Source organism: Paenibacillus sp. NPDC058177 (assembly GCF_042883835.1).
Classification (GTDB): Bacteria; Bacillota; Bacilli; order Paenibacillales; family Paenibacillaceae; genus Paenibacillus_AQ; species Paenibacillus_AQ agri.
In genome coordinates this window covers 692,058-922,743 of sequence record NZ_JBHVVB010000002.1, presented here as the reverse complement: position 1 = coordinate 922,743, position 230,686 = coordinate 692,058, and the positions used below count along the sequence as shown (strand labels likewise).

The following is a 230,686-nucleotide window of genomic DNA, read 5'->3' as shown; positions in this document are numbered from 1 at the left end:
AGCTCTGGGGCAGCATTCGCGATTGCACTTTGCCTGGCCTTTCTGCCAGGTTATTCGTATGGGCAGATGATGCTATTTGCTTGTCTGGGAGCAGCGCTTGCGACCGGAATGACCTACTTTATCGCTTCACTCGGCAAGCGCGGGATGACGCCTCAACGGCTGGTACTGGCAGGACTGTCCATCTCCATGCTGTTTGGCGCACTCAGTCAGTATTTGGCGATCAATTACAACCTGGGTCAAGCATTGGCATTCTGGACGGCAGGCAGTACAGCGGGGGCCAAGTGGGGGGAATTGCTGATTATCTCACCGCTATTTGCCGGTGGTGTACTGCTGGCGCTCGCGCTATCTCCTTCTGTTACACTGCTCAGTTTGGGGGATGATGTGGCAAGCGGACTTGGTATTCGCAGCGGACTGGTTAAGGGTTTATCGACGATTGTCGTGCTCGTGCTGACTGGCCTTTCTGTTGTCGTGGTTGGCCCGGTTGGTTTTGTTGGTCTGATTACCCCGCATATTGTGCGAAACATGGTCGGTGTTGACTATCGGTACATTATTCCGGCGGCTGCGCTATATGGTGCGTTGCTGACCGTATCGGGCGATCTGGTTGGCCGCTTGATCAATAAGCCGTTCGAAACACCGATCGGCATTATATTTTCTATCATTGGTGTGCCGTACTTTCTCTTCCTGGCTCGCAGGCAAAGGAGGGAATTTGAATGATTAAGCAGCGTTATTCGGTGCAGCGGGGCATCATCGTCAATGTAGTGCTTGTGGTGCTCATCCTTATGTTTGCTGTCCTTAGCGTGAATTCTGGCAAAATGAATCTTTCACCGCTAGAAGTGCTGAACGTTCTTCTGGGAACGGGTACTGACAAGCAAAATCTGATCGTGTTCGATTTTCGCCTGCCACGAATTGTACTGTCGATCTTGGTAGGTATGGGAATGGGGGCGGCTGGGGTCGTGATGCAGAGTTTGCTGCGCAATGACATGGCAAGTCCGGGGACACTAGGTATCAGTTCGGGATCGGGTTTGTTTGTCCTGTTCTTCGTTGTATTCATTGCATCGACAGGAAAGAGTTCCTTTATTGCCCTGCCATTGCTGGCCTTTGTTGGCGGACTGTTAGCGGCGGGATTGATCTTCTTATTATCGTATCACCGTGGGCGAGACATCTCGCCAATCGGTTTGATCTTAACCGGAGTCGCACTCGGAAGCGGATATGGGGCGCTGACCACCTTCCTGACACTCAAGCTGGATAATTCGCAGATGGACTTCATGCTGCAATGGCTGGCGGGGAGCTTGTGGGGTGCTAATTGGCGCTACATTTCCATACTGGCACCATGGGTCTTGATTTTACTGGGCTATATTTTCTATAAGGCTCGCATATTGAACACCCTCCATCTGGGTAATCAGACTGCACAAGGGCTGGGCCTTGCCGTGAAGCGGCAGTTTTTGGGATTGTCGATCGTTGCTGTTGCTTTATCCTCTGGTAGTGTGGCCGTGGGCGGAAGCTTCTTCTTCGTTGGCTTGATTGCTCCGCATATGGCAAGAAAACTGGTTGGTCCCGATCACAAATTACTCGTTCCGGCTGCCAGCCTGGCCGGGGGATTAGTCGTGGTGCTGGCTGACACGATTACGCGCACGGTTAGTCTGGGGGGAGATGTGCCGACGGGAATCGTCATTACGGTCATCAGTGTTCCTTACTTTCTTTATTTACTAGCGAAGGCTAATTAGGAGGACGCCATGGAAAGTATTACAGCGCAACAAATCGATATTGCTTATAATGATACGCTTATCGTAAAAGAACTGGATTTGCAGATTCCGCGTGGACAGATTACCTCGATTATTGGTCCCAACGGATGCGGCAAATCAACCGTACTAAAGGCAATAGGTCGGCTACTTAAGACCAAGAATGGCACGGTCTATCTGAATGGTGCTGATATCTGCACATTGTCTACCAAGGAAGTGGCCAAGCAGATGGCGATCCTGCCGCAGACACCGACCGCACCAAGCGGTTTGACGGTGGGTCAATTAGTCGCTTATGGGCGTTTTCCTCATCAAAGGGGCTTCGGCAAGCTCTCTAAAGAGGACAAGCAAGTAGTCGCCTGGGCCCTATCGGTTACACAGCTTACAGTGCTTGAGCATCGTGAGGTCGATACGCTCTCTGGCGGTCAGCGTCAGCACGTATGGATTGCGATGGCGCTCGCCCAGCAGACCGATCTGATCCTGCTGGATGAACCCACCACCTATCTGGACCTGGCACATCAGCTCGAAGTGCTGGAGCTGCTCTATGAACTGAACCGCAGTCAGCAGGTGACGATTGTGATGGTGCTGCATGACCTCAATCTGGCAGCGCGCTTCTCCGACTATATGGTGGCGATTCGTGGGGGCCAGGTGATGGAGCATGGCTCTCCAGAGCGGGTAATGACGGTACGGACGCTGCGTGAGGTGTTTGCCATTGATGCCGAGATTATGCTGGAACCACGAACGGGGCGACCGGTGTATGTGACGTACGAGCTAATGCGTGATAAGCGTAGAGAACAAGGGGCGGATCAAGGATTTCTAAAAGCTAAGGAACAGAAGGAGGCGGTTGCCACATGAAAACCGCATGGCGTGTCCTGCTGGGCGCACGGAAATACTGGTTGCAGTTAGGCATTGGATTAACTGGTGCCGTGTTGGCCACGATTGCCGGGTTTTATTTGCCCTGGGCGCTCCGCTCGTTGACACAATTGGCGACCGAAGGCAGCAGTCAGTTTGCTTCAGAAGCGCTGAAGATTGGTTTGTTGCTGCTTGGAGCTACCTGTCTGCAAGCCATCGGAACATCACTCGCAGGTTATATGAACCATTATGCCGCACTTCATTATGTGGCCGATTTAAGAACAAGATTATATAGCAAATATCAGCAGATGAGCTTACGTTATTTCCATCGAAGCCGGACGGGTGACTTGACCGGGCGCGTTGTGAATGATGCGATGGAAGCGGAAATTTTCATTGCTCATGCCATTCCTGACTTTATCATCAACGGACTGACCTTCATTGGAGTAGGCATCCTGCTCTTGACGATCAATGTGAAGCTGGCACTGATCAGTCTGATCACGATTCCGTTGCTGCTTGCAATCACGGTATGGCAAAGTAAGCGGTTGTCACCGCTGTGGGGAGAGAGTTCCAAGGCGCGTGGAGAAATCGCTGGCAAAGTGCAGGAAAACTTGTCGGGCATGAAGGAAATCCAAATTTTCAATCGGCAGGAGGAGGAGCGGGGCAACGTTTCTCGTCTGGCTATGAAAAATACGAAGACCTATTTACGCGCCAGTCTGTTCTATGAAACTTCTTTGCCGTTGTTGGCATTCGTGACCACGCTGGGGACCGTGCTTGTCGTGATACTAGGTGGCAGACTGATGTCATCAGGCGAGGTAAGCATTGCCGATATTATCGGATTCATCGCCTACCTGGGTCTTTTTTATCAACCGGTAAAGTCCTTTTCCGGCTTGGTGGAAATGGCCGGGCGAGCCTCCGCTGGCCTTAAACGGGTATATGATGTGCTGGAAGAAGAGGAAGACATACAGGAGAAGGGAGACGCAGTCATTTTGCCGCGTGTACGAGGACAGATCTCCTTTCAAAATGCCACATTCGCTTATCAAGATGGTGCGCCTGTACTAGAAAGGTTGAACCTGAACATTGATCCAGGAAAAACGGTGGCACTTGTAGGCACAACCGGTGTAGGAAAGTCGACATTGGCCAGTCTCGTTAACCGATTCTACGACCCGCAGGCTGGTTCGATTGAAGTGGATGGCATCGATATTCGTGATGTGACGCTCTCAAGCCTGCGTGACAATATCTCGATGGTGCTGCAGGATACCTTCCTGTTTGATGGTTCGGTATATGACAATATCGCTTATGGATGGAAGGACGCGACCCGGAAAGATGTGATTGCCGCAGCGAAAGCGGCTAAAGCGCATGATTTTATAGCACAGATGGAGCAAGGCTACGATACGGTGATTGGTGAACGCGGTGTGCGTCTGTCCGGAGGGCAGAAACAGCGGCTCTCGATAGCACGGGCGATTCTGCGCAATGCACCGATCCTCATTCTGGATGAAGCGACCTCGGCGCTTGATACCACGACCGAGCAAGAGATCCAGCAGGCGCTGGACGAAATATCCAAGAATCGCACAACACTGGTGATTGCCCATCGGCTATCGACGATCCGTCATGCCGACCAGATCGTCGTGCTGGAGGGCACAGAGATTGCCGAGATGGGTACGCATGAGGAACTGCTGCGTAGCGGCGGCATTTATGCACGATTGTATGCGGCGCAAGCCTCTTGAACGTAATTAATACAAATAAGACTAAATAGGAGTAGGCCAGGCCCCTGATTGATATGATCTAACATTGGGGCAAAAGATAGTTCGATGTTACTTGGAATGAGATCAATATTGCCATACGTATAGATGAATTCTTCAGAAGCAGAAAGTGATCCGTCAGTTATGATCGCGTTCAGCGACAGCAAGACCACTTAAGGCCTTCTTCTCAATCCATTTAGCCACGACTGTTTTAGCGGCTTTCAGTGGGTCAGGCAACGGTTTTAAATTGTAAGGTGGATGTTTCATCTTAGATGGAGAACTCCGGCTCCCGGTCCCGGTAGTAATTAGCCAGAAGTTGCTTCGTTCGTTCCAATTTCGGATTTGAAAATACTTCTTCTTGCGTTCCGTCTTCCACAATAGCGCCTTGATCGAGTACCAGTACTCTCGTGGCTACTCTACGAACAAAATTCATTTCATGAGAAACCAGCAGCATTGTGTTTCCTTCTTCAGCCGTCTTTTTAATTGTATCCAGCACTTCTCCGGCCAATTCGGGATCGAGTGCAGAGGTAGGTTCGTCGAGCAACAGAATTTTCGGCTGCATGGCCAAAGCACGGGCGATCGCTACACGCTGCTGCTGCCCTCCGGATAACTGTTTTGGATAGTGATGGATTCTATTAGATAAGCCGACCTTATCAAGCTGAACCATGGCAATTTTTTGCGCATCTTCCTTCGGGATTTTTTTGACGACAATTAATCCTTCCATTACATTTTCGAGGGCTGTTTTCTGGCGAAACAGATTAAACTGCTGAAATACCATGGCTGTACTTTTACGAAGCTCCAGCGTTTCCGATTTGGTTCGCTGAACGATATCAACTTCAAGGTCGTCAATCTTGATGATTCCTTCATCCGGAACTTCCAGAAGATTGATGGATCTCAGTAGCGTAGATTTTCCTGCTCCTGAAGAGCCGATTACGGCAACGACTTCACCTTTTTGGATCGTTAAGTCAATATGATTCAGCACGGTATGTTGATGAAAAGACTTCGTTAAGCCCCGAATTTCAATCAAGAATGACATCTCCTTTTCTTTTCCTCAGGCTCCTGAAGTCAATATCAAGCCGTTTTTCCAGAAAAGCAATTGCTCGTTCGATCACTATCGTTAATGCCCAGTAGATTAAGGCCAACGCACAATAGGACTCAAAGAAACGGAGATTATTCCCTGCCAAGATCCTTGATTGTGCCGTGATTTCGACGACTGAACAGACAAAGGCAAGCGAGGTTCCCTTCATTAATCCAATCAGTGCATTACCCAGTGTAGGAAGAGCAACGATGAAGGCTTCCGGAAGGACGATTCGCCGTAGAACCTGTCCATACGTCATACCTAGCGATTGAGCGGCTTCGGTTTGACCTTTGTCAACAGATAACAAGGCAGCCCGAATGACTTCAGAGTTATATGCAGCCTCATTTAGCGATAAAGCAAGTAACACATAAAAGATGGCTGGAATGGAATTAACATTGTAACTTGTTTCATGATAATAATTGTAGTATTTCAAGATCAGCGGAATACCGGCATAGGACAAATAGAGCTGAACCAGAATGGGAGTTCCTCTGATAAATGAAATAAATACAACACTGATTTGATACAAGACGGGAATTTTCTTCATTTTGATAATAGCAAGCAGGAGCCCCAGCAGGAGCCCAGCGATCATGGAAATTACGGTAAGTTCAAGCGTTACCGGTAAGTATTTTAGCAGCTTCGGAATCAAAGTGAAGACAAGCTCAATGTCAAAAATATTAGGCATCATAAGATTTCCTTTATTGGGTTTTAGGTGCGAAGTCGCCACTCAGATATTGTTCGCTAATTCTGGAAACCGTACCGTCCTCGATTAATTCCTTCAGCCTTTGGTTGACATCGTTCACTAGCTGTTCACTATTTTTGCCCTTGCTTAGAATAAGATAGCTATACGGGACGCCAATCCGGTCAGAATCCTCCTGCGATAATGGTATGGAGGTCAGTTTCAAATCGAACTCTTTGATATAAAGATTAAGCATGGCCGCATCCAATAGGATAAAATCTGCTACTCCGCTTTCCACATGCTGCAATGTGGACGCCAGCTCATCTTCCGTATATTTCAACACAACGGGTTGTTTAGCAATGTTTGTATTATAGTTCTCCAAAGCAACCGTATAGTTTCTGCCTGGGCTGACTTCAGTTGTTTTACCTTCCAGATCCGCAAATGAGTGGATATCATCCCGTCCTGCCTTTACGGCAATGACAAACTGATTTTTCAAAATCGGATCAGAATAAATATATTTCTCTCTTCTTTCCTTGTTGCTGGCGAAATTGTTGGCACCGATCTGATAACGATCACTATCCAATCCGGCAAAGATGGAAGAAAACTCCGTTTTTTCGATATTGGTTTTGTATTGCGGCAATCCTTCAAAAATAGCTTTCAGAATTTGAATATCGTATCCATCGATTTCATTACTGTCATTTACAAAAGAAAAAGGCTTGGGTGCTCCGCCTGTAGCGATATTTACAGTTGTTTGCTCATCACTTTTCAAATTTCCTGCGGTTTCTTTACCTGAATTATTTCCGCAGGCTGTGACGATAATCAGAAGCAATACGGACATCAGAACAAGCGAAAGTTTACTCATTTTTCTCATAGTCTATAATCCCCCTATTTGTTCGGTGAAAATTTATTATCCGGATCAGTGCTTTTAGTTTGTCTGTCATGTGGGGTTGACCAAAGGCCATCATAATCAACCTGCTCCCAAAACCGGGAGTTAAAATCAATGAAAGTGCCTGATTTATTCTTCCCGTGTGATTTGGCCATGTCCTGCAGATAAGTATTGTTCTTAAACGCCGGAATCTCATACAAATCACGCGCATAACCCCAGATGTTCTTGAAATCGACGATACGGTTGCGAAGCGGTCCTAAATATTTGAAATAGTAGGTGTCAAAACGGGCCAGCGTAACAAACAAACGAACGTCGGAGTCAGTAACATAATCACCGAAGAGAAAGCGATTATGATCCAATCGGTCTTCAATGGAATCAAGCGCCGAGTATAGATGGTTATAAGCGTCATTGTAAGCTTCTATTGACTGAGCGAACATCGCCTTGTATACACCATTGTTGACGTTGTCATACAAGAAATCGTTGTACTTGTTGATCTCTTCCCTTAATTGAAGGGGGTACAAATCCGGTGCCCCAGACTTGTGAAAAGGAGCGAACTCGTTCTCAAGATAATTGGTTAACCATACGTAATCGTTATTGACGACCTTTCCTGTCGTAATGTCCACCAGGGCCGGCACTGTTGCTCTTCCAGCATAATTTGAATCTGCATTTGCATATAACTCACTCAGAAACTGCACAACAAGCACGGAATCCGTTCCGTTCTCATCGTAGACAAATTCCCAGCCCAAATGCTGTTCATGCTTGCCATGACCTACAAGATTAATACTGATCGCTTCTTCCAGCCCCAGTAATTCGCGCACGATCGAGGCCCGGTTAGACCAATTGCAGCCTTTGGCCCAGATCAACCGGTAACGTCCTGCTTCAACCGGAAGCTTGTTATCTCCAGCACCGAATGGAGTAGTGAAAAAATTCTTTTGACGAATAAAGGTTCCTTTTGCGTTGACCTCATGCTCAACTTCATTGGATTTTACACGAACGTTAGATTGCAAATTCTCTGTCGTCATCGTTTTATCTCCCTTGGTTATTTATGCAAGTGAGGCTATTCAATAAACCCCATTTCCTCAACCTTGTCTACGTTCCGATAAATAGCCATCCCTGTTTTCATTCGGCGAAACCCCAGACGTTTATAGAAATCGACCGTGTCAGGATGCGTATATAAGACGACATTGCAATGTTTGACGAACTTCAGCAGGTCCTGAATAATCAGCCGCCCGATCCCTTGATTATGATAATTTGGATCTACAGCGATATTATATATAGCTGCTTGGGACACACCGTCAGAGATAGCGCGCCCGAATCCGATCAGTACCTCGTCGTCATAAATGAAAGTTACGGCATAGCTATTCTCGAATGCTTGCTGATGAGTTTTGCTTGGGGCGTCGGACAAATCGAAGTAGTTCATAAGGTGGGCTACACGATCCCAATCCCGGTTTAAACAGTCATTATAAATATTTAGTTTCATAGCGTACCCTTTCTTCTAAAATTCACGTGTCCATTCGCACTTCTTAACTATTATTCTCAGTAAACTCATTCGGTTTAACAGATTATAAGGCGGTCTTGATAGAGAAATATAGTAAAAAACGGAACTATAAAAGATATTGACAACATTACTAGAAAGTAAATAAAATAATATATTAACATTTGCCCATAGGAGTTCTTGGTATTTTTGTTGGCAGTATTATGTTTTTAAAGGAGGTCTTTCATGAGGCCAATTAATCGGAGAAAATATCCGTACCACCCGCACCAGCCCATTTTTGAAAATGTTCTGGACACCTATGCTGAATACCGTACGGATGCCTCGCCTCTCTTTCAAGGCGGAGTAATATTCTATGGATTCTATATGAATGATTTCAATTTTAACCGCATATTCGTAGTTCCGGACGGATGTCTGCATCTCGTAGTTTGCTGTCATAAGGAGCATCCCTCGGCCAATATTTGCGGAAGTATCTTCAAAGGGAGACAAGGGGTATTTGTCCGCTCGGATTGCGAATATTTCGTCATATGCTTCATGCCTGGATATGCGGAATTTTTCTTGAAATATCCGATCGGCGAGTTCAGTGAGATGGAAATTCCGATTCAGGAAGTATTCCCTCACGCTGCCGAGCTGTTAGAGCGAGTCGCCGAGCAGACCAGCTTCGCGGGGAGAATCCGCGCATTTGAAGCCTTTTATCTGAATCATTTTCGCGATGGGTTAGAAGTCCCGCTTCTGGTCAAGTATCTGACGGAAAAGATCATTACACTCCGTGGAGCCTTGAACGTAAAGGAGCTAGCTCAGGATACCGGATATTCGAGCCGTTATATGTTGAAGACCTTTGAAAAATTTGTAGGCGTGTCGCCCAAGCTTCTCGGCCGCATCGTCCGGTTCCAGAATGTTATTTATTCGCTCGAACATAAGCATTGCGACGAGACGCTTGACCGTATTTTCGAAATGGGTTATTTTGACCAGAATCATTTTATAAAAGAATTCAAAGAGTTCAGCTTCGTTACGCCAAAGAAGTATATCCAGCAGATTGATTCGGCTCATATGTTGATGAACGGAAATGGTACACCGATAGTACGGTAACCGTAACGGCGTAGTGATATTAATTAATTCGATAGTTTTAGAAGTGAGGAAATGATAGTTTAGAAAAAAAACCGCGAAAGACCCTTGATTTTACAAGGATTTTCGCGGGTTTTAGATTCCTCTTTCTGGACTTATTTCATCCCAGCACTTTTTCCGCCTTGGGCAGAATGCCCAGTGCTGCAACCGCTCCAAACAGGGAGAGAACGAGGGCGATCCACCATCCATGACGGAAAGTCCCAAGGGCGGGTGCTGATGAGGTACTCAGGGCGATGACCAGCAGCGTCGTTCCGAGAACAGAACCAATCTGACGGGACATGTTCACCACTGCACTGCCGGTCGATGCCTGCTCCCGGGGCAGGTCAGAGGTAGCTGAAGAGATCATAATAGGCAAAGCGAATCCATAGCCAATACCGATTACCAGCCACCCCGGCAAAATTTGTAGCCAGTAGTTCGGTGTGGCCTGCGCGGACAAGATAAACAACAGCGGTCCTGCACCGATCAACAGGTTGCCGATTGCTGCGATTTTATTGATCTGAATATGTCTCGCAAGACGTTGAGCAAGTGTGGCAGAAGGCCATACTAAACAAGGCCCGAGGGTAAGAGCAAGACCAGTAGCCAGTGTGGACCAGTTCCACACATTTTGCAGGTACATAATGACAGATAACAACTCAAGTGCAAAAGCCGCATTAATAAGAGCGACACCTATGCTGGACCTGGTGAAAGGTCTGCTGCGAAATAAGGAAAACTCAATAATCGGAAAGGGATGCCGACGAGATTGTAGGATGAACCACAGTAAAGCCAGAGCAAATACGATAAAGCTACCCCAGGTGTAGACATTGCCCCAGCCCCAATCAGGCCCTTTGTCGAATCCGAGTGAAAGTGAGCCGATAGCAATGATTAGCAGAAGACCTCCCCAAAGATCCGGAAGCCGCGAAGCCTGATTCGGCTTATCCTTTGGAATATAACGGAGCGCAGCCAGGAAAGCCAGAATACCAATAGGGATGTTGACCACAAAAATCCACTCCCAAGAGAGCTCCAGTAGAAAGCCTCCAACCGCCGGACCCGCTGCAGCTGCGAGTGAGCCACTGCTGGCCCAAATCCGGACAGCACGTTTTTTGTGTTCTTCGGGAATGTTTGTTAGTAGCAGACCCAGTCCGCTCGGCGTCAGCATTGCACCCCCGGCGGCCTGGAGGCACCGGAACATGACGAGGAGCCACAGATTGCCGCTTAGTGCTGCGCCCAGACTGGAAGCTGTAAATAGTGCTATCCCCCAGACGAACCCGCGCTTTTGTCCGTATCGATCGGCTAATTTCCCGGCAGGAACCAGCAATGCAGCATAGAAAATGGCATAACCGTTAAGCACCCAGCTCAGATTGGACAGCGAGACCTGGCCGATGGATTGACCGATATTGTTCAAGGCTACATTGACTATAAAAACATCCAGACTAGCCATGAACACCGTGATACAAGTGATGAACAGTATGATTTTATGTGAACGATTGTACATTGTGCCTAACATCCTTTTCTATAAAATAAGAAAGATTACGTCTTACGATTAATTATGGAATGCGTGGTCAATAAATCAGGATAAAAAAACCTCTACTGGAGAGGTGAATTAAATTAAAAGCATTTCAATTGCCGTATCCAATTGGCTTTGCATTTGTTCATGGGTAGCACCTGAACGCACCATAACTCTTATCCCGATGATGGTGTTTACCAGATGGGTAGAGATTTGTTCGCTGGAAAGCTTCAGAATAACGGACCCTTCTTGCTGGCCTTTTGAGATAACGACCTCAAGCATTTCTTTCATCCGCTGGAACATATGGTCAAACTCTATTTTGACACTACTGGATTCGGAGTTCTGCAACTCAAGCGTTGAATTTACAATCATACAGCCGTAATTGTGTTCGTAATGGGGGCGAAGAAAATGCAGCTGCCAATAGCGCAGTGTCTCCAGTGCGGTCGTACCATGACTCAGTAATTCCTCAAACCGTTCCAGAAACTCAGTGTTGTACAATGACATCGACTTGCTGAACAAAGCTTTTTTATCGCCAAACGCGCCATAGAGGCTCTGTTTGTTTAGTTTGGTTCCTTTCGTTAGGATGTCATACGATGAAGCGTTATAGCCATGTTCCCTAAAAATGTCTATGGCGGCGTGCAACACGGTATCATAATCAAATTCTCTTGGTCTACTCATGGTTACATCATAATCATTATGGAATGCGTAGTCAATAACTTAGACAGTATAAATCTAAAAAACGCGAGCAAGGGGTGAAATGACCCTGTTACTCGCGCTTTTTTCAGTTATAGTGATACAGGTGCTGTCTCATACATAATCTCATGAATGCTCAGGAAGAAACAATGCCTCAAACTTTGCTTTTCCTTGCTTTTCCACCCAGGTATTAAAATCCGTAAGTTCCGGGTATGTCTTGCGTACAGCAGAAATATCGACCTCGTGGCCTTCTTCGTTTAACCATTGGAACACGCCGGCCAAGATTTCATTATGCTGGCGCAACGTGTCCAGCGGAATTTGAACGTAAGGAATGGTACGGTTAGTTATACGGCCTATAGCATCGGCAATCTGCAAGGGTGTTAAATTGTCGCCGGCAATTTCAACAGTTTTGCCCAAATAGTCGTCTGGAGATCTAAGTGCTAACACAACGAAAGCGCCGATGTCGTCCACAGCTACGAGTGGGATCACTCCATCTGGCTTGAAGGGTTGTGCGATCGTTCCGTTCTGCACGCCGGCGGACATCGGGTCTGCGAAGTTTTCCATGAAGGTGGCGGGACGTAATATGGTAGCCGGCAAATCGAGTGAAAGAATGTACTGCTCGATATCCCATTTCTGCATGTCACGATATCGGGATTGCGCATCTGCACCGCCAACAGATGTATAAACGAAGTGCTGGATCTTCGCCTTTAGGGCAGCGTCCGCTACAGCCTTCCCAATACGTCTTTCATCATCGTTGGATTCGAGAGTAGGGGTCCAGCCCGACGCCTGAACGCTGAATACGCCATAAATCCCCTGCATAGCGGCATCGAGCGAAGCAAGATCGTTCATGTCACCGAGAAAAAGATCGGCTCCCCATTGGGACAGTCGCAGGGCCTTCTCACTTGATAAATCGCGGACAAATGCACGAACCTTCCAGCCATCGGCGAGTAAATGCCTAACAGCCGCACCTCCTTGTTGTCCGGTTGCTCCCAAAACCAATATCTTTTTATCACTCATATCCTAATGCTCCTCTCTAAGCTATATAAGACTATCTCTGCTTAAACTAGACCATAGCAGTTAAATAAGCCCTGTTGTTATCTTAGATTATTAACTATATAATTTAAAGTAGACACATTATTGATATATAACTTCAAAAATTAGACTACCTATATTTTAGTTAGGAGTGATTTCTGTGGATGTACGTAAAGGGGACGAGCTATGCCTCATCTCTATTCGTGAAGCTTTGGAGGTTGTTCGCGGAAAATGGTCTTTTTTGGTGCTTTCCTTACTTAGTCTGGGGCCGCAACGATTTAATCAAATGCGAAGAAATTTAGATAACATCAGCATCAAATCTTTAACGGATGTCCTGCGTCATTTGGAGCAGTATAAGGTCATCAATCGCGAAGTGTTTCCTACTGTACCTGTAACCGTTGAATACTCACTAACAGATAAAGGGCGGGAGTATATCCCCGTGCTTGGGCAAATGCGTAAATGGGGTGAAAACTGGGGCGAACATCCGCAGCTCGTTGATGGTCGCCAGTATCGTTGTTGCACAAATAGGTGAGACCCGTGAAATGGTAAGCTTGTCTTTCATAAAGTAGGCAGTATACAATGGGAGCGAATAAAGGAGGGATGAACATGTCGATCCAATCCAGCTTCCGAAGGGCCAATGCTATATGTAACCGACATGCTACAAAAATTCAAGGAACCGGCTTGTCCATAACTATTTTATATTGGGGATTCATGCCGGCTCATTTCGATAATTCCCTCCACCGCCATTCTTTTTTTGAAGCTTGTTATGTGATGGATGGAGAGGGGAGCTATTATGAACACGACCGGGAGTATGATCTAGTAAAAGGAACGGCGTTTCTATCGAAGCCTGGCGTATGGCACCAGATTCGAAGCACTTCCGGATTGACACTATGCTATGTCGCATTTGAAATAGATGAATCGCTAACAGAGCCGTTGTATCTCGAAGCGTATCGACAGCTAGCTGACAGAGGAAATAGCGTTGTTAGCGGGGCCGACTTCTCTTCTACAGGATATTTGTGGCAGGCGTTAATAGCGTTGTGTGCAAGTTCAGTCTCAACAATCCCGCTATCCCTGGAAAAGGTCGCGCATTCTCTGCTGTTGTCCTTCCCGGATTTGCATGGCCTGACACTTACCGCGGGTGAAAGTGTTCAACAGCCGATTTCTCCAGGGCATGCTTTATTTAGCCAAGCCAAGCGTTTCATCGACGATAACTTAAGCAATGAGCTTACGCTTGCAACCGTCGCGAGTCATCTGCATATCTCTTCCCGGCATTTGACCCGATTATTTCAGGAGCATCTCAGTCAGTCCTTCGTACATTATATTCAGGAGCGCCGGATGCAGCATGCAGCGCAGCTTCTGCTGAATGATTACATACCCATTAAGGACATTGCGTTACAATGCGGCTTTCAGTCCGTGCATTACTTTACCCGTGTTTTTACCCGTGCGCTTGGCGTATCCCCTGCCAAATTTCGCCGTTCGCAATTCTCCGAAGGTCGCTCCGGCAAAAATCATTACCCTCCGAACATGTCCTGATTGTACAAAAATAGTGCCCTTTCCTTTAAAGACGCTGTCCCCAACAATTTATACAATGTGAACATGCATTGATTACGAGTTGGGAGGCAGCAGCAATGGAAGTAAGTAAAGTTCGACCCTTTAATTCGGTTCCGGTTAATCCTGTAAGGCTGCAAAGTCATGAGGAAGTGCAGTCCGATATCGGGACGGGCTATGAGGCATGGCTTCGGCTAATAGAGGACCATTTTAACCAACACAATTCCAAAACATATCATTTAGCCGTTGACGGTACCCATGGCGCGGCATTTACGACGATCCTTGAGCAACTGCAAACGTTATGTAGCCAAGAGAACATTGCATATATTGAACTGGATAGTACGCGGTATATGAAAAGCAGCGCAGAGCTATTATCGGCGTTTGACCGTTATTTGACCGATAACCGCGCTTTTGGATTTATTGCTTCAGATATCGATTATAAAGATTACTTCAGAGCGCAGGCGCAAGCTGATTGGCAGAATGACGTCGCCGAAAAGCTTCATCCATCCTTGGAATCCTTAGAGGGGACTGGTTCACGTACGATGATTATTACGTATGGACCAGGCGCAGGCTACCTCTCTTCGGATGCCTCACTATCTATATTTTGTGACATTTCACGAGAGAACCAACAGCGCCTTCACCGGCAAGGAATGGGTTCGCTGCAACTCGGGGAATGTGTAGATTCAGTAGAGACGTATAAACAAGCATTGTTCCTGGAATGGCCGGTATGGGAGCAATACCGTAAGCGCTATCTGAATGATTTTGACTATTACATGGATATGAATGATCCTGATCAGCCGACGTTTCTTACGCTTCCGCTGCTGCGTGCTCTCATGCAAGCCGCCGCACAGCAGCCGATTCGTGTGAAACCTTTCTTTGCTCCGGGCATTTGGGGCGGGCAGTATTTGAAGAAGCTTTGTCAATTGCCAGAGGAGTGGGATAACTGCGCCTGGAGCTTTGAGCCGATCGCACCGGAAAATACGCTGCTGATTGAAGCCTACGGTCATACGCTGGAGCTACCGTTCCCGCTGCTGTTGTCTGCTCATCCAGAGCAAATTATGGGGGAGCGGAATGTTCAGCTATTCGGAGATTATTTCCCGATCCGCTTTGATTATCTGGATACGATTGGGGGCGACAATCTATCTCTACAGGTTCATCCCCGCCAATCCTATATTGAGGAAACCTTCAATGAAAGGATGACCCAGCAGGAGTCCTATTACATCATGGAGCAAGAGGAAGGAACAACTCCCTTTGTAGCCCTTGGCTTTACCGAAGGAACAACCGGAGAACAGTTGCTGGAAGCAGTGGATAACGCTCATGCCTCGCGAGAGCCGCTAGAAGTAGGGCGGTATGTCAACGTGCTGGATGCTCAAAAAGGCGATTTGTTCCTTATTCCACCTGGAGCCGTTCATTACGCGGGCAGAGGCAACCTCGTGCTGGAAATCTCATCTACCACCTGGTGGTTTACCTTCAAGATTTACGACCACTTGCGTCTGGACAAAGACGGCTTGCCGCGGCCTATTAACCGAGACCATGCAAGCCGCAATATGAATGACAGCTTCAGTACGCCTTATGTTCATAAGCATTTGGTGCCATCTCCTGTCATTACTCGCGTACAGGGCAGTAGTAGCGAAGAATTGCTGGGAGAGCGTGAAGACTTGCTGTTCCAGGTCAACAGATTAAAGCTGAATGGCGAATGGCATGGCGATACGAACGGTCAATTTCTCATGTTCAATCTGGTCGAAGGCAATCGTGTTCGTCTTACGCCGCTGAATAATGAAGAAACCGCTGTGGAATGGGGATATGCGGAGTCCTACATTGTTCCCGCCGCAGTGGGGGAATTCCGGATTGAATCCATAGGTGACACAACATGCAGCTTAATCGTTGCTCAGGTCTCTCCAGATTGGCATACTCCGCTGCTGCCTCATCATTGGCAGGGTGGTGAAGTGTAATGGAGCCTGGGGTCTTACTGCAGACCGGCTTAATGACGACCATTGCAATCGATGCTGGAGGAACGTATTTGAAGGCGGGTGTCCTTAAGAACGGCATTCTTCTGCCTGAGCTTTCTTTCATTCGGCCATCATATTCAAATGGAACCCCGGAACAGATCGTAGGCGGTCTGGCAGATCTTATTCTGGAACTGTCAACCGCCTATAGAGCGCAGCAAGGTATCGAAGAACATCCGGCCGGATTTGTAATCGGACTTGCCTTTCCGGGACCTTTCGAATATGAGTCAGGCATTTCACGTATTCGTGGGCTCAATAAATATGAATCCATTTACGGCCTTAATTTGCAAGCACTGCTGCGGGATGAATTAACCCGGCGTGCGGAGCTTAATTCATCAATGCCATGGTTGTCCGAGCTGGCTATGGCCCCTATCCGACTGGGCAATGATGCCGTGCTGTTCTCCCTTGGCGTCAGCAGATTGTTCCCGGAGGACAAAATGCTATGTCTGACGCTGGGAACGGGGCTTGGATCTACCTTTATTGAGAAGCGGAAAGTGGTCACCGGCAGATCAGGCGTACCGGCCACGGGCATGCTGTATGAAGAGAAATTTGACGGAGAACGAATCGATGATGTATTCGGCAGCAGAGGGATTTTGTCGCTGGGTGATAGCCTCCAGGTTCGTTCAAGCGATGATAGTGTACAGAATCTGGCTGTTGCTGCCCAATCAGGTGATCCCTCCGCCATTCAGGTATGGAAAATATACGGCCAGCGGCTTGGTCACATGCTTCGTCCTTATGTAGCTGCCTTTCAGCCCGACAAGCTTGTTCTTGGCGGACAAATTGCCAAAAGCCGAGACTTATTTGCAGACAGCTTGCTGAGCGCACTGAAGCCGGAGCAGGCAGAGCTTTATTATGAGAACGATGTGCTGGGGCAAGTGTTCTATGGCATTCATCAACTGTTTGACACTATTCATAACATAAAGGAGTTCTCAGAATGAACCTTCAACAACAATTAGAGCAGAGCTCTATTCCGCTGCCTGCACGCAAGTGGACAATTTACGCGATTCACCATTCTCACACAGATCTGGGCTACACTGAGCGGCAGGAGAAAATTGAACAATACCATGTCGATTTCATTCGCCAGGCTCTGCGTATTGTCCAGGATGCTCATAGCGGGGCTAACCCCGATTGGCAAGGATTCCGCTGGACGTGTGAGACCTTCTGGGCTGTGGAGCAGTTTTTGCAGCAGGCCAGTACTGCTGAGCAGCGGGATTTTGCCGAGGCCGTTCTGCGGGGCGACATTGAATTATCCGGAACATACCTCAATATGACCGAGCTGCCGGATTACGGTCTGCTAAGCAAAATTCATAGCAAAGCGCAAGCATACGCCCGTTCGATCGGACATCAGGTGGATAGTGCGATGACGGCAGATATTAACGGTTATAGCTGGGGATATGCCGATAGTCTGCTGCAAAATGGTATCCAGCATTTATTCAGCTGCATTCATACTCATCACGGCATGTACCCGCTTGGGCGCAAGCAGCTTCCGTTCTGGTGGGAGTCTCCCAGCGGCGAGCGGCTCTTGGTATGGAACGGCGAGCACTACATGTTTGGCAACGAGCTTGGGCTATGCCCGGGAGCGCTTGGCAAATATATGATCCGCGACGAGTTCAATCATAAGCTCGTTGAGCCGGAGGAGATTCATGATCAGATTGCTAATATCCGTATTCATCGCTATCTCACCCAATTGGAGACGGAACAGTATCCGTATCCGTTCGTGCCTGTCATGCTATCTGGACTGCCAACGGACAATGGAGCGCCGAACAGTGCAATCATTGAATGGATTGGACAATGGAATCGTCAGCACGGTGAGCAGATTTCCATTGAAATGGTCAGCTTGAGTCAATTTTTCGAGCGATTGAAGCAGGAAGGACTAGATGAGCTGCCAGTTCATGCAGGAGATTGGCCGGATTGGTGGACAGATGGCGTCAGCTCCACACCGATGCATACCCAGATTTACCGTGACGCGCAGCGCACGCTCCGCAAGGTAGAAAAGCTCGATCCGCAGCGGAAGCATGTCAGTGAACAAGAACTGGAGTCGGTCGAGCAGGCACTGGTTCTGTATGCAGAGCATACCTGGGGCTATCATTCCTCCATTTATGAACCCTGGCATAAAAATGTACAAATGCTGGAGGTGCGCAAGCAGGCACATGCCGCAGAAGCAAGCCGTTTAGCTTATCGTGCACTGGATGCTGTGCTGCTGGCTGAGAATGGAGCGACATTATATCCTGGCCGTCCATATCGCTTCCGTATAACGAATACGTCGGAGCTTGAAATCACGGAGCTGGTGCAGCTGAGGCTGGAGGGATGGGAGCCGGATGAGCTTCGCAGTGGCGTGGAGGTCATCCGTGAAGATACTGGAGAAGTATTGCCTATGCAATCATCCCAACCGCAGATCATCATCACAGAGCTGACGCTGAAAGGACTGCAGACCTGCATGCTAACCTTGCGTCCGCTGCCGTCTAAGTCTGCAAGCACAGGGATAACGGTATCCAATACGAAGCTGGTCGGCAGTGACCGGGTATACGATATGGTCGACATTTATCCTCTTATGCCAGCTGGGGCAACTGCATCACCAATCACCTTGTCTCAGCATGGGCTGGAGTCTCCGTTCCTCTCTCTGAAATGGTCGGAAACAGGCGGCATTACCTCATGGTACGATAAAGAGGCAGGAAAAGAATTGCTGCGGCCGGATGCACAATATGGTGCTTTTACACCGGTTTATGAGGTTACTGTTCCTGCTGCGGAATCAGAGGCCTCCGAGGTCTGGGGTATTCGGTCACGCATGGGACGTAACCGTAAAGGCCTGGGTGTGCAGCGGTCGATCGGCCGGCTTGCCTCTGTCAAAGAGCTGGATAACGGTCCGCTATATGCTACGCTGGAGCTTCGCTACCAATTGCAGGGGATCTCCTATTTCTCCTTGTTCCTTAAGGTATACGCCAAGACCAGCCGTGTAGATATCTCCGTCCGCTTCCATAAGGACAGTGTCTGGAATCCGGAAAATGTGTATCTTGCGCTGCCGTTTACCGCTGGGGACAGTAAGCAAGAGACTTTATATGCGGATAAGCCCGGCGGTCTCGTACGACCTTGGAGAGACCAAATTCCGGGAAGCTGTCTGGACTACTCCGCCGTACAAGCAGGAATCGCGTGGCAGGATGAAGAGCGTTCCCTGATGCTGGCGACTCCAGATACACCGCTTATCCAGTTGGGATCGCTAGATTATGGCACGAGACAGGTTCATACCCAGCAGCAGCCTGACACTAGTCCGGAAACCTATGCCTGGCTTATGACGAACTACTGGGAGACGAATTTCAAAGCAACCTTGGGCGGATTTTATGAGTTCCAATATTACGTTACTATAGGTGATAAAATGCCTCCGGCTAGCATTGCCTCGTCCCTGCAGGGTCTTATTGAGCCATTCGTTGTAACCCGGTCCCGCGACTGAGGTAACAAGTTTACCTTGCACATAACACACGAAGAAACAGCGCTTTCTCCTGTTCATTCTGGAGGAGCGCTGTTTCTTCGTGTTGACTTGAATTTCATTTACAATCAGCATTTCTGTTCACTCCCTCAGTTCATGCTCGGGTAACAATGCTTTAATCCGGAACGCCAGCCGCAAGCGAAGTGTTTCCTCTGGGTCCTTTAGGCTGCGCCCTAGCAGCTCTTCACATTTTTCCAATCGATATATCACTGTATTGCGGTGAATATAGAGGCGCTTTGCAGTTTCGGCGAGCTGGCAGTGGGTCTCCAGATAGACAGAGAGTGTCTGAAGCAGCAAGCGATGGTCCTTAATCGTCTCGTCGATGAATGCTTGAAACGTCTCCAGGTAGAACTTCTTAAGATGAGCATAGGGGATCAGGCGTAAAATTTCCGGTACCTCTTTTGGTTGATACAACTCGACAAAGCGGCAGCGACCCGCCATTCCACCGAAGTAGAGTGCTTCGCTGGCTTCCTTGTACGAGACCGGGATATGGATAAGTTGCTGGGCGTAACTACTTACGCCAAAGGACAGCGAAGCTTCATTATGCGTCTGAAGCCGGTCTTGTAGTCTCGACAGTCCTTGCAAGAAGGACGTTTCCACCTCTCGCCATTCGTCTGTCAGCAGCATCAGTAAGACGTAGTGCTTGTCGAGCAGGAATAGGCGAACGGTGTGGGGGAAGGTTCGGAGTTCGGACACTATATGATCGGCAATCCGATCTTGGTCTGATTTGTACTGTATAAAACTGAGAGACTTGTCTCCTCCATCAAGTTGTCCAACTGCGCAAATATAGCGTTGACTCTCCGGCAGCCCCAGCTCCCGCGCACGGCTGATAATCTCGTCTGCACTGGAAAAAGAGCCGTTGATGAATTTGCCAAAGAACTCATTCTGGATACGACGGCGGTTCTGATTGAGCGCTTGTTCTTTCATCAGATCGAAGGCGATAACGTTGGCAGCCTGTTCAATGGTCAGAATCGTCGAGCGATCTTTGGAGGACAGTTCAGCCTCTACACCAAGATAGTGGAGCTGCTGATAGGTATAGACAGGGAATAGAGTCAGAACACTTCGTTTTTCCTTTAGAAATGAAAAGCTGGAGAATGTTGAAGGAGGCGATAATACCAAACATCGTTCGGACATCAGTTGGTCTAGTTCTGCGGTCAAGGTCTGCCGCTGTGGCTTCCCTGCAAGAAGACGAAGGTGAGGATCAAGCAGAAAGACAGGAGTTTTAAGCAAGTTTGACAGGTCCAGCAGCACTTTAACCGTACCCTCGCCCTTCATTATATCATGGGTGAATTGGCGGTGGGCTTGCATTGCATTGTGCAGCTCATGTGTACGTACATCGAGAATATGGCTAAGTGACTTGTTCACAATGTCACCGAGCGAAGGTTCGACTGGAAGTTCCAGCAAGGGGACAGCCAGTTCGTTTGCGCGTTCGATCAGCACAGAAGGCAGAGTGCCAAGGAAGCGTTTTGTCTTGATTCCTAATCCCGAGCAGTTCTGACGCCCCATTTCCTCGATCAATAGCAGTAATGAAGGCAAGTCATCCTTGAAATGAAAGGCTGTCGTAATCAGCAGTTCATTGGGCTTGAGAAAGGTAATGATATCGGGGGCATCCATCATGTTGACCGTCAGTACTTCGCGTTCCAGCCCCGCGTTCCCTGCGACGATCTGCGTTCCGTTAAAAACAGGGATGTGTAACAATTCCTCTAGTTTCATGACAATGCCTCCTGACAATTCTCTGTATTAGTTATTGTGTACAATTATTACACCGGTTCTTCTACACCTACGTGCATGTTTTTTAGGTTGATTTATTTTACAATGAAGACAATGAATTTGCCAAGTCAACATTTTGTTATAAAATCTGACATGGATACAGAGTGGGATGTGAAGGTACAGACACAGGCAGACGGGCATGTAGTGAAAAATGGGGGAATGCGAAATGAGGATCGAACAACAACCGTTGGTGGTCCCGCCACCTACTGATCTGCATCAGCAGGTGAGTGAGATGATCGACTGGCTCGCAACTTATGGTGGTCAAGGGGAGCATGGGGATCACGGTGTGACCCGAACACTCTATTCTCCCGCATGGCAAGCGGCTCAGTCGGCCTTGGAGCATTGCATGCGAGAGGGCGGATTAATACCGCGCTATGATGATGTTGGAAATCTGTTCGGAAGACTTTCCGGCACGGAACAGGACGGTCGGGTGATTCTTACTGGTTCACATCTGGATACGGTTGTCGATGGTGGTAAATATGATGGAGCTTACGGGATTATTGCCAGTTTTATCGCTGTCCGTTATCTAAAAGAGCACTACGGGACACCGCGCAGGAGCATTGAGGTTGTGTCGCTTTGCGAGGAGGAGGGTAGTCGCTTTCCAATGACTTATTGGGGTTCTGGCAGTATGACTGGGATTCGTGACATGCAGCAGGTCGAAGGGATCGCAGATGCCGAGGGAATCTCATTCCGTGAAGCGATGGGGCAAGCAGGATTCGGAATGGGGATTCATCCTTCACCGCGTCGCGATGATCTGGAGTGCTTTATCGAACTGCATGTTGAGCAGGGCGAGGTGCTGGAGCGAGAAGGCCAATCCATCGGGATTGTCAGCCACATCGTTGGACAACGTCGTTATGAAGTTACGGTAAGCGGGGAAAGCAATCATGCGGGTACAACGCCAATGGAGTGGCGACGTGATGCGCTCCTGACTGCTGCTGAAATGATTCGGCTAGTGGGTGAGTGGGCGAAGCGACAGGGGGACGGATTAGTTGCTACCGTCGGACGGATGGAGATTCATCCGAATGTGGGCAATGTTATTGCGCGTGAAGTGACGTTTAGTCTTGATGTGCGGCACCCTGCTGCTGAAGTGATCCGTCAGTTCTGTGAGGCCTTGTTTATCGAGTGGGAAAAGGTCGCGGCGGCGCAAGGCACAACGCTTACGTATCACAAATGGATGGATGAAGACCCTGTAGCGATGTCAGAGCCACTGGCTTCCAAAGCGCAGATGATTCTGGCGCGTCAGGGAATCTCCCATCGCAGGATGACGAGTGGTGCGGGGCATGATTCACAAGTGTTCGGCACCTATTGCCCAACTTCGCTGTTATTTGTACCCAGTCATTTAGGGATTAGTCATTCCCCACGTGAGTTTACTGGAACAGATGAGCTGGTCTGCGGGGTTCGCTTGTTAATTGAACTGCTGTATGAGTTGGCGTATTAACGTATATCATGATATGGATTTGAGGAGGCAGACCAAATGACGAACTATCGGGAAATTCAAGCACCCTTACGGACAATTATGACACCTGGGCCTGTGGAGGTAGATCCTCGTGTGCTGCGTGCGATGAGTACGCCGATATTGGGGCAGTTCGACCCGGCGTTTACCGCGATGATGAACGAGACGATGGACATGCTCCGGCAAGTGTTTCAAACGAACAATAAGTGGGCATTCCCAATCGATGGTACATCGCGATCTGGTCTGGAGGCGGTGCTATGCAGCGTGATCGAGCCAGGCGATAGGGTGCTAGTGCCGATCTTTGGCCGTTTCGGGCATCTGCTTACGGAGATCGCCGAGCGCTGCGGGGCGGTTGTGCATCTGATGGAGTGTCCTTGGGGGCAGGTATTCGACCAGCAGGCGGTGATTGAAGAAGTGCGTCGTATTCAGCCCAAGGTGTTGGCTATCGTGCATGGCGAGACTTCGACGGGTTGTATGCAGCCGCTTGATCAGATTGGTCCTGCGTGCCGGGAACTTGGGGTATTGACGGTTGTTGATGCGGTAGCGACGCTGGGTGGAACGCCGGTCAAGGTGGATGAGTGGCAGCTTGATGCTGTGATCGGCGGTACGCAAAAATGTCTGTCCGTCCCGTCCGGAATGGCACCGATTACGTATAACGAAGGGATTGAGAAGCTGCTGTTGACGCGTAAAAAGGTTGAGCGCGGTGTCGCGCAGGAGCAGGATCGCCTTGAGGTGCGCGTGCCGATTCGAAGTAATTATTTTGACCTCAGTCAGCTTCAGGATTACTGGGGACCGCGTAGATTGAATCACCATACGGAAGCGACCTCGATGCTGTATGCGCTTCGTGAAGGTGTACGGATCGTGCTGGAGGAGGGGCTGGAAGCGAGATTCGAGCGGCATCGTCTGCATGAACGGGCGTTGATGGCGGGAATTCGTGGCATGGGCCTGGAGCTGTTCAATGATGTACCGTGGAAAGCGCCAATGGTGACTTGTGTAAAAATTCCGGCGGCCATCAATGGAGAATCGGTGCGGCAGATGCTGCTGGAACAGTTCGGAATTGAGATCGCTAGTTCGTTTGGTCCGCTGCATGGTCAAATCTGGCGGATCGGCACGATGGGCTACAGCTGTCGTAAGGAAAATGTATTGTTTGTGCTGTCTGCACTGGAAGCTGTATTGATTAGACATCAGGCGAAGATTGAGGTCGGACGTGGAATGCAGGCGGCGCTTGATGCGTACGGAGTGGAGCGGGCTGCAAACTGATGTAAGAGTGTCATGTGTTTTTCGGAGCACAGGGTTCGAATAGACTGAGGTCTTTGGGTTTAGAGGGAGGTCAGTCGGTGAGTGGGAAGCGTAGCAATGTCGAGAATAAACAGTGGCTTGGGGCTTTGCGTTGGGTTGCTGGTTTGCAGTGGTTTTTCTTTTTATTTACGAATACAGTGGTGATCCCGATTACGGTCGGAGCAGCATTTCGATTAGGGCATACCCAGGTAGAGATGCTGGTTCAAATCTCGTTTGTACTGACAGGCATTGCTAGTGTAATGCAGGCGGCAATCGGACATCGCAGGGCGATAATGGAAGGTCAGTCGGGGTTGTGGTGGGGAGTGATTCTCGGACTGTGCGCGGCTGCACCTTCCATCGGACGAAGTCTGCAGGAGGTTGGAGCGAGTCTGGCAGTGGGTGTAGTGCTGTCGGGAGTCGTGACGATTTTGCTTGGTGTTACAGGCTGGGGAGCCTGGCTGGCTCGGCTGTTCACGGCTCGGGTGATGGCGGTATTTATGTTTCTGCTCGGTTGTCGTCTGAACTTGATCTTCCTCGAAGGAATGATGGGCATATCTCCAGGCATGTCCGAGGCGCAGCGGGTGCTTCATCCAGCAGTATTCGGTTTAGCATCGGCGGTAGCCTTATTGACAATCTGGATTGTCATCAAGGGCGGACGCAGAGTGGCTCCTTATGCGCTGCTGATCGGAATCGTGGCGGGCTGGGCAGTGTATGCCGTGTTATTTGGAGCGGATCATGAGTTGACTGGGGTCACACAATCGGTACCAGCAAGCGTGACAAGTGAAGGGGGAGGTATAGGGCACTGGTTGTTTCCGGTAGGTGTGCCACAGAGCTGGGGCGGGCTAGATATTGGTGTGATACTGATCGCGGTAATTGCAGGACTGGTGAATACGTCCAATACGTTCGGGGCGATCAAGGGAACTGATGACATCTATGAACAGGAAGCAGACGACAAAACGTATCGGCGCTCGTTTACAATTAGCGGTGTACTTACAGTGTTGTCCGGTGTACTGGGGACGGTCCCTTATGCACCTTATGTGTCATCCATCGGCTTTCTTCAACAGACACGCATTAGGGAGCGGTTGCCGTTTGTACTGGGGGCGCTGTTCTTTATGATCGTCGGATTGATTCCGGTGGTGAGTGACTGGATGACATTGTTACCGCTGAGTATAGGAAGCGCAGTGTTGCTGGTGACGTATGTGCGACTGTTATTTTCATCGCTTAATTATTTCCGGCAAGTCAGAATGGAGGATCCGGTCAATCTGTACGCGGCGGGTATACCGCTTTTCGTAGGAGTGATCCTGATGGGGTTGCCTGCGACGACCTTTGTCTCACTCCCTGCATTACTGCGACCGTTACTCGGTAATGGCCTGCTTGTCGGAATTCTGCTGGCGCTGCTGATGGAGCTGATTCCGCATCGTCCGGAACGACTAGCATCAGAAGCTGATGTGAAAGCAGTGAAAGACGATTTTAACCAAGGAGGTGCGCCGGATGAGCTCTGATCAACATCATCGTGCTAACCAGACAAGCAGTAAGTCAGAACGGCAAGCTTATCAAGCCTATATTGCGCCGAATGTTATTGTGCCACCGACTGGCGAGGGTAGATTAAATGGTGCACGCTTCGCGCTCAAGGATGTCGTCGCGGTTGCGGGGCATACGAATGCAGCGGGCAATCCGGACTGGCTGCGCACCCATGAAGCGGCGCCCCGCCATGCGGAGGTTGTTCGGCGATTGCTGGCGGCGGGTGCTGCACTTGATGGCATGACACATACCGACGAACTGATGTACAGCTTGAACGGAGAAAATGCCCACTACGGCACGCCGATCAACCCGGCGGATTCAATGAGAATCCCTGGCGGCTCCTCCAGTGGTTCAGCAGTTGCGGCGGCAGCTGATGATATTGAATTTGCAATCGGCACTGACACAGGTGGATCGGTGCGGATTCCCTCATCCTATTGCGGGGTGTACGGTTTCCGTCCAACACATGGTGTGGTATCGCTGGATGGGGTGATTCCGCTGGCGCACAGTTTTGATACTGTGGGCTGGATGAGTCGGGAATTGCAGTGGATCGTTGAGGTTGGTGAAGTATTGTTGGCTGACGAGAGTGACCCAGCTGTCACTTCATTTCATAAGATCTATTTGGATGAAGAGACATGGGCCGTGCCGGAGGCGGCAGATCGGGACAAATTGCTGGCACATGTGGGCAAGTTTCAGGGGGATTATCTCTTGCCTTTGGGGTCTGTTCATCTGACTGACCAAGTGTGGAAGGGGTGGATGGAGCAATCTCTTTACTCAGTACCTGAGGAGTATGCATTGCTTGGTCAGGGGCTGACTTTGTGGTCGCAAGCTTTTCGTCTGCTGCAAGGAATGGAGATATGGCGGGAGCATGGGACATGGGTAACACAGCATCAGCCTGTCTTCGGATCGGGAATTGCAGAGCGGCTGAAGTGGACAAGTACGCTGAGGGAAGCGGATATCACTTGGGCGCAGGAACTGCGAACGGTGTTGCGTGCAGAACTGTCGAGTCTGCTAGGTGTCGATGGGCTGTTGGTACTGCCGACTGCGCCGGGTGTCGCTCCGCTGTGTGGGCTCCAAGGGGAGGAAGCTGAGGCATATCGTGCAAAAGTCATGCAACTATCGTGCATAGCGGGTCTGGCAGGGCTGCCGCAATTAACAGTTCCAGTATGGCGTGAGGACGGTCTGCCAATCGGGGTGTCATTCGTTGCCGCGCCGGGCCGGGATCGGGCGCTGCTGCATTGGGTGGCGGCAAGGTATGGTGATACAAGAGTGTCCACTGCTGAATAGATGAGGGTATTAATATCTTCATATCTTTTGAACTAAGTAACTGCCGAGTGTATGCCGGCAGTTTTTTTGTGCAGTTGAAGCTTGGTTTCCAACATGTCTATAACCGCTATTGTTATAAATGTAACATGACATGTGATTTTATTTTGTGCATATTCACCAATAGATTGAAAGATAATCTACGATTTTGCTGATGATTTATAAAAAATAGATGATAAAATGAAGAATATAAAGATTGAGTAAGGAAATATAACATAATTAAGTTATGTTATATAACCTATTAGATGGCGAACCAGAAAAAAGGGAGTGAGTGGAGATGTCTATGGATTTGGCGGGTCACATTCAGGAGCAGTCGCAATTGAAAGAAGAGATGTATGTTGACGAGTCCCTTCGACCGAAGCAAGAAAAGGATCGGAAAGTAGGGGTTATCTCTTACATGTTTATGTGGATCGGTGATGGTGTCAATCTAGGGAATATGACACTTGGTGCGAGCCTTATCGCTGCCGGCGTTGCTAACTTGAATCTCGTGCAGACTTTTGTAGCTGCGATCATCGCCATCGGGCTCATCTCAGTCATCTTCGCACTCAATGATCGCTTCGGCTATCGTACAGGCGTCCCGTATGTCGTACAGCTTCGGATGTCGTTTGGCACCAAGGGAGCGATCATCTCCTCCTTCCTTCGGGGCATACCGGCGATTATCTGGTACGGTTTCCAGAGCTGGGTTGGCGCAACGGCGCTCAATGAGATTGTCAAGGTCGTCACAGGCGGCAGCTTTGACAGTATTCCAGTTTGTTTTATTGCTTTGCAGCTTGTCCAGATCGGCCTTTCGCTATATGGGTTTCACGCGATTAAGTGGGTGGAGACGCTCGCATCAATCGTAATCGTACTCGCGCTAATCTATGTATTCGGACTGTTGGTGAATTCACACAGTGATGCTATCATGCATAACTGGGTCCATGCGAAGGGAACATGGGGCCTGCCGTTCTTCTCCTTTATCATGGTTTTTCTGGGTAACTACGCTGCAATATTCCTGAGTGCAGCAGACTACTCCCGCGAACTGAAGCCAGGGATCAGTGATGGGAAACGAAGCTTCCTGTACTTCAGCCCGATTACGGTCGCCTACGGCTTCGTACTGACAATCGGTGCGATGATGGCAGCGGCAACAGGGATCTCCAACCCGGTCAAGGCGTTCGCTATTGTTGTCAACAATTCGTATATCACCGTTGGTGTATCCGCGTTTATCGTGATCGGTGTTATTGCAGTTAACATGGTGGCGAATATTGTTCCTCCCGCATACGTTATCTCTTTTGTTACGAAACTAAAGTACAAACCTGCAGTAGCGATCACGGGTCTGCTGGCGCTTTGCTCCTTCCCGTGGGTGCTGGTAAAGGACTCTTCAGCGCATGGTCTGAACATGTTCGTCTTGATCTACTCGGCATTCCTAGGGCCAATCGTTGCGATTCTGCTGGTTGAATTCTATATCCTGCGTCGTCAGAAGGTGGATGTCGCTGAGTTGTACCGGGAGAACGGCAACTTTGCTGGTTACAATCCAAGCGCAATCCTCGCCATGACGCTTGGTGCTGCTGCGGCATTCATAGAAGTAGACCTCGGCTGGATCGTCGGCTTTATCGTGGCAGGGCTCTCATACTTTTTGCTGACGAAATATGCATTCAAAGGCTCGTCCTTCAAGCGCGGCACGATTTTCGAATAGATGGAACAAGGACAATACAAAGGAGCGAATCACGATGGAACAGATGGATCTAATCGTCCGTAATGGAGTAGTTGTACTCCCGACAGGTGTAGAGCAGGTTGACATCGGCATCAAGGATGGCAAGATCAAAGTAATTACATCGGGGCTGACTGCCTCAGCCCGTCAGGATTGGAATGCAGCGGGTCAGGTCGTTATGCCAGGGATGATTGATGTTCATGTTCATTTCAGTGAGCCGGGGCGTGAGCATTGGGAGGGGTTCTCTACTGGATCATCGATGATGGCGGCAGGAGGATGTACAACCTTCTTCGATATGCCACTGAACGGAATTCCTTCGACGGTTAACTGTGAAGCGCTGCTGGATAAAGCAAGGCTTGGCAATGAGAAGTCAGTCGTGGACTTCGGTTTGTGGGGCGGACTTGTGCCAGGGAATGAAGACGATCTTACGCCGCTTGCGAAGTCTGGTGTTATCGGATTTAAGGCATTTCTGTCTACGACAGGTAACAAAGAGTTCGAAGCCGTAGATGAGATGACGCTGCTCAGTGGAATGAAGCAGATCGCCAAGCTGGGCAAAGTGCTGGCGTTGCATGCGGAGAGTGCGGCGATCACGAATTGGCTCAAGGCGGAGAAGGAACAGGCAGGCTGTGTAAGTGCCGATGATTATCTGGCGACACGACCGATCCTTGCTGAAGTCGAAGCGGTTGAGCGGGCGCTGTATTATGCAGAGATCACCGGTTGTGCACTGCACTTCGTGCATATCAGTTCTGAGGCAGCGGTGGGCAAGATAGAGGATGCGAAAAGCCGCGGAATGAATGTAACTGTAGAGACGTGTGCGCACTATCTGCTATTTAATCATGACGCTCTTCGCGAACGGGGCAGCATTGCCAAATGTGCGCCCCCACTGCGTGAAGCCTCTGAGCAGAAGAAGCTGATTGAACTGGTCGCTGCAGGCAAGTTCGACATGCTGACCTCGGACCACTCGCCATGTCCATATGACATGAAAGACCCTAAGGATTTCAATTTGTTTCAGGCGTGGGGCGGCATTAGCGGCGGGCAGTTTACGCTGCTGGCTGCACTGGAATTGTCTCAGACGAACCATATTCCGCTGGAACAGATCGCCCGTATGACCGCTTCCGCTCCTGCCGAGCGCTTTGACCTTGCAGATCGCAAAGGCAAGATTGCCGTAGGCATGGACGCCGATCTGGCGATTATCGACCTGGATACACCATTTACCGTAACTGAAGACAATTACTACGCCAAACATAAGCAAAGTCTGTACATGGGGCATACTTTCCCAAGTAGCATTGTCGGAACGATCGTGCGTGGTAAGGTTGTTGTACAAGATGGGCGTGTGCTGGAGAACGAGGGCATAGGTAAGGACGGTCAATGGCAGAAACCGGAGGGAACGCAATTAGTAGATATAATGGGTTGATCGCATTGACATACAGAGCGTCATATTCATCGCCTTCTTATCCATCCACAACTTCAGACGAGGTTGTGGATTTTGTTTTCTTGTATCAAGAAACTTGACACAGATTGGGGCGAAGGGTACAGTGAATGATAAGATTACATGAGGAGAATGAAGCTGTGGCTAAGTACTCGGTTATCAAAGAGGATATTAAGCAAAGGCTGATAAGCGGAGAGTGGACTGAGGGCTACAGGCTGCCATCCAGCCGCGAGTTCGCCCAATATTATGAGTCTAGTGTGAATACGATTGAAAAGGCAATCAAGGAGCTCACGGAGGAAGGGTGGCTTATCCGGGATAGCCGCAGAGGAACCTTCATGAATAAAGAGAAGGAGATTTTGCAAGGTGGTACGCGTCTGGTGGCTGCTTTTGTGTTCGGCATCGATAATCCGATCTGGGCGACTGCACTGCGGGGAGTGGAAGATGCCTTGTTTCTACGAGGCTACCAGCTGCTAAGTTCAAGTGATGACCGGAATCTTGAAAAGCTGGAATCCCTCGTACGAGGGGCAGTCGAAAGAAAGGTAGAAGGGGTGATCCTAAGTCCCTTTATGAGTGAAGGGCATGAAGAGATTAATAATCGGATCTTCTCCTTACTTCAGGATCACGGGATCAAATACATAAGCTTGGATCGGGTGGTCTACAACACAAGCATTCCGTATGTAACCAGCGATAATATTGCAGGCGCTTACAACCTGACCAAGCTGCTCATCGAACAAGGACATAGGCAAATGCTATTTATTAAAAATAGTAATATAAGCACGATCAATGAACGGCTTATGGGCTTCAAGCAGGCAATTGTTGACTCGGGACTGCCGTATTCGCATGAATTCGAAGTGTTTATTCCCACCAAGTATGAGGATTTCTCTGATGAATTTGACCATTATTGTGAAGTTCTAGAGAGAAAAATGAAAGAAATGTCGTTCACGGCTGTATTTACTGCAAATGATCAAATTGCCGAGGCAGCTCTCCGCTCGTTACAAAGTCTGAATGTTCGCGTACCTGAGGATGTATCGCTCGTCACCTATGATGCAGAAAATTTAAACCGCCGAATCAAATTAAATGTAACCGGGATCACACAGCCTTTTTATGAAATGGGACAATGTGCTGCCGGGTTATTGCTGAACATGATTGATGGCAACGAAGATCAGTTGTTTTACGGACAAGTATGCAAATCCAACATTTATATCGGGGAGACTGTTCGCTCGATAGGCACCTGAATATTTTTATAATCTTGAAAGGTCAGCTTGTATCCAAATGAACATTTGGCACAAATTTGATAGCGGCTTTGTTGAAATTCCGTTGCGGACTTTCAATGAGGTCGCTTTTTTTCGTTTCTTAATTGGATAGTAATCAGTGGAATTAGAGTTTTGATATAGCATCTGTATCATTTATTGTATCATTTATATTCTAATTATAAATCATATATTGACACAGATATTCAATGGTTGTATTCTTTGTTGTAAGCGGTAACATTGCTTTTTCTAGAGAAGCTTTAAGTGCCAAGTTTTTGAAGGGGGAAAGCAGAGATGGTAACTTCACACAAGTTTTTCAAACGATTTTGGAAGCAACGTTACTTATTTTTAATGGTATTGCCTGGATTTTTGGTTGTACTGGTGTTTAGTTACTTTCCAATGTACGGGATACAGATCGCCTTCAAAAAGTATAGTGCGGTTCGAGGGATGTGGGGCAGTGAATGGGTAGGATTTAAGTACTTCATTTTATTCTTTCAAGATCCTATGGCAATGAGGGTACTTAAGAACACCATATTGTTAGGTATCTACTCCTTGTTATGGGGATTTCCCGCCCCGATCATTCTGGCCTTGCTATTCAACGAATTAAGGTTTCCTAAATTCAAAAAAGCGGTACAGACCATATCCTACTTGCCGCACTTTATTTCCACGGTCATTATTGTGGGTATTCTTCGGACCTTTACCGAGAGAGAAGGGTTGTTTAACAAAATTGCAGGTTGGTTCGGCGTCGATCCGATTGTGTTTCTGTCAGAGCCTGAATGGTTCAGGACCATATTTATCAGTTCAAACATATGGCAGGGGATCGGTTTTGGTACAATTTTGTACCTGGCGGCATTAAGCAGTGTTGATCCTACGTTATATGATGTTGCGAGTATTGACGGTGCAAACCGCTGGCAGAAGGTGCGAAATATTAACTGGCCGCATATCAAACCAACGACGATTATTTTGCTTATTTTGTCCCTTAGCGGGATTTTGGGTACGGATTTTCAGAAAATCCTTATGCTGTATAACCCGGACACCTATGAGGTTGCGGATGTTATTGGGACCTATCTTTACCGTGAAGGGATTATGGGGTCAAGATTTGAATATACGACCGCCATTGGGCTCTTCCAGTCCTTGGTTGCATTTATTTTGCTCATAGGAGCAAACATGTTAAGCCGTAAAGTATCAGACACAAGTATTTGGTAGGGGGCGACCGGACATGGTAGGTAAAGAAAGTATTGGTTCAAAAATATTTGACGTGTTCAATATTTTGTTGATGCTGCTGCTATGTGTGGTCATGCTATATCCATTCTTGCACGTCATTGCAGTTTCTTTAAGCAGTTCTGAACCTATTCTTAGAGGCGATATTACGATTTTTCCGAAGGGCTTTAATGTAGGCGGTTACAAATATATTTTCCAGGACCCATTTCTGTATTCAGGCTACGCGCATTCCATTATATATGCACTGGGTTCCACCTTGTTCATGCTGACTTTTACCTCATTAATGGCGTATCCGCTGACGCTCCCGGACTTCATGGCCAAAAAATTTCTTTCGATCTTTCTGGTCATTACGATGTTCTTTAGTGGCGGCTTGATTCCTTCTTATTTGCTCGCACGGAGTCTTCATTTGCTTGATACCTATTGGATCATGATTATCCCCGGCTGTGTATCTGCGTTTAATGTATTTTTGTTCAGGTCCTTTTATCAATCCATACCAGCCGATTTGCGCGAATCCGCTGTTATTGATGGGGCTAACGATATTCAAATCTTAACCAAAATTTATTTGCCGCTCTCCAAGCCGCTTCTGGCGACATTTGCTCTATTCGGCATTGTTGGCAGCTGGAATGGATGGTTTGAAGCACTGGTGTATCTTCAGGACGAGAATAAGTATCCATTACAGCTGATCTTAAGAAAATATTTATTCTCCCTTTCCTTCGATTCAGGAACCGGAACAGAAGTCATGCAAGCGATGCTGGCACAAATGAATGTGAATGCGAAGAATATTCAAATGGCGATTGTTGTTATTGCGATGTTCCCCATCATGGTGATCTATCCGTTCCTCCAAAAATACTTTGTGAAAGGCGTCATGATTGGTGCTGTTAAAGGTTAATTTTCCGAGGCAGCTGAGAGGAGTGGTGGTTATTAGAAAAGAGACCTGAGCATAGCGGCATAGCACGTACCCTGTAATTGTTAATGAAAGACAAAAAGATGAGTATGTTTTCAGGAGGGGTAATGATGAGACAACGCTTCAAATTATCTTCTTTATTGCTTGCAGGTGTATTAAGCATAGGAACCATCTTGGCAGGATGCAGCTCTAACGCTACTTCCACAAATTCGGGAAACAGTGACACTGCGGAGCAAGCTGGAACGCTAAGCTTTTCTGTAACCTTGCCTTCCTTTGGCGCCAAAATAGAAGATTCTATGGTGCACAAGGAATGGATTAAACAGATGGAAGCGCTAACGGGTAAGAAATTGGACATTAAATATAATTACATCCCGATTGGCGAATACGAGGAGAAATCCAAGCTGCTGCTGGCGAGCGGTGATACGACAGATTTGTTCATGGTCATGAGCAAAGACCTCTTTAAGCAATATGAAACAGAGGGCACGTTCCTGGAGCTGAGCGAGTATAAAGACCTTCTGCCTAACTATATGAGCTTAATCGACCAAGCGACCGATGGGAAAATCAAGGCGATCCGCTCAGATGGACAGTTCTATGGATTATGGAATATTGACCTTCCAAGGCAAGCAAAAGATAAAGGCATGGGCGTATACTCGCCGGTAACCTATCGATATGATATTTTTCAAAAGGAAGGTATCAATATTCCAAGCACGATAGATGAGCTGTATGCAGCCGCAAAAACGTTAAAAGAGAAATATCCGAACTCCTATCCGGTGAATACGCAAAGCGGTTCCTTCGATCCACTCTTTTATGCTAACCACAATGGAGGCACGTCCATCTATTGGAACGGAAAAAATTATGTTTACGGACCGTTCGAAGAATCGTATAAGGAAGCGCTGCAGTTTGCCAATAAGCTGTATGCGGATAAGCTGCTAGATCCTGAGGTGTTCTCGGATAAAACCGATGCTATTAAGAAAAAAGCAATGAGCGGCACGAACTTCATTTTGCTGTCCAACTGGTTTACCTTCCCGGGTGACTGGAATCGCGCATCAACGGGAGGGGAGAAGTTCGTCATTTCGCTATTCCCCGATAATCCGAAATACGGGAAAGCATGGCAAAGTGTGAACGACTTCAGCTCCGTCGGAGTTAGCTCGGGTGCGGTGATGGTGGTCAGTCCGAAGGCTAAGAATGTGAAGGATTTAGTGAAGCTGTTGGATTTGCAATATAAACCGGAAATTATAAACCTGATTACTTGGGGGATTGAAGGTACGAGCTACACCAAAGATGCCAGCGGCAAACCAACCTTTGTGGATTCGATTAAACATGCGGAGAACCCATGGATTGAAGGCGATAAATACGGAACGAGATCAAGCAGCTCCTACCGGCCTGGTCTGCAAATGGCCATTGATACGAGAGCATTCGTTGATTTTGCGCCTAAGGACTCAGGTATTGTAGATGGCAAACTGGTTGAAGAACCATGGGAAACTGCGTTCCAAAATATGCCGTTCCCTAATGATTACGTACCTCCAATGATTTTCGAGCCTAGCCTTGAATTTACAGATGATGAACGCGAGCAGATCACCTCAGTCATGTCGCCGGTAAATACGTATGTAGCAGAGATGCAGAACAAATTCGTGAATGGCAAAGAAAGCTTTGATAAATGGGCTGATTTCCAGGCTAAGATTAAGAAAACAGGCGATCTCGATAAAGTTCTTAAGATCTATGACGATGCGTTGAAGAGATATGAGGAAAGACGTGCAGCGAATAAATAATTAGCGATCATGCCCGCTATGTTCCTTCTAGGGGGGCGGGCATGATTTTGAACATTAAAAACTGGTGGTGGAACCTTACATGGAAGCTGTGGAATGGAAACAAAGAGTGGAGAAGTATAAGGGAATCTTTACGGAGCCTCCGAAAATTGTCCCTACAGACAAGGTCGTCGATAGCCCGGTCATTGGCAATGGCGATCTCGGTGTCACTATTAGCGGAAAGCCTGAACAGCAGCGCATATGGATCTCGAAAAATGATTTCTGGAAAGCGCAGCTGATGTATTCGAATGGTAGCCCGTGCTTGCTCGGCGGGATTGATGTTCATATACCCGATCTGGCCAATGCTTCGTATTATAGCGAGCAGCGACTGGATGAAGCAACTATTGTATCGACATTTCATGGAGCGGCAGCGTCGGTCAAGATGACCTCCTGGATTTCATCCCTGGAAAATGTGTTAATCGTGGAGCTGAGCAGTGAAAAGCAAGCCGTTTCCGTTACGCTGGATCTGTGGGTGCAGACCGGAAATGGCTCGGAAACGGAGCAGGGACAGGATGGCGATACTGCGTGGGCGGTACGTAAATTTACCGGTGAAGGCATCGAATGGCCAACGGAAGGCGCTATTGCTATGTGCAGCTCGTCAGGAAGTCATTCCTTTGAACTACAGCCTGGAACCAAACAATATATCGTTGCCTCCGTGGCGACGAACCATGATGAGGACAACTACTTACAGGAGTCGATTAGCAGAGCGGGGCTTATCGACGAGAAGCGGATTGCTTCGCTGCGTTCAGAGCACACCGACTGGTGGAGCGGGTTCTGGGCAAAGTCTGCCATTGAAATCGGGGATGAACTGCTAGAGAAGTTCTGGTACGGCTCCCATTATATTATGGCTTGCTGCAGCCGCAACAAGAAGTTCGCGCCAGGATTATTCGGCAATTGGATCACGACAGATAACCCGGAATGGGCGGGAGACTATCATTTGAATTACAATTACCAGGCTCCTTGGTGGGGCGTGTATTCGTCCAACCACATTGAGCTGAGTGAACCGTATGATACACCGCTGCTGGAGTATATGGTGAACGGTCGCCGGTATGCAGAGGAGTATTTGGGATGTAGAGGGATCTATTACGATGTTGGTATTGGCCCGAAAGGGTTACCTACAGCACTATGTAATACGCCTTATGAGAACGGACACATGTTTTTGGGACAGAAGAGTAATTCGGCGCTAAGTACAGTCAACATGCTGATGCGGTTTTACTATACGTATGACTTGGAATATGCCCGTTATGTGTACCCGTTCCTGATTGAGGTGGCGAATTTCTGGGAGGATTATCTGACCTTCGAGGATGGCCGTTACGTGATTTACCGTGATGCTATTCATGAAGTCGGAACCTATACAGAGTCCCACGACAATGAGGATTGGGACCGCGGCCTGGAGGATATGAATCCTATTCTTTCATTAGCACTTATACGGATGTTATTTAAAGGGCTGCTCGATATTTCAGGGCAATTGCAGCTTGATGGGGATCGTCATGAGAAGTGGACTCATATCTTGGAGCATATCAGCGATTATCCGACGTTTGAGCGCGAAGGGAAAACGATATTCCGCTTAACGGAGCAAGGACACGAATGGTGGGGAGACAATACGCTCGCCATCCAGCATATCTGGCCTGCTGGCGGGATTGGTCTAGATTCAGATCCACAGCTTCTGCAGATTGCCAAGGATACGATTACGGTGTTGAACCGCTGGACGGATTATAACGGCTTTCCAACCATATTCACCGCCGCCGCGCGTGTCGGTTATGATCCTGAGACTATTCTTCGTGAGCTCCGCCGCCAATGCTCGGAGCATAGCTTCCCGAATCTGTTTATTTTCTTCGGCGGAGGGGGCATTGAATGCTGTAGTGGCGTACCTTCTGCTATCAACGAAATGCTGCTGCAAAGCCATGAGCAGGTGATCAAGCTGTTCCCGGTTTGGCCGCAGGAGAAGGCTGCCCGTTTCCATAACCTGAGAGCCGTTGGAGCATTTCTTGTATCTAGCGAGCTGTCGGAAGGAAAGGTGACGCATATTGACCTTACTAGTGAGAAGGGCAGGATCTGCAGCATCTTGAATCCATGGTCAAACGGCGAGTTCTCTATTATAGAAATAGATGGCGCTGGTGATCAGCAAAGGGACGTTGAGTGGCAGTTGTCTGGAAACATCATCTCTTTTAATACAGAAGCCGCCAAGTCTTATAGGCTGCTGGGACATTAGATATAAAACTACTATACAAGATGAACAAAAGATAGTAACGAAAGCGATGAGGAACGAAGGGGGAAGTTTGGAACTGTAGGAGCGAAAGTGATCGTCTGAAAGCTTTCCACCGGAAAGCTCGCATCGGAAGCATACGTTGTCTCCAGATTTCAACCGCTAGAAGCGGTATATTCCCCTTCACTAGTCGCCATACAGTGAAAAAAGAGGGCCATCTCCTCAACTAAAGGCATTTTTGTACCTTATTTTTCTTTAATATAGGTAAATAAGGGTAATAAGGGCGTTTTTGTATCTTATTTTGGAAAAAACACGCTCGATGGGCTATTATGGAAGATTTAAGGTACAATATTGCACTTAATCTCCACTAACCCCTAACTGCAGAGGATTTAAGGTACGAAAATGCCGTTAATTACACTTTGATCCTTCTTATATAAGCTCTCTTTTTCTTGGCTATGTTTGTTTTGTGAATTCGCAAATAGCGAGAAGGAATGGAGGGGGAAGTTTGGAACTGTAGGAGCGAAAGCGATCGCCTGAAAGCTTTCCACAGGAAAGCCCGCACCGGAAGCATACGCTGTCTCCAGATTTCAACCGCTAGAAGCGGTCTAATCAAAGAAATCTGGGGACAACAGCGGCCGAAAGTCCAAACGTTTTCCGCAATGATGATCAAACCCCGTGTAAGAATTCTAAGTTCAATCTATATAGTTACGCAGTAACGAGAGCAAATCTAGCATGTCAGGAGGAAAGTCTGTGTCAAAAATTAAAGAAATACTTGTGCTTCACCACAGCCATTTGGATATCGGCTATACTCATGCGCAGCCTATTCTACTAGAGCTGCAAAAGAAATATATCGATCAGGCCCTGCAATTATGCGAAGCGACCGAGAATTGGGCGGAGGAGAATAAATTCCGCTGGACCTGTGAATCCGGTTACCCTGTGCTGAGGTGGCTGGAAGATGCAACCGAAAAACAGGTTGAGCAGTTCCGCCGTTATCTGCACAATGGGCAAATGAGCATCTCCGCTTCGTTCCTGCATACAACACCTCTTGTGAGTGCGGAGCAAACGGCTCATATGCTGCAGCCCATCAAGGAGCTGCGCAGCCGATTTGGGATCGATATCACCACGGCTATTCACCATGATGTCAATGGTCAGCCGTGGCCTTACAGCCAATTGCTGCTTGATGCCGGTGTAGAGTTCTTCATCATGGGAATCAACATCCATATGGGTACCGTTCCCTTCAAAAGGCCGAACGCTTTCCACTGGGAGACGCCTGATCATAGAAAGCTGCTGACGTTCAACGGTGAGCATTATTCTCTGTTCAGCCAAATTTGTAATGTAAACGATAAAAACACGGAGCTTATGGCGGAAGGTCTTGCCCAATATTTAAAGAAGATCGAGGATAATCCAGACTATCCATTCGATTTCGTCTATTTAACCGCAACCAATCTGCCGCTATACGATAACAACCCGCCGGATCAGGATTTAGCAGACCTCATCAAACAATGGAATAGCGAGTCGCGCGAACAGCGAATTTCATTCGTGACGCCGGAGCAGCTGTACGCAAGAGTACGCAAGCATACGGAGGAGCTTCCTACATATGCCGGGGATTGGACAGACTATTGGAACTTTGGTTCCGGCAGTGCAGCCAAGGAAACGAAGCTGAATCGCCGCACGAAGCAAGGGATGAAGGCAGTCGAGCTGCTGGAAGCCTTCCAAGGGGAGGCCGATGGAAGATATCCGGCGATCAAACGGCAAGCTTGGGAGCAAATCCATTTATACGACGAACACACCTGGGGGGCATTTAACGCCATCGCCGATCCCGATCATTTGAATGTTGATATTCAATGGGCACACAAAGCGCACTACGCGTACCAAGGCAATAGTCTAACTGGCTACTTGCTTGGAAGCCAACTGGAGCAGCTCACCGCAAATCCGATTCAGGGGGATGACCCCGAGGGGATTATGCTTGTGAACTATTCATCGGCTCCAATCAAGCATGACCTGCGGGTTCCTTCAAGCTTTCGAGCGCCTGGACGGCATCTGAGCGCCGACAGAATGAGGCAAGTGCTTATGAACAACGATCGTCTAACTGGCGGAGAGAGCTATGGCGTGATTGAACTGCCGCCGTTCAGCTGGCGTAAAATTCCGTTCGATAAGCTGCAGAAGGCGGAGCAGGCTGCAAATCTTGAAGCTTTTCCCGGCTCCAAGGAGCAATGGAACGATCCGTTTAGTGCGATGAATCGGGGATTTGAAATCAAAGTACTAGACGGTCATATTGAGTCTCCGTATCACCGGCTACAATTCGATCCCGTTCGGGGAAGAATTCTGAGCTTGTATGACAAGCAAAACGGCTGGGAAACGCTTGATTTGTCCAGTCCGTGGACGTTGTTCCAATATGTTCAGGAGACGATTGACACGACCGCTGCTGAAAATAGCAGACAAACTATTTTTTCGCGGGATGTTGAGAAAGGCAATAATAGCATCAGCTGCTGGAATAACGACTGGCCTGCCGCAAGGCAGACGTATTCCCGCTTGCTCGACTGTTTCGTTGAGCAGGGGGCAAATGATGCAACACTGGTGCTACAGTGGGATGCGCCTGGAGTAGATAATCTGGAGCAGCGCTTCACGCTATTCAGCTACCGTCCGGAGATTGAGATCAAAGTTTCTTATATGAAGCAAGACATCACCACTCCGGAAGGAACGTATTTCGCGATTCCGCTCAATTTGCGAGACTGGCGATGCTTCTACGATACTGCCGGACAGCTTGTGGAGCTGGATGAGCAGCAGCTGCCGGGTGTATGCAGAGATTTTGTGACCGTGGACAAAAGCGTTTCCCTATTCGCCGGCGACCATGGTGTAACACTGGTTTGCCCCGATGCACCTTTGGTGCAAGTAGGGGATTTCAATTTCGGCAGAGAGCACAAGCAAATTGACAAGTCGGGCAATCCCTTACTGTTGGCTTGGCCTATGAATAACTACTGGGAAACGAACTTTAGAGCGCGCCAGCCTGGTTTTAATTCTTTTACTTATGTGCTGTCGACTTATCGTGCGTTCGAACCATCAGCCATTACTGAAGCTTCCACTCAAGGTGTATCACAAATCTATGCCACCCCTGTTCTGGATTGCAAGCAGGAGGAAGAAGGACAATTCATCACCTTTGAGGGTGAACATGTGCACATTTTCGATGTGAAACCGGCGGAGACAAGTAAGGGCATCATTGTGCGGGTAAGGAATGTGAAGGAGGACAATGCAGAGGCTCGCTTGAGCTTTCCAGGCAGAGTGATTGCGGAAGCGTACGAGTCCAATGTTCTGGAGGAGCAGCTGAATCCATTGGCTACCCAGGATGTAGGCACGTTACACATCAACCTTGGTGCCAAGCAAGTGCGGCATTTGCTGGTTATATTAGAAGCATAGGGTTAAGAAAGACGAAAAACGAATTTTCACCGGAGTAGCCTATTGTCTGGAGAATCGGTAAATGTAAAAAAACCTTCAAGCGGATGCCTTGTGATTGCAGCATGGCATTACCGCTTGAAGGTTTTTTTTCTATGAGAAGCAACTTTAAAATTATACTGATATAAACTTTTATGAAATTGTATTATTGTTTACATAGTCCCATTTCTAATGGACCGGGATACATGTCAAAACATATGAAACAATACAGGATAGAGCCATTGGAGGTGCTATTGTACTTATGACATTCCAATCCGAACATACATTGGCTATACCTGCGAACGGTAGCATCAAGGAATCGCTTGCTGTAGAGACGCTTCGCTTGGCCAAGTTGATTAGTGACCATACTCCGTATGATGGGACCTTTAGACAACGTATTCCTGCTTTGTCTGTGGGCCGTTATTCTGCAGCAAGTAAGGACGAGGTCAAATCTTTCGACTTGCCCTCCATGTTAATTGTTGCACAAGGGGCTAAGACAGTGACAGTGGGGCAAGAGGTCTATCAATTCGCTCAATCGCAAATCCTTATGCTCCCTGTTGCGCTGCCGATTGCTTTGAAGGTTACTCACGCTAGCCGCTCGGAGCCTTATTTAAGTGTGAAGCTGGTACTTGACCCGCAAAAAATTGCTGAATTAGCGCTCAGAGTATATCCAAATGGAGTGCCTGCCGTAACGAAATGGAGTGCCGGTTATGTTCTTAATGCCGATGCAGGAATGATTAACGCTACCTCAAGGCTTGTAGAATGTCTAACCAATACCAGTGATGCCGAATTGCTCGGCCCCCTTGTAATGGATGAAATTTTGCTACGTGTTCTGCGCAGTCCTATTGGAGCTCGGATCGCTGAACTTGGTTTTGCAGGTTCGGAAGTCAATCTGGTTACAAAGGCGGTCGCTTGGCTCCGTAATCATTATTCCCATCCCATGAAAGTTGCGGAATTGGCGGAAATGGCACATATGAGTGAGTCTACTTTTCGTGTGCACTTTAAGTCCATTACTTCAATGAGTCCCCTACAATATCAAAAAGCACTTCGTCTGCATGAAGCGAGACGGTTAATGGTATCTGAAGCAATGGACGCGACAACAGCCTGCAATCTAGTAGGCTATGCTAGTCCCTCGCAATTTAATCGGGATTACAGCCGCTTTTTTGGAAATCCGCCCAAAAGAGACATTGCAGGATTACGTCAACAACTTCCGTTGAAATAGGCAACAAGTGAACCAGAACAGGCAATTCTTAGGTCAGTATATCTTCTAAAATTAAATTATCCTTGAAACCACGAATTCCGATTACGTCATCATCTTTTCGTCGATTCAAGTAGATTTAATATTTAGAGGAGGATCTCTTAATGCGTATTTTTGTAACTGGAGCGACTGGTTTCATCGGCTCTGCCGTTGTAAATGAATTGTTAACAGCAGGGCATGAAGTCATTGGTTTGGCTCGCTCGGAAGAAGCGGCTAGTGCTCTTCTTAAAGCCGGGGTAACTGTACACCGTGGTTCTTTGGATAATCCTGAAAGTCTTAGAAGCGGTGCAGAAGCAGCGGATGGTGTCATTCATACGGCCTTCAACCACGACTTTTCTAACATGACAGGTGCTGGAGTCACAGACCTGCGTGCAGTTCAGACTTTCGGTGAAGTGCTTGCCGGTTCTGGCCGCCCTTTGGTTGTTACTTCCGTAATTGGCCATCTTGCACCAAGTAGAATTAACACTGAGGAAGATGCTCCTGATGCCAGCACTGCGGGTAAGCACCGTATTGCTTCTGAAGAAGAGGCTCTATCCTTGGCTTCTAAGAACGTACGTGTATCCGTATTGAGACTACCACCTTCAGTACACGGCGCTGGTGACCGCGGCGGTTTTGTTCCGGCATTGATTAATGTCGCTCGTCGTACAGGTGCCTCAGCTTATGTGGGCGAAGGTGCAAACCGTTGGGCTGCTGTACACCGTCTGGATGCAGCGCGACTTTACCGACTGGCAGTTGAAGCTGCACCTGCAGGCTCCAAGCTGCATGCAATCGCCGAGGAAGGTGTGTCCATTCGTGAGATTGCTGAAGTCATTGGTCGCCACCTCGATTTGCCTGTGATCAGCAAGTCAGTTGAAGATGCTCCTGGTCACTTTGGTTGGCTGACGCATTTCGCTTCGCAAAACATCCAGGCTTCGAGTAAGTTGACCCAAGAACTGCTCGGATGGAAGCCTGAGCATGCGAATCTCCTGCGTGACCTGGAAGGAAATTATTTCAAAAATTGATCTAGAACGACAAGTTTTGTAGGATCGCCTTACGGCATAAACTTGAACTGGCCCCTTCCGCTAATCCAGCGAAGGGGGCTCTTGATGTGAGCTCCGCAGGGGCGTCATCTTTTAAAAAAGAGGTGTTCTTATGAACCAAGCCATATCAGCTAATCATCCCTCCAGAAATTATACCGCCATGACCATGATTCTGTGCTGGGCAGGCATGGTTATCATGTCTAGCCTGTACGTTACCCTTCCGCTCATTCCCTTGTTCTCGGATGTCTTTGGAGTATCTTCCACGCAGGCTGCAACTGCAGGCAGTATCTTCTCGTTGGGATTTGCGATAGGTTGTCTTATCTATGGTCCATTATCTGAAAAATATGGCCGCAAGAGTGTTATATTTATCGGATTAATTACGTTAATCTGCATATCTTTGCTTATTGGCCTGGTCCGCGATTTTTCCTGGATCATTGTATTACGTGGATTTCAGGGGGCGGCTGCGGCAACGTTCTCTCCTGTTGCACTTGCCTATGCTGTTGAAATGTTCCCTGCGCAAAAACGGGTCACGGCGATCGGGTTCATTACAACCGGATTTATGGTAGCCGGAATCGTTGGACAAGTGATGAGTGGAATTGTTAGCCAATATTATGGATGGAACGCCATTTTTTATTTTTTGGCAGTGGTTTATTCCATTACTGCTATCCTGGTCTTGAAATTCCTGCCTAAAGCGGATTTTCAGAATCCAAATTCCAGTATCCTGGATCCGATTCGAAACATAGGGAAATTATTTGCCCGTAAGAACCTCATACTTGCTTATTTAGTGGCGTTGGTACTTTTGATGTCGTTCGTAAGTATGTCGACGGTGCTCGGCACATATTTGAGCGGCTCGACATTTGGGCTAAGCAAACAGGAGAGTTTATACGTTCGTTCCGCTGGTGTGTTAGGGATGTTGCTTTCACCCTTTGCAGGACTGCTTGCTGAGCGTTTCGGCACAATGAAGATATTGCGTGGAGGATTATTATTAGCTGTACTCGGGCTTGCCTCTTTAGGTCTAATCTCAAACTTAACGTTGCTTGTGATTATGAGCGTCATCTTTATTGCGGGCATCGCTCTTGTAGGTCCAGCCCTCATATCTCTTGTGGGTCAGTTTGGTGGGCAATCGCGTGGCATCGCGGTATCTGTTTATACGTTTATCCTGTTTGCGGGAACGAGTTTAGGGCCAATTATTGCGATTCAGTGCATGAGAACGGACAACTTCTCGCTCACCTTTATTTTGTTGGCACTTGTGCTGGGGATCGGATTCTTGGCTTCTTGCCTGATTCGTAACGATGCTGCCAAAGAGGTCGGAAGCTGATGGAAAGAGTCGTTTTTACGCTAACGGGCAGTTAGCCTGTGATCTGCTAGGGTCATGAATGTTTAATTATAATTGTTTTTGATCAGTAAAAATCAGTAGCATTTTGCTATTATCAGGTGAGAACCTCAGGTGAAATCTGCAATGATCATGCATGGAGAAGCGAGGAATGAACCTTATGACTCAAGAAGAAGTGTTGAGTGGCGGAAATGTAAACCATATAGTTCGTATAGGAGACACTGTTCGTCGCCCTATAGGATATTGGAGTTCAAGTGTTCATGAACTGCTCAAACATTTAGAAAGACAAGGCTTTGAGGGAGCACCAAGATTTCTCGGAATCGATGACTCCGGCCGTGAGATATTGACATTTGTTAGTGGAGATATTAATCAGCCGGAGCTTGAAACATACACATGGTGGACGGACGAAACGCTTGTGGGCTTGGCGCAACTTTTACGTCAGTTCCATGATGGGACGGGGTCCTTTACACCCAGTAGTGAGGCCAAATGGCAGCTTATATATGCTAATGATGCCGAGCACGAAGTGATCTGCCATAATGATGCAGCGTTTTATAACCTTGTCTTTAGGAATGGTCAGCCGGCGGCGCTGATTGATTTTGATATGGCAGGCCCAGGTCCGCGCCTGTTGGACATTGCATATACCCTGTACACATCGATACCGCTTGGCGATTTCATGCCTTACTTTTCTTCAGGGAAAATGGAAATAGTACCCTATCAGCATGAAAAACATGCTGCAGAGCGCCGTCGGCGAATTCATTTGTTTTTTGAATCTTATGGTATACCCGTTCCTACTAATCTGCGGGAATGGATTATTGAACGATTGATTGTTCTATGTGATACGATAAAAAATTTTGCTGCTAACGGAAACCAGGCTTTTCAAAAGATGATTGATGAGGGACAGTTGGCTCACTATGAGAATGAGATTGCATTTGTAGACGATCATTTCGATGATTGGATATAGAAACCGAATATTGAGCTAACGAGAACCGCATCATAAGTAACTGAGAAAATAAACCCCTCAATCTCACAATTTTTATATACTCATATTTTGTTAATAAAAAAAGTATTGTAAATAATTTCAAATGATGCTATCATCCTTTTCATATCATTCCAATAAGAATAATACACATTCAACCGGACAGCCGGAGATGTCGCACGCTTGCGATTTTCTCTGGCTGTTTTTATTTTCCCTGCCATTTATCTTTCCGCTATTGATCGTAACGGCGTTTATAAAGGGAGGTCCTATAATTTGGTCATTAGAAGGCATGGACAAGAGGAGGGAAACCAGTTTCCCAGTAAAACCTACGTGGAAGCCGTGCTGGAACCCGCCTACAATCATGCGAAGCAAGAGCTGCTCTTACCGATGATTGCAGTACATAAAGCACATCTCGTTATGCTATTTGAGCAAAGTTTATTATCCAAAAAGGATGCCACAAACATAGCAAAGGCTTTACTCAGCATTGATTTGGAGCAATTTAGACAAGGGAATTACACTGGACAGTTTGAGGATTTATTCTTTGAAGTTGAGGATAAGCTTCTGAAATTATCGGATGACTCTTCAAGTAATCTGCATCTTGCACGCAGTCGCAACGATATGGGGATTGCCATTTACCGAATTACATTACGGCAAAAGCTGCTTCGAACACTTCACTCTGCGCTTGAACTACATGCTAGCCTGCTTGATTTTGCCGGGAAGCATACGGAGACGATCTTTATCGCCCATACTCATACTCAGCAAGCACAGCCTACTACAATCGCCCATTATATCGCCGCGGTAAGTGATTCACTGGCCCGGGATATTCGCAGGCTTCAGGCTGCTTATGCCAACTGTAATTTAAGTAGCCTGGGAGCAGCTGCTCTAACTACGTCAGGCTATGACATCAATCGAGAACGTGTGGCAGAACTGCTTGCGTTTGATGGACTCGTCGAGAACTCTTATGACGCGGTAAGTGGAGCAGATTATGTTGCTGAGATTGCTTCTGGTACGCAGCTGGCAGCGATTAATCTCGGGCGTTTCGTTCAAGAGCTATTGCTGTGGTGTACTCAGGAATTTGCGGTTATAAAGGTTGCTGCCCCTTATGTACAAATCAGTTCGATTATGCCGCAAAAAAGAAACCCCGTGTCGATCGAGCACATTCGCTCGTTATTATCCAGCATTGTTGGAGCTTCTCAAACTGTGCTCACGATGATTCATAACACCCCTTTTGGCGATATCGTCGACACGGAGGATGATCTGCAGCCCTTTGCTTGGAAAAGCCTTGATACGCTTGAGGTTGTCTACAGACTGCTGTCAAAGGTAATTGACTCCTTGGAAATCAATAAAGATGTACTTAACAAGCGTGCAGCAGCGAGCTTTGCAACCGTAACAGAGCTTGCAGACACGTTGGTAAGGGAAGAAGGAATTCCATTCCGCAATGCTCACAAAATTGTAAGTAGGCTTGTGTCACAGGCAGTTGAACAAGGGATAGGCGTTGGGGAATTAGACCTGCAATCCCTGAATGAGATCGCTATTCATACCATCGGCGGTCCTCTTAGGCTCAGCAGGGAGAAATTTAAGCTAGCTCTAGACCCTGAGCATTTTGTCAACATCCGCAAGCTTAGAGGAGGACCGAGTCCGAGTGAAATCAAACGGGCATTGGAAGCTCAACACGGCAGGCTGCACAGCTTGGAAGAGTGGCTTAGTGAACGAGAAACACATTTAGCGACCGCCTCAGCACAGCTCGATGATAGTTTAACCAATTATATAAGATGAACAAAAGAAAGTGACGACCGAGCCCTACGTTTGATCATAATTTCGTCTTATATAGAACCAGTCAAAAGAAATGGAGTGATCGGATGTTTCGCAAATCGTTCAAAGTGTTTGATATTCACGGACATCTACCCTACCAGCTTCAATTAGGCAGCAAAAATAGTCATGCACTTATTTCAAGCTACGGCGCCGAGCGCAGCGAACGAATGCGTCTGACCTGGGACTTTCCCGAACCGGCACCTGTACATGACGAGAGTGATACTACCCCACTGATTGATCGATGGGTTCAGGAGCTTGATAAATACGGAATCGGTGGGCTGAACTTTCTAACAGCCTTAAATAATGACAATATGGCAGACCAAATTTCCAGACATCCAGACCGCTTTACGGGCTTTGCTTATCATTCGATTGAGGAAGAAGGTGCGGAGGCTGAGCTGCGCAGAGCGGTCAATGAGCTTGGCTTGAAGGGCTACAAACTGTTTGGACCGTTAATCTCACGCCCCTTTGATGATCCTTCTTTCACACCGATTTGGAACTTCTTATCTGAAAAGAGATTACCTGTACTTATCCACTTTGGCTTGCTAGGTCATGCGGGAGGGATCGCTCATCATCCCAATATTAGTCCGCTTGCTATTTTTAATACGGCTCGTGATTATCCGGACATTCCATTCATTATTCCGCACTTCGGAGCTGGATATTTTCAGGAATTGTTGCACTTATGCTGGAGCTGCCCGAACGTGTATGTAGATACGTCAGGCTCTAACCAGTGGATGCGTTGGATGCCCTACGAGCTAACCTTGGAGTCTGTACTTCGCAAAACCTATGAGCTAATCGGACCAGACCGGATCATTTTCGGTACAGATGCTAGCGGTTTTCCAAGAGGCTTCCCTTATCGCTACTTACAGGATCAAGTTCGTGCAACGCGTGATCTTCGCATACCAGAAGACGACATTGAAAAAATATTCGGCAATAATGCGCGTCGCCTATTGAACCTTGAACAGCTACGGCATGATGAAGTTACCTCGAATACAACCTTTTCCAAGCAAGGTTAGTATAGACATTTTATAAAAATAGGAGTGGATATCATGCAAAATCAAAAAGGGATAAAATCAATCACAACCTTGCTCGCCATCATCTTGGTGCTTGCTGGATGCAGCAGTAACAGTAGCGGCAGTAGTAATGATAAAAAAGAAAGCGCAAAGCCGTCCAATGCGGCGACCGAACCTACAGCTTCGGAAAAGAGTGAACCGGAAAAAGAAGTATCGATTGAATATTGGCAATATGAATTTCCAGCTAAAGTCGAGCTGATTGATGAACTCATTACAGAATTCCAAACCCTTCATCCAAACATTAAGGTCAAGCAAACCAACTTCCCCTATGACCAATATAATCAAAAGGTAGCCACGCTCGTACCGGCAGGAAAAGGCCCGGATATTATTAATCTCTATTATGGCTGGTTACCGAAATATGTTGCCGCAGGCTACTTGCAGCCACTGCCTCAAGACAGCTTCCCTACTGCGGAAATTGAAAAAGACTACTACCCGCTCGTTGAAGCCGCCAAAATCGACGGCTCCTACTACGCCATTCCTACCGCAGTGCGCACACTCGCTTTATTTTATAACAAAGACCTGCTAGACAAGGCACAAATCAAGGAGCTTCCAACGACTTGGGAGCAGCTTGTCGAAGATTCTATAAAACTAACCGAAAAGGATGCTAAAGGTCAGTTTGTTGTAGAAGGCTTGGCATGGGAGCCTGGGGCACAGCTGCATCACTGGTATCGTGATGGTCTTTTGCCTCAAGCGGGCGGCCAGGATTTAAGCGAAGATCGCCGCAAAATTTTATGGGGGGATACGCCAGCTGGCTTGGAAGCTTTCCAATACTTGCTCGATTTCGCCATCAAGCATAAGGTCGGTATTAATGGTTTCTATGAAAATGATAGCAATGCTTTTATGAATGGTTACGCAGCACTCAATATTGACGGTTCGTTCCGTCTAGGCTCCATTAAGAAGGATTTTGCGAACTTGAATTTCGGAGTTGCACCACTTCCATCTTATAAAGCCCAGTCAACACCGTCCTCGTTCTGGGCGAATGCAATCCCGAAAAACGTAGAAGGGGATAAGCTAAAAGCCGCTACGGAGTTTCTGAAATTTTTAACAAGCAAAGAAGTTCAAGAGAAATGGGTGGACCGGATCGGGGAACTGCCTGCACAGAAAGCAGTAGCAAGCCAGGATAAATATGTGAAGGATGAGAAGCTCGGACCTTTCATCACTCAGCTTGATCATAGCCGTGCGCATTTCTTCATCGATGAGACGCAAGAAAAAACGCTGTTTGTCGATGCGACCAATGAAGTATTGGTAAACCATGTTTCTGTAGAGAAGGCCTTTGGCGATCTTGTGGCAAAAGTGCAAAAGCTCTACGATGACTACTGGGCTGAGGTCGACAAGAAAAAATAATAGCAGGATCAGCGGCGCTTAGCTCATTGCTAGCGCCCTATCCTTCTTTAAAGGGAGGAAATATCAGAGATGCTCACACATGTCATCAGACTTACTGCCCGAAAAAGCAGGGAGCTGTTCCGTGTAAGGCTGTCCTATCAGACGCAGCGATACCTGTTTATTTATATCGTGCTGGGTATACCGTTATTGTATTTCCTCAGCACACGCATGATCCCCATCTTCTATGCCTTTAATGTAAGCGTAAGGGAATGGAATTTGTTGTCCTCAGAGAAGCCCTTCGTCGGTTTTGAAAATTTCAGCACTATATTCAGCGATGAAATTTTTAGTAAATCCATCTTAAATACATTCAAATTCGTTCTTATAGGCGTCCCAGGCCAGCTCATTGCTGGTCTAGCTGTTGCTTTGCTTCTGCAAAGCATTTATCGTTTTCGTGGCTTTTTCCGAACCATCTATTTTATCCCTTACGTAACAAGCATTGTCGCCGTTAGCTGGGTATTCCGTTGGATTCTCATGCGTAATGGCTGGTTGAATGAAGTGTTACTACAGTTAGGGATAGAGCCGCAATTATTTTTACAATCTCCACGCCAAGCGCTAATTCTTGTGACATTAACGATGATCTGGCAAAGCATCGGCTTCCAAATGCTGGTGTTCATGACTGGGCTAGAGGCGATACCTCGAATGTATTATGAAGCTGCGTCTATTGACGGAGCAAGCGGATGGCGGAAATTTGTTCATATTACGCTGCCTTTACTGAATCCTGTGATCGTATTTTCAGCAGTGATTGGTGTCATCTCTTATCTGCAATCCTTTGGGCAAGTGCTAAGCATGACTAACGGGGGACCTCTAAACAGTACAACAACGATGGTACTCTACATTTACAATTTAGCGTTCCAGCAGTTCAAGATGGGCAGAGCAGCGGCTGCCACGGTAGTGCTATTTGCGATTATTTTAGTACTCACTCTACTGCAATTAAAAGTTTTGAATAAAAAAGTAGAATATTAATAGGAGGACGCTCCAATGAGCTCAGCAAGGAAAGTCCAAAGTAGCAAGAGATTACCCGTTAAGAAGCTTCATACGGCACTCATTTACTTATTGCTCATTATCGGTGTCGGGATTATGCTGTTTCCTTTTTTATGGATGGTTGCCACTTCTTTTAAAATTCCGCAGGATGTATATAACTTGAGCTTGATCCCAGAGACCATAACATTCGATAACTATGCTACGATTTTTAAAAAGGCTCCGTTTGGCGACTGGATCAAAAATACACTTATTATTTCTTTAATTGGAACTGCCACGGTTGTTATTTTTGATACGGCGGCAGGCTACGTACTCGCCAAATTTTCTTTTATCGGCAAGCAGGTTATTTTTCTTATCATCATTAGCACGATCATGGTGCCAACGGAAATGCTTATTATTCCATGGTATTTGATTGCCAACGAATTTGGCTGGTCAGATACCAACTGGGGTGTGTTGTTCCCTAGCATTATTACAGCCTTTGGGATCTTTCTTATGAGGCAATTTATGGACTCTATCCCCTCTGAACTACTTGATGCCGCCCGCATCGACGGTCTAAATGAGTGGCGTATTCTGCTTAATATAGCGATTCCACTCGTAAAGCCTGCTATCGTTACCCTAATCATTCTCACGTTTATTGGAAACTGGAACCAGTTCATTTGGCCGCTGATCGTGCTACAAACGGAAGAGAAATTCACATTGCCTGTCGGGATTGTTTATTTCTCCAGTGAGCTCAAGGATACAAGTAACTGGATTCTGATCATGGCCGGAACAACAATTTCAATAGCGCCACTGATCTTGTTATTCCTTATTTTCCAAAAGCAAATTATACGTGGCATCGCACTAAGCGGTATGAAATAAGAAGAGTAAAGGTGATAACGATGAGCGAACAAAGTCGTAGAATGATATTAAACCTGGCTCTCCAAAATTCTGGTTCCCACAAAGGCGCATGGCGCCATGAGAGCACACAGTTAAAAGATATTCACGACATCAAGCAGTATCTTCGAATTGCTCAAAAAGCTGAAGCGGCTCGTATCGACTCGCTTTTTATTGCAGATGGTCTATCCATTGAAGCTACAGCGGTGCAATATAGTCCGATTTTTGGGTTCGAGCCTCTAACCTTACTTGCGTCAATCGCAACTGTAACGGAACGGATTGGTTTAATCGCTACTGTATCCACTACGTTCAACGAGCCCTATAATTTAGCTAGATTGTTGTCTTCGCTGGACCATATTAGCGGGGGGCGAGCGGGCTGGAACATTGTAACGACGGGGGTTGAGCGAACAGCGTTTAATTTTGGACTATCGGAATTACCCCCTCATGCGGAACGCTATGAGCGTGCCCGTGAATTTACAGAGGTGGCCTTAAAGCTATGGAATAGTTGGGAATCTGACGCGCTTGTGCAGGATAAAGAATCAGGGGTGTATGCGCTGGTCGATAAGGTACACGAGATCCACCATGAGGGGAAGTTCTATTCCGTACGTGGAGCATTAAATCTTATGCGCTCACCTCAAGGCAGACCTCTTCTGATCCAAGCTGGCGCCTCTGAGGACGGTAGAAATCTTGCTGCTGGGTTTGCAGAATTACTGTTCACGATTCAGCAGTCCATTGAGGATGCACGTATCTTTTACAAAGACATTAAAGATAGAGCCATAGCAGCTGGACGATCTCCCGAGCAGATTAAGATCCTGCCAGCCCTTCATGTTATCGTCTCTGAAAATGAAGAAGATGCGCTTAAAATCGCTACGGAGCTTCAGCAGCTGGCACCTATTAAAAGAGCGGTTATGTCATTATCCAACCTGCTTGGCATTGATTTCTCAGGCTATCCACTGGATGAGCCATTCCCCGAGCTACCGGATAGAAGTGGAGGCAATGCATATCAGTCCTTTTATCAAATGGTGCAAAAAGTAGTGAATAATCAGACGGTAACCCTGCGGGAACTCCTCGAGAAGCATTGGGTTGGGCATGGTCAGTTAAACATTGCAGGGACGCCAAAGCAAATAGCTGATACTATGGAAGAATGGTTTATAAGTGGTGCAGCCGATGGTTTTACGGTTATGCCTGAGCTAGCTAGCGGAGGAGCAGAAGCATTCCTTGATCTGGTTGTTCCGGAATTACAACGCCGTGGCTTGTTTCCAACAAGCTATACAGGGCACACGCTAAGGGAGAATTTAGGCTTCGAGCCACTTTAATTGTAGAGGGGAGTTTGTTATTTTGACGGATCAACACTCATCATATCCTAACGGTCATCTGCTTGTAGATAGCGAATGGCTGGAAGAGCATAGAGGCGGGCAGGATTTGATTCTGCTTGACGCTAGAGCCAATAACTACGAAATCTCGCATATTCCGGGTGCTTACTGGTTGAATGTCAAAGCATTTAAAGAGCCTGTTCAAAAATCGATTGTTCCTAAAGAGCAGATACAACAATTGTTAGAGGACTTCGGGGTCACCAAGGAGTCAACGATTGTAATTTATGACGAAGGTAATAATGTGCTTGCCACACGTGCCTTTTATGTTCTTGAGTATTACGGGCTGCGAGATCAATTGAAGCTCCTTAATGGCGGCTTTGCGGCATGGACGGCAGAAGGTTATGAGGTCTCTAGCGATCAGCCGTCACCTCGCAGCGAGGGTTCAATAAGTCTAACTGCTAACCCGCTACTCATTACTTCCAAAGAGGAACTTCAGGCAGGACTACAAAATGTTATTCTGCTAGATACACGCAGCATTTTAGAGTATAACGGTGAGGATCAGCGTAACAATAGAAGAGGGGGACGTATTCCCGGTGCGATTCATAAAGAATGGCGTGACGCACTCCAGGAAGCAGACGAGAAGGGGGTTACCCGTTTTAAGGATCATTCTGTCCTGGAAAAGGAGTATACCGAAGCTGGTCTTGAGCGGCCCCAGACGATTATTCCTTATTGCCAAACCAACCAACGCGGGGCACATACCTATTTTGTGTTACGTTTACTTGGATACCCGGATATCCGTCCGTATGAGGGATCTTGGGAGGAATGGGGAAATGATGAGTTTACGGAGATTGAGTTAGCTAGTAAAAGCTAAAAATGAACTCTCGTATATCCTCAATATTGATAATTTTCTGTAATATAACCCACTAAAGTTCGCTTCTCAGATCGTCAGAAATTTAGAAAACTTCGATATTCCCAACAACTATACTCTTATTCCCTTATTGTTTTACTGGGGAATATAGAGTATTTTTTATTAGAGCATTGTTTCCGGGGTTCGATAGAAGTGGTTAGACGGTGCAAGGGGAGAATTCGGAATGAAAATAAGAATCAGACATAAGCTGGTACTGTTTGTCTTGATCGGTGTTCTATTGACGAGCGGCATTAGCCTTTTGTACGTACAAAATATGCATAAATTATATGAACAGCTTGTCTATGAACAAACAAGTGAAAAGCTATATTTGTATTCAGAGCGAATTGAGGACAAGCTAGCCGCCATTGATCGAATGACACAATCGATTGCAAGTGACGCTGACATTCAGCAAGGGCTGGAGAAGATCAAGCAGAGCAAGAATAGTCGCGAAACCTATTATGCGATTCATGCGATGGAAGAGAAGCTGTTGTCGTACCGTTTCTTTAATTATCCGATTCGCTCTGTAGCGATTATTGATTATTGGGGCAAGGGTTACTGGCTGGGCACAACCAAGGATGAGACTGCACCAGCTTATAGTAAGCAATTTATTGCAATGGCCGCTCAGAAGGAAGGGGGCAGTCTGTGGAAGGGTGGGGAAAGAGATTCCAAGATTTTTACTTCCTTAAGGGAAATAAGGGGAGTGAAGAGCATGGATTTTCCATCGTTAGGGACGTTAATTGTTCGAGTGAATGCGGATGATTTAATTGAATCCATGGGCTCCAATCCATCATCTTCCAATAATAAGTTACTCATCTATGAAGATCATACCCCAATCTATTGGAATGATGAGCAGTGGAAAGATAAGCCTATGCCAAGCTCTTTAATACAGAATGAACGATCAGGTGAGCGCTATGAGATGGTCACGTTAAATCATCATAAATATTTAAGTACCTTATCTACAATGAGCTTTACAGGTTGGACATTGGTGAATCTGGTCCCTTATGAATCGTTATTTCAGAAAGCCATTCTGATGAAGAAAATACTACTGCTGTTATATACGCTCATTCTTGTTTCGCTTGTGTGGATAGGCTTAATTTTTGCAAGAAGCATTACACGTCCTTTGGAGACGCTGGCTGTTCGGATGAGCAAGGTAGAGCAAGGTGATTTTGCGACTTATCGAGAAGAGCCTGTGAGGAATAGGGATGAAATCGGATGGTTAACGAATAGCTTTGACAAAATGACAGCCTCATTAGACCGCTTAATTAAGGATAATTACATCAAACAAATCCATCTCAAGGAGTCTCAGTATGAAGCGTTGAAGGCGAAGCTGAATCCTCATTTTCTCTACAATACGTTAGATTCTATTAACTGGCTGGCACGCAGACAGGGACAAGAGCGCATCTCCAGTATGGTTAAAGCTTTGGGTGATATGTTGCGAAGCACAACAAGTCGAAAGGAAATGGTCATGTTACAGGAAGAAATTCAGCATGTACATAACTATTTACTCATTCAGAAATATCGTTTTGAAGAACGACTGCAATGTGAAATCAATATTCCTGATGAATTAAACCAATGTTATATTCCTGCAATCATCCTCCAGCCTATCGTTGAAAATGCTATTAAGTACGGTATTGATGAATTAACAGGAGAGTGTCACATTACGATTAGCGGGGAACGTTTTGGCGAGCAATTAGAGATTTGGATTGCGGATCAAGGTCCAGGGATGGACACGCATTATTTAGAGCAAGACTCGGGAGAGGGCATTGGATTAAGAAGCATTCATGAACGTTTGCGATTACTGTACGGAGAGCCCTATGGTATTGGGATTTTGGAAGGCATGGATCAAGGAACCATTATTCGAATTACAATTCCTGTTTTATTGAAGGAGGGAGATAGTCATGTCTAGCTATCGGGTCTTAATCGTCGATGATGAACGAATGGCAAGGGAAGGAATTGCAGAAGCCATAGACTGGATTACCCTTGGTATGGAGTTGGTAGGGACAGCTATCAATGGACAGCAGGCATTAGAGAAGATTCAAGCGCTCCAGCCGGATGTAGTCATTACGGATATTAAAATGCCTATTATTGACGGACTTCAATTAATTGAGCAGGGCTCAAAGATTTCTTCCCAGATTGTCTTTATTGTATTGTCAGGATTCGGAGAGTTTGAACTGGCTACTCAGGCGATGCGTTTTGGGGTGCGACGGTATTTACTAAAGCCAAGTGATGAGCATGAGATTACTGAGGCTTTGCAGTGGTCTAAGGGCGAGGTAGATGTTATTCGTAGTAATGCTGCGGGCAACATTGCTTCAAGCATGCCCCAAAATCAAGGAATCCTTTCTTCCTCTATCCCTAGTGATTTGCTCCAGGCGATTGTTGATGGTGATGAAGCCCAATTAATGAAGATATCGAGAGCATGGATCGAGCAATTATTAAGTGAGGGGTTATCATTGCATACCATTCAAGACAACAATAATCATGTCCTGTCCTATATCCGCACCCAGTTGAAATCTGAATATGGCATTAGTACAGTACACACAAATGTAGAAAGTCAAGATATACAAGCGTTCCAGAAGGAGTTAGGCAAGCTGTATACAAGCTATCATTACCGGAAAATTGATAAGAAGGCGATGCTGGTTATAAAAATAAAGCAATTAACGATCCAGCATATTCAGAATAGACAGCTTTCTTTGCAATGGCTGGCGCAGCATTATTTATTTCTTAACTCGGAGTATTTGGGTAAGCTGTTTCGACAAGATACAGGAGAGAAATACACTCAGTTCTTGACCTCTGTTCGCATGAAGAAGGCGAAGGAGCTATTGCTTTTACATCCTACATTGAAAATATATGAAGTAGCTGAACAATGTGGATTTGAGCAAGATCCGCAGTATTTTTCTAATGTATTCAAGAAGTTTTATGGGTTTACACCTAATGAATATCGTAAACAGCATTTGGCGGATGACTAGTACGGCTTTTTACAATGAAAAACTCGGATTTTTTATATTCAATTTTTAAGGAAATAACATTACTATTAAACGAAGTAAACCACTATGGATTATGAGAAAGGCAGTTGTTAATGATGACATACTCTGATTCTTCAGATCGTTTTATACGAAATGAGCGGGAAGCAAAAATTGCAGCAAGAGCAGATCAGCTGGCAGGGATTTTTGCAGAGCGAGCTCCTAAGCATGATCTTGAAGGAACATTTCCCTTTGAGAATTTTAATGAGTTAAGAGATAGCGGATACCTTGCTTTTACCGTACCAAAGCAATATGGAGGAGAGGAAGCATCGATTTACGAACTGGTTCTTTCTCAAGAGCGACTGGCAAGAGGAGACGGCTCCACTGCACTGGCAATCGGGTGGCATATTGGTTTATTGAAGCAGCTTCATCTATCAGGTGCAATTCCAGAAGAGCTTTTTAGTGAGCTATGTCTTGAGGTTGTAAATGATGGGCTTGTATTGAATGAATTGGTAAGTGAGCAAGCAATGGGCAGTCCGACCCGTGGTGGTAAGCCTGAGACGACAGCCGTTAAAGTTGAGGGTGGCTGGCGGATAACCGGTCAGAAATCGTACTGTACGTTAAGTCCGATTCTTAACAAGTTTATTATTGCAGCTACGATGTCAGATACCGATACTGTAGGATCATTTCTCGTAGAAGCAGGCGATGGCGCCACAGTGCTGGAGACATGGAATACGATAGGCATGCGTTCCACAGGCAGTCATGATATTGCATTGAAAGAGGTATTTGTTCCGGACCGATATCTCATTCGTGGAAAAGCAAAAGATCAGCTGCGCAAGCCTGTTCCAACAGACGGTAACATGCTGCATATTCCAGCTTGTTATCTCGGAATTGCACATGGCGCCAGGGATTTCGCCCTTTCATTTGCAGCGAACCACCAGCCTAATTCATTACAAGTTCCAATCGCTGAGCTACCTAATATTAAGCGTCTAATTGGAGGAATTGAGCTTGATTTAATTACAGCAAGAACCTTCCTTTATGATACTGCAGATCGTTGGGATAAGGAAATCAACAATCGTGAAAATTTGAAGATTGAGCTAGGTGTTGCTAAACATCTTGCTACCAATGCGGCACTCCGTGTAGTTGATCACGCAATGAGAATTGTAGGCGGCTTGAGTCTTTCTAAGAGTTTCCCGCTGGAGCGTATGTATCGCGATGTTCGTGCAGGACTTCATAATCCGCCAATGGACGATGTTGTCATTACGAATCTAGCGAATCGTGCATTAGGGAAGTAAGTACCCCGGGGACAACATCGACCAGAAGTCCAAATATTCACCGTAGTGACGGCCAAGCCTTAAGTGAGAATCTTAAATTCGTCTTATATAGATAGGGGAGAAAGAGATGAAAAGAAGTGCAAAGCTGTCTGTTACAGCTATGTTATTAATGTCCATAATTCTGACGGCATGCGGGAAGGAAAACGTAGCAGAGAATGGAAATGCAAGCGAGAGCGATGTTGTTAAAATCGAGTTTTTCCAGCAGCAGGGTGAGGAAGCTATTCAAAATGCCTATCACGAAATTATTGCTGATTTTACAAAGGAAAATCCGAATATCGTAATTAATATGAATACCGTACCTGACCCGGTTAAAGTATTAACCTCTCGTTTTGCAACAAATGATATCCCACCCCTATTCACTGATTTTCCTACACAGCTTCAATTTAAGGAAAAAGTGAAAAATGGCTATATCGAAAACTTAAGCGATCAACCTTTTATCAAAGATGTTAACGAAAAATATTTGGATATGACTGCAGCAGATGACGGTGGATACTACTCTTTGCCGTATGCTCGAAATTATATGGCAGTGTACTATAATATCGATCTATTTGAACAAAATCATGTGAAAATCCCAACCACCTATGCTGAATTTATCGAAGCCTGCAAACTATTCCAAAGCAAAGGCATTACACCGCTCTATCTTCCATTGAAGGATGTAGGTCATATCTTCCAAGCAACGAACATTGCTTTTGCACCTGGTGGTGTTGAAGAAATGGTTAAAGTGGCTAAGGGCGAAGGTCAAGTGGAAGGCAATCCGGTATTCTTGGAATTTGCTAAGAAGCTCAAAGAACTAACGCAGTATGCTAATAAGGATGCTTTTGGTGTGAGCGCTCAAATGATGCAAGAAGCCTTTGCTAATGGTCAAGCCGCTATGATTATTTCTGGCTCATATGGACGTGGGAATATTAAGCTTGCTAACCCTAATTTGAAATTCGGTGCGTTCCCACTTCCCAACGATACTGTAGATACAACGACAGCTTTATCAGGTGTCAATGCTTCCCTATCTATCTCGGCAAAAGCAAAGCCTGAGGAAAAAGAAGCTGCGCTTACCTTCTTAAAGTATATTGCCCGACCAGAGGTTGCTCAGAAATGGTCTGATCTATCTGGCGAACCTTCCATTATTAAGGGTACAACCTATGGCGATCAATATTTACAGCCTATCCTTGATTTTATCGACAATGGCAGAGTTCATGACTGGATGTCATCAACGCTCCAAAGTGCGATCGTAACGGAGCTTTATAGTACAACTCAAGGTTATCTCATTAATAACGATACGCCTGAACAATACCTCAAGAACATTGATGAGACGATCAAGCTTAACGCTGTTAAGTAAATCAATAGCTTTGAACGGAGCGACAATTTGAGCATTCAAATTGTCGTTCCCTATTTACAAGCTTCACGTAACAATGAGATGAGGAAGGTGCAGCATGATAGGCAAATTTCTAGAACGCTCAACTTATTTCTTATTCACGGTTCCGGCTATCATTCTGTATACACTATTTTTTGCTTATGCAGTTATTGTAGGTATTCAATATAGCTTTACAGATTGGAATGGGATTAGTTCTAGCTACAATTATGTAGGGTTTAGTAACTATGTGGAGCTATGGAATAACCCGAATTTTAGGAACTCATTATTAGTTACTGGAAAATATGCAGTGATGCTTGTAGCAGGAGTAATGAGTTTGTCATTAATTTTAGCTTTAAGCTTAAATTCTCTTAAGAAGCTGCAAACCTTTACCAAGTCGATATATTTCGTGCCGGCCATCATTAGTGCTGTAACCATTTCTTTAATTTGGGACCAGATATTTGTGCGAGTCATTCCTCCGATTGGTCAGGCCTTAAACATTATGGAATTATTCCAAAGTCCTTTAGCCCATCCCAAGTATGCTTTGTTTGCTGTTGTGATTGTTAACATTTGGCAGGCCGTGGCCTTGCCGACCCTTATCTTTATTGCAGGCTTGCAATCGGTTCCCTCCGAGCTGTATGAAGCGGGGAGAATTGATGGGGCCAGTACCTTTAACCGTTTTCGTTATATTACATTTCCATTTCTAATTCCGACGATTACCGTAAATATGGTGCTTGCGATTAAATCAGGTATCACTTCCTTTGACTATGCCTATACCCTGACAGGTGGCGGTCCAATAAAATCCACTAATGTTATTGGGATTATGATATATAATGATGCATTTCAGAACTTAAAGTTTGCGATGGCTAATGCAGAATCAGTTATATTGTTTATCGTTATTGCGGTGTTATCTTTTATCCAAATTAAATTAACACGTAAAGGTGGTGTCCATTAAGTATGAATGTATCGATACGAAAAGAAGGGCTTGGCTGGCGTATTCTCCGAAATATCATTTTACTTATTGGAATCATCATTATATTGGGGCCGATGTATCTTGTTATCATTAATTCCTTTAAGACATTAGAAGAAGCTGGTAAAGGTTTTTTCAGTTTTCCCAAAGCATTGAATTTTTCGAATTACGCAGAGTTGCTGTCTAAGGGAAATTACTGGAGAGTGGTATGGAATACGGCCTTGATTACAGTCGGATCTGTATTCATCGTTCTTGTGATTAATCCTACCGTTTCTTATGCTATTGCCCGTAATCGTCATAAAAAATATTATAAATTTCTATATCTCTATATTCTGTTAGGATTGTTTGTGCCCTTTCAAGTAATTATGCTTCCTTTAACTAAAATCATGACCAATATGGATCTATTAAATCCGTTTGGACTTATTTTATTATATGGAGCGCTTAGCTTAACAAGAGGGGTATTTCTGCTCGTCAATTATATTGAAGGAATGCCTACCGAAATTGAAGAGGCGGCACGAATTGATGGCTGCAGCACCTTTCAAATCTATTATCTGGTTACATTACGTTTAATTATGCCGATGCTAGTGACGCTTATCATTATGGATTCATTATGGTTCTGGAATGATTTTATGCTTCCATTACTAATTTTGAATAAAGCGAAGGAGTTCTGGACACTACCCCTATTTCAATATAACTTTAAGACCGAATATTCCTTCAATTACACCATGGCCTTCACTTCGTATTTAATGGCGATGTTGCCTATTATCGTGATCTATGCAGCCGGTCAGAAGTACATTATCGCGGGACTAACAGAAGGTGCAATTAAAGGATAATGAACAAGACACTCCAAGATCGGGGGGAAGTTAATGAGAGGTTTAGTTATTGAAGAGCAGATTGAACAATGGATTGAAAAGCATAAGACAGAGCTATTAGAAGACATTGCCGGATTAGTAAGTATTCCAAGTGTAGCCAGCTATGATCCATCCTCTCCTTATCCGTTCGGGGAAAAGTGTGCGGAGGCTATTCAGTACATATTGAATTTAGGTCAACGCTATGGCTTGCAAACGTTTAACCGGGAGTATTATTGCGCAGTCATTAGCATGGGCGATGAGACAAAGCGATCTGTAGGCATTTGGGGACATGTCGATGTTGTTCCTGCAGGAGAGGGGTGGAGCTACCCGCCCTTTTTTTGTACACAAAAGAACAGTTTTCTCATCGGCAGAGGTGTACAAGATAATAAAGGTGCTGTCATTGCCGTTCTTTATGCACTCAGATTTATTCAGGAGCTGGGTATCCCGTTAAACTATCAGCTGCAGCATATTATGGGAAGTGGCGAGGAAATAGGTATGCTTGATGTTGCGTATTATCGTGAGCATTATCATGCCCCTGACTTTAATATTGTGGCGGATAGCGGATTTCCGGTCTGTTATGGAGAAAAGGGAATGCTCTCTGTTACCTTAAGCTGTAATATTGCTGATTCGTCTATCCTTCGTATACAGGGGGGAGTGGCTTCTAATAGTGTGCCTGGTTATGCTGAGCTTATTGTGCGGCGTGATGAAGCAGCGGTTGCCAAGCTAAACCACCTGCCATCTCATATTCAGTATAGTCAGACGGAAGAAGAGATTACATTATTCGCAGTCGGCAAGTCCGGGCATGCCGCATTTCCTGAAGGGACAAGTAATGCGATAGCAGTCCTTCTTGAGCCATTGCTCCAGTGTGCCTGGTTTGAGAATTCTACTCATAAGCAGCTTGAGAACATTTATGATATTTGCAGTCATTATGATGGAAAGGCATTAGGCATACATTGTGAGGATAAGCTTTCTGGAGCTTTAACCTGTGTCGGAACGTTATTACAAGGGCGGGATGGACGGCTGGCGTTGGAGTTAAATATTCGCTACCCTATTCATCAGTCATCCGAGGTGCTGCTGCAGCAGTTACAGGAAAGTGGCTTTACCCTGACTAATATTCATGATAGTGAGCCGAGTTATTATGACCCCGATACGCCAGAGGTAAAACGTCTCATGGAAGTTTATCAAGCCGTAACAGGAGAGCAAGGTGAGCCTTTTGTAATGGGTGGAGGTACTTATGCCAGAAAGCTGCCTCACGCGGTAGGTTTTGGCCCTGGTTTGCCGACTGATTTCTCATCGCTTAATCTGCCTCCTGGTCATGGTCAAATTCACGGCCCGGATGAGGTGCAGTCCATTCCTAATCTGATCACTGCGTTAAAGATTTATATTGTAGCTCTATTAGAGCTAAATGAGTTGTATGAAGTGGGGTAACAATACGCCAGAGTAATTCGTAATTTAAAAAGGAAGGGTCATCGGTACCTCCGAAAGGGTAAGCGACAGCCATACCATAAGGAGAGAACACCGATGACCTATTTTGTCCGAAAGAAAGTTCGGGATCTATTACTTGGCGATTTTTGCGAAATATTCTAATGTTCTAACCAGTTGAGCGGTGTAGGACATTTCATTATCGTACCAGGCTACGGTTTTCACCAGTTGTTGGTCGCCTACAGTTAGAACTTTTGTTTGCGTGGCATCAAAAAGGGAGCCGAATGTCATTCCCTTCACATCAGAAGAGACGATTTGGTCTTCCGTATATCCGTACGTATCTGGATCAGATGCTTCTTTCATAGCGGCATTCACTTCATCCACTGTTACGGTGGTGTTCAATACGGCTACGAGTTCCGTTACGGAGCCTGTTGCCACAGGCACACGTTGAGATGCACCATCAAGCTTGCCCTTCAGTTCGGGAAGAACAAGGCCAATGGCTTTTGCCGCACCGGTGGAGTAAGGAACAATGTTCTCTGCAGCTGCCCGTGCTGCGCGGAAGTCACCTTTTGCATCCGGCGCGTCAAGGGTGTTCTGGTTGCCTGTATAGGCGTGAACGGTTGTCATCAACCCGGATTGAATGCCAAACTTATTGTTCAGAGCATTAGCCATGGGAGCCAGACAGTTTGTTGTACAGGAAGCGCCGGAAATGACGGTTTCCGTTCCGTCCAGCGTTTCATGGTTTACGTTATACACGATGGTCTTCATGTCGCCTGTTGCCGGAGCGGAGATAACGACTTTCTTTGCTCCGCCCTTCAGGTGAAGCTCAGCCTTTTCTTTAGTGGTGAAGAAACCTGTACATTCAAGCACGATGTCTACGCCAAGCTCGCCCCAAGGGATTTCTTCAGGGTTACGGTTAGCCAGCACTTTAATTTCTTGACCGTTAACAGTAAAAGCTCCATCATGAACTTCGATATCACCATGGAAAGTGCCTTGTGTAGTATCATATTTGAGCAGATGGGCCAGCATTTTTGCGTCAGTCAGGTCGTTTATGGCCACAACCTCGATATTTTCCACCTCTTGAATTCGACGAAAAGCGAGTCTTCCGATCCGCCCAAAACCGTTAATGCCTACTTTTACACTCATTGCATAAACCTCCTGTTTTCGTTCGAAATCCATTCCACATTATTTTGTCCAATAGAACTTAAAGGTAAGCACTGAACCGAAGCCAAACAAGCTTGCCTTTGGAATGGGTTTGTTTTAAGATAAAAGATACCGATCGGTATCTTTATTATATCAGGATTTTAGACATTGGCAAGGCTTCGGTCGTAAAATTTGATATAATGTTACATTAGAATAAGGTCATTCGGAGGAACCCATGAAAAAAGGAGATCGAACAAGAGAGCACATTATTATGAAATCGGCAGCAATCTTTAATCAGAGAGGATATGCCGGTACATCGTTAAACGATATTATTGCTGACACCGGAATTAAGAAGGGGGGCATCTATCGGCATTTTACAAGTAAAGATGAGATTGCGCTTGAAGCCTACAATTACGCTGCCAGTTTGGTTAGCGGGAAATTTGCCGAGGCGGTCGACCGAGAGCAGTCTGCGTCAGGGCGGTTACTTGCATTTTTTCGTGTGTATGAGGATGTTGTTGATAATCCACCATTTGTTGGCGGATGCCCGATGCAGAATACAGCAGTAGAAAGTGACGATACGCATACGGAGCTTCGTGATCGGGCAAGGCAAGGGCTGCATACCTATTTGGATATGATGAAGAGCATCATTCTTGACGGGATGAATAGTGGGGAGTTCAAGGAAGACCTTGATGCGGAGGCCCTTGCTTCATTTGCCTTTTCTTTGCTCGAAGGAGGCATTTTGCTCAGCAAGCTGGATGGGGATAACAAGCATATGCAAATCAATACAGCATGTTTTGCGTCCTATTTGCAGAATTGTTGTTTAAAGACTAGTACTGATCAGAATGTAACGAGGTTATGACCGAGAACGTTAAAACTTCTCTGAATAGCGACATAAAATCAGCGTTTGATGAAAGTACATTAGATAGTATATCTAATGTACTTTTTTTATTTAGATATTAATGTAACAGACCTAAAATGAAGAGTACATTTCCGTAATCATATTCATAGCTTCTTTCGTAATTATTAATTTCTCATAATTCAAAATGGTATATACATTAAGGGAATCAGCTACGGCAGTTTCTACACCAGGTATATTATTGGCGCTTTTAAATACAATAGGGTCCATCTCTGGTTTAACGATCAGGGATTTTTTATTTGCTCCAAGGGCATTAAGCATAGCGACAATAGATTTTGTTCTGTAATTCTCTAATTTGATCTCATCAACAACAATAAGTTCCTGGCTCTGTACTTTACTAGATAGCGCAGATTTAATAGCAAGTCGCTTAACCTTTTTATTAAGTTTGTAGCTGTAGTCGCGAGGTTTGGGAGCGAATACAACGCCTCCGCCACGCCAATGTGGCATACGAATTGAACCTGCTCTAGATCTATCAATTTTATTCTGCTTATACGGTTTTCGGCCACCTCCTCGAACTTCACCGCGTGTTAATGCGGATTGTGTTCCTCTGCGTTGATTTGCCAGATAGTTAACAACTGCTTCATGCATAACAGACTCATTGGGAATAATCCCGAATATGGATTCTTCAAGTTCCATTTCATCAACAATATTACCCTCCATATCAAAAACATTGACCTTCAACATTGTTCTTTCCTCCAGACCGTAAACAGTCACGATATGATTAAAATATCAGTGACTTTATTCGAATTAATAACGATATTTGTAAGGTTAACAGATAAAAATTACATAAACTATACACAAAATGGCTCTGTATTATTTGGTATAACAACGAGGATTAGCTGTAATAAAAAAGCCACCGCAGCCCTAAAGCTAGGGCATGGCGATGGCGAAATTGATTATGCATTTAGTCTGATTTGCTATAAATTATCTTTCTTATAGCATAAACAGAAAGACAGTAAACTTCGGCAAGATCTTGAATCGAAGCACCGGAAGTATAGGTCTCTATGATTTCACGATTCCGTCTATCAATCTCTTCTCGCGAACCGGATCGTTCTCCCCAATGTTTATGCTGATCTTCTATTGCGGGAATGTAGATGTACTCACCATGAACAAAATTTTGCAATTTTAAAATTAATTCTTTTGGGAGAATTTTATTGGCGTTGATATATTTCATGTAAGTTCACCCCTTCCGTAGAGCTGTCTGCATGCTGCATCAATGTCCGTTCCGAATTGCGTCCGCACAGTGACTTTAATTCCTTTTGATTTCAGGATGCTGACAAAGCTTTGTACCCGCTCCTTGTCTGATTGATGAAAGCTCTCAGGCGTTACGTCGGTTGCATTGTAGGGGATCAAATTCACATGATATAAATGTTCCCACGGCCCTCTGTTCTTTAACAAAGCTGCAATAGATTCTGCATGCTCATTTGAGTCGTTCTCTCCGCGAAGCAAAATATAGGCAATATATACTTTTCTGCCTGTAGCGCAAATGTGCTGATCCAGTTTGTTCAACACATCATGAAGAGGAAATCGATTGTTAATAGGCATAAGCTTACTGCGCTGCTCGTCGATTGGAGAATGCAGAGAGAAGGTAAGGTTAACCTGCGGGAATTCCATAGTCAGACGATCGATACCCGGCAGAATTCCGATGGTAGACACAGTAATTCTTCGATGACCTAAGGCGAAAATCCGTGGATCCGTTAGCATCTTAAGTGTGTCGAAGATGTTGGGATTGGCTAACGCCTCGCCCATGCCCATAAATGAAACACTATCCAACGCGTGACCACTTAGATGAAAATATAACAATTGATCGGTTATTTCATCAGCTGTTAGATTTCGCTTCAATCCAATTGTCCCCGTAGCACAGAAGCTACAGCCATACCCGCATCCGCACTGACTGGAAATACAATAGGATTTCCAACCGCGCTCATAGCATAATTGAACGGCTTCGATATGTTCACCGCCTTGAATAGCAAAAAGCACCTTGTTCACTTGTGCAGATGTTTTTTGAATGACTGGGGTTAAGCCCAAAACCTGTTCACCAAGATGTTTAATTAATTCCTTTCTTATCGCTTTGGGTAGTATAGTCATTCGATCATACTCGCCGATTCTTTGCTTAAAAATTGCGTCCGCAATTTGTTGAAAACGATATGCGGGCTGTTTTAAGTCAGTCAGTATTTGCTGTATCATTTCGTATTTCGAAGTTGATTTCATGTGCTTTTCTCCTTTTGAGCCGGAGAAAATGTCCTATATCGAACATGAACATTGACCAACTATATAGATTGAACTGGAAAATCAAAAAAGGAGAAAGGATTGAAGGGAAAGTTTGGAACTGTAGGAGCGGTACAAATAAAAGAAATCTGGAGACAACAGCGGCCGAAAGTCCAAACATTTCCCGTAATGACGTTCTTGCTCCGTATAAAGATCTTAGGTTCAATTTATACAGTTATAATCCACGAAGCTTGTAGCTAAGTTGCTATGTGCATCTATCAATAGATGGAAAATGCTCCGGCATCCGTTTATTGTGATCGTGAACCGTGCCAACGGATAATGAACAGTTCACTTTTACATGTACAACCTCAAACATTTTGAAAGCCTCCTTAAGATAAAAGTCTATTGCTGTATTACAGACTCACAATTTCAGTGGTGACATCTGGCAAAACAAAATGGGCTACAAGAAAGTTTCCCTTCTTGTAGCCCAAATAAATACACTATTCCTTAAAAGCGTGACTGGATTAGTAATGTATAACTTTGAGTGAAGAGAATAAGTAACTTCCTTGCCTAAAAAGAATAAAACAAATGATGTTTTATCTTCTCTAACTAAGCAAGAAATTTTACATTACTCTCCTCAACCCCTGTCAACAAAGTTGCTGATAGTTTAGCACAGCAACCTTTTTTTTTCAATCTATATAAGACGAATGAAAGAAATTAACAGAGGGCGGGGAGGAACGAAGGGGAGGTTTGGAACTGTAGGAGCGTAGCGCTCGTCTGAAAGCTTTCTGCAGGAAAGCTCGCATCGGAAGCACAGGCTGTCTCCGGATTTTATCCGCGAATAGCGGTATAATCAGAAAAATCTGGAGACAACAACGGCCGGAAGTCCAAACATTCCACCGTAGTGACGACCAAGCCTTGAGTGAGAATCTAAAATTCGTCTTATATAGGAACCCTGAAGAATTTTTGTTATAGAAGACTTAATACTTAATTAAGAAAGTTGTAATGGGCGTTTAATTACAATTGCAAAAGGCTTGTTCTACAATTCAACTGTAAGCAAAATACAGAATCATAAAACTACTGAGGAGATGACGAAAAATGAAATTATTAGCGACAACAACAGCAATAGTGGCCTTATCCATAGCTTTGGCGGGTTGCGGAGCAGCTAACACAGCATCTAACAAAGCAACTAACACATCCACTACTGGGAATGCGGCCGTAACAGCGACGGCAACCGCCATGCCGGGCTCTGATTCACCTGATAAAGCAGCTTCTAATACCAATGTAGGGAACAGTCAGGAAACTACTGCAATGATGGTGAAGTATGGCATGCTGAGCGGCAGTAACAAGCAAATATCTGAAGGTAATGTGGAAATCAAAGATGGCAAGATCATGCTGACGAATTTCAAAACATCCAAAGGTCCAGACCTCCACATCTACCTGACGAAGGGCAAAGACGTGCAGACGGGTAAGAGCTTGGGCAAGATTGACCTGGAAAAGAGCGAGCAGACCTTCGATCTGGCGGGAGCCAATCTGAACGATTATGATTCCGTTATTATCTACTGCGATAAAGCACATGTTACATTCGGGGCAGCAGATTTGACAGATACACCAATGGATAAACCAGCGACATCTTCGGCAATGGTCACGAAGACGGGCATGCTGAGCGGCAGCAACAAGCAAATATCTGAAGGTAATGTAGAAATCAAGGATGGCAAGGTCATGCTGACGAACTTCAAAACGTCTAAAGGTCCAGACCTCCATATCTACCTGACGAAGGGCAAAGATGTGCAGATGGGTAAGAGCTTGGGCAAAATTGACCTGGAAAAGAGTGAGCAGACCTTCGACTTGGCGGGAGCCAATCTGAATGATTATGATTCCATTGTGATCTACTGCGATAAAGCCCACGTGGTATTTGGCACAGCAGATCTCAGCTAAAATAAATAGGATGGGTACCATACTTATTTTGAGGATGGTACCTTTTTTAAAAGGAGATTATAGTAATGGTAAAGGGCGCTCAAAAAATAGCCGGCTGGATATTAAGTGTAATTCGTGTTCTGTTCGGCTGGATGTGGCTTAGATCCGGTTATGACAAGCTTTCAGGCGGTTTTGGCGTTGAAAGCTTAATCCCGGTCATTGCAGCAAATCATGATTCCCCTGAATGGTACAAAGCATTTTTCAGTCACGTCGTTAGTCCCTTTTCAGGGGTCTTCGATGTTGTAATCCCATGGGGTGAAATCCTTATCGGGATTGGGCTTATAGCGGGTTTATTTATTGTACCTGCGCTAATCATGTCGGTGTTCGTGAATGCTAATTATATATTGGCTGATATGATATTCACCTATCCGACGGATATACTTATGGCAACCATACTTCTTACGGGAAAGAGGCTTACCTCTTACGTGAGTGTGGAACGCTGGCTTTATGCGAAATGGCGGAAAGACTGGAATGGTGCAGAAAAAAGGATGTGATCATCGTTGTTATCTATATTGATTGTTGATGACGAACAACCCATAGTAGATGTTTGTAAGTTATATTTACAGAATGATGGCTATAGGGTATATACGGCGAGCAATGGAGAAGAAGCTATGCATGTTGTTCATAACCATGCTATCGATTTTATAATCATTGATGTGATGATGCCTAAAATGAATGGCTATGAATTCATAGAGTCGCTCCAAAATCAAGGTTTAGATATTCCATTTTTATTTTTGACTGCTCTAAATCAGGAGAAAGATACGTTATACGGGCTGACTTTAGGGGCAGATGATTATATGACCAAGCCATTCAGCCCACGAGAGCTTGTTTTCCGCATAAAAAATATTATCAAGCGATCCCAAAAGTCGAAGCCTCGAGTAGCCAGCCTTAATGAAGGGGAATTGTATCTGAACCGGGAAGAGCGGGTGGCAAAACTTTATGGAGAGACGCTTGATCTCACCAATAAAGAATTTGATCTGTTGTGGTTCCTTGCTCAGGAGAAGCATCGCGTTATTCCAAAGTCGGAATTATTGAAAGAAGTGTGGGGTTATGAATACTATGAGGACGCCAATACCGTCAATGTTCATATCCATCATTTGCGAGAGAAGATCGCTTCAAAAGCCGGTCAGGAGCCGATATTCATTAAAACCGTGTGGGGTCTGGGATATCAGTTCAAAAGAGAAGGAGAGTAGTGTCATGAAATTGCGGACATTGATTTTTTTATCGTATCTGATTAGTTTAATCATCGTGACACTGCTGCTATTTGTTGCGTATAAACAGATGTTCCTGGACTATGACAGGCTCAGGATGGCAATGATGATTACGGTTTCGTCCAGCGTACTGTCATTGTTGATTAATTCACTGTTTATCTTCCCTATGACACGGCATATTGCCCAGCTGAACCGGCAGAGTCAGGGGATCTCCAAAGGGCACTATGATCAACATTTAAATAAGAGCCGGGTAGTGGAGTTAAGAGAGCTTGCTGAATCTATGAACGATATGGGACTTGAAATTAAAGCGAAAATCAAAGCCCTTCAGGACGAAGAGCGCCGCCGGAATGAACTGATTGCTAATCTATCCCATGATATTAAAACCCCAATTGCCTCTATCCGGTCTTACTCGGAGGCTCTGGTCGATGAAGTGGTCACTGATCCCACCGAGGTTCGGAACTATTTGCTTGGAATTGGGAAGCAAACGGAGCGGGTGGTTTCATTTGCCAATGAGCTATTGGCTATCGCGGCCATAGACGATAAGGAAATTGCTTATAAGCCGGAAGTTGTATGGATTGATCAGCTGATCCTGGATACCTTGCAAGCATTTGAAGCCCAAATCTCGCGAGAGAACCGGCTAATTGATGTACAAATTAACGAGGACTGTGTATCTGTTGTAACAGACAAGGTGTGTATTCAACGGATTCTATATAATTTAGTAGGAAATGCTATCAAATTCTCCAAACCAGGAACCAGTATTAAGCTTCATATCTATTGTGATAATACGTTCACGTATATGGAAGTTAAAGACGAAGGAATTGGAATTCCTGAAGATGAACTGGAAAGAATTTTCGAACGATTTTATCGTGTTGAAAAATCCCGAAATCAGCAGTACGGTGGCTCTGGATTAGGACTTGCGATTGCCAAGGAGCTGACCGAATTCATCCATGGCAAACTGACAGTGTCTTCGGGCCAAGGGATAGGAAGTATTTTTATTGTTCAGATTCCGAATCAACGGGTGTAAGCCGCGGCAGCCTAGATCTATTCTTCTTGGCAGCCGCGGTTTCCTGTGTTCGTGCAACAAGATAAAGTTATAACAAATCGGCAATCGTTCTGATCCCCTCCGCAATTTGTGACTCCGTTACATTACCGAACCCCATAATCAGACTCTCTTCGTATTTTCCTTTGGCGATGGTATATCTCTCTGCAGGATAAATTTTAATATTACGTTCTTCAAGCTGCGCAGCAGTTAGTGAATCAAACTGGCAGCCGGGCAATTTGGCAACTAGATGCAAGCCTGCAGCATCACCTGAAATATTCACTTTGTGGCCAAATGCTTCCGTCAGAGCGGAGATGAGTCGCTTCCGTCTTTTACCGTAAATACGCTTCATACGGGTGATGTGACGTTCCAGATGGCGGTCGGCGATAAACCGCGCTAGTGTGATTTGGGACAAGGTCGGACATTGCATGTCCGTCATTCGCTTTAGCCGAAGCAGAGGGTCGATTAATTCCTGGGGAACTACCATATAACCTAAGCGTAGTGATGGATATAAATTTTTGCTGAAAGTCCCAACATAGACTACTCGCTGTGAGTCGAGCTCTCTGAGGGCATGAACCGGCATTCCGGCATAACGGAATTCACTGTCGTAATCGTCTTCGATAATATAGCTTCCGGTTTGCCGGGCGTAGTCGAGTAGTTGAATACGTCTGCTGATGGACAGGATGCTACCGAATGGGAACTGGTGCGAAGGTGTAACGAAGATGCACTTAGGTTGTACATGAGTTGGCAAGCCTTCGACACACAAGCCGTGATCATCGACGGGAACGGGGATAATATCGGCACCTGTTGCTGCAAAAATACTATGGATGAAGCTGGCGGTAGGATCTTCTATTGCTACTGCGTCTTCCGGATTTAATAAAAGTTTGCATAGTAAGGAGATGGCCTGGGTAGCTCCGGCTGTCACGATCACCTGCGAAGGTGAACATTGTATTCCTTTGGCATCCAGTAGATACCGGCAAATATTTGCCCGAAGCAGCCTATTACCTGCCGGATCTTCATCATAACCAAAATTAGAAGCGTAGGCCTGATCATAGACGCTCAGCGTAACTTCTTTCCACTTTTTATGCGGGATATGTTCAAGTGAAGGAAAGCTCGGACGAAAATCAATGCCGTTGAAAGAAGGTGCGAGTTCTGGAGAAGTCATTTCATTTGAAGACTCTGGATCTATGGACTGCGCCTGAACCGGCCTGCTTGCTCCTAAATCCAAGACATAGGTACCGGATCCTTGGCGACCTTCCAAATAACCTTCGGCGATGAGCTGTTCATACACTTCGACGATAAGAGCCCGCGACACCCCTAATTCACTTGCCAGATCTCGCGTTGACGGGAGGCTGCTTCCCGCTGCATATCTGCCTGAAAAAATACGTTCCCGGAGCAGCGTATAGATTTGTTTTGTTTTTGTATCGGCTATAAAAGTCCCCAAGGAATCGGTCATACATAGCGCTCCTTCCTATATTGAAATTGGTATGCCAATATTGGTGTAAGAGTGGTACTTATTCATACCAATTTAACATGCTAACATGAATCTTGTCAGCACGAAATCATTACGGAAGGAAGAGATCAGCCGATGAGTGAACGACAAAATAATCCCCGGGCACCTTCGAGGCAAGATCATGCCGATGCAGTAAACGAACGGATGGTGAGCAAGGATAGCAAGGATAGCAAGGTAGCTACTTGGTTGGCGGTCGCAGCCCTCTTTATGGCATCACTTAATTTGCGTCCGGCGGTTACTTCCATCGCTCCTGTGCTGGAAAGTATTCGAAACGATCTCGGCATAAGCGGAGTAGCTGCCAGCTTGCTCGTCTCGATCCCTGTTCTATGTATGGGGCTTCTCTCGCCATTGTCTGTTCGTTTTGGACAGCGGCTGGGAAATGAACGGGTGATTGCCTGGTCGCTAGTTCTGATTGGCGGAAGTACCCTGTTACGTATCGTCGTTCATACCGAAGCCTTGTTATTTTTAACGACCTTATTAGCGGGTATTGGTATTGCAACCATGGGACCTTTGCTGTCGGGTTTTATTAAAAAGCATTTGGCAGGTAGGATGCCGCTTATGATTGCACTCTATTCCATGGCCTTATCGCTTGGTGCGGCGCTGGGCTCCACTTTCTCTGCCCCTTTTCAAAGCAAATTTCATTCGTGGCAAACGGCACTTTCGTTCTGGGCCATACTGGCCATTGCGGCTGTACCGTTTTGGTTGGGAATTCTGCGGCGTAGCAATGTTCGTACTGAGGTGGCGGCTGTACCTGGGACATCGAAATTACCGTGGAAAAATAAGAAGGCGTGGCTGCTTTCCATCCATTTTGGACTCTTGGCTATGGTTTTTTACTCCATCATGGGTTGGTTGCCGCTGATCCTGATTAACGCAGGGGATTCACATTTGCATGCAGGGATGATGCTGACGGTGTTTGCTGTGGTTCAAATTCCGAGCGGGCTTATGCTACAGATGCTGCTACGCCGCTTCCCGTCCCGGAGGACATGGCTGTTGGTCTCGACTTCCATGCAGGGGATCGGTCTTGCCTTTCTTTTCAGTTCCATGCTGTATTGGCCAGCGGTTCTCCTCTGCGGATTTGGCTCGGGGATGTTATTTGCTCTAGGTAATTTGCTTCCAATTGAAGCAGCGTCAAGTCCTGAAGAAGCGGCCTCTTGGGCAGCGATGACTCAATCGGTGGGGTATTTAATAGGCGCGGCAGGCCCGATCCTGATTGGCTTTGTTTTCGACAGTATGGGGCAGTTCAGCCTGGGGATACTAGGCATGATCTTGGTTTCACTCCTTATGCTAATGCTTCAAATATTCATAGTTCCGCGAAATGAAAAAGAGAAAGCGAGGTTCTGAGCTTCTCCGTAATTGGTGAACATCGCGCTTAATCATATATAAATTTGGAGGTTTTTCGATTATGAAAATTTTTGTAGCTGGTTCTACCGGAGTTATTGGACGTATTCTGCTTCCAAAGTTAGTGAAAGCTGGTCACGAAGTGATCGGAATGACGCATAACCCGGAGCAACAGAAGACGATTGAAACATTGGGCGCAAAGTCTATCATTGTAGATGCCTTTGACCGGGAGGGAATGATTAAAGCTCTTGGAGAGATCCAGCCGGAAGTGGTCATTCATCAGCTTACCTCACTCAGTAATTGGAGCTCTGCGGATAATGCGCGGATTAGAATCGAAGGGACCCGGAATCTAGTGGATGCTGCTAAGCAGGCGGGCGTTAAAAAAATCATCGCTCAGAGCATCTCTTGGGCTTACGAACCGGGCGATTCCCCTGCTACGGAAGAAGTCTCCTTGGATATCCAAGCACCTTCGCCACGGAAAACAACAATTGATGGCATTATCGCGCTGGAAGGGGCGGTTGCAGAGATTCCAGATCACGTGATTCTCCGTTACGGTACACTTTATGGACCAGATACCTGGTATGACATTAGGGGTGTGATGGCAGAAAAAGCGCGGAACAGCGAGCTGCCCGCAACAGACGGAGAGTCCTCTTTCGTACATGTCGAAGATGCGGCGGAAGCGGCCTTCTTGGCCTTGAATTGGCAGGCAGGAACTTTGAATATTGTAGATGATGAGCCTGCCCCAGGTACAGAATGGGTACCAGTCTATGCTAAAGCTTTACATGCGCCTGCACCTGAAGTTCAAGCGGGCGGTGCCGGCTGGGAACGCGGGGCTTCGAATGTCAAAGCACGGAATGAGTACGGCTGGAAGCCGAAATATCCGACATGGAGAACGGGATTTGTACAAGTGTTGAGCTAAAAAGCTGATTCGAGCCCTTAAGATTCCTTACAGGGAGATTCGCTGAATTTAAGCACAGCTAAGTCAGGGTAACTGTTAATTTCTAATTGGTGGCCATCAGGGTCATACATAATAAAATCTTGGTATGGCCCATTTTTTCCGTCACCGTATTTAGTTATTTCGCCTACAGCAATATTTTTATTTTTTAAATCTTCATGTAGAGCTTCCAAATTGGATGTTTTAAAACTTAACACAGCGCAATTTTCGTTATTGATAGAGAACCTTATGGGTTGGTTCGCAGAAGTTTTCTTTAAGAATAATAACGGGCCTGCAAATAGTCTTAGATTGGCTGCCTCCGGTTCCTCCCAAATGACCTGGTAACCTAATGTATTTACGTACCAATCAACAGACCTTCGAATATCAGTAACAGGTAAATAAATCTGAACTATTTGGTTGTGAATATTTGGATTCATAGTTTACAGCTCCTTAAGATATTGGATTTCATTTGTTACCTCATCTGATTCTAGAATAACATATTTTTACATGTGCTTGAACTTTATTGGATCAATAACTAATAATCTTAACAAGATCTCGCATTGACATATCGGTAATTATCGATATAATAGCTGATATGGACACTATCGAGATTTTAAAAGCATTGTCTAACGAGTCCCGTCTCCAAATTTTGCAATGGTTGAAGGAACCTGAAAAGCATTTTAACCCCCATGAAGGGATTGATATGAGAACAATCGGGGTATGCGTCGGTCAGGTGACTGATAAATTGAACATGACACAATCCACCACTTCCCAATACTTGACGACTCTGCAACGAGCAGGGCTCATCACCAGTGAGCGCATAGGCAAGTATACGTATTACAAAAGGGATGAGGGGAAAATTAGCGAAGCATTGGCTTTGTTGAAAGGCGAGCTTGAATAAAGCACAAACGGCGGAATTCGGTGAAGTGATCTTCACCGCTTTTCCGCTTAAAGCCTGCCAAAACGCATCGACAATTTTAAATATATCAATTTGTTAAAGGGGAAAACATCAATGAAAGGCACATGGAAAGTATACTTATTGGCGCTTGTCAGTTTTTTGGTGGGGACATCCGAATATGTGATTTCGGGTATTTTAGATAAGATTTCGTTATCTTTAGATATATCGATTACTTCGGCGGGGCAATTGGTAACGATTTTCTCATTCATTTATGCTATTTGTACGCCAGTGGTTATGGCTTTGACCGCGAAGATTGAACGACAGAAGTTACTGGTTGCCGCACTGGGCGTTTTTGTGATAGCTAATGTGCTGGCGTTTGTGCTGCCGGGATTTGAACTTTTTATTGTCGCAAGGGCATTGATGGCTTTAGGTGCGGGGACCGTCGTTGTATCAGCACTGGCTATCGCCGCCAAAATTGCACCCGAGGGTAAACAGGCCAGTTCGATTGCCAATGTCACCATGGGGTTCACCCTGTCATTAATTATTGGTGTCCCGCTCGGGCGAATGATTGCTGCTGAATTTGGATGGAGATCGGTATTTGGCCTTCTATCTTTGGCGGGGCTGTTGGTCATGATCGTTTTATACTTCAGTCTTCCTCGTGTGAAAGGTGATGCCCCTGTACCCCTTTCCAAGCAGCTGGGCTTCCTTAAAAATAGCAGGGTTGCGCTCGGACTTGCGATCACCTTCTTTTGGCTGGGCGGTTACTCGATCGCTTATACGTACATTTCATCTTATCTTCTTACGGTTGTGGGTTTAAATGAAAATATACTGAGCAGCGTTTTATTGGCTTTTGGTATCGCCAGCTTGATCGGTTCCAAATTCGGTGGTTATAGCGCCGATAAATGGGGCGTTGCCCGTACCTTGGGTGGGGGAATGACACTGCATGTATTGGCCTTAATTTTACTAACGGTTAGTGTTATGTTTACAAATTCGTGGATACCGATTGTTGTTATCCTGATGCTGTGGTCGTTCGCGGCTTGGTCTTCAGGTCCTACTCAGCAGTATAACATGGTGCGAATTGAACCGAATTATTCAGGCGTGATGCTGAGCCTCAATCAATCCACGATGCAATTATCAATGGCTGCAGGGGCTGGGATTGGCGGGATCGTTGTCAATCAAAGTTCCTTATCGCATATCACATGGGTTGGCGCGATCAGTGTATTCATTGCCATTCTGGCCTCGTTCTTCTTGAATGCAAAAATGAAACAAAAGGCACTCACATCTCGCAATTAATAGCTAGCACGCAAGAGGTTCCTGATCTGCTTTTTTCAAGCGGAGCAGGAACCTTTTCAATATCCTCTAAGTGGAATTAGCAATAGTCCTTAGCTGGTACCATCAATGGAAATCCCCTTTAACAGCAGCTTGATCGCATTGACATGCAGGGCGGCATATTCGTCCCCGCTTAATTTTTCTGGCTTCGCCAGGCAGAGGTGTGTTGCCCCAGTCAAGGTGGAAATCACACTAAAACTCAACGATTCGAAATCCTCATTAATGAAAACACCCTGCTGTACCCCTTGTTGCAGCACTTCTCGAATAGCACGATAGACTACTTCTACAATCTCTCTCAATGTAACCAATGCTTCGGAATCGCTGGAAAGTGTTCTTCCGTACTCTTCAAGAGCTTGGATTAAGGGGTTTTCACATTCTCTTCCGAATGAATCCGCCATTTCAAGCAACTGTTCGCTAGGGGATGTGGATCTTTCGGCCAAACTAAGCCACTTTTGTGAGGATTCTTCGGAATACTGAGACAGCAACTGGAGAAAGAGGACCTCTTTATTTTTAAAATGATGATATAAATTGCCTTTACTCATCTGTGTCTGTGTACATAAGTCGTCCATTGTAGCCCGATCATAACCTTTTTCAATAAATAACAGCTTGGCATGGTTTAAAATAATTGCTTTTGCTTCTTCTGCCGGCAATCGTCTTCTGGTCATAAGTCCCTCCTGGGAACCTTACGAACGGTTCCTTCTATGCTTGAAAAGCTGAAAAACGCTATATGAGATAACGATAGCAAAAATCCCGCAGAATGCAAACGGCATATCCAGCGTGTGGCGGTAAACGATACTTTGCAGCCCCATATGATCCGCCGTCGATGTACCATATCCCCAAATCGTGAAATTAAAAATGTTCGTGGCAAAATGGATGCCTGTCGTAGCAGCCAGACCATTGGTGCGATAAGCAACGATTCCGAGAAAGAATGCCCCCATCAAGTAATATAACGGTCCCCAAATGCCGTTGCTGAGCATCTCAGGATTCAAACCATGGACCAGGGCGAAGGTGAGGGAGGAGATAAAGATCGACCAGAATGCGCCGCCTTTTAATGATCTGAACATCCGGTACATGTAGCCTCTGAACAGTATCTCTTCTGAAGCACTTTGAACAAAAATCAAAGGGATGACAACAATGAATACGCCTAACCAGCGAAGCGGATCAAAATGAAGCGTAAAAGCTTGCGGATGTACGCCGATATCGACAAGTAAATACAGGATCAGTGCTGCGAAATACCATGAAAAATAAGTCGCGAATTTTCGGAAATCGGGCCGTTTCTTTTCAAACAAAAATGTTCGAAAAGGAATCTTGAAGAAATACCTGGTGATAAGGAAGACTCCAAGAATCAGGAACCAAAAGGTTAAAAAAAGCGCGATAAAACTAGGTAAGCCTGAGCGTGTAGCAGGAATCAAGGAGTTCACTAAATTTAACCATAAAAATGAACCTCCTTGCCAAATGACAAAAATGAGGATGAATCCCGCTAAGGATTTGAGGCCGAAAGGGATCTTCGGCTGAAGACCATAATTTTTTTCCATAACATGCACCCGTTTCTTGTTATTATACCGACTATAGAGTCGGTAGTTACAATATAGAGGCATCATCTCATTCTGTCAACTGGGTACAAGAGCTTGAAGTTGCTATCGCGTGCTGAAGATTTGACAATCATGTTTACAACAATCAGAATGCAAGACGACTTCTATGAAGCTGTAGATGCAAAATGGCGGAGTCCACACAGTTGGCGGCAGATAAGCATTTATTGGTGAATTCATGGATAATTATGGGGATTTATGGATATATTCACTCTGTTGTCGAAGGATATGGCACAAAGGGGAGTTGAAGAAGGTGAGCAAACAAGGGGATGAAGCCATTAAGGGTGATATTGCAAAAATTAAATCGATAAACAGTCTGTTATAGAAAGCATTAACAAAACAAACATAGCTAAGAAAAAAGAGAGCGCAAACAAGAAGGATAATTAACGGCATTTTTGTACCTTAAATTCTCTGCAGCGAGGGGTTAGTGGAGATTAAGTGCAATATTGTACCTTAAATCTTCCAGAATAGCCCAATCAGCGTGATTTTTAGAAAAATAGGATACAAAAATGCCCTTATTTTACTCATATGTCTATATTTGAGGAAAATAAGGCACAAAAATGCCGTTAGTTGAAGAAATCACTCCTCTTTTTCACTGTTAAGACGACTGGTGCCTCTACAACTGATCTATTCGTTCCTGATGACTGGTAGACCGCCTCTTGCGCATAGCGATGTCGCCATTTCACTAAGGTGGTAACACTGATGTTATGTTTTTTGCTACTATCACACGGCTGCTTTGGCCTGCTCTTAACTCATGTATGATGGCTAGTTTCTCAATCGACTCCCCGTCAAGTAGCGGTTTATTTGTTAAACCTGTCTACTTGACGGGGAGCATATCAAAATCGGTAGCCTGTTCCTTAATTACAATAGTGGGGTTCCGAACTTCATCTCCGGAAAGCGGCTATCCGGTCCTTTCATTAAGGTTCCGCCTTGATTTTTCAGATACATATCGAAGAAATCCAGCATATAGGCATTGATAACGGAGTTCGCTCTTTCGGGCGCAATCTTTCCTGTAATGCCCAGCATTTTGAAAATCGGAGAAATGTATTGTACGTCGGTAAAGTTCAAATGCTCCGAATTTTCGATATAGAGGAATTGTCCCCCTGAGTCGGCCGATTCGCGCATCCGTTCAAGCTCTAGCTTTTTGTCTTCCGTTACTTGATCCATCCACTCTTTTGTGTTGCCCATCCGTTTAAGCTCTGCCTCCGTGTAGGCATGGTTATCCAGTACCTTCTTTAATCTTTCGAATTCGCTTTGCGAGTTCATGAACAAGAACGGCTTTCTTAGACCCTCTCTGTCACGGAGCCGATAAAGCGCGCCATCCAAGTCTATTCCAACCGCGATTCGCGGATCGTAAGCAGCGTCATAGGCCGTCGCTCCGCCGATGGAATGACCGAACACCCCGACATGACCGAGGTCAATCTTCCCTTTTAAATGACTTGGAATCTGCCCCGATTGAATGAGCTCGAATTGGTCCAATGTAAACGTCACATCGTCGGTTAACACCTTTCCGAGCTTGTCGCGGTTTCCGCTTTCCGTCCGGTAATCATGGTCGGGCGAGAATAAGCCGTTGGTTGAGCTAGTTGTGATTCGACCGTCCGGAAACTCGGTTGCAAATGTATTGTAGGTGTGGTCGATCACGGCCACGATATATCCGTGACTCGCGAGATTTTCGGCTTGCGAAGTGTGGAGGAACCTGGAAGAGCCGAAGCCGGGATTTGCAAGGATCAGCGGGTATGAAGTCTGTGCCGAAGAGACTTCGGCCTCCGAATAAGCATGACTGGATACGTACTTCAGGTGTTGCAAAGTAAACCCGGGAAGGCCATAGTTTGCAGCCATATAACTTAAAATCTGGGTATCGGGAATCAAGGGAGCGTACTTGCCGGTGCCAGCTTGAGCGGGATACCATACCTGAACCATCAATTCTCTCTTACTACCTCTGGCGTCTCCGAAAATCTCTTCCCTATTGGGATCCACGAAATGAAAAGCTTGTGTTCCCACCTTAAATTCGCCTGCTGGTTCAGGCAGTTTAAATACAGGAAAAGCATACATGAGACCCGCAGTTACGACCAGCATTGTCGCTATAGCGGTATAAGCTAAACCTAGCAAGACTCGCGGGATCTTTTTGGGTCCGGTTTTTTTAAAATAGCTATAACCTGAAATGGCTAAGAAAATGATCGTTATGCAATATGGGAAAAATAGCTGAACTCTGTATCCTTCTACCGTCAAATGAATGACCATTAAAAGTGTGGCGATCCCGCTTGCAACGAATACTGGAATTCTACGCTGTCCTTTTTTTAATAGGACTGTTAATGCAAACAAGCCGATGTTTGACACAAAAAGCAACAGTTCAAACAGCCTCATCTCGATTCTCCTTTTAAAAAAATTCTATTTTTATTTGTTCCAATCTTATCCTGCAAGACTGGCCTGAACTATCGATTTGCCTTACATCTACCTTACAGCTACCTTAAAGTTAACTTACAATTTTGTAATTCGATCTTGTGGTCCGGGAATGCGATTCCAACACAATATACGGAATATGTACGTGATGCAGCTCATGGCAATGTAACAACAATTCGTGTTCCTGTGCAGGGTTTGACGCTTACGAATAAAAAAGAAAGCTGCAGGTTTATTAACCCTGCAGCTTTCTTTGCGGTAGTAAATTTAATGCTCCTGATGCTGTACTCCCCACTCACATAACCCTTCCAACACAGGCAATAAGGTTTCGGCTTTTTCTGTAAGACTATATTCGACCTTTGGGGGAACTTGAGGGTATTCTACCCGTTTTACCATGCCATCTGCTTCCAACTCTTTAAGCTGTGAACTGAGCATTTTATATGTGATCGCTCCAACCTGTCTCTTCAGATCATTAAAGCGAACCGGCTGGTTTTCGGCGAGGAGATAAATGAGAACCATTTTCCATTTTCCTCCGATAATCGATAATGTATAACCAAAAGGCGTATCTTGAATATGTTTAACTTTACCTTTATATTCAGCCATACTCATGTTTACACTATCCTTTCTGATAGTACCTATCAATATTGTGCGTACTATTTTTTTGTATGCTCACATTCTATACTAGCCTTACTTTAAATAAAAGGAGAGAAAAAAATGACTAAGCAAACCATACGCTTGCTGATGCCGCAATGGCAAGGGGGAAATAATCCTAACTATTCTTTTGGAGCTGAACTGCTTGCTTGGCTCGCTCCTGATAATGATCAGCCCCTTATTCAAGTTCCTGTTCAGGCTTATGACGGAACTCCGATTGAGAACGAGAACGGTATCTATGGAAGAAAACAGCTGCTTGCACAATTAGAGGCGGCTCATCATATCATTGATGCGCATAAGCCAGATCGTATCGTTATGTTTGGTGGTGACTGTTTAGTTGAACAAGCCCCATTTGCCTATTTGAACGAACGATACAACGGGGAATTAGGTTTGATCTGGATCGATGCTCACACTGATTTAGGGAGAATTGTAGGATATGATTATGGACACACCTTACCTCTTGGCAACTTGTTGGGAGAAGGCGATGAAGAATTCGTCAAACATGTGAAGATGCCGCTAAAGACTGAAAATGTGTTTATTGCAGGTATAAATGAACAAACGGATTTTGATGCAGAAATCATTCAACGACTAGGGATTAGAACCGCTGGAACCGAGGAGCTAACAAACAGCACTGAATCTATAAAAGAATGGATTAAACAGAATAACATTAAGCATCTGGCCATTCATATTGATCTGGATGTGCTTGACCCTAAGGCATTTCGATCTTTGATCTTTGCTAACCCTGAAGCACATTATGATTTTTCAGCTGCTGGAACTATGCAAATGCCGGGACTCCTTAAGCTGCTTAAAGAGCTATCTGAAGAAACAGATGTAGTTGGATTAGGTATTACAGAGCATATGCCGTGGGATGCTATGAACTTGAAGGAACTGCTTAGCGAAATACCAATTTTAAATAATAAGTTATTAGCGATAAAATAATCGTTCTTGTCTAATAAATACAGCAAAGATCCGCGACACACGCGGGTCTTTTTAGTTTAATGTTTGTTCTCTGGATAACATATAAAAGAATGCTTGCGCCTGACGTTACGTCAGGTGCTACACTGACGTTAGAAAGGAGCTGAGAAAAATAAGTAAGACGTATTATACGATTGGTTCATTCGCCAAACTGACCTCGACAACGGTACGTACGCTGCACTTCTATGATCAAAAGGGGCTGCTCAAGCCAAGCGGCTACAATGAGCAGGGCCACCGGACCTATACGGATGACGATTTGTTCCGACTCCATCAGATATTGACCTTAAAATATTTAGATTATTCCTTGGACGAAATTGGAAAGTATTTGGAGCAGGACAGCAAGAATTTTAAGACTTCTCTGGAGAGGCAATACGAGCTGTTAATGGAGAAGCAGCAGCATATCCAGCGCGTTGTGGCTTCGGTTGAACGGGTAAAAGCGATTGTTAAGGATAACGACACGATGGATCCCGCACTCATTATGCTGCTGATTCATTCCATTCAGCACGAGGAAGCGCAGAAGCAGTGGTTCTCCGATCGTGTGCCGGATGAGGTCGTACAATCGGTGTTTATGAGTGAATCAAGTGTAGAAGAACGGATCCGGGTAGAACGTGAGTTTACGTTAGAGATAAACGATCTGATGGTGATGTACAAGCAAGGACTGCCGCCGGAGCATCCCCTTGTACAGGAGCATGCCTTTACGCTGTTTATGATGATCGAACGGATGCTCGGACAAGAGCTGTGGAATAGCGAGACCGGAAAAGTGCTGGAAGAGATGGACCCGCAGCTCTTTCCGAACCTGGAACAAGACTTTAAGAACTACTTGATTGAAGCGTTTGGTCATATGTTGATTCGGCAATGGGGAGAAATAGAAAAAGAAAAAGAAAAAGAGTAGGTCACTTCGACAGAAGGAGCTGTATATCAATGAAAAAACTTAGCGCTACCATACTAACCCTGGGCCTGCTTACCTCTGGACTTTCTTCCGCTCATGCAGCTGAGAAGGCCTCGTCCGTATGGCTAAACGGTGAGCAGATCCAGTTCAGCAATTCCGCACCAATTGTAGAAAAAGGGGTGACCCTTGTCCCACTCCGTCCTCTTCTGGAGAAGCTGGGCGTCAATGTGAAATGGGATCAAGCGACGCATACCGTCAGCGGCTCCAAAGGAAGCCTTTCCTTGTCCCTGAAGATTGGCAGCACAAACGCCACTGCAAACGGCAAAGCCGTCAAGCTGGATGCAGCGCCAAAGCAAATCCGGAATGTAACCTATGTGCCGCTACGCTTTGTCGCTGAAACTACAGGTTATCAAGTGGCCTGGAATCAATCACTGCGCAAGGTTACTCTTACATCGAAGCAGCATTCCGAAGGCCGCGGCTTTCTGTGGAAGGTGGAGAATAAAGGTAACACGGTGTATGTGATGGGTTCAATCCATCATGTACCCGAAGGAATGTATCCGCTGCGTCCGGAGATTGAGAATGCGTTAAAAGCTGCCAACTACTTAGGGGGAGAGGTCGATATGTCGACAGTCACTTCCGAAGATTTACAAAAACAGGTATTGGAATTGGGTGTTTATAAAGACGGAACCACACTGAAGGATCATATCTCTGCAGACACGTATAAAAAAGTTACCTCATTCCTGAAAGCCAATGGAATGCCCGAAAATAGCTTCGATATTTTCAAGTCATGGTTCGTCACACAACAGATCATGAACATTCAAGTTGCAAAGGATGGCTTTACGCCAGAAAAAGGGATTGATAATTATCTGATTGAAAAGGCTAATGAAGCAAAAAAACCGATAGTCTCACTAGAAACTATGGAGTCCCAGATGAAAATGAACAACAATTTCTCAGACGCCTTGCAGGAAAGGCTGCTGCTGCAGAACCTGGACCCTAAATCTGTGACGCCTCCTTCTCCGGATGTATCGATAGATTATCTGAACAAAATATGGCTTCAGGGCGATGAAAAAGCTTTGAATGAGTTCACCACTACTGGCTGGGATGCTGAATACTTCCAAGGTCTAATCAATGACCGCAACGAAGAAATGACCAAGAAGATTAAAGGCTATCTGAATGGTGATAAAAAAGAGACTTACCTGGTTGTCGTTGGAATGCTGCATTTGCTGGGTAATGAAGGAATCGTTCCATCGCTGGAAAAGGAAGGCTTCAAAGTAACAAAACAATAGCACTCATTCTTGTTTATTACACGGTAGAGCTAGCCATTAGGTTGGCTCTGTTATTTTCTCCAGGAGTTTAGCTCCAATCCATTTGTTTGTTAGGAGGGAAACACTTGATTATTACAACAACCGCAGTCGTTGAAGGTTCCCCAGTCAGAGAATATGTCGGTGTGGCAACCGGTGAAGTCATTATGGGAGCTAATGTCGGGAGGGATATTCTTGCCTCATTTAGAGATTTGGTAGGCGGGCGTTCGAAAGCCTATGAAACCAAGCTAAGGGAGGCAAGAGACGCGGCCTTCAAAGAAATGACCCAGCACGCTTCGACGATGGGGGCCAACGCTGTAATCGGCGTGGGGATCAATTACGCAGTTGTCCGCCAGGACATGATGATGGTCGCTGTTAGTGGAACAGCAGTTGTTATCTAAGTAGTCGTTCATAATACTGCAGGGCTAACCATTAGGTTAGCCCTATTTTTATTTAGTTTTTTATTATTCAGGCAGCTCCATTTGATATAGGGAGTTTGACTAGGGAGCTCTTTTTTTGACTATATAAGATAAACAAAAGAAAGTAACAAAAAGCGAGAAGGAGTGAAGGGGGAAGTTTGGAACTGTAGGAGCGAAGCGCTCGTCTGAAAGCTTTCCGCAGGAAAGCTCGCATCGGAAGCACAGGCAGTCTCCGGATTTTATCCGCTAATAGCGGTATAATCCAAAAATCTGGAGACAATAACGACCGGAAGTCCAAACATTCCACCGTAGTGACGACCGAGCCCTATGTTAGGATTTTAAGTTCATCTTAAATAGAATAAAAAAAATGCTTGAGTGTAACGTAACGTTACACCTTATACTGATGCTAGAAAGGGGCTGAGAAAGATGAATAAGAGACATTATACCGCTGGTGCATTCGCTAAACTGACCTCAACGACGAAACGGATGCTGCATTTTTATGATAGCAAGGGATTGCTTAAGCCAAGCAGCTACAGCGAAAAGGGATACCGTGCTTATTCCGACGAGGATTTGTTCCGGCTCCATCAAATATTAACCTTAAAATATTTAGACTACTCGTTGGATGAAATCCACGAATATTTGGAGCAGGATGGCAAGGATTTTAATGCTTCTCTGGAGCTGCAATATGAGCTGTTGTTGCAGAAGCAGCAACATATCCAGCGCGTTGTCGATACGGTTGAGCAGGCAAGAGCGATTGTTAAGGACAACCATACGATTGATCCAGAGCTTATTATGCAGATGATTCGTTCCATTCAGCATGAGGAGGAGCAAAAGCAGTGGCTCTCCGAGCGTGTACCGGATTCACTCGTACAATCTATATTTAGTGTTGAAGTAAACCTGCAAACTGAGCTGATGATAGTGTTTAATGATCTACTCGTTATGTCCAAGCAGGGGCTGCCGCCGGATGATCCACTTGTACAGGAGCGCACACTTGCTCTAAAGCTGTTTTTTGAGCAGATACTTGGACACCCGCTAGAGGAACTAGGGACGAACGAGACGGGAAGAGTGCTGAAGGAGGTGGATCCGCAGCTCTTCCCGAACTTTGAGCCTAGCTTTGCGAAATACTTGTCTGAGGCGTTCGTTCATTTGTTCCGTCGTATGTGGGAGGAGAAGATGAAGGAAGAGCAATAGGTTACATCCCCAAACGAAGTTGTCCGTCGACGCATATTGAAGGTTGCTTATAGAGATAGAGATAGAGATAGAGATAGAGATAGAGATAGAGATAAAGACAGATATAGAAATCGGATATAAAAAGGTTGCTTAAGAACTCAAACGATTAAAACTGCGTTTTATTATTCCAACTAGAAGGAGTTATATACCAATGAAAAAAATTAGCGCTGTATTACTTTCCCTGATCTTGCTTACTTCTGCATATTCTTCCGTTCAAGCAGCGGAAAAATCCTTATCCGTAAAGTTAAACGGCGAGCAAATCCAGTTCAGCAACTCCGCACCGATCATTGAAAAAGGAGTGACACTCGTCCCATTGCGTCCGCTCCTGGAAAAGCTGGGTGTCCAAGTGAAATGGGATCAAGCGACTCGTACCGTCAGCGGTTCGAAAGAAGGTCTCTCCTTCTCCCTGAAGATTGGCAGCACGAATGCCACGGTAAACGGGAAAACGGTTAAGCTGGATGCAGCACCAAAGCAAATCAAGAATGTAACGTATGTACCGCTCCGCTTTGCTGCTGAAACTACAGGCTATCAAGTGGCTTGGAATCAATCGCTGCGCCAGGTTAGCCTTACCTCTGGAAAACAATCCGAAAGCAGCAAAGGCTTTTTGTGGAAGGTAGAGAATAAAGGCAACACCGTGTATATGCTTGGTACAATCCACACCGTCGACAAGACTATATACCCGTTGCGTCCGGAGATTGAGAATGCGTTCAATGCTGCTGACTACTTGGGCGTAGAGGTCGACTTTACAAAGGTCGTCCCCGACGAATTAACTAAACTGATAACTGATGTGAGTGAATATAAAGACGGAACCACACTGAAGGATCATATCTCTGCAGCAACCTATAACAAAGTTACCGTATTCCTGAAAGAAAACGGACTACCGGAAAATAGCTTCGATAACATCAAGGCGTGGTACGCTCAGCAACAGATGGGGACCATTCTGGGGGCAAAACAATATTTAGACGAAGGTATGGGTATTGACATGTATTTCATGGGCAAAGCCATCAATACGAAAAAGCCAATTATTGGGCTAGAGACTTTTGAGTCCCAGTACCAGGTCTTCAACAACTTCTCCGACTCTCTACAGGAAAAGCTGCTCCTTCAATTTTTGGATCCAAATTCTTTGCCTTCTTCTGCTACTGAAATGTCGATGGATGATATTCTGAAAGTATGGAAAACTGGCGATGAAAAAAACTTGGTTAAATTTGTCGATGCGCTTCGCTGGGATGATGACTATTTCAAAGGTATGCAGACTGACCGCAATTTAGCAATGGCTGAGAAGATTAAAGGTTATCTGAACAGTGATAAAAAAGAAACGTATATGATTGCCCTTGGCGCTTCACATTTTGCGGGCGACTCTGGTCTGGTTACTATGTTGGAGAAGGCGGGATACAAGGTGGTAAAACAGTAGAATTTAAGTAGCTTTGGGCTGCTATAATTTCCGCATCAGCATGCAGAAATAATACCTCTAACAACGGAGGAACTAATTTTAAAAAGACGATGCAATATATGTTTCTCCAGAAGACAGAGTTAGTAGTACCCGTAGACTAGGAACTGAAAGAAAATATTAATTTATAGTGGGAGTGTTTATGATGTCAATTAATAGGGACAGGCTACAGGAATCTTTGGATCCCGGCCTTCGAGTTCGTCCCCGCGTAAGGTGGGGTGTTCTTGCATATTTCCTCTATAGCGCAGTCTTCTACGCAATCTTCGTGCTTAACGGCGTCGACTACCCGCGAGTGGGCGAGAGTGAGCAGTCCCTTCTTCTCTGGTACGTATTACCGCTGTCCGGCGGTGCCGTGCTGACCATCACAATGGTCACGCTCTACGGATGGTGGCGCCCCAGCCTGGTGGAAAAGCGGCGTCTTTCCGGGTGGACGATGACTCTCCCGATCATCATGATGGTCATCGCGATCGTGAACATGCTGATCGGCGATTTCACCCGTATCACGCCTCTCATGTGGCTGTATCTCATCGTCGGTAGCATCCTGGTCGGCTTCAATGAGGACATGATCAACCGAGGTCAGTTGATAGTCGCTCTGCGCAGCCGATTCGGCGAAACCGGGGTTTGGCTGCTCGCAACAGCGATGTTCGCAGTCTTCCACCTGCCGAACATCTTTCTGGGCATCGGGTTGGTTGCCCTGTACCAGGTAATGATCGCTTTCGGCCTCGGTTCGATCTTCTACCTTGCCCGGCGGTCTACCGGCTCGCTCGTGTTCGCCATGCTCCTGCACGGACTCTGGGACTTCAGCAACTTCGCTACGAATGGCTCGTCGTCGTATCCCATCGCTGGTGCACTAGCTCCGTTGTTGGCGATCGTTGCAGTGATCACGGTTCCGATCATCCTCCGCCGTGAAAGAGGGCGCGATCGCGCCCAAAGTGTGTCACAACCAGCCGGCTGAGTCATACCATCCCTCTCCATTGAATGCTGTTCAGGCAACATCATTCAATTGGAGAGTTTTGGCTATGACTCTTTTTTTGTTGATATGATCAAAGAAATAATGCTTGAGCTTGACGTTACGTCAGGCGTTATACTGACACTAAAAAGGAGATGAGAAAGATAAGTAAGACTTACCATACCATTGGTTCATTCGCTAAATTAACCTCGACGACGGGACGTACGCTGCGCTTTTATGATCGCAAGGGGTTGCTCAAGCCAAGCGGCTATAATGAACAGGGACATCGGATGTATACCGATGAGGATTTGTTTCGACTCCATCAAATATTAACCTTAAAATATTTAGATTACTCCTTGGATGACATCAGCAACTATTTAGAGCAGGACGGTAAGGATTTTAACGCTTCTCTGGAGATGCAATATAATATGCTGCTGCAGAAACAGCAGCATATCCAGCGTGTTGTGGCTACGATAGAACGGGTAAGAGCGCTTGTTAAGGACAATCATACGATCGATGCCGGGCTTATTATGCTAATGATTCATTCCATTCAGCACGAGGAGGAGCAGAAGCAGTGGCTGTCCGATCGTCTGCCGGATGCACTCGTACAATCGATGTTTATGAGTGGTTCAAGCTTGGAGGAACAGCTTGAGTTAGAACGTGAGCTGATGATGACGCTTAATGATCTGCTTGTCATGTTCAAGCAAGGGCTGCCGCCGGATCATCCGCTTGTACAAGAGCATGCGCTTCCTCTGAAGCCGATATACGAGCAGGCGTTTGGACAACCGTTGCAGGAGCTGTGGAAGAACGAAGCGGTAGGAGTTCTGGAGGAGATGGATCCGCAATTGATCTCAGGTCACTTCGATCCGGAATTTAAGAACTATTTGAGTGAGGTGTTTTTTTCATATGATGGTTTCGCTGATTGAAGGAGAGGGCGAATGATTAGGTCCATATAAGTGATAGCTATTCTATATGTTTCGGATTGAATTTTAATTTGATAGAGTCATGCCTAAATTTATTCATCGAATGTTGTCTAAACTACTCCATTCGATAGGGGAATTTCGGTTATGGCTCTTTTTTGTGCTGATATGCCCAAAAGAATGCTTGCGCTTGACGTAACGTCAAGCGATAAGATGATGCTAGAAAGCCACTTTTTATTATTCTAACTAGAAGGAGCTACACACCAATGAAAAAACTTAGTGTTGCATTAATTTCTCTATCCTTGCTTACCTCTGCATTTTCTTCTGTTCAAGCAGCAGAGAAAGCTCTATCTGTAGGACTCAACGGAGAGCAGATCCGGTTCAGCAAATCTGCACCGATCATCGAAAAAGGGGTGACACTCGTTCCCATGCGTACCCTTCTGGAGAAGCTGGGCATTCAAGTGAAATGGGATCAAGCGACCCGTACCGTCAGCGGTTCGAAAGAAGGTCTCTCCTTCTCCCTGAAGATTGGCAGCACTAATGCTACTGCAAACGGCAAAGCAGTCAAGCTCGATGTAGCACCAAAGCAAATCGGGAATGAAACGTATGTGCCGCTCCGCTTTGCCGCTGAAACTGCAGGCTATCAGGTGGCCTGGAATCCGTCACTGCACCAGGTGATGCTGACCTCTGGGAAACAGTCAGAAGGAAGCCATGGATTTATGTGGAAGGTAGAGAACAAAGGCAACACCGTTTATCTGTTAGGTACAGTTCACGTAGCCGACGATAGCATGTACCCGCTGCGTCCAGAGATTGAGCGTGCGCTCAATGATGCTGATGATTTGAGCGTAGAGGTTGACATGTCAAAGATTGATCCCAAAGAAGTACAACAACAGTTAATGGAACTGGGCTTTTATAAAGACGGGGATACGTTGAGTAATCATGTCTCCGCAGAAACGTATGCAAAACTTAAATCATTCTTGAACGCCCGTGAAATGCCGGAAAATAGCTTTGATAACTTAAAGCCGTGGGTGATCCAGGGACAGATTAGTTACTCTAATATTGCAGATGACGGCTTAGAAACGGGAATGGGTATTGACCTGTACCTTATTAATAAGGCCAACAAAGCGAAAAAGCCTGTTATTTCGCTGGAAACTACGGAAGGTAATTACCGGCTTAATAATAGCTACTCCGACGCTCTACAAGAAAGAATTCTACTCCTAAGTCTGGATCCCAAATCTGTGGTTCCCCCTGCTCCGGATGTTCCTGCGGATTTCTTCCCGAAAATATGGAAAGCAGGCGATTATAACGCCTTGGCTGAAGCAAGCAAATCAACTGGCTGGGATCCTGAATATTACAAAGGCATAATGTCCGATCGCAATGTAGCAATGTTCGAGAAGATTAAAGACTATCTGAACAGTGATAAAAAACAAACTCATTTGGTTGCAGTGGGGTCTGGGCACATGCTGGGCGACAAGGGGATTGTTCCATTGCTGGAGCAGGCAGGCTTTAAGGTGAAAAAACATTAGCATGTAGATGATCATCGTTCAAAATACTAAAGGGCTAACCGTGAGGTTAGCCCTTTTTAAAGTTCAAAGAAGTGCTTGCTCCTGACGTAACTTCAGGTGCTATACTGGCGCTAGAAAGGGGGTGGGCACGATAAGTAAGACGTATTATACGATTGGTTCATTTGCAAAACTGACCTCGACCACGGAAGGAACGCTGCGCTGGGTTACTCAAGCCGAGCGGCTACAATGAAAAGGGACATCGTATCTATTCCGATGACGAATTGTTCCGGCTCCATCAAATATTAAACTTAAAATATTTTGATTACTCTTTAGATGAAATCAGCAAGTATTTGGAGCAGGACAGCAAGGATTTTCATGGTTCTCTGGAGATGCAACATGAGTTGTTGCTACAGAAGCAGCAGCATATCCAGCGCGTTGTGGCTACGATTGAAAGAGTTAGAGAGATCGTTAAGGATAACGATACGATTGATCCTGGGCTCCTCATGCTGATGATTCGTTCTGTTCAGCATGAGGAGGAGCAGAGACAGTGGCTCTCCGGTCGTTTGCCGGATACGCTTGTACAATCGATATTTATGAGCGAAGCAAGCCCGGAAGAACGGAACCAGGTAGAACGTGAGATCACAATAGGTCTTAATGATCTGCTCATCCTGTCCAAGCAAGGGCTACAGCCGGAACATCACCTTGTGCAGGAGCGTGCGCTTGCTCTAATGCAAATCATCGAGGAGTGGTTTGGAGAATCACTACAAGGGCTGGGGACCAGCGAAATTGGGAGCGCATTGGAGGAGACGAATTGGCAGCTCTACCCGGGCAGCTTCCCGCCTGATTTTAAGAACTACCTATATGAAGTATTTACCAATCTTAATGGACGAAGTGGAGAGTGAGACATGGAAGCATCTATTCAAACGGATGTAACAAAACAAGTAAAAGCAGCACCCATTCTTATTTCTTTATTATTAGGCGCCTTCATTGGCATGTTTAGCGAAACAGCCCTAAATATTGCACTTCCAGAGCTTATGAAGCAGTTACAAGTCGGCCCGACTACTATCCAGTGGCTGACTACAGGTTATATGTTAGTACTAGGTATTTTAGGTCCAGTGTCTGGTCTGCTGCTTCAATGGTTTACAACGAGACAACTATTTATTGCTGCGCTCTCTTTTTCAACACTAGGCTCAATCATTGCTGGATTAGCGCCTAATTTTGAAGTGCTTCTGGTGGCACGTTTTTTCCAGGCCGCTGGTCTGGCCTTACTTTTACCCCTTATGATGAATGCCATACTGATTCTTTTCCCGGCGGAGAAGCGCGGTGCAGCTATGGGATTGATGGGACTTGTATTGACGCTTGCGCCTGCTTCTGGTCCAACCGTTGCCGGTTTAATTATTGAAAAGCTGTCTTGGCATTGGATTTTCTGGATTTCCGGCACAGTTCTTTTTATCTCACTAATCTTCGGCATAATCTTCTTGAAAAATATATCCGTGATTACACGTCCGAAAATTGATATCCTTTCGCTACTGCTTTCGACAATCGGCTTTGGCAGTCTATTATTCGGCTTCAGCAAAGCCGGCGAGAGTGGCTGGAGTAGTATGTTGGTTATATCTTTTATAATTGTCGGCGTAGCAGCACTTATTCTCTTCACTTGGCGTCAATTGAGTATAGAATCACCGATCATGAATCTCCGTACGTTCCGTTTTCCAATGTTTAGTTTGTCGGTGGTGCTATTCATTGTAGTGATGATGCTGCTTTTGTCATCTATGCTGTTGCTGCCGATGCTTTTACAGAACGGTCTTGGAAAAAACACCTTACAGGCCGGACTGCTCTTGCTACCTGGTACGCTCATTAGTGGTATAATGGGTCCTCTTATGGGTAAAATGTTTGATAAGTATGGACCAAGAAGGCTAATTATACCTGGTCTGATTTTAATTGGTGCCGTTATGTTTCTCTTCTCAACGATTACGGTGAATACCCCAACCGTGTTTATTGTTGCCTTGCACTGTACATTATTGTTAGCTTTGTCGATGGTCATGATGCCAGCACAAACCAATGGGATGAACCAGTTGCCGGCTGAATTTTATCCACACGGTACAGCAATAATGAGTACGCTGCAGCAAGTGGCTGGAGCGATTGGCAGTGCGCTGGCGATGACGATGCTAGCGACAGGTCAAGTAAACTATTTGCGTGATCAAGGATTTGATATGAGTAATGGGCTTAATCTTGCTCAACTAGATTCTGCGATGTTAGCTCATTTGCCTTCTTCCTTTGTTTTTGGCATCAAAGGCGCCTTTATTTTTGCTGGTGTCATGTCGATTATCGCCCTGTTCATCTCGTTATTTATGAAGCGTGTCAAACCAAACGAACAAGAGGCAGGATTAAATCAACCTGAAAGTGGTACTGTTCTCCATTAGTAAGACAGGCTTCACAGGCACCTTGCCAGTTTAATCAGTCAGTCGCCGGAAATCCAACGGTGGCTGGCTATTTTGTTTACCCAGAAAATCCTACTCGTTATGGGGAGTTTGAACTAATATGGAGATCTTTTTTAATTAGAGTCCAAAAAAAGGACTTGAGGTTAAAGTAACTTTAAGCTTTATACTGAAACTAGAAAGGGGCTGAGTAAGATGAGTAAGAAGCATTATACCGTTGGTTCATTCTCGAAATTGACCTCAACGTCGACACCTACTTTGCGATATTATGACCGCAAGGGGCTGCTCAAGCCAAGCGGATACACCGAGGGTGGATACCGTACTTATTCTGATGAGGATTTGTTCCGACTCCATCAAATATTGGCTTTAAAATATTTAGATTACTCCTTGGAAGATATCAGCGAGTATTTGGAGCAGGACGGCAAGGATTTTAATGCTTCTCTGAAGCTGCAATATGGGCTGCTGCTGAAGAAGCAGCAGCATATTCAGCGCATTGTGGATACGGTTGAACGGGCAATAGCAATCGTTGATGATAACGACACGATTGATCCAGGACTTATTCTGATGATGGTTCGTTCCATTCAGCATGAGGAGGAGCAGAAGCAATGGCTCTCCGAACGTCTGCCGGATACATTCGTACAATCGGTGTTACTAAGTGGATTGAGCCCGGAAGAACGAGATCAGGTAGAACGTAAGATCATGATAACGGTGAACGATCTGCTCGTGATGTCCAAGCAAGGGCTACCACCGGAACATCACCTTGTGCAGGAGCGTGCGCTTACTATAAAGCTGATAATCGAGCAGATGTTGGGCGAATCGCTACAGGAACTGGAGACGATCGAAACGCTAATAGCGCTAGGGGAGTGGGATCTGCAGCTTTTTCCGAAATTCGAACCGGAACTTATGAACTACTTGGTTGAAGCGTTAGTTCATCTACTCAGTCAGAGCACGCCACCCGACATTACGTGAAAGCAGTGAGGTTATAAAAATAATAATTTATAGTGGGAGTGTTTATGATGTCAAATAATAGGGACATGCTGCAAGAATCTTCGGATCCCGCCCTTCGAGTTCGTCCCCGTGTACGATGGGGTGTTCTCACCTATTTCCTCTACAGCGCAGTCTTCTACGCGATCTTTGTGCTCAATGGTGTCGACTACCCGCGAATAGGCGAGAGTGCGCAGACCCTTCTTCTCTGGTACGTAATACCACTGTCCGGCGGTGCCGTGCTGACCATCACAATGGTCACGATCTACGGATGGTGGCGCCCCAGTCTGCTGGAAAGGCAGCGTCTTTCACGATGGACGATGACTCTTCCGATCATCATGATGGTCATCGCGATCGTGAACATGCTGATCGGTGACTTCAGCCGTTTCACGCCCCTCATGTGGCTGTATCTCATTGTGGGTAGTATCTTGGTCGGCTTCAATGAGGACATGATCAACCGGGGTCAGTTGATAGTCGCTCTGCGCAGCCGCTTCGGTGAAACCGGGGTCTGGTTGCTTGCAACCGCGATGTTCGCAGTCTTCCACCTGCCGAACATCTTCCTGGGCATCGGGGCGGGTGCCTTGTTCCAGGTATTGATCGCTTTCGGCCTCGGTTCGATCTTCTATCTTGCCCGGAGGTCTACCGGATCGCTCGTGTTCGCCATGCTCCTGCACGGACTTTGGGACTTTAGCATTTTTTCTACGAATGGCTCGTCGTCGTTTCCTCTCGCTGGTGCATTAGCTCCGGTGTTGGCGATCGCTGCAGCGATTACGGTTCCGATTATCCTCCGCCGCGAAAGAGGGCGCGATAGCGCCCAAAGCGTGTCAAGACCCGTCGCCTGATTCATCTGTGAAAGAAGACGATAAAATGCACATTGCCCCATAGAACAGAATTACTCTCTGCTAAAATAGAATATGCTTAAAAAGGAAAGCTGCGGGTTATTAACCTAGCAGCTTTTTTGCAACACAAACGCTTTTATTTTTGCTGATCTAATGACGATGATTGCCCTCTCACTAGGATGGAAAGGAGTCAGGCCTTGCCGGTTTTCACTTAGCAGGGCAACCAAATCTCAATTTTCGTACCTTGCCATACTTTGGATTGAACAAGGATTTCGCCGCCATGCGCTTCCACGATTGTTTTGGCGATGCTCATCCCGAGCCCGGTGCCTTCCGTCTTCTCTTCAGTATTCGTTCCCCGGTAATAGCGTTTGAACAAATGATGGAGCGTCTCCTCGTCCATCCCTTTGCCATTATCGATTACCCGTATGCATGCCTTGTTGTCCACCTTACGGATAGAGACGGTAACGACCACGCCTGGCGGGTTATGCTTCACGGCGTTGGACAGCAGGTTATCCATCAGCCGCTGTAGCCAAATCTCATCTGCCTTTACCAGTAGGGGAAGCTCATCCCCAACGTAGTGAAACTGATATTCCGACATGGTGGCGTCGTTAACGTACTTCAGTACAGAGCAGCGTATCAACTCATCCAGATCCATTTCGCGAAGCTCCATGATCGAATCTCCTTGTTTGAGCTGATGAATCATAGAAAAGTCGGAGATCAGCTCAAGCATATACTCTCCCTTTTCCCGAATCGTCGTGCCCATAGTCCGCATATCCTCGTTACTCCATTCAGGCAAACTCTCCAGCATATAACCATAACCTTGAATCGTAGCCAGGGGCGTACGCAGATCATGCGAGATCCCTGACATCCACTCCGATTGCGTCTTCTCCAGCCGTTCTCGTTCCTTCTCAGTTTGAGCCAATTGATCGGCCATTCGATAGAAGGATTCTATCACTTCTTTATAGAGTCTGTAACGAATTCGTATCGTGCCGTTGCGGCGAAATATTTTGCGCTTATCCTTGGCGGTCAGCACCTCGTTGTATTGTCCTCGTCCCATCCGTTCGAACCAGCCTGCGAACAAAATCAGCGGCTGACCGTAGCGATTACCATGCCAGATGGAGATGGTCACCGCCAAGAGCAGGACAAGACCTGCAAACCAGGTGAGGTTATGCGTTGCCGAATCATACACAGGGTGCTTCAATGGTTTTCCTGCTGTATTGGTTGTATAGAGAATCCATTTCATGCCACTCCGCTCGTCTCGATGAGTGACAATATTCGTGTCATAGTAGCTCGGTGATTGCTGGATCGTCAGAATATCTAGCGGACGATAAGCTTTCTGTTCGTAAGCTTTATCGCCGATGCCTTGTACAATATGGCTCTCAAGGTCGATTACCTGCAGGTAGGAGCCAGTCTCGCGCAGCTGCTGCTCCAGGAGAGAAACCGCGTCGCTTCGCACCTTTCCCTGTTGCCCATAGGCATTGAACCAGGACATGAGCTGATCAAGTTCAGAACTATGGTAGCCCAGTATGTACAGCAGCGGCCCGTTAGAAGCAAAATTTAACTGAGTGTGTACGGCATACGTCCCAATCGTGCGTGTTTCTTGGATATCCAGCAGTCCGGCGGTGGAGTAAGAGACCGGTAGTGATGGATGCGAAACGCTATTGACGTTGTAGATTACTTCTCCTTCAGCATTGACAACCTGCAGCCACATTCCTTTCTCCGTGATGAGCTTGTCCCACTCGGGGGAGAGCTGAATCGCACCGTTCTTAGAAGTTGCTTCTTGGGCAATAAGCTGCAAAGCGCCATCCGGAAAGTTTCGTCGTAAATCATTATTCGTTATGTTCTGGTAGAACAGGACGCTGGCAGCCAAAGAGAGGGCGAGAATTACCAGGGCATAAAAGATCAGTTGGTATGTGAAGTGAAAAGCCATACGTTGTTGGATCTTCATCGCTCCTGCGATTCCTTTACCAGTTTGTAGCCGAGCCCACGTACGGTAAGCAAAAGCTTCGGATTGCCGGGATCAATCTCAATCCGCTCCCGGATGCGCCGGATATGCACCATCACGGTGGAATCGTCGCCCTGTCCGTTGATTCCCCAAACCTTGTCGTAGAGCTGTGTTTTGGAGAATACCACCCCGGGAAACTTACAGAAGTGCAGCAACAGCTGGAAGACCTGTGCGGGACAAGGAACGGGTTGTCCCTCCACGATCAGCTCGCCTTCTGCCTCGTTGACGGTGAAGCGGCCGAACCGGTAAACCCCTGAATCGGGTCGCTTCACTGGATTTGCTATGGGAGCTTCCTGCTCCAAACGGCGTATGCGTGCCTGAATTCTCGCGGTCACTTCGAGGGGATTGAATGGTTTCGTAATATAATCGTCCCCGCCCATGGCAAAGCCGCGCAGAACATCGAGATCGGAAGCCTTGGCAGTCAAAAACAAAATATGCGGATTCCCGTATTCGCGGAGCTTGGAGCAGAGATCCAGTCCGCTGCCGTCGGGGAGCATAATGTCGAGTAGAACGATGTCAGGGGCTATACGCTCCGCTAAGTCGAGTGCTTCTGCACAGGTGGAAGCTGCGTACAGTTGATGGAATCCTTCCCTGCGAAGCACCATTTGCAGCATCGTGACAATCGAAGGTTCGTCGTCGACGATTGCGATTTTAATATCAGATAGATTTCTCATCATTTTCACCCCTTACCATAGTAGCCTACTCACATTAACAGAACCTAAACTGAGGCAGCAAACTTAAGCTAATGTTTATCTATTCGTTTAGGCTCTGTTTCACTGGGGCTGGTAGGATAGCATTAATAAAGAAATAGGTTCAGAGCAACGGACAACACTCTAGTTGTTCTTAGGAGGTAGTCACTTGATTATTACAACCACCGCAATCGTGACTGGTTCCCCAGTAAGGGAGTATATCGGCGTGGGCACCAATTACGCAGTTGTCCGCCAGGACATGATGATGGTCGCTGTCAGTGGAAGGGCAGTTATTATCTAATTTCCCTGAAACATCTTTCTACTATATAAACTCATAAAAAGGAGCTTACAGCAGATGAAAAAACTTAGCGCTACAATACTATCCTTAAGCTTACTTACCTCTGGACTCTCATCCGTTCATGCAGCAGAAAAGGCTTTATCCGTATCACTGAATGGTCAGCAAATCCAGTTCAGTAAGTCTGCACCGATCGTTGAAAAAGGAGTGACACTTGTCCCGGTACAGCCACTACTGGAGAAGCTGGGTGTTCAAGTGAAATGGGATGCCAAGACCCGTACCTTAAGCGGTACCAAGGTTGGACTCACGTTATCCCTTAAAGTAGGTAGCACGAGTGCAACTGTCAACGGAAAAGCAATCAAGCTGGATGCAGCGCCAAAGCAAATCCAGAATGTAACGTATGTGCCGCTCCGGTTTATCGCTGAAACAGCAGGCTACAAAGTTGCCTGGAATCAGTCGCTGCGCCAGGTCAGCCTTACCTCGAAGCAGCAGCCTTCCAATGGAGTTGCAGCAACTAGACTACAAGACGACTTCTATGAAGCAGTAAATGCGAAATGGAAGGCATCGACCGTAATACCGGCAGGTAAAGTAATCATAGGCGGATTAAGTGACCTTGATGCTGTAGTAAGAAAACAGCTGTTGAAGGATATAACAAAGATGTCAGCTGAAGGACGCGACAAAACAGATGACGAGCTCGGCAACATGATTAAGTACTATAAACTTGCCGCTGATCGGGGAACCCTGAACAAACAGGGATATGAAGCCATTAAAGGTGACATTGCAAAAATTAAATCGATAAACAGTTTGGCGGATTTTTCAAAAAATCAAAAAGATCTCTATGTTCGAGGTCTCTCCTTACCCTTTACTTTGGATATCTTGTCCGATATGAAGGATGCAACGAGAACGATCCTGTACATCAATTCCCCTAAACCGAAATTTGAAAAGAGTATGTATACACCTGACAATCCTCAGGGTCAAGCAATGGTAGGGCTATACAAGAACATGCTGGCAGATCTATTGGTAAGTGTTGGGGAAACCAAAGAAGCAGCAGAACGAATTGCCGGTGAAGCGGTAGCATTCGAAGCAGAATTTGCCCAATATACAATGACGGCAGAAGATCAGAGTAACGTTGAATCCTTTTATACTCCAAAAACATTGAAAGAGCTAAAGGCATATAGTAAAAATATTGATCTCGAACAATTTATCGTCGATGTAACGGGTAAAACACCAGAGAAGGTCTCATTGATGAAAATGGATTATTTCAACAATCTGGATAAGTTTATTAATGAGAAAAATTGGGAGAAAATCAAAAGCTGGACCTACGCCACTTTTGTATTAAACTCTGCGACTCTACTATCCGATGAAATGATAGCAAAATCTACGCAATTGAGCAGAGGGGCCGCCGGCCAGGAACAAACGGCAGTAACGGATGACACGATCTACGATATTGTCAACGCTAATTTCAAAGAGGTTGCTGGACAATACTATGGCAAGACTTATCTTGGAGAACAAGCAAAGCAGGATATTTCCAAGATGGCAGACAATATGATTGGCGTTTACAAAAATAAGTTCCTGAAAAATGACTGGATGTCTGAGCAGACGAAAAAAGAAGCGATTAAAAAACTGGATCATTTGAAAGTGCACATTGGTTATCCGGACAAACTGGATGAAATGTATGATTCGCTTAAGGTCGATGCGGGCAAGACATTGTATGAGAACAACCAGGCGATCCAAGCAGTCTTTACGAAAAGCAAATTTGCAAAAATTGATCAGCTCATTGACCGGAACGAGTGGAGAATAGCAGCAAACACAGCGAATATGATCTCCGAACCGCTGACTAACACCATTACATTCCCAGCTGCGGCTCTTCAGGCGCCATTCTATGATAAAAATCAAAGTGCAAGCCAGAATTACGGCGCTATAGGTGCGGTTATCGGGCATGAAATCTCTCACACCTTTGATTCCAATGGCTCTAAATTTGATGGGATTGGAAATCGGACCAACTGGTGGACAGCCGAAGACTTTAAGAAATTCGAAGCCAAAACTAAGGCTGTTGTTGACCAATATAACAAATTAGAGTATCTGGGCCAAAAAATCAACGGACAACGGACACTTCCAGAAAATATTGCCGACATTGCCGGACTGCAGGTTGCGCTTGAAGCCGCTAAACAATTGCCTGATGCAAATCTGGAAGAGTTCTATAAATCATGGGCAACTGTGTGGAGACAGAAGGTTGTTCCTGAAATTGAACCATTGCTGCTAGCCATCGATCCTAATCCGCCTGTAAAATTCAGGGTAAATGTCGTGGTTGGTAACACTGATGATTTCTACTCTACGTTTGGCGTGAAAAAAGGTGATGCAATGTATATTGCTCCAGAAGATAGAATTACTCTTTGGTAAAATAGGGTCTGAATAAAAATGAAAGCTGCGGGGGTATTAGCCTCGCAGCTTTTTTTGCGCCTAAGACGCTTTTATTGTTGCTGGTCTAATGATGTTGTTGCTTATGGCCCTCTTTTGTTGAGGCAAAGAATGCTTGCGCAAGTATCTGGGGCAGGGAGGGTAAGGATTATCAAAGTGTAATTAACGGCATTTTTGTACCTTAAATCCTCTACATCTGAGGGTTAGTGGAGATTAAGTGCAATATTGTACCTTAAATTTTCCAGAATACCCTGTCCAGTGTACTTTTTCGGAAAATAAGATACAATAATGCCCTTATTTACCTCATTTGTCTATTTTAAAGTAAAATAAGGTGCAAAAATGCCGTTAGTTGAGGATGTAGCCTCCTTTTCATTGTTCAAACGGTTAGTTAAGGAGGTGGCCCTCTTTGTCACTATTAAGACGACTGGTGAAGGAGGAATTGAGATTGGCAAAAAAAGAATCGTTTCATGACACGACAGGCTAACCGTTAAGTTGGCTCTTTCTTTTATGGTGTTACAGTAGATGTGGGGCAAATGTTACTATTGGTACTGTTGATTTTAAATTATAGGAATAAACAAGAAAAATAAATGATTTTAAAATAAAAACGACAGATATTCAGTTACTTATACATGTAAAACAAGGAATTAATCCTATAAACTATAAATCGTTAGAATTTATAGATTAGAGGTGTTATTCATATGAACCGAAATACGGCCTCGGCCTCACAGCCTGGCACGGGTAATAGTTCGTCTGACCGGTTTCCATTGGGGGGATTACTGGCTTTGGCGATGACGGGTTTTATCTGTATTTTAACCGAAACGCTTCCAGCAGGTTTATTGCCCCAGATCAGCGATGGACTGGGAATTTCAGAAGCACTCGCCGGCCAACTCATCACCTTATATGCCCTAGGTTCTACCTTGGCGGCAATACCGCTAATTACTGCTACGCGCGGGTGGCGAAGACGGTCGTTGCTGCTGGTGTGTATCGTTGTTTTTCTTGTGTTCAACACGATTACAAGTCTATCCTCCAACTATATATTGACACTCACTGCCCGTTTCTTCGCGGGGGTGTCCTGAGGTGTGGTATGGGGAATAACAGCAGGCTATGCACGCCGTATGGTTCACGAATCTCTGAGGGGGCGGGCGCTCGCAGTGGCGATGATCGGTTCTCCACTTGGGCTTCTGCTTGGTGTTCCCATTGGAACATTTGCCGGGGGCTTTATAGGGTGGAGACTTGTCTTTGGGATTACATCTCTGCTATCGCTGCTGCTTATTGTTTGGGTAATCAAGGGGGTACCGGATTTTCCAGGGCAAGTTGGTCAGCAGCGGCTTCCCCTTCGTGAAGTGTTCTTCATACCTGGGGTGCGCTCCATTCTCTTTGTTGTGTTGTTCTGGGTACTTGCGCATAACGTCCTCTACACCTATATTGCACCGTTTCTTGCACTGGCAGGACTCTCTGGGCGAGTAGACCTGATCCTTCTTTTATTTGGTATTGCTTCTGTTGTTGGCATTTGGATAACAGGCACGATGATCGACCGTTGGCTGCGAATGCTTATCTTATTCAGCCTGGCTGGTTTCTCCGTAGCATCTGTTTTGCTGGGAATTGGCAGTGGTCAACCTGTGATCATTTATTTCAGTATTGCATTGTGGGGGCTGACGTTTGGGGGAGCAGCGACATTACTTCAAACAGCGGTCGCAGAAACGGCTGGCGAAAATGCCGATGTAGCTCAGTCCATGCTGGTAACAAGTTGGAACATAGCCATCGGGGGTGGCGGTATGATTGGCGGCATCCTGCTTGGAACCCTTGGTATCCATAATTTCCCTTGGGTAGTGCTCATCCTGCTCTTGCTAGCTCTATTTGTAACAGTGCGTGCCAGAGAGCATGGATTTCGAAGTATGAAACATTGAAGGCCGAATTCTATGAAAATAACTAGCCGTAGTGTTATTGTCATGAATAGCAAAAAAAGAAATCCGGTTTGAATGCCGGATTTCTTTTTTTTATAATTTCTAGTTCTTGTCGACAAGGATGTTTGTCTCTTCAGAGATGAAGAATTTATGGTCAATAGGGGATGACATGATAATTAGAATGGTATAAGTTCCGTATTTATCGCACTTATCTCCGAATTTCTCCAGTGACTGTATGGAATCAGTAACGACTTTCAACATGTAATTGTATTCTCCGCTTATCCGATGACATTCAATGACTTCAGGAGCGGAGCGGCAAAATTCAATAAAGCCGTCACAGTCTCTTGTATGAAGCAGCATGTAAGCTGCGGCCTGTCGCCCGACCTTTGCGGGTGAAACAATCGTACGATACTGTTCGATGACGCCCTTTTCCTCCAAACGCTTCACTCTTTCCGTTACAGCCGGTTGTGACAGGCCGACGGATTTGCCGAGCTCTGTCATAGGAATTCGCGCTTGATGTTGAAGGTGGTACAGGATATTCAAGTCAATCTGATCCATGGTTAGACCCTCCTTTTAAAATTAAGGTGTTATTGGTAAATGAATTGATTTTCATTTGAGAGATAGTCCCTTTTCAGGAGAAACTCATGCTATTACTGGAATACTCATTATGATTATAAACCGTCTAAATAAGAGGAATCAATCATATAAGCAGGTTCAAAGATAAGGAACTGTTGACTATGACGATCGTCATAATATATGATTATGATGGTCGTCATAATCGTGCTAAAAAAAAGGAGAGTTACACTATGCCAATGATCGATGTGTACACACCAGAGAATCTTTTCCCAGCAGGTGCAGAAAATGAATTAGGAACAGCGTTGGCCCATGCAATTCTTAGAGCCGAAGGTGTTGCTTCACCTAGCCTATTTCATTTGGACAATACAGCGGTTTTTATACATCGCCTTAAAGCCACAGATATTCATACCGGAAATACAAACTCAGCGAATAATGTGCGAGTCCAAATTATTACACCACCAGGTGTACTTAATCGTGAGGGGCAGAAGCAGATTACGAAGGAAGCGACAGAAATTGTAGCGCGGATTGCTGGTGATGATACGCTGCTCAAGCGTACCTGGGTGATACTTACAGAAGCTTCCGAAGGTGGGTGGGGGATGCAGGGAACTGCTTTTGGTGTTGAAGAATTTACTGCATTGGCAGCTCGCGCAGCTGCTCCTAAAGCGGCTCAGGAAGCCAAGGAGGATTAAAAATTCATAAAAAGATTTTTGGCCTGTAAAACTGCATGTTCCAATTCGGAATGGCAGATTACAGGCCAAGTTTTTTTAGGTAGGAGAATCTTGCTTAAAAGCAGATATTACTCCGTTTCCGGTTGTGGGTTAGACGCAGTCTTTACCATAATAAGCAGTTGCTCTGCTACTGTATCGAAGGTGTCGAATGATTTTTGCGCTTTACTAATGGCTACAGCCCCTTCGCAGGAAGCGATGAGGACGTTCGCTAGCCCTTTTGCTTTTTCAGGGGCCAAACCACCAGCAGACAGCATTGCTGTTAAGTGGTCACCCCATTGCTTAAACACCGTCGCGGCTTCATCCAACAAGTCTGATGAGTCCGATCCTACAGTGACCGCGAGCACAGAACAACCCATTTCAAAGTTAGAGTGACTTAACAACATTCTCCACAGTGAAATGAACTTCTCGGCTACGATTTCAGCGGGTTGTCTTTCAAAGGTACTTAGATAGCTTATAGCGCGTTTTCCAGCCAGATCTATAGCTTCCTTGACCAGTTGATCTTTACCTTCAGGGAAATGATGGTAAATTGAGCCTCTTGGCGCTCCGGTGGCTTTCATAATTTCAGAAAATGAGGTGGCATGCACGCCTCGTTGTCCTAGGAGCTGTATGGCACCTTCAATCATTAGTTCTCGAGTGTTTAGAGTCATATTTAACACCTTTCTTTTGCCTATGCTCATCCAAGCTCATTAGCTTCTATAGTAACGATTGTACATTTCAAATATGCAAACGTACAGAGTAGAGACATCAAGAAACATGAAGGCCTTCCAAATAATTATGTAGGAATTGTACTATAGAATGTCGATTTTGTTAGCTGTAACAGAGGATGGAATTCTATAGAGTGGTAGATATTATACGATTTTTTACAAATCATAATTGGGAGGTAATCTTCATGAGTAATCAAGGATTAGTTCAGCAACAACAATGGTTCGTCAATCAAAGATTTGGTATGTTCATTCATTTTAATAGTGCTACATTTCAGTTTGCAGATACAGAAGTGGAAGATTGGGAATATGGCCACGAAAATAACGATGAACCCCGCAGATTTATTTTCGATCCTAAGGATTGGAATCCGACTCAGTTGAACTGTGCTCAATGGGCCAAAGCTGCCAAATCTGCAGGGATGAAGTTTGCTGCGATGACAGCAAAGCATCATGAAGGGTTCAGCCTGTGGCCGACAAAATATACCGAACATTCTGTGGGAAATGCGACGCTAAAATCCGACGTAGTTAAGGAATATCTTGATGCATTCAGGCAAGAAGGGATTGAAGCAGGTCTTTATTTCTCCGCACTCGATCTGCACCACCAAATCGGCCGGAAGAAATGTACGCCTGAAGACAAGCAGTTTATTAAAAATCAAATTGAGGAACTGTTGACCGGTTACGGGGAAATCCCGTTTCTGATCATCGATGGGTGGAATGCGCCTTGGGGCGGCCCAAGCTACGAAGATCTTCCTTTTGAGGAAATTGACGCTTTGGTCAAAGGACTTCAACCACAGTGCTTGTTGATGAATATTGGCTGCGAGTCTGGCGTAGAGCAAACGGACATTGCCTTTTTTGAGAATGCTGCAGGGCAAGAGGTGGATAACTCTTTTAACGGTCCCGGAGCGAGCTGCAACATTTTAACGAAGACTTGGTTCTGGAGAACATCAGATACCACTATGGAGCTTAGAACCGCTGACTGGGCATTGGAGAAAATCGTTGAATGTAACAAACACAATGTATCATTCTTACTTAATGGTGCGCCGAACCAGCAAGGTGTTCTGGACGATAACATTCTGCAGCGCTTTAAAGAAATCGGCGAACGATATCATCACCCGGCTAATCTCACTACGATTCCGGACAACTGGTCTTATAGAAAATAAGCTTTCACATTTACTAAGGAACTGAAAACAAAATAGATGTTAAAAAATCGCTGCTTGGTTCATTCATTGAACCGGCAGCGATTTTCTATTTTCGAACCCTCTTATTCCACGATAGGCTAGTTCTACAACCCCTCTTAGTATGATCAAGGCCCCTGATTCGCTAGTCAGATTCAATATTTTGGATAATCTAATTGAACAAATCTATTGGACAGTGGAGATTCAATAATGGTAAATTTAGCTACAATTCATATTAAACAAATTGGAATAATCAAAATTGGGGGGTAAAAATTATGAATCGTCATTATCGTCGAACCATGCTCTTTATCGTTCTTGCACTTGTGCTCGTGTTATCTGCGTGTGGTTCCTCAACGAATACAACATCTTCTTCAGCAACGCAGGCACTAGCTACTGACAAGCCTAAAGAAGCTGAACCTTCTCCAAATAAGGAAGAGAAAGAGAAAGTTGTATATATAGGCATTGTGAACGTACCCGTCACGCTGAATCAAATTAATGATCAGGGCGATTCTGCTGCTGACAATGCTATTGCACTAATTAATGACTCTCTTCTTGATCTTAATGAGAAATTCGAATTTCTGCCAAAGATCGCTGATTCCGTGGAGACAACGGATAATCAAACCTTTGTCGTCAAGCTGAATCCTGCGGCTAAATGGAATGATGGGCAGCCGTTCACCACAGCTGATGTTGCCTTTACATTAAAAACAGCCCTTAACCCGAAGGTAGAAACCAACTTTAAGCTGAACTTTATCGAAGGCTTGAACGATGCCGGTAAGTTGGAAGAAGGAACGACTGAGATCAGTGGCTTGAAAATTGTAGATGACAAGACATTCGAGGTCAGAACTAAGACGCCAATCGATCCACTTATTTTCAAGGAACGTTTCGGTACCAAGGTGTTCTTCCTACCCGAGCATATTCTGAAGGATGTAGCACCTGAGCAGCTCTCCACGAACCCATACTTCCAGAAGCCGGAAGTTACGATAGGTGCTTTCAAGATCGCTAACTTTGCCCAAGGACAGTATGTTGAGGTGGTCAAAAATACCGACTATTACCGCGATGTCGCCAAGCTGGATAAAATTTTTATCAAAGTGCTGCCAGCCACCAACCTTGTCGCGCAGCTGCAAACTGGGGAAATTCAGATGAACTCTGTACCTGTAGGTCTCATCCCTATTACAGATTATGAGAAGGTCAAAGGATTCGAGAATGTCGACCTGGCCTCAGGAAACCCTTCTGTACCCCCTGAAATCTTTTTTAACAGTAACAAAATTGCAGATCCAAAGGTACGCCAAGCCATTGCTTATGCGCTCAACCGCACCTTGATTGTAGACCAGCTGCTTAAAGGTCAAGGAGAGGTCATTGACGGAGGTATTCCGAGCTACCACCCTTACTTTAATAAGGATATTGAGAACTATAGCTATGACCCGGAGAAAGCAAAGCAGCTGTTAGAAGAGGCCAATTGGGATAAGAAACAGCCGATTGAATTCCTCGTTCCGGTAGGCAACAAAATCCGCGAGCAGGCTGCTGATATTCTTGTGCAAAACCTGACGGCCGTTGGCCTCAACATTCAAGTGCAAAAGTTTGATTTCCCTACACTAATCCAAAAGGTGCAAAAGGGTGATTACGACATTACCATCTTCACCCGTGACTTTTATATTGAGCCGAGCTCCTACTTCACTCTGTTCAAGAGTACCAATCCGGGCAACTTCTTGAATTATAAAAACCCGCTGGTTGATGAGCTGATCACTAAGGGCGAAACGGAAGCCGACCCGGCTAAACGCCAAGAAATTTATAACAAGCTCCAGGAGACCCTGCATGAAGATGTACCATCCCTGGCTGTTTATTCGGAAAAAAGATTACTAGCAGTGTCTAAGGACGTACTTGTCGGCAAGCCGCTCGATATTGGGATGTTCAACAACATTAATGAATGGGATCTAAAATAGCAGGAGGAGAGCATGAGTAAAAAACAACTGGTTAACTGGCTTGAAACCAATAGAACTACTTATGAGGAGCTTGCGCTGCGCATCTGGAATCGCCCTGAGGTAGCTTATACGGAAGCTTTCGCCTCAAAGCTGCAGTCAGAAACGCTGGAGGCAGCCGGTTTCCGAATTACTTCTGGCATAGGTGGTGTACCAACAGCTTTTGTGGCTGAGTATGGCTCGGGTGGACCAGTACTCGGTATCCTTGGGGAATATGATGCGCTTCCGGGGCTTTCGCAGAAGGTGAGTGCGGTTCGTGAGCCCATCACTCCTGGCGGACCTGGCCACGGATGTGGCCATAACCTGCTGGGGACGGCAGGCGTGGAAGCTGTGACCGCATTAAAGCAAAGTCTGGATGAGGAAGGATTGTCAGGTACGATTCGTTATTATGGTTGCCCAGCGGAAGAGGTTTTGTCCGGCAAAACATTTATGGCGAGAGCCGGTGCTTTTGATGATCTGGATGCTGCGCTCACATGGCATCCCGGGAACTCGAATGCCGCTTGGAGCATTCGAACATCGGCACTTACTTCTGTTGAATTTTTCTTCAAAGGCCGTGCTGCCCATGCAGGCGTAGTTCCGCACTTGGGACGCAGCGCTCTGGATGCAGTCGAGTTGACCAATGTTGGGGCTAATTACTTGCGTGAGCATGTGCCAGACGGATCGCGTATTCATTATACGATTACAAATGGGGGAGAAGCACCGAATATTGTACCCGATGAGGCAAGCGTCTGGTACTACCTCCGGGGCGTCAACCGCAAGCATGTGGACGAACTGCTGGAGCGCCTAATCAAGATCGCCCAGGGAGGTGCGCTGATGACAGAGACGTCGGTCACTTGGGAGATTAAAGCGGGTGCTTATGATTTGAATATAAACGAGTCGCTAAATCAATTGCTTGTGAAGCAACAGGACGACGCAGGTGAGCTGAGCTTCTCAGCTGAGGATCAAGAGCTGGCGACAGCTCTTGCAACCACCCTCGATCCGGATTTGTTGCAAGCCGCTAAGAAACGTCATCAGGAGTGGGGGAAGACAGACGAGCTTCTGCCAACGGGTTTCTACGAAAACCGCTCTACTTCACAGACAACGGGTGGCGGTTCTAGCGATGTGGGTGATGTGTCTTGGATTACGCCAGTGGGTCAGATTACTACAACCTGTGCACCACTTGGTGTACAGGTACATACCTGGCAAGCGACGGCTGCTTTTGGTTCGCCAATTGGTCTTAAAGGTATGCACCATGCCGCCAAGCTGCTGGCCCTTGCAGCTTACGAGCTGCTAACAGACGGCGGAGAGGCATTGAATAAGGCCAGAACAGAATTTTTAAACTCGACACAGGGCAAGCCCTATATTCCGGCTATCCCGCAAGATGTGCACGCACCCGTTCTTATTTGAGAAGTTGAACGCGGACGGCTTCATTTTGTCAGAAGGGCGGTGAATCATATCACTAATCTATTGGAAATCGATCGGCTGCAAACTGTATTTTGGAATGGGAAAGAAGACGTAGTTGCTGTTCAGGATATTAGCTTCAATCTGAAAGCAGGGGAGACGATAGGCATTGTTGGTGAATCTGGTTGCGGAAAGAGTGTGACCTCACTTTCAATTATGAGACTGCTCGGCAATAATGGCCGGATTAAGCAAGGGGAAATTCGCTTTAATGGCCAGAATATAGCTGCGAATTCCGAGAAGGAGCTCCGTACCCTAAGGGGGAAGGAGATATCTATGATCTTCCAAGAGCCGATGAGCTCGCTGAATCCCGTTCTGACGATCGGACATCAGCTTGTGGAGATGATTCAGTGTCATACGAGCCTTACCCGCAGGGAGGCCAAGGCTTATGCTATTGAAATGCTGCATAAAGTCGGATTACCTCATGGTAAGAATCTAATGAATACCTATCCGCATACGCTTTCTGGCGGGATGCGCCAGCGAATTATGATTGCTATGGCGTTGTCTTGTAAGCCTAAGCTACTGATTGCCGATGAACCGACGACAGCACTTGATGTCACGATCCAAGCGCAAATTTTGGAGCTGATGAAGGTGCTTCAGCAAGAGAGCAAAGCAGCGATTATGCTGATCACTCATGATCTGGGTGTCGTAGCGGAGATGGCGGATCGTGTAGTCGTTATGTATGCGGGCCAAATTGTAGAATCGGCTGATGTATTCACGCTCTTCCGTGAACCGAAGCATCCCTACACGCAAGGATTGATGGCATCCATCCCGAGTATTCATGGAGAGAATGAACGGCTACAGGCTATTCCCGGCACGGTGCCCTCGATCACAAAAATGCCTGAGGGCTGCCGTTTCCATACCCGTTGTGCCTTAGCGACCAACCGTTGCCGGCAGGAACAGCCGGAGCTTAAAAGTGTGGCGGGTGAGCATCAAGTACGATGCTGGGTCGTCGAGGAGCAGACGATACCTTTATCAGACCTTGTAAATTCCCGGCAACAGGAGGCTAGCGTATTATGATCGCAGATTCTCCGCTGCTTCAAGTAGAACAGCTGAAGACGTATTATCCGATTAAAAAAGGTGTATTCTCACGTACTGTCGGTCATGTAAAGGCGGTAGACGATATTAGCCTGAGCATCCATAAAGGCGAAACACTCGGACTAGTTGGTGAATCCGGCTGTGGCAAATCGTCTTTCGGTCGTTCGATTGTACGACTTGAGAATCCTTTTGAAGGTCGGATATTGTTTGAAAATGAGGATATTACTTACCGGAAGCAAAAGGAACTCAGGGAGGTTCGTACGCGGCTTCAAATCATTTTCCAAGATCCTTATGCATCACTTAACCCACGCCAACGAGTGGCTGACATTTTGGCAGAGCCGTATATTGCGCATAATTTAGCAACCGGCAGTCAGGTACAGGCGCGTGTGAACCGACTGCTTGATATGGTCGGACTGCCACAAGCTTATAAGAATAGGTACCCGCACGAGTTCTCCGGTGGCCAGCGTCAGCGGATCGGGATCGCTCGGGCAATTTCATTTGAGCCTAAGCTGATCGTCTGCGACGAGCCGGTATCTGCGCTGGATGTATCGATTCAAGCACAAATACTGAATCTCTTGTCCGATCTGCAACGAGAATTGAATCTGACCTATCTATTTATTGCTCACGGAATCGGTGCGGTGAAATATATTAGCACTCGAGTGGCTGTGATGTATTTGGGGAAAATCGTCGAGATTGGTGATAAGGATGAACTATTCCGCAGTCCGAGGCATCCTTACACGCAAATCTTACTTCAAGCCTATCCGAAGCCAGATCCGACCCTGCGTGCAGACAAACGTATCGTCATCCAGGGCGATGTGCCGTCTCCGGCCAATCCTCCCAGTGGCTGCCGATTCCATACACGCTGTCCGTATGCACAGGAGCTATGCCGCGTGGAAGAACCGGTATTAGACGAGAAGCCGCATGCGGTTGCTTGTCATTTTCCTCTTGCCCAATAGAGTTATGAAAGAGAAGGGAGGAGTCGGCCATTTTTCAATACATTATACGCCGAATCCTGATTGCGATCCCCGTCCTATTGGGGATTACAGTGCTTAATTATTTCATTATCAAGCTTGCGCCTGGCAATCCAGTTGATATGTTCATCGATCCGAATACCCCAAAGGAAGTCCTTGAGCTCAGGAAAGAGATTCTGGGTCTGAATGATCCTGTGATTCTGCAATATTTTAAGTGGCTGCTGAATCTGCTGCAGGGTCAGTTAGGTTACTCTTTCAGCTCGTATGCACCCGTTACCAAGATTATCGGCGAAAGAATCGGTCCAACTTTACTGCTGGCCTCTGCTGCGCTTATCTTCGGTATGCTTATTGCCATTCCTGTTGGTATTCTTAGTGCTGTTAAGCAAAATACGAAGTTCGATTATATCATGACAGGCCTTTCTTTTATCGGTACGTCTGTTCCGCAGTTTTTTCTCGGTTTGGGCCTGATTTATGTATTTGCTGTTCAATTGAAATGGTTCCCCACGGGCGGGATGGTTACACTCGGCGGCGCAGGGGGGTTCTGGGATCGTTTTACCCATATGATTCTGCCTGTGTTTGTGCTAGGTATTGTTATTGCAGGGAAAAAAGTGCGATATGTACGGGCAAGTATGCTGGATGTAATGAATATGGACTACCTGCGTACAGCAAATTCCAAAGGCCTGCATCCGTTTATTGTCACGAATAAGCACGCGTTGCGTAATGCGCTTATCCCGATCATTACAGTAGTTGGCATGGAGATTCCGCTGTTGTTAGGCGGCAGCATTCTTATTGAGCAAATATTCCAATGGCCAGGTATCGGCCAGTTGACGATTCAATCCATATTGTCCCGTGATTATCCAATACTGATGGGATTGAACCTGGTAGCGGCACTGATTGTACTTACGACCAACTTGCTTACCGATCTACTGTATGCAGCAGCTGATCCGCGTATTAAATACACTTAGAGAGGGGTGATCGACTTGGCATTATCTCCGTATGAGCTTGATGAGGGCTCCATGTCTGCAGTGATCCCTGCTGAGAGCGTTAAACCGGAGACGGAGGATGCTTTTTTAAAGCAGTTATTCACTCGCTTCATTCGGCACAAGCTGGCCGTTGCCGGGCTTGTAATAACTGTGTTGCTTATCCTTGTGGCATTGCTGGCACCGTGGATTGCTCCGAACGACCCTAAAGAAGTAACGGGAGTTTTCTCAGCTCCCCCTTCGGCAGAGCATTGGCTTGGGACGGATCAGGTTGGACGCGACGTTCTGAGTCGTCTCATCTATGCGACGCAAATTTCACTTATCGTCGGGTTCGTGACAGTAGCTCTATATGTGACCGTTGGAACACTAATCGGAATCGTGTCCGCTTATTTTGGCGGCTGGCTGGATATGGTGATCATGCGGATAACAGATATGTTCATGGCGTTCCCCTTTTTGATGGTTATTCTTGTAGTCATTAGTATTCTAGGCTCGAACATGACAACGATTATTCTCGTCCTGGCCTTGTTCTCCTGGCCGGGCGTCGCACGGCTTGTTAGAGGTAGCGTACTGTCTATTAAGCAGCTTGACTACATTAATGCAGGCGTCGCTCTAGGGCTGAGCACGCCGAGGATATTGTTCCGGCATATTTTCCCCAATGCTGTTGGACCTATCATTGTGAACGCAACCTTTGGCATTGCTTCTGCCATTATGAGTGAAGCGGGCCTTAGCTTTCTCGGTATGGGGGTGCAGCCCCCGACAGCTAGCTGGGGTAATATGCTTACGGACGCACAATCATTGACGGTATTAACTGATCAGCCATGGCTGTGGGTACCTCCGGGGGCAATGATCCTGCTCACTGTGCTTGCTATAAATTTCGTAGGTGATGGTCTGCGCGATGCGCTAGATACCCGCCAGTAGTCTGGCGTTCCTTGCACACAAGGCCCATACCATGAGCGTAAAAGGAGTTTATCATGAAACCTGTTATCGGCATTACAAGCACATTAGCCAGATTGAACGCTTATAGTGAAGGAGTATACGTTCATCAGGATTATCACATTGCGGTAGAAGCGGCGGGTGGTCTCCCCATCGTTCTGCCGCTTGCTTCAATAGAAACAGTTAAACAATTGATCGACCTTTGTGACGGACTGATTTTTACGGGAGGTGAGGATATCGATCCTTCCAGATACGGCGAAGAGGCCATACCTGAGCTTGGACAGACACTGGCAATTCGTGACGTGATTGAGCTGGAAGCGATTCGCTATGTTCTAGATACTGATAAACCACTACTGGCCATCTGCCGCGGAGTGCAAGTTCTAAATGTTGCCCTCGGCGGTACGCTCTATCAGGATTTGCCGAGCCAGTATGAGGGAGCTCTAGAACATGTGCAGCGCGACGTTCCTCGAAGCAGAGATACCCATGATATTTTGCTTGCACCTGAAAGTCGATTGGCTAGCATTTTTGGGAGCAGTCAAGTAAGGGTCAACAGTCTTCATCATCAGGCACTTCGGGAGCTCGGAGTAGGATTGCAAGTGACGGCAACGTCACCTGATGGTGTAATTGAAGGGGTTGAGCATACGGGGAGAAGTTTTACAATCGGGGTACAGTGGCATCCTGAAAATATGGCAGCGGCTAACGAGCGTCAAATGACGAAGCTATTTGCAGCTTTTGTGGAGCAGGGCCGTACGTGGAGGGATCGGAGTAAACAAAACAACGGTGAATAAGACTGCGGTAAATGAGATCGGGCGACTCTGCTGTTAATTATAAAAGTAAATACACAATACGAAAAAAAAGGATTCGATGCATGGGTGATCCAGGCAGGTCGCTTTGCGAGAGTGGCTGCCCATAACGCCGATGCCGAATCCTTCTAATCGCGTGTTGTACGCTTGAGACGTATATTGGAAGCCTTGATCCGAATGGAGCACGGCATCCGAGGTACGTCTATTTTGCTTTCCCACTGCTTGACCGTATCCAGTGCGAGCTGCGCATCATTTCGGTCTGGACAGGTATTTCAGAAGCCGCCAACCTTCTCGTTTCTGTATGCCGCTTAATTATCGAGGTTTACGTTTTCCTCACCTGGAACAATTTCTATATTGGAAATCAGGTTATTTGCGACAGTAAAGAAATAATAAAATAGTTGGGGACTTCCCGGGAAATTGCCGCTGGTTAGGGAAGTTACAATGACTATTCCGTGTTTGTCTTCCACGTTTATAACCTCGGATCTCAGCTTAAATTCGTCATTGGAGTCTCCGCGCCACTTCTTGATGGCCTCAAGTCCATTAAAATGTTTGTCTTCACCGATATCGTGAACATGAGCGTCGTTTGCCATGCAACCGTCAATGACAGTATTGTCATTGGTATTTAGGGAATCCATGTAGATTGCAATTGGTGTGGGTAGTTGAAAAGACATGATTACTCCTCCTTTGTAATTCAACTGTATCATTCATAACTAGACTACAGTATGTCATGTTATGAATGATCTTATGATTCCGACCTGCAAGACAAATTCCGACTAAACTTATAAGTTAAGTATTGACACGGAAACATCTATCTCTTACACTTAACTAAAATTAACCAAATAAAGAAACATCTGTTTCTATTATAGAAACAGATGCAGGATGCGGGGGAATGTTTATGAGCGAAGTAATACTAGATGGAGAGAACATAAAAATTGAAGATATTGTTAATATCTCCAGACATCATGTTCAGGTTCGAATTGCTGAATCTAGTAGAAGAGAAATTATTAAAGTCAGAGAATACATAGAGAAGAATTGGATCAGAAGTGACGCCCCCCCAATCTATGGTTTTAATACTGGCGTAGGTAAATTGAAAGATTTCAATATTTCGGTTGAAGATAATGATTTGTTTCAAAGAAATATTATTTTGTCACATTGTGGGGGCGTTGGCGACCCTGCATCAGAAGAAGTCGTTAGAGCGACCATGGCGGTAAGATTAAATGCTTTTTGTCAGGGTGTATCCGGGCTGAGGATTGAAGTGGTGGACAGGCTGGTCGAAATGCTGAATAAAGGTGTCCATCCTGTAATTCCCGTGCAAGGCTCAGTTGGAGCATGCGGCGATCTGGCGCCTTTGGCTCATATGGCCTCTGTTCTCATCGGGTATGATGCTGCTGAAGCCTACTATGAAGGTGAGATTTTACCTGCTCCGGAAGCTTTAAAAAGAGCGGGTATCTATCCGATCAAATTCGAGCTGAAAGCAAAGGATGCACTCGCGCTCATTAATGGAACGACAATGTTTGCAGGGATGGCTGTACTTAATTATTTCGATGCTGCAAAGCTAGTAAAAGAAGCAGAAGCTTCTGCCTCGTTAAGTATTGAGGCTATGCGTGGAGAATTGGCGGCATTTGATGAGCGAATCCATCTTGTCAGACGGCAAAAAGGGCAAGTAGATAGCGCCAGCAATATTAGAAGACTTGTCAGAGATAGTGAGCGCACGACTGAAGATGCAAGGAAGGTTCATCTTAAGCATGATGTCCTGCATCCAGAGTATCAGCCGCGCGTTCAAGATTTATATTCCATCCGCTGTCTGCCGCAAGTACATGGTTCTTGTAGGGATAACCTGAACTATGTCAGAGAAATTCTGGAGCGGGAAATCAATGCAGCTACAGACAATCCACTTGTGTTTTGGAATGAACAAGGGGAGCTTGATTTCTTAAGCGGAGGGAATTTTCATGGTGAACCGATTGCCTTTGCCATGGATATTCTAGCTATGAGTCTAGCGGAAATCGGGAATATTTCGGAACGACGAATTTTCGCACTATGTGATTCAACGCTTAACTATGGCTTGCCGCCAATGCTTGCCGGAGAACCTGCGGGTCTGAATTGTGGTTATCCTGTTATATCATGTGCAGCTGCAGCGATCGCCTCCGAGAATAAAACATTATGTTTTCCTGCCAGTGTAGATACCCTGTCTACTAAAAGTAATCAAGAAGATCATGTAAGTATGGCCCCTTGGGCATGCAGGAAGACAAAGCAAATCATCGATAATCTTCCTAAAATTATTGGGATCGAATATTTGCTCGCCTCAAGAGCCATCTATATTACAAGAGATGTACTGGGTGATTTTAAACTAGGGGCAGGCACGCAAATCGCATATGACGTGTTACTAGATGCCATTCCGTTCACAGATAATGATACATACATGCCTTCGCTTTCTAAGGGAGCTATAAAACTAGCTGAATCTGGTGAGATTGTGAAAAAAATCGAAGCCGCAATTGGAGATTTAATTTAGTAGATTCATGTTTCAAAAACATACAATTAATAAGGGAGTGGATTTTTATGAAAAAGAAAGTTTTCAAACAATGGATGCTTATTAGCTTAGTAGGGGCGTTAGTGTTGGTATTATCGGCTTGCGGAGATAAAAATGACGACACTCAGGATGCGCTGGCGGCTATAAAGGCAAAAGGTAAGATCGTGGTTGGTAATAATGCTGTATTCGCTCCATTTGGATTCCATGCCATCGTTGACGGTGCAGATCAGAGAGTCGGCTTTGATATTGACTTAGCTAAAGAAATTGCCAAGGATATCGGAGTGGAAGTGGAGTTCAAACAACTAGATCTGGATGCATTAATTCCAGCCCTCAAAGCTGGCCAGACTGACATCTTGATTTCAGCTTTATCGGCAACAGAAGAAAGAAAGCAGCAGGTTGATTTCTCGGATATTTATTATCTGTCCCAAGATATTGCGTTGATTCAAGCTTCGGACAAGGACAAATATAAAAGCCTGGACGATCTAAAAGGAAAGAGAATCGGCGTGCAGCTGAATTCTACGGAGCAAACGCTAATGCAAGCTCAATTCCCGAATGAGAATCTTGTTCTGATGGACAACATGAATACGCTAAACCTTGCTCTAAAAGCTAAGCAGGTTGATGTTGTTATTAGTGAAGGTCTTGTTGCAAAAGTTGCTGTAGCTGCAAATCCCGAGCTTGCGATTGCTGATGGAATCGTTATCGATGATTCTGCTTTAAACAGCGCTGGAGTTGGAGTTGTCGTCAAAAAGAATGAAGATGCTTTGCGTGAATCTATCAACAAAACCATTAAACGACTTCAGGATTCTGGAGATCTTGATAAATATATTCAAGCCGCTTCCGAATTGGCCGCAAAAAATCAGAAAAATGAATAGAGAGTCCGAATTAAATATGCCTGGATAAGGTTTACGTGCATAAAGAGGAGGCATATCATTGCTTGATTTTAGTTCTCTAGACCGCTATATTCCTAAATTTCTTGAAGGTTTGAAAGTCACCATAGGCTTATCAATAGCAACCGTTATTTTAGCCACGGTTTTAGGCTTTATCATCTATTTTATGAAAGCTTCCAAATCCGGCATCGGGAAATTTAGACCTATAAGCGCGTTTGCTGTGGTTTTTATTGAGCTGATGAGAGGAACTCCACTGCTATTACAGATATTGCTTGTTTTTTCGGGTGGTAAAATGCTGCTGGGTATCGATATCTCAGCATTTCAGTCGGCTGTTATTGCGATTACCTTAAATGCCAGCGCATTTATAGCTGAGATTGTAAGAGCAGGTATCGAGGCTGTTGATAAAGGGCAAATGGAAGCGGCAAGAAGCTTGGGCATGTCTCGTAGCTTGGCTATGAGACTTGTCATTATGCCACAGGCAATCAAAAACATTTTACCAGCTATAGGGAATGAGTTTGTGAATATCATAAAGGCTTCTTCAATGGCCTCTGTAATTGGCGTTGGAGAATTGACATTAGCAGCCAAGATTGTGCAAGGCGCCACCTATCTTGCTCTTGAACCGTTAATCATTTCGGCCGTGTTTTATCTTATCCTAACGTTCTCGTTGGGTAGGTTGATGAGCTGGATCGAAAGGAGGTTTAAGAGCAGTGATACACGTTAAAGACCTGTATAAAAACTTTGGCAAGACCCCAGTATTATCGGGCATCAATCAACATTTTAAAAAAGGGGAAGTAACGGTTATTATTGGTCCCTCCGGTTCGGGTAAATCAACTTTGCTGAGATGCTTGAATCTGCTGGAAGCCCCCACCTCTGGATCGATTATTTTCGATGGTCAGGATATTACGGATAAAAAGGCAGATATCAATAAGATCAGGCAGAGAATGGGCATGGTATTCCAGCAGTTTAACCTCTTCCCCCACAATAACGTCATCAATAATATTATGCTTGCACCTATTCATGTTAAGCGGATGTCTCAACAGGATATTTATAAACGCGGATTAGAGCTGTTAAGCCGGGTGGGTTTGTCCAGTAAGGAAAAGGATTACCCGGCTTCTCTCTCAGGGGGGCAAAAGCAGCGGATCGCTATAGCCAGAGCCTTGGCAATGGAGCCGGAAGTCCTGCTATTTGATGAACCTACATCTGCGCTAGATCCTGAAATGGTGGGGGAAGTGCTCGATGTCATTAAAAATTTGATTAAAGAAGGGATGACAATGGTGATTGTCACCCATGAGATGGGCTTTGCCCGAGAAGTTGGCGACCGGATTCTATTTATGGATAAAGGGACCATTTTAGAAGAAGGTACGCCAGAGGAAGTATTTTCTAATCCTAAACATCAAAGAACAATAGAATTCCTATCGAAAGTTTTGTAATGATAAGGAGAATTTTATGTCAGGAAATGATACAGACCAACTGCAAACACTGGATAAGGGATTAGAAGTTCTTATGAGACTGGTTGAACGGGATGGAGGATGGGGAGTTGCTGAACTCGCAACTGCCTCCGGCTTCAATAAATCAACCACCTTCCGTATTCTTCGTACACTGCAACGGCGGGGATTCGTTTCCCAGTTGCCTGATGGAAAGTATGAAGTGCGTGTGGAAATATTTCAATTCATCATGGACCGTCTGTCCGGGAGATTGAACTTCCAGCGGATTGCACGTAGTGAATTAGAACGTCTGGCTCATGAAGTGAGAGAAACGGTTACCTTATCCATTATTTCTAATCGTCAGGTGAAGTGTCTGGACAAAGTGGATAGTCCTGCAGCTGTCCATGTCACGCATTTGATCGGACGTTTGAGTCCGATTAATAAGGGATCATCGGGGAAGGCGATTCTTGCTTTTCTTGACCAAGAAGAGCTGGAAAGATATATGGATTCATCTGCGTCGAAGCCATCTTCTGAACATGAAACTGCGAATCGCCAGAAGTTATTAAATGACCTTGTGATCACCCGTCGCATGGGATATTCGGAATCACACCAAGAACTGGACCAAGGTGTCAGTGCGGTAGCAGCTCCCATATTCGATCGCTTTGGAAGGGTGATAGGGAGCCTTACCGTTCTAGGTTTTACGCAAGATTTCACACCTGATTTTTGCATACAATATGGGTCAGCCGTTAGAAAAGCAGCTGCTACAATTTCAGCGTCCCTCGGTCATTCCTTGACACCAAAACCAATTTGACAGAAGATTGATATTCAAATATTTAAGTTGGCATGGAGGTTAAAGGGTATGAAATTTGATGTAATCATCATTGGTGCAGGTTCAATGGGAATGGCCGCAGGTTATTTTTTAGCCAAGAGTGGCAAGAAAACCTTATTACTAGACTCCTTTAACCCACCACATAACAAAGGTAGCCATCACGGGGAAACTAGAATTATCAGGCATGCTTATGCCGAGGGTGAGGAATATGTTCCATTTGTTCTTAGAGCACAAGAATTATGGACTGATCTAGAACAGGCTACTGGAAAGCAATTGTTTCTTCAAACAGGGGTCCTCAATGTAGGTGAGGAAGGATCCGATTTTACGCGAAATATTATCTCTAGTGCTGAAAAATATTCGTTGCCACTCGATATTATGGATTCTAACGAAGTTCATCAGCGTTGGCCTGGGATCACTTTACCTGACGATTATATTGGGTGTTTTGAACCTGCGTCGGGAATACTGAAAAGTGAGGAATGTATCCAAGCTTATAAAGAGCTTGCCGAATCCCACGGTGCTACAATCCTCACTAATAGTAGAGTACAAGATATTTCCGTTCTAGATGACAGAGTAATTATTAAAACGGACGAAGAGACCTTTTACTCCGATGCGTTGGTTGTCTCCGCAGGTTCATGGTCAGGGGAGCTACTCTCGACGATGCTCGATTTGGATCTTCCTCTTACAGCCGTAAGAAAGACTTTTGCTTGGTTTGATGCTGATGAAAATAGTTATAATCATGAGCAGTTTCCAGCCTTTAACTTTGAGACTCCAGAAGGTATCTATTACGGTTTTCCAAGTACGGATGGCTGCGGCTTAAAGGTAGGACGACATGATGGCGGAGATGAAATAAATCCGGATGAATCGATGCAAGAGTTTGGTGAAGTAGCAGGCGATAAGGAAGATTTGAGGCAATTTTTGAATGGATATCTTCCTGAAATTCAGCAACTGAAGTATGGGAAAATTTGCATGTATCCGATGATTCCTGATGAAAAATTTATTATCGATTTACATCCAAAGTATCCTAACATTGCGATTGCAGCAGGGTTTTCAGGACATGGATTCAAATTTAGCAGTGCAGTTGGACAAGCCTTGAGCAACCTGATTATTTCAGGGAAGAATGACGTAGATCTCTCTCATTTTTCACTCAAGCGATTTTAAAAGTTTCGTGTAGGCTAACATCATCAATATAATGCTGAATATCACTAGAGCAAGTAGTGAAAAGGTGACTTCTGAATGAATCAGAAGTCACCTTTTTTTGTTCTTGTGCTACAAATTCCGCTAAGGAGTGATTTCCAAATTTTTAAAAAGCGGCTTGACGAACAAAAAAGTTCAAGATATTATTGAGCAGTAAATTAGTAATTTAGTAAATTAGTAAATGAGAAGAGGGAGCAAGATGAAAATTCCTACAACGTTAAAGCATAAACCTGTAGTTGTAGTGGAGAATTATGAGAAGGTTGACGGCCGATTGGCCAGAAACACAGACGCGCAGGGCCTTTCCCTGGGATTGGCGCAGTGGAACGATCGGGGAAAGGTCGATATTTCGGCTAAAGTATGGAGATACACGGGAGAAAAGTGGTCAAGACAATCGGAAGAACTGCCTCTCCATCGTGTTCTGGATTTGTCCATTTTGATCTGCCGGACCTTGGCCCATTTTCAAGAAGCTTATCGCTATGAGCATTTATATGATCCGAAGCAGCCGGTTCTCGATCGTATTGCCCTGCAAGGTGATGCTATGACCGTGGCGGTCGATGGGGCCAATGAAAAGATTAATAAAGATATTCAGCTGTTCAGTCAGGCACTGAGTGATGATGATGAAATGATCAGCGAGCGTCTGAGTGCGCTATCGAAAATTTTAGAAGATATGGGGTATTAAAAATGTTTGCGAATCGCTATGTTCGAACAATTATCCTCTCCCGGGTGCTGCTGCAGCTGGGGATATGGATCCGTAATTATGCCGTCCTGCTGTATGTTTCCGAACTGACGCATAATAATCCGGTGGATATATCATTGATTTCGGTTGCAGAATTTGCACCGATCTTTATATTTGGCCTGATTGGCGGAACCTTTGCCGACAGGTGGCGGCCGAAGAGAACGATGGTCTGGAGTGACTTGTTGTCTGGTTTGTCCGTTGGGGCTGTGCTGCTTGCGGTCATAAACGGCGGATGGGTTGCCCTTCTGATCGGGTCTTTTGTTTCTGCCAGCTTGTCGCAATTTTCTCAGCCTTCGGCGATGAAACTATACAAGCGACATGTGCCTGCTGAACAACTGCAGGGCGTGATGGCAATGTCTCAAACGTTGGTCGCTGTCTTTACGGTGCTGGGACCAGTCATCGGTACATTTATTTTTATTAAGTTTGGGATTAACGTGTCTCTGATTTTGACGGCAGTGATGTTCCTGGGCTCTTCCTTCATATTATCGACCCTTCCGCGTGATGAGGCGGAACCGAAGTCAGAGAATAACGGTGGCTTCATCAAGGAGTTAACGGCTGGACTGCGCTATATCAGGGACAATAAATCTTTAAGAACACTGAGTATGACGTTCTCGGCAGTCGGTTTGGCTTCCGGATTGACTCAGCCCCTGCAAATCTTCCTGGTCATCGAGAATTTGGGACGGGATAGACAATTTCTGCAATGGCTCGTGATGGCCAATGGGGCAGCGATGCTGGTAGGCGGAGCCGCTATTATTGCGATAGCCAAGAAGTTTAAGCCACAGACATTGCTTTTAGTCGGCCTGCTTGTCAATGCCGTCTGTACGGTGGGAATGGGTGCGTCCAAGCAAATTTGGCTGACCATTGTTCTGCTCGTAATCAGCGGTCTGTTCTACCCTTGTATCCAAGGCGGAATTCAGACGCTTCTTGTGCGGAACACAGAGGGAGCATTCATTGGCCGGGTATCCGGAACGATTATGCCGATTTTTATGGGGATGATGGTCGTTGGAATGTTCATCTCTGGTTATCTCAAGGATGCATTTTCCTTAATAGGAGTATTTGCGGTGAGTGGTATGTTTGCGATGCTTGGTGCGCTGTTGCTGCTCCCTATTGTTGTTAAGAAGAGCAGTAAAGCCGAAGCAGGCCCGACAGCATGACGGGCAAGAAGGAGAGATAAACAATGCAAGAACATGAGGAATATTATTTGTCACCTGAGAGATCATTGACGGATGCGGAAAAAAAGCTGGTGTGGCAAAAGCCCATGTCTCATAAGCCCGGCGAAGAGGAACAGCGTATCAGTAACGAAGTGAAACGGAACTGGAATCGCGGTGAAATGAAAATCGCCAATATTCTATTAGAAGGTGATGCCGGCTCTGGCAAAACCCAATTAGCCAAAGCGTTATCCGCTAATTTTGGGCTACCCTATACAAAGGTGACCTGTTTTGCGGACATGGATAAATCGGATATCATTGGCGCGATATTACCGGTGATTTCTTCTGAACAATTAGAGAAACTGGAGCCTGTAGAGCAAACTGTTCTGAAAGCTCTGTATGAAAGCGACGGGTTTCAAAGTGCCACTGAAATTTTGATGAATGCATTGGAGATTACCCAGGAGCAAGCAGGCTTAAAGATGAAGCAATTGCTGAAGATAGCTGCGGAACACAGTGAAGGGGAAACTGTTGAGTACCGTTTTTACCCTTCAGAGATCGTTAGGGCTTATCAGCAAGGCTATCTTCTAGAAATACAGGAACCAAACGTCATTCGTGATGCAGCCGTACTCATGGCGCTCAACTCTGCTTTAGAACTGGACGGAAGTATTAATCTTCCCACTGAAATCATTCACAGACATCCAGACTTTATCGCGGTCATTACCACCAATCGTAGTTATGCTGGGGCGAGACCGCTCAATGAAGCGCTGCGGGACAGAGTCCAGCACTCGGAGAAAATGAATCTGCCAACGAAAGAAGTCATGGTGGAACGGGCAAAAGTCAAAACTGGTTATCAAGATGACCGGGTACTCAGCGTATTAGCAGATACGATTATCATTTTGGATACTACTGCCCGGACCAATGCCATCAAAGGTGTAGCTGGAATGCGTTCCTTCTTTTACTGGGCAGATGCGGTTGCAGAAGGCGCCTCGGCCAAAGAATCGCTATATCATAAGGTTATCTACAAAATAACTACCGATGCAGAGGAAATAAAGATTTTGGAAGAAGCGCTCGAAAAACATGGTCTACTCACAGGCTTAGACACCGTTACGACGGGTGAGGTAAAAAAAAACGAAAATCTAGCGATGACGCAGCAATAGAGATTAAGTTATGGGGAGATATAGGGGCCACTGAGGTTAACAATGACAACGGGGCAGACGAAGAGGGAATTGCACTCAAGAAATCTGCGGATAGTGAAGAGAACTCCTCCCGTGTATCCGATGACTCTACCGATATGAAAAGTACGGATACCGGAGAAAACGGCTCTCCGCAATATCATCAGGCCAACCCCGAACCGATGTCTGAAGAGGAGAAACAAAAAGAGCGCAAATTCCGTAAAAAACTCAATCAGACCGCAAGAGCGATGGTGTCAGATTCCATTCATGAGCGGGTTAAGCTTATTGTTCACCGTCCTGATTACGATCAGGAACACCAAAAGGAATATGTCAGTCTAAGCCAGGAATTGATGCCGATTGTCCAGGAAATTGCCCGCAAGACGCTTCCGCTTCTGGAACATGAGACATCTTCCGAATTCGAGCGTAACCGTTACTATGGCAGCAAGTTTCAAGCAGATAGCGTGGCGTATAAGGATTACAGGTATTTTGCCAAAAAAAGACCGCCAACGGAATCCCCTTCCCTTGTAGTTGGTCTAAGAGTGGACGAATCTGCTTCGATGGCAGCGTTCGGAAGACTCGAAGCAGCCAAGCGAGCAGTTATCGCGGTCTATGAATTTTGCCAAATATGCAATATACCTGTCTTAATCTATGGCGATACTGCGGATGTTTCAAGGCTAGAGCAAATGTCGATCTTTGCTTATGCTGACTTTGATAAACCAGATAGTAATGATCGATACAGGCTGATGCGGATTCAGGCTCGAAGCAATAATCGTGACGGAATGGCCCTTCGAATTATGGGGGAACGGTTAGCCGTTTCGCCAGAGCAGACCAAGCTGTTAATTAGTATCAGTGATGGGCAGCCCAAAGCAATGGACAATTATACTGGAAGATATGCCATTACAGACATGCAGCAGACGATAGAGGAATATGAACGGAAAGGTATTACCTTCCTTGCAGCCGCTATTGGTCAAGACAAGGATGTCATTAGTGAGATTTATGGCAATGAAAGATTTTTGGATATTACGAATTTACGCGAGTTTCCTGCGAAGCTGGTGCGGATTATCGCCCGGTATTTGTAAGTTCGTTTTATATAATTACGATAAGGAGAGAAAGATATGGATATGAAAAAGCGCAAGGAGCTGCTTGAGGAATACAAGCAAATTAAGATTTATATGGGTGTCGCCCAAATCAAAAACAACATCAACGGCAAAATCTTCATCGATAGCTATCCTAACTTGAAAAATAAATGGTTTACTTTGCAGATGCAACTGGATCAAGGGCGATTCGCAAATGCCCAATTGCAAAAGGATTGGAAGGAGTTCGGAGCGGATGCGTTTACCTATGAGGTGCTGCAGCAGAAGGAAACCGATAAGATCACGGATATACGCTGGGAACAGAAACAAATCTTGAAGCCGTGGCTAGAGAAGCTACAGCCATATGGAGACAAAGGATACAATAAGCCTCCAAAAGAATAAATGATCTCATAGATATATTGAGGTTAGAAGCCCGTCAATGGAACAATTGGCGGGTTTTGTAATTCCATTGAAACCTGTCTAAAGACCGATTTGACTAACAGTGAAATTAAAGATAAGATGAAACCGTCGTTTACTAAATTAGTAAATAGGTAAATGGAATGAGGGAATTATAATGAAAATACCTACAACGTTAAAACATAAACCTGTTGTCGTATCGGAGAATTATGAGAAGGTTGACGGCCGGATGGCGGGTAACACGGATGCGAAAGGTCTTTCCCTGGGACTAGCCCAGTGGAACGATCGAGGAAAGGTCGATATTTCGGCTAAAGTATGGAGATATACGGGCGAAAAATGGTCAAGACAATCAGAAGAACTACCGCTTCACCGCGTTCTTGATTTATCCATTCTGATCTGCCGGTCGTTGGAGCATTTCCGCGAAGCCTATCGATATGAGAATTTGTATGACCCAGAGCAGCCCGTGATCGACCGGGTTGGCCTGCAAGGGGATGCCATGACGGTATCGGTATGTACGGACAATGAACGAATTAATGAAGATATTAAGCTGTTCAGTCAAGCGCTAAGTGATGACGATGAGATGATCGGCGAGCGTCTGAGTACGTTATCCAAAATATTAAAGGATATGGGATATTAAAATATTCCCTGCCCACCGTATATCGGAAATCATGGAGTCCTGACTCCATGAGGTATAGAAGACCCGAAGAGTAATCTTCGGGTCTTCATCATTTTCATCGATTAGAGGAGAGCTAGTTTGCTGTTCTGAACGGTAGATAACCATTGCTCGGCAATGATCTGCTGACCGGCACTGGTTGGATGGACGCCATCCCAAATCCAATAAGCAGCTTCAGCACGCCGGCAAGCTTCATTAAATGCAGCTTGCAGAGGCACAAATATTGCACCGAACTCTGCTGCTAATTCCTTTGTTATCTTTTGATACAGCTGGATTCGTTCTTGCCATTGATCCCAACGATCTTCTGTTGCACCTGTTTTTAATATAAATGGTTCTAGCAAAATTATTTTGGTGTCCGGGAGTACTTCTCTGGTTTCTTCAAGAAGGATCTTGTAAGCGCGACCAAAACGGTCCGTGACTCCACTAGGTTCACCATCCATCGATCTCCAAGCGTCATTGGCCCCAATTAAAATGCTAATCACATCAGGCTTCAGTGCGATGGCATCCTCATTCCAGCGAGCATATAAATCCGAAACACGGTTGCCGCTGATTCCACGATTGATAATTAAAGGCTGTTTCTCAGCCAGATCGTGACCAAGCTTGGAACCAATCAGATACACATAGCTGTGTCCCAAAATATGATTGGGATCATCACTGCGGCCTCTTGATCCATCTGTAATGGAATCGCCTTGGAACAGTATCGTTGTCATCATCCATTCCTCCAAAAATAATAGGTATTCGCATCCTAATCTGTAGTATATAACGATAACCTGCTTTGAACCAATATGGTCAGATATTAGATTCTAAAATTGCTGCGCAATCTATTTTAAGTCGCTAATGTCGACGTCATAATGATGAACAAACAGCCCGTTAGAGGAAGTTATCTAACGGGCTTAGTAAATTAAAATTGTTGGCCAATACGATAAGCTTCATTTAAGATAGCGTCGTAATGTCTTTTCTCTTTTTCGGGATCGTCAGGGAATTTCTCAATGGTCTCATACAAGTAGTGAACAGATGCTTCTTTAACTCCAACGTAATCCACCAAGTAGGTCAATTCTCTATTTATTGCAACATCATGACCGTGTTTCTCGAAATGCGGCTGTGTTCCTCCAACTAAAGACACCCAACTTATTTTTTCTACTGGCAAACGGTATCTTTCGTTGGTTACACTATCTTGTCCGTAGGCAAATCCATTATTCCATACCCGGTCGATATAGCCCTTCAGCATGGCAGGTACGCCAAACCACCACAATGGGAAGACGAATAGAATGGCATCATTGTTTCGGATGCGCTTCATTTCCCGCAGCACTTCTTCCGAATATATTTTATTCGGATTGTCCCAGTCTGGCTCATCAGCTGGATGTAGGAGAGGATCAAAGCCTTCTGCATACAAATCCGCAATTTCGTATTCATGCCCAGCTTCCATTAATCCTTTTGCCAATTCTTTCGTGACACTTCCCGTTAATGAATCTTGTCTGGGGTGAGTTACTACCACTAGTACTTTCATTATATAATTCCTCCATTTTGTAAGTTAGTTGAGATTAAAGGCTTCGGCTAGTAACCGGTAACCTTCGATTTTTTGTTCGTAATCAGGCGTCAAAGATACAAGCATAAATTCGTCTACGGAATAGGTGGCTTGCAGTTCTTCCAATTGCACTTTTACCGTTGCTGGAGAACCTACCAGAATTCGATTTCTATTCTCCCGGATTCGCTCCAGAAGACCAGGCTCCTTGGGCAATTGACTCGCGGTGGCTAAGCTTGGAATACCTTGTAGTGCCACACCCGATTCGATCAGGATCACCGCCCAATCTGTACTTTGGGCAATCTCCTCTGCCTGTTCATCGGTCGCTGCTGTCACGGCTTGTATGCTTACGACGACTTTCGGTTTTTGGTAATAAAGAGAGGGCCTAAAATGATCCATATAGTATTTGACCGCAGCTCTTCCGTCATAAGCGTTAATAAAATGTGCGAAGGAGAAGGGGAGGCCTTTTTCAGCGGCAAGCTTGGCAGTATAGCTACTTGAGCCTAGCATCCAAATGTGCGGATGGCTTGTTAATCTCGGCGTGGCATGTAATCCCTGGAATCGATGCCCTTCCGGCAGCTCTCCATGCGTATAAGCCAGTAATTCGTCCACTTGCACGGGGAACCGGCTGTTATTTCGAGCTTGGCCGTCTTGCAATGCGAGCGTAGATAGTGGTGCCCCTCCAGGTGCTCTGCCAATACCCATATCAATTCTTCCTGGAGCAAGTGCTTCCAGTACATTGAAATTTTCTGCCACTTTATAAGCGCTATAGTGAGGCAGCATAATTCCGCCGGAGCCGATTCTAATCCGCTCTGTTTTGGCTGCCAGGTGGGAAACGAGAACTTCAGGAGAAGAGCCGGTCAGGCTGGGTGTATTATGATGCTCAGATACCCAGAATCGGGTATAGCCAAGCTTGTCAGCTTCTTGGGCAAGCTTGATTGTATTTTGCAAGGCCTCTGCTTGTGTTTGTTGTTCAGCAACGGGCGATTGATCAAGAATACTTAATTGAATCAAGTTGTGCCCTCCTTTCTATTTGTTAATCCTTGTCTGAATGCTATTATGTAGTATGGATGTTAAAATAGGAAGTAGGCACTATATTGTTCTATAGGAACATAAAAGGTATCTATAGGCTTTTTTGAACCTTTAATTATTATTTATTTTTGATGCAAATTAGGAGGATTTAGTCATGAATAAGCAAAAGAAATATATGATTGGCGTGGAGGTTACTCTGGAAGTAATTGGGGGAAAGTGGAAGGGGGTTATCCTGTATCATTTAACCAATGGGAAGAAACGGACGAATGAATTACGGAGTTTAATGCCTGAAATCACGCAAAGAATGCTAACCAAACAGCTGCGGGAATTGGAACGGGACAAAGTGATTAATCGTCATATGTACAACGAAATTCCGCTTCGGGTAGAATACGAGCTTACTGAATACGGCTTGAGTTTGAAGACGATCTTGGATCACTTCTGTTTGTGGGGTGAGAATCATTTAGAACATATCCATGGAAATAAAGATTTGCTTGAGCAATGGGAATATTGAATCGTAGATTATAATTTAAATATTTCAGATTGACCCCAATGGAACGCTCGATTCAAACGAAAAGGTATGCTTCAGCATGAGTTTCCTCACTCGGTAAAAGCTATGAAAGCCAGCACTTCTGAGGTTGTTAATGTGCACGGTCTCAGTTCGTACGCCTGTTCGCCAGCATACAGGTGGTTTCGCTGCCAGTTACGATCTTCTATTGATCCAAGCATTGACGGATAGGTAGCTTAGCTCTATTAACTGACAACAGTAGCCCCATAATGGCAGCGGCGTCTGGAATATTGGATTTTATGTTCCAAACGCCGCTGTATTTTTTAAGAGATTTCAAACCACTTATAATTAAAGCTAAAACACCCTACAATAGAGTAATTCCAACACAATATTATATAAAGTACCACTTTGAAACAAGATAACGATTATTATTAGGTTGTCTGCATAAAATATATTACAACTAAAAGTATTAGACTCGGAGAATAAAGTTATAGATTGGCTGTGCAGCGCACTAGCTTACAGCGAACTGTACGCCTGCCGACGGCAAATTTTCAGGAAGATCATCAAATCTTTAATGGGAATGATACGAAAAATTTTCATCTTCAAGCCAAAAATAATGAAATTGAGTTCTGAAAAATCTGACGGCTCAACATGTTCAACCTCAAGAAAATATTAGATCTGTAGAATTTTCAAAATACGAATCATGTAACCACAATAAAAAAACAATTAATTTGACCATCCGTTCCAGTGAGTTCATAGGTGGCATGGGTTACTGGCGCTCTAGATTTATAGAGCATGAACTACTGGTATAGATTGAGGTTGGGGAGCAGAATCATCCAAAACATCAATAGTTGAGATAATCTCAGTGAGTAGAAAATAATTATTGGACCTTTTTAAGACTAAACTTTCTAGAATGATCTTATAAATATAAACGTAAATGGTTAAACCTAAGGAGATTATCATAAAAATCATTAAGTACATTGTCATTCCGTTGAGCGAATCTTCGTGTCCTATTACTGCACTAATGTAGCCTGTCCAAACTGCAAACTGCATAATACCCAGGAGTGTTATAATATACCAATTATTATTTTTAAGCTGTTCCCCCTCCTTAAGATATACATTAATTAATATTTTCCTTTGTGCTGTCGTAAGACTCGAAATTGTAGACCGTAGTTTTGTAAACACATATGCTTTTCGCATAGGCGCCAAATTAGTTGGAAATAAAATCTCCGATAATATTTTTTTGGTCTCTAATAAGTCTTTAAATTGATTGAAATTTTTACGGGCATAATGAACCCTACTGAAAGAAGATAACCGTAAAAAGAGAAAGAACAGGAAAAATAAACTTAATACTAGATATGTAACCCACCACTCATCCTTCGGTGAAAAGTAAGCCATTAAAGAAATAATGCTACAAATTAACACAAATGATAATGACAGGAATAAGTAAGAATAGATATTTTTGGTTGAATCATCAAATTTTTTCAACGTAGCATTAAAATTTTTAAATATCTCATTTTCCTGTTTAAGAGAATTTAAAATTTCTTCGTCTGTCAACTCCATAAAAACCACACCCTTCAAATAAATAAGATATTAATGCTAATACGAGGAAGAAAATAAACAGTTCCAAGTCCTGCATAATAGACATAAAGAAATCGAACTGTGGGTAACTTGTACTCCAAGTTGCAGAATTACAACGATATCTGTGCCAGCGTCAAACTGTAAGGAGCTTCAGCTGCTACTAGTTGTTCTTCCAATGTCCACGTCAAACAGCGATTAGTATGTCCGTTAGCTTAATCTGTAGAGAAATGCTTTAATGTATAATGCTTCTTATTGTTCTTTTGACAGTGTATTCAGAAAAGATGTCAATACTTCTAGCACGATAGATTTCTACAAGCTCCCCTTATAAATGCCAAAACTTTTATTTAGGTTCGATTAAAAATAGATAGAATAATCTATAAAGGAATATAGCGGATAGAGAAATATTTGATGATAACCACTATAGTTCACGTTGGTCTTATTTAAAGTTGTAGATTCTCGCCTCGAGGCGAGCGTTGGCTGGTGCTTCAATCATTGATTGATAAGGTCGACTTCACGGAAATTATATTAAATTTCATATAATGGATTTATGTAGTGTGAGAGAGAGTATGTCTTCAGTGCGGAGGCGGCCAAACGATAAAGATAATTATATTTTGATTTAGAAATATATATTTTATTACCATGGATGCGGAGGTGTTCTGATGCTAAAACGCTATTCATATTCTTTTTTCTGGACTGTAGGGTTTCTTCTTCTGCTCTATTTAGCGAATAGATCTTTCCTTTACTTTGATATTAAATATAAACACACATTTAATCTGTCCTACAATTTGTTGCCTTGGGGAACAATTCCGATTTTAATTGGCATTTATTTTGCTTTGTATAAGGGTTTCCCTAAATCGGTTACAGTGAATTCATCTATTTAATTACAATGGGTATTCTCTCATTCCATTTTTATTTGGTTTTTCTATTGTGAAGACTTTTTTTAAATGAAAAATTTATTATCTCTTTTTTATTTTATATTCTCCGAAGGTAACAGTGAGCGTCTTTCCACGTCAAGTTTGCGCTTGATTTTATCTAAGAGATGTTTATAATATGTTTATGTAATTAAACGGATAAACGAAAGGGAGGGAGCGGTATGTGCCAGGAGACTGAGCATATTGTGGAACAGTTTAAAGAATGTATTCCTTTGCTGGATGTGCTGACAGATGAGAAGCGTCAGGCAATCATTTTACTGCTTGCACAGCATAAAATGGGGCTTAATGTTAACACAATCGCAGAGCAAATAAATTTGTCCAGACCTGCCGTTTCCCATCATTTGAAGGTGTTGAAGCAGTCTGGTTATGTTAGCTACGAGAAAAAAAGTGTCGAAAATCACTATATCCTGACTGTCCGCAAACCATTAGAGCAACTCAAATCATTAATTGAGGCCATTGAAACCCAGTGCGCACACCTTAATAATTAGTAATTGATTTAAGTGTGTTTTTCTTGCATAATAGGTCCATATGTTTAAACTAATGATCATAAACTGATGACATAACGGAAAGTCATGATCATTTTTATATAAAAAGCAGCAGTAGACCGTTAGTTAGGGGGGAGCGTATATAGCATACAGCAAAACGCCGTTGCCAAAACAATATTTGATGCACTATCCGTTCGTTTGTTTAAACTAATGATCCTAATGGGAGTGATTGAAATGAAAGCTATGTTGATTGAGAAATACGGTAAAGATGTACCTTTGTTGATGAAAGACAGACCTATGCCTGAGATTGGAGAAGATGATGTACTGGTTGAAATTCACGCAGCCAGCCTGAATCCTATCGACTTTAAAGTAAAAGAGGGAAAAGCAAAATTCCTGCTCAAGTATGACATGCCTTTAATTTTGGGAAATGATTTTGCAGGTGTGATCACTAAAGTTGGCAGCCGAGTGAAAGACTATAAACCCGGAGATGAGGTGTACGGGAGACCGCGCAAAGGCAGAATTGGGACATTAGCTGAATATATTGCGGTTCACCAAGACGATATTTCACCAAAGCCGCGGAACCTGAATTTTGTAGAAGCAGCCTCTATACCACTGGTCGGACTTACGACGTATCAAGCTTTTCATGATGTTTTGAAGCTGCAAAAAGGGCAGAAAATCTTGATCCATGCTGGAGCAGGCGGTGTAGGTACCTTTGCCATCCAACTAGCTAAATTAATGGGTGCTTTTGTCGCCACCACAGCCAGTGATAAGGGATATGAATTGGTTAAATTGATGGGTGCCGATCAGATTATCAATTATAAGAAAGAGAATTTTGAAGAACTGCTCACAGGATACGATGCTGTGTATGACACCTTGGGCGGCGAAGCCTTGGAGAAATCATTCCAGATTCTGAAGCCACATGGGAAAATAGTTTCCGTCTCCGGTCTGCCTAACGCAAGATTTGGAAAAGAAGCGCAGCTAGGCTGGATGAAGACGACCCTTTTATCCATCGCCAGTCATAAGCTTACCGCGCTCGAGAAGAAAACGCAGAGTAGTTATCATTTTCTTTTTATGAAGCCAAGCGGTGCGCAATTAAAGATCATTAAGAAATTTATTGAAGAAGGCCACATTAAGCCGGTGATTGATAAGGTGTTTGATTTTAAAAATGCCGCGCAAGCCTTGAAATATCTGGAGGGTGGAAGTGCCAAAGGAAAAGTTGTCGTCAAAATAAAGTGATCACAAAGGGAGACTTTAAATGAAACTGATATTGAAATGGAAATGGCCCATTGTGGCGATTTGGATTGTCGCTGCAGCCTTGTTAATTCATTTTATGCCGGATATGGAGCAGCTTGTTCGTGAAAAAGGTCAGGCCGGTGTTCCAGAGAGATACTCTTCGAGGCGAGCGGATCGGTTGATTCACGAGTTGAGTGGAAAAGCAGAGAATGCGAATGAAATGTCGGTCGTCGCAGTTTTTCATAGTAAGGATAAGCTGAATACAAAGCAGATGGATCAGATTGGGTCAGGAATTCAAACGCTGGAGCAGCAGAAAGCGGACTTAGGCATTCGTTCCATTTTGTCCCCAGACAATGAGGATATGAAAGAGCAGCTTCGCTCTAAAGACGGAACTACGGCTCTTGCTGTGGTTACAGTAGATATAGGCGACCGCTCTAAAGAAGAGATCAGAAATCTTCTCATGGACAAATTGGAACAAGTAGAGGTGGAACATTATCTAACCGGATCTGATCTGATTATGGAGGATTTCGTCAAGACGACACAAGCTGGTGTCAAGAAAACAGAAGGTGTTGCCGTCGTCTTCATTATCGTTGTCTTGATCTTAATCTTCCGCTCACCGGTGACCCCGATCATATCGCTTGTTACCGTGGGAATAACATTTCTAATCTCGTTAGGTATCGTAACTCAGTTAGTCGACAAGCTCAATTTTCCATTCTCCGGATTTACACAAATTTTCTTGATCCTGGTCCTTTTCGGGATTGGCACAGATTATATCATTTTGCTATTTATGCGGTTCAAAGAAGAGTTGTCCCGGCAGGAATCCACACTGGAAGCGATTATTCATACCTACAAAACCGCTGGGCGGACCGTATTATATAGCGGAGTGGCGGTGCTGATCGGTTTTAGCAGCTTGGGACTGGCTGAATTCCAATTGTTCAAATCCGCGTCAGCAGTCGGCATCGGAGTGGGGATCTTGCTCTTGGCCTTGTTCACGATTGTACCGATCCTTATGGGACTTCTCGGTCGTCTAAGCTTCTGGCCTTCCAAAGCGGCCGGTGAACATAACGGAAACAAGCTGATCTCTGGTATCACAGGCTTTGCTGTAAAACGCCCCATTTGGGGGATTCTCATTACGATCGTGATTGCGGTGCCCATCTCTCTTTTCTACTCCGGGCATTTGAGCTACAACTCGCTGGACGAGATCCAGGATTCATACCCGTCCGTCAAAGGCATTAATATAGTTTATGATCATTTTCCGGCGGGACAAGCATCCCCTACAACGGTGGTCATGAAGGCAAGAGAGAGCCTCGATTCTTCAGACAATTTGGTCTTTATCGACAGGGTTACCGAGCAATTAACTTCTATTGATGGTGTAGATAAGGTATTTAGCGCGACCCGGCCTCATGGCGAAAAAATCAAAGAACTATACACCACTGACCAATCCGCCTCGCTAAGTGAAGGTATTGGAAAAGCGAATGACGGAATTGGCACGATTAAGGATGGATTATCAGGAGCAGTGGATAAGCTGGCAACTGTTCCGCTGGATCAATTTAGTAAAGTAAATGATTTGGTTACTGGGACCAAGAAGGTACAAGCGGGAATTAATCAATCTATTACAGCACTGAACAAGATTTCTGCCGGGCTGGACAAAGGGACGGTTGGCGCAGGGGAATTGAAACAGGGCTTACACAGTCTGAATGGAAATTTGGCGAAACTGAATGAGTCAACAGCCACGATAAGCTCAGGTCTCCCCAAAATTACAGAGGGATATAATACACTCTACACACAGTATGACAATATCAAGAAGTCACTGGATAGCATCATAGCAGTCTCCAAAGGTATGAACGATACGATAGGACGCTTGGAAGCGTCCAATAGTGAATTAAAGAACAGCTCTGACTTTGTAGTATTGAAAAGTACGTCGGCAGCCCTTAGTGAACAATTGGCTAAGTTAATCCAAGGGATGAAGCAGTTAAACCAACAGTTCAATGCCGTGAACGGTCAATTGGCTACTGTTCAGCAGGGCATGCAGCAAATTCAGCTTGGGCAGGATAAGATCAGACAAGGCTCTATACAGTTGGAGGCTGGTGCTGCCAAACTGCAGGATGGACTTGCTCAAGGTAGTGCGGGTCAGAAACAGGTTACAACGAAGATGCCAGCTCTAGCAGAAGGAATGAGCAGCATCGTACAGGGACAAGTGGAGTTAAATAAAGGACTGAGCAATTTAGCAAGCAATCTTCCTCAGCTGAAAAATGGGCTAGGGGATAGTGTAAACGGATTGCAGAAGATCTCTGATGGATTGACGAGCACAACCAATTACTTGAACGAAGTTGTACGAACAGGCGCCTCCGAAACCTTCTTTATTCCAGAAGAAGTGCGCACGGGAGCAGCATTCACCAAGTCGTTGGATACGTATATGTCTTCAGACAGACATGAAGCCCAGTGGACTATTCTTTTGAAGGACGATCCTTATTCCTCGCATGCGATGGAGACTGTAAAGCAAATTCAGGACAGATTTGACCAATTGCTTCAGCAGTCCAAATTTGCCAAGGCTGAATACGGGATTGGGGGAATATCCTCGCAGAACCAGGATCTTAATACGATGTCCACGGGAGATTTTACAAAGACAGCAGTGATTATGCTCATTGGGATATTCATCTTCTTGGTGATTATTACACGGTCCTTTTGGATTCCACTTGGGGGGATCATTTCGTTGGTACTGGCGTATCTTACGGCATTGGCAGCAACAGAATGGATCTTCGGTACTTTCACAAGTCATAAGGATCTGACATGGACGATTCCGTTCTTCTCGTTCATTATGATCATCGCTTTGGGAGTAGATTATAGTATCTTCCTGATCATGCGATATCTGGAGTACAAGGATCGAAATCCGCGTCAAGCGATCTATGAAGCCATGAAGCACACAGGTGGGGTAATCCTCTCGGCGGTTCTTATTCTTTCAGGCACGTTTGCCGCTATGATTCCATCAGGCGTATTAACCTTGGTGCAGTTGGCTACAGCAGTCATTATTGCTTTGGCTTTGCTGGCCGTGTTGCTTCTGCCTCTGTTCTTACCAGCGTTTATTAGTCTTTCTACAGCGTCATTCTTTAAGAAAAAGACTGATCAATAAAAAGACTGATCAATAATAACTGGCTGAACCAATAAAGCTAGCTAAATCAATAAAACTAGCTAAATTTACTCTAACCGCCATATGCGGAACCGTATGTACAGTGGTGTGTGGACGGGGGCTCGCTGCTCCCTCCTACTTCATTAGGACGGTACAATGTCTGTGGTTGAATTTTATGAGTATGACGAAAAAAGTTGGTTGGGGCGCATTTTTGCTTAGTCGCGGAGAAATAACCGTAAGTGTTTCTACATGTATCTTTAGTGATCTGCCGATCATTCTTGACTGTATTCAGACTGTATTTAGTTTAACCCGCATAAACCTTGATGTTGCAAGGTGTATTGCGGGTTTTTGCTTACTCTTCTTGGACTAGATTTAATTTATTCTTATTGAATTTAATATTCGCTTTCTTGGATTCAATGTTCCCTTATTGAGTTTCATTTCGGTTAGCTACTGGCACTTCGCTGTGCTTTGAACGTTAGGGGATTATTTTTTTGAAAAAGTACGATAGAATCTCCAAGATGTAAATTACTAAAACGTAAATCTCCAAAATGTAAATTTCCAAGATATTAATGGCAAGATGCATATCTCCAATATGCGTATCTCCAAGATGCATATCCACAACATATGAATCTCCAAAACGTAAATAAAGGCATTTTTGTACCTTAATTTGGACGAAATAGAGGTTTGGATTAGATTAAGGTCATTTTTGTACCTTAATTCTTCAGGTTCGCGCCATATAGCTTATTTTTCGGAAAATAAGGTACAATAATGCTCTTATTTTCCTTATTATCCTCAAAAAGAGAAATATAAGGTGCAAAAATGCTCTTAATTGCGAATAGAGTGCCATTTATCGTCTTTAAAAAGACTAGAGCAACAGCGAAAGAAGGCTTCATCGTCACTCAGGGGTTTGCCCCCGTAGGTGCCGTAGGGTCTTATATTTAAATCTTAAGTTCACATAATATGAGTAAAAATATTTAAAGTTAATCCCCGATTATCTACATCAGGATCATCTTTCAAGTCCTCAATATAGCAAATGTCCTTTGTGGGGACTAGTTATAAGAACCTAAGTCTAAATAGTCTATGTAGTATTTATACTTTTTATATATTATAATATATAAAAAGTATCATTAATATCGTAAAAGAAAGAGGAGAACAACTTGTTAAACGATAAAACGGAACTATCAGAAGCCGCAGAGGCCTCAGAAATCGCAGAAATCTCAGAAGCCGTAGAAGCCGCAGAGGCCTCAGAAATCGCAGAAATCTCAGAAGCCGTAGAAGCCGCAGAGGCCTCAGAAATCGCAGAAATCTCAGAAGCCGCACAAGCCGCACAAGCCGCAGAAGCAGAAGCCAAAACAACCACAGACAACGATCATTGGCGGAGGGCCGGCAGGGATGTTTGCAGCTTTTTATGCAGGGATGCGTCAAGCTAGTGTGAAAATCATTGATAGCATGCCTCAATTGGGGGGCCAGCCGATCGCACTTTATCCAGAGAAATTTATATATGATATTGCTGGTTTTCCTAAAACTACGGCAGCGCAGCTCACACAAAACTTAGAGGAACAGATGAGTATGTTCCCTGTAGAGATCTGTCTGGAAGAGAAGGTGCAGCAAGTTATCAAGAGGGATGAACGCCATTTTGAGATTATTACGGATAAATCCACTCACTATAGTAAGTCTGTTATTGTGACTGCAGGCGTTGGAGCGTTCGAGCCGCGTCGTTTGGATTTGTTGAATGCTGAGCGGTATGAAGGCAAGAACCTGTATTATTTTGTAAAGGATCTCAAGCAATTTGCTAATCAGCACGTCATTATCAATGGAGGCGGAGATTCGGCAGTGGATTGGGCGCTGATGCTTGAGCCGATTGCCCAAGAGGTCACTCTTATACATAGACGAGACAAGTTTCGGGCGCATGAACATAGCGTAACGAAGCTGATGGCCTCCAAGGTTAATGTTATCACCTCAGCAGATATCACCGAATTGCATGGGGATGAGCGAATTGAGGAGATTGCAGTTCACTTGAGCAAAACAGGGGAAACGCTGTCGATTTCATGCGATGCCCTTATCGTTAACTTTGGCTTCGTGTCCTCCATTGGACCGATTGCCGAGTGGGGGCTGGATGTACAGAAGGGCTCCATTGTTGTCGACACCCGTATGGAAACAAGCATACCGGGGATTTTCGCTGCAGGAGATATTACCACCTATCCAGGAAAAGTGAAGCTGATTGCTGTGGGCTTTGGTGAAGCACCTACCGCTGTCAATAATGCCAAAGTATACATTGATCCAACCGCGAAATTATCGCCGGGCCATAGCAGTAATTTAAAATTATAGGGGAGTGATCAAGATGATCGAAGTTAGTGAAGAAGCGCAATCGGCTATTCAACAGATGATCCGGGAGAATGAAGGCTCCAATCTTTTTCTCCGAGTAGGTATTGAGGATGGCGGGTGCAGCGGATTGTCTTACAGTCTGAAGCTGGACGATGAATTGAGTGATGAAGATGAAGTACTGCAATACGAGAGCTTTAACGTCGCATGGGATAAACGGAGCATCGAATTTTTGGAAGGCATAAAGATTGATTATACGAATCAAGGTATGGTTGGCGGCTTTATCATTGATAATCCTAATGCCAGAACGACATGCGGCTGTGGCGCAAGTTTTAGAACAGCGACTTATAGAGGCAAAAGTCAGAAGTGTGATTAACGATGGCATCCAGTGAGTGAAGCCCGAGATATTTATATAAAAATAAGTCCCCTTAAGCTAAAAAGACTGCTAAGGGGACTTATTAATTTCCACTCTTTATTTTCAAGTATCCGATAGAAATAGCTGCTTATGCTTCCCAGAAAGCCTTTATCTCTTCAGCAATAGCTTCCTTAGCTAGTTCAAGGCACTGATCTTGTGTCTTCGCGTACACTCTTTTATTGCCGACCATCACATAGGGGACAGCCCGGCACATATTGCACATCGTCAAACAATCGGTTCTCATAACTGCAACTTCAGGAAATTCTTCCTCCAAATCCTCTAAGGGAAGCGCAGCGATGGAATTACGGGTGCATACTTCAACTACAACAAGTCCTAATGACATTATATTCACCTACTGTAAGCTTTGCTTTTTAATAGAATACGTGCAACGTTGACCGCCATCTCCCAAGCATTCCAATCTTTTAATTTCGGCATCGCCGAGCAAAGACTGGAACATTTTTAATTCACAATGGCAGACGTTTTTGAATTTGGCAGCAACATGTTCGATCGGGCAATTATGTTCCGTCAACAAGAACTCATCCTCGCTAACCTTCTCCAGCTCAACCATATAGCCATTTTCATTTTGAATATGGGCTAGTGCCTCTACGCGTTCAGCGATATCTTTTTCCTTCATGGTCTCGCCATATTTATCAATCAATTTATTCTTGCGGCTGTCAAAAAGCTTCTCAACGGCCTCTGATCCAAAGTGCTCTTCCAGTTCAGTCAGCAGCTCCACAGTCAGTGTGTGATAGTTCTTGGGAAAGAACCCACCTGCTTGTTCGGTTAAATGGTACACAGTGGTTGGCCTGCCTAATGTTTGCCGGAGCATTCTTGAAGATATAAGATTATCACGCTCAAGTGATTGTATATGCCTGCGAACCGCCATAATGGTTATTCCGAGCTCATCGGTGAGATCCTTGGTACTCATGTCTCCTTTGGTTTTAAGAAGATGGAGTATGATTTCCCTAGTCGGAAGCTGTTGTATCACATCTGGGGTAGTCATCTATGATCACCTTCCGTAACGTAGTGTGTACTTGTAAATACTATATCCAAAATATTATATGCTAATTTGTTTAGTATGTCTAATTAAGCATGATTGGGGTAGAGAAGGACTAATAGTACATGTTAAACTTATTATACATATATATTGAAAAAGTATTCAAAGGGGAGTATATTCTTAATGTAGCATTACATAAAAAAAGCAGGGAGGAGCGAGCTAGATGCCATTTGTAATAACAGAAGCGTGTATTAATGAAAAGGTGGCAGATTGTGTGAATGTGTGTCCTGTCGATTGTATCGTAGAAGGAGATGACCAATTCTTCATTAATCCTGATGTATGTATTGACTGCGGCGCGTGCGAAGTGGAGTGTCCGGTGAGTGCTGTTTTCTATGAGGAAGATTTACCAGAGCACTATTTAAAATATATCGATAAGACAGCGGAGTTTTTCAGAACCAAGTAAACGGTTAGTCGTTATACTAGAAAAGGCCGGAGCATGATGCCCCGGCCTTTTTTTATCGCTGTTCCTATTCAGTTTCGGATAAACGTAATTTCATCATTAATGCTATCAATGGCCAGTTCCTTCCCGTCCAAATACCAAGTATCATTGTCAACCATAAAAAAGGTAATTCCACCCGATTCATAGCTGATACTCATATCTTGAGGGTCTGCCTTCATAATTCCAAAAGCAAAGGCATCTTCTCCTCCCCCGCTATACCGTACGAAGATCCGCACAAAATCGCCCTGTTTGAAATCCCACTCTGTGGTAAAGCAATGCACTGCCGCATCTGTAATTGTAAGCTTCATGTAATGGCCCCTCCTTGTGTATTAGTTCTCTCATGTATTTTTAAATATATTAAACATATATGTATATAAATTATGATGAAAAGGTACCGTTTTGTCAATGTGTGAAAAGGGGAAGGAGAGCCTTATGGGAGGTGATAGCTCATCGATCCTCCCTTTTGTGTTTCTCTAGTTCAGCATGTAATCTCGCATTCTCTCTCAATAATTCTGCCTTCTCGTCCAATAGTCTCTGTACATCCGAGATGGCTGCACCCGATACCCAGCCAGGCAAATTGTCTCTTCCTGCATATTCTGGAAGCTTGTCCTGAATCACCATATGAATGTGCTGCCCGACTTCAACATGAAAGATGGGGATTTGCGCCATGACGGATTCCTTGAACGCTTGGAATTTCGGATAGTTCTCCATCATGACAAAATCGTATGGCTTCTGTCTTAAGGCATCATCCGTAAGGACAAAAGCAAATCTAGGTTTACCGAGTTCTCCGGCATACTCATATTCCCAGTGGGAAAGTAGATGAAATGAAGACTTGCAGTTTTTTGGTCATAGGCCACCTGTATTACATAAAATTTAGTATAAATCGTAGCATTGGATGCCTTTATCCGTCAATGGAATGGCTTATTGAAGCGACAGTTATCTATCTTGAATCTTCTAAGTGAGCAGTTGTAGTTATGGGCAATGTCTTTCTAGCTTCATTTACATTACAAATATCATATGTTACTATTAACATAAGGTAATGATAACAACATAGGATTATAAAATCAATCGGCTTGTTCTCTACCTGTACTAACGCTAATCGAGGTGGAAATATCATGGATCAACAGTCTCTATACAAGACGGAAGCAGGGAAAGCTGCTGTTTTGGAAATCTATCATCAATTGCTGAATAAGATCACTGTTCCTTATGAGGGATTATTTTTGAATACACGTTATGGAAAAACTTATGTCATCGCAAGTGGATCGATAACGTCGCCGCCACTGATCCTGTTGCATGGGTCAGGTTCCAATGCCACCATGTGGGTGGGGGATATATCACACTATTCCAAAAGTTATAGAGTCTACGCTGTAGACATCCCAGGTGATCCCGGGAAGAGCGAGGATATACGTCATCCGCTGAAGAGCGATGCATATGCCGAGTGGATGAATGATGTGCTTCGCGCATTACATCTTGAACAAGCAACACTGATCGGGATTTCTCTAGGGGCTTGGATGGCAGTGAATTATGCCGTGAAGCATCCGGAGAAGGTGGATAAGCTGGTGCTGATGTCGCCTTCAGGCATTGGCCCTCAGCGGGCGTCGTTCCTGTTCAAGGCCATGCCATTCTTACTCATGGGTGAGAAGGGGAGGGACAAAGTCTCTCGTCTCGTAAATGGTATTGTGGAGCTTCCGGAACAGTCCATGCAAAATACGAAGATTATCGCCCGCCATTTTCGCTTTCGCTCAGAGACAGTGCCGATTTTTACAGATCAGGAGCTTGGACGCTTGATAATGCCGGTTCTTTTAATTGCCGGTGAGAGGGACGTTATGCTTCATTCGCAAAAGACCGCAGAACGGCTTTCCAGCCTGCTGCCTCATGCTAACATTCAGCTGCTTCCAGAATACGGTCATGTTCTGATCCGGCAGACACCCCGGATATTGCCGTTCTTGTCAGGTAACTCGAAGTAAGATATAAGCGAAGCAAATAAACTAAAAAAAGAGCAGAGGCTCCTATCGGTGAAAGCGATAGAAGCCTCTGCTCTTTTTAGCAAACGATTATGCTTTTTTACAATTCTCAATCAATCCACATGAAAGGTAGAAGTGTTCTCTTTCAGGATGACATCATGCGCTCCGCCTTCTACGAGACTCGTTGCAGATACGAGGGTAATGCGTGCTTTCTCTTGCAGATCGTGGACAGATAAGGCGCCGCAATTACAGAAGGTCGATTTGATGATTCCCAGTGATTTGTCCAAGTTTTCGCGTAGGGTACCTGCATAAGGAACATAAGAATCTACACCTTCTTCGAATAATAGTGTAGTTTTGCCACCGGTATCGTATCTTTCCCAGTTACGTGCCCGATTCGATCCTTCTCCCCAGTACTCTTTAACGAAGTTGCCGCCAATCTTCACTTTCTTCGTAGGGCTTTCATCAAAGCGGGCAAAGTATCTGCCCAGCATCACAAAGTCTGCACCCATGGCAAGGGCAAGTGTAATATGGTAATCATGCACAATCCCGCCGTCTGAGCAGATCGGAACATAAATACCAGTTTCCGCGTAATATTCGTCTCTGGCTTGGGCAACTTCCTGTACAGCAGAGGCTTGTCCCCGTCCAATACCTTTCTGCTCGCGCGTAATGCAGATGGAGCCGCCGCCAATACCTACCTTGATGAAATCAGCACCGGCTCCAACCAGGTAACGGAATCCTTCGCGATCCACCACGTTGCCGGCACCGATGACGACATCAAAGTTCTCTTTTACATATTGAACGGTCTCTGCCTGCCACTCTGTATAGCCGTCTGAAGAATCTATAACAAGCGCATCTACGCCAGCTTCAACCAAAGCGGGAACCCGTTCTTTATAGTCGCGGGAGTTAATGCCTGCGCCGACAATATAGCTTTTTTCGCTGTCCAGCAGCTCGTTCGGAAACTCCTTGTTTCTGTCATAGTCCTTGCGGAAGACCAGGTAGACCAGATTCTGATTGTCATCGATGAGCGGTAATGAATTGAGCTTGTGTTCCCAGATCAGGTCATTGGCTTCTTTCAAGGACATACCGACTTTGCCACAGATCAATGCTTCAAATGGTGTCATGAATTCACTTACTGGCTTGTCGAGCGGATCACGCGAAATCCGGTAATCTCTTGCTGTAACGATTCCTAGTAATTTACCGGTTGCCGATCCATCTTCCGTTACAGCAATGGTGGAGTGACCATGCAGCTCCTTAAGCTCGAGTACATCTTTAAGCGTGTGCTGAGGCTTGAGGTTAGAGCGGCTGATGACGAAGCCTGCTTTGAATGCCTTCACTTTCTTCACCATTTCCGCTTGGCTACTGATAGACTGGGAACCGAACAAGAAGGAGATCCCGCCATTTTGGGCCAGCGCAACCGCTAGCCGGTCATCGGACACTGCTTGCATAACAGCAGAAGAGAAAGGAATCTTAATCTCCAGAGGCGACTTCTCTCCACGCTTGAACTTGGCGATTGGCGTAGTTAGATCCACTTTGTCAGGTGTACAGTCTTTTGTAGTCAAGTTCGGGACAAGCAAATACTCACTGAATGTACGCGATGGTTCTGAATAATAATAGGCCACTTGTTAAATCCCCTCTCCGGTTTTAAAAGTCAATTCAATTCATTATCATGGCTTTGGCCTGCTGTCTGCCGGCCTCAAGAACTTTGTCACTCTCGCTAAGATTAACAACCGAGCGGGCCAGCATAAGAGTGCCGACCATTGTACTAAGAAGCGCACTGCTTGCTGATGTATTTTTCCCAGACACATTAGCAATAAAGTCAATAAAGCGGTTCAGCTCACGGTTATAGATCAAGCGAATCTCTTGCGAAGACCTCGTTATTTCACTGGTGAGAATGGGGAAGAGGCAGCCTGTCTTCGCATCATCCCGGTGAAATGTACTTAAATAATAGTCGATAACCGCATCGATTTTGTATCCGTGAGTTTCCTTGTCGGCAATCTGTCCCAGAAGCTCCAGCGTTTCACTTACAACATAATGGCAAGCTTCTGAGAGCAGCTGCTCTTTGCTGCTGAAATGCGCGTAGAATCCGCCATGTGTCAGACCCGCCCCTTTCATAATAATAGGAAGGCTGGTAGCCTGTATTCCGTTTACACGAAAGGCAATCCCTGCGCTTTCTATAATCTCTTTGCGAACCCTTTCTTTATGTCCTTCAGGGTAAGGCATGGCGGTCAGTCCTTCGTTGAAATTTTAAAGAATTATACTGATCATAATAAAAGATGTCAAATGAAATTTGAGATCAGGATATTCTCAGATATAGGGATTGACAAATATGATGGGTAAAATATATTATGATCACAATATTTAAAAGGAGGGATAATACATCAATTGTATGGATTCAGAATAACAGGCAATGATTAAAAATAAATAAATGCTAAAGGAGCAAGCTACAATGAATATCTCACAACAAGTCGCACTGATCAGTGGTGCTAACCGGGGACTCGGCAAGAAGCTGGCCTTGGAACTGCTGGACAGAGGAGCCAAGGTATATGCAGGTGCCCGTAATCCGGAAACAATTGATTACCCTGGGGTTATCCCGGTTCAGCTTGATATTACCAATCCGGAGTCGGTGGCTGCTGCAGCAAAGGCGGCAGGAGATGTGACACTGCTGATCAATAACGCAGGAATTTCCACTAAGACAGATCTGCTGACAGGGTCACTCGAAGATATTAATCTGGAATTTAATACGCATTTCTTCGGCAATCTCTCCATGATTCGCGCCTTTGCACCAGTTATTGAAGGGAACGGCGGCGGTACGATTCTGAATATTCTATCGGTATTATCCTGGTTTAGCATTGGAGCTGATGGTGCGTATTCTTCGGCGAAATCAGCCGAGTGGGGAATGACTAATGCGCTTCGTCTGAGCTTGGCGGACAAGAACATTAGAGTAGCTGGCCTGCATGTCGGCTTTATGGATACAGATATGACTGCTGGCATTAATGCACCCAAGGCCGATCCGAAAGATATTGCGAAGATTGCTATTGACGGGGTTGAAGCGGGACTCTATGAGATCGTTGCTGACGATATCAGCAAACAGGTGAAAGCCGGACTCTCTGGTGAACTCTCGGGGCTGTATCCGCAATTTAAATAAGGATTATTTCCATAAAGACGACTCAGGGCTGTTTTCACGCTGTGATTCCGTAACAACCTGCGCCCTTTTCTAGAACGATAAGTCCCAAATTGTCAGTTTCGTTTCAGTAGTAATAATCTTAAGCTGCGCCCTAAGTTAGAGTGAATAACTAGCTTTAAGGCGCAGTTTTTTATGTGCAGACGGTTATTTGACCTGTTTGATGAATTTGCTGGCTGCATGGGTTAACGGCATGTTACGCATGGTCATGATTCCGACATGAGTTGGCGGGAGCGTAATATCCAATTGGATTTCGAACAGAGAGCCTTCCTCCAGTTCCTTCGCTACAAATTCTCTGGTCACATAGGAAATGCCAAGTCCCCTGCGTGCAAACTCAATGAGCAGATCCACACTTCCGACCTCAATCTCGGGCTTTAGCGTATAGCCGTAGCTCTGGAATAACTCCGTAATTGCCATTCGTGCCCGGCTATTACGTGAGAAGAGAATCACCGGATATTGCAGCAGTACTTCTACGGACAGAACGGTATCCTTTAAAATGGCATATTGTGCTCCGGCGACAAAGCAATCTTGCAGTTGGATGGTCTCCCTGGCTTCAAGCTGGGAATCAACAATAGGGAGGCGGACGACGCCAAGGTCGATCGTGCCGTCTTTTAAAAGTGTCATAACCTCCGGCGTTGTTCCATGGTTCAGGTGCAGCTTGATCCCCGGATAGTTCTTATGGAAGTCTTCCAGATAAGGGAGCAAATAATGCTTGAATAAGGAATCGCTTCCGCCGATTCGCAGTTCGCCATTATCCAGATTTTTCAGCGCAGCCATCTTTTCTTCGGCCATGGTGATCAGCACCTGGGACTGCTCAATATAGGAATACAGAATCGTGCCTTCCTGAGTTAGAGCGACACCCTTGGAGTTACGGTAAAAAAGGGTAATCCCGAAATTCTGCTCCAGCTGCTTAATCGCATGACTGACGCTGGGTTGGGTAAGATATAATGCTTTGGCTGCTTGTGTCAAACTTCCCGTCTTTGCGGCCCAATAAAAAACTTTATATAACTCATAATTATTAGTCATAGATGCCATTTATAGCTCCTGTGAAATTTATTGATTACATGTATAGCTCCTAAAAGTATTATAGTGGAACTATAGAAGAGAAACCACTGCTTAAAAGTTGTCAGAATGATTCAAAGTGCAGTTGCGGTTCCACTGACATATCCCAGATATGCAGTGGCGCTATTGGAAGGAGAGATGACATGGATTCACATACCCTTGTTTTATTTGGAGCAACAGGCGATTTAGCCAAGAGAAAAATATACCCGGCCCTTTTTAATTTATTTATCGATCGAAAGCTGGCGTTACCATTGTCGGTGATTGGTCTGGGAAGAAGAGAGTGGTCGGATGAGACCTTTAAGAAGAATGTAGAGCAGTCGCTCAGGGATTTTTCTAGAAGAGCCCCTCAAGATGAGGAAGCCTTGCAAGCTTTTCTGGAAGCCTTCCGTTACTGCACACTGGATATCGGTAAAAAAGAAGACTATCAGAAGCTGCTGAAGTTAATCGAGTATCGTGAAGCGGAACTTGGACTTGAGCCGAATCGTCTCTTTTATCTGTCGGTCGGACCTGAATATTTCGAAACCATTGCTGCTCAAATTCAGGACAACGGGCTTGGCTCGGATGAGGGTTGGAAGCGTCTCGTGATTGAGAAGCCTTTTGGTCACGATTTGAAGTCCGCTAGAGTATTGAATGAGAAATTAAGTGTTGCTTTTGCTGAATCTGAAATTTTCAGAATCGATCATTATCTGGGCAAGCCGGTCGTGCAGAAGTTAGAAGCGCTACATCAAGCAATCCCCGAGATTAAGGCGCTATGGAGCAATCGGAAAGTGGCCAATGTACAGATTACGGCAAGCGAGACGGTAGGCGTTGAAGAGAGAGCGGGTTATTACGATCATGTCGGCGCGGTCAGAGATATGTTCCAGAACCACATGCTCCAGCTGCTCATGATGGTTGCCATCCATCTTCCGGATAAGGTGAGCGCCGATGAGGTAAATGAGGTACATCTTCATAAGAAACGGGTAATGAAATCCCTGGAGCCGCTGCACAAGCACAGTGCTGCTGCTGGTATCATCCGGGGGCAATATAAGGAAGGCAGCATTCAAGGCAAGCCGGTTGCCGGTTACACGTCAGAGCCAGGCATTTCGCCGGAGTCTATGAATGATACGTTCATCGCTGCGAGATTGCAGATAAATGATAGCGACTGGGAGGGTGTACCTTTCTATATCCGCACCGGTAAACGAATGATGGACAAATCTACGAGAATCGTAGTGGAGTTCAAAGAGGAAGCTACGCAATTGGCTGCAACGGCTGAGAAGAGCAAAGCTCCAAACCTGCTGGTGCTTGAGATGAGTCCTGGTGAAGGGATTACTCTGCAATTTAAAGGGCCAACTTTTGAACCTGCAGGGGAGTTTAGCCCAATTCAAGTAGAATTGCCGGAAGGCCGCGGTGACGGCCGCGAAGCCTATGAGAATCTGATTCACGATGCCTTGCAGGGAGATCCTACATTTTTCGCCCATTGGGATGAAGTTGAATTGTCCTGGGAGTGGGTACAGCCGATTCTTGATGCCTACGAAGAGAACATGGTTCCTCTTCAACTGTATGCCGCAGGAAGCTGTGGTCCGGCTGAATCGGATGCCTTATTGGCTAAGGATGGATTCCATTGGTGGTTCGATGATAGCGCGAAGCAAGAGAGTACGACATTGAAAGAGAAGACACTGGTATAAAGGTGCATTCGATTTAACACACTACAACCCAAAAACGGAGGTTATTCAAATGAAATTTTTTATCGATACAGCAAATGTGGAAGATATTAAAAAGGCCTACAAAATCGGTGTTCTTTCTGGCGTAACGACTAACCCCTCTTTGGTTGCCAAAGAAGGCGTAAAATTCGAAGATCGTATCGCAGAGATCCTGCGTACTGTGCCTGAGGTCGAATCAGTATCCGCAGAAGTTACCCCTGATGCGGTCACTGCTGAAGAGATGATTGCGCAAGCGAATGAACTGATCAAGATCAACAACAATGATAAGAACATTACCATTAAGCTGCCAATGACCCTTGAAGGACTGGAAGCCTGCCGCTACCTCACCAAAAAAGGTGTAAAAACCAACGTTACGCTGATCTTCACCGTGAACCAAGCGCTGCTCGCTGCTCGTGCTGGTGCGACGTATGTATCGCCGTTCCTGGGCCGCTTGGACGATATTTCTGAAGATGGTGTGCAATTGATTGTGAAGATTGCCGAATTGTTCCGCATTCATCAGTTGGATGCTCAAATTATTGCAGCTTCTGTTCGTCACCCTGACCACGTTACACGTGTAGCGATGGCCGGCGCACATATTGCGACGATTCCATTTGCAGTTATTGAACAGCTTTCCAAACACCCGTTGACCGATCAAGGGCTGGAGAAGTTTGCTGCAGACTGGAAGAAATCTGTTCAATAAGAAGGAGTGAGTCACAAAATGAGTATTAAATTTGATTATTCTAACGCACTATCTTTTATGAACCAGCATGAAGTCGATTACTTTAGTGAGTTCGTCGGCACGGCTCACCGGATGTTGCATGAGAAGAAGGGGCCGGGTTCAGATTTCTTGGGCTGGGTGAACCTGCCTTTGGAATATGACACAGCAGAATTTGCCCGCATCAAAGAAGCAGCTAAGCGTATTCGCAGCCATTCTGATGCGCTGATTGTAATTGGAATCGGCGGCTCCTACCTTGGAGCCAGATCCGCGATTGAATCGCTGTCGCATACGTTCCACAATCAGATGAGCGGGACTACACAGGTCTATTTTGCCGGACAAAATATCAGCTCCACGTATCTGTCGCATCTGCTTGAGCTGATCAAGGACAAAGATATCTCTCTGAATGTGATTTCGAAATCAGGTACAACTACAGAGCCTGCCATCGCTTTCCGTATCCTGCGGGATTATATGGAGAAGAAATACGGTAAAGAGGAAGCTAGACAACGTATCTTTGCAACGACTGACGCCTCGAAGGGTGCGCTCAAGACTTTGGCGGATGAAGAGGGTTATGAAACGTTTGTCATTCCGGATGACGTTGGCGGACGGTACTCTGTGCTTACGGCTGTAGGGCTGTTGCCAATTGCTGCAGCAGGACTGGATATTGATCAGATGATGGCGGGCGCAGCAGCAGCCGCTCAGAAATATAACAATCCTGATCTGGCAACCAATGAGAGCTATCAATATGCGGCTGTTCGCAATGCACTCTATCGCAAAGGAAAAACCATTGAGCTGCTAGTGAACTTTGAGCCTTCCCTGCATTATGTGTCTGAATGGTGGAAGCAACTCTTTGGGGAGAGTGAAGGGAAAGACCAGAAGGGATTGTATCCGGCTTCCGTTGATTTTACGACGGATCTGCACTCTATGGGTCAATATGTGCAAGAAGGACGCCGTGATCTCATTGAGACTGTTGTAACGGTGAACAAGGCACGGATCGAGCTGGCGATTCCGGAGGATGCCGATAATTTGGACGGCTTGAACTTCCTGTCTGGAATGACCATGGATGACGTGAACAAAAAAGCAGCAGTAGGCACACGCCTTGCACATGTCGACGGCGGCGTACCGAATCTTATCGTCGAGCTGGATGAGTTGAATGAGTACACTTACGGAGAAATGGTGTATTTCTTCGAAAAGGCCTGTGGCATCAGCGGTCTGCTGCTTGGCGTGAACCCGTTCGATCAGCCAGGTGTGGAGGCGTACAAAGTAAATATGTTTGCCCTGCTTGGCAAACCGGGGTTTGAAGAACAAAAAGAGGCGCTGAACAAACGATTATCAGCAGGTTCTGCATCAGAGCAGAAGTAACATAAGGGGAGAAGTGAACATGAAAAAACAACAGATTGGTGTAATCGGTTTGGCAGTAATGGGGAAAAACTTGGCACTGAATATTGAAAGCAAAGGATTCTCTGTAGCCTTGTTCAACCGCTCGGCAGATAAAACAAAAGAGCTGCTTGCAGAAGCGCCAGGCAAAGATTTTGTCGGTACGTATAGTGTTGAAGAGTTCGTACAGGCTCTGGAGACACCTCGCAAAATTCTGATCATGGTCAAAGCAGGCGAAGCTACAGACAGCACAATTAATCAACTGCTCCCTTACCTGGATCAAGGGGATATTCTGATCGACGGCGGGAATGCTTATTTCCCTGACACTCAGAGAAGAAATAAAGAGCTGCAAGCCCAAGGCTTCCGCTTCATCGGCGCTGGCGTATCCGGCGGGGAAGAAGGCGCGTTGAAAGGTCCTGCGATTATGCCAGGCGGACAAAAGAGTGCGTATGAATTGGTGGAGCCGATTCTGACCGCAATCTCTGCTAAAGTAAACGGTGATCCGTGTTCCACTTACATTGGCGAAGATGGTGCAGGCCACTATGTGAAGATGGTACACAACGGAATCGAATACGGCGATATGCAGCTTATTGGCGAAGCGTATCATTTGTTGAAAGATGTGCTGAACTTGAGTGCGGAAGAACTGCACACCATTTTCTCAGAATGGAATAAAGGCGAGCTGGACAGCTATCTCATCGAGATTACGGCAGATATTTTCGCTAAGAAGGACCCTGAGACCGGCAAACCGATGGTGGATGTCATTCTGGACTCCGCAGGTCAAAAAGGTACTGGCAAATGGACCAGCCAAAGCTCCTTGGATCTTGGCGTACCCTTGTCCATCATTACGGAATCCGTATTTGCACGCTTTATCTCTGCCATGAAGGAAGAGCGCGTCGCAGCAAGCCAGAAGCTAAGCGGCCCTTCGGCAGCAGGCTTCACTGGTGATAAAGATCAATTCATTGAAGCTGTTCGTAAGGCATTGTATGCCAGCAAAATCGCCTCGTATGCGCAAGGCTTTGCCCAAATGCGTGCCGCTTCCGAGGAATACAACTGGAACCTCAACTATGGCAGCATTGCGATGATTTTCCGCGGGGGCTGTATCATCCGCGCAAGATTCCTGCAAAATATCAAGGATGCGTATGATCGTGATCCTGCACTCAAAAACCTGCTGCTCGACGAATACTTCGCTGAGATCGTGCAAAACTATCAACAGGCTTGGAGAGAGGTTATCAGTGTTGCTGTTACCCGCGGAATTCCGGTTCCAGCCTTTACTTCAGCGTTGGCATACTATGATAGCTACCGTACGGAAAGACTTCCGGCGAACCTGCTGCAGGCGCAACGTGATTACTTCGGTGCCCATACCTTTGAACGTGTAGATAAAGAAGGAAGCTTCCACTTCCAATGGATGGACAACAACGAATAAGATATAGTTGACGGTTGTAAATAGTAAAATCCCCTCAGGGTGACAGTGAAGAACGAGCACACGGTAAGTTGTGCTAACCACTGTCGCCAGAGGGGATTTTTCATGGATAAGTTTCCTGTGGGACCCTGACAAAATCAATAGTGATAAAAATAACCCACAAGAAGAATGATCTTAATAGATCATCTTCTTGTGGGTTTATGTTTAGGCGGAGATTTCCGTAATCTTGACCATCTTACTGGACATATCGCCCCACAGGTCCAGATCAAGCCCGCGGTTCATCAGCGCGCTGCCGCTTAGAGGCTGTTCAAAGCCGTCAACCTGATATAGCGCCTCACTCTTCAGACCGCGCAGATAAATGCGAGGGGAGTGATTTTGGAATTTTTGCGGATGCATCAGTGCGAAGAGCACAGATTCACGCTGGTCCGTTGTTACATACTGCACAGCAGTCGTGCTACCTTCTCTTGGCGAAAGCAGACGATACTGGTCACCCTTTTGCACGATGTGTCGAATATCTTTATATACATCAACCCATTTGCGGGACTCTTCCAGCTCTTCTTCAGACCAGTTCAGCAGGTTGCCGCCAATGCCAAGCGATCCCATCATCGAGGAATGGAAACGGTATGCGACGGAAGCGGGACGGTTCTTCATCCATTTTCCGGCGTCGGCTACCCAGCACATCATGGACTGCGCGTTGTAAGCAAGGGAGTAACCTTCTTGGATGAAGAGACGCTCATAAGGATCGGTGTTGTCGCTGGTCCAGACCTCATCGGTCAACTGCATAATGCCCAGATCGATCCGTGCACCACCGCCGGAGCAAGCTTCGAAGGCAACAGCCCGATGCTTGGCGCGCAGACGAGCAAAAATGTCATATAGCCCTTGTACGTGGCGCACCCATACTTCCTTGTGCTGCTCTTGCGGCGCGTCGAGCCAGCCGACTTCGCTGAGTGAACGGTTCATATCCCATTTTACAAAGGCAATATTGTTCTCGCTCAGCAAATTGTCCATCATCTCGAAAATAAAGGACTGTACTTCTGGGTTCGCTACATTGAGTACCAGCTGATTTCTGCTCTCGGTACGTGGACGATTAGGGAAATGATACACCCAATCCGGATGAGTTCTGTACAGGTTGCTGTCCGGATTGACCATCTCTGGCTCAACCCAGATGCCGAATTTCATCCCCAGTGCCTCGACCTTATCGATAAGCGGCTTCAGGCCGTTCGGAAATTTCTCCGGGTTGACTGTCCAGTCGCCAAGTCCTGCACGGTCATGATTGCGCTCGCCGAACCAGCCATCGTCAATAACGAACAGCTCCACGCCCATCGCAGCCGCTTTTTCCGCCAGCTTCGTTTGTCCTTCTTCGTTAACATCGAAGTAAGTCGCTTCCCATGAATTGTACAGTACAGGACGCAATCCTTCTGAAATTGGCTTAGGCAGTACATGTTCGCGCTGGTAACGGTGGAAGTTGCGGCTTGCTTGGCCGAAGCCCTCACGCGTATAACCGCCGACAAAAGCAGGGGTCTGGAACTTCGTGCCACCAGCCAGATGCCAGGAGAAATCGAAGTCATGAACGCCGCCGCTCACTTGCAGTAGCTTGAACGGGCTGTATTCCACAGTAATCTTCCAGTTGCCGCTCCATGCGAGCGCGCCGAACCATACTTCGCCATGGTCTTCTGTTGCCGTTCCACGGTCAATGGCAAACCACGGATTCGCCTGACAGCTTGTATTTCCGCGTCTGCTCTCCAGCGTTTTCTTGCCAGGAGTGATCTCGTCCTGATAGATTTGGGTCTCTTCGATCCATTTGCCAGCCAGATGGGTCAGACGATAACGGTCGCCTCTTGGCGCATGCCATGTAGCGGAGAGAGATTGGTCCAGTGTAATGGCTTCTTCACCGGTATTTTCAATTACAGCATAACGCTCGAGAATATCATGCTTTGGATAGAGACGGTAGTGAAGATGCACAAGCAGCGGATAGACGGTATCTTTCAGTACGATGATTAGTTCTTCGTGTTCATCGCCAAGGATAATCTCATGATCTTTGTAGACCAGCTTAGTGTCCCGTACCTGATCCGGGAAAGTCGCTTTCAAACAAGGCTCATAATAGTACATCCCGCCCCAAGCCGGGAATTCCTGCTGAAGAATCCCTTCGGATGGCTCGAAGGAAGAATGGCGAACGATTGATTTATCAGAAGCCGGGAGGTCGGAAAGGTAAGGCAGCTTAGGGCCATAGTAAAGATGCTGCAAAGTGCCGTTCTCATGAACGCCCAGACCGTACGATAAGTTGGTTCCTTGAAGGAGCCAACGTGATGTTTCTTTGTCAAATAACAATGCCAATATAATCGCCTCTTCTCTTCAGTGAATATTTACTTAATAAATATATAATAATTAACTAAAAAAAGAAAATGATTTTTATCATCTTGGATATCATTAATGAATATTTATATAGAAAGCGCTTTTAAGTATATAAATGTAAATAGTTATTGCTAAGAGGAAAGTGATCTGTTATTATTTAATCACTGAATAATTAATTTAATTCACTAAATAAACAATCTCCTCACCCTAATCTTTTTCACTGTCGCAGCTAAATGAAACATGGTGTTGTTGTTTTCACTATGGTGGAAATAAATTGTTAACTTCCATGAAATCATTTAGAATAAAGTATTAATCTACATATGGACAGGGTGAAATCATGGCAACCATTCGTGATATTGCAAAACTGGCAGGTGTGTCGAGTGTGACCGTCTCCAGAGTACTTAACAAAGATAATACATTATCGGTTTCTGAAGAAACGAGACAACGTATTCTTGCCATTGCTGAGGAAATGAACTATCAGACGCCGCGTAGCCGCAGGGCAGCGAGCAGCAAGGAAACTCCAGAAGTCTCCGAGTATTCGAACATCAAAATTGGCACGGTGATGTTTTTGACCGAAAACCAGGAGGAAGATGACCATTACTTTCATGCGATCCGACAGGGAGTCGAGAAAGAGTGTGTAGCCTCCGGCATTAGAACGGCTGATATCTTCAGAATGGAACTGTTTGAGAGTCCGAAGATGGATTTTGGTGATGTCGACGGTGTGATTTTCATCGACAGGTCCTACGATTTCAATATTCAGAATGTAAGAACATTAAAGCATGTGGTCTTTGTCGATTCCGCTCCCGATGTGGAGAGCTTTGATTCCGTGGTGATTGATTTCGAGCGAGTGGCAAAGCTTGCACTTGACCATCTGTTTGATCTTGGACATACAAAGATCGGTTATATCGGAGGTAATCGTACTTACGGTAAGGATCAGCGGCAGTTCTACTTTGAGCGTTATATGAAAGAGAAGGAACTGCTTAATCCAGAGCATGTTTATATGGGTGGTTGGTGGATTCCGGAAGGTAATCGATTAATGAAAGAGGCCATTTCGAAAGGTGATTTGCCGACAGCTTTTTTTGTTGCTAATGATGCACTGGCAATCGGAGCAATTCATGCGGTCAAGGAAGCAGGACTGCGTGTACCTGAAGATGTGGCTATCGTCGGATTTAACGATATTGATATGGCAGAGTACACGAGTCCTCCTCTTACAACAATCCGAAGCCAACCGGAACTGATGGGAAGAATGGCAGTGAAACTGCTGATCGATCAGATTAAGGGTAGAGAAGCCCCGGTACAAGTGGTTGTGCCTGCCAAACTAATTGTGCGTAACAGCTGCGGGTCTTAGGCCCGCAAGCTTATTAAAGGAGGTGAGTACGATGTAAGGCTGCTGCTTGGTGGAGATGGGATACCTGCATACGAGACGGAGCAGTTGCGCTTGAGGTTAATGTTCTTTTTGTTTAATTTAATAATTATTGTTCAAGTGTGGTCAGATCATGGAAAATTGACGAGGGGTGTTTAACAAATGCATAAATTGAAACCGCTTTCATTACTTTCTTTGGTTTTTGTTTTGCTTTTCTCGTTGACTGCTTGTAGCGGCGGTAGTCAAAATTCGCCTTCTGCTTCCCAGAATGCAGGTAATACAGCTAAAGCGGATGCTACTAATGAACCGGTAAAAGAAGAAGATACACAACAAGAGGAAGCCAAGCCGGAAGAGACTTACGACCTTGGCGGAAGAGAAATTAAAATTGGCGCCTGGTGGGATGGAACGCCAAAAGCTGACACGCCCGAAGGTGAGAAAGCTATTCAGAAGCAAGCAGAGGTTGAGAAGAAGTACAACGTCAAGATCAAATATGTTGCTGTAGACTACTTCGAGCTTGCTGAGAAATTCACTTCCACCGTTATGGCTGGCGATCCTTTCGCTGACATTATGCTGGCACCTGCCGCTTATATACGGAGCTTTGTGAAGGGTGGATATTTGACAGCGCTTGATGACGTGATGAATGTCAAAGAAGAAACGAAGCTTTCGGACAACATCATTAAAGCGGGTAGTTACGGAACAGGCAAAACCTATGGTTTTGTAACAGGTCCACCACTCTTCGATAACACTGGAGTTCTGTACAACAAGCGCCTCTTCGAAGAAGCGGGTGTACCTACACCTGAAGAGTACATCGAAAAAGGGGAATGGACCTGGGATACCTTTGTAGATGTTGCCAAGAAATTAACGAAGAGCAAAGGCGGTAGTGGAAAAATCGATCAGTGGGGCCTCACAGGATCCCCGTTCTCTCTTTCTACAGCTTCAATCTATTCTAACGGTGGCGTAATTTTTGATGAAGATACACAAAAGGTCGCAGTAGATTCTCCTGAATCGATCGAGGGCCTTGAGTTCGCGAATAAACTCTACAACGAATACAAAGTAGTTAAAAAAGATGAAGGTAACGATTGGGAAGATCCAGCGAGATACTTCAGAGAAGGGCAAGTTGCAATGTATCCAGTGCAATTGTTCGAAGTAGAGCCGCGTTTCCAAAACCAGATGGAAGACCCGTATGTTTTCGTACCTTTCCCAAGTGGACCTAAATCTGGCGGCCAGTTCATTATGGGTATGCCGCAATTGCACGTGAATGTCATTCCACGCGGGGTAAAAGATGCGAATGTTGTCTACAAGATTTGGGAAGATCTGCAAAGCTTCGATACCATTGATGAAGATAACCAAACCATTGCCGAGTCCTGGTTTGATGATGAAATTTCTGTTAACAACGCAATGAACACATTTAAGATTATGAAATTCGCGCGTTATGCAGGCCTTGGTGTCGAAGATAACCTGAGCCAGTTGTATCGTGATATCATAGCTGGAAAAACAACGCCGTCAGCAGGGGTAGCAAAATTGTTACCGGCTCTGCAATCAGCTGCAGATAAAGTTCTAAAAGGCGAATAGTCTATTGGAGAGCGGGGAGTAGACAACCGGGTGAACTCTGCCTTTGGGGGCTGCTCCCTGAATTGCACAAATGAGGACCATAAATTATCAGGCAGGGCAGGGGATTGCGTTGAATATGCCTAAGATGTTGCGCGTCGCTGTTGCATTTACCATCCTGTGTACGGCTGTCATTCCCATGAAGGGAGGGACAGATCACGGACAACAGATTCATGCGGCAGAGAAAAGCAAGACAGGACAATCGGAAGTTGTGGAAGCGTTTCAAATGGATAGTTATGACAGCTACTTACAGGAGCATAAGAATGTCAGCAGACCGGTACAAGATATCGTAATTCATGGTGGGGATTACGTGAAGTTCGATGGCTCAGAACCGAAGAAGGTTAGTTCGGCCGGAGATGAGGAAGGGTCGTTCGCAGAGAGTTATGATACGGGTTCGATTTCATGGGAGGTCAATGTTCCTGAAGATGGACTGTATAATATGACTCTTCGTTACTACACGCTCGAAGGCAGATCGTCCTCTATCGAGAGAGAACTTCTGATTGACGGGAAGCTTCCGTTCGCTGGTGCAAGAAGCTTTATTTTCCCAAGGCTGTGGATGAACGAGAAGCCGCAGATCGAGCAGGATAATCAAGGGAATGATATCCGCCCTCGTCAAATTGAGGCTAATGGATGGCAGGAGATTCCTTTCCGGGATGCAGAGGGCTTTTATGAGAAGCCGTATGCTTTTTATCTGTCGGCTGGTAAACATACAATTACGCTTAACTCTATCAAAGAGCCGATGGTGATCGGCGAGATCAAGATCGGTCAGTTCGATACGCTGCCTAATTATGAAGAGATGAAGGAGCGTTATCAGAAGCTGGGACTGCAAGAAGTGAAGGGTCAACAAGTGAAGGTACAGGGTGAGGATGCGATTCTCAAATCTGCACCAACATTGTATCCGATCACAGATCGATCCAGTCCAAGTACGGAACCAAAGTCCATTTCAAAGATTCGCATGAATACAATAGGCGGCAATAACTGGCGTATGCCGGGTGATTCCATTACTTGGCGGATTGAAGTGCCGGAGGATGGACTTTACAAACTTGGCATCAAGAGCAGACAGGAGTTTTTGCGCGGGGTGTACTCTACTAGAACCCTGTATATTGACGGTGAAATTCCTTTTGATGAAGTGCGGGAGATTCCTTTCAATTACTCAAGTGACTGGAAGATGACTACGCTCGGCAACGAGCAGGAGCCGTATCAGTTCTATTTAACTAAAGGAAGTCATGAGTTGAAGCTCGCGGTCAGCCTTGGTTCAGTTGCACCACTGATCCGTCAGGTACAGAGTAGTATTCTAGAGCTTAATTCCATTTATCGCAAAATCTTGATGATTACGGGTAGTGTGCCGGATCCGTTCCGGGATTACAATCTGGAGCAGAAAATTCCAGAGATGATTGCTGTCTTTGAGAAACACAGTGAAATTCTAACAAGTGTATCTCATCAATTGAACGAAATCACGGGTGAGAAAAGCGATCAGGTGGCAATTTTGACGAAAATGGCCTATCAGCTTGAGGACTTGGCTAAGCATCCAGAGACACTGCAGAATCGTCTGGAATCTTTCAAAATCAATGTTGGTGGTCTTGGAACCTGGGTTCTGCAGGTTAGAGAGCAACCACTCGAAATTGACTATATCGTTCTCGCTTCCCCTGAGCAGAAGATGCCTAAGGCGGCTGCATCCTTTGCTAGCAAAGCCAAGCATGAGGTAACGAACTTATTTAGCTCGTTCTTTACGGACTATAACAGCATGGGAAATACGAGTGAGAATGAACGGGCAGTAACGGTTTGGGTAGGAACCGGACGTGACCAGGCGCAGGTAATTAAAGCGATGACTGATGATACATTTACAGAGCAAACAGGAATTAGCGTGAATTTGCGACTAGTCAATCCTTCTGTCCTTATGCCTGCTACCCTATCAGGACAAGGACCTGATGTAGCGATGCAGATTTCTAATGATATCCCAGTCAACTATGGGATGCGGAATGCCATTGTGGATCTGACTCAGTTCAACGATTACGAAGAGGTTGCCAAGCGATTCCGGGAGAGTGCGATTACCCCGTACAAATTCCATGATGCTGTATTCGGTTTGCCAGAGCAGCAGGTTTTCCCGATGCTGTTCTATCGCAAGGATATTCTGAGTGAGCTTAACTTGAAAGCTCCACAGACGTGGGAAGATATGTATGAGATCATTCCAGTGCTCAAGAAGCACCATATGGATTTGGCGTTGCCGCTTGCTCAGACTGTTGGGGTATCCACACTTGAACCGAGCAAAGCCTTTGCGATGCTGTTGTATCAGCAAGGCGGCGAGTTCTATAACAACGATGGCACTAGAAGTGCCCTGGATTCTGAACCGTCTATGCAGGCTTTCCGGCAGTGGACTGACTTCTTCGTGAACTATAAGTTCCCGCTTCAGTTCGATCTAACGACTCGTTTCCGGACAGGTGAGATTCCAGTCGCGATTTCGGACTACACATTCTACAACACGCTGGCGGTATCCGCTCCAGAGATTAGAGGACTGTGGGACTTTACGGTTGTTCCTGGACTTGAACAGAAAGACGGCAGCATTAAGCGGGATGTATCGAGCGGTGGCTCGGCTGTCATTATGATGGAGCAAACGAAGGACAAAGAAGCAGCCTGGGAATTCATAAAATGGTGGACCGGTAAGGAAACACAGGTACGCTTTGGCCGGGAGATGGAAGGGCTCATGGGTGCAGCAGCCCGTTATCCGACCGCGAACGTGGAAGCTATGGAAGAATTGCCATGGCCAAGTAAGGATCTCCAGAACCTGAAAGAGCAGTGGGATTGGGTGAAGGGTGTTCCTGAGGTACCTGGTGGATACTACACGGGTCGTAACCTTGATAATGCTTTTAGAGAAGTCATTAACAATAAGACGAACACGAGAGATGCTCTCTATGATTACGTGGAAGAGATCAATCGTGAGATCGAGTTTAAGCAAACAGAAATCAATCTGAAGTAGAGACCGAGGTGATCTAAGTTGCAGCAAACGAATACTTTACCGGCATCCGCGGGTGAGCCTTCGCCTCAGAAAGGCGTGAGCACCAAGCATAGTAAACTCCGGTTTAATTTGAAGCGAATGAAAAATGACAAGCATCTATACGTGTTGATTGCTCCATATATGCTGCTGTTCTTCATTTTCACTGTGCTTCCGGTTGTCATGTCCATGCTGATCAGCCTTACGTACTTCAATATGCTGGAGTTTCCACGCTGGGCAGGCTGGAGCAATTATACAAGGTTGCTACTAGACGATGATATTTTTCTGATCGCTCTAAAAAATACGTTGATCTTCGCAGTGATTACGGGTCCGATCAGTTATATTGCCTGTTTCGTATTTGCCTGGTTAATCAATGAGCTCAGGCCGAAGGTACGGGCCTTTATGACGCTTGTTTTCTATGCGCCTTCGATTTCCGGAAATATCTATTTCGTGTGGCAGATTATGTTCTCTGGAGATTCGTACGGTATTGTAAACGGTTTCCTGATGAGGACCGGTTTTATTAATGAACCGATCCTATGGTTCCAGAATCCGAAGTATACGCTGATGATCATTATTATTGTGCAGCTATGGTTAAGTCTTGGAACGAGCTTTCTGGCGTTCATTGCCGGTCTGCAGACGGTTGATAAGACTTTGTTCGAGGCGGGAGCGATGGACGGTATTCGCAACCGGTGGCAGGAGCTATGGTATATCACGCTGCCTTCTATGCGGCCACAGCTTATGTTCGGGGCAGTTATTCAGATCACGGCATCCTTTGCGGTGGCAGACGTAGCGATGAACTTGGCGGGATTCCCAAGTGTGCAGTATTCTGCCCATACCATTGTTACCCACTTGATTGACTACGGAACGATTCGTTTTGAGATGGGGTACGCCTCAGCGATTGCCACAGTGTTGTTTGGTATTATGCTGTGCTCCAACCTAGTGATTCAGAAGATGCTTAGAAGGGTGGGTGAATAGGCCGGTGAGACTAGCACTTAAATTCAGATTGAGCGGGGAGAAGAGAATTAACCGCTCGTGGCAGGTGGACCTTTTCTTATTCCTTCTTCTAGGCCTGTTCGGTGCCTTTATGGCCATTCCACTGATTTATGCGATCAATAATGCGTTCAAGCCGCTCGATGAGCTGTTTCTGTTTCCGCCTAAGATTTTTGTGCGGAACCCTACCTTTAATAACTTTCCTGATTTGTTCCATCTGATGGCCAAATCGTGGGTTCCTTTTTCACGCTACATTTTCAATACGGTGTTCATCACCCTGGTTGGTACAGTGGGGCACGTTATCCTTGCTTCAGCAGCGGCCTACCCGCTGGCAAAGTATAATTTTGTCGGCTCCAAGACATTGTTCTCTATCGTTGTTCTATCGCTCATGTTCTCCTCGCAGGTGACGGCGATCCCGAACTATATGACGATGTCCTGGCTGGGATGGATAGACACGTACTGGGCGATCATTGTGCCGGCATTTGCCTTCCCGCTCGGACTCTATCTGATGAAGCAGTTCATTGAGCAGATTCCGATGGCCTTGATTGAATCCGCCAAAATTGACGGTGCGAGCGAGTACCGCGTGTTCTGGACGATTGTTATGCCGCTGGTTAAGCCAGCATGGTTCACGCTCATTATTTTGTTGTTCCAGATGCTATGGGCCACCGACGGCGGCAGCTTTATCTATAGCGAAGAACTTAAGACGATGCACTATGCGATGGGACAAATTATTCAAGGTGGTATTGCCCGGGCAGGTATAGCAGCAGCGGTAGCTCTGCTATTGATGAGCGTTCCGATGGCGTTGTTCGTCATCACTCAGAGCCAGATCATTCAGACGATGGCATCTTCCGGAATGAAGGAATAGCACGGGAGGAACGAAAATGAAGCTTATTAAGTCAATTAGCAAAGTAGTGCTTGTCTTAACAACAGTAAGCTTATTGGCATCACCGCTTCAAGCGGGAGCTGCTCCCTATGAGGGGTACAGCTACTCTTACTGGGGAGATAGTGTGAGTACCCCTAATGCTTACACTCCGGCAGGCACGATTGATGGCACCGGGCAAGGCATTGGCAAGCTTTTAGAACCGAGCGATATGTATGTTGCTGAGGACGGCTTGCTTTATGTACTGGATGCAGGGAACGGACGAATTGTCGTCTTTGATAAAGATTGGCGGGTTGTTCGGGAGATTCGCGGCTTTGTGCGGGATGGGAAGAATGAGAAGTTCAATAGTCCGCAAGGAATCTATGTTACGAAGCACAATCATATCTATATTGCCGACACTGAAAACCGCAGAGTGGTGGAACTGACAGGAGAAGGAGATTTTGTACGCGACATTGGAGCTCCGAAGTCTGATGTCATCCGCTCTGGCTTCGAATATTACCCGATCAAGGTTTCTGTAGATCATGCGGGCCGGATCTATGTTGTCGGCAGAGGGGTCTTCGATGGAATTATCGAGCTTGATGCAGAAGGAAACTTCACTGGTTTTATGGGGACGAATCGAGTGAAGTTTGATCCATGGGACTACTTCTGGAAGAAAATGTCGACCAAAGAGCAACGCAGTAAGCTGGAACAATTTGTTCCGCTAGAGTTCAATAATGTGGATCTGGACAGCGAAGGCTTTTTGTATACGACGACGTCTGAGCTGACCTCTACCGATCCGATTAAGCGGCTGAACCCGGTTGGAGAAGATGTCTTGCGGCGTCAAGGCTATTGGTTCCCAAGAGGAGACATCTATTCCATGGGCTCTAGTGAAAGTTCACTCTTGATCGATGTCAAAGTCGGTGAGAATGGGGTATATAGTGCGCTTGATTCCCGAAAGGGACGTGTATTTACCTATGACCAGGACGGAAATCTATTGTACATTTTCGGTCGTATGGGCGAGCAGGAAGGCACGTTTCGTACCCCTGTTGCTTTAGAGCGTAGGGGGGATGATTTCCTGGTGCTGGATAAGGCGATGAATCGAATCAGCGTATTCAAGCCGACCCGTTATGGTGCATTAATTAATGAAGCGAATCATCTGCTGTTCTCCGGCAAGTACGATGAGGCGGAACAGAAGTGGAAGGATCTGCTTAAGCTAGACTCCAATAATGAGATCGCTTATGTCGGTATTGGTAAGGTGATGCTTCGCCAAGGAGAGAACAAGCAGGCACTGGAATATTTGAAACTTGGTTATGACAGGGAGTACTACTCTAAGGCATTCGGTAAATATCGCAAAGAGATAGTACGTGAATACTTTGGGACAGGGATGACCATCGTGATCGTCCTGGGTGTAGCCCTGGTGGGCTTCAGCTTCTTAAGAAGAAGGGCGAGAGGGAAGGTGAATGCGGATGTTACGTGAGATGACCAAAACCCCGTTTTATGTACTGCTTCATCCTTTTCAAGGGTTCTGGGATTTGAAGTATGAGAATAAGGGCAGACTGCGCGTTGCTCTGTCCATGCTGCTATTGCTGACGGTGGCGACTATATTGCTGCGGCAGTACGCAGGTTTTGTTGTTAACTTTAATTATCCCTATGACCTAAATAGCATTAATGAACTGCAATATATTGTTCTGCCATTCTTTCTATGGTGCGTAGCGAACTGGTCTTTGACGACACTCATGGATGGTGAAGGGAAATTCAAGGACATTGTGATGGCCACTGGCTATGCGCTGCTTCCGCTGATCTTGATGAGATTCGGGAATGTGCTAATCAGTAACATCATTACTACGCGTGAATCAGCCTTCTATTACATGATAGATTCACTATCTGTACTATGGTTTGTCTGGCTGCTGTTTATCGGCACAATGACAGTACATCAATATACAGTTCTGAAGACCATTGTCACGATGGTGCTAACCTTGGTGGTTATGGGCATTATCATGTTCCTGGGGCTGTTATTCTTCAGTCTGCTTCAGGAAATGATCGGTTTCGTGGTATCCATCTATAATGAGATTTCATACCGCATCTAGGAAGGAGGCTGGCAGACGTGAAAAACAAATGGAGAGCGGCGGTCGCTGCGGCAGTTGTAATCAGCTTAGTAACTGCTGGAAGCGGGCCAATCGGGCAAGCTGGAAATGTTGCTGCTGCGCCCAATTCCCTGGATGCGCCGGTAACACAAAGTGATTACTCAGAAGAGGCGGTTGATTCTTCAGGTGCAGCGGCATCGGCTCTAGAGTCCATGACGCTGGCTGCCGAGAACGAAGCATTGGCACTTTACTATAGTCCCAAGACGACAGAGATTGCTGTCAGTAATAAGAAGGATGGCACTGTCTGGTTCTCGAACCCGCAGGACCGGGATACGGACAGTAAAGCGTCTGGGATGAATAAATCCATGTTATCCAGCCAATTGCTGCTGAATTTCTCGGATAAAACAGGCAAGCCGCAGCAATATAACAATTTCAATCAGAGTGTGGAGTACGAGCAATTTGAAATTGAGAAGCTAGGTGACGGCCTTAAAATTCTGTATACCATCGGCGAAAAGCTGCGCGGTGTAGAGCAGATTCCAAAGTTTATTAGTGAAGAACGTTTCCAAACACTGATCCTGGATAAGATCAAGGATGAGAAGAAGAAAAAAGATGTCCTCAGCAGATTCAACTTGGATGAGAATAGTAAGCTCTACGAGCGGCGGGATACTGCCTTGAAAGGAATGGCGCTGACCAAGACACTGCGTACGCTAGAGGAAATCGGATATGGCGAAGAAGAGATGGAGATAGACCGTAAGAATAGTGATGTGGTCAGCCAGGCTTCATTCGTGATTCCGCTTACTTATCGCCTTGAGGATGATCAGCTTGTAGTGAATGTATCGGCTGAAAATATTCAAAACAAAGGTTTCTTTCTGCACTCCATTTCTGTGCTGCCTTACTTCGGCGCTGCCGGTACCAAGGATCAGGGCTACATGTTCGTACCTGACGGCTCGGGTTCACTCATTCATCTTAATAACAATAAGCTGACTGCCTATGGCTATAATGTGCCTCTATATGGAGCGGATTCAGTTAGCTTGCCGAAAAAGCAGGTGCTGGGCGGAGAAACGGCTCGTTTGCCGGTGTTCGGTATGAAAAAGAATGATGCAGGCTTTGTAGCCATCGTAGAGAATGGGGACGGAATCGGACGCATTGAAGCCGATGTAAGTGGACGGGCGAACTCGTACAATTATGTGTTCAGCAGTTATGAGATCACTGATTCTGATCCGCTTGCACTGACAGGATTCTGGATGCAGCAGTCGGTTCCTAAATTCCAGGATAGACCGTATAACGGTGATATCACGGTTCGCTACGGATTTTTGCAAGAAAAAGAAGCGAGCTACAGTGGGATGGCTTCCTACTACCGTTCGTACTTAATTAAGAAGTATGGGCTTGAGAAGCTGCATGAGCAGGAGCAAATTCCGTTCAATGTAGAATTGATTGGTGGAATTCCAACGAGGAAATTTTTCCTGGGCATTCCGTATAGCTCTTATCAGCCGCTTACCACGTTCAGTCAGGCACAGGACATTCTTAATCAGCTTCAGGTTGATGGTATCCACAATATTAAAGTCCGCTACACGGGATGGTTCAATGGCGGGCTGAATCATAAAATCCCATCCTCTGTATCCGTGGATAGCAAGCTGGGTGGAAAAAAAGGACTTGCGGAACTACAGGACTTTGCGGATCGCAACGGAATTACGCTGTATCCCGATGTATCCTTCATGAGAGTGCTTCAGGATAAAGGGGATTTCAAACCGAAAAGAGATGCGTCACGTACGATGAATGGCGTAGTAGCAACGGTCCATCCTTACGATTTAGCTAGTTATTACAAGCTTACGTATTTGGAACCGACCTATCCGCTCTCTCCTGCTAGGCTGCCTGTAGTAGTGGATAAATTTATGAATCAGTACAACAAGCTTGGGCAGAAGGGGTTGTCTCTGCATGATATGGGAGATGAACTGAATTCCGACTTTAATACGAAGAATGTCCTTACCAGGGAAGAGAGTAAGAAGGCAGTAGAAGAACAGCTTGCGAAGCTGCACACTTATCCGAATATGATGGTATCGGGTGGTAACGCATACACTCTTCCTTATGTAGATAGTGTCGTTAATGCACCGCTTGCGAACAGCGGCTATAACCTTACTGATCAGAGTGTGCCTTTCTATGAGATGGCGCTGCATGGGTACATCGATTATGCAGGAGAAGCGCTCAATCTCTCGGATGAGCAGGATACTCGTTATCATGTTCTGAAATCACTGGAGACGGGCTCTGGGCTGTACTTTACTTGGTTCTATGAGAAACCATCACTGGTTAAGGAAACCGGGTTCGACTATCTGTATTCTGCGAGCTATCAAAATTGGATGGATGAGGCCAAGTCGACGTATGCCGAAATAAACAATGTGCTGAGTAAAGTACGGACTCAGATTATAAAGGATCATCAAATGCTAGAAAAAGGTGTCTATCAAACCACCTATGAGGATGGAACATCAATAGTAGTCAACTATAATGATTATCCGGTCAATGTAGGTGGCGCTGCTGTTGAAGCGATGGGATACCTTATGGGAGGCGAGCGCAATTGAAGCAACCTAGAGTCGGGCTAACGCTGCACCAGCGGCAAAAGTATAAAGGAGTATGGTTTATTCTCCCCTGGTTTGCCGGATTCCTGTTATTGTTCCTTGTGCCGCTTATTAATTCGCTGCGCTATAGCTTCAGTACACTGAAGGTGAACGATAATGGATTTTCTATTCAATCTGTAGGTTGGGCTAATTTTAAGAATGCTTTGTTTCAAGATGAGCATTATGTACGAACGTTGACTGAATCCATGGCGAACATGGCCATCAATGTACCGCTAATTGTTATTTTCAGTTTGTTTGCAGCGGTGCTGTTGAATCAGAAGTTTAAAGGAAGAGGCCTCGTTCGCGCCATATTCTTCTTGCCGGTTATTCTGGCCTCTGGCGTCATCGCGGCTGTTGAAAACGGCGATTATACCCAGGGAATCATCAAAAGTGCAAGTCAGACGTCAAGTGGTGAGTTTGCGCTGTTCCGTAATCTGGAGCTCGCCAAGCTGCTATTAAACTCAGGTGTCAATTACCAAATCGTTCAATACCTGGTCGGGGCGGTCAACCGGATCTATCAGATCATTACGGCCTCTGGAGTGCAGATTCTTATTTTCGTAGCAGGCTTGCAATCCATTTCCGGCTCGCTGTATGAAGCCTCCAAAATTGAAGGTGCAACCGGGTACGAGTCATTCTGGAAAATTACGTTTCCGATGATCAGCCCGTTGATTTTGACGAATGTGGTCTATTCTATCATTGATAACTTGCTTACAAGCCCGACGACCCAGCAAATTCGGGATACGGCCTTCAAGTCCTATCAATTTGGACTTAGTGCAGCAATGGCTTGGATCTATTTTGTCGTGATCTCGCTCTTCTTATGGCTAATTACAATGCTCATTTCCAGGAAAGTATTCTACCACGACTAAGTTAGGAGGGAGCCTGCTATGAAAGCTGAAAGTATTAGAGAAAAGGCGGCGCATGTGCTACCTTCTTCCTTGGAGCGCATGTCTCATTCAAGTTTTTGGGTTAATCATGTGAAAAATTGGCTCTGGGTTTTTGTGCGAAGCGTTCTTCTTGCCGGCATTTCCTTTATCATCTTGTATCCGATTCTGATTAAGGTCATGATTGCGATCAAAGATCCTGTTGATCTCTATGATGCCAGTGTAGTTTGGATTCCAAAGCACTTCACGTTGAGGAATTTTTTGTTAGTAAGCGAGTCGCTGAACTATCCGAAGGTTCTGCTCAACACATCGTTATTGTCTATTCTGGTCATGGTGTGCCAGACCTTGTCTTGTGTACTTGCCGGTTACGGGTTCTCGAGAATGAAATTCCGGGGTAGCGGTTTGTTGTTCGGCTGCGTGATCTTTACGATTCTAGTGCCGCCACAGACGATCATGATTCCAACCTATTTGACTTATAAAAACTTTGATATTCTAGGCATCATTACCTTCTTAACAGGTAAACCCTTGAATCTCATCGATACTTACTGGCCGTTCTTTATTTCCTCTATTCTAGGAATGGGGCTGAAGACAGGACTATTTGTTTACATTTTCCGTCAGTTCTTCAGAGGAATTCCTAAGGATTTGGAGGAAGCGGCTTGGGTGGATGGATCAGGCACCTTCGGTACCTTTATGCGGATTATTTTGCCGAATGCCATTCCGGCCCTGGTGACCGTCATGCTGTTCTCCTTCGTATGGCAATGGAACGACTCCTTTTTTACCGGGATGGTCCTGAATGAAACGGGTGTGATGTCTTCCATGGTATCTGGCGCGTGGGGACAGATCATGTTCTATCTGAGATATACGGAAACTTCTCTCGGTATGGACCCGCTGTATGCATCTATGATTCGTAATACTGCGGTATTGATGGCGATTCTGCCGCTGATTATTATGTACTTGTTCGTACAGCGTCACTTTGTAGAAAGTATGGAACGCAGTGGTCTGGTGGGTTAATCTATATCAGATGAACAAAAGAAAGTAACAAAAGCGAGAAGGAACGAAGGGGGAAGTTTGGAACTGTAGGAGCGAAGCGTTCGCCTGAAAGCTTTCCGTAGGAAAGCTAGCATCGGAAGCCTAAGCTGTTCCCAGATTTCAACCGCTAGAAGTGGTTTAAATCAAATAAATCTGGGGACAACAGCGACCGGAAGTCCAAACATTCCACCGTAGTGACGATTGAGCCTTACGTGAAGATCTTAAGTTCGTCATATATAGCTACCTTTGAATAGGGCGCAAGAAGGTTGATTGCTTTCTTGCGCCTTTATTTTTACGACAATAGGCGGGAGAGTGATGTAAGCTGATTAAGAACAGGAAGCTAATACTTGCCGCTCTGCTTCTTATCATTGGAGGAATTGTTGTTTTTGTATGGCTTAGCAGTCTCCGAGGGGAGGAGAAAACTATAGAGTCAGCAGCGAAAGATACGGTAGTAGAGGAGCAGCAAACTGCAGAATTGCCAGCGGCGAATGCAACCGAGCCACCAGCACCCACCTTATATGAATTCCAAGCTAATGATTCGCGGAACATTTTGAAAGGACCGCATACACAAATCGCTGATTGCGCACAGTGTTCTGATGGTAAACAGGTAGGAGGTCTTTTCGAAGGTAGTTCAATTCAGTTCAATGATGTAGAAGTCACAGAGGCTGGGAAATACATTGTAACCGCTTACTACGTATCGGGTGATCCACGCTCTTTTTATGTTAAGGTGAATGACAAGGATTCGGAGAAGATTGACTTTCCGGAAGTTGTGAAAGACGACTGGGATTCAGTAGGCAGCTTTGATTTTGAGATCGAACTGAACGGTGGCAACAATGTCCTGCTATTCTCTGACGGTGATTGGTACTCTCCCAATTTGGATCGAATTGTGATTAAGAAGGCGCCTGATAGCGTTAATGTTGGACAGAATCCAGCGTTCCAGTGGGGCGATTCTGCGAATATTGGTGAGCTGGCGACGACTTTGAAGGTTGGAAATATTACAGTATCACAGCATAGCTCTGGATTTACAGTGGATAGTGGTACTTACCAATTGCTTTATAATACGACAACTGGATTATCGTCATACGCCTGGGATGGCAAGGTGATCGCCAAGGGGGTATACAGCAGTTTCAAGCTGAATGAGGAACTGGTCTACAGCAATGAGTATGATTCGCACACTTTGCTAACTGATCAGGTAGAACAGATTCAGGATGGACATGGCAAAGGAATCAAGCTCATTGTCCGTAATGAGAAGCAAGGGCAACCAAGTCTTGAACAAATCTATTATGTGTACGAGAAGACTAACTACTTTATCAAAGCTGAAGAAGTGACTGGCAGCAGCGAGTTAAGTACGAATGAGATGGCTCCTGTGGTGCTGGAGACTGCTGGCGGAGTCGACCTTGGACAGTATAGTGATAACCGGGTGCTCATCGTGCCGTTCGATAATGATGCTTGGGCGCGTTATGATTCCAAGTCGATGAATACCCACCTGAACACGAATAGTAATATTAGCTCTGAAGTGACGGCGATCTTTGATAATGCCAGCCGTAATGGTCTGATTATCGGATCGGTGACTCATGATACGTGGAAGACAGGCATCCACTGGAGCGGTGCAGATAATCGTCTGGATCAGCTTAAGGTATTCGGCGGGTTTACTTCCAAAAAAGTCACCTATGACAGCTTGCCGCATGGAGCGATTAAAGGGCGACTACTTAAGTCACCGCAGATTTTTGTCGGTTTCTACAGCGATTACCGTGACGGGATGGAAGCCTATGGCCGCGCGAATGCAGTAGTAGCGCCTCCGCTCTCCTTCGGCCCGAATGTTCCGCAGGGGGTTCCTGTTGGCTGGAATAGCTGGGGAGCGTATGCCGAACATCTGTCGTATGATAATCTGATGGCAGCCTCTAACTTTTTCCATGATCATCTGCAAAATAAATCCTTCAACAACGATGGTGCGGTGTACATGAACATGGATTCCTTCTGGGATAATCTGTCGGATGAGCAGCTTGAAGATGCTGTGGTGAAAATCCGCAAGAACGGGCAGATTCCTGGAACATACCATACACCATTTGTATATTGGGGTAAGAATATGATTGCTGAAGTGGAAGGAACAGAGGGGAAATACACTTATGGTGATATCATACTCAAGGATGGTGAAGGGAAGCTCGTTCCGTATGGTAATGGAATCGCCCTTGATCCTACTCACCCAGGTACGAAGATGAAGATGGATTATGATATTGCCCGTTTTAAAGCACGTGGTTATCAGTTCATTAAGCTCGACTTTCTCACCCATGCTTCGATGGAAGGCGATTTCTATGATAAAAATATCACGACAGGGATACAGGCATACAACGAGGGAATGTCCTACTTGCTGAATCAGCTTGGGGACACGATGTTCGTCAGTGCTTCTATTGCGCCGATTTTCCCGAGCCAATATGCCCACAGCCGTAGAATCTCCTGTGATATTGACGGCTCGATTTCCTCTACGGAATATCAACTGAACAGTCAGACGTATGGCTGGTGGCAGAACGGGACGATCTATCATTATACCGATCCCGACTACATGACACTGACTAAGGGTGAGACCTTCGAGGGGGCACAAACCCGGGTCAATGCGTCGGTCATTTCGGGAACGGTCTATCTGAATTCGGATGATGTGCAGAGCGCGGAAGCACAGAAGCTGATGAAGAAACTGCTGACCAATCCGCGGGTGAATGAATTGGCGATTAAAGGCAAGGCTTTCCGTAATGTGGAGGGCAATACGGGAACCGCCGCTTCAGATACGTTTGTCTTGGAAGATCAGGGTGCTTACTATTTGGCTGTGTTCAACTACAGCAAGGAATCTGCAGAGAAGATCATCGATCTTGGTCGTGCAGGGATTCCGGCGAATGCCAGCATCCTTGATCTGTGGACTAATAAGCCGGTTCAATCACAAAATGGTAAGCTTACGCTCACGCTGAGTGGAAGACAATCCGTGCTGTACAAACTGGCTTCAAATTAAAGACTGACTACAAGTATTGAGATTCAAGAGCTGATTGGACATTGTCCAGTCAGCTCTTTTTTTGTGCTCCCGGTATGAGCCGGACTAAACGTCTTCACCATTTATTATTTAATTAAAAAATCAAGCGCAGGATTTCTAATCAAATTTATTGCCTCTGGTTATTTCTTTCTCTTCTATAGGAGTAGATGTATAAATGAAGTCGGTTCCACCATTAAGTGATATTAATGTTAGATAAAATAACATATAAGAGAGAATTTATATATAAAATTTGTATAGAAAGACTATTTTTATATTGTAATTCGATAAAATTAAATTATATGTGTCATGTATATTGACGCAGTTTTATGTTCGTGCTAAATTGTATTCAAAGTTAATCAACTCATCAAATAATTTAATTAAAAAATTAAAAAAAGAGTTGGGGGAGAGAAAGATGTCGGTCATATTGGTGGAGAACTTGTCCAAGAGGTTTTCGCGCAAAGGTCAGTGGACTGAAGCCTTACGTAACATCAATCTGGAGCTGGACAGCGGCACATTCGTCAGTTTGATTGGGCCGAGCGGATGCGGGAAATCAACGCTACTGCGTATCATAGGCGGACTGGAGACCGCTGATGCTGGAAAGGTGAGCATCGGTGGAATGACCCCGCTAGAGGCACAGGCATCGAAAGTGTTCGGATTTGTCCCTCAGGCGCCCGCATTGTTTCCTTGGCGCACGATTATTGAGAATATGCAGCTGCCGCAGGAAGTGAACCGCAAAGGCGGCGCAGCCTATGAGAGCAACCGCGAAGACGAGACGGAATTGCTGCGGGCTGTTGGTCTCGGCGACTTCACCAACGCATATCCAAAGGAGCTGTCGGGCGGCATGCAGCAACGTGTAGGCATTGCGAGGGCGTTCGCGAGTGGTGCGCCGATCCTGCTCATGGATGAACCCTTCTCCGCACTTGATGAAATTACAAGAGAGAAGATCAGTCACCAGTTGATGAGTATTTGGGAGAAGCATCAGAAAACCGTTGTTTTTGTTACGCATAACATCCGTGAAGCTGTATTTCTATCAGATAAAGTTGTTGTCATGTCGAGCCGTCCCGGGCGAATAACTGAGATTGTCGACATTAATCTGCCGCATCCTCGAACGAAGATGGAAGAGAATGATCCGATTTTTCATGATTATGTTCATCAAATCCGTGCTTTGTTGCAGGAAAGGTGGGATTGACTATGGTGGTCGCAGGCAAGCAAAACACATCGAGACTAAACGCAAAAGGAGCAGGTGTAACGATGATGGATATTAAATTGAATGCCAATAGGGAGTCTGGAATTACGTTTGATCCGTCGTCCGTACCTTCCAAAAAGTTTTCGAAAACGCGTCGGGCCTTGTCGTCGTCGGCACCTCCGACGGTTGCCTTCATCGGCTTCTTCCTTGTCTGGGAGGCGCTGGTCCGTCTGATCGGTCTTAATGCGCTAACGCTCCCTGCACCAAGCTCGGTGCTTGCAGAACTGTTTGGACACCTCTCCTTCTACTTGCCCCACGCTTGGACAACATTGTACGAAGCGATTGGAGGATTCCTCCTCGGCTCTGTGCTGGCGCTAACGGGTGGGATTATTATGGCACACTCGCGTTTGATTGAGCGCTCGCTGCTCCCGCTAGCCGTGCTTGCCAATGTGACACCGATCTCGGCCATCGCTCCACTACTCATGATTTGGTTTGGTTTCGGGGCGTTGCCCAAGGTGCTAATCGCGGCAATCGTCACCTTTTTCCCGATGCTGGTCAACTCGATTACAGGCTTCCGCTCCGTTGATGCTAACAATTATGAATACATGAAGTCGCTTCACGCCAGCAAGATGGAGATTTTCTTGAAATTACGGCTGCCGAACAGTCTGCCCTATCTGTTCTCTGCCGCTCGCACCTGCGTTAGTTTGAGCGTGATGGGGGCGGTTGTCGGCGAATGGAGCGGATCAACGGAAGGACTGGGAAATCTGGTAATGCTGTCGAGTAATAACATGCAGATGAATCAGGTATTCGCTTCGATCCTGCTGCTCGCACTAATGGGAATTATACTGACGAATCTCGTCCGTTTGGTCGAACGCAGGGTGCTTTCATGGCATAGCTCTGAACAGTCCAAAGGGTAACCTGACGTACAGCATCACCGAGTAATCGATAACAATAGATATGGAGGTCTGGAATATGGCAAAGAATAAGGTCTTTTCAACGGTAAGTTCGGCAGGTGCACTGCTAACGTTGTTCGCGATGGTACTGGCGGGCTGCGGAGGCAATTCTGGCAATTCCAGCAGCTCCTCTTCTTCGGCAGCAGCATCGCCTACCGCAATCGCGTCGGCACCTGCTTCGGCAGAATCGGATTGGGCAGCACGTAAGGCGTCCAACGAGAAGGCAGGGAAAATTAGGTATATGACGGGATTTTACTTCGGGGCCTCGCCGCCTGACCTGGAAGTCGTTGTTGCGGATGAACTCGGATACTTTAAGGATTTGGGCATCAATGTTGAGATTCAGGGTGGCCTTGATTCCGAGGGGATGAAGTTCCTTGCTGCGGATAAGATACAGATCGCCAGTGCAGGCGCCCCTAGCCTTGTCATCCAGTCTGTTGCTAGTGGTGCTGGTATTAAAGGGATTGCTACCTTCGGTGCCAAAGGGAACAACGCGCTGATGGTTATGGCTGACTCGGGCATCACGAAACCACAGGATCTGGTAGGTAAAACGATTGGGTACCACGGAGCGTTGCCGCCAAACTATGTAGCCATGTTCAAAAATGAAGGGATTGATCCGGCCTCGGTTAAAGGCGTCTCTGTCGGTTACGATCCCAGCGTGCTGAGTTCTGGCAAGGTCGCCGCGCTCACTGTCTACAAGTCTAACGAACCCCATATTATGGAGAGCAAGGGATTCAAGGTAAGTCTGATTGATCCTGGAGACTACGGTGCTAAGACATCATTTGGCGTCATCGTAGCTAATGACGAGTTCGCCAAGGAGCATCCGGATACAGTTACGGATTTTCTCCGTGCCGTTGCTAAAGCCCATGAATGGGCGCTTGCTAATAGTGACAAAGCACTCGATATGTTGAAGAAGCGTTCACAATCAGGGTACGATCTGGCCTCCGAGACTAATCGCTGGACAGTTGAAAGCAAAATTGTTAAGGATGCACAAGACCCGAAACACGGAGTGGGATGGCAAACGGACACACAGTGGCAGAATGAGATCGATATGCTGAAGAACGCAGGCGTGCTGACGAAGACGCTAGCAGTTACAGATGTTATGGACAACCAGTATCTCAATTCCATTTACGACGGAACTAATCTAATCTGGCCAAACAAATAATAGACACTAGCTGCAGGAGGATACGAATATGACAAAAGGTATTGATTATAACAGTGTGGACTTTGGTATTTTCTTACCTATTACTAATGGAGGGTGGATTATATCGGAATCCGAACCGCGTCCAGACGGCAGTTATTTACTCAATCGCGCAGCTGCTGTGATCGCAGAGGAGACCGGCTTTGACTTCATTATGTCGATGGCGAAGTGGAGAGGTTATGGAGGTACGACAAATCACTGGGGCACTTCACTTGAGTCGATGACGATGATGGCGGGTCTGGCGGAGGCGACCTCCCGGGTTAAGGTGTTCGCTACGGTGCATACGCTCCTCTATCATCCGGCCGTCGCTGCCAAAATGTTCGCGACACTGGATCAAATCAGCGGCGGACGGGTCGGTATGAACGTTGTATCTGGCTCGTATGCGGGAGAATTCAGACAGATGGGGACATGGCCGGAGCATCTGGATCATGATGCCCGCTATGACCTGGCCCGTGAATGGATGCAGGTCGTGAAGAAGCTGTGGACGGAGGAGCGCGTCAATCATAAGGGGGAATACTTCGAACTGATCGACTGCGAGTCTAATCCGAAGCCGTTGCAGCAGTCGCCTCGTCCACCGATCATCTGTGCAGGCCAATCAGAGAAAGGTATCGGCTTTACCATCGAGGAAGGTGATGCCTGCTTCATCGGCGGCCGTGATCTTGACGAGTTGGCGGCCTTATCGAGACGCGCCAAGGAGATGGCCGCAGAGCGGGGGAAGACAATCAAGACGTACTCGATGTTCGGAGTGCTTCCGGCAAATACGCAAGAGGAAGCAGAGGCCAAGCTGAAGCATTTTCAAGATGGTGCTGATATTGAGGCGATAAAAGGGCTGCTGCGCAGCTACGGAATGGATCCGGATGGCCGCGAGAATGTAATGCAAGCGCGTGCCAAAAATGTATTCATGAATGAAATGCTCGTTGGTAATGCGGAGGCGCTTGCTGCGCAAGTTCGTAACATCATTGAGCATACGGGTATCGACGGCATGATGCTGACGTTCTCGGACTATACCGAAGATGTGCGCTATTTCGGGGAGCGCGTACTGCCGCTGTTGCGCAAGGGGGAGCAATGAAGGCGGCTCTGCTGATTATCGATGTGCAGCGTGACTTCTGCGCACCGGACGGTGCGGTAACGGCATTTGGTGCGGACTTGTCCACAATCGATGGGACGGTGGACAGGATTGATCGTTTGATTGGTGCAGCCCGTCGCGCTGGAGTAGATGTTATCTTCGTCCGGCTTGAAACAGAGCCGGAGCTGGACTCACCTGCAATGCTGAGATGGTACGAGCGGCAGGGCATCGATCCGTTGGTGGCAGCGGCTGTATGCCGTAAAGGGGAACAGGGGGCGGATTATTATCGCCTCTTCCCTGAACCGGGCGATACAGTTGTCTCGAAGACACGGTATAGCGGCTTTGTCGGGACGAATCTCGATGAAGTGCTACAGGAGAAGGAGATCGGGATTGTGTACGCGACAGGTGTAACGACCGAGTGTTGTGTAGAGTCGACCGTACGCGACGCATTCATGCGAGATTACGAGGCTTTTGTTGTCAGTGACGCGTGTACAGCCTACGAGGAAGAGCTTCATCTCTATTCGCTGCGTGCGATGGCATTGAACTTCGCCACGTTAATCGACACGGAAACGCTGCTGGCAGAGTGGGCAGATATCGGGGAGGTATAAGCATGTCGGAACATCGGAATTTCATGAGCAGTGAGGATGAGGCCGGCGCAGATGCAGGGCGAATCGCCGAAATTGAAGCGCTCGTCCGGCGTCATATTGATACTGAAGAGCTAACCTCACTTATCCTGGAGTTGTGTAACATCCGCAGTCTGGCTGGTTATGAGAAGGAAGCGGGTGACTATGTATTCGCCTGGATGGAGCGGGAGGGCTTCGCTCCGAGTCGTGTTGGTATGGTCGAGGATCGGTTCAGTGTCGTCGGCAGATTCGGTGGAGAAGCACCGGAGGCAGGCAGGAATTTGCTGTTTACGAGCCATCTGGATACAGAGGCACCACAGTACAATTGGCGCGATCAGTGGAAATACCGCCCGGGTGGTACAATCGATGATCCGGGTTGGACGACAGCCTCACTAGTCGAGGGGCGCTTCTCCGGACATCCGGTGGAGAATGATCGGGGGCCGATGGCATGTTTTCTCATAGCAGCCAAAGCGTTGAAACTAGCAGGTCTACCTCTGGCGGGGCATCTGTATCTGACCGCTTGTCCGGCGGAGATCGGACCGGAGCATGTTGAGGAGTTCAAGGGTACACAGTATCTCGGCAAGGAGATCGGTGCGCACTATATGATGACACATGGTGGTGTTGCACCGGACTACGCGATTGCGGCTGAAGGCACTGACTTCGGCATCTCTTGGGTAAGCTGCGGCCATGCGCTATTCCGCATCGATGTCTATGGTGAGGATGTGTTCACACCACTGCTTGAGCATTCGAATGAATTGAAGAATCATCCGAGCGCACTTGTACGTGTTGCGCCGCTCATCGGGGACGTGCAGCTATGGGCTGCAGACTATGAAATTCGGCAAACGTACCACTCGCCGGGAGGTACGGCTGTTCCGAAGGTGCAGATCTCAGCCATTCGTGGTGGTGATCCTCACATCTTTGGCGGAGGAAGTGAAGTCTGTTCACTCTATATTGAGGTAAATCTAACTCCTGCTCAGAGCGTCGCTGATGTGCAGCGCGAACTGGAAGCATTACTGAAGCGCGGCGGTTATGACGGCGCTGTTCAGCCGATAGTCTATCGCCAAGGTTTCGAAGCAGACGCAGCGCGGATCGATCCTCTGCGCGCCGCGCTGGCTGCAGCGGGCGAAGCGGGCGGACGCGGGGCGGCGCCGATCGCGCACCCGGTGTATTCCAGTATGTGGCGGGATCATAACGTGTTTAACATGTACAACATCCCGTCGGCGACTTATGGTCCGACCCGTTTCCAACCGAGTCTGAAGGATATGGTCGATGCAGCCGTCGTCTATGCTGTAACCGCTTGGCAGGTGTGCAACAGCCGAGGATAGCCGGAATGTCAGCGAATGATTGTAATTTTGCTTCGATTCATTGGGAGGGATATGGTATGGAAGGTATTGCATGGAGGGGCATCATGGGGAAGTTCGCGACGGGAGTTACGGTGATTACAACGCTCGATGAAGCGGGACAGCCGATAGGTATGACAGCCAATGCATTCACATCTCTGTCGCTGGAGCCGCCTTTGCTCCTTATCTGCTTAGATAAGGGAAGCAGCACGCTAGTTAGCCTGCTTGCAGCGCGGAAGTTCGCGGTCAACTTTCTGGCCGATACGCAGGAGGAGGTATCCCGGCGCTTCGCCCGAAAGAGCGAGACTGACAAATTCGAAGAGGTTGACTATCGTGAGGGTGAACTGGGGCTGCCTGTACTTGGCGGCTGCCTCGCTTCAGTCGAATGCAGTCTGGCAAATACGCTGGACGGAGGCGACCATCTGATTCTGGTTGGACAGGGCGAGTACCTATACGAGCCGGAAACGCAATCAAGCCCCTTATTATTTTACCAGGGCAAGTACAGAGCGCTGCAGGCGCTGGAGGTCTAAGGAGGGTTCATATATGCATATCGCGGTCATCGTTGGTAATCCGAAACCGTTTTCAAAGACCTATACAATCTCGCTCCGCCTTGCGGAAGCGATCGCCGAGTATGCCGAGGATGCATCACTTCATGTGACTTATGATGTGATCGATTTGGCGCCACATGGTGGCTCATTTCTATCATGGGGAGACCCAGCGGCGGCTGAACTGAATGAGCGTATTACCGGTGCACAAGCTGTTGTATTCGCTAGTCCTACGTATAAGGCTACCTACACAGGGCTGCTGAAGCTGTTTGCGGATCAACTGCCTCCGGATGCGTTGGCTGGTAAGTTAGCTATTCCTCTGCTCGTGGGAGCGGCTCCGCATCACAGTCTGGCTGTCGAGCTTCACCTGAGGCCGCTTCTCGTCGAACTGGGGGCTTCCTGCCCGACAAAAGGTTTGTACGTGATAGACTCTCAGTTGGATGATTTCGGGACAATAGCGAAAGAATGGGTGTCACAGAACGATAAGTGGCTGCTGAACCGGGTTTGAAGATATACTTTAATAAATTGGAAAGGAGGAAAGGAAATGATTGGACCAGGTCCGGCAGAAACCAAAACAAACGTTCAAGAACGCATTTTAATAGCTGCGGAGGAGGTTTTTTCCGCTTGCGGCTTTGCGGGAACGCGTATAAGTGAGATCGCCGTTAAGGCTGAAGTTAATCAGGCGCTCATCCATTATTACTTCGAATCGAAGGAAAAGCTATATGAAGCAGTGCTCGTCAGTCTGTTCCGACAGTGGGAGGAGTACGTTAATAAACTATCCTGGAGTGGGATGAACGCTCCAGAATTTCTGGCAACTTACATTCGCGCGCAATTCCGTCTCAAGTGCCAAATTCCGAATCTGTATAGAATATTCCATTGGGAAGCGATGGAAGAGGGTGACTTGTTCACTAAATATGCCTCCTCTACCTGGTATGAGGATTTCTTGCAGCACACAGAGATGATTCACGATTGGCAACAGGACGGTGCGTTAGACGCGGGAATGAATAGGAAGGCGTTACTATTCTTGCTTTGGGGCATGATGAACCAATTTTACTTCCGTTCGGAAGATAACTTGCGTGAAATCGTAGGGGGAGACGGTGATCTGGAATCGCTGCAGGATCAGGTGGCCGATCAGATGATCCGGCTGACGCTGCACGGTGTCGTGCCTGCCCTATACGGCGGAGGGAATAAGGAGGCAGACCCCAAGTGGAGCGAGAGTGATATCATCTACAGTGTTGGTTCTGGCTCAGTTGAGGAGGGCAGTGAGTGCGCAGATATGTGCCTCTGGTTGCAGGATTCACTTCGCCAGCCATTGCTGGCGTGGGAGGAGGAGCGTAATACGAACGGAGGACGGGTGGAGAAGTTGATGTTTGTATTCGCTTCCACTCAATACGGCGAAATGCCGCCGCATATCGTCTCGTGGTTGGAGGATTTGGGGAATAACCCCAATGTGGAAGAGGTAACCGTCGGTATCTGGGTAGAGCGCGGGAGTGCAGGATCCGAGGCGCTGCAGCGCCTGTTGGAGGATGCCGTCAATAGAATTGGCGCCTATGCTGTAGCTCGTACAGCGGATATAAGCCCGTTGAATTATGCCAAGCGATGTCTCAAATGGGCTGGCCTGCGGGGGTAGAGACCACTTATTAGCGAAACGGAGTGAACGACGATGCAGACGATGCAGATGAAGGCTGCCCTGCCCGGCAAATCAAGACTCAACTGGACGATGGCCGGCTTATTCGTCAGCATCTTTTTGACGCAACTTGATCAGACGATTGTCTCGACAGCCCTTCCCACGATCGTGAAGGAGCTGCACGGACTACCGCTGATGTCCTGGGTGTTTACGATTTATATGCTAACCTCTACAATGATGATGCCAATCGCAGGCAAGTTGTCGGATTTGTATGGCCGCAAACGGTTTTATATGTTAGGCCTTGTTGTTTTCATCCTCGGATCAGCGCTGTGTGGGATTGCTCAGAGTATGCCGCAGCTGATCTTTTATCGGGCGGTTCAGGGCTTGGGTGCAGGCTTTCTTATCCCCGTCACCTACACGCTGGTGTTCACGAACATGCCAAAGGAACGTGCGGGTATCTATCAGACGCTATATATGGGCGTATTCGCGCTGTCCTCCGTAAGCGGACCGGCGCTCGGCGCCTGGATCACGGAGCACTTGGACTGGCGTTACAATTTTTATATGAACATACCGCTCGGCATACTGGTTTTCGTGGCGATGGTCCGGCTGCTGCCGGTAACGCCCAGGTCGGATGTCAAGCCGAGCGTAGATAAGAGCGGAGCCTTACTGCTCGCCGTATCCACCTTCTCCATCCTGCTAGGTCTCAAGCTCGGAGGCGAAGGCGAAGGCTGGATGTCCTGGCAGGTGGCCGGTTTGCTCGGCTTAGGGCTGATCTGTTTGGTGGCGTTCCTGCGGGTTGAGGTCGTCTCGCCAGAGCCGATCTTACCCCTGGTCATGTTCCGTAACCGGGCCATTGGCGGGACGCTGGCAGCGACTTTCCTGCAGGGTGCGATTATGTACGGGTCGCTCATATACATTCCGCTTTTCATCCAAGGTAGTCTGGGCGGTGACGCCTCGGACACCGGAGGCGTTCTGACGCCGTTCATGTTTTCCGTTATGGTGGGTGCGGCAGTTAGCAGTTCGCTCATCAAATGGTGGAGCTGGCGCGTCTGCATCTTCGTCGCTATGTTGATCAGCGCCGGGGGGCTGCTTGGGATGACTGCGGCTAGCTTGAACATCGGCGCGTGGCATATCCGGTTCCTGATGATTCTGATCGGTGTTGGCGTCGGCATCATGATGACGGTCGGGCAGATGGCTGTCACCTTCAGTGCTGACGAGCGGATCAAAGGGGTCGCGACTTCATCTGTAGGCTTCTTCCGCTCCGTCGGTGGTGTGTTTGGTACGGCCGTTATGGCGGCTGTTATCAACATGCGGCTTGTCCGCGAGCTTCCCGCAGGAGCAGCGGGTGAAGGTAGCGCTGATCAGCAGATCCAGCGGCTGCTAGAGGGGGCTAGTGCGAATGGGCAGAGTGCCGCCGCTACAAAGGAGGCACTGGCCGCAGCCGTGCATGCAGGCTTCTGGTTTCTGGCAGCCGCAGCTGCGCTCGGTCTTGTGGCGGCATGGTGGACGGGCCGCAGCCGATTCACGGACACGACTGCCGAGGAGTCACGAGTAGACATAGCATCGGTGGGCTAATTTCGATGGGTATAAAGCTTTCAACGCTGATTGGACACTGTTCAATCGGCTTTTTTTATTTGTTCACAGCAAATGGTGCAGTTGTATGGGAGCAAAAAGTTCAGGGAAAGCTTGGTTAGTAAGCCGGCCTTTGGGGAATAATGGAACCGATTTTTTCAGGTTTGAAAAATGTCGCAATTCATATTAAAAATAAGACAGAAATGAATGCAGATAAAGTCCTTTGTCGTAGCTTTTATGCTTTGTGTTTGAGAAAATATAACCCAAGGAGATTAGAAAAAGATGCTTACAGACATCGATGCAATCGCTTGCAATATCCCTAGGATGCATACGATTTTAAAAGATTGTCCCTTTGAAGTTTTGCGTGAAATGGAGATTCAGACGTTCAAGAAGAACAAGTTTTATTTACCACAAGGGGAGATGCATGCCTTCGTCTACATTGTCGTAAGCGGAAACGTTAAAGTCTATGTTATGAATGAAAGCGCTAAACAGGTGACGTTAGATATCTATTCATGCGGTAATTTTATTGGTGAGCAAGAAGCTATGATCCATAAACCATATAGCGCATCAATAGTGAGTATCAGTGAAGTAACTTTAATAAAAATACCTGATAAGGCATTTTTATATTGGCTCTCAAAAGATGCTAACTTCAATCAGATTGTGATGGCTTCTTTATGCGAACAAATGTATAAGCTTACCAATCGAACGATAAAATACAGCTTAGACAGCGTGCGATCACAAATCATTTCATCGCTAATAGAGGAAAGTAACGGGCAGAAATCAACGATGATCCAGAAGAAGGTCATTTTAGATTCGGTCTCCTCAACCAACAGAAGCGTCTATCGTGTCTTAAACCAGCTTGAAGTGGAGGGGAGCATCGTCATAAGCGGTGATGAGATAGAGATTGTAGATCGTGAGAAACTATGGATTGACCCTGAAAGGAAGAGATGAACGATGACAGAGAAACAAGCGCATATTCAATTAGACAGCTCGATTAACGTACAAAAAGCCATTTTGGTTGGCGATCCGGCCAGAGTAGATAAAGTTGGCGCACTGATGGATAACGTACAACCCCTGGCATACAATAGAGAATTTAAATCGATCAAGGGCAGTTATCGAGGCGAAGAGATATTAGTTATTTCTACAGGGATTGGGGCCCCGTCTGCAGCTATCGCCATGGAGGAACTGCACAATATAGGGATTACCACGGTCATCAGAGTAGGAAGCTGCGGCGCGATGCAGAAAAGCATTCCCCTAGGGGCATTAATTATTGCTACAGGTACTGTTCGAGATGATGGTTTATCCAGCAAATATGTTCCGCCCATTTATCCAGCTATTCCAGATGCAGACTTGTTGCAGCTAGCCAAAAAGCATTATCCAGAAGGTTATTTCGGTATCACCAGAGCACATGATGGTTTCTATATGGATAGCAATGAGGCGATTGAACAAGAATGGTCTCAGTATGGTGTATTAGGCGGTGATATGGAGACCAGTATTATCTTTGTATTGGGAACATTGCGTAAAATGAAAGCCTTGTCGATTTTAAATAATGTTGTGTTATATCGTGCCGATCTGTCTACCGGAGTCAATCATTTGGTCTCAGGAGAAAACATAGTGACACAAGGAGAACGAGCATCAATTCAATTGGCATTAACAATTTTAACTGAGCAGGAGGATTGAGCGTCATGGAAAATACACAACAACAATCATGGTTGTATAATCAATTCTTTACCGGATGGAAGAAATTTGAGGTGACCTATGCGATTGTTCTAATCCTGTTACAGGTGGTTGCGTATGTGATTGCACCCGATTCCATTATTGGTATGGTTAGTGGTGTGGCTGGTGTCATTTGTCTTGTATTTGGGATGAAGGGTAAAAAATTAACCTTTGCCTTCGGCTTGGTCCAATGTATAGCCATGACCATGATTGCTTGGCAGAGCCACGCTTATGGCGCATTCGTCATGAATATTTTCTATGTGATCTCCCAGCCGATCGGTTGGTTTTTATGGGGGAATGATGAAGCCGTAAATACGATTAGCCCAAAAATGAAACGGCTCATTTTCCTTGCTGCATTTGTTGCCTGGGCAGTAGGCTGGTTTGTATTAGCAAGAACTGGCGGTCAATTGCCGTATTTCGATAGTATTAATCTCGTGATTTCGTTTATTGCACAGGTACTATATATCTGTAAATACAAAGAAAACTGGTCACTCTGGATTATCGTCAACATTGCTAACTTGGCCTATTGGGCTGTTCTAACCTATCAAGTGGCGACTGGCCATACCGATGTTGGTACAGTGGGCGGATGTTTATCTCAAGTCGCACTGCAAGCGGCACTGTTGTTCAACAGTATTTATGCCAATAAAGTCTGGAAATCGTATGAACAGAACCTGAAATAAGCTAAAACATTTAATTCCGATGAGAATTGTATAAAATGATTGACAAACACTCATTCACAGTAATATCATTAGTTAAAATTATTAATTAGTAATTTTCGGTTATTGTATTTTAATAATGTGGACCCACCGTACAGATGGAGGTCTTATGTTCCGAGAGGGACATGAGGCCTCTTTTTTTGCAAATTTGGAGGGAGGAAAATGGAGTGAGTGAACAGAGAAAACAAAAGCAAATGGTACTTGGGGCAATGATGTTTTTTCCGTCAGGAGGACATATTTCCAGCTGGCGGCATCCTGAAGTGGATGCGAAAGGGCTACTTGATTTCAACTACTATAAACAAATCCTTCAGACCGCAGAGCGTGGCAAATTCGACATGTTCTTCTACGCGGATGAGCTGTATGTGTGGGATCGCTTCGAAACGGGCATCAGTCATGCCAACAGCATTCGTCCAGAACCTTTCACCTTGCTCTCGGCGCTGGCTGTAGTTACGGAGCATATCGGGCTGGCTGCGACAGTCTCCACCACCTACAATGAGCCGTATCATATCGCCAGGAAATTGGCGACGCTCGATCATCTCAGCAATGGGCGGGCGGCCTGGAATATTGTCACCTCGCAAGCGGATGAGGAGGCGCGCAATTTCAGCCGGGATCAGCATTTGGAGCATAGTAAACGTTACGAACGAGCCGTAGAATTCGTGGATGTGACACAAGGGCTATGGGACAGCTGGGAAGATGATGCCCTGCTCCTGGACAAAGAGAGCGGGTATTTCGCGGATAAGGATAAGCTGCATAATATCCAGCACAAGGGGACCCATTTCCAAGTGCAGGGTCCGCTTAATGTGACGCGACCCCCGCAAGGTTATCCGGTACTGGCTCAGGCAGGCGCTTCGGAGTCGGGCAAGGAGGTAGCTGCCGAGAAGGCGGAGGTCGTCTTTGCTCCGATTCACTCCTTCGATGCTGAGGGATTACTGGTCGGTCAACAGCTCTATGAAGATATCAAAGGGCGAATGGCCAAGTACGGCAGAAGCCGTGACGAATTGAAAATCATACCAGGCATCATGCCCATTATCGGCAAGACAGAAGAGGAAGCCAAGGAGAAGCTTGCTGCGATTGAAAGTTTGCTGCCAGAGCAGCTTGGTCTGGATCTGCTCTCCCATTATCTCGGACAGGATATTTCGTCCTATCCACTAGATGAGCCGCTGCCATTCCGGCCGGATCTCAGTCAATTCAATCAGAGCAAGAGTGCACTGGAGCGTATCCTGGAGATGATGGACAAGGAACAACTGACGCTTCGTCAGCTGTACCAGCGGTCGACCAACAGACGCGGACTGGCTGGAACACCGGAGCAGATCGCTGATTTCCTGGAGGAATGGTTCCTGAAGGGGGCAGCGGATGGGTTTAATATTCAGTTCTCTCACCTGCCTGGCGGATTGGATGATTTCGTGAATCTGGTTGTTCCCGAACTGCAGCGCAGAGGAGTGTTCCGTACCGAATATACAGGGGGGACGTTACGTGACAATCTTGGACTGAAGCGTCCCGATAACCGTTATGTTTCTGTCCGCGCAGATCATTTGGCTCATTCATAGCACTGCGTGGTAACAATAAAAGACTTTTATTACTAAACGGAAGACTAATGGAGAGGGGATAGGAGTATGAAAAAAAATCAACTTTTTAAACAGTGGGGGAAGAGCAGGAGAGCCTTCCTAGCCATAACAGCAGCAATAGTGCTGACGATTGGGATTTCAGGCTGCTCCAAAGCAGGGGGTGCAGGTGCGGACACGATTCAGATCGCGACCAAAGGGTTTGCGGAGTCCGATATTTTGGCAAATGCCTTAAAGCTGCTTATTGAAGATAAGACTGATCTGAAGGCGATCGTCAAGAAGCTCGATAACAATCTGCTATGGACAGCCTTAAAGGGGAATGAAGTAGACACTTATGTGGAGTATACAGGAACGGCACTTATTAATATTTTGAAGGACAAGCCTGAATATGATCCGCAAGTGGTCTATGACAAGGTGAAGAAGGAACTGAAGGAGAAAAATCAGATTACGGTGCTGGATCCATTAGGCTTCACTAATTCCTATGCATTCGGAGTCCGTAAGGAAATCGCAGAGAAGCTGGGCCTCAAGACAGGATCGGATATTGCGGCGAAATCCTCAGAGCTGGTCTTTGGAGCAAGTGAAGAGTTTATGAACCGTCCGGATCTCTGGCCGCCGGTTTTAGAGAACTACAAACCTCAATTTAAAGAGATCAAAACGATAGCAGGGGGCTTGGCGTATCAGGCCATCGACCAGGGAGTAATTGATGTAGCGATGGTGCAAACCACCTCTGCGCAGGTTCTGGTAAGGCCGATTACGGTGCTTGAGGATGATAAGCATGTGTACGTACCGTATTTTGCCATCCCGGTTGTCCGCGATGAAGTGCTGAAGAAGCATCCGGAGCTGGAGCAGGTTCTGAATTCACTGGCAGGAAAACTCACGGATAAAGAGATGCAACGTCTTAATGGCGAAGTAGAGAATAAGCAACGGGCTCCGATTGAAGTAGCGAAGGAATGGCTGATTACTATTGGTTTATTAAAAGGGTAATGACGTTGCGGTAATGACATTGCAAAATCTCTTTCGAACTCGTGGACTCAGTTCTAAATATGATATGTCTTGAAGAGCAGGGGGATCGATCCCCCTGCTCTTTGATTTTACTGCTACTCTCTGCGATTTGACTTAAAGTGAACTTTAAGATGTAGTATATGAATTGTGCTTCAAGATCAACATGTAATGAGAATCTTTAAGTTATCTTGATTACTTTTCTAAAGTTTGTACAAACTGCGAAATGGGAGGCATGACAATGAACTTGTACGATAAGATTTATATTAATGGGCAATATGTTACACCATCGGGTACAGAAGTGATGGAGCTTATCAACCCTGCGAATAGGCAAATCACCGGCAAAGTCGTATTAGGGGATGTTGAGGATACTCGAAATGCCATTGCGGCAGCCAAAGCTGCATTCAAAACATTTTCGAAGACAAGTGTTGAGGAACGAGCCGAATTTCTATTAAGGCTGCACCAAGCCCTTCTGGAACGGTCCGACCGGTTAACGGAGGCAACCGTTAAGGAATATGGTGCTCCGATTTCGGTGGCCAGAATGTTAACTCATATCGCTGTAAATGCATTTTTGCATACAAAGGAAAGTCTCGAATCGTATTCATTTATACGGACGGCTGGCTCGGCAAAAGTTCACATGAAACCTGTCGGTGTCGTTGGAGCCATCACGCCATGGAATGCAAATGCAACGCATATGGCGAACAAAATAGCGCCGGTACTGGCAGCAGGCTGTACTATAGTTGTTAAGCCAAGCGAGTTCAGTGCGGCACAAACAGAAATATTTATTGAAGCCATACATGCTGCCAACATCCCCCAAGGTGTTATCAATATCGTTAATGGCAAGGGAGAAGTAGTAGGGGAAGAACTAACCCGCAATCCGGATGTCACAGGCATAACGTTTACAGGTTCTACTCAAATTGGGAAACGTATTGCGGAAGTTGCCGCTGCCAATCTTAAACGGGTTACACTTGAGCTTGGTGGCAAATCTCCAACTGTTATTTTAGAGGATGCTGACTTCACCAAAGCAGTTCCACTTGCAGTAAGTGCCGGATTCATCAATAGCGGCCAGGCATGTCTGGCGGGTACAAGAGTGCTTGTTCCAGAGTCACGTTTGGAGGAGGTAAAGTCCTTGATGGCTGCTACCATTGACGCCATAAAAGTCGGAGATCTCTGGAATGATGCTTCGGTTATTGGACCCATGGTGAACCAGAAGCAGTATGATCGGGTGCAGTATTATATTAATCGGGCGATTGAAGACGGAGCTGAAGTGGTTGCTGGAGGTGCAGGCAGTCCTGAAGGGCTGGAAGCAGGCTACTATGTGAAACCAACGGTGTTCTCTAATGTAACTAATGATATGACAATCGCCCAGGAAGAAGTATTTGGTCCGGTGTTGTCCATTATTACCTATAAGACAGAAGAGGAAGCGATAGATATCGCAAACGATACAGCGTATGGCCTGCAAGCATTCGTCTTTTCTGGAAGCAAGGAGCGGGGCAATCACGTGGCTGATCAGATTGTGGCTGGACGGGTTTCCGTTAATGGCTTGCATGACGAGCCGAAAGCACCTTTCGGCGGGTTTAAAAACTCCGGTATAGGCAGGGATCACGGCACCTACGGTATCGAGGAGTACTTGGAGCCTAAGTCGATTTTGGGATACGATGCAGTGATTTCGTAGATCAGTTGATATACAACTAACGAAGAGTAAAAGCACAAGAAGGATTAGCTTCTTGTGCTTTTTAATTTCAAGCCGGGAAAAGTGCTTATGTTGGAGCTGTCACGGGTTTTCAGTGTAAAGTTATTTTTATTTTAAAATTTAACGAACAATGTACTTTACGAACACTGTTCGTTATGGTATAAATAATGTGTAAACAAGATGAACGAGAATAAAAGGAGGTCGGTGCGCTACTACGATTGGTCCTGGATAAGCACACGAAATTTCAAGTTGATGATGACTATGATAAAGAAAAGAGGTGGTTCTTCTTTTGAACACACAAGCTCAAAGTGCTCCATCCGAATTTTCAATGAAGAAGATCCTGCCGATTCTGCTTGCAGTGGCAACGGGAATGTTTCTAATTATTTTGGACAGTACAATCATGAATGTAGCTGTTCCCAAATTAGTGGACACCTTTCATTCCAATCTTGGTACGATTCAATGGGTGATTACAGCGTACACGTTGGCGCTTTCGGCGGTCATTCCGCTCGCAGGGTGGTTTTCGGATCGCTTCACACCTAAGCGTATGTTTCTTGCAAGCATTGTATTATTTGTTATTGCATCAATGCTTTGTGCACTGGCTCAAACACCAGAGCAGCTGATTATTTATCGCATCTTTCAAGCGCTAGGCGGCGGAATGGTCTCGCCAATCGGTATTGCCATGGTGTTCAAGGTATCGCCTCCAGATAAGCGCGGTTCCGTGATGGGGATCCTCGGTATTCCTATGCTGCTCGCTCCGATTTTCGGACCGATATTGTCCGGCTGGTTAATCGAATTTATTAACTGGCACTGGATATTCCTTATTAATCTGCCTGTCGGAATCATTGCTTTCTGGATGGCATGGCGGTACTTACCGGCCTCAAAGCCAGGCAAAGAAATGAAGCTGGACGTCCTGGGTGCTGTTTTAGCCCCGATTGCATTTGCTTCATTAGTGTTCAGTGTGCATCAAGCTGGGGAGAAGGGTTGGCTCGATGAATGGACATTGGGCTCTCTGGGACTGGGTGTTATTACCTTGTTGCTATTCATTTGGAATGAGCTTAAGCAAAAGCATCCCCTTCTTGAGTTAAGAGTGTTCCGTTCGAAGACATTCACGCATGGCATCATTCTGGCCTGGATGAACCAAATGGCATTATTCGGAAGCATCCTGCTGTTTACGCTATATCTGCAACAGGCTAAGGGGCTCTCTCCACTAGAGGCCGGATTGTACGTGATTCCTCAAGCGATTATGTCAACGATCGGGATCAATGTAGGCGGGAAGTTATTTGACCGGTACGGAGTTCGTCCAGTTGCATTCATTGGTATTTTGTCTTTAGCTGGTGCACTTTTCGCCTTAACGCATATTACGACGAGTACTAATGCATTTTACATTATGAGCAGTTTTGCTTTTGTGGGACTTGGTCAGGGGTTAACCATGATGCAGCTTAATACGCATGTGCTTAAATCAGCTCCAATCGAGCTTGTAAACCGCGTGACACCTATTACGACTTCCGCGCAGCAGATCATGTCTTCCTTCGGGATCACGATTACAGCCGCGTACCTGTCTAACCAAATCAGGAGCTTACCGGCACAGCACACTTTGGAGCAATTAGGACAAGCATTCGGTCACACATTCTGGATCACACTTTCCTTTGCGCTCATTGCTTTAGTGTTGACGTTCTTTCTTAAAAAATCGTCGGCTCCTCCTAAAAAGACACGCTAACAAGCTGGCGAATGTAGGAGGAACACATTATTTTTTTGTTACTAACGAACAGTGTTCTTTAGGGATGGTGTTCGTTATCTGCTTTAAAGCTTTTTATTCCACAAGAAGACGAATAGAAGAAAAGAACAGCCTTAAGTTTTAATCTGGAGTTCGTCTTATATAACTTACATGAAGGAGTTGCATGACAATGACAATAGTATCTAAAGAACAAAAGCGGATCGGGATTATCGGAGCGGGGCCAGGGGGATTAACACTTGCCCTAATCTTGCAGCGCCAAGGCATACAGTCCGTTGTTTATGAGCGTGAGCTCCATGACACTAGTCATGAAAGAGGCGGTACCTTGGATATTCACGAGGAATCGGGTCAAAGAGCACTTAAAGAAGCTGGGCTGTTGGAGGAGTTCCAACGTATTGCCCGCTTTGAGGAAGAAGATTTCCGGGTACTTGATAAGAACGCGAAAATTTATGTCGATGAAGATTCAGAAGCAGAATCAGGCGGAGCTGGGACACGTCCAGAGATTGACCGTGGCGTACTGTGCGATTTGCTGTTACGGGATCTTGATCAAGGTACGATCAAATATGGTTATAAACTCGTAAAGGCGGTTCCGTTAGAGAACGGCATGACCGAGCTTCATTTTGAAAATGGTACGGTGGATACGATTGACCTCTTGATTGGTGCGGATGGAGCCTTCTCACGTGTACGTCCATTGCTCACAGATGCCGATGTTGAGTACTCCGGTCTTACTATGATAGAACTAAACATCCTGAATGCAGCCCAGAATCACCCGGAATTAGCGGCGTTTAATAAGCGTGGTAAAATGTTTGCGCTGGACGATCATAAAGGTATTCTTGGTCAGCTGAACGGAGATGGACGAATTAAGGTATACGCTAGTCTTAAGGTAGAGAGAAACTGGTTAGAGACGAGTGGGATTCCGTTCGATCAGCCTAAAGAAGCTAAGGAGCGGATATTGGATCTATTCAGTGATTGGGATGAGCAGCTAAAAGACTATATCCGTTACGCTGAAGATGCTATTTTGACTAGACGGATCTACATGCTTCCTATCGGGTTCAAGTGGAATTACAATCCTGGAGTAACCTTGATCGGGGATGCTGCCCATGTCATGTCGCCATTCGCGGGTGAAGGTGTGAATATGGCGATGTACGATGCTTTGGAGCTTGCACTTGCCATTGCCCGGAATCGTGATGATTATGCCAAGGCAATCCTGGAGTACGAAGAGAAGATGTATGCATTCTCATCCGTCAAGGCTCAGGAATCGGACTACAGCTTACAGCTTACGTTCTCAGATAATGCCGCTGCCAAGCTGGCTGAATTAATGCAGTCCTTCCAAGAGCAATTTGAAGATCAATAAACATGTTGAATTTCTCACTGCGCTATATTATAAAGAGACTATGAAGAATTCTGAGCGAATTATCGTAAGTCGTCGTGACCGTCCGGCCAAAGAACCGTTAAGCCGTGAGCTCATTGTTAAAACTGCCTATGAACTGCTCAAAGAGCAAGGGATGGCAGGGATGAGCATGCGTAAAGTAGCAAAAGCATTGGATACAGGCCCTTCTTCGTTGTATGTGTACGTCAATAATCTGGAAGATTTAAGCTCTTATGTTCTGGATTACGGACTTGGTGAATTAGTGTTGCCTGATTCCGGGAAGGGTCCATGGAAGGAAAGATTGTTCGGAGCCCTCACTGCGTATTTCCTTCTATTAATCGAGCAACCAGGTCTCTCTGAAATTTCACTGTCCACGATGCCACGGGGAGACAAATACCTTGAGTTGATCGAATACCTCCTTACCGCGCTGCATGAAGGTGGAGCCAAATCGACGGCAGCAGCCTGGGGAGTGGATCTGCTGCTGTTATACGTCACATCTACAGCCTTCGAGAAGCATTCCTGGAGGAAGCATGGCACTGTGGAGATGCCTGCCATCAAAGAATCCTTTAAAAAAGCAGACCCTGTTCGTTTTCCGTTCATTCACAGTCTGACTGAAGAATTATTCTCGGGAGGCGAGGTCGTCATGGACCGGTTCCAGTGGGGGCTTGAAGTGATGTTACAGGGAATTAAGCTGGACAAGAATTAAGAGGAAGTAATTATATTTAAACAAGGAAAAGCAACTGATTGATTTCGGTTGCTTTTCTTTTTGATTTGTCTAGTTAACTTGCCTAACGGTTCAGCATGAGACCGAGCTGGCGTACATAAGGTGCTAACTCACTGACTGAATCCAAGAAGGTGATGTATACCCGCAGAAGAGTACCATTAGGCTTAGGTAGTCCTAACTCGGTCTTCAGCAGTTCGATGACCTCCAGCAGTTCATTCTCTATATGCTCTGGTTGTGGTAGCTCGCGGATCTTATCGGCAAAAAACATCAGAAATTCATCCAGGTTGGCCTGCCGGGTGTCGTTATCCATTGGATTGATTTGATTGAAAAAAGCACTCGAGGTCTTAAGCACAGGTTCAGGCTTGCTAGCGATTAAATCGCCGATGACTGCATCCAGCCGATCGACGAAGAAGCCGGCCAATTCAGCCATAGGAACAGCGATCACGGCTTGAACTGCATGTGACAAATATTCTTTGATCATGCCGCGGAAGATGGTGACAACATCCCCGAGATAAGGGACGATGGGCTCACCATAGGCTTCGTAAAAGCAATCCTGGTGCAGGGTCACCAGTGAGGCACGTTTTTTTCTCCATTCCACTAGAAAGTTGTCATTGCTTGTGATGGGGAGCTCTTTAAACTCACTGGTGAAAAAATAATTCTCAAGCATATATTGCATCTGATACTCGATCTTAAGACGTAGTACTTCCTTTGGTGGAAGCCCCTTCAGCGAAAGTTTCCGATCAAGCTGCCTAGCCTCTTCGAATAGAATTCTGTGTACCTCAACGAATACGCCAGTAAATAAATCTTCTTTAGATGGAAACACTTTATAGATGCTGGCCTTGGCCATGCCACAAGCTTCTGCGATATCCTGCATGGAGGCAGCGAAATATCCTTTTTCTCTAAAAATGCACATTGCTGTTTTAATAATTTGTTGTCTTTTGAATTGTTCCAACTTAACCACCCCTACATATTCTGACATGTCCCTTCCATGTGGTCAATAAAGGAATTTGACGAAAAAACCCCAAAGTCATATAATGAACTTGTCAGTTTTATGAACTTATTCCTAAGGAGGTGAGCCAGAGCATTCGCTTTGGCGCAACATGAAAATTAACGATCAGATTGAAATGCTAGTGCTTACTCTTAAGATGGGTGAGCATGACTTTATCATTAACCCGGTGGCGATCCGTGACGAGCAATCTTATGTATTGGTAGACACCGGTATGCCTGGTTCTTACGGCCAGATCACGGAGCTTTTGACCCAAGCGGGTATTGACCCTGCGGCCCCTCATTCCATTATTTTAACCCATCAAGACATCGATCATGTAGGCAGCTTGCCGCAGTTCAAGGGTGAAGGCATAGAAGTGTATGCCCACGGGGATGACCAGCCTTATATCGATGGCCTGCAGCCGATGATTAAGTTCAGCGGGGAACGTAAAGAAGGGCTAATTGTTTCTCTTCCGCAAGATCTTGCTACTACATTTGAAGCTACTTTTTCTGGAAAAGAAAAGAATGTGACTACGTTACTGGCAGACGGAGAGAAACTGTCTTTCGGCGGCGGACTGACCGTAATCCATACACCAGGGCATACGCCTGGACATATCAGCTTATACCATGAGCCAAGCAAAACACTTATTGCTGGTGATGCATTAAACGTTGAAGATGGTAAGTTGATCGGTCCTAATCCGACTGTTACGCCAGATATGCCATTGGCACTGGAATCACTCCGCAAGTTGAAGGCTTATCCAATCGAGACAGTAATCTGCTACCATGGAGGCATTTTTAAAGGCGATGTTCACCAGGCCATCGATGAAATAACGGAGAACCTGTAATGGACGGTACCGGCCATTCAGCCCGGGATGCGTTATGGAAGGAAAACAAGTGGGTCCGTTTTCTGGTGACATGTGCCATTGCCGTCCTTGGCGGATTTGTTTTTCAACTGATCCACATGCCAATTCCATGGCTACTCGGCTCGATGGTGTTCCTCGTTATCGGCTCCAGATTATTTAGAGGGATTTCCTTTTACTGGCCTGGGCAAGTCCGCGATACCGGAATGATTATCATCGGCTATACCTTGGGCCTCTCGTTCACCTTGTCGACCTTAACGCAGATCGGACTTCAGCTGCCGACGATGATTCTGTTCACGGCGCTGCTGTTGTTATGTGCCGGGGCCATCGCGTATTTAATTTCGAAATTATCCGGTATTCCTTTCCCAACGGTACTCATGGGCAGCATTCCCGGAGGCCTCAGCCAGATGATTACGTTGGCCGAAGAAGTGAAGGGCATTGATATCACTGTCGTCACTTTTTTGCAGGTGTCCCGGCTGATGATGATTATTTTCTGTGTGCCGCTGCTGATCTTCAGCCCATTGTTTCATGTCAGTGGCAGCCACAATGCCGTAGCTGCTGCTGCGAGCGGATCTGCTGGATCTGCTGCGTTATTTCCGCATATTTTGGTCTTTGCCGCAGTATGCGTAGGGAGTGCGTTCATCGCTAAGAAGATCAAGATGCCAACGGCTTTTCTGCTTGGACCAATGATTGGCACGATCCTGCTTAATTTGACCGGGTATGAGGGTCATGCTCTGCCACCCATCGTGCTCAGTCTGTCACAGCTGATGATCGGGGGCTACATTGGACTGCTGCTGGATCTGGAGAGCCTAAAGAACAAAACAAAAATTGTTCTGCTCGCAATATTGAGCGGAGTGCTACTGATTGGGGTCTCTATGGGACTTAGCTTGCTGCTGACACGAATGCATGACATCACAATCGTCACCGCATTTCTCGGCTTATCGCCAGGCGGAATGGACCAAATGGCCCTCATCGCCAAGGAAGTGAACGGCGACCTGTCTATTGTGACGTGCTATCAGCTCTTCCGGACCTTGTTTATCTTTTTTGCGGTGCCGCCGGTGTTAAAGCTGGCTTTCCGGTCGCTGCTGAAGGGGAAAAAAGCTACTATATAAAATGAACATAAGAGAGAGATGGAGAGGCAAGCAGGATTGAGGCTAAGTGGCGAGAAGGTGTGGAGAAGAAGAGTGGGTTGAGAGGTCGATGATGTTCTAGAGTGTGGTTCACGTTGACCTAAGGGAAACTCAAGGCGGCTCGTATGTGATTCTATGGTGACCAAAGGGTAACTCAAAGCGGTTCATATGTGAGTCTATGGTGACGCAAGAGTGCTTAAAAGTGTTCCAAAACTAACTCAAGGGTGCTCAAAAATGGCTTGAAGTTTCCAAGGGTGACGCAAAAGCGACTCAAGGTGGCTCAAGAGAGCAACAAAGTGTCCCCAAACTAACTCGGGGGTGCTCGAAAAGTGACCTAAGGATGCCAAAGTGTGGCGCAAGAGTGCCTAAAAGTGTCCCAAACAAACCCGAGGGTGCTCAAGAGTGGATTAAATTTTCAAGGGTGGCTCAAGGTGCCTCAAGAGTGCCTAAAAGTGTCCCAAAACTAACCCAAGGGTGCTCAAGAGTAGCTTAAAATTGCCAAGGGTAACGCAAGATTGACTCAAGTACCCCCGAGCACCGCCCATTTACCGCCCAACTACCCTCCAACCACCTCCCAAGTGTAAATAGAGGCATTTATGTACCTTAATTATAAGGAACGGAGGGGCTGGCTTCGATTAAGGGCAATTTTGTATGTTAATTCTTCCAAATCGTGCTCAATAGCGTGTTTTCACAAAATTAAGATACAATAATGCTCTTATTTCCTTATTTTGCCTCAAAATGGTGAAATTAAGGTACAAAAATGCTTCTAATTGGGTACGTGATGGGGAGAGCTACTTGGCCTCTTTAGACATCTGGATAACTGCGGCCAAAAGCTCATTTTCACTGGAACTACGCGCGACTCTATCTCCACATCCATCAGAACGAAGCCGAGTCTATTTCTACGTCCGTATCCATGTCTGTATCCCGAATTCATTTTATTTAGTAAGTTCATTAACTCTATCCGCTGAATTAAATCCAAGGGTCAAATATAGCAGCCAGGGCAAATCTTCTTTTGCTCTGGCTATTTTCATGTCCCCAAACGTATTCACCGGCGATCATCCATACATATTCATCAGCTGCCATCCAAACGCAGTCCTCAGCAATCATCCATACGTACCATCAGCTGCCATCCAAACGTACTCCCCAGCGATCATCCACTCGTACTCATCAGCTGCCAACCAAATTGCAGTCCTCAGCAATCATCCATCCGTACTCACCAGCCACCACCCATTTCTCCGTTTTCGATAAAAAATAATAGTTTCGTACAAAGCTTTTCCAGGAGAAAACCACTAATATAACAACTGTATATAATGAAGATACTTCTGGAGGAAATATGTGATGAGTACACAGAAATTGTGGTATAACAAACCAGCGGATTCATGGTCAGAAGGTTTTCCAGTCGGAAATGGAAGATTAGCTGCAATCGTGTATGGCGGAGCAGAACAAGAAGTTTGGAACATTACGGAGTCGACCTATTGGTCTGGAAAAAGAGAACCTATTACGAGCCAGTCCTCTGGCAAGGATGATCTGGCACGATTGAGACAGCATTTTTTCGATGGAGATTACGAAGGCGGCGAGCGGTTAGCAAGCCAATTACTAGAGCCGGGCAAATCGAATTTCGGCACCAATTTGCCTGTATGTGATGTGATTTTGAAGTTTAAAGCTGGCGGACAGAATGTCACCCGTGAGCTTAATCTTGAAAACGCAATCACGAAGACGACTTATGAATTTGAGGGTGCGAAAATACACCGCGAGCTATTTGCTTCCCATGCGGATGGACTGATCGTTTGCCGGTTATGGAGCGAACAACCGGAAGGCATTTCGTTCAGCCTACAACTTGAAGGGAAAACGGATTATTTCGAGAGTTGGAACGAGCCACAGGGCGAAGGCAGGCTCTCCTTTAAGGGGCAAGCTCTTGAGAAACTGCATAGTGATGGTGAATGTGGAGTCCGTTGTCAGGGAAGCATTCACATTGAGACCCAGGGTGGAATCATTAGCGGGGACGCCGGATGGGTTGAGGTTTCGAATGCGAAGGAAGCTATTATTTATTTTGCAATAGATACAGACTATGGTGTGACCGGAGACGACTGGATGAGTGTAGGGGACAAAAGAAACCTACTTGCGAAAGCCAAGGGATATGAGTCTCTTAAATTGGATCATATTGCGGACTATAGCAGTCTATATGACCGGGCCAGCTTAGAGCTGGGGACATCTGAACAAACGTCTTTACCTACGGACGAAAGAATCCGCAATGTATCACAGGGCAAAGGCGAGGATCCTGCCTTATTCGCGTTGTTTTTTCAATATGGCCGGTATTTGACCCTCTGTGGTGCTAGAGAGGATTCGCCTCTGCCGCTGCATTTACAGGGGATCTGGAACGATGATCAGGCTTGCCGGATGGGCTGGACCTGTGATTACCACATTGATATCAACACACAAATGAACTACTATCCAACAGAAACAACTCATTTGTCTGAGTCTCACCAGCCGTTAATTCGTTACATTGAACAGCTAGCGGAGAGTGGAAAAGCAGCGGCTCGGGTTTTCTATGGTTCTGATGGCTGGGTCGCGCATACTGTATCCAATGCTTGGGGTTTTACAGCTCCAGCTTGGCAGAATTCATGGGGGCTTAATGTCACAGGAGGCCTGTGGATTGCCATGCAGCTGCGTGATCATTACGAATATACGTTGAACGAGCAATTTTTAAGTCAAACCGCTTACCCAGTTTTAAAAGATGCCGCTCTATTCTTCTTGGATTATATGGCCCTGCATCCGCAGTACGGCTGGTTGGTTACGGGACCTTCGATCTCCCCGGAAAATACTTTCCATGCCAATGGGACGCAGGTACATCACTATCTGTCCATGGGAACAACGCTGGATCAGGTATTGGTGAGCGATCTGTTCGAATTTGTCCTGGAGTCAGCGGAGAAGCTTGCGGTGGATGAGCAGCTTCAAGCGGATTTGAAAAAAGCCATTGCACTGCTGCCGCCACTTCAGATCGGCCAGAAAGGGCAGCTACAGGAATGGTTGGAGGATTACGTTGAGGCGCAGCCTGAGCACCGTCATCTGTCCCATTTACACAGTCTATTTCCAGCTTATCGCATCACTCCGCAGCATACTCCTGAACTTAGTGAGGCTGCCCGGGTTACCCTGGAAGCCCGTAAATCGACCAACAACCATGAGGATGTGGAGTTTACGGTAGCTGCCTTTGCAGGTTGCTACTCCCGTCTGCATGATGGGGAAAATGCCTATGAGCAGATTTCACACCTGATTGGGAACCTGTGCTTTGATAACCTGCTGACCTTCTCGAAGCCTGGTATTGGCGGAGCGGAAAGCCCGATTTATGTGGCGGATGGCAATTTTGGGGGAACGGCTGCGATCGCGGACATGCTGCTACAGAGTCATGCAGGGGAACTTCATTTGCTGCCAGCTCTCCCGTCATCATGGTCTTCAGGGCAATATCGCGGACTTCGGGCAAGAGGCGCCTTGGAAGTAGACGTCACATGGTCGGAGGGGCGATTGGTAGCAGCGTCTGTACGCGCATTGGCCACGGGGCATACCACGTTACGCTATGGTGAACAGACACTACCGTTCAATTTTGAAGCAGGACACAGCTACAGCCTGGATTCCGAACTACGAATACAGTAGCGAGCATATTCCTACATCTCCTAAAAGAAATCCTATAGCAATAACTTGGCAGGGCTGTCTCATACGTGGATTTCCACGATAGAGGCAGCCTTGTTTTATTAGAAACTACTCTGTTGAAAGGACAGCCTACTGCTGGATTTGACTTAAAGTTCAGTTTAATGCTTATATATAAGGGAGTGAAATGATGAACACTGGACTTGGGAGGAGAGCACTTTGTTTACAATTAAGGAAGCATCGGAAAAATTAAATTGCGCTGCTCATACGATCCGATTTTACGATAAAGAAGGGCTGTTGCCCAACATACGCAGGGACGATCATGGCAACCGCATGTTTGAAAAAAGAGATCTGGACTGGATTCGCTTGATGACTTGTTTCCGTGCGACAGGCATGAGCGTAGCGGATTTGAAGCAGATCGTTGACCTCGCCTTGCAGGGGGATGAAACGATCGGACAACGCAGGGCAATTCTGGAAGCCCATCAGGAAGAGATTAAGCGGAAGCAGCGGGTGCTGGATGAGGCCTTTGAAGCCGTTAGCCAGAAGCTTGAAGTGTATAACAATATCGAAAAAGGAAATCCGGAAGAACGCTTTCTAACGTACATTGATAAGCTGGATTCACCCCAATAAGGGTGGGATTGTGACAAGTCACTCTGCTTAAGGATAGGGTGGCTTGGTTGTCATCAAGGGCCTTGCCTTGGAGTGTACTTTAAGATGTAAACTAGAACTGTTAAAAAATAACGTTCATCGGAATAAGAAAGCAGGAGAGACTGGATGAAATATGTAATAATCTTGTTCGCACTCGCATTAGTCATTTTCTTAATCATGAATTATTATCCTCCTCTTGGTGGGAAGAGTTCAGCGGACACTCAGCAGCGGATTCATGAATCCGCTAACTTTGTCGATGGGAAGTTTCGTAATCAAATCCCGACATCGATGGATTATAGTCTAAAAGATACCGCTGGAGCCCTATACGATACGATAAAAGGAAACCCGGATGGTCGGCCAAAGGTAAATCTTCCGACGGTGCGCTTTGATGCCAAAGCATTTTCGGAAAGTCTTGAGGATCAAGTGATCTGGTTTGGTCATTCGACCCTGTTGCTGAAGACGAGTGGAGTGAAGATGCTGCTGGACCCGGTGTTCAGTAAATATGCTTCCCCGGTTTCTTTCGCAGGACCAAAGCGATACAGCTATGATCTTCCAGCACAGATTGAGGAGTTGCCTGACATCGATGTGGTCTTGATCTCGCATGATCATTATGATCACCTGGACTATGCGTCTATCCGTAAGCTGAAAGGAAAGGTCAAACAATTTATTGTTCCCTTAGGGGTCGCCGGACATTTGACGAAATGGGGCGTAGATCCGGACAAGATTCAAGAGCTCGATTGGTGGGAAGAGGCGTCGTACCAAGGGCTAACCATTGTTAGCACACCGGCAAGACATTTCTCTGGCCGCGGCACGCGTTCGGGATCTACTTTATGGAGTTCCTGGGTGATTCAAAGTAAACAATCGAATGTATATTTTAGCGGGGATAGTGGTTATGCTCCTCACTTCAAGGAGATTGGCGATAAATACGGCCCGTTCGATCTTGCCTTCATAGAAACAGGTCAATATGATGTGAAATGGGCCAACATTCATATGGTTCCTGAAGAGTCCGTACAAGCGAGTCTCGATGTACAGAGCAAAGTAATGGTTCCTATTCACTGGGGAGGCTTCACTCTGGCATTGCACAGTTGGACAGACCCGATTGAGCGGGCGAAGGCAGCTGCGGATGAGCGTGGTGTAGCTTTGGCTACGCCAAAAATTGGAGAAAAGGTGATTATCGGTTCTAATGTATATCCTTCTTCAAGCTGGTGGGAGACGATTAAAAAATAGTGCTTGCCTTAAAGTGAACTTTAAGGGTTAAGATAGCTCACGAGCCAAGCTCAATTCGTGATCTGGAGGGAATACACATGAGTAAAACCATTTTAATCACAGGCACATCAACAGGCTTCGGCAAAGAATTGGTGCTTCAATTCGCGAAGCGTGAATGGAATGTCGTCGCTACCATGCGGGATACATCGAAAGCTGCTGCTGAATTTAACCAATATAGTAACGTACAAGTTCTGGCCTTGGATATTACGAATCAGGAAATGACCCGCGAGGTTGTAGATACGGTAACACGTCAATACGGACGCATTGATGTATTGCTCAATAATGCCGGATATGCGCAAGCAGGTATTTTTGAAGAAGTGACTGTTGACCAAGCACGTCAGCAATATGAAACCAATGTGTTCGGTGTAATGACCACCATTCAAGCCGTTCTTCCGCAAATGCGGGAAAATCGCTCAGGTCATATTATCAATATCTCATCGATGGGCGGCGTACAAAGCTTGCCAACGCTGTCTATCTACTGTAGCTCCAAAGCAGCGCTTGAAAGCCTAAGTGAAGGTCTGGCGGCGGAAGTTAAGGATCTGGGCATCAAGCTCACGCTGGTAGAGCCTGCAGGATTCAAAACAGGCTTCCAAGCCAATACTCAGGAAATTACAAGCAGTATCCCAGACTACCAGCCGCTGTATGATTGGTATAATGATCTTGCTGAGACCGCGCCTTACGGCGATGTTGAAAAAGCGATGTCAGCCGTTGCCGATATTGCCGGCGCAGACAATGCTCCGAGAAGATTGGCACTTGGCAGCATGGGCCTCGTGATGGCGCGTACGCAGCTGAATGGCATGCTTGAGGAATATGACAAGTGGGAACACATTACTGCAAGCGCAGATTAATAGTAAGAAAGAGGAGTGGATGATCATCCACTCCTCTTTTTTTTATATTAATGAATCCACAGTATTTATATATAAGCGAACGAATGTGTCTTACTCACTGTTCCTTTACCCGCTTACATTCATGTTGACAGAGTCCACTAGAAATAATACATTATTAGTAGACATAGTCCACTAGAAAGGAGACAAGCATGGATAATAAAGTTATTGCAGATATACGTCAATTCAATAGATATTACACGGACGTACTAGGTCTATTAAATAAAAGTGTATTAGATACGGGCTACTCATTGACAGAAGCACGAGTCATTATAGAAATTGGCCTGATGGAGCAATGTATTGCGAACAATCTGGTTGATTTTCTTAATATTGATCGAAGTTACATGAGCAGAATCATTAGAAAGCTAAAGAAAGATGGGCTGATCATTAAGGAGCCATCGGCCTCGAATGTCAGAACGAATCTCATTCGCTTATCCCCTGAAGGTTTAGCACTTTTTAACGAAATAAATAAAAAATCGGATGAACAATTAGTGGATCTATTCCAAGGTTTATCACGGAAACAAATCAACGAAATACATACTTCTATGTTAGCTATTAAGAAGAATTTAGATAGTTTGGAGAGAAAGTAAGATGATACGATTTGAAAATGATTACGCAGAAGGTGCTCATCAGCGCATTCTTGAGCGTTTATTAGAAACCAATGAAGAACAGACACCAGGATATGGAATGGATGAACATTGTGAAAAAGCTAGAGGGTATATTCGAAAAGCCTGTAACGCTGAAAATGCAGACGTCCACTTTTTAGTAGGGGGAACCCAAACCAATACGACTATTATCGCTTCGATTTTACGTCCACATCAAGGTGCAGTTTCGGCACATACGGGTCATATCGCAGTACACGAAACTGGGGCAATTGAGGCTACTGGTCATAAAGTACTTCCTATACCAAGTGAAGATGGGAAAATCCGAGCCGGGCAGGTCAAAGAATTGTATGATGCTCATTGGAACGATGTTACTCATGAGCATATGGTACAGCCAGGCTTAGTGTACATCTCACATCCAACTGAAAATGGGACAACCTATCGCAAATCAGAATTGGAAGAATTGAGTAAGGTCTGTCGTGAATCCGGGATACCTTTGATCATGGATGGTGCCAGATTAGGATATGCTTTGGCTTCGAAGGAGAACGATATCACATTAGAGGATATTGCAAGGCTATGTGATGTATTTTATATAGGTGGAACTAAAATTGGGGCATTGTTTGGTGAAGCAGTAGTTATAACAAATGATTCTCTAAAGAAAGATTTTCGCTATATTATCAAGCAAAGAGGCGGACTGCTGGCTAAAGGCAGACTTTTGGGAATCCAGTTTGAAACCCTATTTGAGGATGGTTTATACCATGAAATCTCTAGTCATGCCGTGGAAATGGCAGGGATGATTAGAGATGCTTTCGTTCAAAATGGTTTTTCATTACGTTATGATTCTACAACTAATCAGCAGTTTCCCATTTTGCCGGAAGAGGTAATTGTTGAATTAAGCAAAAAGTATGCATTTCAATTCTGGGAAAAAATCGATGCTACACACAGTGCTTTGAGATTTTGTACTAGTTGGGCTACGAAAAAAGAACATGTTGAAATGCTGATAGAAGATATTAAAGAAATGAAAGTAGCTACACCATACTTAGTATAAGAAAAAGCCCAGTTGAGTTGATCGACTGGGCCTTACTCAAATTATCTTAAGGAAGCTTGTTCGTCTTACATAGTAATTATAGTGATGACAACACTTATCGTTGTACCGAAGCATAGTAAAGTGCCGATTTTCGCACCCCAATCCTTGAGATGATTTAACCCCAAGAGAACACCTGGCACCGTAAGAACTAAGACAGCCAGGGATAAAACCGTATGATTATGCAGTCCAATCTTGTCTCCTAGAGTTTCAATCACAGGAATGCCATTCAAGCTAGATGACCAAAGTATCGACAAGAACCCCAGATATAGCGCCCAGGTCCCCGTTCCCTTACTTGCTTTCTGCTTCTTCATTATTATATTCCCCACTCTCAATATTCCAAATAATTGTAATTGTAAAAGTACCTTTGGCATAGTCAGCCGTAATGTTATGACCCATCTGAGTAAGCAGCGTTTTGCAAATGGAAAGCCCAAGTCCAGTGCTGTCATTTGTTCGGCTGTTGCTTGTCGTATATGACCGGTCGAACACATGAGATAACTCTTGCGTTGTAATGACCTCACTTTCATTGGAAAAGGACATCACGATGGAGTCAGACTCCATCTTACTATCCACCAGCAATTTATTTTTCCCATGCTTCTTGGCATTCTGGAGTACATTCTCAATGACCCGATGTACAGCGTTGGCATCTGCCACAACCTTTGGGGCAGTAGGAGAAAGGGAAGCTTCTACTTGGAAGCCAGAGGATTCAAAATCATCATAAACTTCAGCCAGTAAGTTCAGACCGATCTCGTTGACATCAATTAAAGTGGATTCAAGCGCATACTCGCCTTCATCCAAGCGGGATAAATCGTAGAAATCCGCTATGAGACGATGGAGCGAGCGGGCCCTTTTTTCTACAATGCGAAGATAGTTCGCTTTTTCTTGATCGGATGCCTTGTCCTGGTTCAACATGTGTAGATAGCCTAGAATGGCTGTTAACGGTGTTCGCATATCGTGAGAAATATTAGATATCCCTTGATGGAATTTCTTTTCATTCCATTGATAAGACCGCGCCATCTGTACTTTAGTATCGATCAACCGGTTAATCTCAATCACAAGCTCCTGATTCAGCTTAGAGGGAAAGCTCATCGTGACGAGTTGGGAACGTTCTTCGTTGTTCAGTTGTCTGAGTTTTTGCATCAGCCGCCGCGTCTGGGAGACCTGCAGGCTATAGAGTATGGCAAATAAGCAGGCTGCTGCACCTAAAACGATCGTCACAATGAGCATATCGGTCTCCTTAAAGTTCTTTTTTGCGGAATAAGAAACTGCCAATCCCTAGTAGCACGAGAACACAGACTAATGGAATGGTAAGCATCACAATCTGAAGTGTTACAGAGGGCGCGCTATTTTCAACAGCAGGGTTTAGGGAAGTCAGCACTTTGCTAAAACCAGGGGAAGCTGAGCCCAGCATGTGGCTGATATTAGAAAGCACCGTACTGCACAGAATACATACCAAGATCAGAGAAGCCGTCTTTTGAATCAGTACACTAAGCATCTGGAATAAGGCGAGATAGGCAGCGATACTCAGAAAATAAGAAATCATCGTCGTTGATACCATTTCTTGAAGCATAGTGCTCCCATCCGCTGTACCGAAGCTATAAAAGATTGAAGCCACGGCAGAAGCGGAGCAGAGTATCCACATGAGCAATAAGAGCAGGAGTCCACTAAAATATTTGGAGATAAAGATGGCCGTTCGTGTGATGCCATTGGTTGTATCATTTTTATATAGGCCTAGCTGCATATCTTCTCGGAACGTAAATTCTGTAATGATCAGGGTGATAAAGAAAAAGGCTGCATACATGATACCTGGAACGATTTGGACAACAATGGATGGGGCATAATGACTGCCCACGCCAATGATCAGTAAGGCCGGAACGGCAATCAAGACGAAGCACCATAGCACAAATGAAAAGCGGGTACCAATACGATATAAATCAGCTTTACAATAATTAAGCATTCGAACGTTCTCCTAACAAGCTCATGAAGTAATCCTCCAGATCTTTTCTTTCTTCTGTTAATGAGAATACATCTACGCCGTTTTCGTTGAGTTCCCGATTCATCTGTTCCGGATGGTCCACTTGATCGTAGCAGCGAATAATATTCTGGGGAAAAACTTTGTAATTCTTATAACCGCAGATGTCCAGCACCGTGGATGCCTTTGCGGTGTTACTGACTTTGATGACCAGGGCCCCCTTGGACTGTGCCTCGAGTTCTTTTGCGCTAATCTGTTCGATCAGTATCCCTTTGTCAATGAACCCATAATGGGTGGCCACGGAGCTAAGCTCCTTCAAAATATGGCTGGAGATCAGAATGGTAACACCTTGTTCTTGATTAAGCTTCAGGATCAAGTCCCGAATTTGGGAGATCCCCAAAGGATCAAGGCCGTTCGTAGGCTCATCCAGCACCAGAAACTCCGGTTTGCCAAGCAGCGCACGCGCAATGCCTAGCCGTTCTTTCATACCTAAGGAGAACTGGGAGAATTTTTTACGGCCTGTATCGCTGAGGCCCACAAATTCCAGTAACTCATCCAGCTCATCGGTAATAGGAATCCCTTTTTTCATACAATAGATTTTCAAATTTTTCTTGGCTGAAAGGTTAGGATAAAACGTGGGGGATTCAATCACACATCCAATGCGTGTGCGGCTCTCTTCTAGCTTGCGGGGATCACTGTTTCCAAACAAAGACAGCGATCCCGATGTTGGGTAACTCTGACCACAGATGAGTCTCATCAATGTGGTTTTCCCTGCTCCGTTCTTCCCGACTAAACCATAGATCTGACCTTTTTCAATATTTAAGGAACAATCCATCAGGGCAAAGGAAGAGCTATATTTTTTAGATAATCCATTGGTGGTGACGATGTTTTCACTCATGACCATACCTCCTTCGATGTACTTATCTTAGCTGGCCAAGAATACAAGGTCATGAAGGAATTCTGAAGACTTTCTGAAGTTCACGGGTTCAACCGGTAACCAATGCCACGCACGGTCTTGATATATTCCTCGTTATCGTACTGGGCGATTTTACTGCGAATACGACTGATATGTACGTCTACCGTGTTATCTTCACCTAAAAACTCCTGCTTCCAGCAAGAAGTGAAAATATTCGAACGGGTAAATACGCGGTCCGGATGCTGTAGAAAGAGGGTAAGGATCTGATATTCAAGCGATGTGAGGTCGATGGGCGTCCCATTCATGCTGACCGTCATTGTTGCTGTGTTACATTCACAATTTTTATGACGAAGCAATGTAGAGGAGGAAGGGGTATTGCTCTTAGAGAAGATTTGGCTTCTTCGGAGTTGGGCCTCAACTCGAGCCAATACTTCTTCATTTTCAAAAGGCTTGGCGATGAAGTCATCCGCTCCTAAACGTAGCGTGGCTACACGTGCATCCGTACCCAGCATGGCCGAGATGACGATGATGGGCATCGTATGCTGCTCCCGAATCGTTGCAATCAACGACTTTCCGTCCATTCCAGGCAGCATCAAATCCAGCAATAGACAATCAAAGGTCTCATGCTTCATCAACAAGTGGCCTTCCGAGCCAGAATAAGCGCTAGTGACCGTGTAGCCGTTATCCTTCAGTATTTGTGCAAGCAGCTGATTTATATCCATATCATCCTCAACGATTAGAATGCGGTAGCTCATGAATGTGTTCTCCTTTATCCGTTTCAAGTATAGATAAGCACGTTAAATTGTAGGGAATATGCGATGAAATTGCAAAGTGCATGATAAATAATGTGAACTACTATCGAACTTAAGTCTCGGCGTCATTCCGGTGAAGTTTGGACTTCCGGTCGCTGTTGTGCCCAGATTTCCTTGATTAAACCGCTTTTAGCGGTTGAAATCTGCTGACAGTCTATGCTTCCGATGCTAGCTTTCCTGCGGGAAGCTTTCGGACGAACGCTGCGCTCCTACAGTTCCAATCTTCCCCTCCATTCCTTCTCTTCTTTTGTTCATCGGATATAGTTTGCATCTGCGGGCACAAAAAACCTTATTTATGCAATATGCAATTCATGCATAGATAAGGGTAGTTAGGGCGTTTTTCAATTTTAGTTGGTATCGAAATCAATGGATACATAGCCTCTTTCCATTGCGTAAATCCATGATTTAACGTACCCACTTGTCCGAGACAACTGTAAGCATCGGAGCCTAGCAGCAAGTGGAATGGGGGATTGTTCATAAATGCTAATTGAATAATAGATGGGCTGCTTTCCAGGAAGCTTGTTCTGAAGAATCAAGGAGCAACGGCAGTTACATTGATACTGTTAGCGGCAGGAAGTTCTCGTATTCATGATCGATAGTCTTCTTCAAGCTGACGATGTTTCTGGAAGTCGCGAGATCTAACCTCCATTATGATTTGAAGGTGTTATGTAACGGCTTGTCCAGCATACAACTATCAACGATCGATTCGATCTGTTGTTTAAGTATGAACTTATAAAGGTGTTGTGTTTAGATTATATAAGATGAACAAAAGAAAAAACAAAAAGCGAGGAGGAACGAAGGGGGAAGTTTGGAACTGTAGGAGCGATAGCGACCGCCTTTGTCCCCAGATTTAAACCGCTAAAAGCGGTCTAAAAAGAAGAAATCTGGGGACAACAGCGGCCGGAAGTCCAAACATTCCACCGTAGCGACGACCGAGCCTTATGTGTACAGCTTAAGTTTGTCTTATATTTTGATCTGAAAGATTTTATATACAGTTGTTGCTAACACAACATTTCTATATAATTGTTGGAAAGATAGTTATGAGGTGAAATTGAGTATGCCAATATCTGAAGTGAATGCCTCTGACCCGCGCGTGATTAGAACACGGCAATTAATTATCGATGCTTTTATTGATTTGCTGACCACAAAGGAGTTTAACGCCATTACTGTCAGTGATATTTCCAAGCTGGCGACGATCAACAGAGCGACTTTTTATGCGCATTTTACAGATAAATTTGCCCTTACCGATCGTTATTTCTCAGCTTCCTTTATGGAATTTGTCAACAACAGAGTCGATCCACAAGCGGATTTATCGGAAGAAACGATTAAGCTTATCGTGATCTCTTTATGCGAATATCATGTAACTACAAATCAGATCTGTAAGCGAAATTATGAAGCGATTGCCTCTTACGTGGAAAAAGATATAAAAGCTCATCTGGAAGACATTATTTTTAAAATTATGGTCAATGACTGCAAAGATACGGATGAAGATACCTTGCGAATCGCAGCGAATATTTTGACTTGGTCGATCTATGGCATCACTTATCGCTGGAATATGGAGAAACGGCCAGAGACACCACAAGAGTTTGCGATGAAAATTTTGCCCATTTTAAAGGGTGGATATTTCGATTGATTGGAGATTATGGAATGCCCAGAAATCATGAAAAAGACGTTCAACTCCGTGAGGAGCGGAAAAAACAGATTTTAAAATCGGCCTTGCCACTATTTGTTGATAACGGGCTTCAGGGCACGACGATCAGCGAAATTGCGAAGGCAGCAGGCATGAGCAAAGGTTTGATCTATAACTATTTTGAGTCGAAAATAGAGTTATACAGTATTTTGGCCGCTGATATCTTAGGCATTTCCGAACAAGACGCGCATCATCTCCTGTATGAGCGGGAGGGCACTCCATGGGACAGGCTTTGTCAATTGGCTAAAGATGTAGTTATCATACAGAAATCCAAATTAGCCGGAGATGCCGTGGAAATGCAATTTAATCTGGCTTTTTCCATGCAGTTTCTAAGTTTTGAACAATTGCCTGAGCCCTATAAGAGCGACGTGGATAAAGCCTATAGCTTTAGACGACAAACCATTGCGAAATTAATCGAGCAGGGGCAAAGCGCCGGGCAATTCATCGAAGGTGATCCTTACCGGCTATCGATTCATTTTGCCTCGATTGTGAATGGCATGTTCATGGAGAATACCAGGAGTGAAGGGCTCTTTGATGAGAGCAATGTGGAGCATGCGCTGAAGCTCTTTCTGCGCCAGTAGGCGCTATAAACATAAAAAAACCGTGATTGACTTGATTACCAAAGTCTTCACGGTTTTTTGTCGTATTCATCAGGGGGATTAATTCGTTACATAACGGTTCTGCGGAATGTTTAAACCCAGATTGCCTCTAAGCGTATCACTCTCATATTCTGTTCGGAACAAACCGCGTTCTTGCAGAATTGGAACCACTTCACTTAAGAAATCATCCATGCCAAAGGGACCAAAAGGAACGAGCATGAATCCGTCTGCGGCGCCTGCTTCAAACCATTCTTGCAGTGTATCTGCCACCTGCTCGGGCGTTCCCATAAACGGACTGCGCGGTGTAGTTGCCTCTAAAGCAAGCTGGCGAAGCGTGATACCACTTTTCAGAGCTTCGGTAAAGTTTTTTAGTGAACCTTGTTGAGTCGGCACAAGATCGAGCAAGTTCAATGCCGGCTCATCCAGTGGATACTGCGTTAAATCATGGTGGTTAAAAAAGCGGCTGATGTATTTGAGGGCATCCGTGATCGTGACTAAGCTCGCCATTTCCTGATATTTCTGCTCTGCTTCCTCTGCGGTTCTGCCTACAACTGGAGCGATGCTCGGGAAGACAAGGATATCGTCTGCTGATCTACCGAAAGTCTCCGCTCTTCTTCTCATATCCTCTCTAAAAGCAATCGATTCTGTGATCGTCTTAGGAATGGAGTAGATGGCATCGGCCTGCTCTGCTGCAAAGTTGCGACCTGCTTCCGATGTTCCCGCTTGAAAAATAACAGGCTGGCCCTGCGGCGAACGTTCAATGCTAAGCGGTCCTTTAACTGAAAAATACTCCCCTTTGTGATTGAGGGTATGCATTTTTTCAGGGTCAAAAAACACCCCGCTTTCCTTGTCGCGTACGAATGCATCCTCTTCCCAGGAAGACCACAAACCTTTGGTAACCTCCAGAAATTCGGCAGCTAATCTGTACTTCGCATCGTGTTCGATTTGCTTTTCGTTGTAATTATCCGCCGCACCATCCAGCGTACCGGAGGTCACCACATTCCAGCCGGCTCTTCCTCCGCTAATTTTATCAAGCGTTCCAAACTGACGCGCCAGTGTAAAAGGCTCGCTGAAGGTGGAAGACACGGTTCCGACCAGACCAATGTTGGAGGTTACTGCCGCCAAGGCACTCAGTAGAGAGACGGGTTCAAAGCGATTTAAAAAATGGGGCAGTGATTGTTCCGTAATGTACAAGCCGTCCGCAATAAAGATGGCATCTAACAGGGCAGACTCCGCTTTTTTGGCCCACTGTTTATAAAGCTCAAAATTCACGCTGGCGTCCGGCTGCGCATTAGGATGTCTCCATTCAGAAATGCTGTCCCCAACACCGCGAAGATTTACGGCCAGTTTTATTTTTTTGCGACTCACAACGATTCCTCCCACCATTTGATCAACTAAGATAATGAGTATACTCGGATTAAAGTGCAGCTACATCCACAGAATGACCGTTCGTTTAATTTGTGAATCATTATAGCTTGCTTCCCGCCTGGCTGTCAATTTGAAAATATGGCATTGAAATATTTAATTTAAGATAAAAAAATTTAAAATTGACAGTGTCATAGGGAGTGAATATAATTGATCACAAGTTGAACGCGCGGTCAACTTGTGATTTAATTCCATGTATTCCTATGCGAAAAACACGAGGGGTGTAACCATGAATCTTTCTTTTCCTAAATTTAAGTGGGCCATCGTTATGGCTATTGGATTTTCATTAGTGGTCTCAGGTTGCAGCAGTGGTGATAAGAATGCTCCTGCTAATACAGCATCAACGAATGAAGCTTCAGCATCCGCTCCTACTGAGGGAGGGGAGTTAACCTTCGCACTTGCGGGCTCTCCGAGTACGCTGGATGTAGGGGTCACCTCTTCTGACATTGACTTCCGGGTTGGCCGGAATATATTCGATAGTTTGGTAGGTGAACTGCCGGATCATACAATCAAGCCTTGGCTGGCAGAGTCCTGGGAAATTTCAGCAGATAAGAAGAGTTATACCTTCAAGCTGCGTACAGACGTTACTTTCCATGACGGCACGCCATTCAACGCAGAGGCAGTAAAAGTTAATTTTGACAGAAGCGCTGATCCTAACGGGAAGTCGGTTTATGCGAAGCAATTGCTAGGACCGTACGAGTCTTCTGAGGTCATCGACGAGTCTACTCTTAAAGTGAATTTTAAAGAAGCGTTTACTCCTTTCTTAAGTAATCTGGCTAAATCTACACTGGGCATTCAGTCTCCTGAGTCCTTTAAGAAGTATGGTGACCAAGTAGGTCAGCATCCTGTAGGAACCGGTCCGTTCAAGCTGGCCTCCTGGGTTGCAAATTCCGAGATCGTTCTGGAGAAAAACACCGATTATAAGTGGCCTTCACCGGCAGCGGAACATAGCGGTCCAGCTTATTTGGATAAAATCGTATTGAAGCTTATTCCGGAAGAAGCCACTCGTGTCAGTAGCTTGCAAAGTGGTCAGGTGCTTGCCGCGGAATCTATTCCGGCTCAGAATATTGTCGCATTGGAGAAAGATCCTAATTACCAGATTCAGAAGGCGCTACTTCCAGGTGCTACTTTCCAACTCACCTTTAATAATGAGAAAGCACCGTGGAATAATGTGAAGCTTCGCCAGGCGGTACAGTCCACTGTCGATATCGATGCGATTGTGAAATCTTTGTACCTCGGCACATTCCCCCGGTCATGGAGTCCATTATCCTCCTCAACCTTAGGCTACGATTCTTCCCTGGAAGATTCATATAAGGTAGATATTCAACATGCTAACCAATTGCTTGATGAAGAAGGCTGGAAGTTAGGTGCGGATGGTATCCGCGAAAAAGACGGCAAGCCACTGGAGATCAACTATATTGATATCACCGGCAATAGAGAGAAACGCGGCGACATCATTAAAATGGTGCAGCAGCAGGTGAAGCAAATCGGCGTGAAGATGAATGTTTCGATTATGGCTGCGGGCCCTTATGTTGATGCACTGAAAGCTGCCAGCTATGATCTGGTCGGCCACAGTTTTGCTGGCGGAGATCCTGATATTTTAAGAACTATTTTCTCCAAAGCGAACTGGTCTACGAATGAATATGCGAACTCCAACTTTGCCCGTTTTTATGATCCGCAGATTGAGCAGCAGTTAACAGACGCTTACCAAGAAGCCGATCCGGAAAAACGGATTGCGACGTATAAAGAACTACAACAATACTTTGTAAAGAATGCCGTTTCGATTCCTGTATATGTGTTCCCATACACCATTGCAGAAAGTAAAAAAGTGAGCGGAATTACATTTGACTTCCCAGGGTATCCGCAATTCTATGACGTTGCAGTCTCGAAATAGACAGCAGGAGGGAGACGCGGAGAAATGCTTAGAACTATTCTTTACCGGCTGCTAGTCTCCATTGTGGTTTTGCTCTGCACCATAACACTGGTGTTCTTTCTTCTTCACCTCCTGCCGGGAGATCCAATCAATATAAAAATCGCTGGAAATCCGGTATCCCCGGAGGTTGTGGCTAAGCTGAAGCATGAATTCGGACTAGATCAACCGCTCTATAAACAGTACCTCCAGTACTTGGGCAAGGTATTCCGGGGAGATTTCGGAAAGTCGCTCGTGGATAATGAACCTGTGATGACCAAGCTCATGGCCCAGTTCCCGGCAACGCTGTGGTTAACGCTTCTAAGCATGGCCATATCTATAGTGTTTGGCGTGCTGCTAGGCGTTGTGTCGGCAGTGTACCGGCATCGCAGTCTTGATCATCTCATTCGGCTGCTCAGTATCTTCGGCATTTCGATGCCGACGTTCTGGGTAGCTATTCTTCTTGTGCTCCTCTTTTCCGTTAATCTGCAATGGCTTCCGGCTTCGGGCGTAGGCGGGTTTCAGTATCTCATTCTCCCGGCAGCGACGATGGGCATTGTTGGCTCGGGGCTAATTGCCCGCATGGTGAGGGGCAGTATTTTGGAAGTGGTGCATGAACCCTTTGTAAGAACGCTGCGTGCGAAGGGGCTGCCAGAGAGAAGCGTGATGTATCAGCATGTCCTGCGTAATGCGCTCATTCCAGCGGTCACGATGATGGGGATGCTCCTCGGAGAACTGCTCGCGGGTGCGGTTGTTATTGAATCCGTGTTTGCAAGGCAAGGTGTCGGCAGAGTAATCCTGGATGCCATTTTGGCAAAAGATCTGCCTGTAGTCCAAGGGGCGATTCTGCTGACGGCTTCAATCTACATTCTGGTCAATCTATTGGTTGATTTGTCGTATGCGATCATTGATCCAAGGATTCGCCAAGCCTAGCGTGCATGCATAAAGGCAAACCATGAGCCAAGAAGAAAGGGAACGAATAAGGTGAACGCTAAACGAAGTCTTTTTTCAAGAGCAATGATAACCGTTTCCGTGCTGATGATTGCTTGTCTGGTGCTGTTTGCAATTGTTCCTGGCTGGATTGCTCCTTATTCTCCTACCGAGATGAATGGGGCAGCGATCTTGCAGGCACCCGGCGGGAGTCACCTACTCGGAACGGATTATTTTGGACGAGATATTTTAACCCTGGTTATCTATGGCAGTAGGGATGCTTTGATCATCGGGATCTCTGCGGTGCTGCTCGGTGGAGGGATTGGTGCATTGATCGGTGCTATTGCCGGGTATAGCGGGGGGTTCATCGATGCTGTGCTGATGCGTCTTATTGATACACTGATGACCATCCCAGGGATTCTGTTGGCACTCACGGTTTCAGCGGTGCTGGGGCCAAGTAAATTCAATTTAATCATCGCTGTAAGTATTTCAATTATACCTAGCTTTGCTCGCGTGCTGCGCGGACAGGTGCTAACGATTAAGAATCGTACATTCATAGAAGCGGCGAGAAGCATCGGTACCTCACATCTTAGAATTTTATTCTCGCATATTGCGCCGCACGCTTTTTCCTCCTTGCTGGTCATGGGGACGATCGGTGTGGGCAGTGCGATCTTAATGGGCTCAGGACTCAGCTTTCTTGGACTCGGGAGTTCGGAAGAAATTCCGGATTGGGGAAGTTTGCTGTCAGAGGGACGAAGCTATATCTCGATGGCTTGGTGGATCGCAACGTTCCCTGGTCTTGCCATTACTTTGCTAGTGGTTTCGATTAACTTTCTAGGGGACGAGTTACAGTCTGCAATCGGCCCTCGAAAAGGTTGAAAGAAAGGAGGACGCATATCCCATGAACAATGTACTCGATATTAAAGGGCTGTCCGTTGATTTTATGACACCGCAAGGACCCCGAAATATGGTGAATGAGATCAGTCTGACCATTGCTCCGGGGGAAACGCTGGTTTTGGTAGGAGAGTCCGGGAGCGGAAAAACGGTAACGTCTCTATCTGTCATGCGGCTCATTGATTATGACAATGGACGTATCGCCCAAGGTTCTATTGAGTTGAACGGACTCAATCTGGCAGAGCTAAACGCCCGTGAGCTACGGGAGCTTCGTGGCCGGAAAATAGCGATGATCTTTCAAGAACCGATGACGGCGCTTGATCCTATCTTTACGATTGGTCATCAGATGATGGAGATCCTGATTCATCATGGGCTGGCTACGAAGGAGGAAGCGCGGAATCGGGCAATTACCTTGCTTGACCGTGTTGGTATTGTCGATCCGGAGCTGCGGATGAAGCAGTATCCGCATGAACTGTCTGGAGGCATGCGGCAGCGTGTCATGATCGCGATGGCTCTGTCCTGCGGACCGGAACTGCTTATTGCGGATGAGCCGACAACAGCGCTGGATGTCACTATTCAAGCCCAGATCCTGCAGCTTCTGCAAGAGCTGAAGGAAGAGTTCAACATGTCCATCCTGCTGATCACTCATGATCTGGGGATCGCTGCAGAAATGGCCGATCGGGTTGCCGTCATGTATACGGGTAAATTGGTAGAGGTCGCTGATGTTAACTCCCTTTTTGCCAAGCCACAGCATCCATACACACGTGGACTGCTGCAATCGGTTATGACGTTACAGAGTGATCGTACGAAGCCGCTCTATCATATTCCGGGCTCTATTCCAAGTCTGGCGGATCTGCCGCGAGGCTGTCGGTTTCATCCGCGCTGTGCATTTGCTACAGATCAGTGTCGCTCTGAGGAACCGCCTGCTGTTACGGACGGCACGAATATGGTTGCTTGCTGGCATGCAGAAAGCATATCAGAGCTTCCGCTGGGAGCGGAACGGCATAGTGATGAACAGGATGTTCAGACTGCTGAACAGAATGCGCAGAACGTTATTGTTCAGTCCCCTACCAATCCAGGCGATCCAGAAGTGCTGATCGAAGCGCTAAAGGTGACTAAAAGCTTCAACACAGGTAGAGGATTTTTATCCAGAGGCAAGCAAGGTGTTCGCGCAGTGGATGAAGTGAATTTACAGATTCTGAGAGGGGAAACGTTCGGCCTCGTTGGGGAGTCTGGTAGTGGAAAATCAACACTGGGGCGCATGATGCTTCAACTGGAGAAGGTGACTTCTGGCCAAATCCATTGGGAAGGACAAGACTTGGCCGAGACGAAGAGCAAGGATCTAAGAGAATTGCGTCGTGAAATGCAGATGGTGTTCCAGGACCCGTATAGTTCTATCAACTCTCACTGGAAAGTGACGGATATTATTGGAGAGCCGCTAAAGGTACATCTTTCGTTATCTTCTAAGGAAAGAAGAGAGAGAGTAGAAGAACTGATGGCTCTGGTTGGGCTGGAGCCTGCCTCAGCAGATCGTTACCCTCATGAATTCTCGGGCGGGCAGCGGCAACGTATTGCCATTGCCCGGGCGATTGCGTTAAATCCAAAGTTCATCGTCCTCGATGAAGCGGTATCTGCCCTGGATGTATCTGTACAGGCGCAAATTATTAATTTGCTGCAGGACCTGCAGCGAAGGCTCGGGCTAACCTTTCTGTTCATTGCCCATGATTTGCATGTCGTCCGGCATTTGTCAGATCGTGTAGGGGTGATGTATCTGGGGCAGCTCGTGGAGCTTGCACCTACAGAAGCGTTGTATGCTTCTCCGGCTCATCCGTATACACATGCGTTATTATCGGCCATCCCTGCTTCGGACCCTTCCGGTAAAAAAGCACATGGGCTGTTAAAGGGGGAGGTTCCCTCGCAGACGTTCCGGACAACTGGCTGTAAGTTTCATCCAAGATGCCCTGCGGCCACTGACAAATGCAGAACGGAAGATCCTGTATGGCAAAATGTCGGAGACCAGCATCTCGTAGCCTGTCATCACCCTATCCCATTTGAAGGAGGCTTACAATGAGCTTGTCCAATTCTTCAGAACAGAAGGAATTAATTACGATCCGCAGTGCAGTCCCTGCTGACTATGATGCAGTGGTTGAGATACTGTCTCAGGCTTGGGAAAGTTACGCCGTGACTTACCCTGAAGTCAGAGAATCGCTAAAGGAAGCATTGCTAAAATATCTGGAGCCAGGTTCTCAGGAGCGTATTGTTGCTGAAGCGGAAGGTCTTATTATTGGAACAGCGGAGATATTCCATAACGCTGCTGAAGCGTACGGTGACATCCAGCAGACGCTTGCAACACCAGTGTTGCGCAGATTAGCTGTTGCACCTGGATGGCAGGGTAAGGGAATTGCTACACAGCTTATTCATGAGAGCGCGAAACGAGCATTGAACGCCGGAGCCGGCTATTTATATTTGCATACATCATTGGAAACCAATGCATCCGCTGCGAGATTATATGAACATCTGGGCTTTGTCCGTTCACACGACCAAGATCTTCATCAGGGAGAATATTTCATGGAAGGTTTTCGGCTCGATTTAACAGCTGAACTATAGGAGGAATATCAATGAGCGATCGGAAAATTAAACTGGCAATCAACCTGCGCGGTGTCGGAGGAAGCATGTCTGAATGGAGACATCCCGATGCGAAGGCAGATGCAAGTATAGATTTTGAGCTGTACAAGGAATGGGCACAAAAGGCCGAGGCCGCACTTTTCGATATTCTTTTTATAGCCGATGGTTTGTATATTACGGAGCAATCGCTGCCTCATTTTTTAAATCGCTTTGAACCGATTACTTTGCTCAGCGCGCTGGCAACTGTCACGAAGAATATCGGCCTTGTAGGTACGGTATCTTCTACTTACAGTGATCCTTTTACTATCGCACGTCAGTTTGCCTCGCTGGATAAAATGAGTGGCGGACGGGCAGGCTGGAATGTTGTTACCTCAGGATTGCTTGATGGAGCAGCCAATAACTTCAACGGGAAGCAAGTCCATCATGATGAAAAATATGAATTGGCTACGGAATATCTGGAAATCACTAAGGGGTTATGGGATTCATGGGAAGACGATGCCTTCGTACGCGACAAGGAGACGGGGGTATTCTTTGACCCTGCGAAGATGCACACCCTGAATCATAAGGGCAAATTCTTTTCCGTCAAAGGGCCGCTGAACATCGACCGCTCCCCGCAAGGACAGCCGGTTATTTTCCAAGCGGGATTGTCGGAACCGGGCCGTAACTTTGCCGCCCAATTCGCCAATGCCATCTACGCTATTCCACAAACGATCGAAGAATCGATTGCTTTTAGAGAAGATATGAGGAAGAGAGCTGCAGGTTTTGGACGATCGGCAGACGATATTCTAGTGTTCCCTAATATCTCTCCTGTTGTGGGCGCGACCGCAGAGGAAGCTGAGCAAAAATATCAGGAGATTGCAGGCCTCGTCACCATCGAGCATGCTCTTAACTATACTAGCCGATTCTTTAACCACCTTGACCTCTCGCAGTTTCCGCTGGATGAGCCGGCAATCAACCTGCTGGAGCTGATTCCGGGTCAGGAAGGTACTTATAAGTACTTTACAGAAGAACTGCAGAGCGGGAAAACGCTCAGACAGCTTGCTTTGGAAGCGACGACTCCGCGCAGTCCATTCATGGGCACGGCGGAACAAATCGCAGATAAGCTGCAGGCGTGGTTCGAAGCAGGCGCTGCAGATGGCTTTATGTTCGTTCCCTTCGGTCCATTTGGACTGGATGATTTTTTAAATGAAGTGGTGCCGATTCTGCAAGAGCGGGGCTTATTCCGCACAGCATATGAGAGTTCCACACTTAGAGAAAATCTGGGACTGAGCATACCAAAGAATCGTCACGCTCAATCTTAAATGGCAAGAGGTTTTCCCCGTAAATATGGACGGAATTTGAAGGATAGACTGCTGAATATGGCAGCGCTTGACTTGGAGTGTACTCCAGGTTGTAGAGTGTGAGTGTTACTAAAATTATTCAAACAAATTCATACAGAAACGGGGTAAAACCATGTCACATACAAAGACTGCTCTGATTACTGGAGCTAACAAAGGGATTGGATACGCAGCAGCTAGACAATTGGGAGCCTTAGGATATACTGTCCTGCTAGGAGCAAGAAGCGAGGCAAGAGGAAAGGAAGCGGCGGCGAAGCTGGTAAGCGAAGGTTACGATGCTCGTCACATTGTGCTCGACGTTACGGATCAAGGTACGATTGATGCTGCCTCCAAGCAAATCGCGGATGAGTTCGGATCACTCGATGTATTGGTTAATAATGCGGGAGCTTCTTTTGAAGCATTTGCATCGCCAAGCCAACTGGAATTGTCTGATTTAAAGGCAACGTATGAGACGAACTTTTTCGGTGTGTTTGCTGTAACGAAAGCATTCCTTCCTTTGCTGACTGAGGCTCCTGCAGGCAGAATTGTTAATGTATCCAGCGGACTCGGGTCATTGGCCTTTATGAGTGATACGGCTGCTGAATACGCTAATTTTAACTTCCTTGCTTACCCTAGCTCCAAAACGGCTGTGAATGCATTGACGATCATGTTCGCCAAGGAATTTAGAAATACACCACTGAAGATCAACGCGGCTGACCCGGGTTATACCTCTACAGACTTAACAGGTAATCAAGGTCATCGTTCAGCTGAGCAGGCGGCTAAAATTATTACTCACCTTGCGACACTGCCGGAAGACGGACCAACCGGAGGTTTCTTTAACGAAAATGGCGTGGTGCTTTGGTAAGCTTATCTCTGAAGTGTAGACCCCTTCACCAGTCTTCTTAACAGTGAAAAGAGGGGAACCTCCCCTAACAGTTTTAACAATGAAAAAGGTGGCCACCTCCTCAACTAACGGTATTTTTGCACCTTATTTCTCTTTAATATAGGCAAATGAGGAAAATAGAGGCATTATTGTATCTTATTTTTTGTAAAAGCACGCAGTAAGGGGTATTCTGGAAGATTTAAGGTACAATATTGCACTTAATCTCCATTAACCCTTGGCTGCAGAGGATTTAAGGTACGAAAATGCCGTTAATTACACTTCGGTCCTTCTTATACAAGCTCTCTTTTTTCTTGGCTATGTTTGTTTTTATGCCATTCTTTATAGCATCAAAGTAAATTAATATAAGGACCCGCGACAGAGCTGATTTTAAAAGGCTATTTCGCGGGTTTTGTTCCGAGCTGTATGGTAAGTGGTAAGTGGTAAGCGATCGCTGGTAAGTTTTCGCAGCAGATTGACTATAACTGAATGATCGTTTATTATACAGGAGTGAGATTAATAGATAATATCGAAGCAGAAACGAAGCCGCGATATTTAATAAAAGGAGAGAATATCAATGTCTAAACCAAACGTATGGTTCATTACCGGCAGCTCCAGAGGTCTTGGACGCAGTCTGACAGAAGTTGTTCTGAAAAAAGGGGATTATGTTATTGCAACTGCCCGCAACCCGCAGTCACTGAATGATTTGGTTGAACAATACGGTGAGCAGATTCATCCGCTTGCGCTAGATGTCAGTGATGAGCAAGCTGTATCTGCTGCGGTTGAACAAGCCCATCAAGTGTTTGGACGTTTGGATGTCGTGGTTAACAATGCCGGGTATGGTGATGTCGCTGCGGTTGAAGATGTCACGCTGGATGATTTCCGGGCCCAGATTGATACGAACTTCTATGGTGTTGTCTATGTTTCCAAGGCTGTCGTTCCGATTTTGCGCAAACAGGGCAGTGGGCATATCATCCAGATTTCATCTGTAGGCGGCCGGATTGCTACTATGGGCTTAGCGGCGTATCAAAGTGCAAAATGGGCTGTTGGCGGGTTCTCCGAGGTACTGGCACAAGAAGTGGCGCCTTTTGGCATCAAGGTAACTGTCATTGAGCCAGGCGGCATGCGGACAGATTGGGCGGGTTCTTCCATGACTATTCCGCCAATCAGCCAGCCGTATGAACAGACCATTGGAGCGTTAGCTACAATGCTGCAAGAGCATTCAGGTCAATTTGGCAGTGAACCTGAGAAGTTTGCTGAAGTCATTAGCGAGCTAGCCTTGCTGCCTGAGGCTCCTCTTCGTTTGCTGCTGGGCCAGGATGCGGTCGATAATGCAGATGCAGCACAGCAAGCCCGTGCCGCAACGGATGCCAAGTGGCGTCAAGTGAGTGAGACGGTAAATTTCTCTTCCTAAATAATGAAAAGACCAGCATGAATGGTGAATAATAAAAGATAAATCATAGAGGACATCCTGATTTTGGAGCTATATTCCAGTCGGGATGTCCTATTTTTTATGTTTAATAGTCATTTTACGAAACGTGTCATTTTATTTAACATTACTAGACAATTGTCCTTTTTTCGTGCGGAAAAATCTCTAAAATAAGAATCAAATGAGGCAAGCGAAATGGAGGTGAAGAGAGATCGAACAGAAGCGGATTAGAGAGTTTACCGCTACGGTCTATGTCCTGAATGAAGAACGCAACGCGCTCTTATTCATGCGGAGGCAAAAACCGCCGTTTGTCGGGTGCTTTTTCCCGCCAGGGGGGCACTTGGAGCCGAACGAGACGCCGGATGAAGCAGCTGTCAGAGAAGTGTGGGAAGAGACGGGCTATCTAATTCGGCTTGTGTCAGCACAGGAAGACAGTCATACAGAGTCTGGTGTAGTTCCGTTGGCTTTTCCAATCAAGATTCAGCTTGAGCGTATCGATAATCAGCATGACCATATCGATTACATTTATGTTGGAGAAATCATTTCCGGAGCGCGAACGGAAGCCGAAGAGGAGTGGATTTGGCTGGAGGCCATTCAATTGGACGAAGAGCCGGTGCCGGTTGCGGTTCGAGAAATCGCCAAGCGAGTCTTGCAAGATCAGAAGCTCTAGGGGAATAATAGCTGTAAAAAGGTAATGGAGGCTGCAAATGGACAAGTCAGTCCTGCTCAACTTGATGAACAACTACAGATGGCTGCATGACATGCTGGAACACATGCCGCCGGAACTGCTTGTCCATTGGGAACTATGGCGCTATTATCCTGAAGAACTGGTATGTGAGCAAGGTGAGCATCCTGTTGTCTTCTTCATCGTTATAGAGGGGCGCTTGAAAGTAGAGCACATTCTGGAAGACGGCACGATCCTCATTATTGCCTATCTCGATCCGGGGCAAATGATCAGTGATATCGAGATAGCGTTAATGACGCCGTACGTCTGCCGCATTACCGCCGAGATGCAGTCTTCTACACTTGTGCTGAAGAAGGATATATACCAAAGATGGTTGCTGGCGGATAATCATTTCTTACTGTACTTAACGAAACAATTAGCCGGGAAGCTGCATGAGACGGTGCGCAAATCCATTGACCATGTGTCGATGTCCCTCAGGCACAAGCTGCTCCGCTATTTATACGGGCAGGTTGAGCATTTCAATTTTAACCAGCAGGCATCATTTATCATTCCCATCTCTCGCGAAGATATTGCCTCCCAGTGGGGAGTGACGCTGCGCAGTGTGAACCGGGTGCTCAAGGAGCTGAAGGACCGGGAGATCATTTACGTAGATAAAAACCGGATTATCTGCAATGAGTGGAGCCGCTTTTTATTGAAAAAAGAATTAACGGACATGGAAAAATAACATCTAAGGAGTGTTTGTTGTGAGCCAATTGACTTCCATGCAATCAGGATTACCGAAAAGAGGGGTGACCGCCCGTCATATTGTGGCGATGGTGATCAGTGCGCTGATTTTTGGAGCGACCATTTATATTTCCCGGTTTGTCCCTATCAAGTTAGGTACGGTTCAAGTGCTGTATCCTGCGGCGATTTTCGCCCCGCTGTTCGGAGTTTGGTTTGGCGTTTGGGGTTCGGCTGGACTTGTGGTCGGCAATATTCTATCTATGGTTGTGGTTGGTATGAATCCGGCCATCTATCCTCTAGCCTTGCTTGCCCAGTTCATTATGGGGTTCGTTCCGGGGATCGCTTTCCGCAAAGTCCGGTTTGAAGGCGCGAAGGATCGTATTGTTTTCATCGTTACCGTAACGCTGGGGATGATTCTGTCCACGGTATTAGTAGCACTGAACCTGGTCCTCATTCAAAAGATTCCTGGCAATGTCGTATGGGGCACGATTTGGCCTTGGATGCAGGTTAGCAACACGCTCGCTGCAGCCATCTTCAGCCCGCTTCTGTTCGCGTGGATGTCTGACTATATGAATAAGTCCGGCTTGTTTTTCAAAAGGTTTCTAGGCTGACGGGGGTTACACTTATGCAATTGTATTATCCATCGAATTCGCTTCTGCACTACTTGCACGGCTTTACGAAAATATTAGTCTTTGGTTTACTCCTTACCTTTATTCCGCTCTTTATGGACCAGCTCGTAAGTCTGACAGGTCTGCTGCTGGTGTGTTTGGCATTATTCATTTATATTCGTCCCTCACGATGGCATTGGCTGCTGCTCGTTCCCGTTCTGATCCTGTCATTCACGATGAGTTTGTCTTACTTTCTGTCTGACGCAGGTGGAACGTTATACTATCAGGCGGATTTGGGCTATTGGAAAATCATTATTTCTTCTGGTAACATCGTAGTTTCGCTAAAATTTATGTGCCGTATGCTGATTTGGTGTTTGCTCTTCTTCCTGATTCTGTTCACGACCTCTAATGAAGATATTGTTATGGGGCTGAAAAAGTTCGGGCTGCCTGAATTCGTGACATTGTCCGTATCCCTTGCGCTGCGTTACTGGAGCCTGATGATCTTCGACGTCAAAACGGTGATGGACGCGCAATACGTGCGGGGCGTCGATTTTCGCTCAGGCAATCTGTATGCCCGTTCTGTCCGGTTCGCAAGTACGCTTGTTCCAGTTCTGTTCGTTTTCTTGAAGCGATTCCGTACGACCAGCTTCGCCTTGACACTCAAGGGGGCGGGGCGGAAGAACAAGCGGACGTACTATTACAATCCCAGGATTACCGGACTCGACAAACGGGTCATCCTGGCGGGTGGGCTGCTGTTTATCACCTGGCTAGGGCTAAGATGCTTCTTTACTTTATAACAACGGAGGAGAGTCAAGATGATCCGTTTCGATAATTACAGCTGTACGTATTCGTCGGGAAAGCCGATGCTGCATCAATTGAATTTGAATATTACGCCCGGCGAATTTGTGTTTGTCACTGGGCCAAGCGGCGGCGGGAAGTCGACGTTATGCTTTTCAATCAACGGATTGATTCCCCATGAAACGGAAGGTTCCACTTACCAGGGGAGTGTGACGGTGGACGGGAACCGGGTACAAGATGTCTATCCGAACGATCTCGTCTCTGTGGTGGGGACCGTACTGCAGGACCCGGAGTGGCAGCTCGTCAGGGGTACGGTGAAGGAAGAACTGACTTTTGCGCTTGAAAATATGGGCTTCCCCGCTGAAGAGATTGACCGGCGGCTGGAAGAAGTTGTGGAGAGAGTGGAGATCCAGTCGCTGCTGCTTCGCTCCACACTGGACTTGTCCGGCGGGCAGAAGCAGCGAGTCGCCATTGCCGCTTGTCTGATGACGAAGCCGAAGGTCATTGTACTGGACGAGCCGACTGCAGAGCTTGATCCACTTGGCAAAGAAATGGTGCTGGAGACGATTCGCCAGCTGCACCAGGAATGGGGGTATACAATCGTCTTTGTTGATCATAATCTCGATGTTTCTATGCCCTATGTCGACCGGGTAATCGTGGTAGCAGAAGGGGAAATCGTAGCGGATGCTCCGCCAAACCGTCTATACGATGAACCGCTTGTCCGGGAATGGCTGCCGATGCCGCAAGTGATTGAACTGGCACGTAAGCTGGGTGTGAAAATAGAAGACGAGCAGCACAGGGACTGTGATCCGTTGTCAGTGGAAGAACTACGGAAGGCTTTGTACAACAGAGGTGTTGTTCGTCCTGAACCTCCCAGGCAGGAGAGTGATCGTATGTCTGAAGGCGGGGTAACACCTGATGGTGAAACGCTGCTGGAGTTGAAGAATATCACGTTTCGCTACCGCAAGCAGGAAGATGAGATGACCATCAAGCCGCTGAATCTCAAGATCGGCAGGGGCGAATTCGCAGCAGTCATTGGCCGTAATGGTGCAGGCAAATCTACTTTGTGCAAGCTGATTACGGGCCTCTTGAAGCCGCATGGTGGAGAGATGCTGATTCACGGCAAGCCCTCCAGTGAATACCGGGCTGACCAGCGGGCGCGTCACATCGGCTTTGTTTTTCAAAATCCGGATTACCAGTTCGTTCGGCGTACCGTATATGACGAAGTTGCTTATGGCTTAAGTGTGCAGAAGCTGCCGGCTTCTGAGATTGAGGAACGCGTCATGAAAGTGACCAAACTGCTGCAAATCGATAAGTATTTGGAGGAGCATCCCCATTTCTTAAGCCGGGGAGAGCGGCGCAGAGTAGCGATTGCCTCCATACTGGTGATGCAGCCGGAAGTAATTATTCTGGATGAACCGACGACTGGACTTGATTCCGTACGCTGCCGGGAAATGATGGATTATATTGCCGAGCTCTGGCGCCAAGGCCATACCATTATTATGCTTACGCATGATATGCGGGTTGTAGCAGACTATATTCCGCGCACGATTGTACTGTCGCAGGGACAGATTGTGTGGGATGCGCCTACTCGTGAGGTGTTTTCAAAGGGGAAAGAGCTGGAGCGTTATCATATTACGCTTCCGCCAGTGGTTGAGCTGTCGCATATCTGGGGTTGGGCACCGACTGCGCTGACCTCTAATGAGCTGGTGGAGACTTTATCCGCTGCGGCTCTGCCAGAGCCGGCTCTTGGCGGAGGTGCAGAATGAACCGGGAATTTCGCATCATGATGCTCGGCGTCGGCAACGGATTTGTGAAATCAACTTATCATAATAATGCATTGCTGGAAGTGGAGGGTCACCGATTCCTGATTGATTGCGGAGCACTGGCTTGGCACAGCTTGCATGAACTTGGACTCGGCTTTGAGGATATCGATGGCATCTTTATTACACATTTGCATTACGATCATTGCGGAGGGCTGGATGAAGCCGCATTGTACGGAGCCTATGCAGCTGGACGCAAGATGAAGCTCTGGCTACCGGCTCCGCTGCAACACATGTTATGGGAACAGCATTTACGCGGAACTTTGGAGAATACGGCAGAAGGAAAAACGTCGTTAGCAGATTATTTTGATATACAGACCGTCGAAGAAGAGGAAACTTTCTGGTTAACGGCAAGCAGCGGTGCGGGCGTTGCTGGTGTTGTTGGTGAAGTGAGTGATGGTAGTAGTGCTAGTAGTGCTGGTGATGCTGATGGTACTGGTGGTGCTAGTGCTACTAATGCTACTAATGCTACTAATGCTACTAATGCTACTAATGGTGCAGGTGTTGTTAATAGGGCTGGTGGTGACGATGGTAGCTTTGGTGCTGTAGCAGACCACCCGCTACTGCCTATGTACTGGATTCAAACACATCACGTGCCTTCCAAGTTCAGCTGTTCGCTCGTGATCGATAATCGCTTCTTTTATAGCGCAGATATGGTGGCGGACGCAGACCTGGTGTCCAGACTCCACGAAGAAGGAATTACGGATTATTACCATGATTGCAGCTTTGATTCCAGTCCCGTCCATGCGAGCTTCGTAGCCTTATGCCAATACCCTGAAGCTATTCGCCAACATACCTATTTGATGCATTATGGCAAAGCACCGGCAGGTCTTGGAGAAGAAGCACTGTGCGGAATGAGGCTGCTTAAACAGCATGAATGGCGCGTATGGTCGTAGAAGAAGCAAGTTAGAAGAGACGACAAGAGAATGAAACAAGAGAAGCAAGAGAAACAAGAGAAACAAGAGAAACAAGAGAAACAAGAGAAACGAGAGATTGAAACAAAAGTCGAGAAGACATGCAATGGAAGGGGCTCAAGGCTCCCCATGGTGTAAATAAGTGCATTTTTGTACCTTAAATCAGATGCAGCAGGTGTTTTGCTTAAGATAAGTGCATTTTTGTATGTTAAATTTTCCAAATGTCCCTCTTTAGGGCGCTTTTCCAAAAATTAAGCTACAATAATGCTCTTATTTCCTTGAACAACCTAAAAACAAGAAAAATAAGGTACGAAAATGCTCTTATATAGGAATGAAGTGAGTTACGCCAGTTAGAAATGAAGTGAGTTACGCCAAATTCGGAAATGCAGGAGCCACGACAATTTAGGTATGAAGTGAGCTACACCAATTTAGGCATGCAGAGATGATGAGATGAGGGAGGCAGATAGTAAAGGCTCTATTGCCCTGACTAGCAACCATTTTCCTGAAATTATATAGATAACATTAGGAGGAATAGGTGTGAGGATGTTGAATTTTCCGTATATTACAAGGCTTTTGCCGGAATGGATTGGACCTGTCGTAGCTAAGGTATTTGCCAAGATGTGTGATGACACGACAGGCCATGATTTTTTGCATGCAGTGCGGGTCATGGAGCTCTCGGCAAGCATCGCGGAAGAACTTCATGCCGATGTAGATATCGCCGCCGCAGCCGGACTGATGCATGATTACTATCGCAAAGAAGAGAAGCTAACCGGGCGGCTGCATTTCGGTCTTGAGGCGATAGCAGAGCTGCGCCGGGAGTTTGGCTCGTTGATTATTCCAGAGATCGGGGAGAAGGCATTCGATAATATTCTGGATGTCATAGCGCTGCATGAGAGCTATAACACTAACGCCGTTCTTTCGCTGGATGCGCAAATCTTGCAGGATGCGGATCGGCTGGAAGCCATAGGGGCAGTCGGGATTGCCCGTACTTTTATGTTCGGAGGTGCACATGGCCTGCCGATGATTGAGGAGGAGCAGAAATCAATCGTGTCTGCATTTGATCCTAACGTTCCTCCCTATGGCTCGGTCCATATTCATTTCTATGAAAAGCTCTTGAAGCTTGCAGACGGTATGCATACGGCGCCTGGAAAAAGGATGGCTGAGCAGCGCCATCAGGTGATGACCGCATTCTTAAAGCAATTCGAGAGCGAACTGGGACTTAGCTCCCCTGTAGTAACTGCCTTGAAGTAAAGCCACATGATTCTAAAAACACAAAAACCCGCGACAGCCCTGATCTTCCAGAGCGCTTCGCGGGTTTTGCGGATACGGGAGGCTGGGATTCCTGGGATTCTGCCTGACGCAAGCCCTCTGTAATGGCTCCGCCTGCTTGATTAACCTCTCGGCAATCGGGAGTAACGGTTATTTAAGAAACAGTACGTCCGGTCTAATTTCAATGACATCACAGAGGTTGTATTGTTTAAAGCGTTCCAGGCCAGATAGCAACTGCTCCCGATAGTCCAGGATATTCGTCCCAGGCTGTGGCCAAAAGTGCTTCACTATCAAAGTCTTGCTGCTTTTATCCGTTTCCAGTTCGATTCGGCCAATCAGTTGCTGATCGCACAGCACAGGGAGTATATAATAACCGTATTTGCGCTTAGCGGCAGGAACGTAGACCTCCCATGTATATTCGAAGCCGAACAATTCCTGGATCAACTTCCGATCCCACATTAGATTATCCAGCGGAGCGAGAATTCTGGCCGTATTGCCACTAAGCTCATGCTCTGTTGCGGATTCCAATAACTCTATGTTAGTAGCCGAAAGATACAGAGGATGTTTTATGTCTTCGACGGTGATTTCAATAATGCGCCCCTCATGGAGCAATGCTTCGAATGCCCTGTTCCGATCCTGACTTTTAAGTCCGTTAATCCCCAGCCAAGCATCGCTTTGTCTGTTCCACAAGATGCCGATGCTATTGATTCTCCGCAAGACAAACCATTTATAGAATTCTTCCTCTGTCGTATAAGGGGTGGGAGCATTGAAATAGGGCTCGGGTATAAATTGATCGGCCAAGCCATAATATCTCCGAGTCCCTTTTTTATGATGAACAACGGCAAGTCCTGCATAGCACATCGCTTCTAGTGCGGCCTTGGCCAGCCTCTGCGGTCCGTAATGCCAATCTACCCTTTCTTCCAGTACAAAATCGGAGGAGCATGCCGTCTCATGTTCCCTTAGATATGCACTAATGGCGTCAATCGTCTCTTGGTGCTCACGGCACCAGTGCAAATACCTTTCCCTGAATCGTTTAAAAGAAGGCCAATCGCTGATCTCACATATAGACATGTTTTTATCCCATACATCAAACAAAACCCGCTCGGTATACAGATACTGGTCTATATCTCCTTTACGGTATGCAGCGCAGCGGGACTGTAGCGTCAGATCGGGATTACGGCCTACGACATCAAGCGGATCATATTGAATACAGCCAACTTTACGGATATACTCAGCAACTTGATCTATGCTCTGAAGCGCTGAATCATCACTTAAATGATGATAGGTAATTAAGTATTTTCTGATATCTGCTTTTGAAAAGGATGGCTGTGTAATAATAATCCCTGCTTTCTTCAATGAGGAATGATTACAACTCCACTATACCAAACGTCAGTTCTTGTTTACAGTATGAACTAGAGCAATATCATGCAATCTTTTCGTCATCCTTATTGATATAGTTATGAAGAATGTTAAAGGAGGCGTTGTAATGCCAGTGCCAGGTGAATTAAGAACAGCATGTTATGACACAGAACTGCAAGTGGAAGCCTACCGGTTTCAAGGCGTGATGCACAGCTTCCCCAATCATTTTCACGATCATTATGTATTCGGATATATAGAGAACAGTCCGCGCCGTATGCTGTGCAACAATATAGAGTATAGCATTCAGCCCGGTGATCTCCTGATCTTTAATCCTGGTGATGTACATTCCTGTGAGGAGGTGGATGGCAGGCCGTTAGATTATCGGAGCATCAATATCAAGCCGGATCGTATGATGAGCATCATGAACGATATTGCGGGCCGTGCGTTTTTACCTTCATTCACACAGAATGTACTTTCCGGCAGCGAGTTAGCGCCAGCTTTGAGAGAATTGCATGAAATGATCCTTAAGGGCGAGTCTGATTTTATAAAAGAGGAATGGTTCTTCTTTTTTATTAGCCAATTGCTGCAGGATTATTCGAATTCACCGGAGGAGCATGGACGGACTGGAAGGACGGGTTATTCTGAATTCGGGGTCGTGTGCGATTATATGGAAGCTAACTATGCGTCTAAAATTACATTGTCGCAATTGAGCGATTTGGCTGGACTCAGCAAGTATCATTTTCTGCGTTCATTTACCCGGCATAAAGGGCTTTCTCCTTACAACTATTTGGAGACCATCCGAATTGGCAATGCCAAGAAGTTATTGGAGCAGGGAGTGGCTCCTGTTGATGCAGCGCACCTGACTGGCTTTAGCGATCAAAGTCATCTCACCCATTTTTTCAAACGGATGAT

General features: G+C 46.0%; 198 protein-coding genes and 4 pseudogenes (2 of these 202 only partly in view). 158 read left to right on the top strand and 44 right to left on the bottom strand.

Annotated features, from left to right (window positions below; genetic code table 11):
- The 4 genes in view from ACFVU8_RS14110 to ACFVU8_RS14095 are tightly spaced (at most 9 nt apart) and all read left to right on the top strand, a layout consistent with a single transcriptional unit that may run on beyond the window.
- Nucleotides 1-714: the 3' portion of a FecCD family ABC transporter permease gene (locus ACFVU8_RS14110; protein ID WP_379468332.1), read on the top strand. It extends 312 nt beyond the left edge of the window; only the last 714 of its 1,026 coding nucleotides appear in the window; the start codon falls outside the window, past its left edge; its stop codon occupies nt 712-714.
- Entirely contained in the window at nt 711-1,724 is a 1,014-nt protein-coding gene (locus ACFVU8_RS14105; RefSeq protein WP_387427992.1) for a FecCD family ABC transporter permease, read from the top strand. The genes ACFVU8_RS14110 and ACFVU8_RS14105 overlap by 4 nt, the downstream gene beginning before the upstream one ends.
- A 9-nt stretch (nt 1,725-1,733) precedes the next feature.
- A complete protein-coding gene (locus ACFVU8_RS14100; RefSeq protein ID WP_387427991.1) occupies nt 1,734-2,591 on the top strand; it encodes an ABC transporter ATP-binding protein in 858 nt (285 codons plus the stop codon).
- Entirely contained in the window at nt 2,588-4,312 is a 1,725-nt protein-coding gene (locus ACFVU8_RS14095; protein ID WP_387427990.1) for an ABC transporter ATP-binding protein, read from the top strand. The genes ACFVU8_RS14100 and ACFVU8_RS14095 overlap by 4 nt, the downstream gene beginning before the upstream one ends.
- 283 nt (nt 4,313-4,595) lie before the next feature.
- On the opposite strand, the gene ACFVU8_RS14090 is transcribed toward ACFVU8_RS14095, so the two are convergent.
- The 5 genes from ACFVU8_RS14090 to ACFVU8_RS14070 are packed head-to-tail and all read right to left on the bottom strand — an operon-like array spanning nt 4,596 to nt 8,447.
- A complete protein-coding gene (locus ACFVU8_RS14090; RefSeq protein WP_387427989.1) occupies nt 4,596-5,354 on the bottom strand; it encodes an amino acid ABC transporter ATP-binding protein in 759 nt (252 codons plus the stop codon).
- The gene (locus ACFVU8_RS14085) at nt 5,347-6,090 is read right to left on the bottom strand and encodes an amino acid ABC transporter permease (RefSeq protein WP_286154950.1); all 744 of its coding nucleotides are present in this window, start codon (nt 6,088-6,090) and stop codon (nt 5,347-5,349) included. The genes ACFVU8_RS14090 and ACFVU8_RS14085 overlap by 8 nt, the downstream gene beginning before the upstream one ends.
- A 10-nt stretch (nt 6,091-6,100) precedes the next feature.
- A complete protein-coding gene (locus ACFVU8_RS14080) occupies nt 6,101-6,952 on the bottom strand; it encodes a transporter substrate-binding domain-containing protein (protein ID WP_379468292.1) in 852 nt (283 codons plus the stop codon).
- A 14-nt stretch (nt 6,953-6,966) separates the two neighbouring features.
- Nucleotides 6,967-7,989, bottom strand: coding sequence for a glutathione S-transferase C-terminal domain-containing protein (locus tag ACFVU8_RS14075; RefSeq protein WP_387427987.1), 1,023 nt, complete (start codon nt 7,987-7,989; stop codon nt 6,967-6,969).
- A gap of 35 nt (nt 7,990-8,024) precedes the next feature.
- Nucleotides 8,025-8,447, bottom strand: a complete 423-nt coding sequence (locus tag ACFVU8_RS14070; RefSeq protein ID WP_379468288.1) for a GNAT family N-acetyltransferase — start codon at nt 8,445-8,447, stop codon at nt 8,025-8,027.
- A 240-nt stretch (nt 8,448-8,687) separates the two neighbouring features.
- On the opposite strand from ACFVU8_RS14070, the gene ACFVU8_RS14065 reads away from it, so the two are divergent.
- Entirely contained in the window at nt 8,688-9,548 is an 861-nt protein-coding gene (locus ACFVU8_RS14065; protein WP_387427986.1) for a helix-turn-helix domain-containing protein, read from the top strand.
- Nucleotides 9,549-9,684: 136 nt separating this feature from the next.
- Here ACFVU8_RS14065 and ACFVU8_RS14060 read toward each other — a convergent pair whose 3' ends face one another.
- From ACFVU8_RS14060 to ACFVU8_RS14050, 3 genes are all read right to left on the bottom strand, one after another.
- Nucleotides 9,685-11,055: an MFS transporter gene (locus ACFVU8_RS14060; RefSeq protein WP_387427984.1), complete on the bottom strand. Its 1,371-nt coding sequence runs from the start codon at nt 11,053-11,055 to the stop codon at nt 9,685-9,687.
- 108 nt (nt 11,056-11,163) lie between these two features.
- A complete protein-coding gene (locus ACFVU8_RS14055; RefSeq protein ID WP_379468282.1) occupies nt 11,164-11,745 on the bottom strand; it encodes a TetR/AcrR family transcriptional regulator in 582 nt (193 codons plus the stop codon).
- A gap of 141 nt (nt 11,746-11,886) precedes the next feature.
- Nucleotides 11,887-12,777 carry an NmrA/HSCARG family protein gene (locus tag ACFVU8_RS14050; protein ID WP_387427982.1) on the bottom strand — a complete coding sequence of 297 codons (891 nt, stop codon included), beginning with the start codon at nt 12,775-12,777 and terminating at the stop codon, nt 11,887-11,889.
- A gap of 175 nt (nt 12,778-12,952) precedes the next feature.
- Here ACFVU8_RS14050 and ACFVU8_RS14045 point away from each other — a divergent pair, with 175 nt between their 5' ends.
- The 5 genes from ACFVU8_RS14045 to ACFVU8_RS14025 all read left to right on the top strand — a co-directional run bounded on the left by ACFVU8_RS14045 (nt 12,953) and on the right by ACFVU8_RS14025 (nt 19,791).
- Nucleotides 12,953-13,324, top strand: a complete 372-nt coding sequence (locus ACFVU8_RS14045) for a winged helix-turn-helix transcriptional regulator (RefSeq protein WP_387427980.1) — start codon at nt 12,953-12,955, stop codon at nt 13,322-13,324.
- Between the two features lie 74 nt (nt 13,325-13,398).
- Nucleotides 13,399-14,325, top strand: coding sequence for a helix-turn-helix transcriptional regulator (locus ACFVU8_RS14040; RefSeq protein ID WP_387427979.1), 927 nt, complete (start codon nt 13,399-13,401; stop codon nt 14,323-14,325).
- Nucleotides 14,326-14,420: 95 nt separating this feature from the next.
- Entirely contained in the window at nt 14,421-16,292 is a 1,872-nt protein-coding gene (locus tag ACFVU8_RS14035) for a class I mannose-6-phosphate isomerase (RefSeq protein WP_387427977.1), read from the top strand.
- Entirely contained in the window at nt 16,292-17,284 is a 993-nt protein-coding gene (locus ACFVU8_RS14030) for an ROK family protein (RefSeq protein ID WP_387427976.1), read from the top strand. The genes ACFVU8_RS14035 and ACFVU8_RS14030 overlap by 1 nt, the downstream gene beginning before the upstream one ends.
- The gene (locus tag ACFVU8_RS14025; RefSeq protein ID WP_387427974.1) at nt 17,281-19,791 is read left to right on the top strand and encodes a glycoside hydrolase family 38 N-terminal domain-containing protein; all 2,511 of its coding nucleotides are present in this window, start codon (nt 17,281-17,283) and stop codon (nt 19,789-19,791) included. Before ACFVU8_RS14030 ends, ACFVU8_RS14025 begins: the two co-directional genes overlap by 4 nt.
- A 117-nt stretch (nt 19,792-19,908) precedes the next feature.
- Here ACFVU8_RS14025 and ACFVU8_RS14020 read toward each other — a convergent pair whose 3' ends face one another.
- Nucleotides 19,909-21,540: a PucR family transcriptional regulator gene (locus ACFVU8_RS14020; RefSeq protein ID WP_387427973.1), complete on the bottom strand. Its 1,632-nt coding sequence runs from the start codon at nt 21,538-21,540 to the stop codon at nt 19,909-19,911.
- 223 nt (nt 21,541-21,763) lie between these two features.
- Here ACFVU8_RS14020 and allC point away from each other — a divergent pair, with 223 nt between their 5' ends.
- The 30 genes from allC (at nt 21,764) to ACFVU8_RS13870 (ending at nt 62,910) form a co-directional block, all read left to right on the top strand.
- Nucleotides 21,764-23,035 carry an allantoate deiminase gene (allC, locus tag ACFVU8_RS14015; protein WP_387427972.1) on the top strand — a complete coding sequence of 424 codons (1,272 nt, stop codon included), beginning with the start codon at nt 21,764-21,766 and terminating at the stop codon, nt 23,033-23,035.
- Nucleotides 23,036-23,071: 36 nt separating this feature from the next.
- A complete protein-coding gene (locus ACFVU8_RS14010) occupies nt 23,072-24,310 on the top strand; it encodes a pyridoxal-phosphate-dependent aminotransferase family protein (protein WP_387427971.1) in 1,239 nt (412 codons plus the stop codon).
- Between the two features lie 77 nt (nt 24,311-24,387).
- Nucleotides 24,388-25,830, top strand: coding sequence for a uracil/xanthine transporter (locus tag ACFVU8_RS14005; RefSeq protein ID WP_387427970.1), 1,443 nt, complete (start codon nt 24,388-24,390; stop codon nt 25,828-25,830).
- Nucleotides 25,820-27,133: an amidase family protein gene (locus ACFVU8_RS14000; RefSeq protein ID WP_387427969.1), complete on the top strand. Its 1,314-nt coding sequence runs from the start codon at nt 25,820-25,822 to the stop codon at nt 27,131-27,133. Before ACFVU8_RS14005 ends, ACFVU8_RS14000 begins: the two co-directional genes overlap by 11 nt.
- A gap of 319 nt (nt 27,134-27,452) precedes the next feature.
- A complete protein-coding gene (locus ACFVU8_RS13995; protein ID WP_387428030.1) occupies nt 27,453-28,841 on the top strand; it encodes an NCS1 family transporter in 1,389 nt (462 codons plus the stop codon).
- A 34-nt stretch (nt 28,842-28,875) separates the two neighbouring features.
- Complete coding sequence (locus tag ACFVU8_RS13990) at nt 28,876-30,270, top strand: allantoinase (RefSeq protein WP_387427968.1); 1,395 nt, start codon at nt 28,876-28,878, stop codon at nt 30,268-30,270.
- A 155-nt stretch (nt 30,271-30,425) separates the two neighbouring features.
- The gene (locus ACFVU8_RS13985; RefSeq protein WP_387427966.1) at nt 30,426-31,520 is read left to right on the top strand and encodes a GntR family transcriptional regulator; all 1,095 of its coding nucleotides are present in this window, start codon (nt 30,426-30,428) and stop codon (nt 31,518-31,520) included.
- 309 nt (nt 31,521-31,829) lie between these two features.
- Nucleotides 31,830-32,741, top strand: coding sequence for an ABC transporter permease (locus ACFVU8_RS13980; RefSeq protein ID WP_066365077.1), 912 nt, complete (start codon nt 31,830-31,832; stop codon nt 32,739-32,741).
- 13 nt (nt 32,742-32,754) lie between these two features.
- On the top strand, nt 32,755-33,645 hold the full coding sequence (locus tag ACFVU8_RS13975) for a carbohydrate ABC transporter permease (protein ID WP_175370711.1): 891 nt from the start codon (nt 32,755-32,757) through the stop codon (nt 33,643-33,645).
- 122 nt (nt 33,646-33,767) lie between these two features.
- Nucleotides 33,768-35,429 (top strand): extracellular solute-binding protein, encoded by a 1,662-nt coding sequence (locus ACFVU8_RS13970; RefSeq protein WP_387427964.1) that lies wholly within the window; start codon nt 33,768-33,770, stop codon nt 35,427-35,429.
- A 79-nt stretch (nt 35,430-35,508) separates the two neighbouring features.
- A complete protein-coding gene (locus tag ACFVU8_RS13965) occupies nt 35,509-37,677 on the top strand; it encodes a glycosyl hydrolase family 95 catalytic domain-containing protein (protein ID WP_387427963.1) in 2,169 nt (722 codons plus the stop codon).
- Nucleotides 37,678-38,421: 744 nt separating this feature from the next.
- Nucleotides 38,422-41,085, top strand: coding sequence for a glycoside hydrolase family 38 N-terminal domain-containing protein (locus tag ACFVU8_RS13960; protein WP_387427961.1), 2,664 nt, complete (start codon nt 38,422-38,424; stop codon nt 41,083-41,085).
- Nucleotides 41,086-41,362: 277 nt separating this feature from the next.
- Nucleotides 41,363-42,322, top strand: a complete 960-nt coding sequence (locus tag ACFVU8_RS13955) for an AraC family transcriptional regulator (protein WP_387427960.1) — start codon at nt 41,363-41,365, stop codon at nt 42,320-42,322.
- Nucleotides 42,323-42,462: 140 nt separating this feature from the next.
- The gene (locus ACFVU8_RS13950; RefSeq protein ID WP_379468239.1) at nt 42,463-43,359 is read left to right on the top strand and encodes an SDR family oxidoreductase; all 897 of its coding nucleotides are present in this window, start codon (nt 42,463-42,465) and stop codon (nt 43,357-43,359) included.
- A 130-nt stretch (nt 43,360-43,489) separates the two neighbouring features.
- Nucleotides 43,490-44,695, top strand: a complete 1,206-nt coding sequence (locus tag ACFVU8_RS13945; RefSeq protein ID WP_387427958.1) for an MFS transporter — start codon at nt 43,490-43,492, stop codon at nt 44,693-44,695.
- 166 nt (nt 44,696-44,861) lie between these two features.
- The gene (locus ACFVU8_RS13940; protein WP_387427955.1) at nt 44,862-45,671 is read left to right on the top strand and encodes a phosphotransferase; all 810 of its coding nucleotides are present in this window, start codon (nt 44,862-44,864) and stop codon (nt 45,669-45,671) included.
- Between the two features lie 288 nt (nt 45,672-45,959).
- Nucleotides 45,960-47,462 (top strand): argininosuccinate lyase, encoded by a 1,503-nt coding sequence (gene argH / locus ACFVU8_RS13935; protein WP_387427953.1) that lies wholly within the window; start codon nt 45,960-45,962, stop codon nt 47,460-47,462.
- A gap of 83 nt (nt 47,463-47,545) precedes the next feature.
- A complete protein-coding gene (locus ACFVU8_RS13930) occupies nt 47,546-48,511 on the top strand; it encodes an amidohydrolase family protein (protein ID WP_387427951.1) in 966 nt (321 codons plus the stop codon).
- 33 nt (nt 48,512-48,544) lie between these two features.
- The gene (locus tag ACFVU8_RS13925; RefSeq protein WP_387427949.1) at nt 48,545-49,912 is read left to right on the top strand and encodes an extracellular solute-binding protein; all 1,368 of its coding nucleotides are present in this window, start codon (nt 48,545-48,547) and stop codon (nt 49,910-49,912) included.
- 69 nt (nt 49,913-49,981) lie between these two features.
- Nucleotides 49,982-50,914, top strand: a complete 933-nt coding sequence (locus ACFVU8_RS13920; protein WP_379468227.1) for a carbohydrate ABC transporter permease — start codon at nt 49,982-49,984, stop codon at nt 50,912-50,914.
- Between the two features lie 15 nt (nt 50,915-50,929).
- Nucleotides 50,930-51,787 carry a carbohydrate ABC transporter permease gene (locus ACFVU8_RS13915; RefSeq protein WP_387427947.1) on the top strand — a complete coding sequence of 286 codons (858 nt, stop codon included), beginning with the start codon at nt 50,930-50,932 and terminating at the stop codon, nt 51,785-51,787.
- A 20-nt stretch (nt 51,788-51,807) separates the two neighbouring features.
- Nucleotides 51,808-53,118 (top strand): LLM class flavin-dependent oxidoreductase, encoded by a 1,311-nt coding sequence (locus ACFVU8_RS13910; protein ID WP_387427945.1) that lies wholly within the window; start codon nt 51,808-51,810, stop codon nt 53,116-53,118.
- A gap of 22 nt (nt 53,119-53,140) precedes the next feature.
- A complete protein-coding gene (locus tag ACFVU8_RS13905; protein ID WP_387427943.1) occupies nt 53,141-53,986 on the top strand; it encodes a sulfurtransferase in 846 nt (281 codons plus the stop codon).
- A 220-nt stretch (nt 53,987-54,206) separates the two neighbouring features.
- On the top strand, nt 54,207-55,928 hold the full coding sequence (locus ACFVU8_RS13900) for a cache domain-containing sensor histidine kinase (RefSeq protein ID WP_387427942.1): 1,722 nt from the start codon (nt 54,207-54,209) through the stop codon (nt 55,926-55,928).
- Nucleotides 55,921-56,988 (top strand): response regulator transcription factor, encoded by a 1,068-nt coding sequence (locus ACFVU8_RS13895; RefSeq protein WP_387427940.1) that lies wholly within the window; start codon nt 55,921-55,923, stop codon nt 56,986-56,988. The genes ACFVU8_RS13900 and ACFVU8_RS13895 overlap by 8 nt, the downstream gene beginning before the upstream one ends.
- Before the next feature lie 113 nt (nt 56,989-57,101).
- A complete protein-coding gene (locus tag ACFVU8_RS13890) occupies nt 57,102-58,277 on the top strand; it encodes an acyl-CoA dehydrogenase family protein (RefSeq protein WP_387428029.1) in 1,176 nt (391 codons plus the stop codon).
- 106 nt (nt 58,278-58,383) lie between these two features.
- A complete protein-coding gene (locus ACFVU8_RS13885; protein ID WP_387427938.1) occupies nt 58,384-59,649 on the top strand; it encodes an ABC transporter substrate-binding protein in 1,266 nt (421 codons plus the stop codon).
- A gap of 94 nt (nt 59,650-59,743) precedes the next feature.
- Nucleotides 59,744-60,616: a carbohydrate ABC transporter permease gene (locus ACFVU8_RS13880; protein WP_379468214.1), complete on the top strand. Its 873-nt coding sequence runs from the start codon at nt 59,744-59,746 to the stop codon at nt 60,614-60,616.
- A gap of 2 nt (nt 60,617-60,618) precedes the next feature.
- Nucleotides 60,619-61,464, top strand: a complete 846-nt coding sequence (locus ACFVU8_RS13875) for a carbohydrate ABC transporter permease (RefSeq protein WP_379468211.1) — start codon at nt 60,619-60,621, stop codon at nt 61,462-61,464.
- A gap of 33 nt (nt 61,465-61,497) precedes the next feature.
- Nucleotides 61,498-62,910 (top strand): Sapep family Mn(2+)-dependent dipeptidase, encoded by a 1,413-nt coding sequence (locus tag ACFVU8_RS13870; RefSeq protein WP_387427936.1) that lies wholly within the window; start codon nt 61,498-61,500, stop codon nt 62,908-62,910.
- A gap of 129 nt (nt 62,911-63,039) precedes the next feature.
- Here the strand turns inward: ACFVU8_RS13870 and gap are convergent, their stop codons facing one another.
- A complete protein-coding gene (gene gap / locus ACFVU8_RS13865) occupies nt 63,040-64,050 on the bottom strand; it encodes a type I glyceraldehyde-3-phosphate dehydrogenase (RefSeq protein ID WP_379468206.1) in 1,011 nt (336 codons plus the stop codon).
- Between the two features lie 232 nt (nt 64,051-64,282).
- Between gap and ACFVU8_RS13860 the strand changes: the two genes are divergently transcribed.
- Entirely contained in the window at nt 64,283-64,906 is a 624-nt protein-coding gene (locus ACFVU8_RS13860; protein ID WP_387427933.1) for a TetR/AcrR family transcriptional regulator, read from the top strand.
- Nucleotides 64,907-65,017: 111 nt separating this feature from the next.
- On the opposite strand, the gene rplD is transcribed toward ACFVU8_RS13860, so the two are convergent.
- From rplD to ACFVU8_RS13845, 3 genes are all read right to left on the bottom strand, one after another.
- Nucleotides 65,018-65,647, bottom strand: a complete 630-nt coding sequence (rplD, locus tag ACFVU8_RS13855; RefSeq protein ID WP_387427931.1) for a 50S ribosomal protein L4 — start codon at nt 65,645-65,647, stop codon at nt 65,018-65,020.
- 220 nt (nt 65,648-65,867) lie between these two features.
- Nucleotides 65,868-66,137: a CD3324 family protein gene (locus ACFVU8_RS13850; RefSeq protein WP_387427928.1), complete on the bottom strand. Its 270-nt coding sequence runs from the start codon at nt 66,135-66,137 to the stop codon at nt 65,868-65,870.
- Nucleotides 66,134-67,174 carry a Cfr family 23S rRNA (adenine(2503)-C(8))-methyltransferase gene (locus ACFVU8_RS13845; protein ID WP_387427925.1) on the bottom strand — a complete coding sequence of 347 codons (1,041 nt, stop codon included), beginning with the start codon at nt 67,172-67,174 and terminating at the stop codon, nt 66,134-66,136. The genes ACFVU8_RS13850 and ACFVU8_RS13845 overlap by 4 nt, the downstream gene beginning before the upstream one ends.
- A 1,095-nt stretch (nt 67,175-68,269) precedes the next feature.
- Here ACFVU8_RS13845 and ACFVU8_RS13840 point away from each other — a divergent pair.
- From ACFVU8_RS13840 to ACFVU8_RS13825, 4 genes are all read left to right on the top strand, one after another.
- On the top strand, nt 68,270-69,109 hold the full coding sequence (locus ACFVU8_RS13840; RefSeq protein ID WP_387427922.1) for a DM13 domain-containing protein: 840 nt from the start codon (nt 68,270-68,272) through the stop codon (nt 69,107-69,109).
- 65 nt (nt 69,110-69,174) lie between these two features.
- Nucleotides 69,175-69,642, top strand: coding sequence for a DoxX family membrane protein (locus ACFVU8_RS13835; protein ID WP_387427920.1), 468 nt, complete (start codon nt 69,175-69,177; stop codon nt 69,640-69,642).
- Between the two features lie 6 nt (nt 69,643-69,648).
- On the top strand, nt 69,649-70,341 hold the full coding sequence (locus tag ACFVU8_RS13830) for a response regulator transcription factor (protein ID WP_387427918.1): 693 nt from the start codon (nt 69,649-69,651) through the stop codon (nt 70,339-70,341).
- A gap of 4 nt (nt 70,342-70,345) precedes the next feature.
- Entirely contained in the window at nt 70,346-71,383 is a 1,038-nt protein-coding gene (locus ACFVU8_RS13825; protein ID WP_387427915.1) for a sensor histidine kinase, read from the top strand.
- Nucleotides 71,384-71,450: 67 nt separating this feature from the next.
- Here the strand turns inward: ACFVU8_RS13825 and pdxR are convergent, their stop codons facing one another.
- Nucleotides 71,451-72,854 (bottom strand): MocR-like pyridoxine biosynthesis transcription factor PdxR, encoded by a 1,404-nt coding sequence (gene pdxR, locus ACFVU8_RS13820; RefSeq protein ID WP_387427913.1) that lies wholly within the window; start codon nt 72,852-72,854, stop codon nt 71,451-71,453.
- Between the two features lie 132 nt (nt 72,855-72,986).
- Between pdxR and ACFVU8_RS13815 the strand changes: the two genes are divergently transcribed.
- Both ACFVU8_RS13815 and ACFVU8_RS13810 read left to right on the top strand, forming a co-directional pair.
- Nucleotides 72,987-74,252: an MFS transporter gene (locus ACFVU8_RS13815; protein ID WP_387427911.1), complete on the top strand. Its 1,266-nt coding sequence runs from the start codon at nt 72,987-72,989 to the stop codon at nt 74,250-74,252.
- A 61-nt stretch (nt 74,253-74,313) separates the two neighbouring features.
- A complete protein-coding gene (locus ACFVU8_RS13810; RefSeq protein ID WP_387427909.1) occupies nt 74,314-75,168 on the top strand; it encodes an NAD-dependent epimerase/dehydratase family protein in 855 nt (284 codons plus the stop codon).
- Nucleotides 75,169-75,185: 17 nt separating this feature from the next.
- Here the strand turns inward: ACFVU8_RS13810 and ACFVU8_RS13805 are convergent, their stop codons facing one another.
- Nucleotides 75,186-75,620: a VOC family protein gene (locus ACFVU8_RS13805; protein WP_175372398.1), complete on the bottom strand. Its 435-nt coding sequence runs from the start codon at nt 75,618-75,620 to the stop codon at nt 75,186-75,188.
- A 158-nt stretch (nt 75,621-75,778) separates the two neighbouring features.
- On the opposite strand from ACFVU8_RS13805, the gene ACFVU8_RS13800 reads away from it, so the two are divergent.
- Together ACFVU8_RS13800 and ACFVU8_RS13795 are read left to right on the top strand one after the other, a co-directional pair.
- Nucleotides 75,779-76,084 (top strand): ArsR/SmtB family transcription factor, encoded by a 306-nt coding sequence (locus ACFVU8_RS13800; protein WP_379468176.1) that lies wholly within the window; start codon nt 75,779-75,781, stop codon nt 76,082-76,084.
- 111 nt (nt 76,085-76,195) lie between these two features.
- Entirely contained in the window at nt 76,196-77,374 is a 1,179-nt protein-coding gene (locus ACFVU8_RS13795; protein ID WP_387427908.1) for an MFS transporter, read from the top strand.
- A gap of 89 nt (nt 77,375-77,463) precedes the next feature.
- Here the strand turns inward: ACFVU8_RS13795 and ACFVU8_RS13790 are convergent, their stop codons facing one another.
- From ACFVU8_RS13790 to ACFVU8_RS13775, 4 genes are all read right to left on the bottom strand, one after another.
- Complete coding sequence (locus ACFVU8_RS13790) at nt 77,464-78,075, bottom strand: TetR/AcrR family transcriptional regulator (RefSeq protein WP_387427905.1); 612 nt, start codon at nt 78,073-78,075, stop codon at nt 77,464-77,466.
- 18 nt (nt 78,076-78,093) lie between these two features.
- Nucleotides 78,094-78,945: a CPBP family intramembrane glutamic endopeptidase gene (locus ACFVU8_RS13785; RefSeq protein ID WP_387427903.1), complete on the bottom strand. Its 852-nt coding sequence runs from the start codon at nt 78,943-78,945 to the stop codon at nt 78,094-78,096.
- A 915-nt stretch (nt 78,946-79,860) separates the two neighbouring features.
- Nucleotides 79,861-81,363 carry an alpha/beta hydrolase family protein gene (locus ACFVU8_RS13780; protein WP_387427901.1) on the bottom strand — a complete coding sequence of 501 codons (1,503 nt, stop codon included), beginning with the start codon at nt 81,361-81,363 and terminating at the stop codon, nt 79,861-79,863.
- Between the two features lie 300 nt (nt 81,364-81,663).
- On the bottom strand, nt 81,664-82,005 hold the full coding sequence (locus tag ACFVU8_RS13775) for a winged helix-turn-helix transcriptional regulator (RefSeq protein ID WP_066364950.1): 342 nt from the start codon (nt 82,003-82,005) through the stop codon (nt 81,664-81,666).
- Nucleotides 82,006-82,110: 105 nt separating this feature from the next.
- On the opposite strand from ACFVU8_RS13775, the gene ACFVU8_RS13770 reads away from it, so the two are divergent.
- From ACFVU8_RS13770 to ACFVU8_RS13700, 15 genes and pseudogenes are all read left to right on the top strand, one after another.
- Nucleotides 82,111-82,986, top strand: a complete 876-nt coding sequence (locus ACFVU8_RS13770) for an arginase family protein (RefSeq protein ID WP_387427898.1) — start codon at nt 82,111-82,113, stop codon at nt 82,984-82,986.
- A 139-nt stretch (nt 82,987-83,125) separates the two neighbouring features.
- Nucleotides 83,126-83,296: pseudogene (locus ACFVU8_RS13765) on the top strand (MerR family transcriptional regulator); the annotation flags it as partial.
- Nucleotides 83,297-83,326: 30 nt separating this feature from the next.
- Nucleotides 83,327-83,914, top strand: a complete 588-nt coding sequence (locus tag ACFVU8_RS13760) for a hypothetical protein (protein WP_387427895.1) — start codon at nt 83,327-83,329, stop codon at nt 83,912-83,914.
- 29 nt (nt 83,915-83,943) lie between these two features.
- Nucleotides 83,944-85,197 carry a TraB/GumN family protein gene (locus ACFVU8_RS13755; RefSeq protein WP_387427893.1) on the top strand — a complete coding sequence of 418 codons (1,254 nt, stop codon included), beginning with the start codon at nt 83,944-83,946 and terminating at the stop codon, nt 85,195-85,197.
- 104 nt (nt 85,198-85,301) lie between these two features.
- Nucleotides 85,302-85,613, top strand: a complete 312-nt coding sequence (locus ACFVU8_RS13750) for a YbjQ family protein (protein WP_379194440.1) — start codon at nt 85,302-85,304, stop codon at nt 85,611-85,613.
- A gap of 444 nt (nt 85,614-86,057) precedes the next feature.
- The gene (locus ACFVU8_RS13745; protein ID WP_379468154.1) at nt 86,058-86,822 is read left to right on the top strand and encodes a MerR family transcriptional regulator; all 765 of its coding nucleotides are present in this window, start codon (nt 86,058-86,060) and stop codon (nt 86,820-86,822) included.
- A 190-nt stretch (nt 86,823-87,012) separates the two neighbouring features.
- Complete coding sequence (locus tag ACFVU8_RS13740) at nt 87,013-88,272, top strand: TraB/GumN family protein (RefSeq protein ID WP_387427891.1); 1,260 nt, start codon at nt 87,013-87,015, stop codon at nt 88,270-88,272.
- A gap of 178 nt (nt 88,273-88,450) precedes the next feature.
- Nucleotides 88,451-89,263, top strand: coding sequence for a CPBP family intramembrane glutamic endopeptidase (locus tag ACFVU8_RS13735; RefSeq protein WP_387427890.1), 813 nt, complete (start codon nt 88,451-88,453; stop codon nt 89,261-89,263).
- A gap of 149 nt (nt 89,264-89,412) precedes the next feature.
- Entirely contained in the window at nt 89,413-90,183 is a 771-nt protein-coding gene (locus ACFVU8_RS13730) for a MerR family transcriptional regulator (protein WP_387427887.1), read from the top strand.
- Between the two features lie 260 nt (nt 90,184-90,443).
- Nucleotides 90,444-91,703 carry a TraB/GumN family protein gene (locus tag ACFVU8_RS13725; protein ID WP_387427886.1) on the top strand — a complete coding sequence of 420 codons (1,260 nt, stop codon included), beginning with the start codon at nt 90,444-90,446 and terminating at the stop codon, nt 91,701-91,703.
- Between the two features lie 212 nt (nt 91,704-91,915).
- Nucleotides 91,916-92,029: pseudogene (locus ACFVU8_RS13720) on the top strand (MerR family transcriptional regulator); the annotation flags it as partial.
- Nucleotides 92,030-92,083: 54 nt separating this feature from the next.
- A complete protein-coding gene (locus ACFVU8_RS13715) occupies nt 92,084-92,584 on the top strand; it encodes a hypothetical protein (RefSeq protein ID WP_387427883.1) in 501 nt (166 codons plus the stop codon).
- A 3-nt stretch (nt 92,585-92,587) separates the two neighbouring features.
- Nucleotides 92,588-94,102, top strand: coding sequence for a DHA2 family efflux MFS transporter permease subunit (locus ACFVU8_RS13710; RefSeq protein WP_379468141.1), 1,515 nt, complete (start codon nt 92,588-92,590; stop codon nt 94,100-94,102).
- Between the two features lie 210 nt (nt 94,103-94,312).
- Nucleotides 94,313-95,086 (top strand): MerR family transcriptional regulator, encoded by a 774-nt coding sequence (locus ACFVU8_RS13705; protein ID WP_387427881.1) that lies wholly within the window; start codon nt 94,313-94,315, stop codon nt 95,084-95,086.
- 44 nt (nt 95,087-95,130) lie between these two features.
- A complete protein-coding gene (locus ACFVU8_RS13700; protein ID WP_379468137.1) occupies nt 95,131-95,943 on the top strand; it encodes a CPBP family intramembrane glutamic endopeptidase in 813 nt (270 codons plus the stop codon).
- A gap of 208 nt (nt 95,944-96,151) precedes the next feature.
- Here the strand turns inward: ACFVU8_RS13700 and ACFVU8_RS13695 are convergent, their stop codons facing one another.
- Both ACFVU8_RS13695 and ACFVU8_RS13690 read right to left on the bottom strand, forming a co-directional pair.
- The gene (locus ACFVU8_RS13695) at nt 96,152-97,888 is read right to left on the bottom strand and encodes a sensor histidine kinase (RefSeq protein ID WP_387427879.1); all 1,737 of its coding nucleotides are present in this window, start codon (nt 97,886-97,888) and stop codon (nt 96,152-96,154) included.
- Entirely contained in the window at nt 97,885-98,619 is a 735-nt protein-coding gene (locus ACFVU8_RS13690; RefSeq protein ID WP_379468324.1) for a response regulator transcription factor, read from the bottom strand. Before ACFVU8_RS13690 ends, ACFVU8_RS13695 begins: the two co-directional genes overlap by 4 nt.
- Before the next feature lie 184 nt (nt 98,620-98,803).
- Between ACFVU8_RS13690 and ACFVU8_RS13685 the strand changes: the two genes are divergently transcribed.
- The 3 genes and pseudogenes from ACFVU8_RS13685 (at nt 98,804) to ACFVU8_RS13675 (ending at nt 103,254) form a co-directional block, all read left to right on the top strand.
- Nucleotides 98,804-98,935, top strand: coding sequence for a hypothetical protein (locus ACFVU8_RS13685; RefSeq protein WP_379468132.1), 132 nt, complete (start codon nt 98,804-98,806; stop codon nt 98,933-98,935).
- Between the two features lie 54 nt (nt 98,936-98,989).
- Nucleotides 98,990-101,329: a M13-type metalloendopeptidase gene (locus ACFVU8_RS13680; RefSeq protein WP_387427877.1), complete on the top strand. Its 2,340-nt coding sequence runs from the start codon at nt 98,990-98,992 to the stop codon at nt 101,327-101,329.
- 716 nt (nt 101,330-102,045) lie between these two features.
- Nucleotides 102,046-103,254: pseudogene (locus ACFVU8_RS13675) on the top strand (MFS transporter).
- A 99-nt stretch (nt 103,255-103,353) separates the two neighbouring features.
- On the opposite strand, the gene ACFVU8_RS13670 reads toward ACFVU8_RS13675, so the two are convergent.
- Nucleotides 103,354-103,809, bottom strand: coding sequence for an Lrp/AsnC family transcriptional regulator (locus ACFVU8_RS13670; protein WP_387427874.1), 456 nt, complete (start codon nt 103,807-103,809; stop codon nt 103,354-103,356).
- 179 nt (nt 103,810-103,988) lie between these two features.
- Between ACFVU8_RS13670 and ACFVU8_RS13665 the strand changes: the two genes are divergently transcribed.
- Nucleotides 103,989-104,516, top strand: coding sequence for a tautomerase family protein (locus ACFVU8_RS13665; RefSeq protein ID WP_387427873.1), 528 nt, complete (start codon nt 103,989-103,991; stop codon nt 104,514-104,516).
- 107 nt (nt 104,517-104,623) lie between these two features.
- Here ACFVU8_RS13665 and ACFVU8_RS13660 read toward each other — a convergent pair whose 3' ends face one another.
- The gene (locus ACFVU8_RS13660; RefSeq protein WP_387427871.1) at nt 104,624-105,232 is read right to left on the bottom strand and encodes a TetR/AcrR family transcriptional regulator; all 609 of its coding nucleotides are present in this window, start codon (nt 105,230-105,232) and stop codon (nt 104,624-104,626) included.
- A 212-nt stretch (nt 105,233-105,444) separates the two neighbouring features.
- On the opposite strand from ACFVU8_RS13660, the gene ACFVU8_RS13655 reads away from it, so the two are divergent.
- The 8 genes from ACFVU8_RS13655 to ACFVU8_RS13620 all read left to right on the top strand — a co-directional run bounded on the left by ACFVU8_RS13655 (nt 105,445) and on the right by ACFVU8_RS13620 (nt 114,554).
- Nucleotides 105,445-106,416: an alpha-L-fucosidase gene (locus tag ACFVU8_RS13655; RefSeq protein ID WP_387427870.1), complete on the top strand. Its 972-nt coding sequence runs from the start codon at nt 105,445-105,447 to the stop codon at nt 106,414-106,416.
- Between the two features lie 290 nt (nt 106,417-106,706).
- Nucleotides 106,707-108,371, top strand: coding sequence for an ABC transporter substrate-binding protein (locus ACFVU8_RS13650; RefSeq protein WP_387427868.1), 1,665 nt, complete (start codon nt 106,707-106,709; stop codon nt 108,369-108,371).
- Nucleotides 108,372-108,383: 12 nt separating this feature from the next.
- Nucleotides 108,384-109,793: an amidohydrolase gene (locus tag ACFVU8_RS13645; protein WP_387427866.1), complete on the top strand. Its 1,410-nt coding sequence runs from the start codon at nt 108,384-108,386 to the stop codon at nt 109,791-109,793.
- 48 nt (nt 109,794-109,841) lie between these two features.
- Entirely contained in the window at nt 109,842-110,864 is a 1,023-nt protein-coding gene (locus ACFVU8_RS13640) for an ABC transporter ATP-binding protein (RefSeq protein WP_387428028.1), read from the top strand.
- Nucleotides 110,861-111,838 carry an ABC transporter ATP-binding protein gene (locus ACFVU8_RS13635; RefSeq protein WP_387427865.1) on the top strand — a complete coding sequence of 326 codons (978 nt, stop codon included), beginning with the start codon at nt 110,861-110,863 and terminating at the stop codon, nt 111,836-111,838. Before ACFVU8_RS13640 ends, ACFVU8_RS13635 begins: the two co-directional genes overlap by 4 nt.
- A gap of 29 nt (nt 111,839-111,867) precedes the next feature.
- Nucleotides 111,868-112,818 (top strand): ABC transporter permease, encoded by a 951-nt coding sequence (locus ACFVU8_RS13630; RefSeq protein WP_379468319.1) that lies wholly within the window; start codon nt 111,868-111,870, stop codon nt 112,816-112,818.
- Between the two features lie 51 nt (nt 112,819-112,869).
- Nucleotides 112,870-113,751, top strand: coding sequence for an oligopeptide ABC transporter permease (opp4C, locus tag ACFVU8_RS13625; protein WP_379468317.1), 882 nt, complete (start codon nt 112,870-112,872; stop codon nt 113,749-113,751).
- A 53-nt stretch (nt 113,752-113,804) separates the two neighbouring features.
- Nucleotides 113,805-114,554 (top strand): gamma-glutamyl-gamma-aminobutyrate hydrolase family protein, encoded by a 750-nt coding sequence (locus tag ACFVU8_RS13620; RefSeq protein ID WP_379468112.1) that lies wholly within the window; start codon nt 113,805-113,807, stop codon nt 114,552-114,554.
- Nucleotides 114,555-114,877: 323 nt separating this feature from the next.
- Here the strand turns inward: ACFVU8_RS13620 and ACFVU8_RS13615 are convergent, their stop codons facing one another.
- Entirely contained in the window at nt 114,878-115,240 is a 363-nt protein-coding gene (locus ACFVU8_RS13615) for a hypothetical protein (RefSeq protein ID WP_387427864.1), read from the bottom strand.
- A gap of 224 nt (nt 115,241-115,464) precedes the next feature.
- Between ACFVU8_RS13615 and hutH the strand changes: the two genes are divergently transcribed.
- The 12 genes from hutH (at nt 115,465) to ACFVU8_RS13555 (ending at nt 126,613) form a co-directional block, all read left to right on the top strand.
- A complete protein-coding gene (hutH, locus tag ACFVU8_RS13610) occupies nt 115,465-117,078 on the top strand; it encodes a histidine ammonia-lyase (RefSeq protein WP_379468108.1) in 1,614 nt (537 codons plus the stop codon).
- A gap of 47 nt (nt 117,079-117,125) precedes the next feature.
- The gene (locus tag ACFVU8_RS13605; protein ID WP_175372372.1) at nt 117,126-117,968 is read left to right on the top strand and encodes a transporter substrate-binding domain-containing protein; all 843 of its coding nucleotides are present in this window, start codon (nt 117,126-117,128) and stop codon (nt 117,966-117,968) included.
- 58 nt (nt 117,969-118,026) lie between these two features.
- A complete protein-coding gene (locus ACFVU8_RS13600) occupies nt 118,027-118,704 on the top strand; it encodes an amino acid ABC transporter permease (RefSeq protein WP_387427861.1) in 678 nt (225 codons plus the stop codon).
- Nucleotides 118,691-119,413, top strand: coding sequence for an amino acid ABC transporter ATP-binding protein (locus ACFVU8_RS13595; protein WP_387427859.1), 723 nt, complete (start codon nt 118,691-118,693; stop codon nt 119,411-119,413). The genes ACFVU8_RS13600 and ACFVU8_RS13595 overlap by 14 nt, the downstream gene beginning before the upstream one ends.
- Before the next feature lie 16 nt (nt 119,414-119,429).
- The gene (locus tag ACFVU8_RS13590; RefSeq protein WP_387427857.1) at nt 119,430-120,218 is read left to right on the top strand and encodes an IclR family transcriptional regulator; all 789 of its coding nucleotides are present in this window, start codon (nt 119,430-119,432) and stop codon (nt 120,216-120,218) included.
- A gap of 48 nt (nt 120,219-120,266) precedes the next feature.
- On the top strand, nt 120,267-121,394 hold the full coding sequence (solA, locus tag ACFVU8_RS13585; RefSeq protein WP_387427856.1) for an N-methyl-L-tryptophan oxidase: 1,128 nt from the start codon (nt 120,267-120,269) through the stop codon (nt 121,392-121,394).
- Nucleotides 121,395-121,629: 235 nt separating this feature from the next.
- A complete protein-coding gene (locus tag ACFVU8_RS13580; RefSeq protein WP_387427855.1) occupies nt 121,630-122,109 on the top strand; it encodes a DUF6530 family protein in 480 nt (159 codons plus the stop codon).
- A 2-nt stretch (nt 122,110-122,111) separates the two neighbouring features.
- Nucleotides 122,112-123,320: an MFS transporter gene (locus ACFVU8_RS13575; RefSeq protein WP_387427853.1), complete on the top strand. Its 1,209-nt coding sequence runs from the start codon at nt 122,112-122,114 to the stop codon at nt 123,318-123,320.
- Nucleotides 123,321-123,343: 23 nt separating this feature from the next.
- A complete protein-coding gene (locus ACFVU8_RS13570; RefSeq protein WP_387427850.1) occupies nt 123,344-124,471 on the top strand; it encodes an AAA family ATPase in 1,128 nt (375 codons plus the stop codon).
- 134 nt (nt 124,472-124,605) lie between these two features.
- Nucleotides 124,606-125,565, top strand: a complete 960-nt coding sequence (locus ACFVU8_RS13565; protein WP_387427848.1) for a vWA domain-containing protein — start codon at nt 124,606-124,608, stop codon at nt 125,563-125,565.
- 36 nt (nt 125,566-125,601) lie between these two features.
- The gene (locus ACFVU8_RS13560) at nt 125,602-125,961 is read left to right on the top strand and encodes a GIY-YIG nuclease family protein (RefSeq protein ID WP_387427847.1); all 360 of its coding nucleotides are present in this window, start codon (nt 125,602-125,604) and stop codon (nt 125,959-125,961) included.
- A 172-nt stretch (nt 125,962-126,133) separates the two neighbouring features.
- Complete coding sequence (locus tag ACFVU8_RS13555; protein ID WP_066364853.1) at nt 126,134-126,613, top strand: DUF6530 family protein; 480 nt, start codon at nt 126,134-126,136, stop codon at nt 126,611-126,613.
- 101 nt (nt 126,614-126,714) lie between these two features.
- On the opposite strand, the gene ACFVU8_RS13550 is transcribed toward ACFVU8_RS13555, so the two are convergent.
- The 3 genes from ACFVU8_RS13550 to ACFVU8_RS13540 all read right to left on the bottom strand — a co-directional run bounded on the left by ACFVU8_RS13550 (nt 126,715) and on the right by ACFVU8_RS13540 (nt 129,185).
- Nucleotides 126,715-127,362: an SGNH/GDSL hydrolase family protein gene (locus ACFVU8_RS13550; protein ID WP_387427845.1), complete on the bottom strand. Its 648-nt coding sequence runs from the start codon at nt 127,360-127,362 to the stop codon at nt 126,715-126,717.
- A gap of 188 nt (nt 127,363-127,550) precedes the next feature.
- Nucleotides 127,551-128,156: an NAD(P)H oxidoreductase gene (locus ACFVU8_RS13545; RefSeq protein WP_387427844.1), complete on the bottom strand. Its 606-nt coding sequence runs from the start codon at nt 128,154-128,156 to the stop codon at nt 127,551-127,553.
- Nucleotides 128,157-128,180: 24 nt separating this feature from the next.
- Nucleotides 128,181-129,185, bottom strand: coding sequence for an LLM class flavin-dependent oxidoreductase (locus ACFVU8_RS13540; RefSeq protein WP_387427842.1), 1,005 nt, complete (start codon nt 129,183-129,185; stop codon nt 128,181-128,183).
- A 172-nt stretch (nt 129,186-129,357) separates the two neighbouring features.
- Here ACFVU8_RS13540 and ACFVU8_RS13535 point away from each other — a divergent pair, with 172 nt between their 5' ends.
- The gene (locus tag ACFVU8_RS13535; protein WP_379468081.1) at nt 129,358-129,714 is read left to right on the top strand and encodes a winged helix-turn-helix transcriptional regulator; all 357 of its coding nucleotides are present in this window, start codon (nt 129,358-129,360) and stop codon (nt 129,712-129,714) included.
- Nucleotides 129,715-130,494: 780 nt separating this feature from the next.
- Here ACFVU8_RS13535 and ACFVU8_RS13530 read toward each other — a convergent pair.
- Entirely contained in the window at nt 130,495-131,271 is a 777-nt protein-coding gene (locus ACFVU8_RS13530) for a hypothetical protein (protein WP_387427839.1), read from the bottom strand.
- A gap of 1,111 nt (nt 131,272-132,382) precedes the next feature.
- Here ACFVU8_RS13530 and ACFVU8_RS13525 point away from each other — a divergent pair.
- The 6 genes from ACFVU8_RS13525 (at nt 132,383) to ACFVU8_RS13500 (ending at nt 139,764) form a co-directional block, all read left to right on the top strand.
- Nucleotides 132,383-132,709: an ArsR/SmtB family transcription factor gene (locus ACFVU8_RS13525; RefSeq protein WP_387427836.1), complete on the top strand. Its 327-nt coding sequence runs from the start codon at nt 132,383-132,385 to the stop codon at nt 132,707-132,709.
- A gap of 231 nt (nt 132,710-132,940) precedes the next feature.
- Nucleotides 132,941-133,942 carry an NADP-dependent oxidoreductase gene (locus ACFVU8_RS13520; RefSeq protein WP_387427834.1) on the top strand — a complete coding sequence of 334 codons (1,002 nt, stop codon included), beginning with the start codon at nt 132,941-132,943 and terminating at the stop codon, nt 133,940-133,942.
- Between the two features lie 19 nt (nt 133,943-133,961).
- Complete coding sequence (locus tag ACFVU8_RS13515; protein ID WP_387427833.1) at nt 133,962-137,069, top strand: MMPL family transporter; 3,108 nt, start codon at nt 133,962-133,964, stop codon at nt 137,067-137,069.
- A 1,154-nt stretch (nt 137,070-138,223) separates the two neighbouring features.
- On the top strand, nt 138,224-138,496 hold the full coding sequence (locus tag ACFVU8_RS13510; RefSeq protein WP_387427832.1) for a hypothetical protein: 273 nt from the start codon (nt 138,224-138,226) through the stop codon (nt 138,494-138,496).
- A complete protein-coding gene (locus ACFVU8_RS13505) occupies nt 138,459-139,394 on the top strand; it encodes an NAD(P)/FAD-dependent oxidoreductase (RefSeq protein ID WP_387427831.1) in 936 nt (311 codons plus the stop codon). The genes ACFVU8_RS13510 and ACFVU8_RS13505 overlap by 38 nt, the downstream gene beginning before the upstream one ends.
- 13 nt (nt 139,395-139,407) lie before the next feature.
- A complete protein-coding gene (locus tag ACFVU8_RS13500) occupies nt 139,408-139,764 on the top strand; it encodes a HesB/IscA family protein (RefSeq protein WP_387427830.1) in 357 nt (118 codons plus the stop codon).
- Nucleotides 139,765-139,891: 127 nt separating this feature from the next.
- Here ACFVU8_RS13500 and ACFVU8_RS13495 read toward each other — a convergent pair whose 3' ends face one another.
- Nucleotides 139,892-140,146, bottom strand: a complete 255-nt coding sequence (locus ACFVU8_RS13495) for a DUF1450 domain-containing protein (protein ID WP_066364815.1) — start codon at nt 140,144-140,146, stop codon at nt 139,892-139,894.
- A 9-nt stretch (nt 140,147-140,155) separates the two neighbouring features.
- Nucleotides 140,156-140,806: a helix-turn-helix transcriptional regulator gene (locus tag ACFVU8_RS13490; RefSeq protein ID WP_387427828.1), complete on the bottom strand. Its 651-nt coding sequence runs from the start codon at nt 140,804-140,806 to the stop codon at nt 140,156-140,158.
- Between the two features lie 217 nt (nt 140,807-141,023).
- Between ACFVU8_RS13490 and ACFVU8_RS13485 the strand changes: the two genes are divergently transcribed.
- Nucleotides 141,024-141,263 carry a ferredoxin family protein gene (locus ACFVU8_RS13485; protein ID WP_387427827.1) on the top strand — a complete coding sequence of 80 codons (240 nt, stop codon included), beginning with the start codon at nt 141,024-141,026 and terminating at the stop codon, nt 141,261-141,263.
- Between the two features lie 68 nt (nt 141,264-141,331).
- Here the strand turns inward: ACFVU8_RS13485 and ACFVU8_RS13480 are convergent, their stop codons facing one another.
- Together ACFVU8_RS13480 and ACFVU8_RS13475 are read right to left on the bottom strand one after the other, a co-directional pair.
- A complete protein-coding gene (locus ACFVU8_RS13480) occupies nt 141,332-141,607 on the bottom strand; it encodes a HesB/YadR/YfhF family protein (RefSeq protein WP_387427825.1) in 276 nt (91 codons plus the stop codon).
- A gap of 139 nt (nt 141,608-141,746) precedes the next feature.
- A pseudogene (locus ACFVU8_RS13475) lies at nt 141,747-142,112 on the bottom strand (DUF4062 domain-containing protein); the annotation flags it as partial.
- Between the two features lie 302 nt (nt 142,113-142,414).
- Between ACFVU8_RS13475 and ACFVU8_RS13470 the strand changes: the two are divergent.
- Nucleotides 142,415-143,266, top strand: coding sequence for an alpha/beta fold hydrolase (locus ACFVU8_RS13470; RefSeq protein WP_387427823.1), 852 nt, complete (start codon nt 142,415-142,417; stop codon nt 143,264-143,266).
- A 110-nt stretch (nt 143,267-143,376) separates the two neighbouring features.
- Here ACFVU8_RS13470 and ACFVU8_RS13465 read toward each other — a convergent pair whose 3' ends face one another.
- Together ACFVU8_RS13465 and ACFVU8_RS13460 are read right to left on the bottom strand one after the other, a co-directional pair.
- Nucleotides 143,377-144,882 (bottom strand): IMP dehydrogenase, encoded by a 1,506-nt coding sequence (locus ACFVU8_RS13465; RefSeq protein ID WP_379468068.1) that lies wholly within the window; start codon nt 144,880-144,882, stop codon nt 143,377-143,379.
- 34 nt (nt 144,883-144,916) lie between these two features.
- Nucleotides 144,917-145,483, bottom strand: a complete 567-nt coding sequence (locus ACFVU8_RS13460) for a TetR/AcrR family transcriptional regulator (protein ID WP_387427822.1) — start codon at nt 145,481-145,483, stop codon at nt 144,917-144,919.
- Nucleotides 145,484-145,709: 226 nt separating this feature from the next.
- Here ACFVU8_RS13460 and ACFVU8_RS13455 point away from each other — a divergent pair, with 226 nt between their 5' ends.
- Nucleotides 145,710-146,408, top strand: a complete 699-nt coding sequence (locus ACFVU8_RS13455; RefSeq protein WP_387427820.1) for an SDR family oxidoreductase — start codon at nt 145,710-145,712, stop codon at nt 146,406-146,408.
- 183 nt (nt 146,409-146,591) lie between these two features.
- Here ACFVU8_RS13455 and ACFVU8_RS13450 read toward each other — a convergent pair whose 3' ends face one another.
- A complete protein-coding gene (locus ACFVU8_RS13450) occupies nt 146,592-147,470 on the bottom strand; it encodes a LysR family transcriptional regulator (protein ID WP_379468309.1) in 879 nt (292 codons plus the stop codon).
- Between the two features lie 179 nt (nt 147,471-147,649).
- On the opposite strand from ACFVU8_RS13450, the gene zwf reads away from it, so the two are divergent.
- The 4 genes from zwf to gndA are packed head-to-tail and all read left to right on the top strand — an operon-like array spanning nt 147,650 to nt 152,700.
- Nucleotides 147,650-149,170, top strand: coding sequence for a glucose-6-phosphate dehydrogenase (zwf, locus tag ACFVU8_RS13445; protein WP_387427819.1), 1,521 nt, complete (start codon nt 147,650-147,652; stop codon nt 149,168-149,170).
- Between the two features lie 49 nt (nt 149,171-149,219).
- Nucleotides 149,220-149,885 carry a fructose-6-phosphate aldolase gene (gene fsa / locus ACFVU8_RS13440; protein WP_066364787.1) on the top strand — a complete coding sequence of 222 codons (666 nt, stop codon included), beginning with the start codon at nt 149,220-149,222 and terminating at the stop codon, nt 149,883-149,885.
- Between the two features lie 18 nt (nt 149,886-149,903).
- Nucleotides 149,904-151,262 carry a glucose-6-phosphate isomerase gene (locus ACFVU8_RS13435; protein ID WP_379468060.1) on the top strand — a complete coding sequence of 453 codons (1,359 nt, stop codon included), beginning with the start codon at nt 149,904-149,906 and terminating at the stop codon, nt 151,260-151,262.
- A gap of 19 nt (nt 151,263-151,281) precedes the next feature.
- Nucleotides 151,282-152,700, top strand: coding sequence for an NADP-dependent phosphogluconate dehydrogenase (gene gndA, locus ACFVU8_RS13430; protein WP_379468058.1), 1,419 nt, complete (start codon nt 151,282-151,284; stop codon nt 152,698-152,700).
- 201 nt (nt 152,701-152,901) lie between these two features.
- Here the strand turns inward: gndA and ACFVU8_RS13425 are convergent, their stop codons facing one another.
- Nucleotides 152,902-155,031: an alpha-galactosidase gene (locus tag ACFVU8_RS13425; RefSeq protein ID WP_387427818.1), complete on the bottom strand. Its 2,130-nt coding sequence runs from the start codon at nt 155,029-155,031 to the stop codon at nt 152,902-152,904.
- Between the two features lie 355 nt (nt 155,032-155,386).
- Between ACFVU8_RS13425 and ACFVU8_RS13420 the strand changes: the two genes are divergently transcribed.
- The 30 genes from ACFVU8_RS13420 (at nt 155,387) to ACFVU8_RS13275 (ending at nt 193,080) form a co-directional block, all read left to right on the top strand.
- Nucleotides 155,387-156,397 (top strand): LacI family DNA-binding transcriptional regulator, encoded by a 1,011-nt coding sequence (locus tag ACFVU8_RS13420; protein ID WP_379469651.1) that lies wholly within the window; start codon nt 155,387-155,389, stop codon nt 156,395-156,397.
- 177 nt (nt 156,398-156,574) lie between these two features.
- Nucleotides 156,575-157,984: an extracellular solute-binding protein gene (locus ACFVU8_RS13415; RefSeq protein WP_379469649.1), complete on the top strand. Its 1,410-nt coding sequence runs from the start codon at nt 156,575-156,577 to the stop codon at nt 157,982-157,984.
- 115 nt (nt 157,985-158,099) lie between these two features.
- A complete protein-coding gene (locus ACFVU8_RS13410) occupies nt 158,100-160,994 on the top strand; it encodes an extracellular solute-binding protein (RefSeq protein ID WP_387427817.1) in 2,895 nt (964 codons plus the stop codon).
- Nucleotides 160,995-161,111: 117 nt separating this feature from the next.
- The gene (locus ACFVU8_RS13405) at nt 161,112-161,984 is read left to right on the top strand and encodes a carbohydrate ABC transporter permease (protein WP_175372422.1); all 873 of its coding nucleotides are present in this window, start codon (nt 161,112-161,114) and stop codon (nt 161,982-161,984) included.
- A gap of 4 nt (nt 161,985-161,988) precedes the next feature.
- Nucleotides 161,989-162,864, top strand: coding sequence for a carbohydrate ABC transporter permease (locus ACFVU8_RS13400; protein ID WP_379469645.1), 876 nt, complete (start codon nt 161,989-161,991; stop codon nt 162,862-162,864).
- Between the two features lie 16 nt (nt 162,865-162,880).
- Nucleotides 162,881-164,335, top strand: a complete 1,455-nt coding sequence (locus tag ACFVU8_RS13395) for a gluconolactonase (RefSeq protein ID WP_379469643.1) — start codon at nt 162,881-162,883, stop codon at nt 164,333-164,335.
- Nucleotides 164,319-164,945 (top strand): Yip1 family protein, encoded by a 627-nt coding sequence (locus ACFVU8_RS13390; RefSeq protein ID WP_379469641.1) that lies wholly within the window; start codon nt 164,319-164,321, stop codon nt 164,943-164,945. The genes ACFVU8_RS13395 and ACFVU8_RS13390 overlap by 17 nt, the downstream gene beginning before the upstream one ends.
- 17 nt (nt 164,946-164,962) lie before the next feature.
- On the top strand, nt 164,963-167,515 hold the full coding sequence (locus ACFVU8_RS13385; protein ID WP_387427815.1) for a DUF5696 domain-containing protein: 2,553 nt from the start codon (nt 164,963-164,965) through the stop codon (nt 167,513-167,515).
- The gene (locus ACFVU8_RS13380; protein WP_175372340.1) at nt 167,512-168,417 is read left to right on the top strand and encodes a carbohydrate ABC transporter permease; all 906 of its coding nucleotides are present in this window, start codon (nt 167,512-167,514) and stop codon (nt 168,415-168,417) included. Before ACFVU8_RS13385 ends, ACFVU8_RS13380 begins: the two co-directional genes overlap by 4 nt.
- An 18-nt stretch (nt 168,418-168,435) precedes the next feature.
- A complete protein-coding gene (locus tag ACFVU8_RS13375) occupies nt 168,436-169,443 on the top strand; it encodes a carbohydrate ABC transporter permease (RefSeq protein ID WP_246317157.1) in 1,008 nt (335 codons plus the stop codon).
- 493 nt (nt 169,444-169,936) lie between these two features.
- A complete protein-coding gene (locus ACFVU8_RS13370; protein ID WP_387427814.1) occupies nt 169,937-172,459 on the top strand; it encodes a carbohydrate-binding protein in 2,523 nt (840 codons plus the stop codon).
- A 430-nt stretch (nt 172,460-172,889) separates the two neighbouring features.
- Nucleotides 172,890-173,666: an ABC transporter ATP-binding protein gene (locus ACFVU8_RS13365; RefSeq protein ID WP_379469634.1), complete on the top strand. Its 777-nt coding sequence runs from the start codon at nt 172,890-172,892 to the stop codon at nt 173,664-173,666.
- Nucleotides 173,667-173,668: 2 nt separating this feature from the next.
- Nucleotides 173,669-174,580 carry an ABC transporter permease gene (locus ACFVU8_RS13360; protein WP_387428027.1) on the top strand — a complete coding sequence of 304 codons (912 nt, stop codon included), beginning with the start codon at nt 173,669-173,671 and terminating at the stop codon, nt 174,578-174,580.
- Between the two features lie 55 nt (nt 174,581-174,635).
- Nucleotides 174,636-175,778: an ABC transporter substrate-binding protein gene (locus ACFVU8_RS13355; protein WP_387427813.1), complete on the top strand. Its 1,143-nt coding sequence runs from the start codon at nt 174,636-174,638 to the stop codon at nt 175,776-175,778.
- 28 nt (nt 175,779-175,806) lie between these two features.
- Nucleotides 175,807-176,883 (top strand): LLM class flavin-dependent oxidoreductase, encoded by a 1,077-nt coding sequence (locus tag ACFVU8_RS13350; RefSeq protein WP_387427810.1) that lies wholly within the window; start codon nt 175,807-175,809, stop codon nt 176,881-176,883.
- Entirely contained in the window at nt 176,880-177,488 is a 609-nt protein-coding gene (locus ACFVU8_RS13345; RefSeq protein WP_387427807.1) for a cysteine hydrolase family protein, read from the top strand. The genes ACFVU8_RS13350 and ACFVU8_RS13345 overlap by 4 nt, the downstream gene beginning before the upstream one ends.
- Before the next feature lie 2 nt (nt 177,489-177,490).
- A complete protein-coding gene (locus ACFVU8_RS13340) occupies nt 177,491-178,828 on the top strand; it encodes a zinc-binding metallopeptidase family protein (RefSeq protein ID WP_387427804.1) in 1,338 nt (445 codons plus the stop codon).
- Between the two features lie 56 nt (nt 178,829-178,884).
- The gene (locus ACFVU8_RS13335; RefSeq protein WP_387427803.1) at nt 178,885-179,373 is read left to right on the top strand and encodes a flavin reductase family protein; all 489 of its coding nucleotides are present in this window, start codon (nt 178,885-178,887) and stop codon (nt 179,371-179,373) included.
- A 13-nt stretch (nt 179,374-179,386) separates the two neighbouring features.
- A complete protein-coding gene (locus ACFVU8_RS13330) occupies nt 179,387-179,896 on the top strand; it encodes an NADPH-dependent FMN reductase (protein WP_379469620.1) in 510 nt (169 codons plus the stop codon).
- 36 nt (nt 179,897-179,932) lie between these two features.
- Complete coding sequence (locus tag ACFVU8_RS13325; protein WP_379469618.1) at nt 179,933-181,018, top strand: TetR/AcrR family transcriptional regulator; 1,086 nt, start codon at nt 179,933-179,935, stop codon at nt 181,016-181,018.
- A 33-nt stretch (nt 181,019-181,051) separates the two neighbouring features.
- A complete protein-coding gene (locus ACFVU8_RS13320; RefSeq protein ID WP_387427802.1) occupies nt 181,052-182,590 on the top strand; it encodes an MFS transporter in 1,539 nt (512 codons plus the stop codon).
- A gap of 279 nt (nt 182,591-182,869) precedes the next feature.
- The gene (locus ACFVU8_RS13315; RefSeq protein ID WP_379469551.1) at nt 182,870-183,538 is read left to right on the top strand and encodes a Crp/Fnr family transcriptional regulator; all 669 of its coding nucleotides are present in this window, start codon (nt 182,870-182,872) and stop codon (nt 183,536-183,538) included.
- A gap of 3 nt (nt 183,539-183,541) precedes the next feature.
- A complete protein-coding gene (locus tag ACFVU8_RS13310) occupies nt 183,542-184,267 on the top strand; it encodes a nucleoside phosphorylase (RefSeq protein WP_387427801.1) in 726 nt (241 codons plus the stop codon).
- 5 nt (nt 184,268-184,272) lie between these two features.
- Nucleotides 184,273-184,983 (top strand): nicotinamide riboside transporter PnuC, encoded by a 711-nt coding sequence (pnuC, locus tag ACFVU8_RS13305; protein ID WP_379469547.1) that lies wholly within the window; start codon nt 184,273-184,275, stop codon nt 184,981-184,983.
- 230 nt (nt 184,984-185,213) lie between these two features.
- Nucleotides 185,214-186,566 carry an LLM class flavin-dependent oxidoreductase gene (locus ACFVU8_RS13300; protein ID WP_379469666.1) on the top strand — a complete coding sequence of 451 codons (1,353 nt, stop codon included), beginning with the start codon at nt 185,214-185,216 and terminating at the stop codon, nt 186,564-186,566.
- Nucleotides 186,567-186,632: 66 nt separating this feature from the next.
- Complete coding sequence (locus ACFVU8_RS13295) at nt 186,633-187,565, top strand: ABC transporter substrate-binding protein (RefSeq protein ID WP_387427800.1); 933 nt, start codon at nt 186,633-186,635, stop codon at nt 187,563-187,565.
- Between the two features lie 256 nt (nt 187,566-187,821).
- Nucleotides 187,822-189,255 (top strand): aldehyde dehydrogenase family protein, encoded by a 1,434-nt coding sequence (locus tag ACFVU8_RS13290; RefSeq protein WP_387427799.1) that lies wholly within the window; start codon nt 187,822-187,824, stop codon nt 189,253-189,255.
- 307 nt (nt 189,256-189,562) lie between these two features.
- Nucleotides 189,563-190,990, top strand: a complete 1,428-nt coding sequence (locus tag ACFVU8_RS13285) for an MDR family MFS transporter (protein WP_387427796.1) — start codon at nt 189,563-189,565, stop codon at nt 190,988-190,990.
- Nucleotides 190,991-191,177: 187 nt separating this feature from the next.
- Nucleotides 191,178-192,359 carry an FAD-dependent oxidoreductase gene (locus ACFVU8_RS13280; RefSeq protein ID WP_387427794.1) on the top strand — a complete coding sequence of 394 codons (1,182 nt, stop codon included), beginning with the start codon at nt 191,178-191,180 and terminating at the stop codon, nt 192,357-192,359.
- Between the two features lie 40 nt (nt 192,360-192,399).
- Nucleotides 192,400-193,080, top strand: a complete 681-nt coding sequence (locus tag ACFVU8_RS13275; RefSeq protein WP_175372325.1) for a TetR/AcrR family transcriptional regulator — start codon at nt 192,400-192,402, stop codon at nt 193,078-193,080.
- 82 nt (nt 193,081-193,162) lie between these two features.
- Here the strand turns inward: ACFVU8_RS13275 and ACFVU8_RS13270 are convergent, their stop codons facing one another.
- On the bottom strand, nt 193,163-194,050 hold the full coding sequence (locus ACFVU8_RS13270) for a TetR/AcrR family transcriptional regulator (RefSeq protein WP_387427793.1): 888 nt from the start codon (nt 194,048-194,050) through the stop codon (nt 193,163-193,165).
- A 148-nt stretch (nt 194,051-194,198) separates the two neighbouring features.
- On the opposite strand from ACFVU8_RS13270, the gene ACFVU8_RS13265 reads away from it, so the two are divergent.
- From ACFVU8_RS13265 to ACFVU8_RS13230, 8 genes are all read left to right on the top strand, one after another.
- Nucleotides 194,199-194,927: an MBL fold metallo-hydrolase gene (locus tag ACFVU8_RS13265; protein ID WP_387427791.1), complete on the top strand. Its 729-nt coding sequence runs from the start codon at nt 194,199-194,201 to the stop codon at nt 194,925-194,927.
- The gene (locus tag ACFVU8_RS13260) at nt 194,927-196,054 is read left to right on the top strand and encodes an AbrB family transcriptional regulator (protein ID WP_387427789.1); all 1,128 of its coding nucleotides are present in this window, start codon (nt 194,927-194,929) and stop codon (nt 196,052-196,054) included. The genes ACFVU8_RS13265 and ACFVU8_RS13260 overlap by 1 nt, the downstream gene beginning before the upstream one ends.
- A gap of 1,356 nt (nt 196,055-197,410) precedes the next feature.
- Complete coding sequence (locus tag ACFVU8_RS13255; RefSeq protein ID WP_387427786.1) at nt 197,411-199,720, top strand: glycoside hydrolase family 95 protein; 2,310 nt, start codon at nt 197,411-197,413, stop codon at nt 199,718-199,720.
- Nucleotides 199,721-199,933: 213 nt separating this feature from the next.
- Entirely contained in the window at nt 199,934-200,344 is a 411-nt protein-coding gene (locus ACFVU8_RS13250) for a MerR family transcriptional regulator (RefSeq protein ID WP_066364721.1), read from the top strand.
- A gap of 144 nt (nt 200,345-200,488) precedes the next feature.
- Nucleotides 200,489-201,589 (top strand): MBL fold metallo-hydrolase, encoded by a 1,101-nt coding sequence (locus ACFVU8_RS13245; RefSeq protein WP_387427783.1) that lies wholly within the window; start codon nt 200,489-200,491, stop codon nt 201,587-201,589.
- Between the two features lie 77 nt (nt 201,590-201,666).
- Nucleotides 201,667-202,476 carry an SDR family NAD(P)-dependent oxidoreductase gene (locus ACFVU8_RS13240; protein WP_175372319.1) on the top strand — a complete coding sequence of 270 codons (810 nt, stop codon included), beginning with the start codon at nt 201,667-201,669 and terminating at the stop codon, nt 202,474-202,476.
- Nucleotides 202,477-202,664: 188 nt separating this feature from the next.
- Nucleotides 202,665-203,102 (top strand): MarR family winged helix-turn-helix transcriptional regulator, encoded by a 438-nt coding sequence (locus ACFVU8_RS13235; RefSeq protein WP_387427780.1) that lies wholly within the window; start codon nt 202,665-202,667, stop codon nt 203,100-203,102.
- 1 nt (nt 203,103) lies between these two features.
- Nucleotides 203,104-204,162 carry a threonine aldolase family protein gene (locus ACFVU8_RS13230; RefSeq protein ID WP_387427778.1) on the top strand — a complete coding sequence of 353 codons (1,059 nt, stop codon included), beginning with the start codon at nt 203,104-203,106 and terminating at the stop codon, nt 204,160-204,162.
- Nucleotides 204,163-204,227: 65 nt separating this feature from the next.
- Here the strand turns inward: ACFVU8_RS13230 and ACFVU8_RS13225 are convergent, their stop codons facing one another.
- From ACFVU8_RS13225 to ACFVU8_RS13205, 5 genes are all read right to left on the bottom strand, one after another.
- The gene (locus ACFVU8_RS13225; RefSeq protein ID WP_379469519.1) at nt 204,228-204,512 is read right to left on the bottom strand and encodes a hypothetical protein; all 285 of its coding nucleotides are present in this window, start codon (nt 204,510-204,512) and stop codon (nt 204,228-204,230) included.
- Complete coding sequence (locus tag ACFVU8_RS13220; protein ID WP_379469517.1) at nt 204,490-205,425, bottom strand: sensor histidine kinase; 936 nt, start codon at nt 205,423-205,425, stop codon at nt 204,490-204,492. Before ACFVU8_RS13220 ends, ACFVU8_RS13225 begins: the two co-directional genes overlap by 23 nt.
- A gap of 10 nt (nt 205,426-205,435) precedes the next feature.
- Nucleotides 205,436-206,155 (bottom strand): hypothetical protein, encoded by a 720-nt coding sequence (locus ACFVU8_RS13215; RefSeq protein ID WP_379469515.1) that lies wholly within the window; start codon nt 206,153-206,155, stop codon nt 205,436-205,438.
- Nucleotides 206,148-207,068: an ATP-binding cassette domain-containing protein gene (locus ACFVU8_RS13210; RefSeq protein ID WP_379469513.1), complete on the bottom strand. Its 921-nt coding sequence runs from the start codon at nt 207,066-207,068 to the stop codon at nt 206,148-206,150. Before ACFVU8_RS13210 ends, ACFVU8_RS13215 begins: the two co-directional genes overlap by 8 nt.
- A gap of 80 nt (nt 207,069-207,148) precedes the next feature.
- The gene (locus ACFVU8_RS13205; RefSeq protein WP_379469511.1) at nt 207,149-207,841 is read right to left on the bottom strand and encodes a response regulator transcription factor; all 693 of its coding nucleotides are present in this window, start codon (nt 207,839-207,841) and stop codon (nt 207,149-207,151) included.
- Nucleotides 207,842-208,955: 1,114 nt separating this feature from the next.
- Here ACFVU8_RS13205 and ACFVU8_RS13200 point away from each other — a divergent pair.
- Nucleotides 208,956-209,531: a TetR/AcrR family transcriptional regulator gene (locus ACFVU8_RS13200; RefSeq protein WP_387427775.1), complete on the top strand. Its 576-nt coding sequence runs from the start codon at nt 208,956-208,958 to the stop codon at nt 209,529-209,531.
- 14 nt (nt 209,532-209,545) lie between these two features.
- Nucleotides 209,546-210,169 (top strand): TetR/AcrR family transcriptional regulator, encoded by a 624-nt coding sequence (locus tag ACFVU8_RS13195; RefSeq protein WP_387427773.1) that lies wholly within the window; start codon nt 209,546-209,548, stop codon nt 210,167-210,169.
- A gap of 78 nt (nt 210,170-210,247) precedes the next feature.
- Here ACFVU8_RS13195 and ACFVU8_RS13190 read toward each other — a convergent pair whose 3' ends face one another.
- The gene (locus ACFVU8_RS13190) at nt 210,248-211,573 is read right to left on the bottom strand and encodes an LLM class flavin-dependent oxidoreductase (RefSeq protein ID WP_387427771.1); all 1,326 of its coding nucleotides are present in this window, start codon (nt 211,571-211,573) and stop codon (nt 210,248-210,250) included.
- A gap of 268 nt (nt 211,574-211,841) precedes the next feature.
- Here ACFVU8_RS13190 and ACFVU8_RS13185 point away from each other — a divergent pair, with 268 nt between their 5' ends.
- From ACFVU8_RS13185 to ACFVU8_RS13115, 15 genes are all read left to right on the top strand, one after another.
- Complete coding sequence (locus ACFVU8_RS13185) at nt 211,842-213,506, top strand: ABC transporter substrate-binding protein (RefSeq protein WP_387427769.1); 1,665 nt, start codon at nt 211,842-211,844, stop codon at nt 213,504-213,506.
- Between the two features lie 24 nt (nt 213,507-213,530).
- Nucleotides 213,531-214,454 carry an ABC transporter permease gene (locus tag ACFVU8_RS13180; RefSeq protein ID WP_379469502.1) on the top strand — a complete coding sequence of 308 codons (924 nt, stop codon included), beginning with the start codon at nt 213,531-213,533 and terminating at the stop codon, nt 214,452-214,454.
- A 51-nt stretch (nt 214,455-214,505) separates the two neighbouring features.
- Entirely contained in the window at nt 214,506-215,330 is an 825-nt protein-coding gene (locus tag ACFVU8_RS13175) for an ABC transporter permease (RefSeq protein ID WP_387427766.1), read from the top strand.
- A gap of 22 nt (nt 215,331-215,352) precedes the next feature.
- Nucleotides 215,353-217,416, top strand: a complete 2,064-nt coding sequence (locus tag ACFVU8_RS13170) for an ABC transporter ATP-binding protein (protein WP_387427764.1) — start codon at nt 215,353-215,355, stop codon at nt 217,414-217,416.
- The gene (locus tag ACFVU8_RS13165) at nt 217,413-217,952 is read left to right on the top strand and encodes a GNAT family N-acetyltransferase (RefSeq protein WP_379469495.1); all 540 of its coding nucleotides are present in this window, start codon (nt 217,413-217,415) and stop codon (nt 217,950-217,952) included. Before ACFVU8_RS13170 ends, ACFVU8_RS13165 begins: the two co-directional genes overlap by 4 nt.
- 11 nt (nt 217,953-217,963) lie before the next feature.
- Nucleotides 217,964-219,271 (top strand): LLM class flavin-dependent oxidoreductase, encoded by a 1,308-nt coding sequence (locus ACFVU8_RS13160; RefSeq protein WP_387427761.1) that lies wholly within the window; start codon nt 217,964-217,966, stop codon nt 219,269-219,271.
- A gap of 151 nt (nt 219,272-219,422) precedes the next feature.
- Nucleotides 219,423-220,151 carry an SDR family oxidoreductase gene (locus ACFVU8_RS13155; protein ID WP_387427759.1) on the top strand — a complete coding sequence of 243 codons (729 nt, stop codon included), beginning with the start codon at nt 219,423-219,425 and terminating at the stop codon, nt 220,149-220,151.
- A 592-nt stretch (nt 220,152-220,743) separates the two neighbouring features.
- Complete coding sequence (locus tag ACFVU8_RS13150; RefSeq protein WP_387427756.1) at nt 220,744-221,580, top strand: SDR family NAD(P)-dependent oxidoreductase; 837 nt, start codon at nt 220,744-220,746, stop codon at nt 221,578-221,580.
- A gap of 226 nt (nt 221,581-221,806) precedes the next feature.
- Nucleotides 221,807-222,265, top strand: a complete 459-nt coding sequence (locus tag ACFVU8_RS13145) for an NUDIX domain-containing protein (RefSeq protein WP_387428026.1) — start codon at nt 221,807-221,809, stop codon at nt 222,263-222,265.
- Between the two features lie 37 nt (nt 222,266-222,302).
- A complete protein-coding gene (locus tag ACFVU8_RS13140) occupies nt 222,303-223,004 on the top strand; it encodes a Crp/Fnr family transcriptional regulator (RefSeq protein ID WP_066364668.1) in 702 nt (233 codons plus the stop codon).
- A 19-nt stretch (nt 223,005-223,023) separates the two neighbouring features.
- Nucleotides 223,024-223,614 (top strand): hypothetical protein, encoded by a 591-nt coding sequence (locus ACFVU8_RS13135; protein ID WP_066364667.1) that lies wholly within the window; start codon nt 223,024-223,026, stop codon nt 223,612-223,614.
- A gap of 14 nt (nt 223,615-223,628) precedes the next feature.
- Nucleotides 223,629-224,408 (top strand): energy-coupling factor transporter transmembrane component T family protein, encoded by a 780-nt coding sequence (locus ACFVU8_RS13130; protein ID WP_387427754.1) that lies wholly within the window; start codon nt 223,629-223,631, stop codon nt 224,406-224,408.
- Between the two features lie 18 nt (nt 224,409-224,426).
- Entirely contained in the window at nt 224,427-226,178 is a 1,752-nt protein-coding gene (locus ACFVU8_RS13125) for an ABC transporter ATP-binding protein (RefSeq protein ID WP_387427752.1), read from the top strand.
- Nucleotides 226,175-227,128 (top strand): MBL fold metallo-hydrolase, encoded by a 954-nt coding sequence (locus tag ACFVU8_RS13120; protein ID WP_387427750.1) that lies wholly within the window; start codon nt 226,175-226,177, stop codon nt 227,126-227,128. The genes ACFVU8_RS13125 and ACFVU8_RS13120 overlap by 4 nt, the downstream gene beginning before the upstream one ends.
- A gap of 561 nt (nt 227,129-227,689) precedes the next feature.
- Nucleotides 227,690-228,397: an HD domain-containing protein gene (locus ACFVU8_RS13115; RefSeq protein ID WP_387428025.1), complete on the top strand. Its 708-nt coding sequence runs from the start codon at nt 227,690-227,692 to the stop codon at nt 228,395-228,397.
- Nucleotides 228,398-228,565: 168 nt separating this feature from the next.
- On the opposite strand, the gene ACFVU8_RS13110 is transcribed toward ACFVU8_RS13115, so the two are convergent.
- Complete coding sequence (locus tag ACFVU8_RS13110) at nt 228,566-229,771, bottom strand: DNA glycosylase AlkZ-like family protein (protein ID WP_387427748.1); 1,206 nt, start codon at nt 229,769-229,771, stop codon at nt 228,566-228,568.
- A gap of 136 nt (nt 229,772-229,907) precedes the next feature.
- Between ACFVU8_RS13110 and ACFVU8_RS13105 the strand changes: the two genes are divergently transcribed.
- Nucleotides 229,908-230,686: the 5' portion of an AraC family ligand binding domain-containing protein gene (locus tag ACFVU8_RS13105; protein ID WP_387428023.1), read on the top strand. 82 nt of this gene lie beyond the right edge of the window; the window shows 779 of its 861 coding nt (coding positions 1-779); it begins with the start codon at nt 229,908-229,910; its stop codon lies beyond the right edge, outside the window.

Excerpts from the sequence above, each read along its gene's own strand:
- ACFVU8_RS14105 (WP_387427992.1), top strand. The coding sequence starts at position 711 with ATGATTAAGCAGCGTTATTCGGTGCAGCGGGGCATCATCGTCAATGTA.
- ACFVU8_RS14100 (WP_387427991.1), top strand. The coding sequence starts at position 1,734 with ATGGAAAGTATTACAGCGCAACAAATCGATATTGCTTATAATGATACG.
- ACFVU8_RS14095 (WP_387427990.1), top strand. The coding sequence starts at position 2,588 with ATGAAAACCGCATGGCGTGTCCTGCTGGGCGCACGGAAATACTGGTTG.
- ACFVU8_RS14085 (WP_286154950.1), bottom strand. The coding sequence starts at position 6,090 with ATGATGCCTAATATTTTTGACATTGAGCTTGTCTTCACTTTGATTCCG.
- ACFVU8_RS14080 (WP_379468292.1), bottom strand. The coding sequence starts at position 6,952 with ATGAGAAAAATGAGTAAACTTTCGCTTGTTCTGATGTCCGTATTGCTT.
- ACFVU8_RS14075 (WP_387427987.1), bottom strand. The coding sequence starts at position 7,989 with ATGACGACAGAGAATTTGCAATCTAACGTTCGTGTAAAATCCAATGAA.
- ACFVU8_RS14070 (WP_379468288.1), bottom strand. The coding sequence starts at position 8,447 with ATGAAACTAAATATTTATAATGACTGTTTAAACCGGGATTGGGATCGT.
- ACFVU8_RS14065 (WP_387427986.1), top strand. The coding sequence starts at position 8,688 with ATGAGGCCAATTAATCGGAGAAAATATCCGTACCACCCGCACCAGCCC.
- ACFVU8_RS14060 (WP_387427984.1), bottom strand. The coding sequence starts at position 11,055 with ATGTACAATCGTTCACATAAAATCATACTGTTCATCACTTGTATCACG.
- ACFVU8_RS14055 (WP_379468282.1), bottom strand. The coding sequence starts at position 11,745 with ATGAGTAGACCAAGAGAATTTGATTATGATACCGTGTTGCACGCCGCC.
- ACFVU8_RS14050 (WP_387427982.1), bottom strand. The coding sequence starts at position 12,777 with ATGAGTGATAAAAAGATATTGGTTTTGGGAGCAACCGGACAACAAGGA.
- ACFVU8_RS14040 (WP_387427979.1), top strand. The coding sequence starts at position 13,399 with ATGTCGATCCAATCCAGCTTCCGAAGGGCCAATGCTATATGTAACCGA.
- ACFVU8_RS14035 (WP_387427977.1), top strand. The coding sequence starts at position 14,421 with ATGGAAGTAAGTAAAGTTCGACCCTTTAATTCGGTTCCGGTTAATCCT.
- ACFVU8_RS14030 (WP_387427976.1), top strand. The coding sequence starts at position 16,292 with ATGGAGCCTGGGGTCTTACTGCAGACCGGCTTAATGACGACCATTGCA.
- ACFVU8_RS14025 (WP_387427974.1), top strand. The coding sequence starts at position 17,281 with ATGAACCTTCAACAACAATTAGAGCAGAGCTCTATTCCGCTGCCTGCA.
- ACFVU8_RS14020 (WP_387427973.1), bottom strand. The coding sequence starts at position 21,540 with ATGAAACTAGAGGAATTGTTACACATCCCTGTTTTTAACGGAACGCAG.
- allC (WP_387427972.1), top strand. The coding sequence starts at position 21,764 with ATGAGGATCGAACAACAACCGTTGGTGGTCCCGCCACCTACTGATCTG.
- ACFVU8_RS14010 (WP_387427971.1), top strand. The coding sequence starts at position 23,072 with ATGACGAACTATCGGGAAATTCAAGCACCCTTACGGACAATTATGACA.
- ACFVU8_RS14000 (WP_387427969.1), top strand. The coding sequence starts at position 25,820 with ATGAGCTCTGATCAACATCATCGTGCTAACCAGACAAGCAGTAAGTCA.
- ACFVU8_RS13995 (WP_387428030.1), top strand. The coding sequence starts at position 27,453 with ATGGATTTGGCGGGTCACATTCAGGAGCAGTCGCAATTGAAAGAAGAG.
- ACFVU8_RS13990 (WP_387427968.1), top strand. The coding sequence starts at position 28,876 with ATGGAACAGATGGATCTAATCGTCCGTAATGGAGTAGTTGTACTCCCG.
- ACFVU8_RS13980 (WP_066365077.1), top strand. The coding sequence starts at position 31,830 with ATGGTAACTTCACACAAGTTTTTCAAACGATTTTGGAAGCAACGTTAC.
- ACFVU8_RS13975 (WP_175370711.1), top strand. The coding sequence starts at position 32,755 with ATGGTAGGTAAAGAAAGTATTGGTTCAAAAATATTTGACGTGTTCAAT.
- ACFVU8_RS13970 (WP_387427964.1), top strand. The coding sequence starts at position 33,768 with ATGATGAGACAACGCTTCAAATTATCTTCTTTATTGCTTGCAGGTGTA.
- ACFVU8_RS13965 (WP_387427963.1), top strand. The coding sequence starts at position 35,509 with ATGGAAGCTGTGGAATGGAAACAAAGAGTGGAGAAGTATAAGGGAATC.
- ACFVU8_RS13955 (WP_387427960.1), top strand. The coding sequence starts at position 41,363 with ATGACATTCCAATCCGAACATACATTGGCTATACCTGCGAACGGTAGC.
- ACFVU8_RS13950 (WP_379468239.1), top strand. The coding sequence starts at position 42,463 with ATGCGTATTTTTGTAACTGGAGCGACTGGTTTCATCGGCTCTGCCGTT.
- ACFVU8_RS13945 (WP_387427958.1), top strand. The coding sequence starts at position 43,490 with ATGAACCAAGCCATATCAGCTAATCATCCCTCCAGAAATTATACCGCC.
- ACFVU8_RS13940 (WP_387427955.1), top strand. The coding sequence starts at position 44,862 with ATGAACCTTATGACTCAAGAAGAAGTGTTGAGTGGCGGAAATGTAAAC.
- ACFVU8_RS13930 (WP_387427951.1), top strand. The coding sequence starts at position 47,546 with ATGTTTCGCAAATCGTTCAAAGTGTTTGATATTCACGGACATCTACCC.
- ACFVU8_RS13925 (WP_387427949.1), top strand. The coding sequence starts at position 48,545 with ATGCAAAATCAAAAAGGGATAAAATCAATCACAACCTTGCTCGCCATC.
- ACFVU8_RS13920 (WP_379468227.1), top strand. The coding sequence starts at position 49,982 with ATGCTCACACATGTCATCAGACTTACTGCCCGAAAAAGCAGGGAGCTG.
- ACFVU8_RS13915 (WP_387427947.1), top strand. The coding sequence starts at position 50,930 with ATGAGCTCAGCAAGGAAAGTCCAAAGTAGCAAGAGATTACCCGTTAAG.
- ACFVU8_RS13910 (WP_387427945.1), top strand. The coding sequence starts at position 51,808 with ATGAGCGAACAAAGTCGTAGAATGATATTAAACCTGGCTCTCCAAAAT.
- ACFVU8_RS13900 (WP_387427942.1), top strand. The coding sequence starts at position 54,207 with ATGAAAATAAGAATCAGACATAAGCTGGTACTGTTTGTCTTGATCGGT.
- ACFVU8_RS13895 (WP_387427940.1), top strand. The coding sequence starts at position 55,921 with ATGTCTAGCTATCGGGTCTTAATCGTCGATGATGAACGAATGGCAAGG.
- ACFVU8_RS13890 (WP_387428029.1), top strand. The coding sequence starts at position 57,102 with ATGACATACTCTGATTCTTCAGATCGTTTTATACGAAATGAGCGGGAA.
- ACFVU8_RS13885 (WP_387427938.1), top strand. The coding sequence starts at position 58,384 with ATGAAAAGAAGTGCAAAGCTGTCTGTTACAGCTATGTTATTAATGTCC.
- ACFVU8_RS13880 (WP_379468214.1), top strand. The coding sequence starts at position 59,744 with ATGATAGGCAAATTTCTAGAACGCTCAACTTATTTCTTATTCACGGTT.
- ACFVU8_RS13875 (WP_379468211.1), top strand. The coding sequence starts at position 60,619 with ATGAATGTATCGATACGAAAAGAAGGGCTTGGCTGGCGTATTCTCCGA.
- ACFVU8_RS13870 (WP_387427936.1), top strand. The coding sequence starts at position 61,498 with ATGAGAGGTTTAGTTATTGAAGAGCAGATTGAACAATGGATTGAAAAG.
- gap (WP_379468206.1), bottom strand. The coding sequence starts at position 64,050 with ATGAGTGTAAAAGTAGGCATTAACGGTTTTGGGCGGATCGGAAGACTC.
- ACFVU8_RS13860 (WP_387427933.1), top strand. The coding sequence starts at position 64,283 with ATGAAAAAAGGAGATCGAACAAGAGAGCACATTATTATGAAATCGGCA.
- rplD (WP_387427931.1), bottom strand. The coding sequence starts at position 65,647 with ATGTTGAAGGTCAATGTTTTTGATATGGAGGGTAATATTGTTGATGAA.
- ACFVU8_RS13850 (WP_387427928.1), bottom strand. The coding sequence starts at position 66,137 with ATGAAATATATCAACGCCAATAAAATTCTCCCAAAAGAATTAATTTTA.
- ACFVU8_RS13845 (WP_387427925.1), bottom strand. The coding sequence starts at position 67,174 with ATGAAATCAACTTCGAAATACGAAATGATACAGCAAATACTGACTGAC.
- ACFVU8_RS13840 (WP_387427922.1), top strand. The coding sequence starts at position 68,270 with ATGAAATTATTAGCGACAACAACAGCAATAGTGGCCTTATCCATAGCT.
- ACFVU8_RS13835 (WP_387427920.1), top strand. The coding sequence starts at position 69,175 with ATGGTAAAGGGCGCTCAAAAAATAGCCGGCTGGATATTAAGTGTAATT.
- ACFVU8_RS13825 (WP_387427915.1), top strand. The coding sequence starts at position 70,346 with ATGAAATTGCGGACATTGATTTTTTTATCGTATCTGATTAGTTTAATC.
- pdxR (WP_387427913.1), bottom strand. The coding sequence starts at position 72,854 with ATGACCGATTCCTTGGGGACTTTTATAGCCGATACAAAAACAAAACAA.
- ACFVU8_RS13815 (WP_387427911.1), top strand. The coding sequence starts at position 72,987 with ATGAGTGAACGACAAAATAATCCCCGGGCACCTTCGAGGCAAGATCAT.
- ACFVU8_RS13810 (WP_387427909.1), top strand. The coding sequence starts at position 74,314 with ATGAAAATTTTTGTAGCTGGTTCTACCGGAGTTATTGGACGTATTCTG.
- ACFVU8_RS13805 (WP_175372398.1), bottom strand. The coding sequence starts at position 75,620 with ATGAATCCAAATATTCACAACCAAATAGTTCAGATTTATTTACCTGTT.
- ACFVU8_RS13800 (WP_379468176.1), top strand. The coding sequence starts at position 75,779 with ATGGACACTATCGAGATTTTAAAAGCATTGTCTAACGAGTCCCGTCTC.
- ACFVU8_RS13795 (WP_387427908.1), top strand. The coding sequence starts at position 76,196 with ATGAAAGGCACATGGAAAGTATACTTATTGGCGCTTGTCAGTTTTTTG.
- ACFVU8_RS13790 (WP_387427905.1), bottom strand. The coding sequence starts at position 78,075 with ATGACCAGAAGACGATTGCCGGCAGAAGAAGCAAAAGCAATTATTTTA.
- ACFVU8_RS13785 (WP_387427903.1), bottom strand. The coding sequence starts at position 78,945 with ATGGAAAAAAATTATGGTCTTCAGCCGAAGATCCCTTTCGGCCTCAAA.
- ACFVU8_RS13780 (WP_387427901.1), bottom strand. The coding sequence starts at position 81,363 with ATGAGGCTGTTTGAACTGTTGCTTTTTGTGTCAAACATCGGCTTGTTT.
- ACFVU8_RS13775 (WP_066364950.1), bottom strand. The coding sequence starts at position 82,005 with ATGAGTATGGCTGAATATAAAGGTAAAGTTAAACATATTCAAGATACG.
- ACFVU8_RS13770 (WP_387427898.1), top strand. The coding sequence starts at position 82,111 with ATGACTAAGCAAACCATACGCTTGCTGATGCCGCAATGGCAAGGGGGA.
- ACFVU8_RS13755 (WP_387427893.1), top strand. The coding sequence starts at position 83,944 with ATGAAAAAACTTAGCGCTACCATACTAACCCTGGGCCTGCTTACCTCT.
- ACFVU8_RS13745 (WP_379468154.1), top strand. The coding sequence starts at position 86,058 with ATGAATAAGAGACATTATACCGCTGGTGCATTCGCTAAACTGACCTCA.
- ACFVU8_RS13740 (WP_387427891.1), top strand. The coding sequence starts at position 87,013 with ATGAAAAAAATTAGCGCTGTATTACTTTCCCTGATCTTGCTTACTTCT.
- ACFVU8_RS13735 (WP_387427890.1), top strand. The coding sequence starts at position 88,451 with ATGATGTCAATTAATAGGGACAGGCTACAGGAATCTTTGGATCCCGGC.
- ACFVU8_RS13730 (WP_387427887.1), top strand. The coding sequence starts at position 89,413 with ATGAGAAAGATAAGTAAGACTTACCATACCATTGGTTCATTCGCTAAA.
- ACFVU8_RS13725 (WP_387427886.1), top strand. The coding sequence starts at position 90,444 with ATGAAAAAACTTAGTGTTGCATTAATTTCTCTATCCTTGCTTACCTCT.
- ACFVU8_RS13710 (WP_379468141.1), top strand. The coding sequence starts at position 92,588 with ATGGAAGCATCTATTCAAACGGATGTAACAAAACAAGTAAAAGCAGCA.
- ACFVU8_RS13705 (WP_387427881.1), top strand. The coding sequence starts at position 94,313 with ATGAGTAAGAAGCATTATACCGTTGGTTCATTCTCGAAATTGACCTCA.
- ACFVU8_RS13700 (WP_379468137.1), top strand. The coding sequence starts at position 95,131 with ATGATGTCAAATAATAGGGACATGCTGCAAGAATCTTCGGATCCCGCC.
- ACFVU8_RS13695 (WP_387427879.1), bottom strand. The coding sequence starts at position 97,888 with ATGAAGATCCAACAACGTATGGCTTTTCACTTCACATACCAACTGATC.
- ACFVU8_RS13690 (WP_379468324.1), bottom strand. The coding sequence starts at position 98,619 with ATGAGAAATCTATCTGATATTAAAATCGCAATCGTCGACGACGAACCT.
- ACFVU8_RS13680 (WP_387427877.1), top strand. The coding sequence starts at position 98,990 with ATGAAAAAACTTAGCGCTACAATACTATCCTTAAGCTTACTTACCTCT.
- ACFVU8_RS13670 (WP_387427874.1), bottom strand. The coding sequence starts at position 103,809 with ATGGATCAGATTGACTTGAATATCCTGTACCACCTTCAACATCAAGCG.
- ACFVU8_RS13665 (WP_387427873.1), top strand. The coding sequence starts at position 103,989 with ATGACGATCGTCATAATATATGATTATGATGGTCGTCATAATCGTGCT.
- ACFVU8_RS13660 (WP_387427871.1), bottom strand. The coding sequence starts at position 105,232 with ATGAGCATAGGCAAAAGAAAGGTGTTAAATATGACTCTAAACACTCGA.
- ACFVU8_RS13655 (WP_387427870.1), top strand. The coding sequence starts at position 105,445 with ATGAGTAATCAAGGATTAGTTCAGCAACAACAATGGTTCGTCAATCAA.
- ACFVU8_RS13650 (WP_387427868.1), top strand. The coding sequence starts at position 106,707 with ATGAATCGTCATTATCGTCGAACCATGCTCTTTATCGTTCTTGCACTT.
- ACFVU8_RS13645 (WP_387427866.1), top strand. The coding sequence starts at position 108,384 with ATGAGTAAAAAACAACTGGTTAACTGGCTTGAAACCAATAGAACTACT.
- ACFVU8_RS13635 (WP_387427865.1), top strand. The coding sequence starts at position 110,861 with ATGATCGCAGATTCTCCGCTGCTTCAAGTAGAACAGCTGAAGACGTAT.
- opp4C (WP_379468317.1), top strand. The coding sequence starts at position 112,870 with ATGTCTGCAGTGATCCCTGCTGAGAGCGTTAAACCGGAGACGGAGGAT.
- ACFVU8_RS13620 (WP_379468112.1), top strand. The coding sequence starts at position 113,805 with ATGAAACCTGTTATCGGCATTACAAGCACATTAGCCAGATTGAACGCT.
- ACFVU8_RS13615 (WP_387427864.1), bottom strand. The coding sequence starts at position 115,240 with ATGTCTTTTCAACTACCCACACCAATTGCAATCTACATGGATTCCCTA.
- hutH (WP_379468108.1), top strand. The coding sequence starts at position 115,465 with ATGAGCGAAGTAATACTAGATGGAGAGAACATAAAAATTGAAGATATT.
- ACFVU8_RS13605 (WP_175372372.1), top strand. The coding sequence starts at position 117,126 with ATGAAAAAGAAAGTTTTCAAACAATGGATGCTTATTAGCTTAGTAGGG.
- ACFVU8_RS13590 (WP_387427857.1), top strand. The coding sequence starts at position 119,430 with ATGTCAGGAAATGATACAGACCAACTGCAAACACTGGATAAGGGATTA.
- solA (WP_387427856.1), top strand. The coding sequence starts at position 120,267 with ATGAAATTTGATGTAATCATCATTGGTGCAGGTTCAATGGGAATGGCC.
- ACFVU8_RS13580 (WP_387427855.1), top strand. The coding sequence starts at position 121,630 with ATGAAAATTCCTACAACGTTAAAGCATAAACCTGTAGTTGTAGTGGAG.
- ACFVU8_RS13575 (WP_387427853.1), top strand. The coding sequence starts at position 122,112 with ATGTTTGCGAATCGCTATGTTCGAACAATTATCCTCTCCCGGGTGCTG.
- ACFVU8_RS13570 (WP_387427850.1), top strand. The coding sequence starts at position 123,344 with ATGCAAGAACATGAGGAATATTATTTGTCACCTGAGAGATCATTGACG.
- ACFVU8_RS13565 (WP_387427848.1), top strand. The coding sequence starts at position 124,606 with ATGAAAAGTACGGATACCGGAGAAAACGGCTCTCCGCAATATCATCAG.
- ACFVU8_RS13560 (WP_387427847.1), top strand. The coding sequence starts at position 125,602 with ATGGATATGAAAAAGCGCAAGGAGCTGCTTGAGGAATACAAGCAAATT.
- ACFVU8_RS13555 (WP_066364853.1), top strand. The coding sequence starts at position 126,134 with ATGAAAATACCTACAACGTTAAAACATAAACCTGTTGTCGTATCGGAG.
- ACFVU8_RS13550 (WP_387427845.1), bottom strand. The coding sequence starts at position 127,362 with ATGATGACAACGATACTGTTCCAAGGCGATTCCATTACAGATGGATCA.
- ACFVU8_RS13545 (WP_387427844.1), bottom strand. The coding sequence starts at position 128,156 with ATGAAAGTACTAGTGGTAGTAACTCACCCCAGACAAGATTCATTAACG.
- ACFVU8_RS13535 (WP_379468081.1), top strand. The coding sequence starts at position 129,358 with ATGAATAAGCAAAAGAAATATATGATTGGCGTGGAGGTTACTCTGGAA.
- ACFVU8_RS13530 (WP_387427839.1), bottom strand. The coding sequence starts at position 131,271 with ATGGAGTTGACAGACGAAGAAATTTTAAATTCTCTTAAACAGGAAAAT.
- ACFVU8_RS13525 (WP_387427836.1), top strand. The coding sequence starts at position 132,383 with ATGTGCCAGGAGACTGAGCATATTGTGGAACAGTTTAAAGAATGTATT.
- ACFVU8_RS13520 (WP_387427834.1), top strand. The coding sequence starts at position 132,941 with ATGAAAGCTATGTTGATTGAGAAATACGGTAAAGATGTACCTTTGTTG.
- ACFVU8_RS13515 (WP_387427833.1), top strand. The coding sequence starts at position 133,962 with ATGAAACTGATATTGAAATGGAAATGGCCCATTGTGGCGATTTGGATT.
- ACFVU8_RS13505 (WP_387427831.1), top strand. The coding sequence starts at position 138,459 with ATGTTTGCAGCTTTTTATGCAGGGATGCGTCAAGCTAGTGTGAAAATC.
- ACFVU8_RS13500 (WP_387427830.1), top strand. The coding sequence starts at position 139,408 with ATGATCGAAGTTAGTGAAGAAGCGCAATCGGCTATTCAACAGATGATC.
- ACFVU8_RS13495 (WP_066364815.1), bottom strand. The coding sequence starts at position 140,146 with ATGTCATTAGGACTTGTTGTAGTTGAAGTATGCACCCGTAATTCCATC.
- ACFVU8_RS13490 (WP_387427828.1), bottom strand. The coding sequence starts at position 140,806 with ATGACTACCCCAGATGTGATACAACAGCTTCCGACTAGGGAAATCATA.
- ACFVU8_RS13485 (WP_387427827.1), top strand. The coding sequence starts at position 141,024 with ATGCCATTTGTAATAACAGAAGCGTGTATTAATGAAAAGGTGGCAGAT.
- ACFVU8_RS13480 (WP_387427825.1), bottom strand. The coding sequence starts at position 141,607 with ATGAAGCTTACAATTACAGATGCGGCAGTGCATTGCTTTACCACAGAG.
- ACFVU8_RS13470 (WP_387427823.1), top strand. The coding sequence starts at position 142,415 with ATGGATCAACAGTCTCTATACAAGACGGAAGCAGGGAAAGCTGCTGTT.
- ACFVU8_RS13460 (WP_387427822.1), bottom strand. The coding sequence starts at position 145,483 with ATGCCTTACCCTGAAGGACATAAAGAAAGGGTTCGCAAAGAGATTATA.
- ACFVU8_RS13455 (WP_387427820.1), top strand. The coding sequence starts at position 145,710 with ATGAATATCTCACAACAAGTCGCACTGATCAGTGGTGCTAACCGGGGA.
- ACFVU8_RS13450 (WP_379468309.1), bottom strand. The coding sequence starts at position 147,470 with ATGACTAATAATTATGAGTTATATAAAGTTTTTTATTGGGCCGCAAAG.
- zwf (WP_387427819.1), top strand. The coding sequence starts at position 147,650 with ATGGATTCACATACCCTTGTTTTATTTGGAGCAACAGGCGATTTAGCC.
- fsa (WP_066364787.1), top strand. The coding sequence starts at position 149,220 with ATGAAATTTTTTATCGATACAGCAAATGTGGAAGATATTAAAAAGGCC.
- ACFVU8_RS13435 (WP_379468060.1), top strand. The coding sequence starts at position 149,904 with ATGAGTATTAAATTTGATTATTCTAACGCACTATCTTTTATGAACCAG.
- gndA (WP_379468058.1), top strand. The coding sequence starts at position 151,282 with ATGAAAAAACAACAGATTGGTGTAATCGGTTTGGCAGTAATGGGGAAA.
- ACFVU8_RS13420 (WP_379469651.1), top strand. The coding sequence starts at position 155,387 with ATGGCAACCATTCGTGATATTGCAAAACTGGCAGGTGTGTCGAGTGTG.
- ACFVU8_RS13415 (WP_379469649.1), top strand. The coding sequence starts at position 156,575 with ATGCATAAATTGAAACCGCTTTCATTACTTTCTTTGGTTTTTGTTTTG.
- ACFVU8_RS13410 (WP_387427817.1), top strand. The coding sequence starts at position 158,100 with ATGCCTAAGATGTTGCGCGTCGCTGTTGCATTTACCATCCTGTGTACG.
- ACFVU8_RS13405 (WP_175372422.1), top strand. The coding sequence starts at position 161,112 with ATGAAAAATGACAAGCATCTATACGTGTTGATTGCTCCATATATGCTG.
- ACFVU8_RS13395 (WP_379469643.1), top strand. The coding sequence starts at position 162,881 with ATGAAGCTTATTAAGTCAATTAGCAAAGTAGTGCTTGTCTTAACAACA.
- ACFVU8_RS13390 (WP_379469641.1), top strand. The coding sequence starts at position 164,319 with ATGCGGATGTTACGTGAGATGACCAAAACCCCGTTTTATGTACTGCTT.
- ACFVU8_RS13375 (WP_246317157.1), top strand. The coding sequence starts at position 168,436 with ATGAAAGCTGAAAGTATTAGAGAAAAGGCGGCGCATGTGCTACCTTCT.
- ACFVU8_RS13365 (WP_379469634.1), top strand. The coding sequence starts at position 172,890 with ATGTCGGTCATATTGGTGGAGAACTTGTCCAAGAGGTTTTCGCGCAAA.
- ACFVU8_RS13360 (WP_387428027.1), top strand. The coding sequence starts at position 173,669 with ATGGTGGTCGCAGGCAAGCAAAACACATCGAGACTAAACGCAAAAGGA.
- ACFVU8_RS13355 (WP_387427813.1), top strand. The coding sequence starts at position 174,636 with ATGGCAAAGAATAAGGTCTTTTCAACGGTAAGTTCGGCAGGTGCACTG.
- ACFVU8_RS13350 (WP_387427810.1), top strand. The coding sequence starts at position 175,807 with ATGACAAAAGGTATTGATTATAACAGTGTGGACTTTGGTATTTTCTTA.
- ACFVU8_RS13345 (WP_387427807.1), top strand. The coding sequence starts at position 176,880 with ATGAAGGCGGCTCTGCTGATTATCGATGTGCAGCGTGACTTCTGCGCA.
- ACFVU8_RS13340 (WP_387427804.1), top strand. The coding sequence starts at position 177,491 with ATGTCGGAACATCGGAATTTCATGAGCAGTGAGGATGAGGCCGGCGCA.
- ACFVU8_RS13335 (WP_387427803.1), top strand. The coding sequence starts at position 178,885 with ATGGAAGGTATTGCATGGAGGGGCATCATGGGGAAGTTCGCGACGGGA.
- ACFVU8_RS13330 (WP_379469620.1), top strand. The coding sequence starts at position 179,387 with ATGCATATCGCGGTCATCGTTGGTAATCCGAAACCGTTTTCAAAGACC.
- ACFVU8_RS13325 (WP_379469618.1), top strand. The coding sequence starts at position 179,933 with ATGATTGGACCAGGTCCGGCAGAAACCAAAACAAACGTTCAAGAACGC.
- ACFVU8_RS13320 (WP_387427802.1), top strand. The coding sequence starts at position 181,052 with ATGCAGACGATGCAGATGAAGGCTGCCCTGCCCGGCAAATCAAGACTC.
- ACFVU8_RS13315 (WP_379469551.1), top strand. The coding sequence starts at position 182,870 with ATGCTTACAGACATCGATGCAATCGCTTGCAATATCCCTAGGATGCAT.
- ACFVU8_RS13310 (WP_387427801.1), top strand. The coding sequence starts at position 183,542 with ATGACAGAGAAACAAGCGCATATTCAATTAGACAGCTCGATTAACGTA.
- pnuC (WP_379469547.1), top strand. The coding sequence starts at position 184,273 with ATGGAAAATACACAACAACAATCATGGTTGTATAATCAATTCTTTACC.
- ACFVU8_RS13300 (WP_379469666.1), top strand. The coding sequence starts at position 185,214 with ATGGTACTTGGGGCAATGATGTTTTTTCCGTCAGGAGGACATATTTCC.
- ACFVU8_RS13295 (WP_387427800.1), top strand. The coding sequence starts at position 186,633 with ATGAAAAAAAATCAACTTTTTAAACAGTGGGGGAAGAGCAGGAGAGCC.
- ACFVU8_RS13290 (WP_387427799.1), top strand. The coding sequence starts at position 187,822 with ATGAACTTGTACGATAAGATTTATATTAATGGGCAATATGTTACACCA.
- ACFVU8_RS13280 (WP_387427794.1), top strand. The coding sequence starts at position 191,178 with ATGACAATAGTATCTAAAGAACAAAAGCGGATCGGGATTATCGGAGCG.
- ACFVU8_RS13275 (WP_175372325.1), top strand. The coding sequence starts at position 192,400 with ATGAAGAATTCTGAGCGAATTATCGTAAGTCGTCGTGACCGTCCGGCC.
- ACFVU8_RS13265 (WP_387427791.1), top strand. The coding sequence starts at position 194,199 with ATGAAAATTAACGATCAGATTGAAATGCTAGTGCTTACTCTTAAGATG.
- ACFVU8_RS13260 (WP_387427789.1), top strand. The coding sequence starts at position 194,927 with ATGGACGGTACCGGCCATTCAGCCCGGGATGCGTTATGGAAGGAAAAC.
- ACFVU8_RS13255 (WP_387427786.1), top strand. The coding sequence starts at position 197,411 with ATGAGTACACAGAAATTGTGGTATAACAAACCAGCGGATTCATGGTCA.
- ACFVU8_RS13245 (WP_387427783.1), top strand. The coding sequence starts at position 200,489 with ATGAAATATGTAATAATCTTGTTCGCACTCGCATTAGTCATTTTCTTA.
- ACFVU8_RS13240 (WP_175372319.1), top strand. The coding sequence starts at position 201,667 with ATGAGTAAAACCATTTTAATCACAGGCACATCAACAGGCTTCGGCAAA.
- ACFVU8_RS13235 (WP_387427780.1), top strand. The coding sequence starts at position 202,665 with ATGGATAATAAAGTTATTGCAGATATACGTCAATTCAATAGATATTAC.
- ACFVU8_RS13230 (WP_387427778.1), top strand. The coding sequence starts at position 203,104 with ATGATACGATTTGAAAATGATTACGCAGAAGGTGCTCATCAGCGCATT.
- ACFVU8_RS13225 (WP_379469519.1), bottom strand. The coding sequence starts at position 204,512 with ATGAAGAAGCAGAAAGCAAGTAAGGGAACGGGGACCTGGGCGCTATAT.
- ACFVU8_RS13220 (WP_379469517.1), bottom strand. The coding sequence starts at position 205,425 with ATGCTCATTGTGACGATCGTTTTAGGTGCAGCAGCCTGCTTATTTGCC.
- ACFVU8_RS13215 (WP_379469515.1), bottom strand. The coding sequence starts at position 206,155 with ATGCTTAATTATTGTAAAGCTGATTTATATCGTATTGGTACCCGCTTT.
- ACFVU8_RS13210 (WP_379469513.1), bottom strand. The coding sequence starts at position 207,068 with ATGAGTGAAAACATCGTCACCACCAATGGATTATCTAAAAAATATAGC.
- ACFVU8_RS13205 (WP_379469511.1), bottom strand. The coding sequence starts at position 207,841 with ATGAGCTACCGCATTCTAATCGTTGAGGATGATATGGATATAAATCAG.
- ACFVU8_RS13200 (WP_387427775.1), top strand. The coding sequence starts at position 208,956 with ATGCCAATATCTGAAGTGAATGCCTCTGACCCGCGCGTGATTAGAACA.
- ACFVU8_RS13195 (WP_387427773.1), top strand. The coding sequence starts at position 209,546 with ATGCCCAGAAATCATGAAAAAGACGTTCAACTCCGTGAGGAGCGGAAA.
- ACFVU8_RS13190 (WP_387427771.1), bottom strand. The coding sequence starts at position 211,573 with ATGGTGGGAGGAATCGTTGTGAGTCGCAAAAAAATAAAACTGGCCGTA.
- ACFVU8_RS13185 (WP_387427769.1), top strand. The coding sequence starts at position 211,842 with ATGAATCTTTCTTTTCCTAAATTTAAGTGGGCCATCGTTATGGCTATT.
- ACFVU8_RS13180 (WP_379469502.1), top strand. The coding sequence starts at position 213,531 with ATGCTTAGAACTATTCTTTACCGGCTGCTAGTCTCCATTGTGGTTTTG.
- ACFVU8_RS13170 (WP_387427764.1), top strand. The coding sequence starts at position 215,353 with ATGAACAATGTACTCGATATTAAAGGGCTGTCCGTTGATTTTATGACA.
- ACFVU8_RS13165 (WP_379469495.1), top strand. The coding sequence starts at position 217,413 with ATGAGCTTGTCCAATTCTTCAGAACAGAAGGAATTAATTACGATCCGC.
- ACFVU8_RS13160 (WP_387427761.1), top strand. The coding sequence starts at position 217,964 with ATGAGCGATCGGAAAATTAAACTGGCAATCAACCTGCGCGGTGTCGGA.
- ACFVU8_RS13155 (WP_387427759.1), top strand. The coding sequence starts at position 219,423 with ATGTCACATACAAAGACTGCTCTGATTACTGGAGCTAACAAAGGGATT.
- ACFVU8_RS13150 (WP_387427756.1), top strand. The coding sequence starts at position 220,744 with ATGTCTAAACCAAACGTATGGTTCATTACCGGCAGCTCCAGAGGTCTT.
- ACFVU8_RS13140 (WP_066364668.1), top strand. The coding sequence starts at position 222,303 with ATGGACAAGTCAGTCCTGCTCAACTTGATGAACAACTACAGATGGCTG.
- ACFVU8_RS13130 (WP_387427754.1), top strand. The coding sequence starts at position 223,629 with ATGCAATTGTATTATCCATCGAATTCGCTTCTGCACTACTTGCACGGC.
- ACFVU8_RS13125 (WP_387427752.1), top strand. The coding sequence starts at position 224,427 with ATGATCCGTTTCGATAATTACAGCTGTACGTATTCGTCGGGAAAGCCG.
- ACFVU8_RS13120 (WP_387427750.1), top strand. The coding sequence starts at position 226,175 with ATGAACCGGGAATTTCGCATCATGATGCTCGGCGTCGGCAACGGATTT.
- ACFVU8_RS13115 (WP_387428025.1), top strand. The coding sequence starts at position 227,690 with ATGTTGAATTTTCCGTATATTACAAGGCTTTTGCCGGAATGGATTGGA.